Source organism: Citrobacter meridianamericanus, from assembly GCF_041320245.1.
Taxonomy (GTDB): Bacteria; Pseudomonadota; Gammaproteobacteria; order Enterobacterales; family Enterobacteriaceae; genus Citrobacter; species Citrobacter meridianamericanus.
In genome coordinates this window covers 3784135-4014820 of sequence record NZ_CP101036.1, presented here as the reverse complement: position 1 = coordinate 4014820, position 230686 = coordinate 3784135, and the positions used below count along the sequence as shown (strand labels likewise).

The following is a 230686-nucleotide window of genomic DNA, read 5'->3' as shown; positions in this document are numbered from 1 at the left end:
GGCGTGAAAAACCCGCTGTTCCTGCTTGATGAGATCGACAAAATGTCTTCTGACATGCGTGGCGATCCGGCTTCCGCACTGCTTGAGGTGCTGGATCCAGAGCAGAACGTGGCGTTCAGCGATCACTATCTGGAAGTGGACTACGATCTCAGCGACGTGATGTTTGTTGCGACCTCTAACTCCATGAATATTCCGGCCCCGTTGCTGGATCGTATGGAAGTGATCCGTCTGTCTGGATATACCGAAGACGAGAAGCTGAACATTGCTAAACGTCACCTGTTGCCGAAACAGATTGAGCGTAACGCGCTGAAAAAAGGTGAACTGACGGTCGACGATAGCGCCATTGTAGGCATTATTCGTTACTACACCCGTGAAGCGGGCGTGCGTAGTCTGGAGCGCGAAATCTCCAAACTGTGCCGCAAAGCGGTGAAACAGCTGCTGCTTGATAAGTCACTGAAACATATTGAGATCAACGGCGACAACCTGCACGACTACCTGGGCGTACAGCGCTTTGACTATGGCCGTGCGGACAACGAAAACCGCGTGGGCCAGGTGACCGGTCTGGCGTGGACGGAAGTGGGCGGCGATCTGCTGACCATCGAAACCGCCTGCGTACCGGGTAAAGGTAAGCTGACCTACACCGGTTCGCTGGGTGAAGTCATGCAGGAATCCATTCAGGCTGCGCTGACTGTGGTGCGTGCGCGTGCGGAAAAACTGGGTATTAATCCGGATTTTTACGAAAAACGCGACATCCACGTTCACGTTCCAGAAGGGGCGACGCCGAAAGATGGTCCAAGTGCGGGTATCGCCATGTGTACCGCGTTGGTTTCTTGCCTGACCGGTAACCCGGTCCGCGCCGACGTGGCGATGACCGGCGAGATCACCCTGCGTGGCCAGGTTCTGCCGATCGGTGGTTTGAAAGAAAAACTGCTGGCGGCACACCGTGGTGGTATTAAAACGGTCTTAATTCCAGACGAAAACAAACGTGACCTGGAAGAGATTCCGGACAACGTGATTGCCGATCTGGACATCCATCCGGTGAAACGCATTGAGGAAGTACTGACTCTCGCGTTGCAAAATGAACCCTCCGGAATGCAGGTTGTGACCGCAAAATAGTGACCTCGCGCAAAGAGCACTAATAAAAACTGGGCTGGCAGGCCATTTCGGACTTGCCAGCCTTTTTTTGTATAGCTAATTTAGATGACGGATTGGGCTTGCCATCATTAACGGGTGTTGTAAGGGCATGGCAGGCCTGATATAACTGCTGCGCGTTCGCACTTTGAAGGATTCATGTGCGATATAAATTATAAAGAGGAAGAGAAGAGTGAATAAATCTCAACTGATCGACAAAATTGCTGCAGGGGCTGATATCTCTAAAGCTGCGGCTGGACGTGCGTTAGATGCAATTATTGCTTCTGTTACCGAATCTCTGAAAGAAGGTGATGACGTAGCGCTGGTAGGTTTTGGTACTTTTGCCGTTAAAGAGCGTGCTGCCCGTACTGGTCGCAACCCGCAAACAGGTAAAGAGATCACCATTGCCGCGGCTAAAGTACCGGGCTTCCGTGCAGGTAAAGCACTGAAAGACGCGGTAAACTAAGTGATTTCCCCTTTGGGGATGTGACGAAGTACAAGGGCGCATCGACTGATGTGCCTTTTTTATTTGTAATTCCGGTACTTTCTACGTGTTGTGGGCTGACAATTACCCCTGTTTCTTGTCACAATAGGCCTTTGTGCGCAGCGTTCAGGAAACGCTATGCTGCGTGAAGCATATATACTCAAAATCCTTGCCGCCGTTGTTGTGTCAACGCGCAGGCGGCTTGAGAGATAACGCGTATAGTCATCTACAGCGGAGTGTGGTTACACCATGATGGACAGCTTACGCACGGCTGCTAACAGTCTCGTGCTCAAGATTATTTTCGGTATCATTATCGTGTCGTTCATTTTGACCGGCGTGAGTGGTTACCTGATTGGCGGGGGCAATAACTTCGCCGCCAAAGTGAATGGCCAGGAGATCAGCCGCGGGCAGTTCGAGAATGCGTTCAACAGTGAACGTAACCGCATGCAGCAACAGCTGGGCGATCAATACTCCGAGCTGGCCGCGAACGAAGGCTACATGAAAACGCTGCGTCAGCAGGTGCTGAATCGTCTTGTTGACGAAGCGCTGCTGGATCAGTATTCCCGCGAGCTTAAGCTCAATATCAGCGACGATCAGATTAAGCAGGCTATTTTTGCCACGCCTGCTTTTCAGGTCGATGGCAAATTTGATAACAACCGCTACAACGCGATTGTTAATCAGATGGGCATGACCGCGGATCAGTACGCACAGGCATTACGTAATCAGCTTACTACCCAGCAGCTGATTAACGGCGTTGCCGGTACGGACTTTATGCTCAAAGGTGAAACGGATGAGCTGGCAGCGCTGGTTGCACAGCAGCGTATCGTGCGCGAGGCGACAATTGACGTTAACGCTCTGGCCGCGAAGCAGTCTGTAACCGAGCAGGAAGTTGCCAGCTACTACGAGCAGAATAAAAATAACTTTATGACGCCGGAACAGTTCCGTGTGAGCTACATCAAGCTGGATGCTGCAGCAATGCAGGAGACGGCCAGCGATGCTGATATTCAGTCTTACTATGACCAGCATCAGGACCAGTTCACGCAGCCGCAGCGTAACCGCTACAGCATCATTCAGACCAAAACGGAAGATGAAGCCAAAGCGGTACTGGACGCGCTGAACAAAGGTGGTGATTTCGCTGCGCTGGCAAAAGAAAAATCTGCTGACATCATCTCTGCGCGCAAAGGCGGGGACATGGGATGGCTGGAAGATTCCACCACCCCGGACGAGCTGAAGAATGCCGGTCTGAAAGAAAAAGGTCAGCTGTCTGGCGTGATTAAGTCTTCCGTTGGTTTCCTCGTTGCGCGTCTTGATGACGTACAGCCTGCGAAGGTTAAACCGCTGAGCGAAGCCCGTGACGACATTGCGGCGAAAGTGAAGCAGGAAAAAGCGCTGGATGCCTACTATGCGCTGCAGCAGAAAGTGAGCGATGCCGCCAGCAACGACAATGAATCCCTGGCTGGCGCGGAGCAGGCTGCGGGCGTGAAAGCGGTTGAAACGGGCTGGTTTAGCCGTGACAGCCTGCCGGAAGAGCTGAATTTCAAACCTGTTTCAGACATCATTTTCAATGGCGGTCTGGTTGGCGAGAACGGAACGCCTGGCAGCAACTCTGACATCATCACCGTGGATGGCGATCGCGCATTTGTCCTGCGTATTGCAGAGCACAAAGCCGAAGCCGTTAAGCCGCTGGCGGAAGTGAAAGAGCAGGTAACTGCGCTTGTTAAGCACAATAAAGCAGTGCAACAGGCGAAGCTGGATGCTGATAAACTGCTGGTGGATCTGAAGGCCGGTAAAGGCGATGAAGCCATGAAAGCGGCGGGTCTGAGCTTTGGTGAAGCGAAAACCCTGAGCCGTACTGGTCAGGATCCGCTGAGCCAGGCTGCGTTTAGTCTGCCTCTGCCGACGAAGGATAAACCGAGCTACGGCGTGGCAAACGACATGCAGGGCAACGTTGTTCTGCTGGCGCTGGACGAGGTGAAAGCCGGTTCTATGCCTGAAGCGCAGAAGAAAGCGATGGTACAGGGGATTACCCAGAACAACGCGCAGATTGTCTTCGAAGCGCTAATGAGCAACCTGCGCAAAGCGGCAAAAATTAAAATCGGTGATGCGCTGGATCAGCAGCAATAACCGAGGCTGCTCGCAAAAAATTGCAAAAAGTTGTATCTCCCAAAGGCCGCTTTCGCGGCCTTTTCCAATTCTGATATTTGCTGTTTGTCTGCCGTACTGCACCTCGCTATCGTGATTCCACTGTTAACAAACAAGGAGAAAACAGTATGAAACATGGAATCAAAGCTCTGCTTATCACCCTTTCATTGACCTGTGCTGGCATGGCTCAAAGCGCACTGGCTGCAGAGCCTGTCGCCAAAAGTCAGGCGGTACAAACTAAAGCGGAGACCTCAGGGGCGGCACAAAGCAAAGCCACACTGCCGACTAAGGCAAGCGACGATGAAGGCACCAGGGTAAGCATCAACAGCGCTTCCGCGGAGGATTTAGCGCGAGTCATGAACGGTGTCGGCCTGAAGAAAGCACAGGCGATTGTGAGCTATCGTGAGGAGTACGGGCCGTTTAAAACGGTGGAGGACTTAAAGCAGGTACCGGGTATGGGCAGTTCGCTGGTGGAGCGTAACCTGGCAGTTTTAACACTTTAATAACTTGCACAGCGCTGAAAATTTGCCAGACTAGAGAGGTCATACCAGTTATGACCTCTCTACCCTAAAGTATGTTCTTATAAAAACAACCTAAGGTTTCTGCGCTATGCAAACACAAATCAAAGTCCGTGGTTTTCATCTTGATGTCTATCAGCACGTCAACAACGCCCGCTATCTCGAGTTTTTGGAAGAAGCCCGCTGGGATGGTCTGGAAAACAGCGACAGCTTTCAATGGATGACTGCGCACAATATCGCTTTTGTGGTCGTGAATATAAATATTAACTACCGCCGTCCAGCGGTACTCAGCGACCTGCTGAGCATTACCAGCCAGGTTCAGCAATTAAATGGCAAAAGCGGGGTGTTAAACCAGACAATTACCCTGGAGCCGGAAGGGCAGGTGGTGGCAGACGCATTGATAACCTTCGTCTGTATTGATTTGAAAACGCAAAAAGCGCTGCCGCTGGAAGGGGAGTTACGCGAAAAGCTGCAGCAGATGGTGCAGTAGTGGCTGCAAGTGTCTGCAGGCCGGATAAGCAAAGGCTATCCGGCATCACTCAACACATTACTTTAACCCGGTTTTCTGCTTCATTGCCGCCATCACCGCCGGTTTATCTGCAAGATAATGGTTCAGGCCGTTGGCGCGCAGATTACACGCCGCACAGTGTCCGCAACCGTCACCTTTGATGCCGTTATAGCAGGTCAGCGTTTCTTCACGTACCAGATCCAGCTTACCCCAGTAGTCAGCCAGCGCCCAGGTTTCGGCTTTATCGATCCACATCAGCGGGGTTTCAAAGCGGATATCTTTCGCCATCCCCAGGCTCACGGCATGGTTCAGCGCTTTGACGAACTCATCGCGACAGTCCGGGTATCCAGAGAAATCCGTTTCACACACGCCGGTAATGACCGCCTCTGCCTGTACCTGATATGCGTAAATTGCTGCCAGCGTTAAAAACAGAATATTGCGTCCTGGCACAAAGGTGTTGGGAATGCCGTTCGCATCCGGTTCGTAATCAGGTACCGGAATATTATCGCGGGTCAGGCTGCTGACGGCCAGTTCGCTGAGCAGCGTGACACCAAGTACCTTGTGCGCGCGTGCGCCGAGTTTTAAGGCCAGGTCACGTGCGACATCGATCTCAGCGCGATGGCGCTGACCATAATCGAAGGTTACGCAATGTACTTCATCATATTGACGTAGCGCTTGCGCCAGACAGGTCGTGGAGTCCTGGCCCCCACTGAATACAACAACGGCACGTTTCATGGCTTTTCCTGACAAATAACAAAACCCTTATGGTAGCGCCTGGGCGTGTCGCCGACCAGCTTCTTCATGCCAACGGGGGCGGTAGCCAGGCTTCGGTGAACTCAAACCAGCCGCGAGGATTCAGGCGTACGCCGTTCACGCCCGGTGGCGCGCTGATACGATAGTGATAATTGAACAGCGGCGTCAGGGTTGCGTCATGCATCAGCGTGGCGAAAACTTGTTGTAAGGCCGCATGACGATCGTCTTCATCGGCCTGGATTTGCAGGGCATCCAGGGTAGTTTGCAGATGAGTAAATTCTGGTGCGCTCAATACGTGTGACCAGAGTTGATCGCAGCGCAGCCACTGCTCGAGCGTATATTCAGGTGCTTCGCCAATTAATCTGTCGCCCATCATCAGGTCGGCCAGAGCTAAAGGATGCTCGCCATCCCAGTTTTTAGCATTATGAAAAATAAGGGTTAATTCACAGCCGAGCTGTGCCAGCGCCAGTCGAAGCTGTTCAGCCATGGCGTGCAGTTCTACCGGCAGGTGATAAGCCAGCGTCAGTTTTTCCGGTAGCGCTACCTCGTCCAGCTCATCCCATTGTGGGATAGTCCATCCTGGCAACAGCGCATTGCTTGGCGTGATCAGATTTTCATCCACCTCAAGCGTTTGTAGCAGGGAAGAACGATGGATAATATTGACCAGCCGACGGGCCTGCTGCGTATTCAGGCGTGCGCTTTTTCTGAGCGTGAGATAACAAAAACCGAGGCTGATCCCGCTGCTCACCTGGCTTAGCATTGGCAGCTCTTCGGGTTTACCAATTGCAATTTGCACAGGATGGCGACAGCTGGTGCCCAAATCCTGAGAGAACAACTGCGGGGTTATCCAGTATTCAATGGCTTTTAGTAGCGGATGTCTCAAATGGTAGTGATCGTGACTCTCGATACGCACCAGCTCAGGAGTAAATAGTGTCAACCTAAACGGGCCAGTACCCACAACCGGGTATGCAGGATGCGCCAGGTGACTGCTGTAGCTTGCCAGACGATGCGCCAGCCAGTAATCGGGGCGATGCAAAATAAAGGTCAGGCACTGGGGATGCGTCACCTCAATACGCTTTACGCTGATAAACAGCTTATTCAATGCCGGTAGCGCTAACAGCTTCAGCAATTGTTGATGTAGCTGCGTGCTGCTGACCGCATCGCCGTTATGCCAGTACAAGGTGGACCGAATATAGAAATCCCAGCGCAGACCGTCGGCGGAGATATTCCAGTGGTGGGCCAAATCACCGCAGGGGCGTTGCGTATTACTGTCAAACCGGGTCAGGCCAGAGAAAATTTGTCCGGCGAGGTGTTGCTCCGCGCGACCGGGGAGAAATCCAGGGTGCAAAGGGTCAAGCTGGCGGTAATAGGGAATACGCAGGGTTGGCGTGTCGTTTTGCCACTGACCGCCCATAAACGGCTGTAGCAACGTTCTTAATTCTCCCGGTGCCAGTTGAGCCAGCTCCAGCACGCTAAGCTGTTCTCCCTTTTGTAGCGCCTGTTCCATCATGGTGTTGCGCAGGGAATCCGGCGTCACCAAAAAGCGTAACTGCCCGCGTTTCCCGCGCCCCGACTGGGCGTGCCACTCCAGCCAGCCAGCATCCTGTGCTTGCTTTAGCAGGGTGCGTACGTGGCGCTCGCTGCAAAAACAACGTTCGGCCAGTTCCCCTACGGTCACCGACTGCGGTTCGCCGTGCGACGGTTGCCACAGGCGTTGGTACTGGTTCAGGCGATTAAGCAGACGCATTGATACTTGATCCTTCAGGATGGCCCGTTAACGGTTTTTGCGCAGATAAACCCGGAACAATTCATTTTATCTATTCACTATTACTTCCGTATATCTCAGGTGATACTGAATCACAAGTTAACCGCGTCACAGTGTGGAGAAAGAAATGGCTCGTCTGGCTGCATTTGATATGGATGGCACCCTTTTGATGCCGAATCACCATTTAGGTGACGAAACGCTTTCAACGCTGGCGCGCCTGCGTGAACGCGATATCACCCTGACATTTGCCACCGGCCGCCATGTGCTGGAAATGCGCCATATTTTGGGTTCGATCTCACTGGACGCCTTTTTGATCACCGGTAACGGCACGCGCATTCACTCCCAGGAGGGCGATGTGTTGCACCGACAGGATCTGGATCCGAATGTTGCGGATATCGTGTTACATCAGAAATGGGATACCACCGCCAGCATGCATGTCTTTAATGACAACGGTTGGTTCACCGGACAAGAGATCCCCTCGCTGTTACAGGCGCATGTATATAGCGGATTTCGCTACCAGATCGTCGATGTGAAACGTATTCCGGCTCATCAGGTAACGAAGGTCTGTTTCTGTGGCGATCATGAGTCTCTGATCCAATTGCGCATTCAACTGAATGAAGCGCTGGGAGAACAGGCGCATCTCTGTTTCTCCGCGTTTGATTGCCTCGAGGTGCTGCCGCTGGGCTGTAACAAAGGATCCGCGCTGGCGGTGTTGAGTGACCACTTAGGGTATTCAATGGCCGAGTGTATGGCATTTGGCGATGCTATGAACGATCGCGAAATGTTAGGCAGCGTTGGGCGTGGTCTTATTATGGGTAACGCAATGCCGCAACTGATGGCTGAACTGCCTCATTTATCGGTGATTGGGCATTGCCGTAATCAGGCGGTGTCACACTTTTTGACGCATTGGCTGGACAATCCGCATCTACCTTATTCCCCCGAATGAGAGATCCCTTCCAGCAAGCCAGACTTCGCGTCTGGCTTTTTTTTGTCTGCTCAGTGTGTATTCAGCAACTGGGCAAGTTCTGCTTTCCACGGCGTTAAATCACCAATGTGCGCGTCGACCCACTGCGGGTTGTAGTAGGTTTCCAGATAACGTTCGCCGCTGTCACACAGCAGCGTCACCAGTGAACCCGTTTCTCCGGCGTTGCGCATGCGCGCGGCAAGTTGCAGCGTTCCCCACATGTTGGTGCCGGTTGAGGCACCGACTTTACGACCCAACTGCGTTTCCAGCCAGTGCGCGGTCGCCACGCTTGCGGCATCCGGTACGCGCAGCATTTCATCAACTACGTCAGGAATAAAGGACGGTTCGACACGCGGGCGGCCGATGCCTTCGATTTTGCTTCCGACCGGGCTGCGCAATGTCGCATCGCGCTCCTGCCAGAAGGGCAGAAAAACCGAGTTCTCCGGGTCTACTACCATCAGACGAGTGTCGTAGCCCTGACAGCGAATATAACGGCCAATGGTTGCTGAAGTGCCGCCGGTTCCGGCGCTCATTACGATATGACGGGGGACGGGGTTGGGCTCGCACTGCATCTGACGGAAAATGCTGTCGGCAATATTGTTATTGCCGCGCCAGTCGGTGGCGCGCTCAGCATAAGTGAACTGGTCCATGTAATGACCGTTCAGCTCACGCGCCAACTGTTCAGAGGCTGCATAGATTTCGCAGGCGCTTTCCACGAAATGACAGCGACCGCCGTAAAATTCAATCTGTTCAATTTTACGTTTCGCGGTGCAGGAAGGCATGACGGCAATAAACGGCAGTCCTAACAGTCGGGCGAAATAAGCTTCAGAGACCGCCGTTGAACCGGACGATGATTCAATAATGGTGGTGCCTTCTTTGATCCAGCCATTGCACAGTCCGTACAAAAACAGTGAACGCGCCAGACGATGCTTCAGGCTCCCGGTAGGATGCGTGCTCTCATCTTTCAAATAGAGCTGAATACCCGGAAACGCCGGTAGCGACAGACGAATGAGATGTGTATCCGCAGAACGCTGATAATCCGCGTTGATTTCATTGATGGCGTTTTTAACCCAGGAGCTATTCATAATTAATGGATATCCATTTGTCATTTTGTGCCCAGAATAGCGAAAAGCACGGAAAAAATTGTTGCCATTTAGCCTTTAAAATAGAATGTAAGGAGAAAATTCTTCTCTGTGGAGTGGATATGTTAGACAAAATTGACCGTAAGCTGCTTGGCTTACTGCAACAGGACTGCACCCTTTCTTTGCAGGCGTTAGCAGATGCCGTTAATCTGACTACCACCCCCTGCTGGAAACGCCTCAAACGGCTCGAGGATGACGGTGTTCTGCTGGGTAGAGTCGCTTTGCTGGACCCCGAAAAACTGGGGCTGGGCTTAACCGCGTTTGTGCTGATCAAAACTCAGCACCACAGCAGCGAATGGTATTGCCGCTTTGTTACCGAAGTCACCGGTATGCCGGAAGTACTGGGGTTCTGGCGTATGGCAGGGGAGTATGACTACCTGATGCGAGTGCAGGTTGCTGATATGAAAAGCTACGATGAATTTTATAAACGCCTGGTGAACAGCGTACCGGGCCTGTCTGACGTCACCTCCAGCTTTGCGATGGAACAGATTAAATACACAACAGCTCTCCCTATTGAATAATTCTCCCGGCGCTTATTGCCGAAAATTTTGTCAGGACATTACGCGTGCGATTATTTGCTCAATTAAGCTGGTACTTCCGCCGGGAGTGGCGTCGCTACCTCGGGGCGGTGGCCCTGCTTATCATCATCGCTATTCTTCAGCTTATTCCGCCGAAAGTGGTTGGGATCATTGTCGATGGGGTAACCACTCAACGCTTCACCACCGAGCGGCTGCTGATGTGGGTGGGAACCATTGCATTGATCGCCGTGGTGGTTTATTTGCTGCGCTATGTCTGGCGCGTGCTATTGTTTGGCGCATCCTACCAACTGGCGGTTGAGCTGCGGGAAGATTATTACCGTCAGTTGAGTCGCCAGCATCCAGAGTTTTATCTGCGTCACCGCACGGGCGATCTGATGGCGCGTGCCACCAACGATGTCGATCGCGTGGTATTCGCCGCTGGTGAAGGCGTGCTGACGCTCGTAGATTCTCTGGTCATGGGATGCGCGGTGCTGATCGTGATGTCCACGCAGATCAGCTGGCAGCTCACGCTCATTGCGCTGCTGCCGATGCCGGTGATGGCGTTAATGATCAAGCGTTACGGCGATCGACTCCACAACCGCTTTAAGCTGGCTCAGGCGGCGTTTTCCAGTCTCAACGATCGTACTCAGGAAAGTCTGACCAGTATTCGCATGATCAAGGCCTTTGGTCTCGAGGATCGGCAGTCGGCATTATTTGCCGCAGATGCCGAAGATACCGGTAAGAAAAACCTGCGCGTGGCACGCATTGACGCTCGCTTTGATCCCACAATTTATATCGCCATTGGGATGGCTAATCTACTGGCGATTGCCGGAGGAAGCTGGATGGTGGTACACGGTTCGCTGACGCTCGGCCAGCTCACCAGCTTTATGATGTATCTCGGCCTGATGATTTGGCCGATGCTGGCGCTGGCATGGATGTTTAACATCGTCGAGCGTGGCAGCGCCGCCTACAGCCGTATTCGCGCCATGCTGGCTGAGGCACCGGTGGTGGATGACGGCACAGAACCCGTGCCGGAAGGACGCGGCGAACTGGCGGTGGCGATTCGCGAATTTTGCTACCCGCAAACCACCCACCCGGCACTGGAAAATGTGAACTTCCAGCTCAATCCAGGGCAAATGCTGGGCATTTGTGGTCCGACCGGCGCGGGGAAAAGTACGGTGTTGTCGCTGATCCAGCGTCATTTTGATATCACCGAGGGCGATGTGCGCTTTCATGATATCCCGCTGACGCGCTTACAGTTGGATAGCTGGCGCAGCCGACTGGCGGTTGTCAGCCAGACGCCATTCCTGTTTTCGGATACCGTCGGCAACAACATCGCGTTAGGGCGTCCGCAAGCCACGCAGGAAGAGATCGAACATGTGGCGCGCCTCGCCAGCGTCCATGAGGATATTTTACGTCTTCCACAAGGCTATAACACCGAAGTAGGCGAACGCGGGGTGATGCTGTCGGGTGGACAAAAACAGCGTATTTCTATCGCCCGAGCGCTACTGCTGAACGCTGAAATCCTGATTCTGGATGATGCGCTGTCGGCAGTAGATGGTCGTACCGAGCATCAGATCCTGCATAACCTGCGCCAGTGGGGCGAAGGCCGAACCGTGATTATCAGCGCCCACCGTTTATCCGCCCTGACGGAGGCCAGCGAGATTATTGTGATGCAACATGGGCATGTTGCCCAGCGCGGCGAACATGAGGCCTTAGTGCAACAGCCAGGCTGGTATCGCGATATGTACCGCTATCAGCAACTGGAAGCGGCGCTGTCTGATACACCAGAAATAAACGAGGAGGCGGCTAATGCGTAGTTTTGGGCAGCTATGGCCGACCCTGAAAAGACTACTGGCGTACGGCTCTCCGTGGCGAAAACAGCTGGCAATTGCGGTGGTCATGCTGTGGGTGGCGGCGGCGGCGGAAGTCAGCGGCCCGCTGCTGATTAGCTATTTTATCGATAACATGGTGGCGAAGAATAATCTGCCGCTGGCAATGGTCGCCGGGCTGGTTACGGCGTATATCGGTCTGCAACTGCTGGCAGCAGGCCTGCATTACGCACAGTCATTGCTGTTTAACCAGGCGGCGGTTGGCGTAGTACAACAGTTACGCACCGACGTAATGGACGCGGCGTTACGCCAGCCGCTGAGCGCCTTTGATACGCAACCTGTCGGGCAGCTTATCTCCCGCGTAACCAATGACACCGAAGTAATTCGCGATCTGTACGTGACGGTGGTGGCAACGGTGCTGCGCAGCGCGGCCTTAATCGGCGCCATGCTGGTAGCGATGTTTAGCCTCGAGTGGCGTATGGCGCTGGTGGCGATGGCCATTTTCCCGGCTGTGCTGGTGGTGATGGTGATTTATCAACGCTACAGTACCCCGATTGTGCGCCGGGTTCGCGCTTATCTGGCGGATATTAACGATGGCTTTAACGAAGTTATCAACGGCATGAGCGTTATCCAACAGTTCCGCCAGCAGGCGCGATTTGGCGAGAGAATGGGCGAGGCCAGCCGTTCGCACTATATGGCGCGTATGCAGACTCTGCGCCTGGATGGCTTTTTGCTGCGTCCGCTGTTGAGCCTTTTCTCGGCGCTGATCCTCTGCGGTTTGCTGATGTTGTTCAGCTTTACCTCTGGCAGCGCCATCGAGGTTGGCGTGCTGTACGCGTTTATCAGCTATCTTGGCCGTTTGAACGAACCGCTGATTGAGTTGACTACCCAGCAATCCATGTTGCAACAGGCGGTTGTCGCCGGTGAGCGAGTGTTCGAGCTGATGGACGGACCACGTCAGCGCTATGGTGACGATGAGCGACCGCTGAAGAGCGGGGACATTGAGGTGGATAACGTTTCATTTGCCTATCGTGACGACAATCTGGTGCTGCAAAACATCAGCCTGTCCGTACCATCGCGCAGTTTTGTGGCTTTGGTCGGACACACTGGCAGCGGCAAAAGTACGCTGGCCAGCCTGCTGATGGGGTACTACCCTCTGACGCAGGGTGAAATCCGTCTTGATGGACGGCCGTTGTCTTCACTGAGCCACAGTGCATTGCGTCAGGGCATCGCGATGGTGCAGCAGGATCCGGTGGTGATGGCAGATACTTTCCTGGCAAACGTCACGCTGGGTCGTGATATCTCAGAAGAACGGGTGCGGCAGGCGCTGGAAACCGTACAGCTAGCGGAACTGGCGCGGGGTCTAAGTGAGGGGATTCATACCCGGCTGGGCGAGCAGGGCAATAATCTCTCTGTTGGGCAGAAACAGCTGCTGGCGCTGGCACGGGTATTGGTTGAAACGCCGCAGGTGCTGATCCTCGACGAAGCCACGGCCAGTATTGACTCCGGCACTGAACAGGCCATACAGCACGCGCTGGCGGCGATACGTGAACACACCACGCTGGTGGTGATTGCGCATAGGTTATCGACGATTGTCGATGCGGATACCATTCTGGTGCTGCATCGTGGGCAGGCGGTTGAGCGTGGTACGCACCAGCAATTACTCGCGGCACAAGGCCGTTACTGGCAGATGTACCAGCTGCAGCTGGCGGGTGAGGAGTTAGCCGCCAGCACGCAAGAGGATTCTGTGCTCGCCTGATAGCGTAGCTCTGATACGACAATCAACAATCTGGTGCAAAAATGTAACGCACTATGCACCGCCATAGTGCGTTTTTTCTTTTTCTCCCTCGACAGTACCCTGTAAGCCTGAACTATTCCGCATTTTTCATTCCTGGCACATCCCTTGCAACATTCAACAGGTGTATCTGCAGCCACTACTGAATTCTGACTGGAGGGGATCTATGAAGCTGGTTACCGTGGTAATCAAACCGTTCAAACTCGAAGACGTCCGTGAAGCATTGTCGTCTATTGGTATTCAGGGGCTAACCGTCACCGAAGTGAAGGGGTTTGGCCGACAGAAAGGTCATGCTGAGTTGTACCGTGGGGCAGAATATAGCGTCAACTTTCTGCCAAAGGTGAAGATTGATGTGGCGATTGCCGACGACCAACTGGATGGCGTGATTGATGTCATCAGTAAGGCGGCCTACACCGGAAAAATTGGCGACGGCAAAATCTTCGTCGCCGAGCTGCAACGTGTGATTCGTATTCGTACCGGCGAAGCCGACGAAGCCGCACTGTAATTTCTGGCACACAGTGATAGGAAACCAAAAAATGAAGATAGCGACGATGAAAACGGGTATTGCTTCACTGGCGCTGCTGCCGGGGCTGTCGATGGCGGCACCGGCTGTTGCGGATAAAGCGGATAATGCTTTTATGATGATCTGTACCGCACTGGTGCTGTTTATGACTATCCCAGGCATTGCGCTGTTCTACGGCGGTTTGATTCGCGGTAAGAACGTGTTGTCGATGCTGACCCAGGTTACAGTGACATTTGCTCTGGTTTGTATTTTATGGGTGGTTTATGGCTACTCACTGGCGTTTGGTGAAGGGAATAATTTCTTCGGCAACTTTAACTGGGTATTGCTGAAGAACATCGCGCTGACGGCGGTCACGGGGAGCTTCTACCAGTACATTCACGTTGCTTTTCAGGGCTCGTTCGCCTGCATCACCGTGGGACTTATCGTTGGGGCACTGGCTGAACGTATTCGCTTCTCTGCGGTGCTGATTTTTGTGGTGGTGTGGCTAACGCTATCCTATATCCCCATTGCCCATATGGTCTGGGGCGGCGGCTTGCTGGCTTCCCATGGCGCCTTGGATTTTGCAGGTGGAACAGTGGTGCACATCAACGCGGCGATTGCCGGCCTGGTGGGGGCGTATCTGATTGGCAAACGCGTCGGTTTTGGTAAAGAAGCCTTTAAACCGCACAATCTGCCGATGGTCTTCACCGGTACCGCTATCCTTTATATTGGTTGGTTTGGCTTTAACTCTGGTTCTGCGGGTATGGCGAATGAAATCGCTGCACTGGCCTTCGTCAATACCGTGGTTGCCACCGCGGCCGCCATCCTCGGATGGATCTTCGGCGAATGGGCGCTGCGTGGCAAACCGTCTCTGCTGGGCGCGTGTTCTGGCGCCATTGCCGGTCTGGTAGGCGTAACACCTGCATGTGGCTATATCGGTGTTGGCGGTGCGCTGATTATCGGTGTCGTTGCGGGGCTGGCAGGTCTGTGGGGCGTAACCATGCTGAAGCGTTTTCTGCGCGTGGATGACCCGTGTGACGTGTTTGGCGTTCACGGTGTGTGCGGCATTGTCGGCTGCATCATGACCGGAGTTTTCGCTGCAAGTTCTCTGGGAGGTGTGGGCTTTGCCGAGGGTGTGACCATGGGGCATCAGCTGCTGATACAACTGGAAAGCGTGGCGATCACCATCGTCTGGTCCGGTGTGGTGGCTTTCATTGGTTATAAGCTGGCGGACATGACGGTTGGTCTGCGCGTACCGGAAGAGCAGGAGCGCGAAGGTCTGGATGTGAACAGCCATGGTGAGAACGCTTATAACGCCTGAATCTCAAACTGCCGGATGGTGCTAAACGCTTATCCGGCCTACGATGATTTAGTCTGTAGGCCGGATAAGACATCAATTGCGATTACGCATTACCCCTTCCTGGACGGTAGAAGCGACCAGCACGCCGTCCTGGGTATAAAACTCTCCGCGAACAAAGCCCCGGGCACCGGAGGCCGAAGTACTCTCGACGTTATACAGCAGCCACTCATTGATATTGAACGGACGGTGGAACCACATGGAATGGTCAATGGTGGCGATCTGAATCCCTTTCTCCAGGAAGCCAATCCCGTAGGGCTGCAGCGCAACAGGCAGGAAGTTCAGATCTGAGGCATACCCCAGCAGATACTGATGAACACGCAGATCGTCTTGTAGTGTTCCGTTGGCTCGGATCCACACCTGACGCGCCGGAGGTGCGACGTGACCTTTTAAGGGATTATGAAACTCCACTGGTCGCACTTCCAACGGACGATCGTTAATAAATTTTTCTTTCAACAACGGCGGCAGCAAATGCGCCACTGAGCGGGCAATTTCCGTTTCTGATTTCAGCTCATCGGGACCCGGTGCCTTTGGCATGGTTTTCTGATGTTCAAATCCGTCTTCCGGTGCCTGAAACGAAGCAGTCATGTAAAAAATGGGTTTACCATTCTGGATCGCGGCAACGCGACGTGCGCTAAAGCTGTTACCATCACGCAGGACTTCCACATCATAGATGATCGGCTTTTGGCTATCGCCGGGGCGTAAAAAATAACTGTGAAAGGAGTGCACCAGGCGCTCTTCCGGTACGGTTTCTTTTGCGGCATATAGCGCCTGACCGACAACCTGTCCCCCAAAAACCTGACGTAACCCTAAGTCTTCACTTTGGCCCCGAAAGAGTCCTTCTTCAATTTTTTCCAGATTTAACAATGTCAGCAAATTTTTCAGTGCCAGACTCATACGTGCTCTCCAGGTGATATCGATGTCGCAGCGAGGTAGGCAGAGTATAACGCAATTTTAAAAGTGGTCCGATGGGTGCAATTGTCTGAATTACTGGCCGATTACAGGCAAAACCAGCTGTCTTGTGCCACACTTAGTCACGTTATGTTTTTGTTAACCACTCTTCTGGCGAGGAAAGTTCTCGCTGGTGCATAGATGATAAGGAGAATTTAATGAAACTCGTGCACATGGTAAGTGGTTTAGCGGTTGCGGTCGCTTTAGCGGCCTGTGCTGATAAAAGCGCGGATATTCAGACACCTGCGCCAAGCCCTAATACGTCAATTGCTGACACACAGTCTAAAATTCAACAGCCGAATGTCTCCGGTACAGTATGGATCCGTCAGAAAGTGGCCTTGCCACCTGATGCGGTGCTGACCGTGACGCTGTCGGATGCGTCACTGGCTGATGCGCCGTCAAAAGTGCTGTCGCAAAAAGCGGTTCGTACTGAAGGTAAGCAAGCACCGTTCAGCTTCGTATTACCGTTTAACCCGGCAGATGTTCAGCCTAACGCGCGTATCCTGCTGAGTGCGGCCATTACGGTTAATGACAAACTGGTCTTTATCACCGATACCGTTCAGCCGGTGATTAATCAGGGTGGTAAGAAAGCCGACCTGACGCTGGTGCCTGTGCAGCAAACGGCAGTACCGGTTCAGGCGAGTGGTGGCTCTGCAACCACGGTGCCGTCAACGTCACCAACCCAGATGAATCCTTCTTCTGCGGTTCCTGCTCCCACGCAGTACTAAGGTTTTCATAACCCTCTCCGCCAGGGGAGGGTTAGTACACCCAGCGATAGCGCTGTAAATCGATCTGTCCGCTTCCTGAAACCACGATCCCTTCCGCCAGTAACGCCTGACGTTGGCGTTGCAGGTCAGGCCCAGTCAGCGAAATAATACCATGGCGATTGACCACCCGATGCCAGGGCAGGCTACTCCCTTCGGGAAGACGTTTAAGCACGCCGCCTACCTGACGCGCAGCCCGAGGCGATCCCGCAAGCCTGGCCACATCGCCATAAGTGGTGACGAAACCTTCGGGAATTGACGCGACAATTTGCCAGACGCGTTGGGGGAAAGTGTCTTGTATATCCATCATTTATTCCTGCGCTAATCCTTCAGCATAATGCCGAATGGTGAAGGAGTGAAGCCGCATTGCGCAAGAAAACAGCATCCGGTGCTGGATGGGTTGCAATTACAGGGTGCAGCAGTGATAATGCGCCTGCGCGTTGGTTAACAACGCTCTCAATGGGGGCTCTGTTGGTTCTCCCGCAACACTACTCTGTTTACCAGGTCAGGTCCGGAAGGAAGCAGCCAAGGCAGATGACGTGTGTGCCGGGATGTAGCTGGCAGGGCCCCCACCCAATTCTGCCGTCCGGCAATTTTCCTTCTGCTTATCTACTTTTTTTGTCATCGTATTGTCATTTTAATGTCATCAAATGCTGTCAATGTGTTTCGGGGATGTTATTTGATGCTTTTGCCGCTGCCATCGCGTTGTAATGCCATGGGCCTTACATCCGATGTCTTTTGGCTGACCACAAGGATTTTTTACGATGTCGACCGCTGTATTGAATGTCAAAATTGATGAGGCGCTAAAAGAAAAGCTTCGCCATTACGCTGAAGTACATAACGAGAATTTAAGTATCGCAACGGAAAAACTGCTGCTAATCGCATTTTCCGCCGTTGAAGAGGCAGGAGTCTCTGCTGAGGATATCGATAGCCAGCATACGGAAGAATCCGTAGTTGAAGCTCTGACTCCTAAAGAAATCAAAGCATTGCGAAGATTGCTGAAGAAGAAAAAATGAAACAACAACCGCTCTCAACCGCCTGTAATTACAGCGAAGCCTGTGAAATGCTGCGCTCCGGTTATGTGAAACATGTTCGTTTGAGCTGGAATGTCGGCAGCGATGAGTTCTTTCGTATTGCCTCCGACTGGTGTGATGCTGGGGCAAAAATTAAAAAAGATGGTGAGAATTTCGTCATTTCGCTGAAGGGGTTTCCGGTTCCCCCTCAGCGGTAATATGCCGGGACTTCCTCGTCCATTGCGGCATTCCTGGGCGAGTCCGTTGACTCGTGGCTTAGATTATTTTACGCATTTTCCCGCTGCTGGCCTGTAAGCGCAGATTATCCCAAATGGGTTGCAATACTCTGAAGGCGGCGCGCGCAGTGTCATCCGGTAACGTGAAGGGCATACGCAAAAAGCGATCGAATGCGCCATCAAGTCCAAATCGCGTACCGGTACCCAACTGGATGCCTGCGCTTTCGACGCGCGTGGCAAAGAGCGTTGCCAGCGTATCGGGCAGTTCAACCCAGAAAGAGAGTCCTCCCTGTGGCTGGGTAAATTGCCACTCCGGGAAATGTGAGTTCATCAGGCTCGAGCACAAGTCTCGCTGCGATGTGAGCAGGCGTCTTCTGCCAGGAAGAAAGTCGGCGGCGTTATCCAGCAACCAGCTGGTGGCGAGTTGTTCCAGCACCGGAGAGCCCAAATCGAAGGTGTCGCGGGTTTGTACCAGCGCGGCAATGGTACGCGACGAGGCCCGAATCCAGCCCAGACGTAATCCGCCCCAAAAGCTTTTCCCTGCCGAACCCAGCAGAATTATCGGTGCATCGCGATTGAATGCAGCAAGTGGCGGTGGAGGCGGGGCGTCATACCACAGGTTCACCATGGTCTCATCGACCACCAGTGTAGTGCGCGTCCTTTCAGCAATATCCGCCACGACCTGACGAGTTGCGGCGTCCATACAGCGGCCGGTCGGGTTGTGAAAGTCCGGCATCAGATAGGCCATTCTCGGGGCGGTTTGCGCGAGAGTGGCAACCAGACCCGCCGTATCCCAACCGTGCTCAGGCAGCGACACGCCAACGGGGCGACATGACGCCCCTTGTATTGCTGCAATCGCCAGCGGATAAGTGGGATGATCGACCACTACGCGATCGCCGGGACCGGTGAGTAAACGCAGGATCAGCGCCAGTCCGCTGACCGCGCCGTTCACGACCATTATTTCATCGGGCTGTGTCGGGAGTCCGCGTTCGCAATAATGCCGGGCGATGGATTCACGCAAAACAGCAAGTCCCTGTGGCAGATACCCAGAGCTTAGCAAATGCTGCGGCATCGCAAACAGCGCTTGCTGGTAAGCCTGGTGAATTTCAGGGCCAGCACTCAGTGCCGCCGTGGACAAATCAAGCGCTGTGCCGGTGCTGGTTCGCGTTGGCACATGGCGAATGTGTTCCGGCAGGATCACCCGTGAGCCGCTCCCATGACGACTTTCCAGATATCCCTCTTCACGCAGTTGCGCCATGGCGCTGGCGACGGTGGTTCGACTTACTTCCAGAACGGCGGCGAGCTCGCGCTCACCGGGCAAGCGACTATCCAGCGCCAGTCGACCATCAAGGATCAGCAGACGTAATGCTTCCGCCAGTTGTCGCCAGATAGGCGTTCGTGAGGGGCTTTCCTGCCAGTGCCCGAGCAGGCGCTGCAAAGATTGACTTCCGTAACGGCGAGATGACATAACAGTCCACTTTTTGAAAACTGGACATTAATCATAGTGCCAATTGCGGTGAAGATGAAAGCCATCTGAGAGTAAGAGGGAAATAACATGCTGCGTCGTTTACTTCAGCTGTTTATCGGGCTGACGCTGTACGGTGTGTCGACGGCGATGTTTGTCCGTGCCGATCTAGGGGCCGATCCGTGGAACGTATTTCACCTGGGCGTGGCAAATTTAGTGTCGATGAATATCGGTGTCGTGATTATCGCCGTGGGCGTATTGGTGCTGCTGGCATGGATACCGCTACGCCAGCGCCCGGGTTTTGGCACGTTGAGCAACGTGATTATGATCGGGCTGGCGGCAGATGTCGCACTGGTGGTGATACCGGGATTTGAATCCCTGATGGCGCGCAGCGGGCTGCTGGTATCAGCGGTGATCCTGAATGCGTTAGCCACCAGTCTGTACATTGGCGCCGGTTTTGGCGCAGGCCCGCGTGACGGTCTGATGACTGGTATTCACGCGCGTACCGGCTGGCCAGTACGACGAATTCGCACCGCAATTGAAGTGTCTGTTCTGCTTATCGGCTGGCTGCTGGGGGGAACCGTCGGGGTTGGGACGGTGCTGTATGCGCTGGCTATCGGGCCGCTCATTCAGATTTGCCTGCCGTGGTTTCGCCATCAGCCGCAGTCGCGAATCCGTCCCAGGAATGCGCCTGGGGCACGATCGTCTACTGGCGACTAAACTTAGTCTCGACTGACGCGGCCGGAATCGGCTTGCCGCGCAGTACACTTCGGAGGTTTTTCTCATGAAGTATGTTGATGGCTTTGTGGTTGCCGTACCCGCTGAAAACAAGGAGGCGTACATTGCGATGGCGGCTAAAGCAGCTCCGCTTTTCAAGGAGTTCGGCGCATTGCGCGTGGTGGAGTGTTGGGCAGATGATGTTCCCGACGGCAAACTGACCGATTTTCGCATGGCAGTGAAAGCCCTGGATCATGAAGAGGTGGTATTCAGTTGGATTGAATACCCTTCCAAAGAGGTCCGTGACGCGGCGAATCAGAAGATGATGTCCGATCCCCGGATGAAGGAATTCGGGGAATCTATGCCATTTGATGGCAAGCGGATGATCTACGGTGGATTTGCGCCCATCATGGAAGAGTGATGTGACTGGCTGTGCGGCGTGCCGCCAGCCATCTCAGTATCAACCGCTACGTTAAAGCCGTTTTTCTGCCCACAGAATAAATGCCGCCTTCGGCAGCGCTTTGCTATAAAGCCAGCCCTGACCATACTGTACGCCATGCTGGCGTAGCCAGGCTTCCTGCTTCTCGGTTTCAATACCTTCAGCCACCATCTCCAGCTTCAGTGTTTTCGCGATCTCGATGATATGCGGTGTGACGTTGTTGTACTCCAGCGCATCGACAAACGATTTGTCTATCTTCAGGATGTCCACATCCAGATCCTGCAAATAGCTCAGACTGGAATAGCCGGTGCCAAAGTCATCAATATAAATTGAATGACCAGCCTGACGGTATTTGGCAATAAAGGGCGCACTGTTTTTCGGGTCGGCAAACTCGCGTTCGGTCAGCTCCAGCGCGATTTGCTCAGGCTTTAGTTGCCATTGATTCACCTTGCGGCTCAACAGCGCAGGAAGCGTTTCCGAGGTCAGATCGGCTGACTCAAGGTTAATGGAGATATGCTGGTCAGGATGTTGACGCAGCCATCTTCCAAGATCGTCAAATACGCTTTCAATAATCAAAAGAGTAAGCGGCTCAGAAAGCCCGGTTTCTTGTGCCATTGCGACGAAAATTTCCGGCGACAGATAGCTTCCGTCGGCTTGCTGCCAGCGAGCCAGCGCTTCTGCCCCGACCACTTTGCCCGTTTTAAGCGAGATAATCGGCTGGTAGTGAACCTTGATATCCCTATGCTGGATAGCGTCCTGCAATTGGTGATGGGGAGACTGTAAACGGCGTAAAATACGCAGAATAAAGGTGGCGGTGAGTAAACCGATAAGAATCCCTGCCGGCAGCCAGATCAGCGCCTGTCTATGCCAGCTTTTTTGCACAGGTAATGTGGATGCCCATGTTACAACCGTAATGCCCAACTCGGGGAAAGGGCGGGCGTTATAAATACTGCCATCTTTCTGAAAATGGGTAATCGAACGCTCTTGTTGCACATGGTGTAAAACGTCCGATGGCAGATCGGCGCTACTGGCTACCACCATGTTACGCGCGGTGCCAATGATGGCGACTTCAATCGGCCAGGATCCAAACGGGATGACGTCAATAAAAGAACCGGGATCGATCATCACGACGTAATGCTGGCTACCTAATGCCGCCATAAAACGTTTGATGCCCAAATCGTTTTGCGTGGTCAGCCACGCGCGATATCCATCTGGCGTGACTTTCATTGCCGGAGGAAACGCGACCGCCTGGCTTCTTTTTTCCAGGGATGAGCATTGTGGAACGTTATCTTTAAGGTACAGCACTTCCTGAATGTTACGGTAACTGTATGATAAACGACGCATTTCCAGCAAGTGTTCGTCGCTGCATGGCACGCCCTGAAAGGACTCGATACTGCGTAAGGCTTTTTTGGCCTGTTCGCCAACGCGTTCCGTACGTAATGCAGCACGCATGGAGAACATATCGAGTTCATCGATAAATTTCGTTTCAACCTGACGATGCGCCAGCCACAGGCTTAAACCTACGGGGGCGAGGATGGAAAGAAACAGTACCCCTGTCACCAGGCTTATCAGATGTCGTGTTGTCACGGTGATATCCTTATTTACACAGCGTAGGGAAAGTATATCTGAAAGCCGAAAAAGCAATCCGATTGGCATCATATATTTACGGCCATTAATCGTCCCGTTAAAAAACCACAACGTAAATCGGGTTGAGATTCGTACAAGAGTGGTGTATTTTGTTTGTATGTTATAACATAACAATTTGAGGTTACCATGAAACCGGATATTCATCCTTTTTACCGTACCGTGGTGTTTCACGATACCAGCGCCAATGAATTCTTTAAGGTCGGTTCGACCATCAAAACGGAGCGTGAGATTGAGTTTGAGGGGAAAATGTACCCGTATGTGACTCTGGATATCTCTTCCAAATCGCATCCGTACTACACCGGGAAACAAAAAACCTTTGATAACGAAGGCAGTGCAGCACGTTTCCAGAAGCGTTTTGGTCATTTTATTGGCACTAAGCGAGGTTAAGATGCAGGTACTTAATTCACTTCGTAGTGCAAAACAGCGTCATCCCGACTGCCAGATAGTGAAACGCAAAGGGCGTTTGTACGTTATCTGCAAAACGAATCCGCGCTTTAAAGCGGTTCAAGGACGTAAAAAAAGACGTTAGTTTCTTTGCCAGCATTTCAGGGAATAAAGTGCGTTCCCTTTACAGGGACGCACTTTTTTTATCTGCGCTGAGACGCCCTTACTAACTGTTCTGGGACCGGGTTAGCGTAAACACATCGTAGAAAGAGAGCTCGCCCTTACGGGATATCATCTTTTGCAACTGCGTTTTATGTTCGCTATCGACGGAAGGTGAGTGCATGATGGTATCTATGAGTGAAGAGGGAACAAAGCGCGTGTTATACCATTCGCCGTTATAGCAAACTCTGAAATCCAGTACGTCGATATCTTCAAAGCGGTATCTTGGCGCAACGTCGAAAAAGAAAAACGCGTTGAGTATGACGAACAGAACCACCAGCAGCCATACTGAATCGACTAACGTTTCTGACTGTAGCATCACCGCCAGCGTGGCAAACCACGCAACATACATGCCGATAAACAGGCCAGGATATTTGCGAATAAAGCTGATGCTAAAGCGCGGTTTGTTGTCGCGTTTTTCGCGAATATTTAAGTCGTCGATGGTTTCGGTAAGCAGGCGCTGTATTTCTGTCATCTCTTGCCTTCGTGGTGTCTGCGATGTTCAGGTACGATCGCCCTATTTTAAAAGGGGATACCTTTTGAAGAAAGTAACAGATTAACCACAATTTAGCATAACAGTTACATTTAGGATCACAGCGTTTTGATAATCCTGGCGGGATTGCCCCCGACCACGCTATTTGCTGGAACGCTTTTCGTAACCACCGCGCCTGAGGCTACAACCACATTATCACCCAACGTTACGCCAGGGTTTATCACCGCGCGTCCACCTATCCATACGTTGTTGCCAATAGTCACAGGTTTGCCAAGCTCCATGCCACTGTTTCGCTCGGCAGCATCCAGCGGATGGGTCGCGGTATAGATATGGACTCCTGGAGCTAACATGCAGTTGTCACCAATATGGATTGGGCAGACGTCGAGCATAACGCAGTCGAAGTTGGCGTAAAATTCTTTACCGAGATAGATGTTGTAGCCGTAATCACAGCGAAAAGAGGGTTCAATGTAAGCGCCTTCACTCTGGCCCAACAGTTCATGCAGAATAGCCTGTCGCTCACTTTTTTCATCAGGAGCGGTAAGATTGTAGCGCCAGGTCAACTGACGAGCGCGTAGCCGGTCGTGGCGTAACGTTTCATCTGCAGGGCTATAAAGTTCGCCAGCGATCATTTTTTGCTTTTCATTACTCATTACGAATTCCCTGTGTCTGGTAGTCATTTCAACACAGTAAAACGCAATGCACTCAAGGGGAACGTTCCCGTTTCTTCGCTGTGATCGTAGTCACGTGATTTGAATTAAATAATCATTGTAAATACGAAAATGGTCAGCCAGACAAATGTGCCGCGATACCTGACTTAACCTGTGAGTATTAGCGAATGAATTTCCAAACAGAAGTTGGAATCTTGTCGTAGAGCTTATTCATGGTCAATTCAGCAAGGCGATGATCTGCTGCTGAGTAAAATACAGCCAGTTCGTTGTCGGACAATTCATATTTATTTTTTTCAATAACGCGCTCAAGGGTGTCAATTGTCTGGCAACGTCGCAGGCGCATCAAATAATCAGTTTTAGTTAATGGTTTATCGGACATAACTCTTACCTATGATTGTAATAATTTTTAACAAGACAAACTAACAGGATTAGCCCTGGTGGCATTGACAAAACAGCGAAACAGTCGATTACCTGACTTCCGCCATTTCTGCAGATCCTGCATATTAATACCATAACTGCTGAACAACATAAAAGTGTCATCCAGATATTCATCTATCTGCGTAATCAGCTTATTGTCCTCATTGTACTTAATTTTATAATTAAGTGCGAAGGTTGCAATATGCTCTATCAGTTCATTGAGCTGCAAGCTGGTGGCAGAGGTAGGGTCATTAACCCAGCCATGGTTACTTTGTTCAAGGTTTGCAAGACAGTCATGATACAGGGTTTCACAGAGAAATTTAAGCTGTGCGATATCATGTCTTTTGGGTGAGTATTCATCCATAACGCATCCCCTTCTTAGTGGCTTAAACTAACCGAACACCTTTCGGGATGGATACAACAAACTACCTGGAACTTGCCCGCGACTCCTGATGATTTAACTATAATCTACTCTAAAAAAGATTTCATCGTCATATCACGAAAAATTACAATTATGCAAAATTATGATGCAGGGTCATTTTTACATTTTAACAGATCTCTGCCGCTATTCGAAATGGGACAACTTCTTTATTCTTCGGGCAATCATCGGGTTATCTTGATTAGGTTAACAAATGCAAGGCCACTGCCAACAATGTGAGCTGCTTACCAGGAATAATCTTAATATTTATTAAGGTTAATAAGTACTCTTAATCATTTTTTAAGAATAGCCTTTAAGGCTACAAGGATTATATCGATTATTTAACCTGGAGAAAATAAACGAAATCGCAATACGTGAATTTTATGATTTTTCAGAAAAAAGGCCGCTTGCGCGGCCTTATGTTTAGAAAGGTGTCAATGATGGTCTACTGAGTGGCTATGCTCAATATCTTCGCTTTTACGGCTAAAGCGGCGGCGTACCACCACAAAGAACACCGGCACAAAGAATATAGCCAACACGGTTGCCGTCACCATCCCGCCCATTACGCCAGTACCAACGGCGTTCTGCGCGCCGGAACCTGCGCCGGAGCTGATTACCAGTGGCATTACGCCCAGAATAAAGGCCAGCGAGGTCATCAGGATCGGACGTAAACGCATGCGGACCGCGTCCAGCGTCGCCTCTATCAGACCTTTGCCTTCTTTATCCATCAAGTCTTTGGCGAATTCGACGATAAGTATCGCGTTCTTCGCCGATAAACCAATGGTTGTGAGCAGGCCCACCTGGAAGTAAACGTCGTTGGTCAGGCCGCGGAATGTTGCTGCCAGCAATGCACCGATTACCCCCAACGGTACCACCAGCATAACGGAGAACGGAATGGACCAGCTCTCGTACAATGCCGCCAGACACAGGAATACGACAATCAGTGAAATGGCATACAGGGCAGGGGCCTGGTTGCCGGACAGTCGTTCCTGGTAGGACATACCGGTCCAGTCATAGCCGATACCAGATGGCAGTTTGCTGGCCAGTTGCTCCATCATTGCCATGGCTTCACCGGTACTTTTACCCGGTGCGGCCTGGCCTAAGATTTCCATGGAAGGCAGACCGTTGTAGCGTTCCAGACGCGGTGAACCGTATTCCCAGCGTGAGGTCGAGAAGGCAGAGAACGGTACCATTTGTCCATCGCTGCCGCGGACATACCAGTTTCCAATGTCTTCCGGCAACATACGGTATTTCGCTTCAGACATGACGTAAACTTTCTTCACACGACCACGGTCAATGAAGTCATTCACGTAGCTTCCGCCCCATGCCGCACCCAGCGTTGTATTAATGTCGCTAATGGAAACACCCAGAGCCTGCGCTTTTTCCTGATCGATATCGATCTTGAACTGCGGCGTATCTTCCAGACCGTTAGGACGTACGCCGACTAGCAGGTCAGGATGCTTCGCGACTTCACCAAACAGCTGGTTACGTGCCTGCGTCAGTTTCTCATGGCCCAGGCCCGCCTGGTCAATCAACTGGAAGTCGAAACCGGTAGCAGTACCTAACTCCACAATTGCTGGCAGGTTGAAGGCAAAGACCATGGCATCTTTAATCTGCGAGAATGCGCCCATCGCACGTTGAGTAATGGCCTCAACTTTGTTCTCTTCGCCGGGACGTTCACTCCAGTCTTTCAACGAGACGAACGCGATACCGGTGTTCTGACCACGACCCGCAAAACCGAAACCGTTAACGGCAAACACCGATTCAACGTTCGCTTTTTCTTTGGTCAGATAGTAATCCGTCATCTCGTCCAACACCTTCTGGGTACGCTCTTGCGTTGCACCCGCTGGCAGCTGAGCCATTGACAGGAATACCCCCTGGTCTTCATCCGGCAGGAACGAACTTGGCAGACGAACGAACAGATAGGCCATGCCCACGACGATGATCAGATACAGCGCCAGATAACGACCGGTGCTGCGCAGAATACCGCCTACGCTGTCGGTGTAATGGTGCGTGCTCTTATCAAACATGCGGTTAAACCAGCCGAAGAAGCCTTTTTTACCTTCTCCGTGATCGCCTTTTGCAATCGGTTTGAGCATGGTCGCACACAGGGCAGGGGTCAGAATCAATGCCACCAGCACTGACAACGCCATTGCCGAAACAATGGTGATGGAGAACTGACGGTAGATTGCACCGGTAGACCCTCCGAAGAACGCCATCGGGATAAATACCGCTGACAGTACCATCGCGATACCCACCAGTGCGCCCTGAATCTGGCCCATTGATTTACGCGTTGCTTCCTTCGGCGGTAGACCTTCCTCAGCCATTACACGTTCAACGTTCTCGACCACAACGATGGCGTCATCCACCAACAGGCCGATGGCGAGCACCATACCGAACATCGTCAGTGTGTTTATCGAGAAGCCGAAAACCGCAAGGACGGCAAACGTACCCAATAACACTACTGGCACAGCGATAGTCGGAATCAACGTCGCGCGGAAGTTCTGCAGGAACAGATACATAACCAGGAATACGAGGATGATTGCTTCAACCAGCGTTTTCACTACTTCGTGAATAGAGATTTTTACGAATGGCGTAGTGTCATACGGGTATACGATCTTCAGACCTGACGGGAAGAACGGTTCCATCTTCTTCAGCTCTTCGCGGATAGCGTTAGCGGTGTCGAGGGCGTTCGCGCCTGTCGCCAGCTTGATACCCAGACCGGAAGCCGGTTTACCGTTGAACTTCGCAATGATGTCGTAGTTTTCGCCACCCAGTTCGACTTTCGCGACGTCGCGCAGACGCACCTGGGAACCATCCTGATTTACTTTCAGCAGAATTTTGCCGAACTCATCTGCGGAGGTCAGACGGGTTTGCGCAATGATCGACGCGTTAAGTTGCTGGCCTTTCACCGGCGGCGTACCGCCTAACTGACCGGCTGCAACCTGGGCATTCTGCGCTTTAATGGCGCTGATCACATCAACCGGGGTCAGTTGGAAGTTGTTCAGTTTGTTCGGATCCATCCAGATACGCATCGCGTACTGGGAACCGAACAGCTGCACATCACCCACACCTGAAGTACGGCTGATCGCGTCCTTCATGTTGGCGCCCACATAGTCGGAAATATCTTCCTGCGTCATGGTGCCGTTGGTGTTGATAACGCCGACAACCATCAGGAAGCTACTGGACGATTTCTCAACGCTCACGCCCTGTTGTTGTACTTCCTGCGGCAGCAGCGGCATCGCCAGTTGCAGTTTGTTCTGCACCTGAACCTGCGCAATGTCAGCATCAGTGCCTGACTGGAAAGTCAGGGTGATCTGAACCGTACCGGTTGAGTCACTGTTAGAGGACATGTACATCAGGTTATCGATACCGTTCATATTCTGTTCGATAACCTGCGTAACAGTATCCTGTACTGTTTTGGCATCAGCGCCAGGGTAGGTCGCGGAGATCGTCACTGCTGGCGGTGCAATAGTTGGATATTGCGCCACCGGCAATTTGAGGATCGCGAGCCCCCCTGCCAACATGATGATAATGGCGATCACCCACGCAAATATTGGGCGATCGATAAAGAAATTAGGCATGTCTTAACGGCTCCTGTTTAAGTTAAGACTTGGACTGCTCAGACTGGCTACCGCTTGCGCCTTGCTGGTTGTTATCTGCGGTTATTTCCTGCGCTTTTACCTGCGCGCCAGGACGTACTTTTTGCAGCCCAGTAACAATCACGCGGTCGCCTGGCTTAAGTCCATCAGTGACTAACCATTTGTCGCCAATCGCTTGTGCGGCGACAATTTGACGCGTTTCAACTTTGTTGTCAGCACCGATAACCAATGCACTGGCATCGCCACGCGGTGTGCGGGTAACGCCTTGCTGTGGAACCAGTAATGCAGTTGGGTTAATCCCTTCTTCCAGACGTGCGCGGACGAACATACCCGGCAGTAAGGTATGATCCGGGTTCGGGAAAATTGCGCGTAACGTAATCGACCCAGTGGTTTGATCTACCGTCACATCAGAAAATTCCAGCGTACCGGACTGCGGGTATTTAATGCCGTCATTGGTCACCAGCTCAACTTTCGCTTTACCGTTCTCTTGCTTCAGCGTGCCGTTGGCCAGCTCTTGTTTCAGGCGCAGGAAGTCATTACTTGACTGCGTCACGTCTACATAGATGGGATCCAACTGCTGAACGGTCGCCAGTGCGGTCGCCTGACCGTTTTGTACCAGAGCGCCTTCCGTAACGGATGATTTACCAATGCGACCGCTGATCGGCGACGTCACTTTGGTGTAAGCCAGATTGATGCGTGCAGTTTCTACCGCGGCTTTCGCGGCAACAACGGCGGCGTTTGCCTGCTGTGCGTCAGCCAGCGCGCTATCGTAGTCCTGTTGGCTGATGTACTTCGTACCTAACAGTTTCTGATAACGTTTCACCGTCAGTTGAGCGATATTTGCTGCGGCTTGTGCTTTGGCCAGATCACCTTTTGCACTTTCATAAGCGGCCTGGTAAGTAGCAGGATCAATCTGATAGAGAGATACACCCGCTTCGATGTCACCACCTTCCGTGAAATTACGTTTCAGGATAATCCCGCTAACCTGAGGACGAACTTCAGCAATACGAAACGCACTGGTGCGACCCGGAAGTTCGGTTGTGATCTGTAGAGGTTCAGTTTTGAGCGTAACAACTCCAACCTCTGGCATTTGCTGGCCCCCTTGTTGGGCCTGTTTGTCGTCACATCCTGTTAGCGCTAAGCTGCCTGAGAGCATCAGAACGACTGCCAGAGGCGTTAACCCTCTGTTTTTGTTCATATGTAAACCTCGAGTGTCCGATTTCAAATTGATCAATGGCTTAAAGCCCATAAACCCATTGCTGCGTTTATATTATCGTCGTGCTATGGTACATACATTCACAAATGTATGTAAATCTAACGCCTGTAAATTCACTGACCTATGGCACGAAAAACCAAACAACAAGCACAGGAAACACGACAACACATTCTCGATGTCGCTCTGCGTATGTTTTCGCAACAAGGGGTCTCATCCACCTCGCTGGCTGAGATCGCAAAAGCCGCTGGTGTGACGCGCGGTGCAATCTATTGGCATTTCAAAAACAAATCGGATTTATTCAGTGAAATCTGGGAGCTAGCAAAACCTAACATTGATGAGTTAGAGACTGAGTATCAGGCAAAATTCCCTGACGATCCACTATCAGTATTAAGAGAAATTTTAATTTACGTTCTTGAAACTACCGTGACAGAAGAACGCCGACGTTTATTGATGGAGATTATATTCCACAAATGCGAATTTGTCGGGGAAATAGCATCAGTTCAGTTAGTCGAACGTAGCCTGTGTCTGGAAAACTATGACCGCATAGAAAAAACGTTACGCCACTGTATGGATGTCAACATGTTGCCGGAAAACCTGAACACACGTCGTGTAGCGGTGTTAATGCGTAGCTATATTTCCGGGATCATGGAGAACTGGTTATTTGCTCCCGAATCATTTGATCTGAAGAATGAGGCTCGCCAGTACGTGGCGGTACTGCTGGAGATGTGTCTGCTTTGTCCAAGCTTGCGTCTGCAGGCAGGAGAGACAAGCTAGTTTGCCATTCTGCACCAGGAATTCTCCTGGTCATTTTGCCTTCTGCTATTCTGCCGTTCACAGCCGTGATATTCTTGTCACTTGACTATTTCCGGTCACTTTCCTGGTTCAGAAACATTCATTCTCATGACTATGTTGCAGCTCTATAAACGTTCACAGCATGTAATTGCTATTAGCATTCTTTTCTTCATTCTATTGTTATCCTGCCAGTCATCTGCATTTGCGCGGGCGCAACAGAGTGGTGAACTGCCGACGAAAGCTGATATTCAGAGCCAGTTAGACACGCTGAATAAACAAAAAGATCTCTCCGCGCAGGATAAGCTGGTCCAACAGGATCTCATCGATACCATTGCCACGCTGGATAAAATCGATCGCGTGAAAGATGAGACCGTACAGCTTCGCCAGAAAGTGGCCCAGGCGCCAGAGAAAATGCGCCAGGCGACGGATGCGCTAAATTCACTCAGCGATGTCGATAATGACGACGAAACGCGAAAAACGCTGAGCACGCTTTCCTTACGACAACTTGAGTCGCGCGTAGCGCAGGTCCTGGATGACCTGCAAAGCTCGCAAAACGATCTGGCCACGTATAACAGCCAACTGGTATCACTGCAGACCCAGCCAGAGCGCGTACAAAATGCGATGTACACCGCGTCGCAGCAGATGCAGCAAATCCGCAACCGACTTGATGGCACTAATGTAGGCGAAGGAGCTTTACGCCCCAGCCAGCAGGTGCTGTTACAGGCGCAGCAGGCGCTGCTGAATGCGCAGATCGACCAACAGCGTAAGAGCCTCGAAGGGAATACGATTTTGCAGGATACCTTGCAAAAACAACGTGATTACGTGACGGCGAACAGTAACCGCCTTGAGCATCAGCTCCAGCTCCTGCAGGAAGCGGTGAACAGCAAGCGACTGACGTTAACCGAAAAAACGGCGCAGGAAGCGGTCAATCCTGACGAGGCCGAGCGTATTCAGTCCAATCCGTTAGTGAAGCAGGAGCTTGATGTTAACCATCAGCTCAGCCAGCGTCTGATTGCCGCGACCGAAAATGGCAACAGCCTGATGCAGCAAAATATCAAAGTTAAAAACTGGCTTGACCGCGCGCTGCAATCCGAACGCAACATTAAAGAACAGATCGCCGTTCTGAAGGGCAGTCTGCTGCTGTCGCGTATTCTGTATCAGCAACAACAAACACTGCCGTCTGCGGATGAACTTGCCGATATGACCAACCGGATCGCCGACTTGCGTCTGGAGCAGTTTGAGGTCAACCAGCAGCGCGACGCGCTGTTCCAGAATGATGCGTTTGTCGCCAAACTGGAAGAAGGGCACCGCAACGAAGTGAACGGCGAAGTCCATGATGCCTTACTGCAGGTCGTGGATATGCGTCGTGAACTGTTGGATCAGCTAAATAAGCAGCTTGGCAATCAGCTGATGATGGCGATTAATCTGCAAATTAACCAGCAGCAGTTAATGAGTGTGTCGAAAAACCTGAGAGGGATCCTCACGCAGCAGATTTTCTGGGTTAACAGTAACCGTCCGATGGACTGGGACTGGATCAAAGCTTTCCCGCAAACGCTTAAAGACCAGTTTAAGTCGATGAAAATCACGGTTAACTGGGAGAAAGCATGGCCCGCGGTGTTTATTGCGTTCCTGGCGGGATTGCCGCTATTGCTCATTGCCGGGTTAATCCGCTGGCGTCTGAAATGGTTGAAAGAGTATCAGGCGAAATTAGCCGCTGCGGTGGGTAACCTGCGTAATGACAGTCAGCTCAATACACCAAAAGCGATTCTGATCGATCTCATCAGAGCCTTGCCGGCGTGCCTGATTATCCTCGCGGTAGGTCTGATTCTTTTGACTATGCAGTTGAATATCAGCGACCTGCTGTGGGCGTTCAGCAAGAAGATGACTATCTTCTGGCTGGTGTTTGGTTTGTGCTGGAAGGTGCTGGAAAAGGATGGCGTAGCGATTCGTCATTTTGGCATGCCTGCGAAGCAGACCAGCCACTGGCGTCGTCAGATTGTGCGCATCAGCCTCGCACTGTTGCCGTTGAACTTCTGGTCGGTTATTGCTGAGTTGTCACCGCTTAATTTAATGGACGATGTGCTTGGGCAGGCGGTCATTTTCCTCAACCTGCTGCTGATCGCCTTCCTGGTATGGCCAATGTGCCGCGAAAGCTGGCGTGATAAAGAGTCGCATGGTCTGCGTCTGGTGACGATTACCGTGCTGTCTATTATCCCGATAGCATTAATGGTGCTGACGGCGACCGGCTATTTCTACACCACGCTGCGCCTAGCGGGACGCTGGATTGAAACGGTTTATCTGGTCATTCTCTGGAACCTGCTGTACCAGACCGTGCTGCGTGGGTTGAGCGTCGCGGCACGTCGTATCGCCTGGCGTCGCGCGCTGGCGCGTCGTCAGAACCTGGTGAAAGAAGGGGCGGAGGGTGCAGAGCCGCAGGAAGAGCCGACCATCGCGCTGGAGCAGGTTAACCAACAAACGCTGCGTATAACTATGCTGGTAATGGTTGCCCTGTTTGGTGTCTTGTTCTGGGCCATTTGGTCTGATTTGATCACCGTGTTCAGCTATCTCGACAGCATTACGCTCTGGCATTACAACGGCACCGAAGCGGGTGCGGCAGTGGTGAAAGACGTCACCATGGGCAGCCTGTTGTTTGCGATTATTGCATCAATGGTGGCGTGGGCGTTGATCCGCAACTTACCAGGGCTGCTGGAAGTGCTGGTGCTGTCGCGACTGAAAATGCGCCAGGGTGCTTCCTATGCGATCACTACGATCCTTAACTACGCGATCATCGCCATCGGCGCAATGACGGTCTTCGGATCGCTCGGTGTTTCGTGGGATAAGCTACAGTGGCTGGCTGCCGCCCTGTCGGTTGGTCTGGGTTTTGGCTTGCAGGAAATTTTCGGTAACTTTGTTTCCGGCCTGATTATCCTGTTTGAACGCCCGGTCCGCATCGGCGATACCGTTACCATCGGTACGTTCTCAGGAACGGTCAGCAAGATTCGAATTCGTGCCACCACCATTACCGACTTCGATCGCAAAGAGGTGATTATCCCGAACAAAGCGTTCGTGACGGAGCGCTTGATCAACTGGTCGCTCTCCGATACTACCACGCGCCTGGTGATTCGCATTGGCGTGGCCTATGGTTCGGATCTGGACAAAGTTAAGAAGGTGCTGCTGCAGGCGGCGATGGAGCACCCGAAAGTGATGCACGATCCGGAACCAGCGGTGTTCTTTACCGCCTTCGGCGCCAGCACGCTGGATCATGAGCTGCGTTTATACGTGCGCGAATTGCGCGATCGTAGCCATACGGTTGATGAGCTTAACCGTGCGGTCGATCGTTTGTGCCGTGAAAACGACATTGATATTGCCTTTAACCAGCTCGAAGTGCACCTGCACAACGCGAAGGGCGACACCGTGACCGAGGTTAAGCGTGACATCATTAAAGGTGATGACCCGACGCCTTCGGTAGGTTAATAGAAAAATCATCAGGCCTGCGAGCTTCGATTCATTCGTAGGCCTGATAAGTGCAATGCCATCAGGTTTTCAGTTACAGATCTTTTTCGATAAAGAGAGCCGTTTCTTCTCGTAATCCTGCTTCACAATCTCCAGCGCTTTCAGCACAATTTCAGGCTCCATCTGATTCTCTTCAAGCAGGACAATCAGATCGACGGCCAGTTTGATCTCGTCCGGGGCGTTCTCTAATGACATAAATTCTCCGGGATTAACGGGTTAAACGCGCCAGCACGTTTTCTATTCTCGCCAGGGCATGGCGACAGCGTGCCAGTCGCGCCTCGAATGCTTCTACTTCACGATGCAGTTTTTGCTGTTCTTCAAAACCCGTTGCCTGAGCCAGACGCTTTTTGCGTTCATGCGTCATTTCCACCAGTCGGCGTTCAAACTCCTGGTGTTGAACTCGCTTGCGCTGCCAGCGCGCCAGGCCTGGAGATGCGCAGTCCCACTCGCGGAGTGACCAACTGGCGGTTTCACGCGAAATCGCCTCTAACTGTGAGGCAAGGTGTTCCGCCAGCCAGCTAATTTGTGGTAGTTGTTGCTGTTCAACTGCGCGCCGCAAGGCTGCGAGATTATCTTCAGCTTCAACCAGATAAGCTTGGAGCAACGTGCTGCGAGTGTGAAACAGATGCCTGTCAAAGCGGGCGCTCAGCGTGGCGTGATGCGCCAGCGGGGCACACTGCTGGCGCAGGCGGTTAAGCTGGTTTTCGAGCGTCTGTAGCAGCATGACGGTTTTCACGACAACACTCCGATGAAAATGAGAACTGTTATGCTAAAGTAGCGATTCTCTGTGTTAAGTACTGATATTATGCAACGCATTATTCTAATCATCATTGGCTGGATAGCGGTAGTGTTAGGCACGCTGGGCGTTGTATTGCCGTTGCTGCCCACGACGCCATTTATCCTGCTGGCCGCCTGGTGTTTTGCCCGCTCATCGCCGCGCTTTCACGACTGGCTGCTGTACCGTTCGTGGTTCGGCGGGTATCTGCGTCACTGGCAAAAACACCGCGCGATGCCGCCTGGAGCGAAGCCACGCGCAATTTTGTTAATCCTGGTGACGTTTGCTATTTCACTCTGGCTGGTCAATATGATGTGGGTGCGCGGCCTGCTGCTGGTTATTCTCGCCTGTTTACTGATTTTTATGTGGCGGATCCCGGTGATTGATGAAAAACAACAAAAGCAGTAAACCGCAATAATCGCTGTTGCAATTGTCTCTCGCAGCCAGTAAATTCGACCGTTTTCGAGCACAGGCGCAGATGGTCAAAGGTTAAGCAAGTGTAACCCTGACCCTTAATATAGACACAAAATCATTCAAGATACGTCGAAGATGAAGTGTATAGTGCGCCGTGAAGTAATACTGTATCAATCAGGCACAAACTTATGACCGCGACTGCACAGCAGCTTGAGTTTCTCAAAAATAGCATCAAAAGCATCCACGATTACCCAAAACCGGGCATTCTTTTCCGTGATGTCACCAGTTTACTGGAAGATCCGAAAGCCTACGCCCTCAGCATTGAATTGCTGGTTGAACGCTATAAAGATGCGGGTATCACTAAAGTGGTTGGCACCGAAGCGCGTGGCTTCCTGTTTGGCGCGCCGGTAGCGTTGGGTCTGGGCGTCGGCTTTGTTCCGGTACGTAAACCCCGTAAGCTTCCGCGTGAGGTGATAGCTGAGAGCTATGAGCTGGAATACGGCACCGATCAGCTGGAAATTCACGTTGATGCCATCAAACCGGGCGATAAAGTCCTGGTTGTAGACGACCTGCTGGCAACCGGCGGCACGATTGAAGCGACCGTGAAGTTGATCCGCCGTCTGGGTGGCGAAGTGACCGATGCTGCCTTTATCATTAACCTGTTTGATCTGGGCGGCGAACAGCGTCTGGAAAAGCAGGGGCTGACCTGTTACAGCCTGGTACCATTCCCGGGCCACTAAGTCGGGCTATCTTATCCCGTCTGAAGTAATACCGAGACACACAACCTCGCCGTCGCTGCGAGGTTGTGTTAGCATTACCCTCCTGTGAATCCACCCTCCAGCCTTTCAGAGCCTGCCAATGAGTTATCAGGTCTTAGCCCGAAAATGGCGCCCACAAACCTTTGCTGACGTCGTCGGCCAGGAACATGTGCTGACGGCACTGGCGAACGGCTTGTCGTTAGGGCGTATTCATCATGCTTATTTGTTTTCCGGCACCCGTGGCGTCGGAAAAACCTCTATCGCCCGCTTGCTGGCGAAGGGATTAAACTGTGAAACCGGCATCACCGCGACGCCGTGCGGCGTGTGCGATAACTGCCGGGAAATTGAGCAGGGGCGTTTTGTCGATTTGATTGAAATCGATGCCGCCTCACGCACCAAAGTCGAAGACACTCGCGATCTGCTGGATAACGTCCAGTACGCGCCTGCGCGCGGGCGATTTAAGGTCTATTTGATCGACGAAGTGCACATGCTGTCGCGCCACAGCTTTAATGCCTTGCTGAAAACGCTCGAAGAGCCGCCCGCGCACGTCAAGTTCCTGCTGGCGACTACCGATCCGCAGAAGTTGCCGGTGACCATCCTGTCGCGCTGTCTGCAATTCCATCTTAAAGCGCTGGATGTCGAACAGATTCGCCATCAGCTTGAGCATATTCTCAAAGAAGAGCATATCGCCCATGAACCGCGTGCGCTGCAACTGCTGGCTCGCGCCGCGGACGGCAGCCTGCGCGATGCGCTAAGTTTGACCGATCAGGCGATCGCCAGCGGCGATGGTCAGGTCTCGACCGACGCGGTCAGCACCATGCTCGGCACGCTGGACGACGACCAGGCACTCTCGCTTGTTGAAGCGGTTGTGGCCGCCGATGGCGAACGCGTGATGACGTTGGTTAACGACGCTGCCGCGCGCGGTATTGAATGGGAAGCGTTGCTGGTAGAAATGTCGGCTTTACTGCATCGTATTGCCATGGTTCAGCTTTCACCTGCCGCGCTCGGCAGCGATATGGCCGCCATTGAGCAGCGTATGCGTGAACTGGCGCGAATCGTCCCGCCAACCGATGTGCAGCTTTATTATCAGACCCTGTTAATCGGGCGCAAAGAGCTGCCGTATGCGCCGGACAGACGAATGGGCGTCGAAATGACGCTGCTGCGTGCGCTGGCTTTTCATCCGCGCATGCCGCTCCCGGGACCTGAAGTTCCGCGTCAGTCGTTTGCCCCGGTCGCACCCACTGCGGTGATAACCCCAACGCAGGTGCCGCAGCAGCCTGCGTCAGCGCAACAGCAACAGAATGTGCCGCTCTCCGATGCTACCAGCCAGGTGCTGGCTGCACGTAGCCAGCTGCAACGCGCCCAGGGAGCAACCAAACCAAAAAAGAGTGAACCGGCAGCCGCTTCCCGCGCGCGGCCGGTGAATAATGCTGCGCTGGAAAGACTGGCTTCGGTGTCGGAACGTGTTCAGGCGCGTCCGGCGGTCTCTGCGCTGGAAAAGGCTCCGGTGAAGAAAGAAGCGTATCGCTGGAAGGCGACCAATCCTGTTGCAGAAGTTAAAGACGTCGTTGCCACGCCGAAAGCGCTGAAAAAAGCGCTTGAGCATGAAAAAACGCCGGAACTGGCGGCAAAGCTTGCGGCTGAAGCTATTGAACGCGATCCGTGGGCCGCCCAGGTAAGCCAGCTCTCGCTACCTAAACTTGTGGAGCAGGTGGCGCTTAATGCCTGGAAAGAAGAGGATGGCAACATGGTGCGCCTGCACCTGCGTTCCACGCAGCGGCACCTTAATTCCAGTGGCGCGCAGCAAAAACTGGCCGAAGCATTGAGTACCTTAACGGGGTCAACGGTTGAATTGACCATCGTTGAAGATGATAATCCTGCGGTGCGCACGCCGCTGGAGTGGCGTCAGGCCATCTATGAAGAGAAGCTCGCGCAGGCGCGTGAGTCGATTATTGCGGATAATAACATCCAGACGCTGCGTCGTTTTTTCGATGCGGACCTGGATGAAGAAAGTATTCGCCCCATTTGATCGTCAGCCAAATGGTTTGACGGTCGTCATCCCTTAACGTGATTGAGAGAGAAGCCTATGTTTGGTAAAGGCGGTCTGGGTAACCTGATGAAACAGGCCCAGCAGATGCAAGAAAAAATGCAGCAGATGCAGGAAGAAGTCGCCAAGCTGGAAGTGACCGGCGAATCTGGCGCGGGTCTGGTAAAAGTGACCATCAACGGCGCGCATAACTGCCGTCGCGTGGAGATCGATCCAAGCCTGCTGGAAGACGACAAAGAGATGCTGGAAGACCTGGTTGCTGCGGCATTCAACGACGCGGCGCGTCGTATTGAAGAGACGCAGAAAGAGAAGATGGCTTCTGTTTCCTCCGGAATGCAGCTGCCGCCTGGCTTTAAGATGCCGTTCTGATGCAAACCAGCCCGCTGTTAACTCAGCTTATGGAAGCACTGCGCTGTCTGCCGGGCGTTGGTCCGAAGTCTGCGCAGCGCATGGCGTTCACGCTGCTTCAGCGCGATCGCAGCGGCGGGATGCGTCTGGCGCAGGCGTTAACGAAGGCGATGTCGGAAATCGGCCACTGTGCCGATTGCCGCACTTTCACCGAGCAGGACGTCTGCAACATCTGCTCGAACCCGCGTCGCCAGGAAAACGGTCAGATTTGCGTGGTGGAGAGTCCGGCGGACATCTACGCCATTGAGCAAACCGGGCAATTTTCCGGACGTTACTTCGTGCTTATGGGACACCTGTCGCCGTTGGACGGTATCGGGCCGGATGACATCGGGCTGGATCGTCTTGAACAGCGACTGGCGTCTGAGCAAATCAACGAACTGATCCTTGCGACTAATCCCACGGTCGAAGGAGAAGCGACCGCCAACTATATTGCTGAGCTTTGCATGCAGTATGGCGTTGAAGCCAGCCGTATCGCCCATGGCGTTCCGGTCGGCGGCGAGCTGGAAATGGTCGATGGCACCACGCTATCGCACTCTCTGGCAGGACGGCACAAGATTAAATTCTGAACAAACGGAGGCCGCGACGGCGGCTTCCGCTTGAAATCCTTCCCGCTTGTCCCCATTTCACCCTCAACGTGTTTTTACCATTGAAAATGGCATTGTTGAGGTAGATCTACATGAAAGGACAAGAAACTCGTGGTTTTCAGTCAGAAGTAAAACAGCTTCTGCACCTGATGATCCATTCTCTGTATTCCAATAAAGAAATCTTCCTGCGTGAGCTTATCTCTAACGCCTCGGATGCGGCAGACAAGCTGCGTTTCCGCGCACTGTCTAACCCGGATCTGTATGAAGGTGACGGTGAGCTGCGTGTGCGTGTTTCCTTCGATAAAGATAAGCGTACGTTGACCATTGCCGATAACGGCGTGGGGATGAACCGTGATGACGTTATCGATCATCTGGGGACCATTGCGAAATCCGGCACCAAATCTTTCCTCGAATCCATGGGTTCCGATCAGGCGAAAGACAGCCAGTTGATCGGTCAGTTCGGGGTTGGCTTCTACTCAGCCTTCATCGTGGCGGACAAAGTCACCGTGCGTACCCGTGCTGCGGGTGATAAACCGGAAAACGGCGTGTTCTGGGAGTCTGCGGGCGAGGGTGAGTACACCGTTGCTGATATCACCAAAGACGATCGCGGCACCGAAATCACTCTGCATCTGCGCGAAGGCGAAGACGAGTTCCTCGATGACTGGCGCGTACGTTCCATCATTAGCAAATATTCCGACCATATCGCGCTGCCGGTAGAGATCGAAAAAACCGAAGAGAAAGACGGCGAGACCGTGGTTTCCTGGGAAAAGATCAACAAGGCGCAGGCGTTGTGGACGCGTAACAAGTCGGAAATCAAAGACGACGAATACAACGAATTCTATAAGCATATCGCCCACGATTTCACCGACCCGCTGACCTGGAGCCACAATCGTGTAGAAGGTAAGCAGGAGTACACCAGCCTGCTGTATATCCCATCGCAGGCGCCGTGGGATATGTGGAACCGCGATCACAAGCATGGTCTGAAACTGTACGTCCAGCGTGTATTCATCATGGACGATGCCGAGCAGTTCATGCCGAACTACCTGCGCTTTGTCCGTGGTCTGATAGATTCTAACGATCTTCCGCTGAACGTCTCCCGTGAGATCCTGCAGGACAGCACCGTCACCCGTAACCTGCGCAGCGCGCTGACCAAACGCGTACTGCAGATGCTGGAAAAACTGGCGAAAGACGACGCGGAAAAATACCAGACCTTCTGGAAACAGTTTGGTCTGGTTCTGAAAGAAGGCCCGGCGGAAGACCATGCTAATCAGGAAACTATCGCCAAACTGATGCGCTTCGCGTCTACGCATACTGACTCCTCCGCACAGACCGTGTCGCTGGAAGACTACGTTGCGCGGATGAAAGAAGGGCAGGAGAAAATCTACTACATCACCGCAGACAGCTATGCGGCGGCGAAGAGCAGCCCGCACCTGGAACTGCTGCGTAAGAAAGGCATCGAAGTGCTGCTGCTTTCTGACCGCATCGATGAGTGGATGATGAACTACCTGACCGAGTTCGATGGCAAACCATTCCAGTCCGTGGCCAAAGCCGACGAGTCCATCGACAAACTGGCGGATGAAGTTGACGAATCGGCAAAAGAAGCGGAAAAAGCGCTGACGCCGTTTGTTGAGCGCGTGAAAACCTTGCTGGGCGATCGCGTAAAAGAAGTGCGTCTGACTCACCGTCTGACCGACACACCGGCTATCGTCACCACCGATGCGGATGAAATGAGCACCCAGATGGCGAAACTGTTCGCCGCTGCGGGCCAGGCGGTACCGGAAGTGAAATATATCTTTGAACTGAACCCGGACCACGTGCTGGTAAAACGCACGGCGGATACTCAGGACGAAGCGCAGTTCAAAGAGTGGGTTGAACTGCTGCTGGATCAGGCGCTGTTTGCCGAGCGTGGCACGCTGGAAGATCCGAACCAGTTCATCCGCCGTATGAACCAGTTGCTGGTATCCTGATAGCGATAATGTGATGCCGGATGGCGCTAGCGCCATCCGGCTTTTTTTCGCCTTCTGAACTCAATTTTCCATCATTAACCGTTTCAGCGCAGGCACCTTCCTTGAGCCAATTGCGTGATGGTGGTATCGTTTAGCGCTTTTTAAAAAATATCGACAACCTTTAAGGGGATTTTCGTAATGCGTATCATTCTGCTTGGCGCTCCGGGCGCGGGTAAAGGAACTCAGGCTCAGTTCATCATGGAGAAGTATGGTATTCCGCAAATCTCCACCGGTGATATGCTGCGTGCCGCCGTGAAATCTGGCTCCGAGCTGGGCAAACAAGCGAAAGACATCATGGACGCCGGTAAGTTGGTGACTGATGAGCTGGTGATCGCGCTGGTAAAAGAGCGTATTGCTCAGGAAGACTGCCGTAATGGTTTCCTGCTTGATGGCTTCCCGCGCACTATTCCGCAGGCAGATGCCATGAAGGAAGCGGGTATCAACGTGGACTACGTTCTGGAATTCGACGTTCCGGACGAGCTGATCGTTGACCGTATTGTAGGTCGTCGCGTACACGCTGCTTCTGGCCGCGTTTACCATATCAAATTCAACCCGCCTAAGGTTGAAGGTAAAGACGACGTGACCGGCGAAGAGCTGACCACCCGTAAAGACGATCAGGAAGAGACCGTACGTAAGCGCCTGGTGGAATACCATCAGATGACCGCACCGCTGATCGGCTACTACTCGAAAGAAGCACAGGCGGGTAACACTAAATACGCGAAAGTTGACGGCACTCAGGCCGTGGCTGACGTTCGCGCAGCGCTGGAAAAAATCCTCGGTTAATTTTTAACGCAGTTAATGCCGGATGGCGGTGGATACACCTTATCCGGCCTACGATTCTTTGTAGGCCTGATAAGCGTAGCGCCATCAGGCAAATTCTCGTCTTACCTTTCACAGCAATTAGTTCTTCTTTACCGCTTTTCCGCTACAATTATCAACAATTTGAATCGATAAGAGGCGGTAATGCGTCAGACGAAAACCGGTATCCTGCTGGCAAACCTCGGCACTCCCGATGCCCCAACCCCCGAAGCCGTTAAGCGCTACCTTCGCCAGTTTTTAAGCGATCAACGCGTAGTCGATACGTCCCCTGCGCTGTGGTGGCCGTTGCTGCGTGGTGTGATCTTGCCGTTGCGAGCGCCGCGTGTGGCAAAGCTGTACCAGTCAATCTGGATGGAAGACGGTTCCCCGCTAATGGTCTACAGCAAGGCGCAACAGCAGGCGTTGGCACAACGTCTGCCTGATACGCCTGTCGCGCTGGGGATGAGCTACGGTTCGCCGTCGCTCGAAAGCGCGGTTGATGAACTGTTGGCAAGCGGAGTGGAACACATGGTGGTGTTACCGCTGTACCCGCAATATTCCTGTTCGACGGTTGCAGCAGTCTGGGATGAGCTGGCGCGCATCTTAGCGCGCAAACGCGCTATTCCTGGTGTCTCATTTATTCGAGATTACGCCGATGATAGCAGCTACATTGATGCGCTGGCCAAAAGTGCCCGGGATTCATTCGCTCAACATGGCGAACCTGATTTGCTGCTGCTCTCCTACCACGGCATTCCGCAGCGCTACGCCGATGAGGGCGATGACTACCCGCAGCGCTGTCGCGACACGACGCGTGAGCTGGTTTCGGCGCTTGGTCTGCCGCCGGAAAAAGTCATGATGACCTTCCAGTCTCGCTTTGGCCGCGAACCGTGGCTGACGCCGTATACCGATGAAACGTTAAAAATGCTGGCGGAGAAAGGGACCCGACATATCCAGGTTATGTGTCCGGGCTTCGCGGCTGATTGTCTCGAAACGCTGGAAGAGATAGCGGTGCAAAACCGGGAGATTTTCCTTGAGGCTGGCGGTAAGCAATATGAATATATTCCGGCGTTGAATGCCACACCGGAACATATCGAAATGATGGTTAAACTGACCGCCGCCTACCTTTAAAGCTGCGCCCTGAAATAACGCGCGCCGTCCTGCAGGGCATCGTCGGCGGTTTTCATCATCCGCGAATAGTGCAGGAAGGCGTGCAGCGTGCCGGGATACATTTTGTACTGGCAAGGCTGCTGATGCGCTTGTAACGTCTGGAATAATAAGCAGCTATCGTCGATCAGTGGATCGAACTCCGCACCGGCGATAAAACATGGCGGTACGTCGCGCGTCAGATCGTTATTAAACAGGCAATAGTACGGTGACTCGCGATCGTCAGCGCTGCGTAGGTACGCGTTTTCGTACATCTGCAGATCTTCGCGGGTTAAACCATCCCACGCGCCGCCCATCAGCCGTCGACTTAGTGAATCTTGCAGGCCGTAAAGGCCATACCACAACAGCACGCCAGCGACTTTGCCGCAGGCAATGTTTTTATCTCGCAGCCACAGAGTGCTGGCTAGCGCCAGCATCGCTCCGGCGGAATCGCCCGCAAAACCAATCGTATTTACATTGAGGGAATAGTCGCCAGCGTGTTGATGATAGTACTGGCACACGGTGACTATCTCTTCAATGGCTTGCGGGTAGCGGGCTTCCGGCGCCAGCGAATAGTCAATGCCGATCACCGTGCACTGGGTGTAGTGCGCCAGTAAGCGCATAATACGGTCGTGGGTATCCAGATTACCGAGAATAAAACCGCCGCCGTGCAGGTAATACAGCGTCGCCTGGCTTTGGGGCTGCGGAGCGTAAATTCGTGTGGCAACGGGACCGCACGCGGTAGAAATCACGCATTTTCGGGTATTCATCTGCGGGGCATCGGCATTCCACAGTTGCCGCTCATGAATGTAGTGTTGGCGCTGAGCCACGAAGTCATCGGCAGCGGGCCATGGCGGCAAATCGTCGCGATGAAAATTCACCACGCTTTTCATTTCATCCGAAATTTTGTCGAGTACGGGGATTTTGTTTTCCGGCTTCATAAAACGCTCCTTGTAAAGGTGAGTTATTGTAGAAATTAATCCTGGATAAACTGCGATCTCACCGTCCGATATTGAAACTCAGCGCCGCATCGCATGCGCAGCAGGGAATGTGCTACCATGCATCGCTCAGTTAACCACCCTAAAATCGACCATGAAATTTCCCGGTAAACGTAAATCCAAACACTATTTTCCCGTCAGCGCGCGCGATCCGTTGCTGCAACAAATTCAACCAGAAAATGAAACCAGCGCAGCCTGGGTGGTGGGCATCGACCAGACGCTGGTGGATATTGAAGCCAAAGTGGATGATGACTTTGTCAAACGTTATGGATTAAGCGCCGGGCACTCTCTGGTGATTGCCGATGATGTCGCTGAAGCGCTCTACCAGGAGCTGGTGCGCGAAAATTTGATCACCCATCAGTTTGCGGGCGGTACTATCGGTAACACCATGCACAACTACTCCGTGTTGGCAGATGACCGCTCGGTGCTACTGGGCGTGATGTGCAGCAATATCGAGATTGGTAGTTACGCGTACCGTTATTTGTGCAATACCTCCAGCCGTACCGATCTGAACTACCTGCAAGGCGTTAATGGACCGATTGGCCGCTGCTTTACGCTGATTGGCGAATCCGGAGAGCGTACCTTCGCCATCAGCCCCGGACATATGAACAAACTGCGAGCGGATAGCATCCCTGAATCCGTCATTGCTGGTGCGTCCGCGCTGGTGCTGACGTCCTATCTGGTGCGCTGCGAACCGGGCGAGCCGATGCCGGAAGCAACCATGAAGGCGATTGAATATGCCAAAAAACACAATGTGCCGGTGGTACTGACGCTGGGCACCAAATTCGTTATTGCCGATAATCCGCAGTGGTGGCAAGCATTTCTGAAAGAGCATGTCTCTATTCTGGCGATGAATGAAGAAGAGGCCGAAGCGCTGACCGGCGAGAACGATCCGCTACTGGCGTCCGACAAGGCGCTGGACTGGGTGGATCTGGTGCTGTGCACTGCGGGTCCGGCGGGTCTGTATATGGCGGGCTTTACGGAAGAAGAAGTCAAACGTAAAACCCAGCATCCGCTGCTGCCTGGGGCGATTGCCGAATTTAACCAATACGAATTTAGCCGCGCCATGCGTCATAAAGACTGTACGAATCCGCTACGTGTGTATTCGCACATCGCGCCGTATATGGGCGGGCCAGAAAAGATCATGAACACCAACGGTGCTGGTGACGGCGCGCTGGCGGCATTGCTGCATGATATTACTGCCAACAGCTATCACCGTAGCAACGTGCCTAACTCCAGCAAGCACAAGTTTACCTGGCTGACCTATTCGTCATTAGCGCAGGTGTGTAAATATGCTAACCGCGTGAGTTACCAGGTGCTGAACCAGCATTCCCCGCGTCTGACGCGCGGCTTGCCGGAACGTGAGGACAGCCTGGAAGAGTCGTACTGGGATCGTTAAATCTTGCGTAGGCCGGATAAGCGATAACGCTATCCGGCACGTAACATTAACTGGCAGTAGCAACTTCACCAGCAGGCGGCGTTTCAATCAGCTCCAGCATGGTGCGGGCGATTTCACGCTCACCCATGACCACCTGATTGGCGCCCCGCTCGGTAATGTATTCCACTTCATCGTCATAATGCGCGCGGGCGATAATCTCAATCGACGGGCACTTTTCACGAGCTGAAGCGACAATTTCACCCGCTTCATAGCCATTCGGAATGGTCAGCAGCAGCCAGCGTGCGCAATCCAGGTGCGCCAGACCCATAATTTCCTCATTAGCAGCGTTGCCCAGCACCGCCCGGATCCCACGCTCGCGCAGTTCATCCACCCGGGTACGCGAGGTTTCGATAACCACCAACGGGATCCCTGCTGCCATCAGTTTCTCACCCAGCAGGCTGCCGACGCGGCCAAAGCCCACCAGCAAGGCGTGATTACAGATATCCACCGGAATTTGCTTCTCTTCTTCGATGGCTTCTTCCAGCGTCTGCTCTTCCAGCGTTTCGGTTTTGGCGAGATATTTTTCTAACACTGCGAACAGCACCGGGTTGAGCATAATGGACAGGATAGCCCCTGCCAGGACCAGATTCTGTCCGGCCTGTGGCAGCAGGTTTAACGCCATTCCCAGACCCGCCAGGATAAAGGCAAACTCACCAATCTGCGCCAGACTGGTGGCAATGGTGAGTGCTGTGCGTTGGGAGTGACCAAACAGGCGCACCAGGAAATAGGCGGCAACGGATTTACCAAAGACAATAATCGCCAGCGTGCCAAGTACCGCCAGCGGCTGCTGGATCAAGATTAACGGATCAAACAGCATCCCGACGGATACAAAGAACAATACGGCGAACGCATCGCGCAGCGGCAGAGTATCATGCGCTGCACGGTGACTCAGTTCCGATTCATTCAGCACCATACCGGCGAAGAACGCGCCCAGTGCAAAAGAGACATCGAACAATTCCACTGCGCCAAAGGCGATACCTAATGCCAGGGCAAGGACTGACAGAGTAAACAGTTCTCGTGAGCCGGTTGCGGCGCTACGCGCCATGATCCAGGGCACTAGGCGACGGCCAACCAGCATCATAATGGCGATAAACGCCACCACTTTACCGATGGTAATGCCCATATCGACGGCCAGCGATGCAAACCCAACATCTTCTTTTTCCAGCATTCCGGCGACGGCGGGCAGGAGCACCAGCGTCAGCACCATCATCAGGTCTTCAACAATCAGCCAGCCTATAGCGATTTGCCCCCGCTGGCTGTCAATAAGTTGTCGTTCCTCAAGAGCACGCAGTAGTACTACGGTACTGGCGGTCGAAAGACACAGTCCAAAGACGATACCTACCATCAGCGACCAGCCCATTACCGCTGAAAGCGCCATACCCAGTAGCGTTGCCACCGCTATCTGGGCAATCGCGCCGGGAATGGCGATTGACTTTACCGCCATCAAATCCTTCAGGGAAAAGTGCAGCCCGACGCCGAACATCAACAGGATCACGCCAAGCTCAGCCAGTTCAGGCGCGAGTTTGGTATCAGCAACAAAACCAGGTGTAAATGGACCGGCCAGAACGCCCGCTAACAGATATCCCACCAGAGGAGAAATACGTAGTTTATTGGCAATCATGCCTAATATAAAAGCGAGCACAAGGCCGCCGACAATGGTGGTGATAAGCGGGGTGGCGTGATGCATTCCGTCTCCTTTGGTTGCTGTGTTGATCCTGAAAACCCAAATTCCGAGTAATAGTTTATGACAAATTTGATGTTTATGTTGATGAATAATTATTGAATTTTGATGAAAACAGGATTTTAAAGGAAAAAAAGCACGGATCGGAAAACCAGGGGGGGATGTCTGAGGCAAACGCTGATGGTCACTGTAAGTGATGACGACCAAAGTCTAGCTTTGGTCGTCAAAAAATCAGGCTTTATGTCGGTTATCAGGTAAGAATATGGTTAGTATCCCCAAAAGTGGCAGGAAAGCACATATTTTGTAGACCAAATCGATACTGGTATGGTCGGCAATCAGCCCTAACACCGCGGCTCCCAAGCCACCCATGCCGAAGGCAAAACCGAAAAATAGCCCAGAAACCATGCCGATACGCCCAGGAAGCAGCTCCTGTGCATAGACCAGAATGGCAGAAAACGCTGATGCGAGGATAAAACCAATGATTACGGTTAAAATCCCGGTCCATTCCAGCGTTGCATAGGGTAAAACGAGGGTAAATGGCGCTACGCCGAGGATAGAGCCCCAAATAACATATTTTCTGCCAATTTTATCGCCCAATGGTCCACCAATTACCGTTCCGGCGGCGACGGCAAATAAGAAGGCAAACAGGTGAAACTGGGCATTTTGTACCGATAATCCGAATTTTTGCATCAGATAAAAGGTGTAATAGCTGCTAATGCTCGCCATATAGAAGTATTTGGAGAAAATCAGCACCAGCAGAATGCTTACCGCCAATACCACTTTATTACGCGGCAACGGATTAACGATGGCGACCTTCGGCTTTCCTTTACTCATCCGATGCTGTGCTGCATACCAACGGCTGATTTGCGCCAGGACGACAATCGCTAATAACGCGGCCAGCACAAACCAGGCCACATTACCTTTACCGTATGGCGCAATGATGACAGCCGCCAGCAACGGTCCCAGAGAGCTACCGAAGTTACCGCCAACCTGGAAAATCGACTGGGCAAGGCCGTGGCGACCACCGGAGGCCATACGCGCCACACGGGACGATTCCGGGTGGAATACCGATGAACCGGTACCAACCAGCGCCGCGGCGAGCAACACCATATGGAAGCTGCCGGCCATGGCCAGCAAAACAAGCCCGCTCAGCGTGAAGCACATCCCAATGGGCAGCGACCACGGCATCGGGTATTTGTCCGTCCAGTAACCCACGACCGGTTGTAGCAGCGAGGAAGCAAGCTGGAAGGTCAGGGTAATCATCCCTATCTGCATAAACGTCAGCGAGAACTCTGACTGTAAAAGCGGATAAATTGCGAGGATCAGCGACTGGATCATATCGTTGAGCAGATGGGAGAGGCTGATTGCCCCTAAAATGCCAAATGAGGTGCGCGCTTTAGCAACCGACGCTGACGCGCCAGCCGCTGGCTGGGTTGGTTCACTTATTGCCATAGAAAGTCACTTCTGTTTGGTTGCGATTATGAGGGTAATCTAATTTGTTATTATTACCTGACTAACATACCTGCGGAAGGTGTTTGAAGGAAGTCTCATTTCTGAAAACATTTTCGACTATTATTTCATATCATTGTAATTTCAGTCGTTGATTTTGGCTCAGGGAGAGTACATGAAATTTTTAAAACGGGGCGTGGCGCTGGCGTTATTAGCCGCATTTGCGCTGGCAGGTCAGCCTGCACAGGCGTACGAAAAAGATAAAACTTATAAAATCACCATTCTGCATACTAACGATCATCACGGTCATTTCTGGCGTAGCGAATATGGGGAATACGGACTGGCGGCGCAAAAAACGCTGGTGGACGGTATTCGTAAAGAGGTGGCCGAAGAAGGGGGCAGCGTACTGCTGCTTTCCGGCGGCGATATTAACACCGGCGTACCAGAATCCGATCTGCAGGATGCGGAACCTGATTTTCGCGGCATGAACCTGATTGGCTACGACGCGATGGCGGTCGGAAACCACGAGTTTGATAATCCGCTTAGCGTATTGCGCCAGCAGGAAAAATGGTCGAAATTTCCGTTTCTCTCGGCCAATATTTATCAGAAAAGCACCGGCGAGCGTTTATTTAAGCCGTGGGCCATCTTTAAGCGCCAGGGCTTAAAAATTGCCGTACTTGGTTTAACCACTGATGATACGGCGAAAATTGGCAACCCCGAGTTCTTTACCGATATCGAATTCCGTAAACCTGCCGATGAAGCCAAACTGGTTATCCAGGAACTGAATATGGGGGAAAAGCCAGACATCATTATTGCCACCACCCATATGGGACATTATGACAATGGCAATCATGGATCTAACGCCCCTGGTGATGTGGAGATGGCGCGCAGCCTGCCAGCAGGGTCGCTGGCAATGATTGTGGGTGGTCACTCACAGGACCCTGTGTGTATGGCTGCGGAAAATAAAAAACAGGTGGATTACGTCCCGGGGACGCCGTGTGCGCCAGACAAGCAGAACGGGATCTGGATTGTTCAGGCGCATGAGTGGGGGAAATACGTGGGACGGGCGGACTTTGAGTTCCGCAACGGCGAAATGAAAATGGTTAATTACCAGCTTATCCCCGTTAACCTGAAGAAAAAAGTGACCTGGGACAACGGTAAAAGTGAGCGGGTACTCTACACCCCGGAGATTGCTGAAAATCAGCAAATGCTTTCGCTGCTGACACCGTTCCAGAATAAAGGTAAAGCGCAGCTCGACGTGAAAATTGGCAGCGTCAATACGCGTCTCGAAGGCGATCGTAGCAAAGTCCGTTTCGTGCAAACCAATATGGGGCATTTGTTGCTGGCTGCGCAAATGGCGCGGACCAGCGCTGATTTTGGCGTGATGAGCGGCGGCGGTATCCGTGACTCCATTGAAGGCGGCGATATCACCTATAAGAGCGTGCTGAAGGTACAGCCGTTTGGCAACATCGTGGTGTATGCCGACATGAGCGGGAAAGAGGTGATTGACTATCTGACCGCGGTGGCGCAAATGAAGCCGGACTCCGGGGCCTATCCGCAGTTTGCCAACGTCAGCTTTGTAGCGAAAGACGGCAAACTTAACGATGTGAAAATCAAAGACGAACCTGTTGATCCAGCCAAAACCTATCGTATGGCAACGCTGAGCTTCAACGCCACCGGCGGTGATGGCTATCCGCGTATTGATAACAAACCAGGCTATGTGAATACCGGATTTATTGATGCGGAAGTGCTGAAAGAATACGTGCAGAAGAACTCACCGTTGGATGCCAGTGCGTATGAGCCGAAGGGTGAGGTGAGCTGGCAGTAACAGTGCGGAGTGCCGGATGGCGGTGCTGGCACCTTATCCGGCCTACAGGTCAGTGCGATGTGTAGGCCTTAAAGCTGCGCGCCATCAGGCATTCATTCTATAACCGCTTAGTCCCGGCGGGCGATGTCAGCGAATTTTGCATCCAGAATTTTCGCCAGATCGCTCGCTGCCAGTTCGATATCCAGCCCGCGTTTGCCGCCGGACACATAAATGGTGTCAAACGTTTGGGCTGGCGCGTCGATAAGCGTCGGCAATCTTTTTTTCTGTCCCAGCGGGCTGATACCACCTACCAGATAGCCGGTAGTGCGTTGCGCGACCATGGGATCGGCCATATCGACCTTTTTGGCGCCCAACGCTTTGGCGACCTTTTTGAGATCCAGTTGACCGGCTACCGGTGTGACGGCGACCGCCAGATGCTTCATGTCGCCGTTCACGGCAACCAGCAGCGTTTTGTAAACCTGGTCCGCATTCAGACCTAACTTGCGCACCACTTCGTCACCAAAGTTCGTCTCGGACGGATCGTGATCGTAGGTGTGGATCTGGAAAGAAATTTTGTTTTTTTCGAGTAATTTAACGGCGGGTGTCATAGCAATTTTCCTGGCCCAGACAAAATACGACACAAGCATACGCCTGATGTCTGTCTAAAAAATAGTACCATCTTGCGCAATAGTATTGGCAGGATGATGACTTTGAGCGACAATCGAACTACACCGACGCTTTAAGCGCCGGGATCATAATAATGATGAAATTCCTCTTTGACGGGCCAATAGAGATATTGGCCATTTTTTTACCGTAACATCTCCGGCAAATTTCCTTCTCCGTATAAATGCAGCGCGCCAACGGCCACCACATAGTGACCGGCAGGCATCGCTCTGAGTCGATCGCACCAGGCCGCATTACGTTGATGCATCAAAACGTCATACAACGACTGACTAAATGTATTGGGTAGTGTGAGTTCGCTATTGTGCGGCGGCGTTTCAAGCCACCAGCTCATCATCTGTTGTAGCAGTCTGGCATTGGTATGCCAGTGTGTCAGGGTATCGTCCAACAGAGCCAGGCCGTTATCGGGCAACTGACATAACAGTGCGATTTGGCTGGATGCACCTTCCAGTTCGATTATCGGTTTATGCACTTTTTTAGCCGCATTCAGCAGTTGGTAATCAATCCCGTATTCAGCCCGCAGCCCCAGCTTCTGCGCCTGCGTTGCCTGTAATACCATGGCGATTTGCCATAACGGCTGCGTGGACAGCAGGGAAGGGGAAATGCCCAGTTCGTCGGTGACCTTATCCAGATTATCTAACTGCTCCGGGCTGATGCGTTCTTCCAGTGCGGCAAAGGTCGGAAGGTTGGCAAACGGCGCGTCGTCACCGGAAACATCAGCTTCGACAATCAACGCATCGGCATGCTTGAGCTTTTTGAGTAATTTGGCAGGCAGAGGCGCCATATCGCGGCTGCCCATATGAATACTGCCAATCAGATGAAAATGGCGGTTGCCGGGCAAAGAGATGTCGATGGCAGGCCAGGTATAGTGGTTGCCGCGCAGTGCAGACCAAAATGCTTTTACCCGGTATAACAAATCCATACGACCTCCCTAAGTGGACTTCCATGCTAGCGCGTGGTCCTGGAAGGTGCAATGCGTGAATTGCCGGATGGCACAGTTGATAGCGCCATCCGGCAAAGGCTTACTCTTTAGGTTTGAAGCGCAGCAGTCGGTTCGCGTTGCTCACCACTGTGATGGAAGAAAGCGCCATCGCCGCCCCGGCGACGACCGGGTTGAGCAGCGTGCCGGTGAACGGCCACAAGATCCCGGCGGCAACGGGGATACCGATGCTGTTATAGATAAACGCGCCAAGCAGGTTCTGCTTCATATTGCGCAGCGTTGCCCGGGAGATAGACAGCGCATCTGCAACGCCCATCAGGCTATGACGCATCAGCGTAATTGCGGCTGTTTCAATCGCCACATCGCTGCCGCCACCCATGGCGATCCCTACATCGGCCTGAGCCAGCGCTGGCGCATCGTTGATACCGTCACCGACCATGGCAACCTGACGCCCCTGGCTCTGCAGACGCTTAATCGCCTCGGCCTTACCGTCCGGCAGAACGCCCGCAATCACCTCATCAATACCCGCTTCTTTGGCAATGGCGTTGGCAGTCGTTGGGTTGTCGCCGGTGAGCATCACCAGACGATACCCAGCGCGGTGCAGGCGCTGGAGCGCTGCCACACTGTCGCTACGCAGTGGATCACGTACCGCTAACAGCGCTGCGGCTTTACCATCAATTGCCAACAGCACGGGGGTTGAACCCCGGGAAGCCTGAGCGGTGATTTCATCTTCCATTTCTGTGGTATCGACCTGCTGCTCATTGAGCAGCGCCTGGTTGCCCAGCAGTAGCGTATGACCTTCCGTTTCGCCACTGACGCCTAAACCACGCAGCGTACGGAAACCGTTGATCTGCGGCAGCGTGATATCACCCGCTTTGTCGAGAATCGCTCTGGCCAGCGGGTGGCTGGAACCCTGTTCAAGGGCCGCTGCCAGACGAATTGCCAGCGCTTCCTCGGTATTACCAAACGTTTTGATGGCGACAACCTGCGGTTTGCCTTCGGTCAGCGTCCCGGTCTTATCAAAGACGAGAGTATCGAGCGTGCTGGCGCGCTGCAGCGCATCGGCATCGCGTACCAGTACCCCAAACTCAGCGGCACGCCCCACGCCGGAAATAATCGACATCGGCGTTGCCAGACCCAGCGCACAAGGGCAGGCGATAATCAGAACGGTGGTGGCAATCACCAGCGTATAGACAATCTGCGGCGCTGGTCCAAAGAAATACCAGATAGCCGCACTGACCAGCGCAATGGCGACCACGACCGGAACGAACACCGAGGAGATACGGTCGGCCAGTTTGCCAATTTCCGGTTTACTGCTTTGCGCCTGACGCACCATACGAATAATGCGCGACAGTGTGGTGTGGCTACCAACAGCGCTGGCGCGGAACAGTACGCTGCCGTCCTGGACGACCGTACCGGCGTGGACGCTATCGCCTTCACCTTTTTGCTGCGGAATCGGCTCGCCGGTCAGCATCGCTTCATCCAGCCAGGCTTCACCTTGTGTAATTTCTCCATCGACCGGCACGCGGTCACCGGTAGTCAGACGCAGTAACATTCCGGCCTGAACGTCTGCCAGCGGTACGTTCTTTTCACCTTCGTCAGTAACGACGCGCGCGGTCGGCGGCGTCAAATCGAGCAGTTTTTCCAGCGCTTTGGACGAGCGTTGGCGAGCCCGCGCTTCCAGCATGTGTCCGAGGTTAATCAGACCAATAATCATGGCGCTGGCTTCATAATAGAGGTGTCGCGCTTCCATTGGGAACCATTGCGGCCAGAGGTTGACGCTCATGGAATAGAGCCATGCCACCCCTGTACCCAGCGCGACCAGGGTATCCATAGTCGCGGTGCCGTTCATCAGGCTTTTCCACGCATTGCGATAAAAGTGACCGCCTGCGAAAACCATCACGGCAAGCGTTGCCAGGCCAATCGTCAGCCACAGGCTGCGGTTGTCATCGCTCACCATCATGTTGTCGCCGATCATACCCCATACCATGACAGGGATACCCAGCAGCAGCGCAACAGCTGCCTGCCAGCGAAAACGCTTCATGGTTGCCACGGCGGTTTCTTGCTGACGTTCGCGGCGCTTGACGTCATCTTCAATCGCTTCTGCGCCGTAACCCGCTTTTTCAACTGCCTGGACTAAATCTGCGGCGGAGGCACTGCCCATTACCAGCGCAGTGCGTTCCGCCAGGTTTACCCGTGCCTGAGTGACGCCCGGTACACTTTGCAATGCATTTTGTACACGGGTCACACAACTGGCGCAGCTCATGCCGTTTAACAGCAACTGTTGGCTGTCATCATCAGCCGTAGCTGCCGGAAGCTCGGAAGGGACCGCTGCCAGTGCTTCCGACGGGATTGATGACTCCGTCAGCGGTTTAGCCTTTGGGTGGCTTAACTCCGCGCCGTAACCGGCTTGTTTGATGGTTTCAATCAGCGCTTCTGCGCTGGCGCTCCCGGTAACATGCGCCTCTGTCACGGTGACATCCGCTTGCTCAACGTCTGGACGTTGTTCCAGACTTTCTTTAACGCGTTTTACGCAGTGACCACAGGACAAACCGTCCAGGGTTAGATCGATTGTTTGAGACATAACAAATTTCCTCTATGAGTGGTCGGTTACTTATTGACCTTGGCAATCGTTTTGACTAACTGTTATAAAGGTTAAACCTTCCATCTGGGGGAAGGTCAAGGGAGAAAAGATGAATATATCCGATGTTGCTAAAAAAACCGGTTTAACCAGCAAAGCCATACGCTTTTATGAAGAAAAAGGCTTAGTGACGCCGCCGCTACGTAGCGAAAATGGCTATCGTACATACAACCAACAGCATCTGAATGAACTTACGCTGCTGCGCCAGGCACGCCAGGTGGGTTTTAATCTCGAAGAGTGTGGCGAACTGGTGAACCTGTTTAACGATCCGGCGCGTCATAGTGCAGATGTGAAAAAGCGTACCTTAGAAAAGGTAGCGGACATTGAGCGGCATATCAGCGAGTTGCAGGCCATGCGCTTGCATTTGCTGGCGCTGGCGGAGAGTTGCCCAGGCGATGACAGTGCCGAATGCCCGATTATTGATAACCTCTCCGGCTGTTGCCACCATAAAGCGAAGGCTTAACGGCGAGGGGGATTAAGCATAAACACCACCGTGCCGCGGTACCATGGGGATTTCTCAAGCTGTGCTTCAGCCAGCGGATCCCGGCTACCGTTTTGCACCAGCCCCAGCTTAAACGGAATGCGCAGACGGCTGAGTGCGGGCAGATACGCCTGATAATTCGTTACCGTATGACGGCCCTGATAGCTCTGGACCACCAGTTCATCGACCGCCAGCGCGTTCAGCGTGGCGACGTCGCCCGTTTTTGCCCAATCCAGAAGTCCAGTCACGCCAAGTGCAAACTCGGCTGGTAACTGTTGACGTAATTGCTGCAAAAAGCGGGCGTAATCGGCAAGCTGATGAGTCGCCGCGTCAAAATCAACCTGTAGGCCGACCACGTGATTCCCGGCCGTCTGCCAGCGTTGCATCAACCGTATGATACGCGCCGGGATCGCCTCCGGTACGTCGAGCGTGGTAAAGCGCACGGTCAGCCAGATCGAGGGAAAAGACAGGCGGCTGACCGGCAGCCCGAGACGCTGGAAAACCACGTTACCCGAACGAATCAGCACCTCACCCTGATGCAGATAGACCGTTTGCGCGTCTTTCAGCTCATCACTGGCCTTCACGCCGGACCACAGCCAGAAGGCCGGATGCTCACGGGCGGCGACGATATCCGCCGCCTGCGGCTGGCCTGTCAGCAGCGCGGTTACCAGTAGTATTTGAGTTTTTGCGCCCACGGACTTCCCGGATACTGCGTTTTCAGTTGGGTGAACCAGCCTTTACGCTGCAGTTTATCCACTTCCTCACCGCCGCATTCGTTAGAGCCTGACGGCGCATAGCACATGATGGCGCGATACAGCGCGAAGCTCTTGTCTTCAACCTCTGCTTTCGGTGAAGTGATTACCTGCTGATAGTAGCTTTGCCTGTCGAACTGGCCGAACGGTTCTTTGCGCGATATTGCTGATTCAAGTACGTCGTTGCCGGCACTGTTTTTCCACAAATCAACGTGGGTTTGCGTGGTGCGGAAGAATTCGCCTAAGCAGTTCAGCGCGTGGGCATCATCCGCTTTTTTGCTCAATACCGTTACCGTTTCATTGAGGCTGCGACAGGTATAACCGGCTTGAGCGGCATCGCCATTCCAGTCGAAAATACTCAGATTAACATCATCAAACGCGTCGCCAATAACCGGTGGAGTAATGGCGCTGGTCAGTTTTCTGTCATTCAACCAGTCGCCAAAGCGGTTTTCAGTAAGATCGCGTACCAGCAGCGTATGCAGGGCGATGGTACGCTCTTCATTGTTGGGTCCATGGACGGCCTGCTGGCGCAGCAGTTCCGGCGAGGCCTGTGTTTTCAGTATCTGCGAGCGAAAACGCAGGTTGGTCACTGCGCTTTCTGGGGCAAAAACCGCCGCCACATCGCCGCTATAAACCAGCGTGGCGGCGAGCTTAGCCTGTACATACTGCTGCTGTTCGTTGTCCTGGCTGAGTTTTAGCAACTGCAGCCAGAAATCACGCGCCGCGGGCCAGTTCTTCTGGCCCATCAGCGCTTCGCCATACAGCACTTGTTCGCTGAAGGCGAGGGTATCGTGAGCGGCAAGTTTCTGCGCTGGCGTAACTGCCTGAATAATCGCCGCGTAGTTCTCCGTCGCCAGCCACAGATTCAGTTGCAGATCGCGCCATAGCGGCAATTTTTGGCTCTGTTCAAACACCGGTTTGCTGGCATCGAGCTGCGCCTGGGTCAGTGTGGGTTTACTGTTGTTATCCAGACGCAGCGCGCGCAGCAGTTCGATATAGCTGACATGCGGCGCATCGGGGAAGGCTTCTACCACGGACTGTTCGTAGAACGCCATACCGTAGACATTATCGTATTCGATGACAATGTCACGCAGTTGCCGTGCGTCAGCCGACTGCTGGAGCGTTTGCTCATACAACCCGGCCAGCTGTGGCCACGCCTGTAAATACCAGTTGATGCGACGCAGCATACCGCGCGCGGATTCGGCATACAGGCCTTGCGGGAAGCGTTGCAAATAGACTTGTGCCTGCGTCTGAGCCTGAGTCGCATCCTCGCGGTTAATTTTTGCAATATCAAAATCGCCGTACTCGCCCACGCTGTTCTGGCTGCTCTTGTTCAAGGCCGCACGCATCAACATGTATTGCGCGGTCTCTACCAGCCACGGGCGCTCACTTTTGGCAAGCTGAGTGAAATCGCGTTCGGCGCTGGCATAATCACCGGCATAGAAACTGGCAGCTGCGGCCAGATAATTTTTATAGGACTGAGCCGGTGAATCAGCCGGGAGGGTGGCAAGTGAAGACTCAATTTGTTCGCGGGTTGCCCCGGATAGCAGCCCCGTACGCGCCTGGGCTAAGGCCTGACGCTGTTCCGCCGCTAACGTCGGGTCGGCCAGCAGTGCGGCAAAAAATGCGCTGACGCTCTCGGTGTTATTTGAAACATGACGGTTCTCAAGCTCAGCGTCGTTGACGTTTATTTCGTCTGCGCTAATGTTCAGTTCGGCCATCTGTCGGGAGAGTGGGCTGTCTGCGGCGGATGCCGGCGCAGCGGCTGGCTGCGGGGCTGCCTCATCCCATTGCGGGTGATAGGCAAAATAGAAATCCCGGGAGCGGGTGATATCCGCTGGCATTGATTGCACCGGCAGAGCAAATGATTTTTCCTGGCTCAGCAGCCGCAGCAGGTTGTCGCGGCTGTCGTTTTCAGGGTTAAAGGTTGGCGTGCCTTTCAGCAGGCAGCTGTCGTCGCTCCATTTGCAGTCTTCCATATCGAAAGAGGCGAATGCCTGCGGGGCGGCGGTCAGTAATGTGCAAAGGGCAAAGGCAAGGGGTGTCTTCCTGACCATAGTCTTATTTCCTGTCTTTTTAGTGTGATACCGCTTTAATAATCAGGGATATCCCTTCAACGGCAATGACTTCAACCTGCGTTCCGGCGCTCAAATCGTCGCGGGCGCTGACGGGCCATGAGCTATCGCCGACGCGCATATGTCCACGGCCATTGACCAGGCCAGTTTCCAGAATAAATCGACGACCAACCAACTGCTGCCCGCGCTGGTTCAGATGGCTGTCGGCGGGTTTCTGCTCCTGAACACGCCTTGCCAGCCACTTCCACCAGAGCCAGGCCGCCAGCAGGGTGAGGACGGCGAACATCGCTCCTTGCCAGGCCCAGTCAAGCGGAACGAGCCACACCACCAGGCCGGTAATCACCGCCGCCACGCCGCTCCACAGCAGATAGCCGTTACCGCCCAGCATCTCGGCAGCGAGTAGCAAACCGCCGAGGCTGAGCCAAAATATGTGCGGGTGTACCAGAATCATCGCTATCATGATTTTTTCCGCTCGCTGGCGCTGTCCTTAACCAGTTCTGCGATCCCGGCAATGGAGCCCATCAGGCTGCTGGCATCCAGCGGCATCATTACCACTTTGCTGTTATTCGATGAACCGATATGCTGCAGCGCTTCGGTGTATTTCTGCGCCACGAAGTAGTTCACGGCCTGAATATCCCCGGCGGCAATGGCTTCAGAAACCATCTGCGTTGCGCGAGCCTCAGCTTCTGCCGAACGTTCACGCGCTTCAGCCTGTAAAAACGCAGACTGGCGTTCACCTTCCGCTTTAAGGATCTTCGACTGCTTCTCACCTTCGGCCTTGACGATTTCTGCCTGACGGATCCCTTCGGCTTCAAGAATGTAGGCGCGTTTGGTACGTTCGGCTTTCATCTGCGCGTTCATCGCGTCGATAAGTTCTGCCGGAGGACGCACGTCGCGGATCTCGATACGGGTGATTTTAATGCCCCAGGGATTCGTGGCTTCATCAACAATATGCAGCAGGCGCGTGTTGATGTTGTCGCGCTGGGAGAGCATTTCATCAAGCTCCATCGAGCCGAGAACGGTACGAATGTTGGTCATGGTCAGGTTGATGATCGCCAGTTCCAGATTACTGACTTCATAGGCGGCTTTCGGCGCGTCGATCACCTGAATAAAGCACACTGCATCAATCGCGACGTTGGCGTTATCTTTGGAGATGACTTCCTGAGAAGGGATATCAAGCACCTGTTCCATCATGTTGATCTTACGACCAATGCGATCCATGAACGGCACGACAAGGTTTAAACCTGGTTGCAGGGTTTTGGTGTAACGGCCAAAACGCTCTACCGTCCACTGATATCCCTGCGGGACGATTTTGACGCCAGCGCCGACGATGACCAGTGCGACAAAGATGAGAATAGGAATAAAAATGAGCATTGATGAAACCTCCTGTTGTGCTGTCCTTTACTGCCTCATTAATCAAATTATACCCGATTAATCAAGGGGGGCTCCCTTATAATAAATTACAGGCATAGACTGTCTGCACGAAAGATGTAAAAAAGGGATGGGTAATGGAAGAAAGCAGCATTCTGCTTCAGTTAAAAAATGTCGCATGGCAGGCAGGGGAGACGCAGGTTCTCAATAACATCAGTTTTGATCTCCGTGCCGGAGAATTTAAGCTGATTACCGGCCAGTCCGGCTGCGGGAAAAGTACGTTACTCAAGATTGTGGCGTCATTAATGAGTCCGACTGCCGGTGAAATCCTCTTTGAAGGCAAGGAGATAAGTACCCTCAAGCCGGAAGCGTATCGCCAGCAGGTCTCCTATTGTGCGCAAACGCCTGCCTTGTTTGGTGAGACCGTCTACGACAACCTCATTTTCCCCTGGCAAATCCGTAACAAACGTCCGGAGCCGGATGCGTTTCTGACCGTCCTGGCCCGTTTTGATCTCCCCGAGACGATCCTCAAAAAAAACATAAATGAGCTGTCCGGTGGCGAAAAGCAGCGCATCTCGCTAATTCGTAATTTGCAGTTTCTGCCCAAAATCCTGCTGCTTGATGAAATCACCAGCGCGCTGGATGAAGCCAATAAACGTAATGTGAACGAATTAGTTCACCATTATGTTCGCGATAAGAATATTGCGGTGCTGTGGGTGACGCACGACAAAGATGAAATTACGCATGCGGATAATGTCATAACCCTTCAACCGCATGCCGGAGAAATGCAGGAAGCACGCAATGAACGAGCATAATATTACCAATGAGTCCCTGGCATTAGCGATGATGCTGGTGGTGGTGGCGATCCTGATTAGCCACAAAGAAAAACTGGCGCTGGAAAAAGATATTCTCTGGAGCGTTTGCCGGGCGGTGGTTCAGCTTATTATCGTCGGCTATGTGCTGAAATATATTTTTGGCGTTAACCACAGTATTCTGACTTTACTGATGGTGCTGTTTATCTGCTTTAACGCGGCTTATAACGCGCAAAAGCGCAGTAAATATATTGATAAAGCTTTCCTCTCGTCGTTCATCGCCATCACGGTGGGGGCGGGATTAACGCTGGCGGTGCTGGTTTTGTCTGGCTCTATCGAGTTCGCGCCGATGCAGGTCATCCCGATCTCAGGCATGATTGCAGGCAATGCGATGGTGGCGGTAGGGTTGTGTTACAACAATCTGGGTCAGCGGTTTAGCAGCCAACAGCAGCAGATTCAGGAAAAACTCAGCCTCGGCGCGACGCCGAAAGTGGCCTCCGCGCCGCTGATTCGCGACAGCATTCGCGCCTCACTGATCCCAACGATCGACTCTGCGAAAACGGTAGGGCTGGTGAGTTTACCGGGGATGATGTCCGGGTTGATCTTCGCGGGTATTGATCCGGTAAAAGCGATTAAATATCAGATTATGGTGACGTTTATGCTGCTTTCGACCGCCAGCCTGTCAACCATTATCGCCTGCTACCTGACCTATCGGAAATTCTATAATTCGCGTCACCAATTAGTCGTAACGCATTTGAAGAAGACGTGATGTGATGGCCGGATGACGGCTAACGCCATCCGGCAAATGCAGCAGATTAGTACAACAGCGCGTACAGCTGTCGGCGGTATTTTGAGGCCAGTGCATCGCCGGTTCCGAGTGCGGCAAGGATCTCCTGGAAGGTCTTACGCGCCAGGCCGTCGGCAGCAGTGAGATCTTTCTTCAGGTGGCTGAACAGCAGTTCCAGCGATTCTTCGTTGCGTCCGACCTGATGTAACTGAATGGCCAACTGTGTTGCCAGCGCCGCATCCTGCGGATTGCTGGCAACCTGCTGTTGCAGCTGTTGGATTTCCGGCGTATCGGCCGCCTGCTTCAGCAGTTCAATTTGCGCGACCAGTCCCTGATAGCGGGTGTCCTGATCCTGCAACGGAATGGTTTTCAGCACCGCTTCGGCTTCGTCAGAGCGGTTCAGGGCGATTTGCGTTTCCGCCAGCAGCAGGCCAATTTCGCTACTCTGGTTGGAGATCTGCCACGCTTCTTTCAGGAGCGGCAGCGCGTCGGCGTGATTACCTGCCTCAATGAACTCGATAGCCTGGCGCGCTTTCAGCTCTTCTTCGCTCGGCAACACTTTTTCCAGCAGCGCGCGGATAACCTCTTCCGGTTGCGGGCCCTGGAATCCGTCCACTGGCTGACCGTTCTGGAACAGATAAACCGTAGGGATGGCGCGCAGGCCAAACTGAGAAGCGATCATCTGCTCGGCGTCGCAGTCGAGCTTGGCAAGAATAAACTGGCCGTTGTACTGGGCGGCAAGGCTCTCCAGTACCGGCGTCAATTGCAGGCAGTGCTGACTGCGCTCAGACCAGAAATAGAACAGGACCGGCGTGGTCATCGACTGTTCAAGGGTCTGCTGCAGGTTCGATTCGTTAATGTTAACAATATTCTGTGTGGACATGGAGTTACTCTCTTTTGTCGATTTCTTGTTACATGGGGGCTGACGCGCGTGCTTCAACTCAACCCTGTAAAATTTTGTCCATTATGCGGCCTGGCAACAGGCGTTTAAGTAGCATCACTGCCCAGGTCACCAACGTAACCGGATAACGAAGCTTCGGTTTGTCGCTCTCAAACGCATGACGCACTTTGGCGACAACCGCTTCTGGTCCCAGCGTAAAACGTGCGGCAATACCAGGGTTTTCAACGGGAGCATCACGTTGAGTCTGATTGACATTTTCGGTAAAACGGGTGCGAATAGGGCCGGGCTCAATCAGGCTGACCTTGATCCCGCTGTGGCGCAGTTCCATGCGCAGCGCGTCGGACCAGGCTTCCAGTGCGTATTTGCTGGCGGCATAGGCTCCGCGTCCCGGTGTTGAGATCAATCCCATCACCGACGAGGTCATCACAATACGTCCTTCTCCGTGAGGGAGCATGGCGGGCAACAGGCGCATGGTCAGCTGATGTGCACCAAAGAAGTTGGCCGAAAACTGCTGCTCCATTTGCTCGCGGCTAATGGTCGGCAGTGGGCCATAGACGCCGTATCCGGCATTGTTAAAGATCCCATACAAACGATTATCGGTCAGGGCTATCACCTCATCGGCGGCGTGATCCACGCTTTCGGGTGAGTCCAGATCCAGCAATACGCCGGTGAATCCCATACTGTTCATACGCGCAACATCGTCAGGTTTGCGACAGCCTGCCAGAATTTGAAAACCCTGGCGCTTTAGTTCAAGCGCGCTTTCCAGACCGATTCCGCTGGAACATCCTGTTATTAAGACCGATTTTTGCATAACTTTACCTGTCAGGATCTCCGTTGAATTACGAGTCGTGATTAACTAGAGGAGTGAGATGTTGCGCCATCCAGTCGGCAATAAACGGCTGGGCGTCACGGTTAGGATGAATACCATCATCCTGCATCCACTGGGGTTTCAGATAAACCTCTTCCATAAAAAAGGGCAGCAGAGGGATATCAAACTCTTTGGCGAGCTTTGGATAAATCGCGCTAAAGGTTTCATTATAACGGCGACCGTAGTTTGCCGGCAGACGAATTTGCATTAATAGCGGTTCGGCATTTGCCGCTTTCACGTCCTGCAGGATTGTGCGCAGGGTTTGTTCGGTTTGCGCAGGCGCAAAGCCGCGCAGACCATCGTTGCCGCCAAGTTCGACCAGCACCCAGCGAGGCTGGTGCTGCTTGAGTAATGCGGGCAGACGGGCCAGACCCTGCTGCGAGGTGTCGCCGCTAATGCTGGCATTCACCACCGGCGTTTTAGTTTTCCATTTATCATTAAGTAGCGCAGGCCACGCGGCGCTGGCGGACATACGGTATCCGGCGCTCAGGCTGTCACCCAGAATTAATAACGTGTCCGCAGCGGCGGCGCGGAAAGTTAACAGAACCAGGAACAGGAAAGGCCAATGCCAGCGGAAAACATTGTTGAAGTTCATCATCTTAAGAAATCCGTCGGTCAGGGTGATCAAGAGCTATCCATCCTTACCGGAGTTGAACTGGTTGTCAAACGCGCCGAGACCATTGCGTTGATTGGCGAGTCGGGATCGGGGAAATCCACGCTGCTGGCGATCCTCGCCGGGCTTGACGATGGCTCCAGCGGTGAAGTCAGCCTGGTTGGACAGGCGCTGCACGCCATGGACGAAGAAGCAAGGGCGCAACTGCGGGCGCGACACGTGGGCTTTGTCTTCCAGTCGTTCATGTTAATTCCAACCCTGAATGCACTGGAGAACGTTGAGCTGCCCGCGTTGTTGCGTGGCGAAAACAGTGGAAAAAGCCGCGACGGAGCAAAAGTGCTGCTGGAGCAACTGGGACTGGGTAAGCGCCTTGATCATCTTCCGGCCCAGCTTTCCGGCGGGGAGCAGCAGCGCGTGGCGCTGGCGCGGGCGTTTAATGGACGCCCTGACGTGCTGTTTGCCGATGAACCGACGGGCAATCTGGACAGGCAGACCGGAGACAAAATCGCCGACCTGCTGTTTTCTCTGAACCGGGAACATGGCACAACCCTGATTCTGGTGACCCATGACCCGCAGCTGGCGGCGCGTTGCGATCGGCGTTTACGCCTGGTGAACGGACAGTTGCAGGAGGAGGCATGATTGCACGCTGGTTCTGGCGCGAGTGGCGCTCGCCTTCATTACTGATTGTCTGGCTGGCGCTAAGTCTGGCTGTGGCTTGCGTGCTGGCGCTGGGCAATATCAGCGATCGCATGGAAAAAGGGCTGAGCCAGCAAAGCCGTGAGTTTATGGCGGGCGATCGGTCGCTGCAAAGTTCGCGCGCCGTACCGAAAGCGTGGATTGACGAGGCGCGACAGCGTGGTCTGAAAGTAGGTGAGCAACTGACCTTTGCCACCATGACCTTTGCCCGGGATACGCCGCAGCTGGCGAACGTCAAAGCGGTGGATGATGTGTATCCGATGTATGGCTTGTTGCAAACCAATCCGCCGGGGTTGAAACCGCAGCCAGGCTTGGTGCTGCTGGCCCCGCGTCTGATGGCGCTGCTCAACTTAAAAATCGGTGATTCCATCGACGTTGGCGATGCCACCCTGCGCATCGCCGGGGAAGTGGTGCAGGAACCAGATTCTGGTTTTAATCCTTTCCAGATAGCGCCGCGCCTGATGATGAACATGGCGGATGTCGAAAAAACGGCGGCGGTCCAGCCGGGAAGCCGTGTGACTTGGCGCTATAAATTTGGTGGGACGCCACAGCAACTGGAAGCTTATGAAAAATGGCTGCTGCCGCAGTTAAAGCCGGAACAGCGCTGGTATGGTCTGGAGCAGGATGAAGGGGCGCTGGGGAAATCACTGGAGCGTTCGCAACAGTTCCTGCTGCTGTCGGCACTGTTAACGCTACTGCTGGCGGTTGCTGCCGTTGCCGTGGCGATGAATCATTACTGCCGCAGCCGTTACGACTTGGTGGCGATATTAAAAACGCTCGGTGCAGGCAGAGCGCAGCTACGCAAGCTGATTATCGGCCAGTGGCTGATGGTGCTGGTGCTGTCCGGCGTGACCGGCGGGCTGTTCGGGCTGTTATTTGAGCGGGTGCTGGTGGTCTTACTTAAGCCGGTTCTGCCCGGTGAACTGCCGCCCGCCAGCCTGTGGCCGTGGCTGTGGGCATTCGGTACGATGACCGTCATTTCTCTGCTGGTGGGATTACGCCCTTATCGCCTGCTGCTGGCGACGCAGCCGCTGCGGGTACTGCGTCGCGACGTGGTGGCTAACGTCTGGCCGCTCAAGGTCTATTTGCCCGTAGCAACGATAGTTGTAGTTGCGCTGCTGGCCGGATTGATGGGCGGAAGTATGCTGTTGTGGGCAGTACTGGCCGGGGCGGTAGTGCTGGCGCTGCTGTGCGGCGTGCTTGGCTGGATGCTGCTTAACCTGCTGCGTGGTCTGACGCTGACATCGCTGCCACTGCGTTTGGCGGTCAGCCGGCTATTGCGCCAGCCATGGTCAACGCTCAGCCAACTATCGGCATTCTCGCTGTCCTTTATGCTGCTGGCGCTGTTACTGGTGCTGCGCGGCGATCTCCTCGATCGCTGGCAGCAGCAAATGCCGCCGGAAAGCCCAAACTATTTTCTGATCAACATTGCCACCGAGCAGGTGGCTCCGCTGAAGGCTTTCCTGGCTGAGCATCAGGTGATCCCGGAGTCGTTCTACCCGATAGTGCGGGCGCGTCTGACCGCTATCAATGAGCAGCCGACCGAAGGCAATCAGGATGAAGCGCTGAACCGCGAGCTTAATCTGACCTGGCAGGATACCCGACCGGATCATAACCCGATCGTTGCCGGGAGCTGGCCGCCAAAAGCGGGTGAAGTGTCGATGGAAGAGGGGTTGGCAAAACGGCTGAACGTCAGGCTTGGCGATCGGGTCACCTTTATGGGTGATACTCAGGATTTCAGCGCCACGGTCAGCAGTCTGCGCAAAGTGGACTGGGAAAGTCTGCGACCTAACTTTTTCTTTATCTTCCCCTCCGGCGCGCTGGACGGACAGCCGCAAAGTTGGTTAACCAGTTTTCGTTGGGAGAACGGCAACGGCATGCTGACGCAGCTTAACCGTGAGTTTCCGACCGTCAGCCTGCTGGATATTGGCGCTATCCTCAAACAGGTGAGCCAGGTACTGGAGCAGGTGAGCCGCGCGCTGGAGGTGATGGTGGTGCTGGTCACCGCCTGCGGTATGTTGCTCCTGTTGGCGCAGGTGCAGGTCGGGTTGCGTCAGCGTCATCAGGAACTGGTGGTCTGGCGTACGCTGGGCGCGGGCAAGAAGCTGCTGCGTACCACGCTGTGGTGCGAGTTCGCGATGCTCGGGATGGTTGCCGGACTGGTGGCGGCCATTGGGGCGGAAACTGCACTGGCGGTGTTGCAAACCCGCGTGTTTGATTTCCCGTGGGAGCCAGACTGGCGACTGTGGGTCGTGTTGCCGCTTTGTGGGGCATTGCTGCTCTCTCTCTGTGGCGGATGGTTAGGTTCACGTCTGTTAAAAGGCAAAGCGCTATTCCGTCAGTTCAGCAGTTAATTCATAATTGTGATGATTACGCACCGGTTTTTTTAAATCGGTGCGTTTTTTATTTATGTAGCACAAATTGATAACTCATTGATATTTAACAGCACAGAACAATAAAAACCCGACAACACGAGTGTATTAATAAACGTTAATATTTGTATGCTGAATAATTGGCAGGCTATCTATCAAGGTACAAATAATGACTATAAAAAAAACGGCGCTGGCGGTATCGATTGGCGCAGCAGTGGCATTAACGACCTTCGCCTCCCAGGCGGAAATCACGATCCTGAAACAAGATCCGCAGGCGGGCAACCCGCTGAGCCGTCTTAACTTCACCGTCGGTGGGAGTATTCGTCCGCAGTTCCAGAATATGGCCGGTGACGATGGTAAGAATGGCTACAAGCGTAATGGCTTCGACGGTGGAACGCGTTTCCGCTTCGCCGCTGACTACTATCTGTTTGATGACATCAGTTGGGTGAGCTACTACGAGCTGGGCGTTAACTTCCCGGCGATGTTCAACTGGGACAATCACTATGCTAACGGTGCCAATGATACCACGCGTCGTATGCTGTACACCGGTCTGAAGAGCGCGACCTGGGGGACACTGACCTTCGGTCAACAGAACAGCATTTACTATGATGTGGTGGGGGCAAAAACGGATATCTGGGACTACGACATGATCGGCCAGGCACCGGGTAACGGTATCAATGGCGACTATGATGGTTCTTATCGTACACGTAAATCACTGAAATATAAAAATACGGTAGGTGATGTCGATCTTTACGCGTCTTATCTGTTCAGCGATGACTACAACCCGAACAACGGGTTGCGCTACAAGCGTAAAGGTGGTGGCTCGCTGGGTGTGGATTACCACATCACTGATGACCTGACCTGGGGTACGGCGTGGAACTATACTCGCGCGGAAATGCGTGGTAACACCAGCAAAACCTACGATCAAAACATTGTCGGTACTGCGCTGAGTTGGAAACCGGACAACTGGACGTTCTCCATGGGCGGCGGCTGGTATCAGAACTTCATGACCACCAAAAAAGTCTCGGTTAACGACTATTTTGCCGGTGATGCCTGGGGTCTGGAATACTTCGCGGGTTACACCTTCCCGGTTGGTCAGTATGCGCTGAAATCCGTGCAGCCATACTTTATGGGCGATCGTATTGAATACGTGAATGGTCGTAACTACCTGCGCACCGACAACGGTGTGGGTATCAGCTTCCAGCTGGATTACGGTTTCCGTGTGGATTACGAACACGTCTTCACTTCCAGCACCGATAATCTGGGCGACATGAATCTGGTCCGTCTGCGTTACGACTTCTAAGTCAATTTCCCTGCCAAAACCGGGTAACCAAAAGGTTATCCGGTTTTTTACTCTCCTTTGTTAAAAAACCATAAGTGCCTTCCGCGTACATTCAACGACATATCTCGCAACATCATGAAATAATTTCAAGGACAGCAGGTTGTGATCTGTGTCATGTTAACAATCAGCCTGTTGACAGGCCAACAAGAACAACGCCGCAAGAACGGCGTGAGACATGACACCACAACGTTAAAATGGAGAGATTATGGGATTGCGTCAGAGTTTACGCGTCGCGACCGGAGCGCTGTTACTGGCCTGCGGATTACAATTTGCTCATGCGAACAGTGATCCACACACCATCGTATTTGGCGTCGCACCTGGGCCGTACGGCGATATGGTAAAACAAGCCATTGCCCCTACGTTGAAAGAGAAAGGCTATAAGGTTGTGGTGCGCGAATTCAGCGACTACGTGCAGCCGAACATGGCGCTCTCCAACGGCAGCATTGATGCCAATCTGTTCCAGCACTCGCTCTACTTTGACAAATTCACCGCCGATAAAGGCCTGAAGCTGAGCAAGCTGATTGTGGTCCCAACGGCCGGGATGGGCTTTTACTCGCATAAAATCAAAAGCCTGGATGAGTTGAAAAAAGGGGATGTGATCACGCTTTCCAACGATCCCACTAACCTGGCTCGCGGTCTGCGTTTCCTGCAGTCTATTGGCCTTATCACCATCAAAGATAACATCGACCCGACTAAAGCCTCCGAGCGCGATATCGCCAGCAATCCGAAAGGCCTGGTGTTTAAACCGCTGGAAGCCGCGCAGTTGCCGCGTACGCTGGACGGCGTGACCGGCGCGCTGGTCAACGGTAACTTTGCCGTGGCGGCAAAACTGGATCTCGCCAGCGCCATCAAGCAAGAGCACCTGGATGAAAATCTGAAAAATATCATCGCGGTACGCAGCGAAGATGCGGATAAACCGTTCGTGAAAGATATTGTGGAGGCGGTGAAATCCCCGGCGTATCGCGCCGTGATCGACGACCCGAAAAATATCTACAGCGCCTTCCAGAAACCGGAATGGATGTCGTCAGCCCAATAATCGCTGCGCACAAGGGTTAACAGGGGCAGCGGCGACTGCCCTTTTCGCATTTCTGAGGTAGCTATGATTGAGATTGAGAAAGTTTGCGTGGATTTTAGCGCAGGCCGTGGAACATCAACCCGGGCGGTTGATGACGTCAGCTTGCACATTGGCGCAGGTGAAATATTCGGTATTGTCGGGACCAGTGGCGCGGGGAAAAGTACGCTGCTGCGCACCCTCAACGCCTTAACGCGCCCGAGCCAGGGAAGCGTAAAAGTGAATGGCGTGGAGATCTCTGCGCTCGAGGGGGGGCATTTACGCAAAGCGCGTCAGCGTATCGGTATGATTTTTCAACATTTTAACCTGATGCATACCCGCACCGTGGCGCAAAACGTTGCTTTCAGCCTGAAGGCTGCCGGATGGGAGCGCAGCAAAATCGCTCCACGCGTTGCGGAGATTCTGGCGTTGGTCGGGCTGGCGGATAAAGCAAACCGTTTTCCGGTTCAGCTCAGCGGCGGGCAAAAGCAGCGCGTGGGTATTGCCCGTGCGATTGCTAATCACCCGGATGTGCTGTTGTGTGATGAACCCACTTCCGCGTTAGATCTCGAAACCTCGGCCACAATTCTGACATTGCTCAAGCAGATCAACCAACAGTTGGGGATCACGATCGTGCTGATCACCCATGAGATGAACGTGATCAAATCCATTTGCGATCGCGTAGCGGTGATGTCCGGTGGCAAGGTGGTGGAGTCTGGTGAGGTGTTTGATGTTTTTGCTCACCCGCAGCACGCTTTCACTCAACAACTGGTGTCGCATACCCTCAACCTGACGCTACCTGAACGTCTGCGCCAGCACCTGCCGGGTCAGCTGTTAAAAATTCTGTTCATCGGTGATTCGGCGGAACAGCCGGTTTTATCAGAAGTCGCGGTTAAATTTGGCGTGGCGGTGAACATTCTGCACGGCAAAATTGAATATATCGGCGAACGTGCGCTGGGGATTCTGGTGGTGCAACTGACCGCGCCGCATAACCCTTCTGCGGTTGAAGTTGCCGTGGAACATATTCGTCAACGTACTGCTCAAGTGGAGGTGATTCGTGGATGATTTATTGCCTGATTTGACGCTGGCGTTTAATGAAACCTTCCAGATGCTGAGCATCTCAACGGTGCTGGCTATTATTGGCGGTTTGCCGCTCGGTTTTCTTATTTTCGTCACCGATCGGCATTTATTCTGGCAGAACCGTTTTGTGTATCTGCTCAGTTCCGTGCTGGTGAATATTATCCGCTCGGTGCCGTTTGTGATCCTGCTGGTGCTGCTGCTACCGCTCACCCAGTTTTTGCTCGGGAATACCATCGGGCCGATTGCGGCATCGGTTCCGCTGTCGGTGGCGGCTATCGCCTTCTATGCCCGTCTGGTCGACAGCGCGCTGCGCGAAGTCGATAAAGGCATTATTGAGGCGGCGGAAGCTTTTGGTGCCAGCCCGATGCGCATCATTTGCACCGTTCTGTTACCTGAGGCGAGCGCGGGACTGCTGCGTGGGCTGACGATAACGTTGGTGAGCCTGATCGGTTACTCCGCAATGGCCGGGATCGTTGGCGGCGGCGGGGTAGGTGACCTGGCGATTCGCTTTGGTTATTACCGCTACGAAACCCAGGTCATGATCGTCACCGTGGTGGCGCTGATTATTCTGGTGCAGGTCGTGCAGGTGCTGGGCGACTGGCTGGCAAAATGCGCGGATAAGCGCGACCGGCATTAATGCGCCTGGAGCCAGTCATTTACGTCCTGCCATGAGCCGCGAAACACGATTTTCGCGGCTTTTTTCTCTAGCTGGTAGCGATACATTGGGTCGTAGTATTCGTTGAGTAACGGTACCAGCCATCCCATATGGGCGTCGGTACTGCCGTTGGCTTGTTGCTCTTGCAGGGCGACGTCGAGCAGGGCGTTCAGCTCGGCAAAGCGCTGTAAACCCAAACGGCGGCGGATAGCAAACAGGCCGTGATGCAAATATTCACAGTACTCCTGCCAGCCCTGACTATCGCCATAAGCGTGGGTAAAATCGTGGTGCATGCGCACAAAATATTCTTCACGTAGTCGCTCAAGGCGTAGCTCAAAAGGATCGTCGACCACCGCAATAGATGCCTGACTCATGCGCTCGCGCAGGCATTCGGGCAAATGATTGGCACCAATCATGCGGCCTTCATCTTCCAGCACCCAGCGATGCAGCGCCTGACGGCTGTCGGTTTTCAGCATCTCGACCGCCAGCAGGTTTTCAAAGCTTGCCTGGCTCAGCTGCGGTTCAACGGTGCGGCCAAAAGAAGATCCACGATGGTGCGCCAGACCTTCGAGGTCAATGCCGTTCGGCTGTTGTTGCACTAGCTGCGTTTTACCGTTCCCGGTACAGCCGCCAATTAAGACGATCGGTTTTTGCACCAGTTCTTCAGTCAGTTGAATCACCGCCTGACGCAACGCTTTATAACCGCCTTGTATTAGCGGGTAATCAGTGCCGGACTCGTGTAGCCACTGCTGCACAATGTGCGACCGCTGGCCGCCGCGCGCGCAGCATAAGTAGCCCGCAGGATTTTGACGACAGGCATCCAGCCAGGCCTTCATGCGTCGCTGGCGAGTCTCGCCACAGACCAGTTGATGGCCAAGCGCGAGGGCGGCCTCAGGCCCCTGACGTTTATAACAGGTACCCACGGCTGCACGTTCGTCATCGTTCATTAAGGGAAGGTTTATTGCACCCGGCATTGCGCCCTGCTGAAATTCGACGGGGGCGCGTACATCGATTAAAGGCGTACCGGCGAGCAGAATTGCGCGATAGTCCTGTATTGCTTGTGTGTATTGCATAGTAAAAAACGAAACCTCAAATCATCCTGCGTACCATTTTACGCGCCAAATGAGAGGATGACTTGATTTTCAATTGCGTGCGTTGTTGAAAATTGCTAAAAACCCGGCGATTTCGGGTTTTCGCTGGGTAAACAGTGTCACAATATCTTCAACGGCCTTACCCGCACCGAACTTATGCCAGGCAAGGCTTAAGGGGGAAGGGGGACGCATAGTGGGGATGATGCAGCTGACCAAGTGCCCGCTATCCAATAACGGCTGGCATATCGGTTGCGGTACGAATCCAATACCGACTCCTGCAAGATGCGCTGCAAGCTTGGTTTCCATGTCCGGAACGATGATCTCTTTTTGACCGGGAAGGCGCCACGCGACCCGTTTGCTCAGAGTCCGCGCGCTGTCCTCAATGTTAATCGCCGGAAAACGACGAAGTTGGGCTTCTGTCAATGGACCGCTGGCGTCTGCCAGTGGATGGTCCGCTGACATAACAAATCGCCACTGAACAGAACCCAAAGGATCGAGGGTAAAGGTGTTGGCCATCGGTTCCGTGCCAGTAACGCCGATGGCCAGCGAGAACCCTTCATACAGGAGTGAATCCCACACGCCCATATAAATTTGCCGGGAAAAGTGAAACTGAGTAAAGGGATAGCGTGCGTTAAGCCAGGATAACAAGCGTGCGACGGCTTCAGGGCTGTACAGCAGGTTGTTAACTACAATATTCACCTGGCGCTCCACGCCGTCGTTCACTTGCTGCAATTCGCTGGGCATGCTGTCCAGCCAGGCGAGCCAGTCTTTTGCCTGTGAAAGAAGGTGAGATCCTGCGGCAGTTAATGTCACGCTTCGGGTTGTACGAAAAAACAGCGCGACGCCGGTATTTTCTTCCAGAAGCTTAATACGATAGCTGATGGTGGCTGTGGTTTTACATAAGCGCTCCGCCGCCCTGGAGAAACTCCCCGTTTCGGCAACGCCGATAAAGGTACGCAGTGTTTCCGGGTCAAACATCGTCAGCTACTCCCTTAATGTTCTTCTACAAACCTGATTTCTTGTTCTCTGATTTATAAGTATTTTTGCATAATGGCCTTGTTTAAATTGTGGTCTAAATCTAGTTTTGGAAAATTTTTCCAATTTTGTGTTGATGTTAAATCACGAAGGTTTTAGATTGCATGGTATTGAAGCCGCTATGTGTTCTGGTCGCGGTTCAGCGGAATTCAGTTACAAGGAAATAATGATGAAACTTGAGGTCTTACCGTTAAATCAGCACACGTTCAGCGCCTATGGCGATGTCATCGAGACGCATAAACGTGATTTTTTTCATATCAATGATGGGCTTGTTGAGCGTTATCACGATCTGGCCAATGTGGAGATCCTTAATCAGGATCGCACCCTCATCAGTATCAATCGCGCGCAACCGGCAGCAATGCCGATTGTTGTGCATGAGCTGGAGCGCCACCCATTAGGCACCCAGGCATTTATGCCAATGAATGGCGAAGCGTTTGTGGTGATTGTCGCACTCGGTGAGGACAAACCTGACCTTTCCACCTTAAAAGCCTTTATTACCAATGGCCAACAGGGCGTGAATTATCATCGAAATGTCTGGCATCACCCGCTGTTTGCTTGGCAAACCGTAACCGATTTTCTTACGGTCGATCGCGGCGGCAGCGATAATTGCGATGTTGAAAGTATCCCGACACATGAGCTCTGTTTTGCGTGACGCTTTCGGCCTTCTTGCTTAATATGCGCATATTGTTCATTGTTTATGCTCATATTTTGGGCCGGAGTAAACGTAGTGGAGACGGAAGTAAGACGGCGCGGCAGGCCAGGGCAGGCGGAGCCGGTTGCGCAGAAAGGCGCTCAGGCGCTTGAGAGAGGCATTGCGATTTTGCAGTACCTCGAAAGAAGTGGAGGCAGTTCGTCAGTGAGCGATATTTCCGCCAGTCTGGATTTGCCGCTCTCTACGACCTTTCGCTTGTTGAAGGTTTTACAGGGTGCTGATTTTGTCTATCAGGACAGCCAGTTAGGCTGGTGGCACATCGGTTTAGGCGTATTTAACGTGGGCTCCGCGTATATTCATAATCGCGACGTCCTGTCGGTAGCCGGACCGTTTATGCACCGATTAATGCTGCTGTCAGGCGAAACGGTTAATGTCGCGATTCGCAATGGCACCGAAGCGGTGTTGATTGGTCAGAAGGAGTGCAAATCGATGGTCAGAATGTGCGCACCTTTAGGCAGTCGTATGCCGTTACATGCTTCCGGTGCGGGAAAAGCGCTGCTTTATCCGTTGATGGAAGAAGAGTTAATGGACATCGTCGTGAAAAAGGGGTTACAGCAGTTTACGCCGAACACGTTGGTGGATTTTCCTACTCTGCTGCGCAATCTGGAACTGGCGCGTGACAATGGTTATATCGTCGATCACGAAGAGCATGTTATTGGTTTGAATTGCATCGCATCAGCTATCTATGACGATGCAGGCAGTGTCGTTGCTGCCATCTCTATTTCGGGGCCCGCATCCAGACTGACAGAAGATCGTTTTATCAGTCAGGGGGAGCTGGTACGGGATACTGCACGAGATATCAGTACGGCGCTGGGTTTAAAAGCCCCCGTAGCTTAAGTCGCAACCCGCTCAGAGGAGCGGGACTTTTTTGGATTTTTTCAAAGTTGGAAAATTTTTCCAACAAATAGAGGTAGAAAGAAAATGGCAAAAATGAGAGCCGTTGACGCGGCAATGTATGTGCTGGAAAAAGAAGGCATCACCACCGCATTTGGAGTTCCGGGGGCGGCAATTAACCCGTTCTATTCCGCAATGCGTAAGCACGGAGGCATCCGTCACATTCTGGCTCGTCACGTTGAAGGCGCTTCCCATATGGCGGAAGGCTATACGCGTGCGACGGCAGGAAACATTGGCGTCTGCCTTGGCACTTCCGGTCCGGCAGGCACTGACATGATCACTGCGCTGTATTCCGCTTCTGCCGATTCTATTCCTATTTTATGCATTACTGGCCAGGCACCTCGCGCTCGCCTGCATAAGGAAGATTTTCAGGCTGTTGATATTGAATCTATTGCCAAGCCGGTCAGCAAAATGGCGGTAACGGTGCGTGAAGCTGCGCTGCTTCCTAGGGTTTTGCAGCAGGCATTCCATTTAATGCGCTCTGGTCGTCCTGGTCCAGTATTGATCGATTTGCCTTTTGATATTCAGGTTGAAGAAATCGAATTCGATCCAGACATGTATGAACCGCTGCCAGTCTACAAGCCCGCAGCCAGTCGCAAACAGATTGAGAAAGCGCTGGAGATGCTGATTCAGGCTGAGCGCCCGGTCATCGTGGCTGGAGGCGGGGTGATTAATGCTGATGCCAGCGAACTGCTGCAACGCTTTGCTGAATTAACCCACGTACCGGTAATTCCTACGCTGATGGGCTGGGGATGCATCCCGGACGATCATGAGTTAATGGCCGGAATGGTGGGGCTGCAAACGGCACATCGTTACGGCAACGCCACGCTGCTGGCCTCCGATATGGTGTTCGGTATTGGTAACCGTTTTGCTAACCGACACACCGGCTCTGTCGCGAAATATACCGAAGGTCGCAAGATCATTCACATCGATATTGAGCCGACGCAAATCGGCCGCGTCCTGTGTCCGGATTTAGGTATCGTTTCGGATGCCAAAGCCGCGCTGACTTTGTTGATTGACGTTGCTCAGGAGATGCAGAAAGCAGGCCGTTTACCTTGCCGGAATACCTGGGTTGATGAATGCCAGCAGCGTAAGCGGACGCTCCTGCGTAAAACCCACTTCGACAATGTCCCGGTTAAACCGCAGCGTGTGTATGAAGAGATGAATAAAGCCTTTGGCCGTGATGTCTGTTACGTCACGACTATTGGCTTATCGCAAATTGCTGCCGCGCAAATGCTGCACGTATTTAAAGACCGTCACTGGATCAACTGCGGTCAAGCAGGCCCCCTTGGCTGGACGCTGCCCGCGGCATTAGGGGTTTGTGTGGCCGATCCAACGCGTAATGTCGTTGGGATTTCCGGTGATTTCGACTTCCAGTTCCTGATCGAAGAGCTGGCGGTGGGCGCGCAGTTCAACATTCCTTATATACATGTACTGGTCAACAACGCGTATCTCGGCCTGATTCGTCAGTCGCAGCGCGCTTTTGATATGGATTACTGCGTCCAACTGGCGTTCGAAAACATCAACTCCAGCGAAGTAAACGGCTATGGCGTTGATCACGTCAAAGTGGCAGAGGGATTAGGATGTAAAGCCATCCGCGTATTTAAACCTGAAGATCTGGCTCCGGCGTTTGAACAAGCCAAGGCACTGATGGCGCAGTATCGCGTTCCGGTTGTGGTCGAAGTGATCCTTGAGCGCGTGACCAACATCTCTATGGGCAGCGAGTTGGATAATGTTACCGAGTTTGAAGAGATTGCAGACGGTGCGATGGATGCGCCAACCGAAACCTGTTTTATGAAATACGAATAGAAGGGGTGACAGATGTTACGTTTCTCAGCCAATCTTTCCATGTTGTTTCTGGAATACAGTTTTCTTGAACGCTTCGATAAAGCGGCACAATCGGGGTTTCGTGGCGTAGAGTTTATGTTTCCCTACGATTACGACATTGATGTATTAAAGGAAAAACTGCAGACCAATAAGCTGGAGCATACGCTGCACAATCTCCCGGCAGGAGACTGGGCAGCGGGTGAGCGGGGCATCGCCTGTATTCCGGGTCGCGAAGAAGAATTTCGCGATGGTGTCGCGTCAGCTGTTCGCTATGCGAAAGGGCTCGGTAATAAGAAGATCAATTGCCTGGTGGGTAAAACACCTGCGGGTTTTTCTGCCGAACAGATCCAGCAGACGCTGGTGGAAAACCTGCGCTATGCGGCAAATACGTTAGCGAAAGAAGATATTTTATTGGTGATTGAACCGATCAACCATTTTGATATTCCTGGATTCCATCTCACCGGGACTCAGCAGGCGCTGGCTTTAATCGATAGCGTCGGTAGCAATAATATCAAGATACAGTACGATATTTACCATATGCAGCGTATGGAAGGGGAATTAACCCAGACCATGACCACATGGGCAAATAAAATAGGTCATTTGCAAATTGCCGATAACCCTCGTCGTGGAGAACCGGGGACTGGTGAAATTAATTATGACTTTATTTTTAAGTTTATCGATAAATCAGGTTATGACGGATGGGTTGGTTGTGAATATAAACCACTGACCACCACCGAAGCGGGATTATCGTGGATTAATCAATATCGATAATTTGTAAGGGATTTCAGGCATCGCTATTTTTTTCCACCTTGCTGGAAGGGGATCGTGTTGCCTGAATTCAGCAAAACCGACAGAGATATAAGAGGTTAAAAATGAAACTGGGATTTATTGGCCTGGGTATTATGGGGTCGCCAATGGCTGTCAATCTGGCTCGCGCCGGACATCAATTACATGTCACGACCATTGGTCCGGTTGCGGACGAATTGCTGTCATTGGGGGCTGTTAATGTTGAAACTGCGCGTCAGGTAACTGATTTCGCAGACATCATCTTTATAATGGTTCCTGACACGCCGCAGGTAGAAGAAGTGCTTTTTGGCGAACAGGGTTGTGCCAAAACCGTATTGCAGGGAAAAACCATTGTCGATATGAGTTCTATCTCTCCTATTGAAACAAAACGTTTTGCGAAACAGGTTAGTGAGTTGGGCGGAGATTATCTCGATGCGCCCGTCTCTGGCGGGGAAATTGGGGCTCGCGAAGGTACCTTATCCATTATGGTTGGCGGTGAGCCAGATGTATTTGCACGGGTCAAACCGCTGTTTGATATTTTGGGTAAAAATATCACGCTGGTCGGCGGTAATGGTGATGGGCAAACATGTAAGGTGGCTAACCAAATTATCGTTGCCTTAAATATTGAAGCGGTTTCAGAGGCATTAGTCTTTGCTTCGAAAGCTGGCGCGGATCCCGTTCGTGTGCGTCAGGCATTAATGGGCGGATTTGCTTCTTCCCGTATTCTAGAGGTTCATGGCGAGCGGATGATCAAGCGTACATTTGATCCTGGTTTCAAAATTGCATTGCATCAAAAAGATCTCAATCTTGCATTACAAAGCGCCAAGGCACTGTCATTGAATTTGCCTAATACGGCAACCTGTCAGGAATTATTTAATACCTGTGCCGCGAATGGAGGGAGCCAGTTGGATCACTCGGCTATGGTTCAGGCGTTGGAATTAATGGCAAATCATAAATTGTCATGATCATTGGTATCGCTGCAATTACTGCAGCGATACATTTTAATCAGACACACTTTGGAAAGGTGCATGTCATGAGTGAAAAGAAAACATCCGGTATTGAATACTGGAAGAAGATTGTCGTCGTAATGAGTCTGGGCTGGGTGGCAATATGGATATATCGCACCGTGCTCACGCCTATTTATCCTGAGATCCAGGCATCGCTGGGTAATGTCAGCAATGCTGAAATAGGTGCTATCGCCAGTTTCTATTTCTTCGCCTATTGCAGTATGCAAATTCCCTGTGGAATTCTGGTAGATAAGTTTGGCCAGAAAATTATGCTGATGTGTGGGTTTACGCTGTTTATTATTGGTACGCTGAGTATTGCAAAAGCCACTGGGCTGGTGATGATTTATGCGGGTTCGCTAATGGCGGGTGCGGGCTGCGCCTCGTTCTTTAGTTCTGCGTATTCACTCTCTTCAGCAAATGTCCCACAGGCTCGTCGGGCACTGGCTAACGCCATTATTAATAGTGGCTCAGCAATTGGGATGGGGATCGGGTTAATCGGTTCCAGCGTGTTGGTAAAAAGCATGAGTATGGCCTGGCAAAATGTGTTGTTTCTGGTTGCAGCCATTCTGGTGGTGATGCTGTGCGTATTCACTCTGGTTATTCGTGGTAAGGCAAAAACTGAAGTATCTGCTGCAAACCAGAAAATTCAAACGGTAACGGCGTCAGAAGAAAAGAGCCCGCCGCTGTTTTCGGGTCTGTTATGTAGCGTGTACTTCCTCTACTTCTGTACCTGCTATGGCTATTACCTGATCGTGACTTGGCTTCCGTCTTATCTGCAGACTGAAAGGGGATTTGACGGTGGCGCGATTGGGGTGGCCTCGGCGCTTGTCGCCGTGGTGGGTGTCCCGGGCGCATTGTTCTTTAGCCATCTGTCCGATAAGTTTCGCAACAGCAAAGTTAAAGTCATTCTTGGTCTGGAAATTATGGCCGCCGCAATGCTGGTATTTACGGTGCTATCGCCAAATACCACTATGCTGATGGTCAGCCTGACTCTGTACGGTTTACTGGGCAAAATGGCGGTGGATCCGATTCTGATCTCCTTTGTTTCTGAACAAGCGTCATCCAAAACGCTGGGCAGAGCATTTAGCTTGTTTAACTTCTTTGGTATGAGCTCAGCGGTTATTGCGCCAACATTAACCGGATTTATTTCTGATTTGACTGGATCTAAAGAAATAAGCTTTGTTATCTCTGCTTGTCTGGTTGTTACCGGAACGTTTATTTTTGCGGCCGTCACGTTATATAAAAAGAAAGCAACGACAGTCATTGCTTCAGCATAAAAACATAATTAAAACTATTTAACTTAATTCTTGATTGTTTTTGTTCCGCATAGCTAAACCCATTACAACGTTATCCGATACGTGACAAGAGGGATTTATGGAACATCAAAGAGATCTATACCAACAACGTGGTTATAGTGAAGATTTATTACCAAAAACGGCCGAGCAACGAAATTGGAAAACATTCAACTATTTTACATTATGGATGGGTTCTGTGCATAACGTACCTAATTACGTTATGGTTGGCGGATTCTTTATTCTTGGACTTTCAACATTCAGCATCATGCTGGCTATTGTTATTAGTGCATTATTTATTGCGTTAGTTATGGTAATGAACGGTGCAGCCGGAAGTAAATACGGTGTACCTTTTGCCATGATTTTGCGTGGCTCGTATGGTGTACGTGGATCGCTGTTCCCCGGGTTATTAAGAGGGGGGATTGCCGCAATTATGTGGTTCGGTCTACAGTGTTATGCCGGATCGTTGGCCTTTCTTATTCTGATTGGCAAGATATGGCCTGGTTTTTTAACTTTGGGTGGTGACTTTACCTTATTTGGACTTTCTCTGCCGGGACTGATTACATTTCTTATGTTTTGGCTCATTAATGTCGGCATTGGTTTTGGTGGTGGTAAGGTATTAAATAAATTTACTGCAATTCTCAACCCCTGCATTTACATTGTATTTGGTGGGATGGCTATCTGGGCGATATCTCTGGTAGGAATTGGACCGATTCTGGACTACATTCCCAGTGGTGTGCAAAAGGCGGGTAACAGCGGATTTCTGTTCCTGGTAGTGATTAACGCAGTCGTTGCAGTATGGGCCGCTCCGGCGGTAAGCGCATCCGACTTCACGCAAAATGCCCACTCATTTCGTGAACAAGCGTTGGGTCAGACGCTGGGTCTCATTGTCGCATACGTGCTATTTGCCATTGCCAGCGTGTGTATTATCGCCGGAGCCAGTATTCATTACGGAATGGATACGTGGAATGTTCTGGATATCGTTCAACGTTGGGACAGCTTATTTGCTTCGTTTTTTGCGGTGCTGGTTATATTGATGACGACAATCTCTACGAACGCTACCGGTAATATTATTCCGGCTGGTTATCAGATTGCCGCCATTGTACCTACTAAATTAACGTATAAAAACGGTGTATTGATTGCCAGTATTATTAGTTTGCTGATTTGTCCGTGGAAGTTAATGGAAAATCAGAGCAGTATTTATCTGTTTCTGGATATCATTGGTGGAATGCTTGGTCCCGTTATTGGCGTTATGTTAGCGCATTATTTTGTCGTGATGCGCGGTAAAATTAATCTTGATGAATTATATACCGCCAGCGGTGATTACCAATATTATGAAAACGGATTTAATCTGACAGCTTTCTCCGTAACGTTAGTGGCAGTCATTCTTTCACTGGGCGGGAAATTTATTCCTCTCCTCGAACCGTTATCGCGAGTGTCGTGGTTTGTTGGTGTTATTGTCGCATTTGTCGCCTATGCCTTGCTGAAGAAAAGATCGATTGCTGAGTCAGACGAAGCGCAAAAAGTCACAGGGCAGATGTGATGAAATCAGTAAGCGCTGATTTAAGCGTGAGTTATTTATAAAAAATTATCTGTATCCATACAAGGAGTTCGTTATGTCTTTTGATTTAATTATTAAGAACGGTACTGTTATTTTAGAGAATGAAGCTCGCATTATTGATATTGCCGTCCAGGCTGGAAAAATCGCCGCCATTGGCGAGAATCTGGGTGAGGCGAAGCAGGTTATGGATGCGACGGGTCTGGTGGTTTCACCAGGCATGGTGGATGCACATACCCATATCTCTGAGCCAGGTCGTACTCATTGGGAAGGGTATGAGACGGGGACGCGTGCCGCTGCAAAAGGCGGTATCACCACGATGATCGAAATGCCCCTCAACCAGCTGCCTGCAACGGTGGATCGTGAAACCATCGAACTGAAATTTGATGCGGCCAAAGGTAAGTTGACCATTGATGCCGCGCAGCTTGGCGGTCTGGTTTCTTATAACCTCGATCGTTTGCACGAACTGGATGAAGTCGGTGTCGTTGGCTTTAAATGCTTTGTTGCCACCTGTGGTGACCGCGGTATCGATAATGATTTCCGCGACGTGAACGACTGGCAGTTCTACAAAGGCGCGCAGAAGCTGGCGGAAATGAATCAGACGGTATTGGTGCATTGCGAAAATGCGCTCATCTGTGACGAGCTTGGCGCGGAAGCAAAACGTGAAGGTCGCGTGACGGCGCATGATTATGTGGCCTCACGCCCGGTTTTTACCGAAGTGGAGGCGATTCGTCGCGTACTGTATCTGGCTAAAGTTGCTGGTTGTCGCTTGCACGTCTGTCATATAAGCAGCCCGGAAGGCGTGGAAGAAGTGACCCGTGCCCGTCAGGAAGGTCAGGATGTGACCTGCGAATCGTGCCCGCATTATTTCGTACTGGATACCGATCAGTTTGAAGAGATTGGTACCCTGGCGAAATGTTCTCCGCCGATCCGCGATATGCAAAATCAGCAAGGTATGTGGGAAAAGCTGTTTAACGGTGAAATTGACTGCCTGGTTTCCGACCACTCTCCATGCCCGCCGGAAATGAAGGCCGGCAATATTATGCAGGCGTGGGGCGGCATTGCCGGACTGCAAAGTTGCATGGACGTTATGTTTGATGAAGCGGTGCAAAAACGCGGTATGTCGTTGCCACTGTTCGCGAAATTGATGGCAACCAATGCCGCCGATATTTTTGGTCTGAAGCAGAAAGGACGTATTGCCCCGGGTAAAGATGCCGACTTCGTCTTTATTCAACCGGACAGCAAATACGTTCTGAAGAGCGAAGACCTGGAATATCGCCATAAAGTTAGCCCGTATGTAGGCCGTACAATTGGCGCGCGCATTACGAAAACTATTCTGCGTGGTGATGTTATTTATGACATTGAGCAGGGTTTTCCTGTTTCGCCAAAAGGTCAATTTATCCTTAAACATCAACAATAATGTGATGTGAATTAATGCCCGTCATGTTGGCGGGCATTCTCTATTTTAAGGAATGAATATGCTTCCTGTTATTAATCGCGAAAGTTTGTTGTCCGGCTTTCAGTGGTTTTTCTTTATTTTTTGTAATACGGTCGTGGTCCCGCCAACGCTGGTTTCTGCTTTTCATCTTCCTGTGAACAATCTGCTAATGCTCACGCAGTACGCTTTTTTAACGACGTCGCTGGCCTGTCTGGCGCAGGTAATTTGTGGCCATCGCCGAGCTATTATGGAAGGCCCCACCGGTTTATGGTGGGGAACCATTCTGACGATTACCCTGGCTGAAGCATCACGTGGGACGCCACTCAATGATATTGCTACCAGTCTGTCTGTTGGCATTGTTATTTCTGCTGTACTGACAATGATTATCGGCTTTAGCGGCTTAGGGCACCGATTAGCCCGGCTTTTTACCCCAACGGTGATGGTCTTCTTTATGCTGCTGCTCGGTGCGCAACTGACCACCATCTTTTTTAAGGGCATGTTGGGATTACCCTTTGGTATTGCGGATACCAGCGTCAAAATTCAACTGGTGCCCTTTAGCCTGGCCGTTGCCGTGATGTGCTTCATTCTTGCGATGATCATCTTTTTACCACAGCGGATCTCGCGCTATGCCCTGTTGGTGGGGGCGATAGTGGGATGGGGGCTTTGGCGATTGTGTTTTCCATCAATGACCTTGCCGGCTGGTGAATCAAGCTGGCAATGGTTTCCGTTAGGCAGCCACGGCAAACTTTTACCGGGAATTATTCTGACGGCCGTTATCACCGGCCTGGTGAATGTCAGTAATACCTATGGCGCAGTGCGTGGCACGGATGTCTTTTATGCGCAGCAAGGCTCCAGCAGTTCACGTTATCGCCGCAGTTTTATCATTTCCGGTTTTATGACGTTGGTGACAGTCCCTTTTGCTGTTATTCCATTTTCGCCCTTTGTCTCTTCTATTGGCTTGTTAACACAGACCGGCGACAGCTCGCGAAAATCATTTATTTGTGGCAGCGTATTATGCTTATTCGTAGCGATAGTTACGCCGCTAACCCGCTTATTTTGTGCCATTCCGCTGGCCATCAGCAGTGCCGTGATGTTGGTTTCTTATCTTCCACTGCTCTATTCCGGTCTGGTTTTTAGCCAACAAATCACATTTACCGCACGCAATATTTATCGACTGGCGCTCCCGCTATTTGTCGGCATTTTTTTGATGGGGCTTCCTCCGGTTTATTTACAAGATCTTCCGCTGACGATTCGGCCATTACTGAGTAATGGCTTGTTGGTGGGAATTTTACTGGCGGTGCTTATGGAAAATCTCATTCCATGGGAACGCATTAAATAACATGATGAAAAAGGATTGATGATGAAAATTGTAATTGCGCCAGATTCATTTAAAGAGAGCTTAAGCGCTGACCAATGCTGCCAGGCAATTAAAGCCGGATTTTCAGCTATATTCCCGGATGCAGAATATATTTGTTTGCCGGTTGCTGATGGCGGTGAGGGAACTGTAGATGCGATGGTTGCGGCGACAGGCGGGAAAGTTATCTCTGTGGAAGTCAGCGGGCCGATGGAAGAAAAAGTTATGGGATTTTATGGCCTGACCGGGGATGGTAAAACCGCAATTATTGAAATGGCGGCGGCGAGTGGGCTGATGCTGATCGAACCGCATGCGCGCAATCCACTGCAGGCCTCAAGCTACGGCACTGGTGAACTGATTCGCCATGCGCTGGATGCCGGTATTCGACATATTATTCTTGGTATCGGCGGGAGTGCGACAGTTGATGGCGGAATGGGGATGGCACAGGCGCTTGGTGTTCGTTTTCTGGATGATCAAGGTGCGTCATTAAGTGCAGGGGGAGGGAGTTTGTCTCGCCTTGCGTGTATCGACCTGCAGCATTGCGATCCGCGGCTGAAAGCGTGTCGCATTGACGTCGCCTGTGACGTTGATAATCCGTTGGTTGGCCCACGTGGGGCGGCAAGGGTATTCGGCCCACAGAAAGGGGCGACGCCTGAGATGGTTGAGAGGCTGGAAGAAGGATTAATCAACTATGCCCGTGTGCTTCAAACGCTGACCGGTGAGGATGTTGCTCAGGTGGCAGGCGGCGGAGCGGCTGGAGGAATGGGGATTGCTGCGGTTATCTTCCTGCAGGCCAGCATGAAACCTGGGATCGAGATTGTGTTGCAGGCTGTAAAGTTAGAGCAGGCAATCCAGGGCGCGGCGCTGGTTATCACCGGCGAAGGGCGTATTGATTCGCAAACGGTCGGTGGCAAAGCGCCAATAGGCGTAGCGTCGGTAGCCATGCGGCATCACGTTCCCGTTATCGGCATCGCCGGGGTGTTGGGTGAAGGCGTAGAGGTGGTTCACGATCATGGTATCGATGCGGTATTCAGTATTCTACCGCGTCTCGCACCGCTAGCAGAAGTGTTGACGAACGGCGAAACCAATCTCTATCACTGCGCGCGTAATATCGCTTGTGCGATGAAACTGGGGCAGGCGGTGGCTCTGCGTTAAGCATAAAAAAAGCCACGGTATATACCGTGGCAAAACCCAACATAGCTAAATAAAAAAAGTATCAGGAGGACAGTACGACGTTAGATCTCAACATCCCGGTTGCAATCTTTGGAGTAGATGTAGCTGAATGCTTCACCGCGACCCACGCCGTACCCGGCCTGCAGTGAATAAGCGCCCATAAAGATGTAGTCACCTTTTTTCACCGGGATCCACTGATTGTCGAGGTTATAAACGCCCTGGCCTGAAAGAATATAAGCCCCGTGCTCCTGGACGTGAGTTTCGATATAACCGTGGCTGGCGCCCGGTTCGAATGACAATATGTGCATATTCATATCGAAGCCCAATTCTTTAGGCAGAAAATCCAGCAGGATCACGTCATCCATGCCTTCGTAATGGATACGTTCTAACTGATTGGCGTTACCGGAGACCAGCCACGGCGAATGGCCCGCTACAGGCGTGTAACGACGTTTGTATAAAAACAGGTGGCTGTCTTCAGCCTGGGCATTACTAAAAGTGAGCAGCTCGCCTGGCGGGCAATACAGATATCCCCCCTGCGATAAAGCAAATGTTTTACCTTCCGCTTTCGCCTCAATTTTACCGGAGATAACATAGACGAACGTTTCAACGCCTTCGCCGCCGAAACCGCTCTTGTTACCACCACTTTGGTGAACTGTCACCAGATAATCAACAAACGATGCGCCCAGTTTCGGCGTTGAGAGGATGGTGACGTCACAGTTTTCAAAACCCGGAATGATATTTTTAACCAGTCCATCGGGGGTTAAGAGGGCGAAGTTACCGTGTTTTACAATTGCGCGGTTAGCCAGTAAATCATCGCGGTAACCCGTGACGTTATTCAGATATCCCATTGTTGACTCCTTATTTCTGCCAGGCAAGTTGGTGAAGCATTAATGCCAGAGTTTTGACCCCTTCGGCAAGGTCGTTAATATTTGTGCGTTCAGCAGGATTGTGGCTGATACCGTTAATGCTGGGCATGAAAATCATGCAGGTAGGCACACGGGGAGCAAAAATCTGCGCATCATGGCCGGCACCGCTGTGCATTACACGGTAGTTCAGCTGTTCCTTTTCACACAGTTCGGTGAGGGTTGCGACCAGTTTGCTGTCCATCGGAACCGGCGTTTCGTCCATCCACAAATCGATATCAATGCCGATATCCATTTCGTCGCAGATAGCGCGCATGTCATTTTCCAGTTGCTGTGTAAAATCGCGCAGTACTTCGGCGTCGGTATGACGGCAATCGATGGTGAAGGTCGTTTTTCCTGGCACCACGTTGACGGTGTTTGGCTGCGGCTCGACTTTGCCAAAGGTCAGTACCAGAGGATCACCTTGTGTCTTGGCTTTCTCAATCGACTGGCTACAGATGCGGCTGAAGGCGTAAACAGTGTCGCGACGATAGCTTAGCGGCGTTGTACCTGCATGGTTGGACTCGCCGTTCAGCGTCACCGTATAGCGACGCTGGCCGACAATCGCGCTGACGACCCCGATGGACTGACCATTGCTTTCAAGCACGCAACCTTGTTCGATGTGTAATTCAACAAAAGCTTTGATGTCAGTGCGCGCGTGAAGCGGCTCTGCGGGGAGGGTAAAGCCGCAGGCGTTCATTGCATCAACAAATCGTGTACCTTTGGCGTCCTGAATGTTGCGGACATCATCGGGATTTGCCAGCCCGAAAATGTTCTTGCTGCCCCAGAAGACATACGGGAAACGGCTGCCTTCTTCTTCCGCCATCGAGACCATTTCGACCGTTTTCAGCGGTGCGCCGTAGGTGGTTTTAAGCCAGTCAATCGCTAACCACGCCGCCAGCGCGCCAAACTGGCCGTCAAGATTGCCGCCGTTGACGACGGTATCAATATGCGAGCCGCTTAAAATGACCTGTTCCGGAGATTCACTTCCGCGCAGGCGACCGTATAAATTACCCACTTCATCAAAGCGTGTTTCCAGACCGCTGGCATCCATACGCTTTTTAAATTGCTGTTGTGTTTCAAGCCATTCTGGTGAATACAGCAGGCGCGTCATCCCACCGGATGGATCGGCGCCAAAGGAAGAGAGCCAGGGAAGGGTTTCTTCTATTGCGTGACGAAAATGATTAATCATATGAAATTCCTGTTTCAATAATTATTGTGCAAAGGGATTCTTTGTTTCGTATGACTTGATATAGAGAGCATCGGAAATCAGGTATTGATAAATATCATCAACAATGTCGATGCCATGAACGGTGGCATTGCGTTGATTAATATCTTGATCCTGTCCGGGGTAATAAACCTGTTTAAAACCAGGCGCAGGGGTAACGGCATTCAACTCTTGCATGGTTTGACTGAGATGCTGACGAAATAATTGGCTGGAGGAGAAAAACTCGGGGTTAATCACTAAATGCAGTTGGCCTAAATTACGTCCAGCATGGAGATCTTCATACATAGAACTGACCTGACGACCAAACGGTAATCCCAGCAGAATCCCGGATAACACATCGATCATCATCATCAGACCATAGCCTTTCGGCCCGGCGGCGGGAAGCAACGCATTAACCGTAAAAGGATCGGTGGTCGGCGCGCCATTTTTATCGACAGCCCAGGTATCCGGGATTAGTTCGTTGCGTGAGCGGGCATCCAGAACTTTGCCCCAGGCCTGCACCGTCGTCGCCATATCGAAGGTCATGATATCGTCGCCAGCCCCCGGCGCTGCGAAGGCTAACGGATTGGTTCCGTAGTAAATTTCCGCGCCGCCGAACGGTACGACCATCGGATCGGACTGGCAGACAGAGAGTCCAATCAGGCCTGCGCGGGCGGCTTGCTGTACAAAGTAAGAAATGGCTCCGCTGTGTCCCATTCGGCTAATGCCGACAACAGCGACGCCATTTTTTTTAGCAATTTCAATTGCATGCTCCATACCCATCTTTGCTGCGACTTGCCCTGCGGCATTATCGGCATGCAAAATCGCTGTGCAGGGACCGGTATCTTCAAAACGAAATGTGGGTTCGCGGTTGGTGCCGCCTTTTGAAATGCGTTCGGCATAGTATTCAACGCGTACGGCGCCATGAGAATGAATGCCTCTGGCATCGGCATAAACCAATACCTCGGCAACCGTTGTGGCGTGCTCACGTTTTAGTCCGGCCTTGCAAAGCTTATTCTCGATAAGCTGGTGGAGTGTTTCCCGACTGATTTTCATCTGTCTTCCTTTTTAACGACGGTGTGAAGCATGACTGCCGTTAACATACCGGGAAAATAAATCTAATATGTGATCCAGATAGGCAAAAAAATATAGTTAGAATTTATTTGATAATCAGCGTTGGTTTGCCTTTTCTTTTTAAATAAATAATGCCATTAGAAAATAACATGTAATCCTTGGGGGGTTATTAAAATTCTTTTGCTAATAAATTGTATGTGATATCAGTCACTCTATTTGCTATGTCAGATATATACCTTGAGTTCCACATTAACACTACTCGTGCAATTGCCATGGGTGCAATTATTAAGGGGTTGTTATGATCCACGCCTTTATTAAAAAAGGGTGTTTTCAGGACTCTGTCAGTTTAATGATTATTTCACGCAAGCTGAGTGAGTCCGAAAATGTAGACGATGTATCGGTCATGATGGGAACGCCAGCGAATAAATCATTGCTGGAAACAACTGGATTCTGGCATGACGATTTTAATCAGGCGACGCCGAATGATATTTGCGTGGCGATTCGTACTGAAGCGGCGGATGAAAGTATTACCCAGGCTATTTTGCAGCAACTGGATGAGTCGTTGCAGCAGTTGGCGCAGGCAACCGGGGGGAGCCAAACGCTATTGCAGGTCAGGCGCTGGGAAAGCGCGTGTCAGAAATTGCCTGAAGCGAATATGACGTTAATTTCTGTTGCGGGCGAATACGCGGCTGAACTGGCGAACCAGGCGCTGGATCGCAACCTGAACGTCATGATGTTCTCCGACAACGTCACGCTGGAAGATGAAATCAATCTGAAGCGGCGTGCGCAAGATAAAGGCCTGCTGGTGATGGGACCCGATTGTGGAACCGCCATGATTGCTGGTACGCCGCTGGCATTTGCCAACGTGATGCCGGAAGGCAACATTGGCGTCATAGGCGCCTCCGGCACAGGGATCCAGGAGCTGTGTTCACAGATAGCACTGGCCGGGGAAGGCATCACTCACGCCATTGGTCTGGGTGGACGCGACCTGAGCGCTGAGGTGGGAGGAATTAGCGCACTTACCGCGCTGGATATGCTCGGTGCAGATGATAAAAGTCAGGTGTTGGCTTTTGTGTCTAAACCACCGGCGGAAGCTGTTCGCCAGCGTATTGTCACGGCGATGAAAGCCACGGGTAAACCCGTTGTGGCACTGTTTCTAGGTTACACCAGCGCAGCGGCCCGCGATGAGAACGTCTGGTTTGCATCGACGCTGGATGATGCGGCTCGTCTCGCCTGTTTGCTGGCGCGCGTCACGGCGCGACGTAGCGCGCTTTTAGCTACGGGGGACGGCCTTATTCGGGGGCTCTATACCGGAGGAACGCTGGCTGCCGAAGCGGCAGGTCTGCTGGCCGCAAACCTTAATGTTGCAGCGGATGCACAACATCATCACGGCATGATGTTGGATGCCGCCGGGCATCAGATTATCGACCTCGGGGATGATTTCTACACTGTCGGCCGACCGCATCCGATGATCGATCCTGCGTTACGTAATCAGCTTATTACGGACCTCGGCTCTCAGCCGCAGGTGCGGGTGTTATTGGTCGACGTCGTGATTGGTTACGGGGCGACGGCAGATCCAGCTGCATCACTGGTTGAGGCCTGGCAAAAAGCATGTGCTGTGCGAGACATCGACCAACCGCTGTTTGCGATTGCAACGGTGACCGGTACAGAACGCGATCCGCAGTGTCGTTCACTGCAAATCGCCACGCTGGAGGATGCCGGTATCGCTGTGGTGAGTTCATTGCCTGAGGCTACCTTGCTTGCCGCTGAGCTGATTCGGCCATCTCAACCTTTATCTCATCAATCCGCACCTTCGTTACTGGAAAAAGTCGCGGTCATTAATGCCGGGTTACGCAGTTTTGCACTGGATTTACAGGCGGCAGAAAAGCCTGTGGTGCATTACCAGTGGGCGCCTGTCGCTGGCGGTAACAAAAAACTGGCTCGTTTATTAGAACGTTTGCAATAAGGGGTTCCAATGTTTACATCAGTGGCACAAGCCAATACTGCAGTAATCGAACAAATTCGTCGTGCGCGCCCGCACTGGCTGGACGTGCAACCCGCGTCCTCGTTAATCAGGGAGCTTAATGAAGGAAAAACACTGCTTCATGCGGGACCGCCAATGCGTTGGCAAGAAATGACCGGTCCAATGAAAGGGGCCTGCATTGGTGCATGCCTATTTGAAGGGTGGGCCAATGACGAAATGAGCGCACTGGCATTACTGGAGCAGGGGAAAGTCAATTTTGTACCTTGCCATCACGTTAATGCCGTGGGGCCAATGGGCGGGATCACCTCTGCCAGCATGCCGATGTTGGTGGTGGAAAACATTACTGAAGGGAACCGTGCTTACTGCAATCTCAACGAAGGCATTGGCAAGGTGATGCGCTTCGGTGCGTACGGCGAGGATGTTCAGCAGCGCTTACGCTGGATGCGCGATGTTCTGATGCCGGTCTTAAGCGCCGCATTGGGGACTCTGGAACAGGGTATTGATCTGACCGCCATGATGGCACAGGGCATTACGATGGGCGACGAGTTCCATCAGCGCAACATTGCCTCTTCAGCCCTGCTGATGCGTACGCTGGCACCGCAAATTGCCCGTCTGCAACATGATAAGCAGCAGATTGCTGAAGTGATGGATTTCCTCAGTGTAACCGACCAGTTTTTCCTCAATCTGGCTATGGCTTACTGTAAAGCAGCGATGGACGCCGGAGCGATGGTGCGTTCTGGCAGTATTGTGACGGCGATGACCCGTAATGGCGACATGTTCGGAATTAGGGTGAGTGGACTTGGCGATCGCTGGTTTACCGCACCTGTTAACACCCCGCAGGGACTGTTCTTTACTGGTTTTTCGCAGGAACAGGCCAACCCGGATATGGGGGATAGCGCCATCACCGAAACGTTTGGCATTGGCGGAGCTGCGATGATCGCTGCACCAGGGGTCACGCGTTTTGTCGGTGCGGGTGGAATGGAAGCGGCGAAATCTGTGTCCGAGGAGATGGCGGAAATCTACCTGGAGCGCAATATGCAGTTGCAGATCCCCGGCTGGGATTTCCAGGGGGCTTGTCTGGGACTCGATATTCGTCGCGTGGTCGAAACGGGGATTACGCCGCTGATCAATACCGGTATTGCGCATAAAGAGGCCGGTATTGGCCAGATTGGCGCGGGAACTGTCCGTGCGCCGTTGGCATGTTTTGAGCTGGCTCTGGAGGCGCTGGCTGAAAGCATGGGCATCAGTTAAAAGGAGCACGCATGATGATCATCCATCCTCTGCTGGCTAGCCAGCAGTCCCCGGATTTCCGCCAGTCCTGGCAATTGTCTGGCGTCTGGCGACGCGCGATTAATCTCGTGGCCGAAGGGGGCGCACTGTTGACCTTGCACCGCCAGGGGAGTGGCTTTAGCCCGGCAGGATGGGTGATCCGTACGCATGATTTTGATGCGCTGCGTGCGGTGTTACGTGGAAACGAAACTCCTCTGACTGTCCCTGGTGGGATCCAACTGGGGCCATTTTTGCTGTACCAGCCGCAGCGCTGCTGTTCGTTGAGAATCACTTCCCGGCCACATTCTCCGCGGCTTTCACCCGCCTGGATGAATCGCGGCGAGGAAACGGGGTTGTTCGGACCGTTAATGTTGGCGGCAAACCTGCCTTTGTGCTCAGAACTACGTCAGTTCCGCCACTGCTTCTTCTCGGCGCTTGCGGGGGTGTCGACAGACTGGCGACAGTGGTTAGGCAAAGGGCCCGGGTTAACGCCCAGCCATGATGATACGTTGACCGGCATGCTGCTGGCGGCCTGGTATTTCGGTGCGCTGAATAAGGTTTCCGGCCAACATTTCTTTGCTGCTTCCGGCAACCTTGAACAGGCGACGACTGTGGTTAGCGTGAGCTACTTGCGCTACGCGGCAGCAGGTTACTTCGCTTCACCTTTACTCCACTTCACCCATGCGTTGCGTCGTCAGGAAAGACTGGATGCGGCGATTGATTCGCTGCTGGCGCTTGGGCATACCTCCGGCGCAGATACTCTGCTGGGGTTCTGGATTGGACAACAAATCATAGAAGGATAGGGAATGAAAACGCTGGTTGTTGCTCTCGGTGGCAACGCATTATTGCAGCGCGGCGAGGCGCTGACTGCAGAAAATCAATACCGTAATATTGCCAGCGCCGTACCCGCCCTGGCGCGTCTGGCGCGCACATATCGCTTGGCTATCGTCCATGGCAACGGGCCGCAGGTTGGCTTGCTTTCGTTACAGAATCTCGCCTGGAAGGAGGTCGAGCCTTATCCATTAGATGTGCTGGTGGCCGAGACGCAGGGCATGATTGGTTATATGTTGGCCCAGAGTCTGACCGCTGAACCGGAAATGCCGCCGGTGACCACGGTGTTGACACGAATTGTTGTCTCAGAAGACGATCCTGCGTTTATGGCACCGGAAAAATTTATTGGTCCGGTCTATTCGCCCGAAGAGCAAACGCAGTTGGAAGCTACCTACGGCTGGCATATGAAGCGTGACGGCAAATACCTGCGGCGCGTTGTCGCTTCGCCAGAACCTCGCCAGATCGTTGAAAGTGACGCCATTAAGCTCTTACTCAAGGAAGGGCATGTGGTGATTTGCAGCGGGGGCGGCGGTGTCCCCGTTACTGGCGAAGGATTGGGGTCTGAAGCGGTCATTGATAAGGACCTGGCGGCGGCGTTGCTGGCTGAACAGATTGATGCAGATGGTCTGGTTATTCTGACCGATGCTGATGCGGTCTATGAAAACTGGGGGACGCCGGAACAGCGCGCGATCCGTCAGGCCTCTCCAGATGAACTGGCACCGTTTGCAAAAGCAGATGGTTCGATGGGACCAAAGGTCACCGCTGTCAGTGGATATGTGAAACGCCGTGGGAAACCAGCATGGATTGGCGCGCTGTCACGCATTGAAGATACGCTGGCGGGCAACGCTGGAACCTGTATCCGCCTGTAAAAAAACGGGGCGTGTGTATACCCGCCCCGTGTCTTTTTATTTCAGCTTTGACTGCGCCCAGATAATGCCGCTGGCGTATTCCGGCGGCAGCAGAGGGATAAGCGCTTCCAGCGTCGCGCTAAGACGTGCTGTATCGCTGTCGCTCAGATTCAGATGACCCACCTTACGACCTTCACGCACTTCTTTGTCATACCAGTGCAGGTGTACCAGCGGCAGCTTCAGCCAGTCGTAGTTCAGGTCGCTACCAATCAGGTTTACCATCACCGAAGGATTGTTCACCACCGGCGTCGGTAACGGCAGATTGGTAATGGCGCGCAGGTGTAGCTCAAACTGGCTGATGCTGGCGCCGTTTTGCGTCCAGTGTCCGCTGTTGTGTACGCGCGGAGCCAGTTCGTTGATCAGCAGACCTTCCGGGGTGATGAAACACTCCATCGCCATCACACCGACATAGCCCAGTTCCTGCATGATGGCAGAGAGCATCGCTTCGGCCTGCGCCTGCTGTCTGGCGTTAGCCTGCGGGAAGACTACGCTGGTGCGCAGAATACCGTCCTGGTGCAGGTTATGGGTCAGCGGATAGAAGACGGTGCTGCCGTCGTGCGCACGAGCCCCCACCAGCGACACTTCACCAGAGAAGTTGATTCCCCGCTCGACGATGCACTCGCCGTAGCAGTCGTCTGGAAGTTGTTCGGTTTCATTGGCGCGTAAACGCCATTGCCCACGACCGTCGTAGCCACCGATGCGGCGCTTGACGATAGCCAGTTCACCCAGTTTGTCGAATACCGCAGGCCATTCGCTTTTATCCGCCAACAGTTGCCACGGCGCAGTCGCCAGGTCGAGCTTGTCGAAAAGCTGCTTTTGCGTCAGGCGGTCGGCAATAATCGGGAAAACGTCGCGGTTAACAAACGCTGGGTGGCGCGCCAGTTCGCGAGTGAGCGCCGTTTCCGGCCAGCGTTCAATCTCTGCGGTGATTACGCTTTGCTGAAAAGGTACTGCAGCAGGCTCAGCATCCAGCCCGACGGGCCAGACCGCAATACCCAGCGGCTCACCGGCCTGGCGCAGCATGCGCCCTAACTGACCGTTACCGAGTACGCAAACCTGCTTCATGCCGCACCTCGCGGGTCCGGGTTTTCCAGCACCTCATCGGTTTGCGCTTTGCGCCAGTCGTCCAGACGCTGGTGTAATGTTTTGTCGTGTGTAGCAAGAATCTGTGCTGCCAGCAGAGCCGCATTGGCCGCACCCGCTTTGCCGATCGCCAGCGTTCCAACGGGAATTCCGCGCGGCATTTGAACAATGGAGTAGAGGCTATCTACGCCGCTCAACGCCGCGCTTTGCACCGGAACGCCGAGAACAGGCACCAGCGTTTTCGCCGCAATCATACCTGGCAGATGTGCAGCGCCGCCGGCACCGGCAATTATCACCTGATAGCCGTTCTCTTCAGCATTTTCGGCGAAGCTGAATAGCTTGTCTGGGGTGCGGTGGGCGGAGACGACTTCAACATGATGCGGAACGTTCAGGATTTCGAAGATTTCGGCGGCGAACTGCATGGTAGCCCAGTCGCTTTTGGACCCCATCACGATGGCGACACGCGCCGGATTATTGCGGGAAGACATGCGTCTGAAAACTCCTGTGGTGCACTACACTCGACTTTTGAGGCCACCGAGAATAGCATAATTCAATCTCAAGGAAAACGATTGCGCGCTTTACACTTCACTCTTCAAGCTGCCTCTTTGTTGGCTGCATCTGCTCACCCCAGTCACTTACTTTTGTAAGCTCCAGGGGACTCACAGATTTGCCGCCTCGATGCAACTCGAATAGTTTTGTGTAAAGAGGAACTGGGTGCCTGCAGAATTAAAACGGAAAAGCGATTAGCTCAACGTCGCTGGACGTGACTTTTACCATTGAGCCTTCGGTATGCCATGCGCCTAATACCACGCGGAAAGCGGGTTGTTCATTGGCCGTGAGTTCGTGGACAGCCGGACGGTGTGTATGACCGTGAATTAACCACTGGACCTGATGTTTTTCCATCTCGTTAATCACGGCCTGCGGATTCACATCCATGATTTCCAGCGATTTACTGCTGTTGGCGGCAAGACTTCCGGCGCGCATTTTTGCGGCAATGCGCTGGCGAACGAACAGGGGCAGGGCGAGAAACAGCTTCTGTAGCCAGGGTTGATGCACTTTGGCGCGAAACGCCTGATAGCCCGCGTCGTCGGTACACAAGGTGTCGCCATGCATGATCAGCACCTTGCGGCCATACAGGTCGAGCACTTTTTCTTCGGGAAGCAAGGTCATGCCGCTTGCACGGGCAAAACGCTTGCCGAGCAGAAAGTCACGGTTGCCGTGAATAAAAAAGCAGGGGACGCCGGTGTCAGCCAACGCTTTTATCGCCTCGGCCATTTCATGATGCAGCGGATTAGGATCGTCATCGCCAATCCAGGCTTCAAACAGATCGCCGAGAATGTATAGCGCATCGGCCTTGCGCGCATCGCCGGCTAAAAAACGCAGAAAACCGGCGGTGATCGCCGGTTCTTCTGTGCAGAGGTGAAGGTCTGCAATAAACAGTGTCGCCACGATTACTCGCTGACGGTCACGTTTTCAATGATGACGTCTTCTTTTGGCACATCCTGGTGCATGCCGCTGCGACCGGTGGAAACGCCTTTGATTTTATCAACCACGTCCATGCCTTCAACCACTTCAGCGAACACGCAGTAACCCCAACCCTGCATGCTTTCGCCAGAGAAGTTCAGGAAGTCGTTGTCTGCAACGTTGATAAAGAACTGTGCGGTTGCGGAGTGCGGAGCCTGAGTACGCGCCATTGCCAGCGTACCACGGGTATTTTTCAGACCGTTGTTCGCTTCGTTTTTGATCGCTTCTTTCGTGGCTTTTTGCTTCATGCCCGGCTCGAAACCGCCGCCCTGGATCATGAAACCGTTAATAACACGGTGGAAAATGGTGTTGTTATAAAAACCTTCGCGGCAGTAGTCCAGGAAGTTTTTAACTGTTTCAGGCGCTTTATCATCAAACGTTTTGATTACGATATCGCCGTGATTAGTGTGGAAAGTAACCATTTTTGCATCCTGTTCCGATAGATTGGTGCTTCGACCCCGTCAAGGGTCAGAGTTAGGGGTGTGTTATAGCATAACCGCAAGCTGCGATCACCTCGCAAAGTGTGCTGCTTCCGGTCTCAATTATGGGTATTATACAGACTTTACTATCCACACACGTCTACACGGAATCTTCGATGTTAAAAATCTTTAATACACTGACGCGCCAAAAAGAGGAATTCAAACCTATTCATGCCGGGGAAGTCGGCATGTACGTGTGTGGTATTACCGTTTACGATCTCTGTCATATTGGCCACGGACGTACCTTCGTTTCTTTCGACGTCGTTGCACGCTATCTGCGCTTCCTCGGCTATAAGCTGAAGTATGTGCGCAACATTACCGATATCGATGACAAAATCATCAAGCGCGCGAATGAAAACGGTGAAAGCTTTGTCGCGTTGGTTGATCGTATGATTGCGGAAATGCATAGCGATTTTGATGCGCTGAATATTCTGCGCCCGGATCTGGAACCGCGCGCGACGCATCATATTGCCGAGATTATTGAGATCACCGAACAGCTGATCGCCAAAGGTCACGCCTATGTTGCCGATAATGGCGACGTGATGTTCGACGTCCCGACTGATCCGAACTACGGTCAGTTGTCACGCCAGGATCTGGATCAACTGCAGGCGGGCGCTCGCGTTGACGTGGTTGACGTGAAGCGCAACCCGATGGACTTCGTGCTGTGGAAAATGTCCAAAGAGGGCGAGCCGAGCTGGCCGTCACCGTGGGGCGCGGGCCGTCCGGGCTGGCACATTGAATGTTCTGCGATGAACTGCAAACAGTTGGGCAATCATTTTGATATTCACGGCGGCGGTTCAGACCTGATGTTCCCGCACCATGAAAACGAAATTGCGCAGTCTACCTGTGCGCACGACGGTGAATACGTCAATTACTGGATGCACTCCGGAATGGTGATGGTTGACCGTGAGAAAATGTCCAAATCGCTGGGCAACTTCTTTACCGTGCGCGACGTGCTGAAATACTACGACGCCGAAACCATTCGCTACTTCCTGATGTCCGGCCATTATCGCAGCCAGTTGAACTACAGCGAAGAGAACCTGAAACAGGCACGCTCTGCGCTGGAGCGTCTGTATACTGCGCTGCGCGGCACTGACAAGTCCGTTGCTCCAGCCGGTGGCGAAGCCTTTGAAGCGCGCTTCATTGAAGCGATGGATGACGACTTCAACACGCCGGAAGCCTACTCCGTACTGTTTGATATGGCCCGTGAGGTTAACCGCCTGAAGGGTGAAGATATGGCGGCGGCTAATGGTATGGCTGCGCATCTGCGTAAGCTCTCCAGCGTGCTGGGCCTGCTGGAACAGGAGCCAGAAGCCTTCCTGCAAAGCGGTGCGCAGGCGGATGACGGTGAAGTTACTGAAATTGAAGCGTTAATCCAACAGCGTCTGGATGCCCGTAAAGCGAAGGACTGGGCGGCAGCCGACGCCGCGCGTGATCGCCTCAACGAGATGGGCATCGTGCTGGAAGACGGTCCGCAGGGCACCACCTGGCGTCGTAAGTAACACTCTATATTGCCGGATGGCGGCTTACGCCTTATCCGGCCTACGATGAAATGATCGGTAGGCCTGATAAGCGTAGCGCCATCAGGCACTATTAATGACGTTTGTACCACCACAGCACACCCATCATCATAACGCCCGGCAGCCAAACCCACATCAGCTCCGAAATTATTACCTGATGCCCATATGGTGTGGCGTAGCGTGATAGCGCGAACGGGGCGACTTTAATCACCTGCCACGGTGCGAAGAACCGTTCATCCGACCACGGCCACAGCCAGCCGACGCCTTTACCGCCGGTGGTGACAGAATCCAGCAGGCTATGCGACAACAGTGAAACCGTCAGGAATAACCAGCAGCGAATCAGTCCGGCTTTAAACCATCGTCGGCCAATGATTACGCACAGCAGCGGTACCACGAAGGCGAACAGCAGTGAGTGGGTAAATCCACGGTGGCCAAACACATTGCCATAGGCGACACCGAACTTAAATGACAACACATCGGCATCTGGCAGCATAGCCAGAACGACGCCAGTAAACAGTAAGCGCGGGGGGATGACTTTAAGTCCGAGACCTAACCCTAAGCAGAGTGGCACGGCTGCGTGGGTAACAATTGTTGGCATGATGATCGCTTCGTGTGGAAAAACGACATGCTAACAATTCGCTGTGAAGTGGTGATGAAGTTATTATCTGAAAATGAGAGAGGAAGTAGCCGGACAGGGGGTTAACCTCATCCGGCACCAGGGATCATGCCACGACGGTAATGCTTTGGCCTTCAAAGCTTACGGTCTGTCCGGCAACGATTTTGCAGCGCTTACGCGTTTCTACTACACCATCGACCTTCACCAACCCTTCGCCAATGGCGATTTTTGCCTGGGCGCCGCTTTCACTCCAGCCTTCCAGCTTCAGCAGATCGCAGAGTTCAACATGTGGGTGTTTCCCCAGTGAAAATGTGGCCATCTTAAACGTCCTTTACATCATGATATTCAACACACGCCTGGAGCGTGTTTTCGATAAGTGTGGCGACGGTCATTGGGCCTACGCCGCCTGGGACAGGCGTGATATATGACGCGCGTGCGGCAGCATCTTCAAAGACCACATCGCCAACAACCTTACCATTCTCCAGACGGTTGATGCCGACATCAATCACAATTGCGCCTTCTTTGATCCACTCACCGGGAATAAAGCCCGGTTTACCGACGGCAACAATTAGCAGGTCAGCATGCTCAACGTGGCGACGCAGATCTTTGGTGAAGCGATGGGTAACGGTGGTGGTGCAGCCTGCCAGCAGCAGTTCCATGCTCATCGGGCGACCGACAATGTTTGAAGCGCCAATGACGACCGCATTCAGGCCGTAGGTGTCGATGTTGTAACGCTCAAGCAGGGTCACAATACCGCGCGGGGTACATGGACGCAGGCGCGGCGCACGCTGGCACAGACGACCGACGTTATACGGGTGGAAACCGTCAACGTCTTTATCCGGTGCAATACGCTCCAGCACTTTAACGTTGTCGATACCGGCAGGTAACGGCAGTTGTACCAGAATACCGTCGATGGTGGTATCTGCATTGAGCGTATCGATCAGCTCAAGAAGCTCCGCCTCGCTGGTGGTTTCGGGCAGGTCATAGGAGCGGGAGACGAACCCCACTTCGTCGCAGGCTTTGCGTTTACTCGCGACGTAAATTTGCGAAGCCGGGTTGCTACCTACCAGCACAACAGCCAGGCCCGGAGCGCGTAATCCAGCCGCTAAACGCGCCTGAACTTTTTGAGCAACCTCAGAGCGCACCTGCTGCGCAATCGTTTTACCGTCAATAATCTTTGCTGCCATCAGAGAGAGGATTCCGTCTGTTACGTTAAATCGAAGGGGATACCACTATTTTGTCAGAAGCGGGACGTGCTGTCAGTTTTCGTTTGCGTTTTTATGTGCGCCAGGGCTGTCACGGGCTGGAAATGGTGTCAGTACAGAGACTAAAGTCTAACGAATAAATGATGAGCACGCTAATTAAAATTAACGTGAATGAAACATCTCATCACCCTGGGTTTTCTATGGGTAATGCTTCATAAACCAGACTGTTACGTACTATTAAGGCGGCATTTAGGTAATATTAACCAAGACTTTTCTTAGATCCCATTAAGAATTAGCCAGGGCTATTAAAAGGATTTGCAGGTATTTTTCATTAATTGAAATGTTTAATTTATCGCTGTGACGAATAGTCATATTCGCGAAGGATAATTAGTAAATCAAATACTCAGGAGAGTCAGGGTAAAAGGTTAGCTAATTCTCTTACGATATATATCTTTACAGGATGCAGAGATAATTAGCCTGACATTTAATGTCGATAATGAAAACGGATCCCGCAGGATGCTGGAGCCGGATGTGTGTAATTCAAGGGAAATCCATGAAACGTAAATTAATGACCTCTTCTGTTATTGCCAGCCTGATGTTAGTCGCAGGTGCTGCGGTTGCAGCCGATCCGGTAAGCGTGAGCGGCGGTACTGTGCATTTTGAAGGTGAACTGGTCAATGCAGCCTGTGCAGTCAGTACTCAGTCATCCGATCAGGTTGTCACTTTAGGCCAGTATCGTACTGCCAGTTTTGCCGCAGTGGGTGATACAACAGCACAAATTCCGTTCTCCATCGTGCTGAATGACTGCGATCCTGCCGTTGCTGCGACGGCGGCCGTGGCTTTCTCTGGTCAGGCGGATGCCACCAACTCGGCTCTGCTGGCTGTTTCTTCAGGGAATAACACCACCACCGCTGGCGGTGTAGGTATCGAGATTCTGGACAACGCCTCTACTGCGCTGAAACCTGATGGCGCGACCTTCTCTACCGCTCAGGCGCTGGTAGAAGGAACCAACACCCTGCGTTTCTCTGCACGTTATAAAGCGACTGCCGCAAGCGCTACGCCGGGTCAGGCAAATGCCGACGCAACGTTCATCATGAAGTACGAATAAGCCGTTTTGAGTTGCGCAAGGATGACGTTCGCCTCAATGGATGAGGCAATATCCGGGGATGATGAAGGATGCGGCAGATGATAGGGAAAGGCGTAGCGCTGGCAGGAATGCTGTGCGTAATGCCTGTGTTTGCACATACGGTGATACTGGAAAGTGGTCGCCTCCACTTACGTGGACAGCTCGTCAATGGTGCTTGTACGGTCGCCACTGACAGTCAGAATATGCGGGTGCAAATGGGGCAGTATCGTACGAATGCTTTCTCCGGGACGGGAAGCTTCGCCTCTACCAGTGTTCCGTTTTCACTGCGCTTAACGTCGTGCAGCGCCGATGTTTATGACCATGTTGGGATTGCGTTTGCAGGCGTGACGCCAGCCGAAGATCCCCAGGTTTTTCTTGCAAGCGGTGATGCGTCTGCGGCTTCGGGGATCGGTCTGGCATTATTTGATGAGCGTCAACGGCAAATTATTCCGAATGCGCTGCCGCTTCATTATGCGCCGATTATAACGCAAGAAATGACGTTTCATTTCACTGCTCGCTATCGGGCTGTATCGGAAAATATAACCCCGGGAACGCTTCGTTCAGACGTGTGGTTTACGTTGGTTTATCCCTGATTTATTTCCCAACGATAATCGCATCAAAGGTATTTGTAGCTTATGTCTAATTATCTGAAATCAGGTTTTATCCTTTTTCTGGCCTTATTTTCTGCTGCCAGTGTTCATGCTGCTGGCGGTATTGCATTAGGCGCCACTCGCGTTATTTATCCGGCTGATGCCAAACAAACGTCCCTGTCTATTGGCAATAGCGATACCAAAGAACGTTACCTGGTAAATTCATGGATTGAGAATAGCGCAGGTGTTAAAGAAAAATCGTTTGTGGTTACACCTCCACTGTTTGTTAGCGAACCCAAAAGCGAAAACACGCTGCGTATCATCTATGCAGGTGTTCCGCTACCCAAAGACCGTGAGTCGCTGTTCTGGATGAACGTAAAAGCCATTCCGTCAGTCAATAAAAACAGCCTTGAGGGCAAAAACGTTTTGCAACTGGCGATCCTGTCACGTATCAAACTTTTCGTGCGTCCGAATAATTTGCCGCAAATCCCGGAAGATGCGCCGGGGATGTTGACGTTTGCCCGTTCCGGCAATCACCTGAAAATTAACAATCCGTCAGCGTATTACGTCACGTTGGTCAATCTCAACGTGGGGAAAACGAAGGTAGATAACGTGATGGTTGCACCGAAAAGCGATGCACAGGTTCTGTTACCAACGGGCGTGCAGGGCAACGTTACGTTCCAGACGGTCAATGATTATGGCGCTGTGACCCCGGCCAAAACGGTTAGTGTGCGTTGAGATAACGATGAATAAGACAACGTATTTTCCTGGCCTGTTTCCGGGGGTTACGCCACCGCTGGCGGGGGTGGCGTTGTCCACGCTGGCGGCGCTTTTTCCCTCTCTCAGCTACGGGGAAAGCTATTTTAATCCGGCCTTTTTATCTGCGGATACGGCAACCGTGGCGGATTTATCACGTTTTGAAAAAGGCAATCACCAGCCTGAAGGTGTCTATCGTGTGGATATCTGGCGCAATGATGAGTTTGTTGCCACTCAGGATATTCGTTTTGTCACCAGTGCGGCAAAAGCAGGCGAGAAGTCCGGCGGGCTGATGCCGTGCTTTGGGCTCGACTGGGTGAAGCGTCTTGGCGTCAATATCGCCGCGTTTCCGGCACTCAGTAAGGATCCTAACGATACCTGTATCAATCTACCTGAAGCGATTCCAGGCAGCGAGATTGCGTTTGATTTTTCTACCCTGCGACTAAACATCAGCCTGCCACAGGCCTCGATGTTAAACAGCGCGCGCGGCTATATTCCACCGGAAGAGTGGGATGAAGGCATTCCGGCCGCGCTGGTTAACTACAGTTTCACCGGCAGCCGTGGTAGTGATACGGACAGCTATTTTCTGAGTATGCTCAGTGGTCTGAACTATGGCCCCTGGCGGTTGAGAAACAACGGTGCCTGGAGCTATTCCAAGGGCGACGGGTACCGCTCACAAAGCTGGAAAAACATCGGCACATGGCTTCAGCGCGCGATTATCCCGCTGAAGGGGGAACTGGTGATGGGCGACAGCAACACCGGCAACGACGTTTTTGACAGCGTCGGTTTTCGCGGTGCGCGCCTTTACTCCTCTGACAGTATGTATCCCGACAGCTTACAGGGCTATGCGCCAACCGTTCGTGGCATTGCGCGTACCGCCGCGAAACTGACCATTCGCCAGAATGGCTATGTGATTTATCAAAGCTATGTTTCACCCGGCGCTTTCTCGATAACCGATCTTAACCCGACATCGTCCAGCGGCGATCTTGAGGTCACGGTGGATGAGAAGGACGGCAGCCAACAACGCTATACGGTGCCTTACTCCACGGTTCCTTTATTACAGCGGGAAGGGCGTTTCAAATATGACGTGGTCGCCGGGGATTTTCGCAGCGGCAATAGCCAACAGTCTTCTCCGTTCTTTTTCCAGGGAACATTAATTGCCGGGTTACCAGAAGGCTACACCGCGTATGGTGGGACGCAGTTGGCCTCACGCTACACCGCGTTAGTTTTAGGCACAGGCCGAAACCTGGGGGACTGGGGGGCGGTTTCAGTCGATCTAACCCATGCTCGCAGCCAACTGGCGGATGACAGTACGCATCAGGGGCAGTCATTGCGTTTTCTGTATGCGAAATCGCTGAACAATTTTGGCACCAACTTTCAGTTGTTGGGATATCGCTACTCTACGCGTGGTTTCTACACCCTCGACGATGTGGCGTATCGCAGTATGGAAGGTTATGAGTACGAATACGACAGCGAAGGCAATCGCCACGATGTGCCCGATGTGAAGAGTTACCACAACCTGAACTACAGCAAAAAAGGCCGTTTCCAGATCAACATTTCGCAAAATCTGGGGGATTACGGATCGCTGTATATCTCGGGTAGCCAGCAGACATACTGGAACACTTCAGACACCAATACCTGGTATCAACTGGGCTATGCCAGCGGCTGGCAGGGGATTAGCTATTCACTATCCTGGTCGTGGAATGAATCGGTTGGCATCTCCGACACCGACCGTATTGTCGCGTTCAATATGTCAATACCGTTCAGCCTGCTGAGCGGACGGCGCTACTCGCGAGATAGCGCTTTCGATCGCACCTACGCCACCTTTAATGCCAACCGTAATAGCAATGGACAAAATAGCTGGCAGAGCGGGATCGGCGGTACGTTGCTGGATGGACGCAACCTGAGCTACAGCGTGAATCAGGGGCACAGCAGCACCAATGGCTACAGTGGAAACGCCAGTGCCAACTGGCAGGCGGCCTATGGCACGCTGGGCGTGGGATACAACTACGATCGCGATCAGCATGACTACAACTGGCAGCTCTCCGGCGGCGTGGTTGGGCATGCGGACGGCATTACGCTCAGTCAGCCTCTGGGCGATACCAACGTGTTGATTAAAGCGCCTGGCGCACAGGGGGTGCGGATAGAAAACCAGACCGGCGTTCAAACCGACTGGCGTGGATACGCGGTGATGCCGTATGCCACCGTCTATCGCTATAACCGCGTCGCGTTAGACACCAATTCCATGAATAACAATACCGATGTGGAAAATAACGTCAGCAGCGTCGTGCCAACGCAAGGGGCACTGGTGCGAGCGGCGTTTGATACGCGAATCGGCGTGCGGGCGCTGATTACCGCCAGACATGCCGGTAAACCCGTGCCGTTTGGCTCTATTGTGCGGGAAAACACCAGCGGCGTGACCAGTATGGTGGGCGAAGACGGGCAAATTTATCTCAGTGGTCTGCCGCTCAAAGGCGAGTTGCTGATCCAGTGGGGAGAAGGCGCAAACGCTCGCTGCGTGGCGCGCTATGCCTTGCCTGAGGATAGCCTGAAACAGGCGGTGACGCTCACGAACGTGACGTGCGAATCTCCAACGGCACGACAGGAATAATACGATGAAAAGACAAACGGGTTTATTACTGGGAAGCGCTTTATTGTTGATTGCCCATTCATCATGGGCGACGGTCTGCCAGAACTCGAATGGCACACCAACGGATGTTTTTTACGATTTGTCGAATGTCTTTAACAGCAGCAACAACCAGCCGGGACAGGTGGTAACGTTACCGGAAAAATCGGGCTGGATTGGCGTGAATGCCACCTGTCCGGCCGGAACGACGGTGAATTACACTTACCGAAGCTATGTTACTGAACTTCCGGTACAAAGTACCGAGGGCGGTTTTCAGTATCTGAAGCTCAATGACTACCTGCTGGGAGCCATGAGCATCACCGACAGCTATGCCGGACTATTTTATCCCCCGCGTAGCTATATCCGTATGGGGACTCACCCCAACGTACCTAAACAGCAGCCTTTTGGCGTAATGGATTCAAAGCTGGTGTTTAAACTCAAAGTGATCCGTCCGTTTATTAATATGGTTCCGATTCCGCGGCAGACGATGTTCAGTGTTTATGTCACGACCAGTACCGGGGATGCGCTAAGTACGCCAGTGTATACCATCAGCTACAGCGGCAAGGTGGAGGTTCCACAAAACTGTGAAGTGAATGCCGGGCAGATTGTCGAGTTTGATTTTGGTGATATTGGCGCATCGCTATTCAGCAAGGCGGGAGCGGGAAACCGGCCCGAAGGCATCAATCCGCAGACCAAAACGGTGGCGATAAAATGTACCAACGTCGCGGCACAGGCCTACTTAACCATGCGTGTAGAGGCTGAGAAAGCCACCGGACAAATGATGGTATCTGACAACCCGGATTTAGGTTTTATCGTCGCCGATAGCAGTGGTAACCCGCTGACGCCTAACAATTTGTCCAGCAATATCCCCTTTCAATTGGATGATAACGCCGCAGCCAGGGTCGGTATTCGGGCATGGCCGGTCAGCGTGACGGGGAATAAACCTACCGAAGGGCCTTTTACGGCTCGTGGCTATCTGCGAGTGGATTATGACTAATAAGCCAATGCCATCCACATGGGGGCTTCTGACGATGGTGTCCCTGCTGACATTTAGTTTGTTGTGCCATGCCTCCTCGTCGCTGGGTGAAATCAATATTGAACTGCGTGGTAATGTGGTGGACTTTACCTGCGCAGTGATTGCCAGCGACAGCAATAAGTCGGTGGAGTTAGGGACCTGGCCGACAAAGCAGCTTCAGACCAGCGGAGATACCACTCAACCGGTCGCGTTTACGCTGAAGCTTGAAGGTTGCCCGCCGGGATCCGCTTCGATAACGTTTTCCGGTACTCCGGCTCCGGGCACGACGCTGCTGGCGCTCGATGATGTGGTCATGGCGCAAAAGGTGGCGATTGAACTGCACGACAGCGACCGTACGCGACTGCCTCTTGAGCAGGCCAGCGAGTCAGTGAGTATTGATGAGAACGGCAATGCCACACTAACCTTTTTCGCTAACTACATCGCGTTAGCTGATGGGGTTCAGCCAGGTGTTGCCAGGGCTGATGCCACGTTTATGATTAACTATAACTAATCAATGCGCTGACAAGACGCTCCCGAACGACATCTCGCCGGGAGTGTTATTACATTAACTCATGCATTTTTGCATAATCGATCAGCTCAACGATGGTGTGCAACCCGAGCTTGGAGTAGATATTAGCCTTGTGAGCACTAATCGTTTTATTGCTGAGTAACAACTGTTCAGCAATTTCCTTATTGGACAGACCGTTTGCCAGATAACGCAAAACCGTAACCTCGCGGTTAGAGAGCGGCATGTCATTCAGCACACCTTTTTGTGCATTTATATTGTTAATGAAGTTAAGGGTATCCGACGGAAAAAAAGAATATCCCGATAAAATCATTTTTACCGCATTATAGATATCATTGAGATCCTTTCGTTTACTGACAAAACCATTTGCACCGGCCCGGATAGCACGCCCGGCATAAAAAGACTCAGATTTTGAAGATAGAAACAGTACCCGAGTTTTCTCCTGCAATGATTTTATTCTTTTGAGCAATGTAAACCCATCAGAGCCAGGTAGTTCAATATCCAGTATGACAAGATCGACGGGGTACGTGCGCAGATGTTCTATTGCCGTACGGCTGTCGTCGGTTTTCAATACTACCTGAATATTACTGTTTTTCTCGAGTAGTACTTCTATCGACATTCTGACAATAGGGTGTTCGTCCATAATGATAACGGATGCTGGTTTCATTTTTGTATGCCTCAAACTGTTTGCGTATCTTGCGAATTTGATAAAACATCAGGCGTTATAATATTGTCAAATAGCCAAGAATTGTTCTGAGGAGAATCGAATAAATATTATTTCATCCTTGTTTATTCGGTTGTTCTTCTGCAGAACAATGAATTTGTGGAAAATCCATTTCACACCGGGAAACTAACAATTAATCAGGAAACTAAGAGGATTATACCTGCTCTGTTCTTTCGGAAAAGACTTACGACATCCCGGATGTTAATGTCAGTTAGGATATTCTGAAAGTTCCAGATGTGTTAATGGCTATTGGTATTATTGATCTGTGGTTCGAATTATGGCAGATTGAAAATTTTTTTTAAATGGTAAAAACAATACAATAGACTAATTGTTTAGGTTTTGTTAAGGCTGAAATTATGCTTTTTTATATCGAAATGCACAGAATCAGTAAGGTTAACTGTGAAAGTGGTACCAGATATAATACCAGGAATAGTTGTAAATATTAAATATTTGTAAAAATTAGATCTTTATTCTTATTCGAGAATAAGTAATTTCCTAAAAAATCTTATGGCACATAGGGTTATGATGTTAAATTAAATGAAGAGAGGTAACGCTGAGGCGGTGTATCAGATGCAAAAAGCGCTGTCTGTTGGGCAATCCCAGGCGCGTAATCAACTGGTTCAGGCGATAGATGATACGGTGGTAGGGTTGTGCTTGTAATAATGCAATATTTTTTAAGGAGTTACCTTGTAAAAGTAAGGTAATCATCTCCCAATCGAGCTGATTAATGCACCTTGAGTGAAAATAATTTGGAACCGGAGATAATAAGGCTATACGTATCTCATGGAGGTGTAAATTGCGTGACAAGATATAGAATGGACCAGACAGTGAAATAAAGGTAGTCAGATCGTCATCACGACTGGGAAGCATTATGAAGATCTGAATGTCACTACGCTGCTTAATTAGCTGGCGCAAACATTCAAGTATATCGAAATAAGGAGTTGTTAAGCTTTCTATGTCAATCACAAACTGGCTAATTACCGACTCCTGGATGCTGAGTAAGGCCGACTCAACGCTCTGGAAGATCGCCGTACGAGTACCTGAGAATAAATGTCGACTTAGTGCATAGGCCAGGTAGTAGTCTGTTGTGATTATCGCCTGAGATATAGTGTCGTCCGGTAAATTATGTTCGAGTTTTTGCGCCAGATACTCGAGCCGGTCAAATACTTGTGAGGTACAGTGGGGATATTGCCAGGTACAGTTAGGGTTTCGTATGCGGCGATAGCGATCCCGGCGTTTTGCGCTGTGCATCCTTTTTCATTCCATTTCTGTTGCGGCAGGTCTGGATAAATTGCTGACTATAAACATCCCTGACCCAAATTTTTTCCAGCGTAAGGGTTATGTCCTTGTGCCGTTGGGTTTCAGTACTTCAACAATCATCAGACTGGCAATTGCGTATCTCATCAGAATAATCTGCCGGAAATTTTCTGGTGTCTTACTCAATGCCCAAAAGATCGTTTTATCCAGTTCAACCTCTCTCTGATATTAGATAAAATATTACCGGGTGTGTCTTTCTGTTACTCCGGAAATAGTATTTCTGGATTATTCTGGCAGTCTGAGGATAGGTACAGTAGGAGCCGATACTTAATTGAGGATGAGATATTTCTCAATAAAAATTAGGCAGAGATATCCCGTCTAATTTTGTAGAAAATTCAGATGGGCGCGGATGTATCTTAAGAATTGCTGATCGTTTTTCACATGCAGCTTTTTCATTATGCCGCGTCGAGTCGCTTTGGCCTGAAGATCGCTAATTGAGAGCAGGTGAGCCGTTTCGGCTAAGGTGTATCCGCTGGCGAGAAACATTAAGAACTGGCGTTCTGCGACAGAAAAGTTGCGGGTAGTGCAGTAATGGCAGATAGTCGCAGGTACGCTGTGGCGCAGCGCGCGTTTTTGCAGGATGAGGACCAGTTTTTTGGTTATCTCATCTACGTCATCTTCCCGATAGATTAGCGGCAACATGTACAGGCAGGGTCTGAACATCAGCTTATCTTTATCGTTTTTGCTACAGATAACCACCCTGTGTTGGCGCCTGGTGTGGACCGGAACCTGGTGCTGAGCCAATCTTCATCCAGTGAGATAAACGCGATTTCAGCGCGATCGATATCCTCGACAGGCAAAAAGCAAATCTCCTGATGCCACTGATTCGCCAGGTGGGAGATGATGATTTTCAGTCCATGTTCGAAGTGACTGTTTTCTTCCTTGATGGCAATACTTAACATTAAAGAGTTCCTGAACCGCTGGAGAGGGATAAAGGAATGTTAAGCAAAATCATAAATATTCTAAATACATGTATCCCTAAATCTGACGTTTTGTGAGCTGAGTTGTTACCAGGTGATTTCCTGGATACCTTTGAACAAGCAGAAAAAATCAACATTCGTACACTTCGTCAGCAACCGAAATCAAAAGGCATTGACTCAGCAGGCGCTGACCGTATAATTCACGCGTTTCATCTGCATGAAGTAATCACTTCGCAATGCGCCCTTAGCTCAGTTGGATAGAGCAACGGCCTTCTAAGCCGTAGGTCGTAGGTTCGAATCCTACAGGGCGTACCATTTCAACCTCACTTCAGATGTTCTGCTGCAGCGAACCGCGACAGCTTTTCCTTTTCCAGCCAGCGTTCTAATTCATAAAGGCTTTGTTGTATCTCTTCTCTGAGTGAAAAATCGCCTGACGGCTGCTGCTCAAGCTCTGCACACATTCTACTGGCAGAGCGCATCCCCATGCTGGCGCAACTGCTTTTTAACTGATGTGCCAGACGTTTTATCTGCTCGTACTCTTGGGCTGCGCGCGTAGTGTCAATGTCATCCAATAAAGGAAGGGTATGTTGCTTAAAGAGCGCTAACCATTCCTGCACCTTTTGCCACCCCATTATCTGGATATCCCCGGCTAATTGCTGGGTATCTAATCGTTCGTTGCTATGGACTGATACCCTCGGGAGAGAGGCATTCCCGTGAAGATAAAGCATAATTAGCCGACTGAGTTCATCCCGGGGAACCGGTTTTTGAATGATGCCGAGAAACAGGGTGCTGGTTCTTTGACTTAGCGTTTCGTCAATGACATGTGCGCTAAAGCCGATCAGGTTTAGCGTCGGGTACTCGCGGGTTAACTGCTGCGCCAGCGTGATGCCGTCGATATCAGGAAGATCGAAATCAACCAGGGCGGCATTATACTGGGCGTCTTGCTGCAGTTGCGTTAGCGCGGCAGCGGCATTGTCGACAGCGGTGACTTGAGCGCCATTGAGAGTGAGCATTTCCGCGCTGATGCGTTGCGTGAGAGGATTATCCTCAATAAGCAGTAAGCGCAAACCCTGCAACGACAGAGAACGTGGAACGGATTTCGCTACCGGCATCGCACCAGGCCGAAGTGGCAGACGTAAACGAAAGCAGCTTCCGACTCCTGGTGTGCTGGTGACACTTAATTCACCTTGCATCGCCTGCGCGAGGCTGGCGCTGATAGTGAGCCCAAGCCCGGTTCCTCCACGTTTACCGCTTACCTGAACAAACGGCTGAAAAATATCGTGCTGGCGAGCAGGATCAATTCCGCATCCCGTATCTTCAACCTCAATATACCAGTCTTGTTCTTCACGCCGACTACGCAGGATGATGTGTCCCCGATCGGTAAAGCGTAGTGCGTTGTTTAATAAGTTAGTAATGATTTGCCGGATGCGGCGCGGATCGCCGCGCAGGGAATCGGGTATATCGTCGGCAAAATCCGCAACCAGTTTGACCGGGCGACCGGCAACGCGGCCGTGCATGAGCTGAAGCGTACTTTCCAGCAACGGTTTGGGCTCAAAGGGTTCATCGCCGATCGCCACATTTTTTCCGCCCGCTTCGATGGCGGAATAGTCGAGGATATCGTTGAGTATGGTCAGCAGCGACTCGCCAGAGTCGGTGATTGCGTGCAGATTCTCCTGGTGCTGCGCCAGTGCAGGATTCTCTGAGAGCAATTGCGCAGTCCCGAGGATCCCATACAGCGGGGTGCGTATTTCATGGCTCATCGCGGCAAGAAACGCCGATTTTGCCTGGTTGGCTTTCTCGGCTTCAGCACGCGCGTGTCGGTGTTCCGACACCATAGAACGCAGCTCGGCTGTACGAGCTTTAACCTGAGCGGCCAGATGTTCGCGATGGCTATTGAGGGCGTGCACGCTGCCACGAAATGCATCCATCAACCGCCCAATGGTATCCAGTTCGCGAACGCCTGCGGTTTCCGGAAATGGGGAATCAATATCGCCTTCAAGCAAACGCTGTAACGCCTGGGTTTGCTGCGCCAACGGGCGCGTGACTGAGCGATAAACCACGCGCCAAAGAATAATAATCAACAGGCACAATGATACTGCGCCTAACAGCAGCAGCAGCGTTTGCCCGCGCTGGCTGGCCTGTTTGAGATGCGCCAGCCCGGTCTGATTGCGTTGGCCAATGGTTTCCACCAATTGACTGACTTCGCTGCTAAAGCGGGTAAATTGCTCAATATTGTTCTGCGATAAAATCTGTAAGCGGGTGGTGATGTCATTATCCTGACGATACAGGGCCAGCAGCTCGACATAACGGCCAATTGTATTCACGGCATCGGCAACCTGAGTGCGTACCACCGGATCTTCAATGCGTATTTGTCGGCGGTGCAGCACTCTGACTGCAGCATTCAACTGAGTTTCCAGCGCCGCCAGGTTATTCTGCGCCTGGTTATTCCCCAGATTCATCACCATTTGCTGCACGCGAAGCGCGCTCAGCCGCAGTTCATTCATCTGGTTATAATATTCCAGATCGATATCGATAAGCCTGTCGAGAGCGTTTTCTGCCGCTTTACCCTGATGACTCTCAATTAAATCATAAATGCTTGCCTGCGTGGCACCTGCCGAGGTGGCGGCATTGCTGGCCTGACCGCGCGCCATTTCGGCAACGTCGGCGGTAGCCTCAACCAGTTTTTGGCTGAGCTGTTGCTGTTGATCGCGTAGTCTCAGACGTTCACCAACCATTTCTCCCTGATGGCTTAACGACTGGGCGATCTCTTTTTCCTGCTGTTCAATAGCTGAGGTATCAAAACCCTGTTCGCGAAGGGTTTTTAATAATGCGGTTATTTTCAGGCTTTGGGCGGTTAACATGCGCCCCTGCGCCAGCCACATATTTTCATTATCTGCGGTGGTCAGATTCTGCGCGGAAAACAGTTCCCAGGCGCTGGCTTCGCTGAGCTGGCGCGCCATGTCCATAGTCGGGATCAGGGCCTGGGTATTGGCCTGCTCAACCTGACTGACAAAACGCAGGTTATACCAGCCTACCAGCGTACTCATGAGGGTCAGTGTCGCCATCAGCGCGAAGCCTATCCACAGTCGTTTGGTCAGAGATAAATTCACGGTCTGGTCGCCACAGATTAAAAAGGTTGAGTCCGAAAGAGGAATGCAACTAGGATAAAGCCTTATCAATGTTGAGGCTATCATGCGCGTATTGGTTTTCCTGCTGATCACACTTTTTCCCGGCTTAAGTCATGCGGCCGGGTCCGCACTGCTGCGCTGGCAGGACACCCGGCAGGCAGTCTCGGCGACGCAGACGGACCTTACTGCAAGCAAAGTCTGGAAACTGTGCGCGTTATATCCCAGCCTGAAGGATTCCTACTGGCTTTCCGTGAATTACGGCATGCTTGAGGCGGCAAAAAAATATGGAGTAAGCCTGAAGGTGTTCGAGGCGGGAGGGTATCGCCAGTTCGACACACAAAAAAAACAAATCGCCCAGTGCCAGCAATGGGGCGCGGATGCCATTTTATTGGGCAGCAGCACAACGACTTTTCCGGATTTGCAGGCGCAGGTTGGTACGCTGCCGGTTATTGAGGTAGTGAATGCTCTCCACGACGCGGCGGTAAAAGCCCGGGTGGGGGTTCCATGGTTCCAGATGGGTTACCAGCCAGGCCGCTATCTGGTTAAGTGGAGCGCGGGCAAACCGTTAAAGGTCTTATTATTGCCTGGGCCTGATGATGCCGGAGGCAGTCGTGAGATGGTGGATGGATTCCGCCAGGCGATTGCTGGCAGTCAGGTGCAGATTGTGGATGTGGCGTTGGGAGACAATGATATTGAAGTTCAGCGCAACCTGTTGCAGGAGATGCTGGAGCGTCACCCGGATGTCGACGTGGTTGCGGGTACGGCTATTGCTGCGGAAGCGGCGATGGGGGAGAGGCGCAATCAGGGCGCGCCGTTAACCGTTGTCTCATTTTATCTTTCGCATCAGGTGTATCGCGGGCTTAAACGCGCAAGAATCATTATGGCTGCCAGCGATCAAATGGTCTGGCAAGGTGAACTGGCGATTCAACAGGCCATCAGGGTGTTACAAGGGCAGCCGGTGCCGGAAAATATCAGCCCACCGATCCTGATACTCACCCCGAAAAATGCCGACAGCCAGCATATTAAGCACTCGCTGTCACCCGGCGGATTCCGTCCTGTGTATCAGTACACGTCAGCTGCTAAAAAGTAGCCTTCCCCGTGCTGCGTTACCAGTAAATCAGCCCGCAGCTTGTGGCGTAAACGGCGGATCAGTACGTCCACGGTGCGTAAGTCAGGATTGTCTACCCGTCGTGCTGACAGCATGCGCAGTAAACGTTCGCGACTGAGAATTTCCCCTGGATTGGTAACAAAAGCGACCAGCATTTCATACTCGGCGCGGGTGAGTTTGATTGCCTCATCGCCCAGTTCCAGGGTATGGCGGGAAACGTTCAGACAATATCCGGCAAACTGATAGCAGTTGTCTTTGGTCTCCGGTTGCGCCTGGCGGGCAAGGTCGATACGCCAAAGCAAATTTTTCACCCGTACCACCAGTTCACGTAGCTCCAGCGGCTTAGTGACATAATCATCGGCCCCCATTTCCAGGCCAACGATACGGTCAATTTGGTCACAGCGACCCGTCACCAGAATGATCCCCACCGTCGAGCGTTCACGCAGAGCGCGGGTTAGCATTAAGCCATTTTCATCCGGGAGGTTGATATCTAACAGAATGAGATCGACTGCGTGCTGCGACATGATTTCACGTAGGCCAGCACCGCTGGCTGCGACCGAGACCTGATAACCTTCCTGTTCAAAATAGGCCTGTAACCGTGCCTGTGTAACGGGCTCATCCTCAACAATGACAATGTGATGCGACATCCTGTTTGCTGTCTCTTTCTGTTCATATCTGTTCACATTGTGCCGTAAGCCATTCATCATGACCAGTGTTGCCGTTCATATTTGCGAAATAAGATCCTCTGTAACTAAACCATAAAAATACAGGGGCTATTATGCGGAAACTATGGAGGGCGCTGCTCAGACCGAGCGCACGTTGGTCAGTGTTAGCGCTGGTGGTCATCGGGATTGTGGTCGGTATCGCGCTGATCGTCTTGCCGCACGTGGGTATTAAATTAACCAGTTCAACCGAATTTTGCGTGAGTTGCCACAGCATGCAGCCGGTTTACGAAGAATATAAACAGTCAGCGCATTTTCAGAATGCCTCCGGGGTGCGCGCAGAGTGTCATGATTGCCACATTCCATCAGATATCCCAGGCATGGTGAAACGTAAGCTGGAAGCGAGTAACGATATTTACCAGACCTTTGTTGCCCACTCTATTGATACTCCTGAAAAATTCGAGGCCAAGCGCGCCGAGCTGGCGGAGCGTGAATGGGCGCGAATGAAGGAGAACAACTCCGCAACTTGTCGTTCCTGTCATAACTATGACGCGATGGATCATGCGAAACAGCATCCTGAAGCCGCGCGCCAGATGAAGATTGCGGCTAAGGATAATCAATCTTGTATCGACTGCCATAAAGGTATTGCGCATCAGCTTCCCGATATGAGCAGCGGTTTCCGCAAGCAGTTTGACCAGTTACGCGCCAATGCAAACGACGACGGCGATACGCTCTACTCTCTGGACATCAAACCTATCTATGCCGCCAAGGGTGATAAAGAACCTGCAGGTTCACTGCTGCCCGCTTCGGAAGTGAAAGTGTTAAAGCGTGACGGCGACTGGCTGCAAATTGAAATTGTGGGCTGGACTGAGAGTGACGGACGTCAGCGCGTGCTGGCGCAATTGCCGGGCAAGCGCATTTTTGTGGCCTCTATTCGCGGCGACATCCAACAGCACGTGAAAACGCTGGAGCAAACCACCGTTGCAGAAACGAACACGCAATGGAGCAAGCTGCAGGCCACCGCCTGGATGCAGAAGGGCGATATGGTCAACGACATTAAGCCTATCTGGGCTTATGCCGATTCGCTCTATAACGGAACCTGTAATCAGTGCCACGGCGCGCCTGAGAAAGAGCATTTTGACGCCAACGGCTGGATTGGCACGTTGAACGGCATGATTGGCTTTACCAGTCTGGACAAACGTGAAGAACGTACCTTGCTGAAATACTTGCAGATGAATGCCTCTGACACCTCGGAAAAGCCGCATGGCGATAAAGGAGAAAGCAATGAAAAATAACGATCTCTTTCAGGCTTCTCGGCGACGTTTTCTGCTGCAGTTGGGCGGTTTGACTGTAGCCGGTATGTTAGGACCTTCTCTGCTCACACCGCGTAGCGCCAACGCCGCAGAGGTGCAGGGCGCTGGCGTAAAAGAGGGGATCCTGACCGGATCTCACTGGGGGGCAATCCGCGCCACCGTAGTTGATGGTCGGTTTATTGAGGCCAAACCGTTTGAACGCGATAAGTATCCGTCAAAAATGATCGCTGGACTGCCGGATCACGTGCATGGTAACGCGCGTATTCGCTATCCAATGGTCCGCGTTGATTGGTTGCGTAAACGTCATCAGAGCGATACCACGCAGCGTGGAGATAATCGCTTTGTGCGCGTTTCGTGGGATGAAGCGCTGGATTTCTTCTACCAGGAGCTGGAACGCATTCAGAAGACCTATGGCCCAAGCGCGCTGCTGACAGCCAGCGGCTGGCAATCTACCGGCATGTTCCACAATGCTTCCGGGATGCTGGCACGTGCCATTGCGCTGCATGGTAACAGCGTGAGCACTGGGGGCGACTATTCTACCGGTGCGGCTCAGGTCATTCTGCCGCGCGTGGTAGGGTCAATGGAGGTATATGAGCAGCAGACTTCCTGGCCGCTGGTGCTGCAAAACAGCAAAACGATTGTGCTGTGGGGCTCCGATCTGATTAAAAACCAGCAGGCGAACTGGTGGTGTCCGGATCATGATGTCTATGAATACTACGAGCAACTGAAGGATAAGGTAGCGCGTGGTGAGATTTCGGTCATCAGCGTTGACCCGGTCGTCACCTCAACGCATGACTATCTGGGCCGCGACAAGGTTAAGCACATTGCCGTGAACCCGCAGGCCGATGTGCCGCTACAGCTGGCGCTCGCACATACGCTCTATACCGAGAAGCTCTACGACCAACATTTCCTTGATACCTACTGTGTTGGGTTTGAGCAGTTTCTGCCTTATCTGCTGGGTGACAGTGACGGACAGCCTAAAGATGCCCAGTGGGCGGAAAAACTATGTGGTATCGATGCCGACACAATCCGTGAACTGGCGCGGCAGATGGCGAGCGGAAGAACGCAGATTATCGCCGGCTGGTGCGTCCAGCGTATGCAGCATGGGGAACAGTGGGCGTGGATGATCGTGGTGCTGGCCTCGATGCTCGGACAAATCGGTTTACCCGGCGGCGGCTTTGGCTTTGGCTGGCACTATAACGGTGCGGGAACGCCGGGGCGTAAAGGGATTATCCTGAGCGGTTTTTCTGGCTCCACCACCGTGCCTCCTGTGCATGACAGCACCGATTATAAGGGCTATAGCAGCACCATCCCGATCGCGCGTTTTATCGATGCGATTCTGGAGCCGGGCAAAAACATTAACTGGAACGGCAAAACCGTCAAGTTGCCGCCGTTGAAGATGTGCGTTTTTGCCGGGACCAACCCTTTCCATCGTCACCAGCAGATCAATCGTATTATTGAGGGCTGGCGTAAGCTGGAAACGGTTATCGCCATTGATAATCAATGGACCTCGACTTGTCGATTCGCTGACATCGTATTGCCCGCGACGACCCAGTTTGAGCGTAACGATCTCGACCAGTATGGCAACCACTCCAACCGTGGCATTATCGCCATGAAACAGCTGGTGCAGCCACAATTTGAAGCGCGTAATGATTTCGATATTTTCCGCGATCTCTGCCGCCGTTTTAATCGTGAAGAAGCGTTCACCGAAGGGCTGGATGAGATGGGCTGGTTGAAACGGATCTGGCAGGAAGGAAGCCAGCAGGGGAAAGGGCGTGGTGTTCATCTTCCGGCTTTTGATGTTTTCTGGAATCAGCAAGAGTACGTTGAATTCGAACATCCGCAGATGTTTGTACGTCATCAGGCCTTCCGCGAAGATCCCGACCTTGAGCCGCTCGGCACGCCGAGCGGTTTAATCGAGATTTTCTCCAAAACCATTGCCGATATGCAGTATGACGACTGCCAGGGGCATCCGATGTGGTTCGAGAAAATCGAACGCTCACACGGTGGACCCGGTTCGCAGCGTTGGCCGCTGCATTTGCAATCCGTGCACCCGGATTTCCGTCTGCACTCGCAGCTTTGTGAGTCTGAAGCGCTGCGTAAGCATTATGCGGTAAGTGGTAAAGAGCCGGTGTTTATCAACCCGCAGGATGCCAGCGTCAGAGGAATTCACAATGGCGATATTGTCCGTGTGTTTAACGCACGTGGACAAGTACTGGCCGGGGCGGTTGTCTCCGACCTCTACTCGCCGGGTGTGGCGCGTATTCATGAAGGTGCGTGGTACGATCCTGATAACGGCGGGGAAACCGGAGCGCTGTGTAAATACGGCAATCCGAACGTGTTAACGATCGATATCGGCACGTCTCAGCTGGCGCAGGCGACCAGCGCCCATACTACGCTGGTGGAAATTGAGAAATACACCGGCAAAGTGGATAACGTGACGGCGTTCAGCGGCCCGATCAAAATGGTGGCGCAGTGCGAATATGTTCCGGCAGAGAAGGTGACGTCATGACGAAACACTCTTCCCTGACAACAGAACAAATGGCCTGCGTGTACGCCTGGCTGGCGCAGCTGTTTTCCCGGGAGCGTGACGATGAAAGCCTGGCGCTTTTACAGTCCAGCGAAATGGCGGATTGGTTCGCGGTGTTAAAAGTTGAACCGTTGCTTGAGGCGCAGGTCCTTTTACTGGAGGAAAAAACTGCTGCGCTGAAGGCGCGTGAAGACGCCACTCTGGAACTGGCGGCTGATTTTTGCAGCCTGTTCCTGATGTCGGATAAACACGCGGCGTTACCCTATGCGTCGGCTCATCTTGAAGGCGGGCCGAACTACGGAGTCATTAAACAACTGTTATCCGATGCGGGCATGCAGGTAAGCGATGCGTTTAGCGAGTCAGCCGATCATGTGGCTATTTTTATTGAATTGCTGAGCCATTTGCACTTTTCTCTGGGGGAGTCGGAGCTAAACCCTCAGCGTGTTGATGCGTTACGCAGAGAGACGCTGACGGGGTTGTTACGCTGGTTACCGGACTTCACCGCCAAATGCTGTCGGTATGATGCCTTTGGTTTTTACGGCGCGCTAAGTCAGCTGTTGCTGGCTTTGGTCAGGCTGGATAATCAGAGCTGAGAGCAGCATATCCGGAGGTAATGAATTTGTTGCCTCCGTCGTATTGCTACGTTCACCTTATGTTTTTCACTTCTCTGAAACGATACTGCCTGTGAACGTGTTAAGGGTACTATCGCCGTACCCTTAACAATCCCGGCCTTACGGAAACACGTCGGCAATTTTCAGCCGGACCAGTCCACACCTGACCTCCTACGCTTTTATTTGAAAAATCGCTGAACAGCAAAACAAATTTAACTGGAAATCAGGGCGTTGAAGCGATGACCTCGTTACGGCTGTTCCACTCTCAGTTATTTCCAGGGTCATTCATCTTCGTGAACTGAATGGCATTAGCACATTCGCTCCCATTTTACTCATCTCACCGCACAACCAGCACCGGACATTTCGCATGGCGTACCACGGCTGCTGCCGTTGAACCCAGCAGATAAGTGCTAAAACCGGGTTTATGTGAGGCGATGATAATAAGCTCGGCGTCTACTGATTCCGCCAGTTTGAGGATCTGATCCTTTGGCGGGCCGTAAACGACATGAGTTTGACTCCTGCCTGCAGGAATATTGAACTGCTTAACAATCTCTTCAAGTTTTTCGCTGGCCTTGGCCTGCAGACCACTTCTATCCGGGAATTCAGTTGAATAGGCCAGCCCCAGCGAGGCATAAAACGGAACGGTAGGAATAACGGCTAAAAAGTGGACCTTCGCGGTTTTGGCATGCGCCTGGACCTGTGGAACAACATGGCGGGTTAAATCGGTTTCAGAGATATCAATGGGCACCAGAATTGAGCGATACATATTCACTACCTCCTGTTTGTTTACCTCTCCCCTAAGTGTAGCGAAAGTTGTTTCTGTATAATAAGTGACCAGATCAAGGTTAGGTGCATAAATGTGTTTCAATGAAAGATATGTGCCGCAAATCCTGGCGCGATGTATGTCTGATCAAAACCGCAAGGGGATATTTTCTTTAACACTCACGATTGCTAAATAGTAAAGGGGGCGTTTTTTACTTCCCTTCATTATATATTTAATTATATAACGAGTATTGTTAAGGGGAGAATTTTATCGACGCTACACAGCCATCCATCTTTTATTCTGATTTTTTAATTATCAATAGATTAATAAACCTTAAGTGTAGATTAAAATTCTGATTTTAATCTAAATTTGGTATTTACATTTCGTTCTCATTAAATATGCGAGTCCCTTCAAACTTAACCGCATGCTAATTCTCATTTCTCTCTTCAGTTGATGAATATCAATAAGCAGCTGCTTTTGGATAATTATTGTCTACCTATAAAAGGGTATTCGTCTTGTGGGAATAAAAGATGAGAAAAATAAATAAAACAATCCTCTGGACGATGCTGCTGTGCGTTGTTCTGGGGGGCATTATTGTATTGGCTGGGCAATGGACATTACACAAAACCTCGAGCACGGAATTCTGTTTGTCTTGCCATACGATGCAGGCCCCCTATGAGGAATATACCGGCTCGGTTCACTTCCAGAATCAGAAAGGCATTCGCGCAGAGTGCGCGGACTGTCATATCCCGCAAGGGGGACTGGACTACCTGGTGGCTAAGCTGCGGGCCTCAAAAGATGTTTACCATCAGTTCATAACCAAAAAGATCGATACTCCGGAAAAATATGAAGAACACCGTCTGGAGATGGCGCAAACCGTCTGGGCCCAGCTTAAGGCAAGTGATTCTGCGACCTGCCGGAGCTGTCACAGCATGGACGCGATGGACCTTGCCGCACAGAGTGCGGATGCCCAGAAAATGCACAAAATGGGCATCACAGAAAAGCAAACCTGTATTGATTGCCACAAAGGGGTCGCCCACTTCCCACCCGAAGTCAAAATGGATGACAGCGCGCTCAAAGGGCTTGAAGCGCAGTCAGCCTCCACTCCAGCTTCGGCAACTGAGCTTTATGCCGTAAGCAATACCGCGCTGGGCGATCTGGGAACCGTTTACCCGGCAACACAAATGCAGGTTCTGAAAACAACGGACAATACGCGACTGGTTGAGATTCGTGGTAGCCAGATGCAGGGAAGTGAACAGGTCATTTACTACGCGGCAGGACAGCGTTTGATTCTTGCCAGCCTGAGTGAAAAAGGTCAGCAGTCGCTGAAGATTCTCTCCGACTGGAAAAAAGATGATTACGGTAATGCCTGGCGAGATGTCGTGCTGCAGGGCGAATGGAGCGGTTCGGCCCTCGCCAGCCGCGAGCCTATGTGGGATTACGCACGCAAACTCGACAATGTGTACTGCGCGGGCTGTCATGCGCCAATTCCGGCGAATCATTTCACGCTCAACGCCTGGCCTTCAGTGGCAAAAGGGATGGGTGCTCGTACCAATATCAGTGAAAACGAACTGGATATCCTGAGCCGTTACTTCCAGTACAACGCTAAAGACATGAATAAATAAGCGATAAATCAGGAGAAATCATGAAACTCACAAGACGTGACTTTATCAAGACGGCTGGCGCGGCAACCGGAACCATGGCGATTTCTTCGGTGATCCCAATGCCAGCCTGGGCCGAAGGTCAAAATGGCGGAGCGATCCTGACGGCAGCCCGTTGGGGCGCGGTATACGTAGAAGTAAAAGACGGCAAAGTGGTTTCCTCAAAAGGTGCATTGCCTAAGACGGTGCCGAACTCGCTACAGCAAACCGCACCGGATCAGGTCCATACCAATATCCGCGTAAAATATCCGATGGTGCGCAAAAGCTATCTGGAAAACCCGGGTAAAGCGGATGGTAAACGTGGAAACGATCCCTTCGTGCGGGTTAGCTGGGAGCAGGCGCTGAAGCTCATTCATGAGCAGCATAGCCGGATCCGTAGCAGCTATGGCCCGTCCTCAATATTTGCCGGTTCTTATGGCTGGCGCTCCAGCGGGGTTCTGCATAAAGCGCAAACCTTACTGCAACGCTATATGAGCATGGCGGGTGGCTACGCCGGTCATACCGGAGATTATTCAACCGGGGCCGCGCAGGTGATCATGCCTTACGTTGTGGGATCGGTTGAAGTTTATGAACAGCAAACCACCTGGCCGATGGTGCTAGAGCACAGTCAGGTCGTGGTGCTGTGGGGGATGAACCCGCTAAACACCCTCAAGATTGCCTGGAGCAGCACGGATGAACAGGGGATTGAATACTTTAATCTGCTGAAGAAATCAGGCAAAAGTGTCATTGCCATCGACCCGATGCGTTCTGAAACCATCGAATTCTTTGGTGATAATGCCACCTGGATTGCGCCACATATGGGGACCGATGTGGCGATGATGCTGGGGATCGCCCATACACTGGTGAAGAAAAATCTCCACGACAAAGCCTTCCTGGAAAAATACACCACCGGATACCCGCAGTTTGAAGAGTATTTACATGGCAAGAGCGACAAAATAGAGAAAACCGCCGAGTGGGCTTCCGGCGTGTGCGGCGTACCCGCTGAGCAACTGGAGAAGCTGGCGGAAATTTTCTCCAGCAATAAAACGATGCTCATGGCGGGTTGGGGGATTCAGCGCCAGCAATATGGTGAGCAAAAACACTGGATGCTGGTAACGCTGGCGGCGATGCTGGGGCAAATTGGTACCGAAGGCGGCGGCTTCGGGTTCTCGTATCACTATTCCAACGGCGGTAACCCAACACGCACCGGTGGGGTATTGCCAGCCATCTCCGCCAAAATTGAAGGCGGGTCATCAGCGGGCAACGACTGGGCGGTTTCCGATGCGGTGACCAGCCTGCCGGTAGCGCGAATTGTTGAAGCGCTGGAAAACCCTGGCGGCAAATATCAGCATAACGGTAAAGAGCAAACTTTCCCGGATATCAAAATGATCTGGTGGGCGGGCGGCGCTAACTTTACCCATCATCAAGATACCAACCGCTTAATCAAAGCCTGGCAGAAGCCTGAGCTGGTTGTCATCTCTGAGTGCTACTGGACCGCAGCGGCCAAACACGCCGATATTGTTCTGCCGATCACCACGTCGTTCGAGCGCAACGATCTGACCATGACCGGTGACTATAGTAACCAGCATCTGGTACCGATGAAGCAGGTCATCGCGCCGCAATTTGAAGCACGTAGCGACTTTGACGTATTTGCCGATCTGTCTGAGATGCTCAAGCCGGGAGGAAAAGCGGTTTATACCGAGGGCAAAGACGAAATGGCGTGGCTGAAGCAGTTCTATGATGTCGCGCAAAAAGCCGCCCGTGCCCAGCGCGTCGCCATGCCTCAGTTCAATGCGTTCTGGGAGCAGAACAAACTGATTGAAATGCGTGAGAATGAAAAGAACAACAAATATGTGCGCTACGCAGAATTCCGCAGCGATCCGGTGATGAATGCACTCGGAACGCCGAGTGGTAAGATAGAAATCTACTCGAAAACGATTGAAGGCTATCAGTACAAAGACTGCCCGCCGCATGCGTCATGGATTGAACCGGATGAGTGGAAAGGAACGGCGGATAAGGATCAGCTGCAGCTACTGACGGCGCATCCGGCACATCGTCTGCACAGTCAGTTGAACTACGCGTCGTTGCGTAAAGAGTACGCGATTGCTGATCGGGAGCCGGTAACAATTCACCCGGATGATGCGAAAGCCAGGGGCATTGTTGAGGGCGATCTGGTACGCGTATGGAATGCGCGTGGTCAGGTGCTGGTTGGCGCCCACGTCAGTGATGGCATCAAACCGGGAATCATCTGTATCCATGAAGGCGCCTGGCCGGATATCGAAAACGGCATCTGCAAAAACGGCGGCGCGAACGTGCTGACGGCGGATATCCCGACGTCAAGGCTGGCGAATGGCTGTGCGGGGAATACCAGTCTGGTATACGCAGAAAAATTCACCGGTGAAGCACCAAAACTCACTGTTTTTGATGAACCCGCAATCGTCACAATGTAATGGTGGTTGATAAACGGGAACCGAAAGGTTCCCGTTTTTTATTGCTGCTTTGGCAATGTTTACTGTCGTTACTCTGCCAGCACAATGACATCTCCCGTTGCCGGGGCGTCAGATCCCGGTAGCCACAAGCGTCCCCACGAACCGGTGCAATGACAGCCGAGCAGCTTTTCCGGTTGCTGTTGCTTAATAAACTTTCGCGTCCGCCATAGTTTAGCGGGGGAGGCTGCGCGTAAATGGAATCCGCCGATGACGGCGTAAATTTTGTTAACGCCGGTGATGTTTTGGCAATGGCGTACGATATTCTCAATTCCCCGATGCCCGCAGCCGGTAATGATGACTAATCCGCGTTCAGATTTATAAATCAATACGCCTTCATCGCTGATGTAATCCGGTTGAGGCGTTTTCTCACTAATAACGCCATAGGCCTGCGGAGTGGGAACGCTAATTTCCCCGGACCATAAAAATCGATCGCTAATAGCCAATGGTTTGCGGGTGTATTCCATCACAAGTCGAGAGTAGTCGTTATCGCGGGAGAGTTTTTTTATTTTTCGCGGCGTTCCCGCAAGAGTGATTGAGGCGTAACGCTCACAGGCGATTTGAGGATGGCAAATAACACGACTGTTATCCGCAAGCCACGGCACGCCGCCACAATGATCGTAATGGCCGTGCGAAAGCACCACGGCGTCAAGCTGCGATAAATCAACCCCCATTTGCGCGGCGTTAAGTATGAAGCTGTCGTCCGGCCCGGTATCAAACAGTATGGTGGTGGTTTTATCCTGAACCAACAGACTGAGTCCAGGCTTTGCCCGTAATGATTTATCTGCGCCAGTCGCGCGCCGGTTTTCAAGCAATACCGTGAGGGTTAAAGCCACATCTGACTCCAGTATTAAAACGGCATACTTTAGCTCAGGGTTATTGTGAGCGCTGTGATCGCAGCGCTCTTTAGCGTTATCTGTTACTGCACACAGTTTGCCTGTGCGCGGTGTTTTTCCGCCTGCTGCTCATGGGCATAGGAATGACCATTATTCATCGACTGATGTACTACCATCGCTTTTTCATGTTCATTCATTTGTGAGAATGATTGTGCGTGGGGTGACGTTTCTGCTGCATTAACGCCAGCAGAGATAAAAAACGCGATAGCGAAAAAAGAGGATATCTTGTTCATCATATTTCTCCTGTATGGGTTTACGGAAGAAATTATAAAGAGCGAGGACAGTCAGTGACGTGACAGGATTATGACGGTTGTGTCAGAGAATAAGGATGACGCCGAAACGTCATCACCAGGAATTATACTGCGTGCTTGGGTAGCGTCAGAATAAAGCGGGTGGAGCGGGCATCGGAGGTGACCGCCACTTTTCCTTGATGGGCGATGACAATTGATTTCACAATCGCCAGCCCAATACCGCTGCCTTCACCTTTACGCTGGCGTGAAGGGTCTACCCGGTAAAATCGGTCAAAGAGTCGGGGGAGATGCTGAGGGGGGATTGGGGGCCGGGATTTTCCACGACTATCTGGACCTGGTCATCCGCGTCTTTCACTCGCACGGTGACCGACTCGCCTTTTGGCGTGTAGCGCAGGGCGTTTGAAAGCAGATTACTCACCGCCCGGCGTAGCATTAACGGGTCGCCTGAAACCCAGCATGCGCGTCCTTCAAAACGTAAGCCGACCTCGCGCTCTTCTGCCCAGGCTTCGAAAAAGTCGAACACTTTCCCCACCTCATCAGCCAGATTCAGCGCTGTCTTCTCCGGGATTAGCTGATTATTGTCCGCCTGCGCCAGAAACAGCATGTCACTGACCATTTTCGACATACGACCAAATTCTTCGAGATTGGAATACAGCACGTCTTCCAGCTCTTTTTGGCTGCGGGTCTGGCTGAGCGCAATTTCCGTTTGTGTGACCAGATTGGTGATGGGGGTGCGGATCTCATGGGCAATATCCGCCGAGAAATTCGACTGACGTTTAAATACGTCCTCGATACGCTCGATCATGTGATTAAACGAACTGACCAGTTGTTCCAGTTCAATAGGCACAGCCTGCGGATCGAGACGCACATCGAGATCTTTCGAGGTGATATTTTGGATGCGGCGACTGACGTTACGGATCGGTTCATGACCTTTGTACACGGCGAACAGCACGATAAAAACAATCATCATGCTAATTAGCGATGCCGTCATAATCAGTTTGTTTTTCAGGTCGTTAATATAGTGCAAATGAAAGTCTATCGATAACGCCAGATACAGCGTATACGCCGCTTTTCCATCAGCAAGCTGTCCTACCGGCAGGCGAATCATTCGCCAGTTCGACGACGTTTTCTGTCCATGAAGATGTTGGGACGTTTGTAGCGTTGGGCCAGAGATAATAAAAACATCACTGACATGGGCATTTTTATCCGGCTTTGCGCTGGCGATAAATTGCCGGAGATCCGGGGCATTGGGCGAATGAAAAATAGCCTTCTGATTGCTATCTTCCAGCGAAATAATGACGTTCGAGTAACCTGCTACCACGTTTTTTAGCGTTTCCAGACGACGTGATTCTGGCTCATTGGGTTGGTTAATAATTCGCTCCAGCGTGGCGCTGATCTGTTGTAAATCATTAATGTCCTGTTCGGCGAAATGGACCTTTACAGAGTGGATCATTATCCATGCAAAGGCGAAAAATGAAGCGATGGTCGCCAGGCTGATAAAAAAGGTCAGTCGTGTTGCCAGCGAAAAAGGGCGTCGCCATCGTTTACCGCGCATCGGGAACCTCAAGCATATAGCCCACACCGCGCACGGTCTGAATCAGTTTTGGCTCAAAGTCGTTATCAATTTTGGCGCGCAGACGCTTCACGGCGACGTCGATGGCATTGGTATCACTGTCAAAATTCATGTCCCAGACCTGGGAGGCTATCAGCGAGCGGGGTAACACTTCCCCCTGATGGCGCAGAAAAAACTCAAGCAGGGTAAACTCTTTGCTGGTCAGGGTGATGCGTGTACCGCTACGGATGACTTTTCTGCTCACCAGATCAACTATTAAATCTGCGACCTGAAACTGGCTTTCGACGATCACCGCCGCGCCCCGGCGCAGCAGCGTTCTGACCCGCGCCAGCAGCTCAGCGAAGGCGAACGGTTTAACCAGGTAATCATCCGCGCCGAGCTCCAGACCTTTAACCCGATGTTCAATGGTGCCCAGCGCGGTGAGAAGAAGAATGGGCATCCCTTTGTTGGCGGAACGCAGCATCCGCACGATATCCCAGCCGTTTACGTCCGGCAGCATGATGTCGAGTATGAGCAGGTCGTAATCGCCGGTCATCGCAAGATGGTACCCGTTCAGGCCGTTATCCGCTAAATCCACGACAAAACCCGCCTCCGTCAGGCCTTTCGTCAGGTATTCACCGGTTTTTTTCTCATCTTCGACTATCAAAACCTTCATTGTATTCTCCTTCACGCACAGGGTGTGCGGACTTTCAATTCTAGGGATGCGGGATCGGATAGCAAACGGTTATTGGGAAAATGACAGTTTTGTCATTTTCCTGTCACCGCTTAAACAGAGTCGTTTCGTTAAAGTACAACACTATAAATTCCCACTTATTTCAGGGTCATCAGTCCGGTCAGGACGAGAAGAACTATGAGCAAATTTAAGCTTCTTACCCTCAGCGCGATATTCATTCTCGCCGGTTGTTCATTGGCTCCAGAATATCAGCGCCCGGCGTTGCCGGTACCGCAACAATTCTCCTTGAGCCAGAATGCCCTGATTTCTGCACCGATGGGATATCAGGACACGGGGTGGCGGACTTTCTTCGTTGACTCACAGGTAAAAGCGCTGATTGGCGAGGCGCTGGTCAAAAACCGCGATCTACGTATGGCTGTGCTGAAAGTTCAGGAAGCGAGAGCGCAATATGGGGTCACGGACGCCGATCGCTACCCGCAAATAACGGCAGGTTCCAGCAGTACTTACAGCGGTAAATTAAAAGGCGATACCAGCACAAAGAAAGAATTCGAGGCCGGGCTGAATCTCAGTTTCGATCTGGACTTCTTTGGTCGGCTGAAGAATATGAGTGAAGCCGAGCGACAGAACTTCTTTGCCAGCGAAGAGGCGCGTCGGGCAGTACACATCTCATTAATCTCCAATGTATCGCAAAGTTATTTCAATCAGCGTCTGGCGTATGCGCAGCTTAAAATTGCCGAGGAAACGCTGCAAAACTATCAGCGTTCTTACGCTTTTGTGGAGAAACAACTGCTAACCGGCAGCACCAACGTATTGGCGCTGGAACAGGCGCGGGGCGTGATTGAAAGCACACGCAGCGAAATCGCGAAGCGTAAAGGCGAACTGGCGCAGGCGAACAACGCGCTGCAACTGTTGCTGGGCACATACGGGAAATTACCCAACGACCAGATGCGCAGCCACGGGGATATTAAACCCGTAACGCTGCCACCATCGCTCTCGTCACAAATACTGTTGCAGCGCCCGGATATTTTGGAAGCAGAGCACGGATTAATGGCGGCGAATGCCAATATCGGCGCTGCACGGGCAGCGTTTTTCCCGTCAATAACCTTGACCAGTTCTGTGTCCAGTAGCAGCAGCGATCTCTCCAGCCTATTTAATGCCGCCAGCGGCATGTGGAATTTTGTCCCCAAAATAGATATTCCCATTTTTAACGCCGGACGTAATCAGTCCAATCTCGACCTCGCTGAAATTCGCCAACAGCAATCGGTGGTGAATTATGAACAAAAAATACAGAACGCATTTAAAGAGGTGGCGGATGCGCTGGCGTTGCGCCAAAGCATTGCCGATCAAATTAGCGGCCAGCAGCGTTATCTGCAGTCATTGCAAATCACGCTGCAACGCGCCAGAGCGCTTTATCAACATGGTGCGGTTAGTTATATCGAAGTCCTGGACGCCGAACGTTCTTTATTCGCCACGCAGCAATCGCTGCTCGATCTTAATTACGCCCAGCAGGTTAATGAAATTAAGCTGTTTGCTGCCTTAGGCGGCGGTTGGGTGGAGTAATCCTTAATATTAATTTTTCAGGAGCATTAATAATGAATACTACTGCCAAAGCCGTGTTGTTTAGCCTTTTCTCTGCGGTCATGTTTAACGCTCAGGCCAATGAGCATCAACATGGAGAGATGATGAGTATGCAGCCAGCAGCTCAACAGGAACAGGTCATTAGCGCCACTGGGGTGGTTGAATCTGTTGATATGGAAAGTAAAAAAATCACGATTAAACATGACCCTATTCCGGCAGTGAACTGGCCGGCCATGACCATGCGTTTCACGCTGGTTGCTGACACTAAAGCTGACGATATTCAGTCCGGCGATAAGGTGGCGTTTACGTTTATTCAGCAGGGTAATCTCTCTGTGCTACGCGATATTCATATCAGTAAATAACGTTCCCGTAGGTCTCTTTTATTCTTGCTCGGATTCTTCGTAATGCGGGTGAGACTATCGCGCAATGGAAATCACTATGGCGTCTTTAACGATTAAAAATACCGCGCTTATTCTCGCCAGCATGATTGCCGGTGGGGTTATTTCTGTCGGTATTTATACTTATTATTCATCAGCAAAAATAACGTCTGAAACCGGGCAGACTTCGCAAAAAGAAGACAGAAAAGTGTTGTTCTGGTACGACCCCATGTATCCGAATACGCGCTTTGATAAGCCGGGTAAATCGCCGTTTATGGATATGGACTTGATCCCGAAATATGCCGATGAAGAGACCGCGAGCGTGTCAGCGACTGGTGTGCGCATCGACCCCACTCAGACCCAGAATTTAGGGCTAAAAACTGAACCAGTGCGTCGTGGGCCATTGCACTATGCGCAAACTTTCCCGGCTAACGTAAGCTACAACGAATACCAGTTCGTTATTGTTCAGGCTCGCTCTGCAGGTTTTATCGAGAAGGTATACCCGCTAACCGTGGGTGACAAAGTTAAGCAAGGTGCGCCGCTTATCGACCTGACGATCCCTGACTGGGTTGAGGCACAGAGCGAATATTTATTGCTGCGAGAGACCGGCGGCAGTGCGACGCAGGTGGAAGGGATTCTGGAGAGATTACGTCTGGCCGGTATGCCTGAGGCGGATATCCAGCGCTTAATATCGACACGTAAAATTCAGACTCGCTTTACCCTGAAAGCCCCCATTGATGGGGTGATCACCGCATTCGATTTACGTACCGGAATGAACATTTCCAAAGACAATGTGGTTGCGAAAATTCAGGGGATGGATCCGGTTTGGGTCAGCGCGTCGGTTCCGGAATCCATCGCCTGGCTGATTAAAGACGCCTCGCAATTTACCATCACTGTGCCCGCCTGGCCGGATAAGCCTTTCACCATCAGCAAGTGGAGTATCTTACCCAGCGTTGATGCTACCACGCGTACGCTCCAGATCCGTTTACAGGTCGATAATCCTGACGAGGCGCTCAAACCGGGGATGAATGCTTACCTGCAACTGAAAACGCAAAGCGAACCGATGTTGCTAATTCCCTCTAAGGCATTGATAGATACTGGCACCGAGCAGCGGGTGATCACCGTCGATAACGACGGTCGATTTGTGCCGAAACAGGTTACAGTATTCCATGATTCTCAAGGACTTACTGCTATTCGATCAGGTCTGACTGAAGGTGAAAAAGTGGTCTCCAGCGGTCTGTTCCTGATTGATTCCGAGGCGAATATCTCCGGCGCACTGGACCGCATGCGTGCGCAGAACAGTGGTGCGCAAGACGCCGCCGCAATGCCAGCCCAGGCGACCCATTCACACTGAGGATATGATAAATGATTGAATGGATTATCCGCCGCTCGGTGGCAAACCGTTTTCTGGTGATGATGGGGGCGCTGTTTCTCAGTATTTGGGGAACCTGGACCATCATCAATACCCCGGTTGATGCGCTGCCCGATCTCTCTGATGTGCAGGTGATCGTCAAAACCAGCTATCCGGGACAGGCGCCGCAAATTGTCGAGAATCAGGTTACTTATCCGCTGACTACCACCATGCTGTCGGTACCGGGCGCGAAGACGGTGCGTGGGTTCTCGCAGTTTGGCGATTCCTACGTATATGTCATTTTCGAGGATGGCACCGATCCTTACTGGGCACGCTCGCGCGTCCTCGAGTACCTCAACCAGGTGCAGGGAAAATTACCGACAGGCGTTAGCGCGGAAATGGGACCGGATGCCACGGGTGTCGGCTGGATTTTTGAGTACGCGCTGGTGGATCGCAGCGGGAAACATGACCTGGCAGAATTACGTTCTCTGCAGGACTGGTTTTTAAAATATGAGTTAAAAACGATTCCTAACGTGGCTGAGGTGGCCTCGGTAGGCGGCGTGGTTAAACAGTACCAGGTCGTTATCGATCCCATGAAGTTGACGCAATATGGTATTAGCCTGGCGGAGGTGAAGTCTGCGCTGGACACGTCGAATCAGGAAGCGGGCGGCTCGTCTGTCGAGATGGCTGAGGCGGAATATATGGTCCGCGCGAGTGGATATCTACAAACGCTTGATGATTTCAATAATATCGTCCTGAAAACCGGGGCCGATGGTGTGCCTGTTTACCTGCGTGATGTGGCGCGTGTGCAGATTGGGCCGGAAATGCGCCGTGGGATTGCCGAACTGAACGGCGAAGGCGAAGTGGCGGGCGGGGTGGTTATTCTGCGGTCCGGTAAAAATGCGCGTGAGGTTATCTCCGCGGTTAAAGCCAAACTCGACACGTTGAAAAGCAGTCTGCCGGAAGGCGTAGAAATAGTTACAACATACGATCGCAGCCAGCTCATCGATCGCGCCATTGATAACCTGAGCTACAAGCTGCTGGAAGAGTTTATCGTTGTTGCGTTGGTGTGCGCGCTGTTCTTGTGGCATCTGCGTTCGGCATTAGTGGCGATTATTTCCCTGCCGTTGGGGCTGTGTATCGCGTTTATCGTGATGCATTTCCAGGGATTGAACGCCAATATCATGTCGCTGGGGGGCATTGCCATTGCCGTCGGGGCGATGGTTGATGCCGCCATCGTGATGATTGAAAACGCCCATAAGCGGTTGGAAGAATGGGGGCATCAGCATCCGGATGAAAAACTGGATAATGCAACGCGCTGGAAGGTGATTACCGACGCTTCAGTAGAGGTTGGTCCGGCACTGTTCATCAGCCTGTTGATTATTACCCTGTCATTTATCCCCATCTTCACGCTGGAGGGGCAGGAAGGGCGACTGTTCGGCCCGCTGGCGTTCACCAAAACGTATGCCATGGCAGGTGCGGCGTTTCTGGCCATCGTGGTTATTCCGATCCTGATGGGATTCTGGATCCGCGGAAAAATACCTGCAGAAAGCAGCAACCCGCTTAACCGTTTCCTGATCCGTATTTACCATCCGCTATTGCTGAAGGTATTGCACTGGCCCAAGACCACCATTCTGATGGCGGTGCTTTCAATACTGACGGTTATCTACCCGCTGAATAAAGTCGGTGGTGAATTCCTGCCGCAGATTAACGAAGGTGACCTGCTGTATATGCCTTCGACATTGCCGGGGATCTCAGCGGCGCAGGCAGCGGACATGCTGCAAAAAACCGACAAGCTGATCATGACCGTGCCGGAAGTGGCGCGCGTGTTTGGTAAAACCGGTAAGGCAGAAACCGCAACAGACTCCGCACCGCTGGAAATGGTTGAAACGACGATCCAACTGAAGCCGCAGGAGCAGTGGCGTCCGGGTATGACGATGGACAAAATTATCGCCGAACTCGACAAAACCGTGCGCTTGCCGGGGCTGGCGAATCTGTGGGTTCCGCCTATTCGTAACCGTATCGACATGCTTTCTACCGGCATCAAAAGCCCCATTGGGATAAAGGTGTCAGGTAACGTTCTGGCTGATATCGACGCCACGGCGGAACAAATTGAAGAGGTGGCCAGAACCGTGCCGGGCGTCTCTTCTGCGCTTGCTGAGCGCCTGGTCGGGGGGCGCTATATCAATGTGGATATTAATCGGGAGAAAGCGGCTCGCTACGGCATGACCGTCGGCGCAGTGCAACTGTTTGTCACCTCAGCGGTCGGAGGTGCAATGGTCGGCGAAACGGTGGAAGGGATTGCACGTTATCCGATTAACCTTCGCTATGCGCAGAGCTATCGCGATAATCCGCAAGCGCTGCGTACTCTGCCGATCCTGACGCCCATGAAGCAGCAAATCACGCTGGCTGATGTTGCAGATGTGACGGTGGTTTCAGGTCCATCGATGTTGAAAACCGAAGATGCGCGACCCACCAGTTGGATTTACATCGACGCACGCGATCGTGACATGGTTTCGGTGGTGAACGATCTGAAAAAGGCAATTGCTGAAAAGGTACAGTTAAAGCCGGGGACCAGCGTGGCGTTTTCCGGGCAGTTCGAGCTGCTTGAACGTGCCAGTCATAAGCTCAAATTGATGGTGCCGATGACGCTGATGATTATTTTTGTCCTGCTGTATCTGGCTTTCCGCCGCTTTGGCGAAGCGCTGTTGATTATCACCAGCGTGCCCTTTGCGCTGGTGGGGGGGATCTGGTTCCTCTACTGGATGGGGTTCCATATGTCGGTTGCGACCGGAACCGGATTTATCGCCCTGGCCGGCGTCGCTGCAGAGTTTGGCGTGGTGATGCTGATGTATTTGCGCCACGCTATTGAAGTCGAACCCGCGCTGGAGAATCCGCAAACCTTTACCGCAGATAAGCTGGATGAGGCGTTATATCACGGTGCGGTGCTTCGTGTGCGTCCGAAAGCGATGACCGTGGCGGTAATTATTGCGGGTCTGCTGCCTATTTTGTGGGGGACGGGAGCTGGCTCAGAAGTCATGAGCCGCATAGCCGCGCCGATGATTGGCGGCATGATCACCGCACCATTGCTCTCACTGTTCATTATTCCGGCCGCTTATAAGCTGATGTGGCTGCACAGGCATCGCGGCCAAAAGTAATGCCATGAAGTGCTCGCCTGCCTTAATACTTATCAGTTAATGAACCGGAGGTAATGAATCTGTTGCCTCCGTCGCATTGCTACGTTCACCTTATGTTTTTCACTTCTCTGAAACCATACTGCCAGTGAACGTGTTAAGGGTACTATCGCCGTACCCTTAACAATCCCGGCTCCCGGCGGGAAAATTGTTGCTACGCAATACCCTCCGCTTATTCCTCCAGGTTACCGGGCCGGGCGCGAGGTAGCGTCCCTGCAAAACGCGCCCTGAGCCAGCATCCATGCTGGCTCTCCCGGCCTTACGGAAACACGTCGGCAATTTTCAGCCGGACCAGCCCACACCTGACCACCTGTATTTTTATTTGAATATATCTGAACAGCAACGCAGATTTAACTGGAAGTCAGAGCGTTGCAGCGATGACCCCAACCCGACAGGCAGACGGCATAAGACGAATGACAAAATTGCCGGGAGCAATTTTGAACAGCGCTTGCGCTGGCCCCGTAAGAGGTGAGCCTCCCTTGCTCGTTCACGGGTATCAGTGCCTCAGAGAAATGACACACATAAGGTGAACGGAACCCTGAGCCGGAATCACATGTTCCCTGTAATGTTTAACTAACTGGCATTACTCGCCTGCCTCGGTTTTACTGCTGAAGCAGGCGTTGCGTTATGCCGCCAACGCTTTCACGCGTTTGCGGTACTCGCCCGGCGTGCAGCCAAATTCCCGTAAAAAGACTTTGTGAAACGACGATTCGCTGGCGTAACCCACCGACTCGGCAATCACGATCAACGGCTGTGTACCACGTGACAGCATCTGGGCGGCGAACTGCAGGCGTAGCGCGGTTAACACCGCCAGCGGCGTGGAGTTTGATACTTCACGGAATAGCTGTGCGAAGCTGGCCCGCGACATGTGTGCACGTTTTGCCAGTTCTTCGACGGTCCAGGCAAAAGCTGGTGACTCCAGCATCATGAATACAACGGCTCCCAGCCTGGGGTGCAGCAGTAAATTCAGCACATTTTTCGCAGGGGTCGACTGGGCAAGCCACTCGCGAACAGTTAACGCGAACAGCGTCGCGCATTGCTGGCTGCAAACGATGCTGGAGCCAGGCAGGTTGTTGATGTATTCCTCCTGCAATAGCGCAATCATGGCCTTCAACCAATGGCTGACGGGGCTGTTCTCCTCAGGCGCCAGTAATAATACTTCCGGAAGCGCGGTTAAAAAATAGCGTGAAGATGTCTGTAATCGCAGGCTCCCACAGACAATATGCGTTTGCTCTTCCCCTGTCTGACACAGCCGATGTGCGGAGTTTTGCGGCAGAATGACTATTGTTCCAGGGCGTAACGTGGAAGATGTTCCGTCAGGCATATCCAGTTGAGCGAATCCCTGGGTTACCGTATGCCAGCGAATAACGGACAGTTCACCCGCTGCATGAGGTAGTTGCCAGTCCCTGCTCAGCAGGCAGTTTTGATCTATCGAGCCCTGCGGGTCGTTAAGCGTAAGTAATCGGCTAAGTGCATCCATAAAGACTCCTGGGCAGTTTTTGTTGGTGCTGATAAAGATGAGAAAAATATGTTATTCATAATTTTATTAATATCTTTATGTGATTATCTTATTTCCTCGCAGAGTTGAGTGGAAGCGAAAAAATTGTGTTTTAGACGATCTGACAGTAATTGGCGCGTTATAGATACATTGTTCCTGCATCGCTAAACCTATAATTCAGTTCAACAAACGAACAGTGACATGGCGGAGAGACAGCATGAATCAGTATCAGGCGATCGTTATCGGATTTGGCAAAGCGGGTAAAACGCTGGCGGCTACCCTGGCGAAAACGGGCTGGCGAGTGGCGATTATTGAACAGTCAAACACCATGTATGGCGGAACATGTATCAATATCGGCTGTATTCCAACCAAAACCCTGGTACACGATGCTGAACTTCAGCATGACTTTGCCGCGGCGATGCAGCGCAAGGCCTCTGTTGTCAGCTTTCTGCGTGATAAAAACTTCCATAATCTTGCCGATCTGGAAAACGTGGATGTGATTGAAGGTCGTGCAGAATTCATTGATAACCATACAGTGCGGGTCATGCAGCCAACCGGCGAGCTTGAGCTAAGCGGTGAGAAGATCTTTATTAATACCGGTGCACAGGCAACGATGCCGAACGTGACGGGGTTAACGACCACTCCTGGCGTGTTTGACAGCACCGGGCTGTTAAATTTGACGCACCGTCCGGAACGTTTGGGGATTTTGGGCGGCGGGTATATTGGTGTCGAATTCGCTTCAATGTTTGCCAACTTCGGCAGCAAGGTCACCATTTATGAAGCTGCGCCACAGTTTTTAGCGCGTGAAGATCGGGATATTGCCGAAGCTATCGCTAACATTTTACGCGACAAAGGGGTTGAGATTATCCTCAATGCAAGGGTGCAGGCGGTTTCGTCCCGCGACGGAAAGGTGCAGGTGCAAATGCCGGAAGGGGCTCTGACTGTGGATGCGCTGCTGGTGGCATCTGGCCGCAAACCGGCGACTGAAAATCTACAGTTGCAAAACGCGGGTGTGGATGTCAACGAACACGGCGCTATTGTGGTGAATAAATATTTGCGTACCTCGGCAGACAATATCTGGGCCATGGGCGATGTGACGGGGGGATTACAATTTACTTATATCTCGCTGGATGACTTCCGTATTGTACGTGATAACTTGTTAGGCGAGGGGTTACGTCACACCGGCGATCGTCAAAATATACCGTATTCTGTCTTCATGACCCCGCCGCTTTCCCGCGTGGGGATGACCGAAGAGCAAGCTCGCGCCAGCGGCGCGGTGGTACAGGTAGTCACTCTGCCTGTCGCGGCTATCCCGCGAGCACGGGTGATGAATGACACGCGTGGCGTACTTAAAGCGGTGGTAGATAGCGAAACGAAACAGATATTAGGCGTATCCCTGCTGTGCGTGGATTCTCATGAGATGATTAATATTATTAAGACCGTTATGGATGCTGGTTTGCCTTTCACCACACTGCGCGATCAAATATTTACGCATCCGAGTATGAGTGAATCACTCAACGATCTCTTCTCTCTCGTAAAATAATAATAATGTAGCTGCATGATTGCTCCACCTGTGTGGGGCTTTTTTTTATCATAAATAAAGTAATACGCATGAACAGTTTTTCTGGCGTTATGCAGTAAATAAGATAAACAGCGATGTTTTATTCTATTGAGACTGAAATCACTTGTTAATGGAAATAGAAATGAACATGCTTAAAACTTCATTATTGTTGACTGCTTTACTCACTGCGCCGGTAACATTTTCTGTTCTGGCACAACAGCCGGTTGAAGTCGCTCGCGTCAGCGTGTCGGCAATTGCCGCGGCACCTTCTGTCGTTGAGGATGCCATCGCAAAACTAGCCCAGGAAAAGGATGCCACTTCGTGGAAAATTACTTCAATGCGTATAGACAGCAGTACTCACGCTACGGCAATTTTGTATAAGTGAGGAGCATCTGCATGGAAAAGTATCTGCGTTTACTCGGCAAGGGCGATAGAATTGGATTAACGTTGATTCGTCTCAGCATTGCCCTTGTATTTATGTGGATTGGTCTGTTGAAGTTTGTACCTTACGAAGCAGACAGTATTACGCCATTTGTCGCCAATAGTCCGGTAATGTCATTTTTCTACGAACATCCCACAGAATATAAGCAGCACTTAACCCACGAAGGTGAGTTTAAACCGCAGGAGCGTGAATGGCAGAAGGCGAATAACACGTATACGTTCTCCAATGGCCTGGGCGTAGTCGAAGTGCTTATCGCATTGCTGGTACTGGCTAATCCTGTTAGTCGTTGGTTGGGATTACTGGGTGGCATACTGGCATTTGCCACGCCGATTGTTACGTTATCATTTTTAATTACTACACCAGAAGCATGGGTGATGCCGTTGGGAGATTTGCACCACGGTTTTCCTTACTTGTCCGGAGCCGGGCGTCTGGTGTTGAAAGACACATTAATGTTGGCGGGAGCGGTGATGATCATCGCAGATTCATCCCGATCAATTCTTAAGCAAAAGTATTGAATTTTTAGCGTTGTACCCTCTGTAAGATAGTAAGCCTCTATAGTTCGATTCGGTAATTACCGGGCCAGCAGGACGCTGGCCTTTTTTCTGCCCTAAGGGAAATTATTTTACATGCGAAATAAAATAATTCACTTTGTCACAATAACCTGTGGAGGTTATATTGATGATTAATAATATGGTTTCGTAAGTATTTTATTTCTTCTTTCGATAGTGCGCCAGTTCGCAAACTGCATAGTTCCTTCATCAAAACTCACTCATTTCCCTCTATTTTTTTCTGTGCAATTCTTACTATTTGTTATCTCAAAATGACATCTCAAAATTGATTGTTATTCATTTTTGTTATAATTAATCAACACGTTCGCATGGTTTTAAGCATGGCTTCAGCTAAAATTAACGTTGATTAAATGTTTTTACGTATCAATAAATGGCTAAAGATAGCTAAAAACTTAATTTTTAACCAACTGTTCGACATGGAATCCACTATGGTAATTAAGCACCAAGGGTGGATGCTGATCTCGCGTTTTGTGAGTAACCAATAGCAAGACATGTCTTAAATATGGAAATAAGGGTTTTAGAATGAGCTTTGGATTAGCAAAGGACAACAAGTTTGAAATCATAGCTACCCTTCGTGAAGAGCTGCACAAGAAAACGAAACTGGAAGTGTTATGTGAAAACAGTAGCGTTATCAATCAGTTAGAGAAGGTTGATTTCGAGCGGTTTGTTATCTCCGGACACGAAGACATTGTACCTGAAAAGGTCCAATACTTTATCCTGCATAGTGAAAGCGGGATTGTAAAATTTAGTGCCAGATTCGAACAAACCCCATTAACAGGTGCGGAAGTAGGATTATCCTACCTCATACCAGATTTGATTTTCTTTGCCCAGCAGAGACAAAACCAGCGTTTTTCCTTCATGAAGGGGTATGACTTTTTCTGTTTTGGTCGTTACAAGAACGGAGAAAACTACTCGCTGAAGATTAAAAACATCTCTCAGGGTGGTTGTGCGTTAATCGCTGAAGAAGTTAACGCCCGTTTTCTTTACAAAGATGCGGTGATTAAAAGCGCTTCACTGGATTTTGACACGTTTGGCAGTTTGCAGTTGGATTTAAAAGTTATTGATGTCGTCGCGATCAACGAATTTGATGAAGATAATCAATTGTATTCCTGCCATCAGATTTCGTGTGGGTTCGATTTTAAAAACCGTCGTGAAGAGACTGAAGTCGAGAAGATTATTATTAAATTTTTAATGAGTAACAAGATTAAAAGCTTATAGGAGTGGTGAACAGGATGTTGATGTGTGGTAGTGATAATTTTGTGGGCAACGGTCTGTTCGCCTACCTGACAAGCAAACATGTACCGATACAAACATTCCAGTTTGAGGATATGTTGCATCAGTCATCATTATGCCAGCATCAAACTATGGTTTTTAATATCATTGATAATGAACAACCGTGCTCAGCTATCGTAGATTTTCTGAATAAAAACCGATTTAAGTTTTATAATAACGTCGTGGTAATTATTGCTGATAGTTTGGTGGCAAAATTATGTGTGGAGTTATTATATGTCGAGAAAACAATAGTTTTGACCGAGAAATCTTCACTGCGTGATTTCGGTCAATTGGCGTCGTTAACGGTCGGGAAATGGAATCCCCGACTATATCGTTCGCAGAAGAAACTAACTGAGAGAGAGCAGCAGATTCTGAATTTGTTGGTAAATGGTTATACCGCCAAAGAAATTTCTGAGTTGGTGAGCCTGAACTATAAAACTATTCAGGCTCATAAGATGCGGGTCGTCGCCAAGCTGGGGCTGACTAATACTTCTGATTTAAATAAATTAATAGTCAGATTTACTCATCGAACGTCTTTTTTACCGTAACCTGACTATTCTTATCTGATGTAACACACCTAATAGTAGATACAATTCGGGAGTGATGTTGACTGGTTTTAAATTTTCATGATTTGTCGAGGGGAAGGTGAATGTTTAATTCCAGTGAGGTGCTAACCGCGCTTGAAAAAGCATTGAATACCAGTCAGCTTTATATGGTTTATCAGCCCATTTTTAATTTGCGTACTCAGTGTATTAGCGGGTTTGAAGCGTTAATGCGTTGGAATAGTCCTCAGATGGGTATGATCTCTCCCGATGTTTTTATTACGTTACTGGAGGACAGCGGCTATATCCTTTCAATTGAAGATATGGTTAGCTGCACGCCATGGGATGTTGCAACCCGCTGGCCAGATTACCTGGTATTATCAATCAACATTTCCGCACTTGAATTTTGCGATCCTCTGTTACCTCAACGCGTCAGAAAAAATCTTATCACCTGTGGTTTGCCGGCCAACCGATGTCAGGTAGAGGTCACGGAAACGTCACCGCTGTGCGACAGTCTGGTCGCGGCTAAAAATATGAAGGAGCTGAAGGCGATAGGGGTCAAACTTGCTCTTGACGATTTTGGAACCGGGCACGCTAATCTTAATTACCTGTTGAAGTATCCTTTTGATACCTTAAAAATCGATAAAGAATTTGTCACCGGCATTGAACCCGACACCCGCTCAACAAAGATTGTGGAGGGTATCATTTCACTGGCGCACAATTTTGGGATTGAAGTTCTTGCCGAAGGGGTGGAAACCCAATCCGAACTGGACCGTTTGATGCAGATGGGTTGTGACAAAATCCAAGGATTTTTCATTTCTCCTCCGGTGTTAGCAGAAGAGATCCCGTTACTCTTAACGCACTATAATCGTTAATCCCTCCAGGTTTTAACCTCTTCAATCATCACTTCGTTGCTGCCAGTCCGTAGCCCTGAAAGGCAAAAAAAAGCCCCCTGCTTAACAGGGGGCTGGCGAGTTTATGTCAGCTTAGAACGATTTCTTGAAGCCGATAGATGCATTGACCGGTGCTTCGACCTGCGACTTACTGCCACCGTTGCTGAATTGCGTACCCAGTTCACCGTAGACCTGCAGATTTCTGTCGATAGACCATGACAGGCCGGCTGCAACTTCAGTGCTGGAGTATTGTTGTGAAGACTCAAGCGTGGTGGTAGCTACCGCATTGCTAAAGTGCGTTTTGTCTTTTGAACCCAGACCCTGCCAGACGTTGACTCTGCCGTATGGCTGGAATTTGCCATGAGTGGTGTCATAGTCAGCGACCAGACGCACGCCCAGACGCGCAGTAAAGGAATCCGCGGAATCCATTTTCACTTTCGTTTGGGTCACACCATCAAGCGTACCGTTATCAAAGTCGCTGTATTGATAGATCAACTGAGCCTGCGGTTCCAGACTCCATGCGCTGGCGCCTAAACGGAACGATTTACCCACCTCTGTCGATGCCGTCAACGTGTTGCCTTTGACGGTATACGAACCGTTATTACCGGTCGCCGCCAGGCGGGATTTATGGTTACCGTACTGCAGGACGTTATCAACATACATGCCGTCACCCGAGAACCAGGTAGCGTAACCGCCGACGTAAAACGCGTTGTCGTCGATATTGCCGCCTTTGCCGTCGCTGCCGGTTTTCGTGCCTTTCACGTTGCTGTCGATATCCAGGATGCTGGTATACATCCCGGCTTTCCAGCTTTCGTTCGCATACATATCGACGCCAACCTGAATACCCATGGTATGGGTGCTGGTTTGCGTCCCGGCCGCATCATCCAGTTTGGTTTTACCGGAGTAGCCAATCATTCTGGCCCAGGCGCGATTGTCTTCATCAAGTCCCGGTTTAACCTCGTCGCCCATACGCTGGTGCATGTTGCCTAACAGGCTGATGTCCCCCTGACGAACCACGCTGGCGAGACCAGAATACAGCATGGTTTCTGGACGGTATTCGCTTCTCAGATACCAGTTTTCGCCCTGACCCTGCGCATTCCCGGCATGCAGTTGGTACTCAAATGCGCCCGCAGCCATACGCTCTGCGGCAAGATGAAAGGCGTCCCGCGAGGTTTGCGCTGTGGTGGTTGCACCGTTGAGTGCGGTGACGACTTCGATACCATCACCGATGGTCGGTGCGCCAAGACCGGAACCATCGACATCCAGCAGCGTACTGCCGCTGGCTTTACCGCCATCAATAATCAGACGGTCGGCAATACCTGCGCCGCTATCGTTCTGGATAGCCGCCATGTTGATGGTGCCTTTTTCGCCGGTATAATCCCCTTTGACGGTTAAGGTTGTGCCAGGTTGCTGACCGATGAGCGATACATCGCCGCCGTTGCTCAGTCCCGCTACCGTCTGGTTATAGCCCTGCGTGTTCAGCGTGCTGTCCGCGACAACGTAGTGGTGCGATGCCGCACTCAGAGTGTTGGTATTCCCCGCCTGCAGCACGCCGTTGGCAATCAGCGTTGCGCCGCTGTAGCTGTTTTCACCTTGCAGCTCCGTCACACCGCTACCGGTCTGATGCAGCTGGCCTTTGCCACTGATATTTCCGGTCAGTGCCAGGGTATCGCCACGATTAACGTTGAGTACGCCATTATCAACGATATCCCCCTGAATGCTGCCGATATCACCACCGTTACCCAGCTGTAAAACGCCTTGTTCGATGGTGGTGCCACCGGTGTAGGTGTTATCCAGCGTCAGGGTGAGGGAGCCTTTGCCCGTTTTGGTCAGTTGACCGTTACCTTCGACTTCCGTCAGTAGAGAAACGTCATGTCCGTTGGTGTCGAATGTCCCGCCGCCGGATTCCAGCGTTACCTGACGGGCGGTATCAAATGCTTCGCCATATTTCAGCGTACCACCGTTGAAGGTAATTCCCGTATCTGCCGCACCGAGGTTGGCATCGCCCGCCACCTGTAACGTACCTGAGGTGATGGTGGTGCCACCGCTGTAAGTATTGTCGCCGGTGAGAATCAGTGTACCGAGATCGCCTTTATTCAGGCCACCGGTACCGCGGATCACGCTGTCGATGGTGGCGGTGTAACTGGCGCCATCTACCGTGCCATCGCCGACGCGAATCAGCGTATTGGCGGTATCGGTAGTGATGGCCTCCCCGCCGACGCGATAACCATCGGTAGCGAAATGCGCGCCGCTGATGATGACATCGCCTTGGCTGTTATCGACGGTTACGTTACCCGCTTCGCCCTGGAAGACGGCGAATGCGGCATCGGTAAACGGTGCGTTCAATGCGCCTTCTGGCGTCGATTCATCCGTTGTCCAGTTGTCGTTACCCTGGCTGGATTGCCAGATACCGTCGCCGCCGTTGATGACGCCGTTGTTTTTCAGCTCGCCATTCTCACCGCCGGTACCGTCCCAGAAGCGCAGCGTCAGTCCGGCATGGTTGACCAGGTTAACCTGGTTTTTGACCGAAGTTTGTACGTACAAACTGTCCGCGGCTTCCGGCGCGTTAGCAATATCCATCACGTTGTTGGTTAATGTGCCGGTGTAGTTGATGACGCGATAAACGCCAACGTCAAAGCTTCCGCCCGGAGAGGTCTCAATGTTGAGTTTACCGTCGAGCGTCAGATCGCCATTCACGTCGATCAGGTCGTTGAACGCGCCGCCGGGGGTATAAGCCTGACCAAACTGGTAATCCAGTTGGGCGTTATCGCTCAGCGTCAGTGAACCGGTAGTCAGTTTGCCCACGCTGTTGATGGCGGCCCCGGCGGTAATATGACCATCGTCCAGCACATCAACCGCGCCGCCGATAATACCGTTACCGCCGAGCGTGGCCCCGGATTTCACCGTCACCTGACCGGTCGCTGCAGACTGATTACCGTTGACCAGCAGCACGCCTTCGTTAACGTCCGTGGTGCCGGTCCAGGTGTTGTCGCCCGTCAGCGTTAACGTGCCGTCGCCGATTTTCACCAGGCTGCCATCGTTGCCACTGATAATACCGCTAATGGTGTCGGCCAGATGCAGATTCCCCAGCGACAATTCTCTATTGCCCAGTTCGACATTACCCGCGCCGGACAACGAACCGATAGACGTTGCGCTGTTGACTGCGCTCACATCAACCATACCACCCGCCAGGTTTTTAACGACGGTATTCTCTGCCATTGCCTGGTCAGCAAAGGTCATCAGTCCGCTGTTAGTTACATCGGCATTGCCGCCGCTGGCGTTTTCTTCCAGTGCCAGCGTGCTGTCTTTCGCTACGCTAACCGTCGCGTTGCCCGCAGTGGCGTTATTGGTTAACAGCGCTTTCGCTGTGCCCGTCAGGTGCAGTTTGGCGCTGGCGGCAGTCACGGTATCGGCCAACGTTAACAGGCTGTCGGCGATGTTTATCGTCAGAGATTGCAGAATGGTCTCCGCGCCACTGACGTTGAGGGTTGCACCGTTGTTGACGCTCACGGTGCTGCTCTCATTACTGCCGAACGCGCCGGTTTTGCTGACGTTGACCGCCACATTGTTGGCATTGCCGGTGCCGGCAATTTCGGTGTCGCCTTTGTAGCTGTTCGCGCGCTCAAGCGACAGAGTACTGCCCGCATCGCTTGAACTGCTGGTGACTTTCAGTTTACCGTCGCCGGTAATCTCACCGGTTGGCGTGAAGTGGTGCGAATTAAGGTCAAACACCGCCGCGTTTTCATTCGCGCCAAGCGTAATGGTGCGATTGCTGGTCAGGTCCGCGCCCATCTGCAGCGTGGAGCCGTTATTGATAGCCAGGTCGGTACCGCTCTGGCCGAGGTTGCTGTCGGCAGAGATTTGTAACGTACCACCGTCAATGCGCGTGCCGCCGCGATACTCGTTATCACCGCTGAGGATCAGACGACCCAGGTCGGTTTTCACCAGCGTCAGCTTGTCATTGGTGCTGGCTTCGCGGATGACGGACTCAATGGTTGCGGTATAGTTTTGCCCTGCGCCACCGGCACCAACGCGTAGCAACAGTTCACCGGTACCCGGCGTCTGGCCTGCGTGGGTCGCTGTTTCCGTTGTGGCATGCGCGTTAAGTGTGTCACCTCTCACGACATAGCCATCGGCATCAAACTGCGCCCCGGAGAAGTGAACTTCGCCCGCAGCGTTATCCACGGTGACGGTCCCGCCTTTGGTGGTGAAGATCGCAAAGGATTTCTGCGCCCACGGCGCGTTACCGTCGCCCGTTGCGGTGGTCCAGTTGTTATCACCCTGGCTGCCAATCGCCATCCATTTGCCGTCGCCGCCGTCAATTTTGCTGTCGCCTTCAATGCCGGACGCGCCGTGGTTCTGATTGATGGTTGCGCCGTCCCAGAAGTGTAGGGTAACGCCGTTGGCATTCACCAGGTTGACCTGTTTGTCGATAGAGGTCTGGACAAAAATGTTGCTCTTATCCTGACTGTCCGGCACAACGCCCAGATCCAGCGTCTGGTTATTCAATGTCCCGCCGTAGTTATAAATACGGTATACGCCGGGTCCGAAGCTACCGCCCTGTGAAGTAGTAACATCCAGAGTTCCGTCCAGTTGCAAATCGCCTGCGACGTTAATCAGATCGTTTAGCGCACCGCCCGGCGTATAGGCCTGACCCAGTTCGAAAGCAGAGGTCGTTTTGCTGCCAAGCTGCAGATTGCCGTTAATGGATAACGTCCCCGCACCGCCATCGCCAGCGCTGATAGTCGTGGCATCGTTCATCAGCACGTTGCCGCCGATAATGCCATTCCCACCCAGAGTGGAGGTGCCGCTGACGGTGGTCGCGCCGCGCGCGGCGCTCTGATCGCCATTTACCAGCAGCGTACCGTTGGTGACGGTGGTATCACCGGTATAGGTGTTGTTGCCGTTCAGTCGGGTAATGCCGTCACCAATTTGCTTCAGCGCGCCAATGCCCGAGAGCACGCCATTGAGCAGCACGGTGTTAGCGCGGTTAATCGCCAGCACGCCGTTATCGGTGATGTCAGACACGGCGCTTACTTCACCTTCATTTCCGCCGTCACCTAACTGCAGCGTGCCGGTTTGATCAATAGTGGTAGAGCCGGTGTAGCTGTTGTTGGCGGTAAAGACCGTGGTGCCGCCCGCCGCGCGTTCAAATTTCCCGTCACCGCTAATGATACCGCGATAGATCTGCGCTGCTGATGTATCCCCCTGGGTATCGAAGATAACCCTGCTGCCTGCGCCCTGGGTTGTGACATCGTAGTTGCCAATACTGGCGGCAGTACTGGTTGGCTCAACGTGGTCGCCGGTGCGCAGCGTGGCGCCATTGTTTACGGCAATAGTTTTACTTGCCAGATTCAGGTTTTCAACGATGCGGACATCCGCGTTTGACCCGCTGAGGGTTAGCGAATCCCAGCCGGTGCCAATATTCGTGCCGGTAGTCAGGTTGTCGCTGACCAGCGTTCCAATCTTCGCATCTTTTGTATCGGTAAAGGTGAGGGCGTTGTCCGTACCCGCAGCGGTAATGATGTGGCGCGTTTTATCCAGCGTCACATTGCCGATGTTAGCTTTATTGTTGCCGCCAGTACCGGCGAAATTCACTTCGCCGGCATAGGTGCCGCTGCGCCAGTTGAAGGTGTCTGCACCTGCACCGGTATTGATTACGCCGCTGGTGACACCGCCGCTGATATCAATAGTGTCATTGCCTGTACCGGACTGAATGGCCACCGCCGTGTCGTTGATGGCCTCCAGAGTTCCGGTGTTGGTAATGGCTTTACTGCTGTCTCCGCTGGCGTCGATTACCGGGGAGGTGGTGCTTGCAGAGATAATCTTGCCACTGTTGGTCAATGCGCTGACGTTTTTTGCGATGATTGCCGAACCGCCTGCGCTGTCATGCACGTTAATATCGGCATTGGTGGTGATGTGCCCGTTAGTATTGGCGCGAATCCCGCTGCCTTCGCTGTTCAATACCTCAATGGTATAGCCTTTACCGATGGTCAGATTGCCCGTCACCGCGTCACCATTGCGCTGTTCAAAGGCGAAGCCGGTACCTTTACCACTAACGTTGAGAATATTGTTCAACCCATCTTTCATGTTCAGCGCAACGCTGGTACGGATCCCCGGACCATCGTTGGCGTTGATCGTGACGTTGTTGAGCGTGATGTCGGTATTGTTGGCATCGTTTTGAATGCCCGCGCCAGTCCCTTTCGCGCTAATCGTTACCCCTTTTGCAGCCAGCTTACCGGCCCCTGTATCGAGGCGAATACCATCAGCCGAACCATCGGTCGTGATGGCATCACCGGCATTACCGGTAATACTCAAACTGGCACCATTGGTCAGCAGAACGCCTGCGGTTCCGTCATCGACTTGAATCTGACCCAGTTTTTTAATTTGTGCGTTCGAACCAGAAGCTTGTACGCCGATGCCGTTACTCACATGTAAGGCAGCAGTCGCGTTATTGGTTAAACTCCCGCCTTGTTGCACGTTAACCCCAATGCTGTCGGTGCTGGCAAGATCGATACTCGCCTGAGTATCGAGGATCAGGCTGCCCTGGTTCCTTGCCACATAGGCAATGACCTTGTTGCCGGTAGCTTCTGAAGTGATTTTTGCGTTTGAAGTGAGAGTAGTCGCAACGGCGCTACCCTCTGCACTGCCATTCAACTGATGTGCCTGACCATCCACAACCCCGGCAACGGTCCTTTCACCGGTTAAATTGATGGTTGTTTTATCGCTGATGTTACCTGTGGCGCCGCCTTCTATCAGCAGTGCGGCGGAGTCGGTACCCTGCACGGTGAACGTGGCTTCGCCGGTATCAACTTTACTGTTTACGCCCGTTGCAAATACGCCAACGGACTGTTCGCCGTTTAAGGTCAGTTCAAGGTTAGAGCTGGCCTGACCGTCAGGCGTGGTGGTGTTACCGGCCAGCATTGCGCCATTGGCAATACGGAAAATGGTGGTGCGATCCTGTCCGTTGTCATTCATTACTGCCTGACCAATATTGGCAGTCGCGCCTTTACCATACAGGTAGTAGCCAATCTGATCGGTGCTGTTGAATGCCGGGCTACTCAGGTTGTCGACGTTAGCGACGGCGTTATCACGTACGTGTACACCGATGTTCCCGGCTTTGTTTAGCGTGATGTTGGAATAGACGTTGACCACCGCCTTCCCATCTTTGCCACCCTCAGCCCAGACGGCATAGTTACGGTTCCCGACACTACCTTCACCGTCCACGATGATAGAGCCAGCATCGCTGGTGGTGGCTTCGGCATTTTTGTGCGTTGCGCTTACGTGGATCCCGACGTTGTTGGTGCCATTGACGTTTATCTTGCCGTCATTGCGGATTTCCTGATTATTTTCAGCGCCACTATCACGCACGGTGATGCCGTAATTCTTAATGTTGCCTGCGCTGGAATCGCCATTGAGCACGATATTTCCGGTATTGAATACATTGCCGGCCGCGTTACCAATCAGAATACCTGCAGCATTACGTACGCCGGTTCCCAGCGTGATAAGGCCGTTGTTAATCACCTCTTTGGCGCTCTTGGTCATGATCCCGGCGCTCAGGCTGGAACCGCCAGCCATGGTGACATCTTTAGAGGGAGCGCTTGCGTTGCGACCAAGATAAATAGTGGCATCCGCGCTGTTGGTAAAGGTGGCATTGTCGGCGACTTCTACGCCATAGGCGGTACCTTTAGCATAGGATGCACCGTTTTTGCTCCCGTCCACGACGTTGATATCGCCGTTGTTGACCCCTTGCGCATTGTCAGACAGTTGCATACCAATGGCCAGCGTCAGCGAGCCTGCGGGGTCGTCCTTGCTCCAGGGATCGGCCGCAGAAGCGGTGCCGAAGTTATCGGTGGTTATCGCCTGGTTGATGGTACCTTCGTTGGTGACTTGACTGGTGCCTTGCCCTTGCATACCAAATGCGCCATAGCTGTTGACGTTTTGGTTACCGTCTTTATCAATAAACAGCCCGGAGTTGATGATCCCGCTGTTGGTTGCCGTCGCATCTTTAGCCAGCATACCAATCGCCAGGCTCTGCCCGGTCGAAGTACGCAATGCGTTCAGTTCGCCCAGGTTAGTGATAACCCCACCATCAATGGCTTTCATCACGCCATTAATACTGCCGTCAACGGCAATAATCGCGTCTTTATTCAGAGTGCCGGAGGTGCCCGCACCATTGGCGTAGATAGCATGCAGCTCACCACGACCGGCGGTGGCGTTGTTGGTATGCGACTCGCCGTCAGTCCAGACCTCGTAATCCCAACTGAGCACGTCAGCGGGTTTACTGGAATTGATCAGACTATCAATCAGCCCGGCGTACTTGGTTTGTGCGGCGGTGACGGTCGTCACCTCCTTTGCATCCAGCCACAGCTGGATTTGGCTGACTTTTTCGCCTTCAGGGTTTTCTGCCGCGTCGTCGCTATTGCCCAGCAGCCAGTCGTTGAAATCGGCCAGCTCCTGCGTGTTGGTAATGCTAAACGTGCGTTCACCGGTTTCGACTACCTGACCCTCCGCATCGTAGCCGTAGGTCATCAGCGTCACATCATCGCCAAACACGGATGTTTGCTTTGAACCGGAGAACATTTTTGGCGGCACAACCGGAGCTGCGTTAAATTTGATGTAGTTATCCGATTGCCAGTTTACCTGGCTACCCGCATCCTGAGCCTCCAGTAAGGAGGAGTCTTTGGCCAGTAACTCGATGGTATTGAGCTGGTCGCGAACATTGAGCGTGTCGTTGCCAATATTCAGGTTAGCAATGGATCTATTGGTCGCCAGCGCGATACCAAATTGCTTATAGATTTCTGACTTCTGCGCATCATAGGTGTTTAATACCGCATCGCCGATTTGCGCTTCGGTAAGAAAGCCACTTAACGCATTAGTATCAAAGACTTTGATGGTTGTTGTTTCGCCGGGAAACGCCGGGTCGTTGATAGCAAATTCTGTGCTCTGTGACGGCGTTGACGATTGGTTGTAAGTCAGGTATTCCGCCAGATCTTCAGCAGTGGTGATTGTTTTAACGCTTTGGTCAGGGCTGGTAGCCTGCAGCGTGATTTTGCCACTTTCCAGCAACTCCCGGATAGTGGTTGATTCAACAACGCCGCTTTGGCCTGGACTAAATGTTGGGATTGCGCCACTGATATTAAGTGCCTGACCGGTGGTGTTATCTTCATATAAGAAACCATAGTCGTGGACATCCTCATATATTCCAGCGGAAATACCTGTCTGGTAGTCGATAAAAATATTGTGCTCACCGATATCGACAATTGGAGTAGCCGAAGCCAGCATTGACGCACCGCTTAATGCGCCAGCTGCCAGTACGGCGACAGTTTTTCGCGAACTGCTTTTTTTCTTGCCTTTGGTTAATTCAGAAACGACTACCCAGATACCGAGCGCCGCGTTCCAAATAATGCTGTAAACTTTGTTCATATATAACCCTTGTCTACATTCCTGTTATGTATGTGTTAATACGTTGAGTTGTTGGCTATGGCTGGCACGCGGATGTGCTACCCGGTAATAAATTTTGGGAAATGGGATTTCCTTCCGTGCGGTGCGGAATTAAAAATGAGCCGAAAGGAAAATTTTTAAAAAATAACCGTGATAATTGTCCTTAAGTAAGTCAGTTACGGCTGGCTATAGTGGGAAATTGTGTACTTGAGCCGGGTATTATTTTTGCCGAGTTTTCTGGCAATGTTGCTTTTGTATGCCCCGATGGTTTTCTCACTTTTCTGTGACGCACCGGCGATTTGCGCCAGCGACCATCCCCGGGCAAGCATCATCATTACGTTGAATTCGTTGGCTGTGATTTTTGTGTGTAGTTCTTTGATACTTTGTTGTTTTTTGTTTTGCGTGATACGTGTGACGGTCTGTAATAGCTGATCAAGGCTGGTGTCTTGATCGAGAAATTGCATGTTCTTGCCGCAAACGGTTTGAAAAATGGTAAAGGTAGCTTCATCTGCCAGAACAATAATTCTGGTAGCAGGACGTAAAGCCATATTGCGGATAATCCTGGCATATTTTAAAAAATCAGATTTGTCAGGATTAATAATGATGCAATCCGTTTCATAAGGAAGCATTTTGACGGCAGAAAGCGTCTGAGAGGAGTAATACGTGATATCAATATATAATGATAAACCACGTAGGATTTCTCGCATGCCTAGCCAGGGGTAAATTGAGTCACCCAAAAAAATAGCCTTAGACATAACGATCTCCTTGAAATTTTGGTGCAAGCAGTCGCCTCTTTTTTTAGACTAAAAAAAGAGTTTTTGACGACGCATGAAATATTAATTAAAAATCGTATAACGTTCTTCGGCGTGAACGCATCCTTATTTATTTCAGACTCAACAGATATTCTCTGTATTTATTTGAAGCATTAACTATTCTTAAGGTAGATATTACACTTTGTTAAAATTTAAGATAAATCGTTTATTTCACCTCTGAGCACAACATTGATAGATTTCACTTATGGATCGAGATAATAATAAGAAGGAGGTTTGTATAAAGACAGGGTATTCCTGGGATTAAAGAAAGGTATTTATATGCAATGGCTTAAGTTTCAAGAAGATACTCATTTTTCTTCATGGTATTAATTGAGTGTAGGAGGATTCTTAATCCTGACCAGGACAGAGAAAGCGGAAGGTTAGGAGAAGAGGCAAATATTGCCGAATTTGCACCTATTGGCTAATAATAGGATAATTACAGATTATATTTCTGCAATAAATCCAATTATTGGAATTTTATCCTTTTTTGATCTTTTTGTGCCTAATTTTGAAATCTGGCTTGCAGGTATCATTTTGTCTTCATGCGCTAGCGATAGCGCTTAGCCCGCCAACAGCTCCTGTTCAACCTGGTGCACCTGTTGTTCCAGCGTATTGCGGATTTCTGTAAGCGCCCGTTGTTGATCGGAGAAATAGGCCTCTTTATCCGTCACGGAGGTGGCAAGCCGCCAGGCGTTCTCAGCTTCCAGTTCGGTAATCTCTTTCAGCAGCGCATTAATTTGTTCTCTGAGCTGCTGTATTTTGCTGCGTAAATGCTGCAGATCGTTCAATCGGTCACTCGCCATCATCGGTTCGAGGCCACTTTGCAATTGAGTCAGTAGCGCCCGAACGGCGGCAAGATCGGCATTTTGGCGCGCCTGGTTCAGTTGAACCATCATCTGATGCGCTTTCTCTTTTAGACAGTCCGCCACCACATCCGGATGGCAAAGACGGCTGGCCTGACGCCACAGGCGTTTTAACTCATTACGTTCATCAGCGGAAAGTCGTTGGTCACGGCTAAAACGGTGCAGTGCATCCTGCTGCTGCTCCTGATACTCATCATATTCATGGCTGGCCTCTTCCTGTGCCTGGCGGGTTGCGCTGTCGTCCTGGCGAGAAAAATCGTTTTCCAGTTCACGAATCTCTGCCAGCAGGGCAGTAATAAGCTCAGTTTGTTGCTGAATGCGTTGACGTGTTTCCACCGATTCACGCGAATCTGAATTCAGATTCATCCACTGCTGCTTGAGCCTGGCCAGTTGATCAACGGCCTGGGAAATATAGTGCTGGCAGGATTGGTAGTCTTTCTCCCGGCGTTTTCGCTCAGCTTCCTGTTTACGCTGGGCGCTGGCGGCGAGCTGTTTACGCAACTCGAGGATCCGGCTCATCAGCGGCCCAAGGCGAAGGTGATACAGATCGTTGAAATCATCGAGGATTTGAATGCGCGTGTTGCGTTTATCGATCAGGTCACGCAGCTGTGTTTCGAGCGCTTTGAGTTCCAGTTTACTGGCGGCAATAGCTGGATCTTGCCACGTAGAGACTGCCCGTTGAGATTGCAGCCAGGCTGAGATTTCACGCAAGGCATCACTAAAGCGTCGTTCTTCGATCGCCTGCACAATAGTATCTGGTACGACGGATAAGGGCTCATTTTTCAGATGTTCTACCTGCTGGAAAATAATCTCCTCATCTTCCAGTTCAATAGCACTTTTGACGATTTCCAGTCGTTTAATGATCTTATTCATGACAGTCGTTGCCTGGCCTGACTCAAAAACGAGTGCCTGAAACACAGCTGGTTCACCCGTTTGAAAATGTTAGAAAAACAGTAAAGCGCATTCTGTGGCCTGTCATGCCTTTTCGTCCAGAATAATTCACCGTAATTATGAACAAACGCAATGCTACAGGCACGGCAGGTCCTTATTGCGCCTTGCGACAACCAGGTTGAAATGTTAAAAGGAGCCCCTTCAATAAAAACGACACAGGGGAAGGGCGTGAAAAACGCGTCAACTGCATCTGACACCAGCGTGTCTGATGCCGCGTCGACGAATGAGCCGACGCTTCAGCGAGGGTTGCAAAACCGCCATATTCAGTTAATTGCGCTGGGCGGTGCAATTGGTACCGGCCTGTTTTTGGGCATTGGCCCGGCTATTCAGATGGCGGGACCTGCGGTGTTACTGGGTTACGGCGTTGCCGGGATAATCGCTTTTTTGATTATGCGTCAACTGGGCGAAATGGTGGTGGAAGAACCCGTTTCTGGATCGTTTGCCCATTTTGCTTATAAATACTGGGGACCGTTCGCGGGATTTCTGTCCGGCTGGAACTACTGGGTGATGTTTGTGCTGGTCGGCATGGCGGAACTGACTGCGGCTGGGATCTACATGCAGTACTGGTTGCCCGATGTCCCAACCTGGATTTGGGCTGCGGCATTCTTTGTGATTATCAATGCCGTCAACCTGGTCAACGTGCGTCTCTATGGTGAAACGGAATTCTGGTTTGCGCTGATCAAAGTGCTGGCCATTATCGGCATGATTGGTTTTGGCGTATGGATGCTGTTTTCCGGCAACGGCGGGGAACATGCAAGCATCGATAACCTGTGGCGTTACAACGGCTTTTTTGCCACCGGCTGGAACGGATTAATTCTGTCACTGGCGGTGATTATGTTTTCCTTTGGCGGACTGGAGCTTATCGGAATTACCGCCGCGGAAGCGCAGGATCCGCAGAAAAGTATTCCGAAGGCGGTCAACCAGGTGGTGTACCGTATTCTGCTGTTTTACATTGGTTCTCTGGTGGTGCTGCTGGCGCTGTACCCATGGGTGGAAGTGAAGTCCAACAGCAGCCCGTTCGTGATGATTTTTCATAACCTTGACAGCAATGTGGTGGCTTCTGCGCTGAACTTTGTCATTCTGGTGGCTTCGCTGTCGGTGTATAACAGCGGCGTCTACTCCAACAGTCGTATGCTGTTTGGTCTCTCCGTTCAGGGGAACGCGCCGAAGTTCTTAACCCGTGTCAGCCGTCGCGGCGTACCGGTGAATTCGCTGATGCTCTCCGGTGCTATTACGTCGCTGGTGGTACTGATCAACTATGTGCTGCCGCAAAAGGCGTTTAGCCTGCTGATGGCGCTGGTGGTGGCGACGTTGCTGCTGAACTGGATTATGATCTGTCTGGCGCATCTGCGATTCCGGGCGGCGATGCGTCGCAAGGGACGTGACACGCAGTTCAAAGCGCTGCTGTACCCGGCGGGGAACTACCTGTGTATTGCTTTCCTCGGCATGATTCTGGTGCTGATGTGTACGATGGATGATATGCGTTTGTCAGCTATCCTGCTGCCGGTGTGGATCCTGTTCCTGTTCGTTACCTTCAAACTGCTGCGTCGTAAGTCTCGCTAAGTTTATACCGATCTCATCCTGGTGATGAGATCGGTCATTTATCTATTCTACGGATTAACGCTGAAACGCGCCTGACAGCGCGCGAATATCATTTCCGGTAGGCGACTGATGAATGCGTAAACCAAACTCTTCGACCACCGCAAATATATGGTCGAAAATATCAGCCTGAATACTCTCATATTCCAGCCAGACCACCGTATTGGTAAAGGCATAAATTTCGATCGGTAAACCGTGATCGTCTGGCGCAAGCTGGCGCACCATTAACGTCATATCTTTGCGAATACGCGGGTGGTGACGCAAATACTCGTTCAGATAGGCGCGGAAAGTACCAATATTGGTCATCCGACGGTGATTCAATACCGATTCAGGCGCATCTAATTGCTGATTCCACGCGTCGATTTCCTGATGGCGCGTGGTCAAATACGGTTTCAGCAGGTGCGCTTTATGCAGCCTCTGACGTTCATCCTCATCAAGAAAATGAATGCTGGTGGCATCAATGCTAATGCTGCGTTTAATTCTCCGACCACCGGAAGCGGACATCCCACTCCAGTTTTTAAAGGAATCTGATACCAGTGACCAGGTAGGAATAGTAGTGATGGTATTATCCCAGTTACGCACTTTTACGGTAGTTAAGCCAATATCAATAACCGCGCCATCTGCACCGTATTTCGGCATTTCCAGCCAATCGCCAAGCTTAAGCATGTCGTTAGCGGAGAGCTGTATTCCGGCCACCAGACCGAGGATCGGGTCCTTAAACACCAGCATTAATACGGCTGCCATCGCACCCAGGCCGCTTATCAGTATTGCCGGCGATTGGCCAATCAGCAGGGAAATCATCAGGATCCCGACAAGAATCGCGGCAATCAGTTTGATACCCTGAAATATACCTTTCAAGGGTAATTGGGATGCGGCAGGGAGCTTTTGCGACAGGTTGAGAATAACGTCCAGCAGGGAAAACAGGGACAGCAGGGCGTACATCATGATCCACAGCTGTGCGCAGGTCACTAATATATCTGCCGCTTCACTGCCTTTTTGTAGCCAGAGTGTAGCCTGTATATTGACGATGATACCTTGCAGCGTAAACGCCAGGCGGTGGAATAATTTGTTCTGTGTGATAATTTGCAACCACAGACGGGAACTGGTACTGGCGCGTTTTTCAAATGCGCGTAATACCACCCAGTGCAAAATAACGTGAACAATAATGGCGGTGAGAAAAATAATGCCAAAAATCATCACCAGCGAGGTAGTGTGATTTATTTCAATGCCGAGTTCTTCTACCTGAGATATCAATTCCTGCATAACGTCTCCTTAATAAACAGCGGTCTATGATGACCGCTGTGCGGAGCTTATGCAAATGCGGGGATTAGACTTCCGTCAGCGTTGTTTCCAGCGGCAGACGGGATTTCGGCAGCGCGGCGTTGAAATCTTCTACGCTGTGATGACCCACCGGGACCACCACTACGCTGGTGAAACCTTTTTCTTTCAGACCAAACTCTGCATCCATCACCGCCGCATCAAAGCCTTCGATCGGCACTGCATCCAGACCCATTGCTGCAACGCCCAGCAGGAAGTTACCGACGTTCAGGTACACCTGTTTTGCCATCCAGTGGTTGTCATCTTTCAGTTCTTTGCGATGCATATCAGCAAAGAAGGTACGACCTTTGTGGTTAGCGGCTTTAGCTTCAGAGGTGGCGAAGCGGCCATCGCTCTCTTCTTGATCCACCACGCGCTCCAACCACGCGTCGTCCATCGCCGTTTTGGCGCAGAACACCACTACGTGAGAAGCATCCAGCATTTTGCGTTCGTTGAACACAAAACCGCCGGCTGCGGATTTGGCCACTCGCGCTTTACCTTCGTCAGTGCTGGCAACGATAAAATGCCATGGCTGAGAGTTGGTGCTGGATGGGCTATATTGCAGCAGCGTTTTTAATTTTTCGGCTTGCTCAGTGGTCAGTTTTTTAGTCGGATCGAATGCCTTAGTGGAGTAACGTTTTAAGGCGACAGAAACAATATCCATAACTACTCCTGGTGGTTTTTTATACCCTGCGGGTACGTTTTGTTTCAGCAGGGTACAGGGTTAGCAGGAAAAAGATAAGACAGGAAAAAGCAAAAACACTTATCGGGGTTAACGATAAATCAGTCTGGACGCAGGCGTTTTTGATCCCGCTTCGCCAGGCCGTCTACGACACGGTGCCATGAGTCGTTTACCAGCTCTTCCAGCAATGACTCGGTAATGTCATCGCCGGGGTAGACGGAGATCCAGTGCTTTTTATTCATGTGATAGCCGGGTTCAATGCTGGGGTAAATCTGCTGGTTTAACAGAGATTTTTGCGGATCCGACTTCAGATTGACCAGTGGGCGTCCGCGTAGCTCTGAGACCAGCATAAAAATTTTCCCGCCAACTTTGAAGACGTCGTATTCCGGGCCGAATGGCCAGCAGTGCTCGGTAAAAGGCAGTTCGAGCGCAAGGCGCTTCGCACAGGTATGCAGTGTCTGGCCGTCCATTATTTTTCCTCGCGGGTTAGTGCGCGCCACATCGCTTCAAATCCCATCGATATGTATTCCTTGGCCCGGGCAGAGTCGCGGGCTGCGAACTCCATGGTGGTTTCCGCCAAAGAGAGAAAAAGGCCATCGCCGAAGGCGCGATATTCGTCAGACATAAACTCAGGTCGCACGGAGCGATGGCAAAGATCGCGCAGCTCCGGGAACATATCATCAGCCTGCTGTTCGGTTTCTTTGCTGATCTTTTCGCTGACGGCGAGCTGTCGAATAGTGCGATGCCCACAGGTATGGTTCAGACCCCAGTTAATGTAGCTGTTCCAGATATAGGGAGTCATGGTTTTGGCATCGGTCACTGAACGATCCAGATCGGCCATCATCGACTGACAGAGATCGTGCTTTAAAAAGAGGTAAAGCTCGTTGATCAAATCATCTTTGGTCGCGAAATAGCGAAACAACGTTCCCTCCGCAACACCTGCATTGCGGGCAATTACGGCGGTAGATGCCGCAATGCCTGATTGTGCAAATGCTGTGGTTGCAGCTTCCAGTAATGCTAATTTTTTGTCTTCACTCTTCGGACGAGCCACTACACTTTACCCTTAAGTTGTAAAAAGCATGATTGAATCACGGCCTTTGCAGCACCGCAACGGTGAATGTCAAAGATTGAAAATCATCTTGACGGCGAACTTTCGATTTCTATAATGAGTGCTTACTCACTCATAATCAAGAGTCGGTCACGCAAACCAGCGGAAAGGGGGCGTGTTTAAGGTCAGGATATGAAGCGTCTCACAGTTTGTGTGGTTGTTATTATGCTCATTGGCGCAGCTGCAAGTTTACCGTTTTTACTCAATGCCGGGTTTGGTCAGCCACCGAAAGGGGCACAGCTGAGTCAGGTTGAACAATCACCGCACTATCGTGATGGACAGTTTCATAACCAGGTGCCGACACCAAGCTATACCGGTAACAAAAGTATGCTGGCTGCCTGGTGGGAGTTTTTGGTCGCTAAGCGCGAAAATGCGCGGCCGGCACATCCATTGCCATTGGTGGCGACCGATCTCGCCGGGTTATCTCCAGAGCAGGACACGCTTGTCTGGCTGGGCCATTCTTCATGGTATTTACAGCTGGTGGGTCAACGTATCCTGGTTGATCCCGTGTTTAGCAACTATGCCGCACCGCTTTCATTCCTGAACAAAGCCTTTGCCGGTGATTATCCGTGGTCCGCACAGACGATGCCGGAGATCGATCTGCTCATTATCTCGCACGATCACTATGACCACCTGGATCTCGCCACGATCAAGGCGTTAATGCCGAAAATTAAGCGGGTGATTACACCGCTTGGCGTAGGGTCGCATCTGCGTTATTGGGGGATGCGCGGCGAGATAATCGACGAGATGGACTGGAATCAATCCATCAGAGTAACGGATTCGCTGATCGTTCATGCGTTGCCAGCCCGTCATTTTTCGGGGAGAGGCATTAAGCGCAACCAAACGCTATGGGCGAGTTTCATGTTTGAAACGCCGGAGCAGAACGTTTACTACAGTGGCGATTCCGGCTATGGACCACATTTTAAAGCCATCGGTGAGCAGTTTGGCTCGGTTGATTTGGCGATTATGGAGAACGGCCAGTATGACCATGACTGGAAGTTTATTCACATGATGCCGGAAGAGACGGCACAGGCTGCGGCCGATCTGCATGCGAAAGCCGTGTTGCCAGGGCATGCTGGTCGTTTCGTTCTGGCGAAACATTCCTGGGATGATCCCTACAAACGACTGGCGCTTGCCAGCCGCCGTCACGATTACCGACTGCTGACGCCAATGTTGGGTGAACCGGTAATACTGTCCGAACCGGACCAACCGTTTACGGCCTGGTGGCAACAGGCGACTCAATGAATACAGGGGAGAGCATGATGACGATTTCTGCTCAGGTGATTGATACGATTGTTGAATGGATTGATGATAATTTAAATCAGCCATTGCGCATTGATGATATTGCACGCCATGCGGGCTATTCCAAATGGCACCTGCAGCGTCTTTTTATGCAGTATAAAGGTGAAAGCCTCGGGCGTTACATCCGTGAGCGTAAGCTGTTGCTGGCGGCGCGCGATCTGCGCGATACCGATCAGAAAGTGTATGACATTTGTCTAAAGTACGGATTCGATTCGCAGCAGACCTTTACGCGTATTTTCACCCGGACGTTCAGCCAGCCGCCAGGCGCTTATCGCAAAGAAAACCATAGCCGGGCGCATTAACGACGCAGGGTTCTCGCGGGCCTAATCTGCCAGCGAGAACCAGCGCCGCCAGATGAAGCGCAAAATAAAATACTCAATTACCCCCAGCAGTAAAAACCACAGGCAAAACAGCAAAGTATAAAACTGGTTGAGATCCATCAAATGAAAGGTGGCCACGAGCTTTTGCGCCAGCACCAGGCCAAGTGAGGGAGCGGGCAGGAGCAGGCAGGATAAAAATGCCAGCAGCAGGATCCCGGCGGCGGTCATCAGTGATTCAAGCGGGTGTTTCATCGTATTGTTAAACTTGAGTTAAAAAGCTATTGTCCGGGATCTCCGTGGGCAACGCAAACCCCACGCTTACAGCCCGGCCCAAATCTCACAATGTTTTTTCACCAGACCACTCAGTGACCCGCCTTCGGCGACGAAATCACGCATATTTTGCGCCTCGTCATGACTATGCTTAACCTGCAGATGCAAGGCTTCAATCGCGCTGGCTGCCCCCACTTTATCCGCAGAGGCGGCGACATTGTCCAATAGCCGTAGCGTGTCATCTGACAGGCGGTGCCCATCGCCGGTATTGACGTCGGTTACGATTCCCGCCATACCAAAGCGGCAGGCTTGAAAACGATTAAATTTATACAGCAGGTAATCATGCAGCTGGTGTTTGAACGGCCGTTTGGTGAGTAACCAGTGGGCGGTAGCCTGAATAAGCCCCGCCATATTGACCGCGTGTGCCAGGGTCAGCGGCGTATCCATGACCCGAACCTCTACTGTGCCAAAGTGCGGGCTGGGGCGGATATCCCAGTGTAAATCCTTAATGCTATCAATCATGCTGGTGTAAGCCAGTCGACGAAATAACCCCTCGAATTCCTGCCAGCTATTCACCCATGGCATCGGGCCATTATCGGGAAATCCGGAGAAAATATTCAGTCGCGCGCAGGCAAACCGCGTGTCGGACGTTTGCATATAAGGTGAGGCGGCTGAGAGCGCAATAAAATGGGGAACAAATCGCGACAGGCCGTGCAGGAGATAAATGGCATCATCGCCGTTTGCGCAACCGATATGCACATGTTGGCCAAATACCGTCGCCTGCTGAATGAGATAGCCAAAATTTTCCAGGTTGCGCCGATAGCGTTCGTCATCGCAGACTTCCTGACGTTGCCATTTTTGAAATGGATGCGTCCCCCCGCCACAAATCGCGAGATGGTGCTGTGCAGCAACCCGCGTAATTATCTGCTGCATGGTAGACAATTCAGCACTTGCCTGATCGATATTGCGACAAACCCCGGTCGCCATCTCCAGCATACTTTCCGTGATATCGTGCTTCACTTCTCCGGCGGTAAGCAGCGGCTTTACAGCGTCAATCAGCCGGGAAGAATCCTGGCTCAGGTCGTAGCCCGGGGGGTTGACCACCTGCATTTCCAGTTCAATGCCTAACGTAAAAGGGTCGGATACATGAAAATTGGGAAGTGGCATAGGGTTCTATTCCGCGTTGATCGATATCCTTAGAGTATAGAAGGGCGGCTGATTTTCTGTTCGTTGTCAGATATTCCCTGGCGATGCTTTGAAGGCAAAATGGCCGGTGTTATAACTATTTTTTACTTCGCAACTGGGGGGGGAATCGTGCAGGAAATAAATATTTATGGGCAGACCGTCGGCGATGTTGTGCCGGACTGGAATGGCGCTGCCGTACTGCCACGGGAAACGCTTGTCGGTCAATATTGTCGACTGGTTCCTCTGGATGCCGACAGCCATGCCGCCGATCTGTTTGATGCCTACGCGCAGGCACCGGACGATCGCGACTGGACCTGGCTCGCAAGCTCTCGCCCCACAAGCGTTGAGGCCGCAGCGTGCTGGGTACAGGGGAAATCCACTGATACCTCTTTGGTTCCCTATGCCGTCATTGAACAGCGTTCAGGATGTGCCGTCGGACTGGTGTGCTTTATGGCGATCGAACGGGAGCACGGTTCGGTCGAAATTGGTCATGTGACCTGGTCACCGCGCATGAAAAATACGGTACTTGGCACCGAAAGCATCTGGCTGCTGCTGCGCCAGGCGTTTGCGTTGGGTTATCGTCGCGTGGAGTGGAAATGCGACTCTCTGAACACCGCTTCTCGACGGGCGGCGGAACGCCTTGGGTTTATCTTCGAAGGACGTTTTCGCCAGAAGATTGTGCGCAAGGGGCGTAATCGCGACAGCGACTGGTTATCGATGATTGACGGCGAATGGCCCCAGTGTGACGCCGTGTTACAGCGCTGGCTGGCGCCGGAGAACTTTGATGAAAATGGGCGGCAACGAAAAACGCTGGCGGCGTGTAGCGGCGAATAAATTAATGCCCGCAGCTAACAATGGCTGCGGGCGTAATGCTGTTTACCAACAGATAAATCCACCATCTACAACCAGGTCTACACCGGTACAAAATGAAGCAGCATCGCTGGCCAGAAAGAGTGCCGGGCCTGCCATCTCTTCCACTTTTGCCATGCGTTGAATCGGGGTCTGGCTTTCAAACTCCCGCGTCTGATGAACCATTTCCGGTCGGGTGTTCATCGGCGTGGCGGTATATCCGGGGCTTATGGAATTCACGCGTATGCCTTTTCCAATCCACTCCATCGCCAGGCTTTTTGACAGATGAATTACCCCCGCTTTAGCGCTATTGTAATGGGCTTGCTCAAGGCCTCGGTTAACAATAATCCCTGACATGGATGCGATGTTAATAATCGAGCCACCGCCTGATTCCAGCATCAGTTCTGCTTCGGCTTTACAGGAGTTCCACACGCCAGTGAGGTTAATGTCGATAACGCGTTGCCACTGCTCGCTTTCCATTTCCAGCGCAGGGTTGGCGTTGGCAATGCCTGCGGCATTGACCGCAATATCCAGGCGACCAAAGCGTTCCTTCGCCAGGGCTACCGCGGCGCGAAGGTCGCTAAGCTGGCGGACATCACCCGTATAGAGCGCAGCCTGGGCGCCAATAGCGGTGATAGTATCAACAGTCGCATTTAGCCCGCCGTCTTCGCGCAAATCAAAACAGACCACGTGCGCGCCCGCGCTGGCGAGTGCGCAGGCGATAGTCTGACCGATGCCGCTACCTGCGCCAGTAACAAAAGCGACGCGCCCCTCAAGATTAAACAGTTGTTGAGCAAAATCTTTTGCAATCATAATGATGACTCTCTTAACAGATACCCTGATGGGTATTAAGACATAATCAGGCCACCATCGATGTTGATGGTTTGTCCAGTGAGATAACGCGCATCGTCAGAGGCGAGAAAAGCGACCAGTCCGGCGACATCTTCAGGTTTGCCCGCGCGTTTCATTGGGATGCCTTTAACCCATTCCGCCATCAGTTCACCTTTGCCATAGCGTTTTTCATCTGTACTGAGAATCTCGCCCCAGACACGATCGTTGTAATCCCACATTTCGCTTTCGATTATCCCCGGACAAAAGGCGTTAACGGTGATATTCCATGGCGCTAACTCATGCGCCAGACTTTGCGTAATACCAATTACGCCCATCTTGCTGGCGGCGTAGTGTGGGGTATAGATGAAACCCTGACGTCCCTGACCGGAAGAGGTATTAATCAGGCAGCCCTGGTTTTGCTTAACCATATATTTTGCTGCTTCCCGGCAGCAGAGCCATACGCCAGTGGTATTCACGGCGAGGACTTTTTCAAAATCGGCTTTCGGCATGCGGTCGAAATAGTCGATGGTGATGACACCCGCGTTTTGAATTGAGACATCAATGGTGCCGAAGCGCGCTGCGGCCTGCTCGTACAGAGATTGCACCTGCGCCTCATTGGTGACATCCACCTGCAAAGATAAAATATCTGCCTGATAGCGCTGACGAAGCTGTTCCGCTGTTTCGTGGACGCGCTCCGCATTCGATACCATCACCAGATTTGCGCCGTCGCGGGCAAAACGTTCGGCGATACCAGCGCCAATCCCCCGACAAGCACCAGTGATGACAATTGTCTTACCATGAAAATCACGTTGCATATTTTTATCCCCTGTATGGGCCGGGCAAAGGATGCCCGGCGGAATGTTGCTGCTTAACTGGATACGGTATTTCCTGAGGGTGCTGCCGCCAGCTTTTCTTCATGGCGACGCATCAGAATGACTTTGTTCTGCAGCTTTTGCTGGAACTGATCGACAACAACGGCGGTGACGATAACCACACCTTTAATGACCATCTGCCAGAAATCACTGACGCCCATCATCACCATGCCATCGGCAAGGAAGACAATTACGAAGGCACCGATAATGGAGCCGGAGACGCGTCCGCGTCCTCCAGCGAGCGCAGTTCCGCCCAGCACAGTTGCGCCAATGGCATCCATCTCAAACATGTTGCCGGTCATCGGATGTGCAGTTTGCAGTTGTGAAGCCACAATTAACCCAACAAAAGCAGCACACAGGCCGGAGAAGGCGTACACAAAGATCTTCGCTTTTACGATAGGGACACCCGCCAGACGTGCGGCGGATTCGTTCCCTCCAATCGCGTAGATGTAGCGGCCTAGAGGGGTTTTGGTGGTTACCCAGTAGCCCAGCAACAGGAAGGCAATCATCAGCCAGATAGGGAGATAAATCCCCAACAAAGTACCTGAACCCAGCGTGGCAAAACCGGTATTGCCCAGCGCGTCCATGCCATTCAGATTTGGGTAGGTGCTGCCGTCGTTAAACAGAAGCGCAGATCCTCTGGCAACGTACATCATGCCGAGCGTACAGATAAACGGTGCAACGCCGAAACGGGTGATGACGGCACCGTTGACAAAACCAACGACAACGCCGAAGAGGGCAACACAGATTATGACCTCTGGTACGTTGAAGAAGATGATGTTGCCACCCCAGATGGGCAGACCGTTGGTAAGCAAGGCGCCTGCAACCATGCCGCAAATACCCGCTACCGCCCCGACGGACAGATCGATACCGCCAGTCAGTATCACCAGCGTCATACCAATTGCCAGTAATCCCGTGATGGCGACGTGTTGAGTCATGATTAACAGATTTGAGGTGGTCAGGAAATTAGGTACCATCACACTAAAGAATGCGATAACCAGCAGCAGTGCAATAAACGTTCTGGCCTTCAGCAGGTACATATAAATCATATATTTCTGGTTCATGATGGATTCCAGCCTGATTAATCTTGAGGTGTCGAAGCCGCGATTAAGGTCTCGCGGGTGACCGCATGACGGGGGACATCAGCGGTGATTCGGCCATCAGCCATCACCAGAATACGGTCCGCCAGCGCCATCACTTCGTCCAGCTCTGATGAAGAGAACATCACCGCCAGCCCTTGCTGCGCCATTTTGCCAATAAGGTGATACACGTCGGTTTTCGCGCCCACATCAATGCCTCGGGTGGGCTCGTCAAGGAAAACCACCTGCGGTTGCGTCATTAATGCCTTACCCAGCACCACTTTTTGCTGATTACCGCCGCTTAATGAGGTGATAGGTAGTTCGGGATCGCTCACTTTGATAGCCAGTTGCTGGATCATTGCCTTCACACTGGTCTGCTCTTTGTGCGGATTCAGCCATTTCCAGGCTCTGCGAAAGCCTTGCAGGCTGAAGTCAGACAGCGTCATATTGGACTGAATCGACATCATCTGAACAACGCCTTCGCCCTGTCTGTCTTCAGGCACCAGTGCCAACCCCTTTTTAAGGCGTGACTGAAAATGGGCTTTATCAATGCATTCGCCGTTAAGCTGCACACTCCCACTCTGGCAGGGCATAAGTCCCACCAGGCCTTTGAACAGTTCCGTCCGTCCTGCGCCCAGCAGACCATAGATTCCGATGACTTCGCCTTTACTGAGGCTAAACGTCACGTCATTAAGCTTATAGCCGCCGCTCGGATGAAGGGCTGTGAGACCCTGTACGGATAGAACCGTTTCACCTTTTGGTGCGGGTTGATAATCAAAATGTTTTTTCTTGTCTCCCACCATTTGTTCAATGATCCACGGAATACTGGCATCATTGACTGGGCGTTCACTGATAAAACGGCCGTCGCGGAAAATCGTGATGTAATCACCAATTTCCATCAACTCTTCCAGACGGTGGGATATATAGATGATGGTGACGCCGCGCCGTTTGAGTTGCTCAATGACGTTAAACAACACTTTCACCTCAGACTGGCTGAGGGCGGAGGTCGGTTCATCCATGATTAAAACACGGGTATCTTTGGAGAGCGCACGAGCAATTTCGACCAGTTGCTGATGACCGATCCCTAGTTCTTCCAGAGGTGTATACGGATCAACATCCAGCTCGAGTCTTTCCAGTAATGATTTTGCCAGTGCGTATTGGTATTTTTCGTTGATTTTCCCTTTCTGAAAGAACTCGTTAGCCATGAAAATATTATCCATAACATTCATGTTTGGGAATAAATTCAACTCCTGAAAAATAATGCTGATACCCAGTTTTTCGGCCTGATGAGTAGAATTTAATGTGACAGGTATGCCATCCATAATAATTTTCCCGGAAGAGGGGCTTTCGACACCAGCAAGCATTTTCATCATGGTGGACTTACCCGCACCATTTTCTCCGATCAGCACGTTTACTTTATTTCGATATACCCGATAGTTGACGCTATCTAATGCCACCACCCCAGGGTAAACACGCGATAAATCTTGTGTTTCGATAATAACTTCAGATTCGACGGAATGAGGAGTGACGATATCTTGCTGCTGCATGTTATTGTCCTCCTACGGATTCAATTTTCGCTGGTGTAATAACCGGGATGGATTCTGGAATCTCCCACTCAGAAAAAACACCATAAACGTGCACTGATTCTCCGGTTTTAAGTTGCGCAGATTGGACCATCTTTATTGCTTGTTCGTTAATTCCTCGACCATATTCACCAAATAATACCTGGTCATTGAAATCACTATAACTTGCGCCTTTAAAGGCATCGCGTAATTGTGTGCCGCGCAGCGTCGGACCAATCTGCACAATAATGTTGTTGCCGCTTTTATCGACGATGGTCATTTTTCCACTACGAGAGGCGGTATCAAGATTGCTAATTTTTCCCTCCACTTGTACGTAAAAGATGCAGGGATTCTCTTCCTGAGAGCGATAGCCGAGATTTTTACAGGCGCTGTCAAAATCTTTTTCAGCATGCAAGGCCATTAATAAATCGGCCACCGGACGAGCCTGCCCGACAATTTGCGGGACAATCTTGTTTTGCCACGTTTGGGCTATATTACCCATGTGTGGATTCGGTGGCGACTTGAGGTCCGCAAGTTCCTGCTGCGAGACGATGCGACATCCTCCCACGGTCAGCACGACCAGCGCAAGCCAGGCTTTCTTAGACATAATGTTCTCCTCTGCGCCTCCTGAGAGGCGCAACAACCCGGGATCAGGACTTGATATTGAAATCCTGCACTTTATCTGCGTTTTCTTTAGTGATAAGAATTCCGCGGAACATGACGCGTTGTTTTTCTGGTTTTATGCCTTTTTGCAGGTAGTTATCCAGATCGGTAACTCCTTGCGCTGCGATAGCCTGTGCCTGGAGCATGACGGTCGCCTGTAGAGTGCCAGCTTTCACTGCATCACGTTCGTCGTTGCTACCGTCGATACCGACCACGACCACGTCACTGCGGTTCGCCGCTTTTAATGCAGCAATAGCCCCCAGTGCTACTGGACCGTTACCGCAGATAATACCTTTCACGTCCGGGTGGGCTTGTAGGATGCTGTCCATAATACGTTTACCGTCGATAAGCGTGCCTTTGGCATCCTGTCTGGCGACACTAACCATATCCGGGAACTGATCAATAACCTGGTGAAAGGATTTGGAGCGCGTAACACAATTATTATCGGCAAGGTTACATGTCAGTTCAGCATATTTACCTTTTTCACCCATTTTCTCGACGAAAATATTTGCAACTTCTGAACCAGCCTGGAAGTTATTATGGGTAATTTGCACCAGTGCAACATCATCAACGGGAATTTCACGGTTGATCAATATGACGGGAATTCCAGCTTTTTTCGCTTTTTCAATTGCCGCAACGCTGGCCGTTGAATCTGCATTATCCAGAACAATACCCTGGACTTTTTTGCCGATTGCCGTATCAATCAATTCATTCTGTTTTTTTACATCTTCACTGTGCGACAAAATTGTGGTTTTGTAGCCTAGTTCCTGGGCTTTTTCACTGGCACCTTTTGCTTCTGAGGCGTAATACGGATTATCCAGTGAATTCACCATAATCATGATTGTCCCTTTTTCCGCTGCATGAGCAGTAAAAGACAAAGCAGTCAGGGTTGCAGCAGTTAACAGCGTTAAACGTAATTTCATGACAATGTTCTCTCTGTGTTGTTATTGTCGGGTACGGTGAAACAACGTAAAGCCTGAGTTTTTTATGATCCGGTGCCCTCCTGTATATGTGGTAAATAACGTCGCGTGTTTTCCCTGGCGAGGTATCAGGCGGACGGGGCCGGTTTCCATAATGTTCTGTTTACCGCATGGCGCCATTCCTGCCATCTTTTTTGCAACCGATGATGGCGATCCATGTCGGGTTTAAATGTGCTATGTACGGTTAAAAAAGCTTTTAAATCAGTCAGTGAGCCAGGATAAAGCGCTTTACGCGCCAGTAATGCCGCGCCAATGGCGGACAGTTCTGGCACATCGCTACGCATAACCGGATAACCAAGCAGATCTGCCTGATATTGCATTAGCCAGTCGTTTTTGGTGGGGCCACCGTCAACCATTAATGCCGTTAACTTGAAATCATCGTGCTGCTGCATGGCAACTACAACATCGGCGATTTGATAGGTAATCGACTCAAGTGCGGCACGGATCAGATGAGCACGTTTAACTCCCCGACTGAGTCCGCAGATAACTCCACGGGCACTGTCATCCCACCACGGCGCCCCAAGCCCGGTCAGTGCTGGCACAAAATAAACGCCGAGGGTTGAATCAACAGAGGCGGGAAGGGTGTTGAGTTCGTTTGCCAGTTCGGCATCCGAAAGTTCGCTCAAACCCGTACTGTCCGCCATCCATGCCACCGCATCACCCGTGTGCGGGATATTGCCCTCCAGACCGTATATGATGCTATTGCCATCGTGCCAGGCGATGGTGGTAGCCAGAGCGTCAATATCGCATTGGGCTGATTTGACCGGCGCCATCACTGATGACCCGGTACCATAAGTTGCTTTAACGCATCCCATTTCGCCAAGAGCATGACCAAACAGAGCGGCATGTGAGTCACCCACCATCGACATCACAGGAATGCCGTCTGGAATGCCATCCAGTCCACGAGTATGACCAAATAATCCACTGGAGGGTTTTATTTCCGGTAAGGCGACACGCGGAATGTGGAAGAGTGCCAGCATGGCTTCATCCCACTCTCCAGAGTGCAGGTTTAGCAACTGTGTGCGGGCTGCGTTGGAATAGTCACAGCAGAAGGTTTCACCAGCGGTTAAATTCCATAGCAACCAACTGTCGATCGTTCCCAGGCAAATTTGTCCCTGCGCAGCCAGCTGTGGGCCATCGGTCACGGATTCCAGTAGCCAGCGCATTTTTGATGCGGAGAAAAGTGGTGCGATTGGCAGACCAGTGGTTGATTTTATTAGTTGTTCTTTATTTTCATGCCGCAGTTCCTCGCAGTAAGCCGCACTGCGCGTACATTGCCAGGTGATTGCGGAATTTAGCGGTCTGCCAGTCTGGCGATACCAGCCTATGGCGGTTTCACGCTGATTACTAATAGCCAGTGCTGCGACGTTTTCAGCACCAACATGATTCATAGCTTTGGCTATGACGCTAATAGACGCATCAATCAACGCCTCCCCAGATTGTTCAACCCAGCCATCCCGGGGGGTCTGAATCGCCAGTGGCTGAGAAAACTTTGCGACCACATTGCCCTGTGCATCAAGCGCGATTGCTTTGGCGTTAGTTGTGCCTTCATCCAGCGCAATGATGAACTCTTTCTTCGCTGCACACATAGATTATCTCCTGAGTCACATTGCGTCCCGGTTTAGAGGATAAAACCCTCTCATTGTCGCGTCATTACTGCATCAGGCCTGGCTGTGACATCGCTTTTTTAATTATTGAATATATATTCGGTATTGATTATTTATTTAATACCTTAGCTACAATCTTTCCGTTGGGCTACAGAAAAAATCATCAATTGTGCTGAGAATCACACTTACACAGACGGGACAATAACAGAAAAAAGAATAAATTAAGGCGAGGTGAAACCTTTCAGTCTATTGAAATATATAGATTTTAGTCACTGCCTTTGCTTTTTATCTTTCGTGCAAAGGCTACCAGCGAATTAAGGGTCAGGAGGTGACCAGCATACGGGCCGTAGGATAGTCGGTAATGAGCACGTCGATATAACCTCCGTTCAACGCCCCTTTAATTGCCGCGACTTTGTCTGTACCGCCAGCAAGCGCCACGACATTCGGGCATTTTTTTACCTTGTCCAGTGCCATGCCAATCACTGGATCTTCGTCATCTTGTAATACCGGCTGTCCCTCGTTGTCGTAGTAATGCAGGCAAATGTCCCCGACCGCGCCGCGATCGGCCAGTACCTGCAACATATCTTCGTGGTAGTAGTTACCTGATGTTTTCAGCAATTGGGATGGTTCGAGGATCCCGACGCCAACAATGGCGATGTCGACATTATCAAAGCGTGAAATCACATCGGCGACATCTTTGCTGGCAACGAGACGGTTTTTCTCTTCAACCGAACCTTCGATACTCTGAGAAGGAAGTAGCCAGGCTTCACAATTCAGATGTTGCGCCAGCGTCTGCGTCAGAATTGTGGCTTGTACGTTGCCGTTGGGACCTACGCCGCCCAACAATTGAATTACGCCGCCGGCTTTCAGATTCTGTGTATGGACTTCATCCACCATCGCTCGGATAGTCGAACTCCATGAGGAAACGCCCACCAGGTCTTTGGGGCGCAATCGGGTTTCCAGATAGTGGGCTGCGGCAGAACCAATGGCGCGTTTGATGGTGTGGTCGCTGGCATCCTCTTCGGTATCAACCACTATGGCCTGCTTAATGCCGTAACGTTCCTCGATCCCTTTTTCAAGATTCAGGAAGATATTTGAGGGCTGGACAACGCTGATTTTCACCACCCCTTCTTTCTGACAGCGGGTGATGGCGCGGGAGATAAACGACTGAGAAAGCGAGAGAAGTTGAGCAATATCGGACTGTTTGCGTCCTTCAAGATAGTAAAGGGTAGCGATTTTAACCAATAGCCGTTGTTCGTCCTGCTTAGCCATATATTTCCCCGAAAATCATTTACGTACCGCCATTATCTTAATGCGTTTTATCATACGCGAAAATTGAAGACAGGTAAGTGTGATAAAGCTCTAACTTTAACCAATCCTCAAAAACAGCTATGGACAAATACGAAAATTAGGTTGCATAATTGAATAAAGAATCATTTATGAATATATATTCATAGTGGTGACAGGTCAACTTATTATTACCAGCGTCAGTGTGGTCGCGGTAAGGAGGCAGAATGTACCTGAGTATGATACAAGGGCGTAAGCCTGATGATGTGACGTATGGGAAATTCTGGTTTTTTTAGTCCTATACGGAATAAATATTCCACATTGAAAATAAATTCAGAGGTGCTAAATGAATCCCTGGAACTATGATATCCAGACTCTTGAGCGCAAAGCGCGGGCGGTTCGCCGTCACATCGTCAGATTAAATGCTAACAGTCCCGCGGGTGGGCATACTGGTGCGGACCTGTCTCAGGTTGAACTGTTGACGGCACTCTATTTTCGGATACTCAATGTCGCTCCGGAGCGTATCGCTGATGAAGCTCGGGATATCTACATCCAATCTAAAGGTCACGCGGTGGGCTGTTACTACTGTGTTCTGGCGGAAGCGGGTTTTTTCCCCGTTGACTGGCTGGAAACCTATCAACATGCCAATACCCATCTTCCCGGACATCCGGTTCGCCAGAAAACGCCTGGTATTGAACTGAATACAGGTGCTCTGGGCCACGGTTTACCTGTTGCGGTGGGACTGGCTCTGGCTGCGAAGAAAAATAACAGTTCACGCCGCATCTTTTTAATCACAGGTGATGGTGAACTGGCCGAAGGAAGTAACTGGGAAGCGGCACTGGCTGCTGCTCATTATGGCCTCGACAACCTGATCATTATTAATGACAAGAACAATCTTCAATTAGCCGGACCGACTCGCGAAATCATGAATACCGATCCGCTTGCCGCAAAATGGCAGGCATTTGGTATGACAGTGACTGAATGTCAGGGGAATGATATGGCGTCGGTTGTCGCCACTCTGGAAGGACTTAAGCAGGAAGGCAAACCTAACGTCATCATTGCCAATACCACGAAAGGCGCGGGTATATCGTTTATCCAGGGGCGCTCTGAATGGCACCATCGGGTGCCAAAAGGTGAAGAGATCGAACTGGCTCTGGAGGAGTTAAAAGATGAGTAATGCAGAACACCTCGCAAACGTCATGGTTCAGGCGTTCATTGATGCAGTTGAAAAGGGGGTTGACCTGGTTCCGGTCGTAGCGGACTCGACATCAACAGCGAAAATTGCTCCTTTTATAAAGCAGTTTCCTGGTCGGTTGGTCAACGTAGGTATTGCTGAACAAAGCATGGTTGGAACGGCGGCAGGACTTGCTCTTGGCGGTAAGGTAGCCGTCACCTGTAACGCTGCGCCATTTCTGATCTCTCGTGCCAATGAGCAAATTAAAGTCGATGTTTGCTACAACAATACCAATGTGAAGCTATTCGGTCTTAATGCCGGTGCCAGCTATGGCCCGTTGGCGAGCACTCACCATTCGATCGATGATATTGCCATTATGCGAGGCTTCGGCAATATCCAGATTTTCGCCCCATCTTCGCCACGAGAGTGCCGACAGATTATCGATTATGCGATTGGCTATCAGGGACCGGTATATATTCGTCTTGATGGAAAAGCACTGCCGGAACTTCATGACGAGAGTTACCGTTTTGTTCCGGGGGCGGTGTTGACACTGCGCGAGGGGGAACATGTGGCGCTGGTGGCAACTGGCTCGACAGTTCATGAAATTGTTGATGCCGCTGCGCTGTTGGCTGATGCAGGTATTCAGGCGAAAGTGGTCAGTGTACCTTCAATTCGACCATGTGATACCAAAGCTCTGTTATCAGTATTACAGGGCTGCAAAGCGGTGATTACCGTAGAAGAGCACAATATTAATGGTGGGTTGGGAAGCCTGGTGGCAGAAGTACTGGCTGAGGGCGGAGTCGGGGCAGTGTTAAAGCGTTTAGGTATTCCGGATGGAGAGTACGCAGCGGCAGCGGATCGTGGCTGGCTACGTCAGCATCATGGTTTTGACGCCGCAGCTATCGCTGCTCAGGCGCGAGACCTGCTGTGACGTTCACACTGTTGCCAGTGTGATTACATCATTGCCCGAGAACCGCCATTGCACGCGATACATTTGGCTGTGAGCACGTAGTATCATTTGGTTGTGTTGCAACTCAACGATTTGATACTGCGAAAATCCGGCGTTTGCCTGTTGTGATGCCAGGGTTACTTTAAAAGCACTTTCTTTGGCGGAAAATGCCAGTGTGAGAGCCTGTTCCACTGTCAGGCCGCTATTGGCCAACCACTCTTTTTCTGTATTGGTGACAATACTACTTAACAGTTCGTTCGCGGTTTGCAGCGTAAATATAGTTTCTATATCCAGCCCGACGGGATGCGTCGATACCGTCGCCAGGGCAATTGTTGCGCAATGACTGATGCTGCCAAACAGATTTTGCGGCCACAACGGTTGGCGTTGTGCGCCGATGCCGGGTACGGCTTTGTGGCCAAATTCACGCAGCGCGTGCACGGCGGCAATACGGCCTGCCAGGTGCTCGGCTTTACGCTTACGTCCACTGGACAGAAGTTGAGTGTGGTGGGGCAGCCAGAGCATGTCGTGCTCATGGAAGCTGTCGGGATCGAACTCGACAACGTGCAGCGTATGGTCTGCGAAGGTGAGTGGTGTGTGAGTTGTGCGCATGATAGTGATGAGTTCCCTCTCCCCGCAGTGAGGAGAGGGAGAAACGTTATCAGAAGTGCGTGTTAACGCTCATGAACCACGTGCGGCCCGGTTCGTTATAGGTGTGCGCGCCAGCGCCCGCCATATAGTTCCCGGTGACGATATCACCCGTGGTCTGGGCATTACCTTCACGCCACAAACGTTTATCAAAGACGTTATCCACGCCGCCGGTCAGGCTGACGTTTTTCGTCACGTCCCAGGTCGCACTCAGGCCGACGATACTGTACGGACTAACTTCGCTGGCCGAGCTGCCGGTCACCGGTTTACCCTGGTAATCGTATTTCTTAGGCTGCTGTTTGCCATACCAGGTGAAGGTTGACTGCAGCGACAAATCTTCGCGTGCCTGCCAGCTCAGGGTCGAATTCAACGTGTATTCAGGAATAATCGACAGGCGCTCGCCGGTCTCTTTATTCTTACTTTGCAGCATGTAGGTGATGTTGTTGGTCCAGGTAACGGTTTCGCTAACTGGCACGTTCAACGTACCTTCCAGACCCTCAACCACCGCTTTAGGAATGTTTTCCCACTGATAGATATCGGTGTAAGTCGTCTTTCCTTTATTGGTGATAGACGTTCTGTCGAAAGGTACCGTACCCGCTTCAATCTTGTTGCGATAATCATTGCGGAACCAGGTTACCCCGGCCAGCCAGCCGTCACGTTTGAACTCAAGACCAATCTCTTTATTGATACTGGTTTCGGCCTTCAGATCGTCATTGCCCATCATGTAGCAACCAATACCGGTCGCGGAGCCGGTGGCGTAGCAACCCTGCCCCTTGCTGTACAGAATGTAATTCGGGTTGAGCTGGTACAGACTTGGCGCTTTATAGGCGCGCGCAATGCCCATTTTCAGCGTAAAGTCATCTCCCAGACCTTGGGACAGGTTCAGAGACGGACTCCAGTTGTCGCCGACGATGCTGTGATGGTCGAAACGTAGACCCGGCGTCAGCATGGTGCTGTCGGTCAGTTCCATGTTGTTTTCAGCAAACAGAGAGAAAATCTCTGCGTCTGAGTACGGGCTACGGTTGGTGCTGCTCGAACCTGGAATATCACCGCCCATAAAGGTCTGTGAATTGGACAACATATCCTTCATGCGCTGCTGATTCCATTCGGTACCGAGCGTCAGGTTTTGGTTGACCAGCAGATCTAACGGAATGCTGACCTCACTGTGCAGCATGACGTCACTCAGGTCGGCGTCGAGATATTTTTGTGACGCATTCGGGTCGAAGATCCCCTCAGTACCGCCCGCCAGACCTTCCGGCGTACGGGAGTTACGCGTATGTTCGTACTGTACCCAGTTGCTGGTGGTGACGCCGTTATCCCAGCCACCATTCCAGGTCAGAGAGTAGTTCTGGCGGTAAAGACGGTTGGTCTCTTTCCCGTAGTTATCTTTCACCAGTTGGTTGGTGTTGGTGTTTTGGGTGTCACCCGCATAAAGATTGCCTTGACGGCTATAGCCAGCTTCCAGTTCCAGTGACTGGAGCGGGGCGAAATCCCAGCGAACCACGCCGTTAATATCTTTGTTGATCACCCCTTCACGACCGGCTGGTAGGGTATTTGAATATGTGCCGGTACGTTCTGACTGATGACCCTGGTTGATGTCCCATGCGTCGGCCTGGGTTTTATCGAGATTACCGTAAAGACGGAAGCTGAAATCTCCGCCCATTGGACCATTCAGGCTAAAGTTGGTACGTTTGGTCGAACCTTCGTCTTTGTGTTCCGGGGCATTGAAATAGGTATCCCAGGAGCCGTGCCATTCGTTGCTGCCTTTTTTGGTGATGATATTCACCACGCCGCCAGCCGCACCGTTGCCATAGCGTGCCGCGGCAGGACCGCGCAGCACTTCAATACGCTCGATCATTTCCGGCGGCACCCAGGCGGTATCGCCACGGGTATCACGCTCGCCGCGCCAGCCCTGACGCACGGAGTTGCGGCTGGTGACCGGTTTGCCGTCGATAAGAATCAGGGTGTTTTCCGGCCCCATACCGCGAATATCGATCTGGCGGTTGTTGCCGCGTTGGCCGCTGGTTGAGTTACCGGTCAGGTTAACGCCTGGCATGGTACGGATGATTTCCGACACGTCGCGAGCGGGAGGATTCTTACGGATTTCATCAGCGGTAATGGTTGAAACGCCCGGCGCCTGCAGGTTCTGCTGGGCGGCGGTAACCACAATAGTGTCTTCATGAGAGACTGCGGCATTCTCGGTTTGATCTTCTGCCATTGCTGGCAGGGCTACCCCGTAAATCCCTAAATTGACCAATAAGGCCAGTGAATGAATCTTGTTGTTCATTGTTTGTCCTGCTGTTCTTTTAGCCACGAGTACCAATCTGCCGTAGTACGGCATTTGGCCTGATGTCGCCCGTATCCGCGTAAACCCTCCATTCCAGAAAAAGTACGCAGCGTCAGGTCGGTTTATAAGTGGTGAAAAACTGTGCGCGCTTCCCACAGCGCGACAATACGCTATTGCAAATGCAAATAGTTATCAATAATATTATCAATATATTTCACGCTAAATCATAAAATTTCACAATAAACATGGGGTTATGGCGGTGACGACGTTAATGATGGGAAGCGAGGCGTGGTGGCAGTCGAAAAAGGGCCCGGAGTGGGAGCGTGAAGACAACGGAAATTATCGGGTAACTTTTTGGTGGCGTGACCCGCAGGGAACGGAAAAAGAGTCCGCTATTCGTCGCGTATGGGTCTACGTCACCGGCGTCACCGATCACCATCAAAACGCGACCCCTCAGTCGATGCAACGCATTGATGGAACAAATGTTTGGTGCTGGCGTATTTCACTCAGCGCCAACTGGCGCGGCAGTTACTGCTTTATTCCAACAGAACGAAACGATATTTTTGCTGCGCTGGCAGCGGGCGAAGCGCCTGACCGAACCGTGCTGCGTGAAGGCTGGCGAAAATTGCTGCCGCAGGCCATTGCCGATCCGCTTAATCCACTGAGCTGGCAGGGCGGTCGTGGTCACGCGGTGTCTGCGCTGGAGATGCCGGAGGCTCCCGTACAACCTGGATGGGATCGACCTGAAAACCCCGGTTCTCCCGCAGTTTGCCTGCAATGGCGTAGCGGCAGGCTTGGCAATACGCGCCGCGTGTGGGTGTTTACCACCGGTGATGCCCAACCGGAAGCACGTCCGTTGGCTATCCTGCTGGACGGACAGTTTTGGGCGCAGAGTATGCCGGTCTGGCCTGCGCTAACTTCACTTACGCATTGCGGACACCTCCCTCCCGCCGTTTATCTCCTGATTGATGCCATCGATACGGCTCACCGCAGCCACGAACTGCCGTGTAATGCCGATTTTTGGTTGGCAGTACAGCAGGAGCTATTGCCGCTGGTGAAGGCGACGACCGCGTTCAGTGACGACCCGCAGCGTACCGTGGTCGCCGGGCAAAGTTTTGGCGGGTTGTCATCGCTGTATGCCGGACTGCACTGGCCGGAACGCTTTGGCTGCGTACTCAGTCAGTCTGGATCTTACTGGTGGCCGCATCGCGGTGGTCATCAGGACGGAGCGATCGTCGAGCAACTGAAGACCGGGACCATCAGCGCTCAGGGGCTGCGGATTGTCCTGGAAGCGGGGATACGCGAGCCCATTATTTTTCGTGCAAATCAGGCGCTATATGCCCAGTTACCCTCTGCGCCACAGTCTATTTTCTGGCGTCAGGTTGATGGTGGACACGATGCGCTTTGCTGGCGCGGCGGTTTGATGCAAGGGCTAATGACGCTCTGGCAGCCGCTTACCGACACGATTTAACCGGACGATGTTCCACGACAGGAGTTGAGTATGGAATTCAGTAATCCCTTCGATAATCCGCAGGGTCAGTTTTACATTCTGCAAAATCCCCAACGCCAGTTTAGTCTTTGGCCGCAACAGTGCTCACTTCCTGCTGGCTGGAAGGTCGTGTGTGAACCCCAATCCCAGGAAGCCTGCCAGCAATGGCTGGATGCAAACTGGACCGCGCTGACGCCAGCGAACTATGTCGATGTGCAGGAGGCTCCATGACTCAACGTTTACCGTTAGTGGCGGCTCAGCCGGGGATCTGGATGGCGGAAAAACTCTCCACATTGCCCTCGGCGTGGAGCGTAGCGCACTACGTAGAATTAACCGGCGAACTGGACGCGCCGTTGCTGGCGAAAGCGGTTGTGGCTGGCCTGGAGCAGGCCGATACCTTGCGAATGCAGTTTAGCGAAGATAACGGCGAGGTCTGGCAATGGGTGGATCCTGCGCTCACTTTTGCGCAACCCGGAATCATCGATCTGCGCGAAAAATCCAACCCACATGAGGTGGCGCGGGCGTTGATGCAAGCTGACCTGCAGCAGGATCTGCGTGCTGACGGCGACAAGCCGCTGGTTTTTCATTTGCTTATACAGGTGGGAGACAAACGCTGGTATTGGTATCAACGTTATCATCATCTGCTGGTTGATGGCTTCAGTTTCCCGGCTATTACCCGACAGATAGCCGCAATTTACCGCGCATGGCTGCACGGCGAGTCAACGCCAGACTCACCGTTTACGCCGTTTACTGAGGTGGTGGAAGAGTATCAACAGTATCGTCAAAGCGATGCCTGGCAACGCGACGGCGCATTCTGGCGCGAGCAGCGAAAACAACTACCACCACCGGCTTCGCTGTCGAACAAACCGTTGCCGGGGCGATCGGCCAGCGCGGAGATTATTCGCCTGAAGTTAACCGCGCCTGAAGGCGTGTTCCGCCAGCTTGCGGCACGCATGCCTGATGTTCAGCGTGCGGATCTGGCTCTTGCGCTGGTGGCGTTGTGGCTGGGACGCTTATGCAGCCGAATGAATTATGCCGCTGGGTTTATCTTTATGCGGCGCATGGGCTCGGCGGCGTTGACGTCCACAGGACCGGTTTTAAACGTTCTGCCGTTTGGCGTGCAACTGGATGCGACAGAAAGCTTGCCTGCGCTTGCACAACGACTGGCCGGACAGTTGAAGAAAATGCGTCGGCATCAACGTTATGATGCCGAACAAATCGTTCGCGACAGCGGGCGTGCAGCCGGGGCCGAACCGCTGTTTGGCCCGGTGCTGAACGTGAAAATATTCGACTATCAGCTGAATATTCCCGGCGTACAGGCGCAAACCCATACGCTGGCGACAGGGCCGGTGAATGATCTTGAACTGGCATTGTTCCCGGATGAAAACGGCGGGCTGAGTATTGAAATCCTGGCCAATAAACAGCGCTACGATGCAGCGACGCTGGCGCAGCATGCCTCGCGTTTAATCGCGCTTATTGAGCAATTTGCCGACAATCCGTCGTTATGCTGCGGCGACGCTGAAATGTTGTTGCCGACAGAACATGAGCTGCTGGCGAAGATTAACGATACGAGCGTGGAGATCCCGTCCACTACGCTGAGCGCGCTGGTGGCGCAACAAGCCGATAAAACACCGGATGCCCCGGCACTGGCCGATGCCCGCTATCAGTTTAGCTATGGCGAAATGCGCCAGCAGGTTGTGGCGCTGGCGAGCCTTCTGCGTGAACGCGGCGTACAGCCGGGTGACAGCGTTGCCGTGGTATTACCGCGTTCCGTGTTCCTGACGCTGGCGCTGCATGGCATTGTTGAGGCGGGAGCCGCCTGGCTGCCATTGGATACCGGATACCCGGACGATCGCCTGCGGATGATGCTCGAAGATGCGCAGCCAAAACTGTTGATCGCGACCGAGGAACAACTGGCGCGCTTTAGTGATATCCCTGGCCTGGAAAGCCTGTGCTACGACGCGCCGCTGCCAGCAGATGATGCAGCTCCGTTGGCGCTATCTCGACCCAATCATACGGCCTATATCATTTTTACTTCCGGTTCAACCGGCAGGCCAAAAGGGGTGATGGTTGGGCAAACCGCCATCGTTAACCGTTTGCTGTGGATGCAAAATCACTATCCGCTGACCGCAGATGATGTGGTGGCGCAAAAAACACCGTGCAGTTTTGACGTCTCGGTATGGGAGTTTTTCTGGCCGTTTATTGCCGGGGCAAAACTGGTCATGGCAGAACCTGAGGCGCACCGCGATCCACTGGCGATGCAGCAGTTTTTTGCCCAATACGGGGTGACGACCACGCACTTTGTTCCTTCTATGCTGGCTGCTTTTGTCGCTTCATTGACGGCGGAAACGGCGCGGGAGAGTTGTGCCTCGCTGAAACAGGTATTTTGTAGCGGTGAAGCCTTGCCTGCAGACTTATGCCGCGAGTGGGAACAGTTGACTCATGTGCCGTTGCACAATTTATACGGGCCAACGGAAGCGGCGGTCGATGTGAGCTGGTATCCGGCCTGGGGGAAAGAACTTGCCGCCGTAACCGGCAACAGCGTGCCGATTGGCTATCCGGTATGGAATACTGGTTTACGTATTCTGGATGCCATGATGCGACCGGTGCCTTTCGGCGTGGCGGGCGATCTGTATCTGACGGGGATCCAACTGGCACAAGGCTATTTGGGCCGTCCGGATCTGACGGCGAGCCGTTTTATCGCCGATCCGTTTAACGCGGGCGAACGCATGTATCGTACCGGGGATGTGGCGCGCTGGTTGGAAAATGGCGCGGTGGAATACCTCGGGCGCAGCGATGACCAGCTTAAAATTCGCGGACAGCGCATTGAGCTCGGTGAGATTGACCGGGCGATGCAACAAATGCCTGACATCGAACATGCCGTTGCCCATGCCTGCGTATTCAACCAGGCCGCGGCGACAGGCGGGGATGCGCGCCAACTGGTGGGGTATCTGGTGTCGCAATCGGGTCTACCGCTGGAGACGTCTGCATTACGGGAACGTCTGCGCGAAAAACTGCCTGCGCACATGGTACCAGCGGTATTGTTACAACTGGCGGAGTTGCCGCTTAGCGCGAACGGCAAACTGGATCGTAAAGCGCTACCCATGCCGCAGTTGACGTCGCGTACTTCCGGGCGCGCGCCGCGAGCAGGGACGGAGACAACCATCGCGCAGTCTTTTGCGGCCTTGCTGAATTGCGAGGTGAATGATGTAGAGGCTGATTTCTTTGCGCTTGGCGGGCATTCACTGCTGGCGATGAAGCTGGCAGCGCAGTTGAGCCGCATTTTTGAGCGTCAGGTAACACCCGGGCAGATTATGGTGGCTTCTACCGTGGAACGACTGAGTGCATTGCTGGAGAGCAATGATGATGAACAGTCGCAGCGTCTGGGATTCGAGACGCTGCTGCCACTGCGTGAAAGTCACGGTCCAACGTTGTTCTGCTTCCATCCGGCGTCGGGTTTTGCCTGGCAGTTTAGCGTGCTGTCACGTTATCTCAGCCCGCAGTGGTCGATTATTGGTATTCAGTCTCCGCGACCGGATGGCCCGATGCAGATGGCGGAAAACCTCGATGCGGTATGCGAACATCATCTGGCAACGCTACTCAGTCAGCAGCCTCATGGCCCCTACTATTTATTAGGTTATTCACTGGGAGGGACGCTGGCGCAGGGAATTGCCGCGCGTTTACAGGCCAGAGGTGAGACGGTTGCCTTCCTGGGGCTGCTGGATACCTGGCCGCCGGAGACGCAAAACTGGCAGGAAAAAGAGGCCAATGGTTTAGACCCTGCCGTACTGGCGGAGATCGAGCGGGAGCGTGAAGCGTTTCTGGCAGTACAGCAGGGGAATGCGTCGGAGGTTTTATTTACCGCTATCGAAGGCAACTACGCTGATGCGGTTCGCCTGCTCACGACGGCACACAGCGTGCCGTTTGCGGGCCACGCCACGCTGTTCGTTGCTGAGCGTACCTTAGTGCCGGGCGTCAGCCCTGAACGTAGCTGGTCCCCGTGGATATCCAGTCTGGATGTTTACCACCACGACTGCGCGCATGTAGATATTATCTCCCCTGCCTCGTTTGAGGATATAGGGCCGATAATTAATTCTCGAATCAATAATTCGATGTAACAAAGCCATTCTTGCTATCGCGGCGATCAAATAGCTCCATAATGTAAATTATATGTTATGGAGATGATCTTTTTTGTGGGGCGGATGGCGATTAAAGGGGTGAATAAATTCCGAATATTATTATTGGTAGGGCTTCAGGCACAAAGAATGTTTCGGATAATTCTTACTAACTGGTAGACTTCTCTTTCGAAAATGTTCTTCTTTGGGCGCGGATCTCAGGTCACACAACATGTCATCATTAAATATTAAGCAAGACAACGTTTCGGAACTTACTGCTTATCCCCAGCCAACGGCTAATGCCAACGAAATTGATTTAGTGAATCTTATCGAAATTTTATGGCGCGCCAGGACGAAAATTATGGCGACCGTATTAGCCTTTGCTTGTGTGGGTATTCTGGTCTCTTTTTTGTTGCCACAAAAATGGACCAGTCAGGCCATCGTGACCCCTGCAGAACCGGTCCAGTGGCAGGAGCTTGAGAATACGTTGACCAAATTGCGCGTGTTGGATATGGATATAAACGTTAGCCGTGGTGATGTATTTAACCTGTTTATCAAAAAATTTCAGTCGCCCTCATTGTTAGGAGCGTATCTGCGTTCTTCACCCTACGTGATGGATCAACTGAAAGGCGCTGATATCGATGAAATGGACCTGCATCGGGCCATCGTCAGGCTCAGTGAGAAAATGAAAGCGGTTGACAGCAACGCGGGAAAAAAGAATGAAACCTCGTTGTATACCGCATGGACGCTGAGTTTTACCGCGCCACAGGCTGAAGAAGCCCAGTCGGTATTGAAAGGCTACATCCAGTACATTTCCGACATTGTGGAAAAAGAAACGCTGGAAGATATTCGCAATAAACTGTCGATCAAAACCAGCTTTGAAAAAGAAAGACTGGAGATGGATCGCGTCAGGCTCAAGAATCAGCTGGAAGCCAATATCCAGCGGTTGAACTACTCCCTGGAGATTGCGAATGCTGCCGGGATTAAAAAACCAGTCTATAGTAATGGTCAGGCAGTGAAAGATGACCCTGATTTTTCTATTTCACTTGGCGCCGACGGCATCGCGCGTAAATTAGAAATAGAAAAATCAGTAACAGATGTTGCTGAAATTAACGGTGAATTACGTAATCGCCAATATCACGTTGAGCAGCTGTTAGCGATGAATGTGAGCGACGTACAATTCGCGCCGTTTAAATATCAACTTTCACCTTCGCTGCCGGTGCATAAAGATGGTGCGGCTAAATCAATGATCGTTGTTCTGGCTGCTTTACTGGGCGGTATGGTGGCATGTGGTGGCGTTTTACTGAACTACGCCATGGCGTCGCGTAAGCAAAAAATGACGTTTGTTGACCAACAACTGGTGTGATGAATTGTCGTATGGCGGCGAACAGGCCGCCATACGACAAATCTTGCTATTTGTTGCGCCCGAGCGGTACCACTAACGGCGTTCCGGCAACCGGATCGTCGATAATCATACAGCGCAGCCCATAGATTTTTTCGATAAGCTCCGCCGTGACAATCTCCTTCGGCGCGCCCTCGGCAATAATATGTCCGTCACGGAGTGCAATCAGATGCGTCGCATAGCGACAGGCCTGATTGAGGTCGTGTAAAACGGCGGCCAGCGTATAGCCTTTCTCCCGGTTTAGTTCACTCAGTAGCTCCAGCAGATCGATCTGATGACTGATATCCAGCCAGGTGGTGGGTTCATCGAGCAGCATAATGGATGTTTCCTGCGCCAGTACCATCGCAATCCATGCGCGCTGCCGTTGTCCGCCGGAAAGGGTATCCACACTTTGTGATGCCAGGTGGGTGATCCCCGTCGCCTGCATGGCGTTTGAGACCGCTATTTCATCTTCATTCCGCCAGCGGGTAAACAATGGCTGGTGCGGGTAGCGCCCACGGGCAACCAGCTCCTGCACCGTAATATCACCCGGCGTAGTGGCGTTTTGCGCAAGTAAACCAATTCTGCGGGCTACTTCTTTGCTGGGATAGTGCTGAATATGCTCACCGTCGAGCCAGACCTGACCGCGTGCAGGTGTCATCAAACGACTCAACGTGCGCAGTAGCGTTGATTTCCCGCAGCCGTTTGGCCCAATAATTGCGGTGAAGTGACCGTCGGGAATCGACACATTGAGGTTTTCCGCTACGGTAAACTTGCCATAACCCAGCGTTAACTGGTCGCCACGCAAACGGGCTACTGATTCGATCATTTTTTGCGGGACTCCTGAATTAACAAGACGATAAGATAAATACCGCCGAGGCTTACGGTGACAACGCCCACCGGAAGCTGATAAGGCATAAACAGCTGTTGAGCGCACAAATCCGCCATCAGCAGCAGCAATGCGCCGCACAATGCCGACAGGGTTAATCCCCAGCGCGATGTGCCGCTAACCCGCCGCGCGATATGCGGGGCGACAAGAGCAATAAATGAGATGGGGCCTGCCAGCGCGGTGGCGGCGGCGGTCAGCACAACGGCGACCAGCATCATCATCAAACGTGAACGTTCTACGCTGACCCCAAGCGCGCAGGCACTGTCATCACCCATTTCCAGTAAACGCATCCGGCGCACCAGCAACGTGGCGCACACCAGCATAATGATGATCAACGGTGCAGCAGGCCAGGTCTTAGCCCAGGTCAGACCATTGAGCGATCCGGCGTTCCACAGCCCAGCCGTCAATGCGGTTTCTAATGAAGCCTTCAGCAGCAGCCAGGTGTTGAACGCGACCAGCATGGCACGTATGCCAATACCGATAATAATCAGTCGGAAGGTGTCAATACCGTTGCGCCAGGCAAGCGCCCAGACCACCAGAGAGGTCAGGATCCCACCCAGCATCGCCGCAAGAGCAATAGCGGTGAGATGTTGTCCAAACAGCACCATTGCCACCAGTACACCGCTCCAGGCACCGGTATTGAAACCCATCACATCCGGGCTGCCCAGCGGGTTACGCATTAACGACTGGAATATTGCGCCGCTCACGCCGAGCGCCGCGCCAATCAATAGCGCCATGAGCATGCGAGGCAAACGCCATTCGGTCACCACCAGCGTAATACTGCGTGGCGCATCGCCAAACAGAGCAGCAAAAATTTGCTGGGTTTCCAGCATCACGACGCCGCTACGCAGGCTCCATAAGCCAACGGCGAGACAGCCTACAATCAGCAACAGGCTGCTGATTATCAGACGGCGAGAGAGGTGCATCATGCGCCACCTCCGCGTGGTTTCCGTCGTACCAGAAAGATAAGCACCGGTGCGCCGATGAATGCGCTGACCACCGAAACACGCAGCTCCCCGGGGACAATCAGGCGACCGATGATATCGGCAATCAGTAGCAGAGACGGGGTAGCCAGCAGGGTAGCGGGCAGTGACCAACGGTGATCTGCCCCTACCAGCCAGCGCGCCATATGCGGCATCATCAGACCGATAAAGGCGATAGGGCCGACAATCGCGGTTGCACTACCACACAGTACGGTAATAACCAGCAGGCCAATAAACTGTGTGCGAGCGACTTTACTACCAAGCGCAGTAGCAGTGTCGCTTCCGAGGCTCAGACTATTCAGGGCGCGGCTGAGGAACAACGCAACAGTAGCGGCAATCAGCACCGGCACAAGTACTACTTTAAGCGTTTGCAGGCTGCGGATATCCAGTGAACCGGCCTGCCAGAAACGTAGCTGATCGTAGACATCCGGGTTGAGCAGGGCGATGCCGGTGGATAATCCTTCCAGCACCGCGCCCAGGGCAACGCCCGCCAGTGTCAGACGTACCGGGCTTAACTGCCCACCGCCCTGGCTGCCGGTAAATGCCACGATCAGCGACGCGGCCAGCGCACCGGCAAAAGCCATCAGCAGTTGTTCTTGTGCAGAGGAAAAGCCGAACAGCGCGGCCCCCAGCACAATGGCGAAGCTGGCACCGGAGTTGACACCCAGAATGCCGGGATCGGCGAGAGGGTTACGCGTGAGTGTTTGCATTAATGCGCCAGCCAGGCCCAGCGCACCACCTGCGAGCAGTCCTGCCAGTGTGCGCGGTAGGCGCGCGTCCAGCACGATGGTGCAATCAGCGCTTTGACAACTGCCGGTGAGCGCATCCAGCACCACGGAAGCAGGTAGCGATTTTGCGCCAATCACCAGGCTTAGTACCGTGATGAGAACAAGTAATAACAATAGTCCGGGCACGGCGAAGGCACGTGTCGCGGAAACAGAGCATGGCATATCAACTTTCCTGATAATGATAGTAATTATCGTTATCGATCTTATTTGGATATGTTAGCATGTGCAGCCATCGAATGGATATTGAAAAAGTACCTGGTAAGGCTCTGTAATGAATCGACAATCATGGCTGCTCAATCTCAGCCTGTTAAAGACCCACCCTGCATTTCGTGCCGTCTTCCTCGCCCGTTTTATTTCCATTGTCTCTCTGGGGCTACTCGGTGTGGCGGTTCCGGTACAGATCCAGATGATGACGCAGTCGACCTGGCAGGTTGGTTTGTCGGTGACGTTGACTGGTAGCGCGATGTTTATTGGCCTGATGGTGGGCGGCGTGCTGGCCGATCGCTATGAACGTAAAAAAGTGATCCTGTTGGCGCGTGGAACCTGCGGAATCGGCTTTATTGGTCTGTGTCTGAATGCGCTACTGCCTGAACCGTCATTACTGGTGATTTATCTGCTTGGCTTGTGGGACGGTTTCTTTGCCTCACTGGGTGTAACCGCTTTGCTGGCAGCAACGCCGGCGCTGGTCGGGCGGGAGAATTTGATGCAGGCCGGGGCGATTACCATGCTGACGGTGCGTCTGGGGTCGGTCATTTCGCCAATGCTTGGCGGGGTGCTGCTCGCAACCGGTGGCGTGGCCTGGAACTACGGGCTGGCGGCGGCGGGGACCTTCATTACATTGCTGCCGTTGCTGAGCCTTCCCGCGTTGCCGCCTCCGCCGCAGCCGCGTGAGCATCCGCTGAAATCGCTGCTGGCAGCATTTCGTTTTCTGCTTGCCAGTCCGCTGATTGGCGGCATTGCGTTGCTCGGCGGTCTGTTGACCATGGCGAGCGCTGTACGCGTGTTGTATCCGGCGCTGGCGATTAACTGGCAAATGTCGAGCGCGCAAATTGGTCTGCTGTATGCGGCTATTCCCCTGGGGGCGGCGGTGGGCGCATTGACCAGCGGGCAACTGGCGCACAGCATTCGCCCGGGACTGATCATGTTGGCATCGACCGTTGCGTCGTTCCTGGCTATCGGGCTGTTTGGGTTGATGCCGGTGTGGGAGCTTGGGGTTGTTTGCCTGGCGCTGTTTGGCTGGCTGAGTGCGGTCAGCTCTTTGTTGCAGTACACCCTGTTACAGACGCAGACGCCGGAAGCGATGCTCGGGCGAATTAACGGTTTGTGGACCGCGCAGAATGTCACTGGTGATGCCATCGGAGCAGCGTTGTTAGGTGGTCTGGGCGCGATGATGACGCCAGTCGCTTCGGCAAGCGTCAGTGGATTTGGCCTTGCGATCGCAGGACTGCTGCTGTTGCTGCTGTTGAATGAGTTACGTCGTTTCCGTCAGACGCCGCCTGAACTGGCGTGAGGCTTCAGGCCGGATGCGGCGTAAACCACATCCGGTACGAACCATTAAAACAGTGAGGAGAAGCGTTGCAGCAACAGCGTCGCGCTGTAGTAGTCCAGACGGAAAGTTTCCGTTCCCAGGGCGTAAACACGCTTGTTCTGCACGGCCGGCAGATGTGCCAGCAGCGGATTGGCATAAATGGCGTCGGCATCTTTGTTGTCGCCCGCGAACAGGAATAGCGCTTCGCCATTCAGTCCGGTCGCCAGATTCTCACCGCCGATTTGAATGATATCGTGGCGCTTGCCCTGACTCTGGCTGGTGTGCAGTCCGGCTGGCAGCTGCGCTAACGTGAAACCTAACTGCTCCATTAACTTGCCTTGCGCAGATTCCGGCGTCCACAGGTTGGCGCTGTGCGCGGCGGCGGTGTACACCAGTGCGTTAACCGGCTGTGGCGGTAGGGTAATACGTTGTTTAACCGTCTGCAGTTGCTTATCAAACTCGGCAATACGTGCTGCCGCCTGTTGCTCATGCCCGGTGATGCCGCCTAACTGCGTCAGCAGTGACTGCCAGCTTTTGTCGTCGTAATTAATGATAAGTGTGGGCGCAATGGTGGACAGTTGATCGTACAGTGCGAGGGCAGAATCCCCGCCGGTGGCGCTTATCAGAATCAGATCCGGCATTTGCGCCGCAACGGCTTCAGCGCTCGGTTCACCAATATACAGACGACTCAATTTGCGCTCTTTTGCGACTTCGCTCCACTGACGCAAAAAGCCCTGCGCATCGCCAATGCGATTGTTCGGCGTGGTGGCCCCGCTGGCGATGACCGGAGCATCAATCGCCAGTAGCGAGCCTGTGAGGGTGACGCTGGTGGAGACAATGCGCTGCGGCTTATGCTCCAGCGTATGCGTGCCGCGGCTGTCGGTAACCTGACGCGGCCACTCGGCGGCGTGACCTGAAGAAATTCCTGAAATAGACAAACCTGTCAGCAAGAGCATGGTGCGGCAAAAAGAGGGGAGACTCACGAATCAGCTTCCTGTTATCAGTATGAGTAATGCTTCTCATTTTCATTGTTAGTGAACAAGGATGCAAGCCAAAGTCGCACATTGTGCTACCTCAAGAGTTGACATACTGCCGCTTTACTTTTAGGTTAGCGACCGAAAATATAAATGATAATCATTATTAGAGCCTTTATCATTTTTGGAGGATGATATGGATACGTCACTGGCCGAGGAAAAAACGCAGACTATGCCGACGCTCGCTCCCGACAGTTTTTTCTTTATGTCGCCGTACCGTAGTTTTACGACGTCAGGATGCTTCGCCCGCTATGCGGAACCGGCAATTGATGGCGACGCGCCAGACAGCCCTTTCCAACAGAAAATGCGCGCCCTGTTTGCTGATGCCAAATCGCAGGGTATCGCTAACCCTATCATGGTCGGGGCGATCCCTTTTGACACACGCCAGCCGTCATCGTTGTTTATTCCCCAGTCGTGGCAGACGTTTTCCCGCACGGCGAAGCAGCAGTCATCACGTTATTTTAATGCGCATCAGTCGCTGAACGTCGTGGAACGTAAATCGATCCCAGAACAGGACTTTTTTGAAGACATGGTCGCCCGGGCGGCTGCGCTGACGTCTACCCCGGAAGTTGACAAAGTGGTGTTATCCCGCCTGATCGATATCACTGTAGACGCCAATATAGACAGCGGCGCCCTGCTGGAGCGGCTGGTGGCGCAAAATCCGGCGAGCTACAACTTCCACGTGCCTCTTGAAGACGACGGCGTATTGATTGGCGCCAGTCCGGAACTGCTGTTACGCAAAGAAGACGATCGTTTCAGCTCATTACCTCTGGCCGGTTCCGCGCGCCGTCAGCCGGACGATGTGCTGGACAGGGAGGCGGGTAATCGCCTGCTGGCATCCGAGAAGGATCGCCATGAACACGAACTGGTGACGCAGGCGATGAAAAATGTATTGCGCGATCGTAGCCGTGAACTGCAACTCCCTTCCTCTCCGCAACTGGTTACCACGCCTACGCTGTGGCACCTCGGTACGCCGTTTGAAGGTAAAGCCAACGCGCAGGAAAACGCCCTGACGTTGGCGTGCCTGCTACACCCGACGCCTGCGCTGAGCGGCTTCCCGCATCAGGTCGCACGCAAACTTATCGCCGAACTGGAGCCGTTCGATCGTGAACTGTTCGGCGGCATTGTCGGCTGGTGTGATGCCGAAGGTAACGGTGAATGGGTCGTGACGATCCGCTGCGCGAGGCTGCTGCGCAATCAGGTTCGTTTCTTCGCCGGAGCAGGAATTGTGCCAGCCTCTTCCCCGGTTGCGGAATGGCGTGAAACGGGAGCCAAGCTTTCCACCATGTTGAATGTTTTTGGCCTGCATTAAGAGCCTGGTCCATCAGGCTATTTTATTTGCCAGTTTGACCCTGGGCAGTGCTCACAATCCTCACGTACCACAAGTACGCTCCGGTTGCTCCGCGCTGTCCGTGTCCAAACTGGCTGCAACAATATACGCCTTATTGACAGGCTCTAAGGAGTAATCATGAGTATTCCTTTCACCCGTTGGCCGGAAGAATTTGCCCGCCGCTATCGTGAAAAAGGTTACTGGCAGGATTTGCCGCTGACCGACATTTTGACTCGCCACGCCGATAGTGACCAGACGGCGGTGATTGATGGTGAACGCCATATGAGCTATCGCCAGTTGAACCAGGCAGCGGATAATCTCGCCAGCAGCCTGCGCCGCCTGGGGATCAAACCCGGCGAAACCGCGCTGGTGCAACTGGGCAATGTGGCTGAACTGTATGTCACCTTTTTTGCCCTGCTCAAGCTGGGAGTGGCGCCTGTTTTTGGGCTGTACAGCCATCAACGCACCGAGCTCAACGCCTACGCGACACAAATTAAACCGGCGCTGCTGATCGCTGACCGCGCGCATACGCTGTTTACCGCAGATGACTTTCTGAACACATTTGTTGCCGAGCACAGCTCGGTGCGCGTGGTTCTGCTGCTCAATGACGAGGGTGAACACAACCTGCAAAACGCGATAAGCCAGTCGGCGACTGATTTTACCGCTACGCCATCGCCTGCAGATGAAGTGGCGTATTTCCAGCTTTCCGGTGGCACTACCGGGACACCGAAGCTGATCCCGCGTACCCATAACGATTATTACTACAGCGTGCGCCGCAGCAACGAGATTTGCCATTTCACTGGAGAAACGCGCTATCTGTGCGCTATTCCGGCGGCGCATAACTACGCCATGAGTTCACCTGGCGCGCTGGGGGTGTTCCTTGCGGGTGGAACTGTAGTGCTGGCGGCCGATCCAAGCGCCACGCTGTGCTTCCCGTTGATTGAACAGCATCAGGTGAACGTTACGGCGCTGGTGCCGCCAGCCGTGAGCCTGTGGCTGCAGGCGATTGCGGAGTGGGGCAGTAATGCGCAATTGGCATCGCTGAAATTGTTACAGGTTGGCGGAGCGCGCTTGTCCGCGACGCTTGCCGCCCGCATTCCGGCGGAAATAGGCTGCCAGTTGCAGCAGGTCTTCGGTATGGCGGAAGGGCTGGTGAACTACACCCGCCTGGACGACAGTCCTGAGCGCATCATCAATACCCAGGGTCGCCCGATGTGTCCCGATGATGAGGTTTGGGTGGCAGACGCTGACGGTAATCCTTTGCCACAGGGTGAAACCGGACGCCTGATGACGCGTGGCCCGTACACCTTCCGTGGCTATTTCAACAGCCCTGAACACAATGCCAGCGCCTTTGATGCCAACGGGTTTTACTGCTCCGGCGATCTGATCGCTATCGATCGGGATGGCTACATCACCGTACAGGGGCGCGAAAAAGATCAGATCAACCGTGGCGGGGAGAAGATCGCTGCCGAAGAAATCGAAAACTTGTTACTGCGCCATCCGGCGGTGATTCATGCGGCGCTGGTCAGTGTGGATGACGAGCTGATGGGCGAGAAAAGCTGCGCCTGCCTGGTAGTAAAAGAGCCGCTACGCGCGGTGCAGGTGCGTCGTTTTCTGCGCGAGCAGGGCGTGGCGGAATTCAAATTACCTGACCGTGTGGAATGCGTTGAGTCATTACCGCTGACGCCGGTTGGGAAAGTGGATAAAAAACAATTACGTCAGTGGCTGGCATCACGTTCACTGGCCTGAAGGAGAAAAAGAGATGGCAATTCCTAAACTGCAGGCTTATGCGCTACCAACGGCGCTTGATGTTCCGGTGAACAAAGTCGACTGGGCCTTTGACCCTGAACGCGCCGCGCTGCTGATCCATGACATGCAGGACTATTTTATCGGTTTTTGGGGCGATAACTGCCCGATGATGGAGCAGGTTGTCGCTAACATCGCCGCACTGCGTCAATACTGCAAAGCGCATAATATTCCGGTGTATTACACCGCCCAGCCGAAAGAGCAGAGTGATGAGGACCGTGCTTTGCTTAATGATATGTGGGGGCCGGGCCTGACGCGTTCGCCTGAGCAGCAAAAAATCGTTGAAGCGCTGGCACCGGATGCAGCAGATACTATCCTGGTGAAATGGCGTTACAGCGCATTTCATCGCTCTCCGTTAGAACAGATGCTTAAGGAAACCGGGCGTAATCAACTGATTATTACCGGCGTGTATGCGCATATTGGCTGTATGACCACTGCAACAGACGCCTTCATGCGTGATATCAAACCGTTTATGGTTGCCGATGCGTTGGCGGACTTTAGCCGTGACGAACATCTGATGTCGCTGAAATATGTGGCGGGACGTTCCGGGCGTGTGGTGATGACGCAGGAATTATTGCCGATGCCTGTCCCGGCCAGTAAAGAGGCGTTGCGCCGCGTTATTCTGCCGCTGCTGGATGAATCAGAAGAGCCGATGGATGATGAAAACCTGATCGACTATGGACTGGATTCGGTTCGCATGATGGCGCTGGCCGCCCGCTGGCGTAAAGTGCATGGCGACATTGATTTCGTCATGCTGGCGAAAAAACCGACCATTGACGCCTGGTGGACGCTGCTCTCCCGCGAGGTGAAGTAATGGCCGGATTTGACTTCACAGGGAAAACCGTCTGGGTAACCGGCGCGGGAAAAGGAATCGGCTACACCACGGCGCTGGCGTTTATTGACGCCGGGGCACAGGTTACGGGCTTTGACCGCGAGTTCGCGCTGGCAGAGTATCCCTTTGCCACCGAGGTGATGGACGTGGCGAACGCGCAGCAGGTGGCGCAGGTATGCGGGCGTTTGCTCGCGAATACCGAATGTCTCGACATACTGGTGAATGCCGCAGGGATCCTGCGTATGGGACCAACCGACGCGCTTAGCGTTGAGGACTGGCAGCAAACCTTCGCCGTCAACGTGGGCGGGGCGTTCAATCTGTTTCAGCAGACGATGGCGCAGTTTCGTCGCCAGCAGGGCGGGGCGATCGTCACCGTTGCATCGGATGCGGCGCACACGCCGCGTATCGGCATGAGTGCTTATGGGGCGTCAAAAGCCGCGCTGAAAAGCCTGGCGTTAACCGTCGGACTTGAACTGGCGGGTAGCGGTGTGCGCTGTAATGTGGTTTCGCCTGGCTCGACCGATACCGATATGCAGCGTACGTTGTGGGTCAGCGATGACGCGGAACAGCAGCGTATTCGTGGATTTGGCGAGCAGTATAAGCTCGGCATTCCGTTGGGGAAAATCGCCCAGCCGCAGGAGATCGCCCACACGATTTTATTTCTTGCCTCCGATTTAGCCAGCCACATTACGTTGCAGGATATCGTGGTAGACGGCGGCTCTACGCTGGGAGCATGACGATGATCTGGAAACGTCATTTAACGCTGGATGAACTCAATGCCACCAGTCAGAACACCATGGTGGCGCACCTGGGCATGGTCTATACCCGACTGAGTGATGATGTGCTGGAAGCCGAAATGCCGGTGGATGAGCGTACGCATCAGCCGTTTGGTTTGCTGCACGGCGGAGCGTCTGCGGCTCTGGCAGAAACGTTGGGTTCGATGGCGGGTTATCTGATGACTCGCGACGGGCAGTGTGTGGTGGGGACGGAACTCAACGCCACGCACCATCGGGCGGTTTCGCAGGGTAAAGTGCGCGGTGTCTGCCAACCTTTGCACCTCGGGCGTCAGAATCAGAGCTGGGAAATTGTCATCTTTGATGAGCAGGGACGACGCTGTTGCACCTGCCGTTTAGGTACTGCGGTGATGGGGTGAAGTGACCCTGAAAAGTAAAATGAAATTGCAGCGTTAACAGGTAAATGAAGTGATCTAGTTAACAATGCAATGTAAATACTCAGTGATACTTCGGGTTTGTATGGTTGTCAGGTTGTTAAATTCAGAAAAGATGTTATAGAAACAAAATGTAACATCTCTCTGGAGCGGACAACGGATAACAACTATGAACAAATCAGGGAAGTACCTCGTCTGGACAGTGCTCTCCGTAATGGGAGCATTTGCCCTCGGCTATATCGCATTAAACCGCGGTGAACAGATCAACGCGTTGTGGATAGTCGTGGCGTCGGTCTGTGTCTACCTTATCGCTTATCGTTTCTACGGCCTGTACATCGCTAAAAATGTACTGGCGCTGGACCCGACGCGTATGACGCCAGCCGTGCGTCATAACGATGGTCTGGACTATGTTCCCACCGATAAAAAAGTGCTGTTTGGTCACCATTTTGCGGCGATTGCCGGAGCGGGGCCATTAGTTGGACCTGTACTGGCGGCGCAAATGGGCTATCTGCCAGGTATGATCTGGTTGCTGGCCGGGGTGGTGCTGGCGGGTGCGGTGCAGGACTTCATGGTACTGTTTGTATCTACCCGTCGCGATGGTCGTTCCCTTGGCGAACTGGTTAAAGAAGAGATGGGCCCAACGGCAGGCGTTATTGCGCTGGTGGCCTGTTTTATGATCATGGTGATTATCCTGGCGGTACTGGCGATGATCGTCGTGAAAGCGCTGACCCACAGTCCGTGGGGAACCTATACCGTGGCGTTCACAATCCCGCTGGCGATTTTTATGGGGATTTACCTGCGTTATCTGCGCCCAGGTCGCATTGGTGAAGTGTCGGTCATCGGTCTGGTCTTCCTGGTATTCGCCATTATTTCCGGCGGCTGGGTGGCGGAAAGTCCCACCTGGGCTCCTTATTTTGACTTTACCGGCGTACAGCTGACATGGATGCTGGTGGGATACGGTTTTGTCGCTGCCGTGCTGCCGGTATGGCTGCTGCTGGCACCGCGTGATTATCTTTCTACCTTCCTGAAAATTGGCACCATTGTTGGTCTGGCGGTAGGGATCCTGATCATGCGCCCGACACTGACCATGCCTGCGTTGACCAAGTTTGTTGACGGTACAGGCCCGGTCTGGAGTGGTAACTTGTTCCCGTTCCTGTTTATTACCATCGCCTGCGGTGCAGTCTCGGGTTTCCACGCGCTGATTGCCTCCGGCACCACGCCGAAGATGCTGGCGAATGAAGGTCAGGCCTGCTTTATCGGTTACGGCGGGATGCTGATGGAATCCTTTGTCGCCATTATGGCGCTGGTGGCGGCCTGCGTTATCGATCCAGGTGTTTACTTTGCGATGAACAGCCCGATGGCGGTACTGGCACCTGCCGGAACCACCGATGTGGTTGCGTCAGCGGCACAAGTCGTGAGCAGTTGGGGCTTTGTTATCACGCCTGATACGCTGCATCAGATTGCGAACGATGTCGGCGAACAATCCATTATCTCCCGCGCAGGCGGTGCGCCGACGCTGGCGGTGGGCATGGCGTATATTCTGCACGGTGCGCTGGGTGGCATGATGGATGTGGCGTTCTGGTATCACTTCGCCATTTTGTTTGAAGCCCTGTTTATTCTGACGGCAGTCGACGCCGGTACGCGCGCCGCGCGCTTTATGTTGCAGGATCTGCTGGGCGTGATGTCACCGGGTCTGAAACGTACCGATTCGCTGCCAGCGAACCTGTTGGCGACAGCGCTGTGCGTGCTGGCCTGGGGTTATTTCTTGCACCAGGGCGTGGTGGATCCACTGGGCGGTATTAATACCTTGTGGCCACTGTTTGGTATCGCCAACCAGATGCTGGCCGGTATGGCGCTGATGCTTTGTGCAGTGGTACTGTTCAAGATGAAACGTCAACGCTACGCATGGGTGGCGCTGGTGCCAACCGCCTGGCTGCTGATTTGTACCCTGACTGCTGGCTGGCAGAAAGCGTTTAGCCCGGATGCGAAAATCGGCTTCCTGGCTATCGCCAACAAGTTCCAGGCTATGATCGACAGCGGAAACATTCCGGCACAGTACACCCAGTCACAGCTGACGCAGCTGGTGTTTAACAACCGTCTGGATGCGGGGCTTACCATTTTCTTCATGGTGGTCGTGGTGGTGCTGGGTCTGTTCTCTATCAAAACTGCACTGGCAGCGTTGAAAGAAGATAAACCTACGTCGAAAGAAACGCCATACGAACCGATGCCTGAGAATGTCGAAGAGATCGTGGCGCAGGCGAAAGGCGCGCACTAATATTCTCTTAACCAATTAGCCCTCTCCTGAACGGGGAGGGCGTTTGTACGACAGGTAACCACTATGTTTGAAACGCTCTCTAAAGCCGGAAAGTATTTAGGCCAAACCGCCCGGTTAATGATCGGTGTACCGGATTACGACAACTATGTTGAACATATGCGAGTCACGCACCCGGATCAGACGCCGATGACCTACGAAGAATTTTTCCGCGAGCGCCAGGATGCGCGTTATGGGGGCAAAGGCGGCGCGCGCTGTTGTTAATGATCTTCATAATTCAAGCTGCAGGTATGTGGGCTTTGTTACTCGGCCCATCCCTGGGCTTCGCCCCTACAGGGCCGCTGCAAGCAGTGTGCAAATCTGCTCCCGGCAGATTTTTCGCTCACCCTGTAAACGATTCTACCTTTTCGAACGCCGTGCGCAGGGTATCCGGGGTTAACGTCACCGCTAGCGCGTGAATGGATTCTACCGGGCGCAGAGTGTGGGCAATCACCTTATCAATCTCGGCCTGATTCTTGATATCCACATCTAATTGAGCCAGCCGCGTTGGCAGGTTGAAGCGCTGATAAGCGGCTATCAATTGCGCCAGTGCATCATCTTGTTCCAGCAGCGCGCTCTGCACCAGTATGCCGTACGCCACTTTGGTGCCGTGTAAAAACCTCTCCGTTTGCGGAAGGACGGTCAGGCCATTGTGTACCGAATGTGCTGCCGCCACCCGGGTGTAACGTTCGCCCAGACCGCCAACCATGCCGCCTCCGGCAATAATGGCATCAACCACATCGCAAAATGTGCGGCTTAACTTGCCTTGTTGTTTATCGGCTAGCGCCTGCTCGCTGCTTTCCAGCAGGACATCGCGGATCGTCTGTGCGGCATGGATACCCAGGCGTACGGTCAACGGCAAAGTTTCCGGCTGAGGCGCGAGAACGACAGCTTCATACCACTTCGCCAGCGTATCGCCGATCCCCGCCAGTAAATACTCCTCTGGGGCGTTGAGTATGATTTCCGGCTCTACCAGTACGAGAAAATTAGCATCATCGAAAATGTCAAAATGTAGCGCCTGGCCAGCATCGTTGTACCAGACAGAGAGCGGTGTCCAGGCCGCGCAGGTGGCGGCAATGGTCGGGATCGCCACGAAAGGCAAACCGAGACGACGAGCCAGCGCTTTGGCGGTGTCGAGCAAGGTTCCGCCGCCCACGCCAATCACCACGCTGCGATCCTCTCCTGACAGTTTTTGTAGTTCAGTTACATCGGTTTCGCTGCAGTGTCCTGTGAACAACAGGCGCTTAGCTTCGGCAAGATGAAATGCATCTGGCAGATAAGGGCGGGCCGCATCAATGGCGCGCTCACCATAAACCCAGACAGCGTGTGAGAGTTGATCGGCAGTGAAAAAATCGTTGAGTCTTGACAGGCTGCCGGTATGGGAAAAATAGTTGGCCGGGCCGGTGACGACGCGAATCTCGGTATTACTCATGTTGTGTTTGTCCTTTTGGCTGTCCTGTCCTGGCAGGTTATTTTTATATAGACGTCTGAACGTCTTGATTGCCAAATACTAGCATCGTGCTATAGTGGCTTCAACCACAACATCACACGCTGGGATAACAATAATGAGTAATAACCCGCTGATTCCGCAAAGCAAACTACCTAATCTGGGCACCACTATTTTCACGCAAATGAGCGCGCTGGCGCAGCAGCATCAGGCCATTAACCTCTCGCAGGGATTTCCTGATTTTGACGGTCCACTTTTTTTGCAGGAACGTCTGGCGTATCACGTCGCGCATGGTGCAAACCAGTATGCGCCGATGACGGGTGTGCAGCCGCTGCGCGAAGCTATTGCGGATAAAACCACGCAGTTATACGGCTTTAGTCCCGACGCAAATAGTGAAGTGACCGTCACCGCAGGGGCAACGGAAGCATTGTACGCCGCAATTACGGCGCTGGTGCGTCAGGGTGATGAGGTGATTTGTTTTGACCCAAGTTACGATAGCTATGCGCCTGCGGTCGAATTATCCGGCGGGGTGGTGAAACGTATCGCGCTGCAACCGCCGTCTTTTCGCGTCGACTGGCGGGCGTTTAGCGCTTTGCTCAGCGAACGTACCCGGCTGGTGATCCTTAACACACCGCATAACCCTTCTGCCACCGTGTGGCATCACGCCGATTTTGATGCGCTGTGGCAGGCGATTAAAGAACGCGAGATCTTTGTCATCAGTGATGAAGTTTATGAACATATCTGCTTCGCTGAACAGGGTCATGCCAGCGTGCTGGCGCATCCCCAGCTACGTGAACGCGCTGTTGCCGTTTCATCATTTGGTAAGACTTATCATATGACCGGCTGGAAAGTCGGCTACTGCGTCGCGCCTGCCGCCATTAGCGCAGAATTGCGCAAGGTTCACCAGTATCTGACGTTTTCTGTCAATACGCCGGCGCAGCTGGCGCTGGCGGATATGCTGCGCGAAGATCCAGCGCACTATCATGAGCTGCCAGCATTTTATCAGCAAAAACGCGACATATTGGTGAATGCCTTGCGTGATAGCCGCCTGGAAATACTCCCGTGTGAAGGCACGTATTTTCTGCTGATCGATTACAGCGCTGTCTCTACGCTTAACGACGTTGAGTTTTGCCAGTGGCTAACGACTGAGGTGGGCGTTGCGGCGATCCCGTTGTCGGTTTTTTGCGCCGATCCTTTTCCGCATAAGTTGATTCGCCTCTGTTTTGCCAAGCAAGAATCGACGCTACTAGCGGCAGCCGAACGTTTGGTTTCGCTATAGCTATTTCACCGTCCAGGCTTTAGAGAATCGACGGTCGGCAAACAACTCTTGCAGGCCGTTGATTTGTTTTAGACGTAAAACCTCATCGTCGTCCATACCTAGCTCTTTACTTATTTTCTCTTCACTCCACCCCAGCTGTGATAATTCACGAACGATTTCCGACATAGCGTGAATTTGATGCCGCCCGCGAGCACGGTTATGGCGAATGGTCGCTGCCATACGTTCGTGGCGTTCGCGTTGTAAACAGGTGACGGGCAGATAGCCATGCAGGCGTGATCTCAGCAATGGCTTGCTTTTACCTAACTCATGACGGTGAAATCCATCGACGATTTCATAGTCTTCCGCCGTTGACTGGACCACCACAATAGGTTGAGTGAATCCGTCGGCTTCGATGGATCTCAGCAGCAACTTTTTCTCCGGCGGGGCAACGTTATTGGGATTGTAATCGTTGGGCGAGATATGATCATTTTTAACCCATAACACACAATCGACAGGCTCATCGCGAAAGGGGCTGACGCTGTGTATCGCCATTCTGAATTGATTGATCGCTTCAATTCGCTCTTCTTCTGACAGGCCAGAAAGAAAACCAGTGAGTTCCTGAGTTAATCGTTGCTGCATAAAATCCCCCATTCCTGGCGTTTTGTTTTCATACGTTCGTTATAACGTTGGTAGTTTTTAGGTTTTGTTGGGCTGAAAGAAAGTGCCCGGCACCAGTAGTCATTATTCAGCAAGACTTTGCAGATACGCCGCCACGATGGAATATCCTTTGAACCAATATCTTTTTCCTGAATTTGCGGGATATTGTCCATGCCCTTTTTCTTATACCACTGTAAATAAACGGCGATTTTATTGCGGTAATGTTCTGCAGTCGTCTCTGGCATGCTGTTCAATAGCAGCATGGCATATTCCTGCCAGCTTAAATGCTCTGGTTTGAGTATTTTCCGGTGACCGTAAAAATGATTATCATGTCCAGCGTAAATTCCCCCGCTTTTGACGCCGCTAACACGGGCGCACATGGCTGCCCAGCGCTCGGGTTCAATGACATGATATAGCCATAATCCCTGGCGCTGTTCCGGGCCAAAGGGCTCACAAATGCGCATGTAGCGCGTTGGGACACCAGCCTGATACATCAGGTTGTATAGGGGATTGCTCGGCATTCTGGTTTTTGCAAACCAGGTCCATATATCGGCGGTTTTCCAGTCATAAAGCGGATAAATATACCAGGTGTGCCCGCCGGGGGCGCTGGTAGTCCAGGGTTTATCATCGGCAAAACGTTGCTTATGAGAATTGGCGATAGCGACGAAACGATTGTATGACTCATCGGCGCGGATGCCCACCATCATGGCGGCTGGTCGTTTCTCTGAAAACCAGTCAGCAAATTCACGAACAAATTGTTCAAATGTCATGCCGGGTTGATAGAAAGAGAAGAACTCAGGGTCGGTTATAGCATCCGCAGGTGGTTGACGAACCCACGGTGTATCAGGTTCCCAGCACTGCCATTCGGGTTGAAATTGTGAGAGTGAATTTTGGGTGGTGAGCGGTAAGGCCACCCAATAAAATCGTTCAATGACATCGGCATAACGTTCACGTAGAGCTACTACATAGTCGATAGTGCAGGAAAATTGTGCTTCCCAGTCGATAAACAGGACGTTAATTTTTTTTCCTAACTGACGAGCGAGCGTGGCTGTCAGGTGTAGCATTAGCCCTGAATCTTTTCCTCCAGAGAATGAGACGCACACGCGTGGCAGAGTTTCTAGTGTCCAGGTTATGCGTTCCTGAGCGGCCTCCAGAACATTTTGTACCAGAGGAATTTTATAAACAGACATATCAAGTCCATATCGGCATCTTATTATTTACAGACATAATAAATGCTTGTAATTGGATATGCCAGTTTATGTGTTATGCAATTTACGCTGTATTCTTTATTTGTATGGTTCGCTAGGGATTATTCTCTGGATGAATTAAATTTATTGATTGAATATATCACTTGCTGTTTTAAATAATATTCTGGCTGATTCTTGCTATGTATTCAGCGAAAGCATTATTGTTGAGTGAGGCTCTGTTGTACATTAAATAAAGTGTAATGGATGGTAATGTAAAATCAATATTGATCTCTTTTAAATCTAAAGAAGTACGATAGTATTCGTATATAGCCCGAGGAATAACGCCGATTATGTCCGTGCTGGCAATGATATTGGTGATTGAGATCGTCGAATCGCTGCTGAAACCAATGTTACGATTGATTAAAGCATTATCTATTTGTGACTGGAAGTTTTTAATACCTTCATTTTCAGTAAGAAAAAATGTAAACTTCTCTTGTATAATGTCATCAATCGTACTTGACTCATTGATTCTTGAGTGATTTTTTCTGCAAACCAGGACATGCTCGAGTGTTGTGAATGGCGTACAGATAATGGAGCGGTTATTGATTGACTCTGTCGTAATGACCAGGTCAGCCTTGCGGTATACCAATATGTTCTCCGCCGTTTCTGAGGAGATTAATATATCGTGATGCTCAATTTCGATATCTGACTCATCTCTGAGAGAATGAATTAACTCGTTGATAATCAGTCTGGTTGCAAATTGCGGGCTGTAAATAACAAATTTTTTGCTCAGACTGGAACTGTGCATTATGTTTATTGTTTGTTCCAGATTGTTGAGGTTTTTCTCAAGATGATGATGAAGATTAATGCCTGTCACCGTCGGGGTAATACCCTTACCGGAACGAATAAACAGTGGATCATTAAATTGCGTACGCAGTCGCTGCAACGACTGACTAACAGCAGAAGGTGTAATATACAGCGTTTCAGCAGCCTTACTGATGCTCAAATGTTGATAAATACACTCAAATATAACCAGTAGATTGAGATCGAATTTTTTAAGATCGTAGAGATTAGCCATATATGCCTTCCAATAATAGTTATGTTGAGAAAAATAAAGATTTTGAATATTTTAAATGGTAGTTATTCTGGTGGTTTATGTTTCTGTGCTTAATGAATCATTAACTTTAACTAAAATAGCACAATCTGCGTAATTTTCACGAGGGGAATTTGAATTGTGCTGAGTGATTGAAATGAGAACGATAACAATCACTCATTCTATTACCTTTATTTATTTCCCATGATAATGTTTAATTTATCCTTATCGGGCAACCCGACCTCCTGTTGTAACGTATTGTCCTTGCTCATGTAATAGATAGCCGGCGTTACGTTAGCCCCCAGGTCATCCATCAACTTTTGATTGATATTCAATACTTTCATCTGTTCTGGGGGGACGGCGGTCGGGATTTCCAACTTTATTTTCCCACCAGATGCCTCATAGTCATGCCAGGTTTTGGCCGGATCTTTTGCGGCCAGAATCGCAGCGGCGGTAGCCGGACTTTCGGGTTTAATTACGCCAACCAGCAATGTGCGCAACTGAACTTTTCCGGAATCCACCCACGGGCGCGCCTGCTGCCAGAATTGTTTACAATAAGGACAGAAAGGATCGGCAAACACGTAGACAATGACTGGTGCCTCTTTTTTCCCGTCCAGGATCCAGGATGCCTTTTCCATCCGTTGCCACATCTCGCGACCTGCAGGGGCATAAACCTCTTTTTCGATTAGCGCATTGCTGAGGTTTTCTCCTTTTTCGTTATACATGTAGCCCGAGATGGCATGTTTACCGTCAGGCGTGACGTAGATAGTAACGCCCATATCCTGGTATTTTCCCAGATAGCCTTTCATTCCTCCCGGCGCGTCGAAGGGTTTCAGGATAGTAATGCCCTGTTTCTCAATCGCTTTAACAGGAGCAGGCAGTTCTTCGGCATACACCACTGCAGGGAGCAGGCTTAAAAGTAAGGTGCGTTTAAACATTGATTTTCCTTATAAAATAAGAAGGACAGGGGACTCTGTTGTAAAACCTATCGCAGCCATAGGTAAGATCGACCGTCCATCGATTGCCCTTTCTTTAGTTGGGTGATGTAATCCCAATCGCTGTTACGACCTTTGTTAAGGTAATGTAGAGCGCAACACATAGCCAGTCCTGCTGGCACTGATGTTACCTGCGGGTAGCTCGGGTAATGGGGCTCCCTGCAAAGGGGGCCTTTTTTACTTTTATCGTTAAGTTCACAACATGTGTTTGAGTGGGTTGTTAGTTATCGCTTATTGATTTGATAAAGGAAACGCATTAGCCCTGCGAAGAGATTTTCGTTAACTTATCTCTCAACGAAAACACGGAGGAAGTACAGATGTCTTTGATTAATACTAAAATTAAACCTTTCAAAAACCAGGCGTTCAAAAACGGTGAGTTCATCGAAGTAACCGAGAAAGATACCGAAGGTCGCTGGAGCGTCTTCTTCTTCTACCCGGCTGACTTTACTTTCGTATGCCCGACCGAATTGGGTGACGTTGCAGACCATTATGAAGAACTGCAGAAACTGGGCGTAGATGTCTATTCCGTCTCTACTGACACCCACTTCACTCACAAGGCATGGCACAGCAGCTCTGACACTATCGCGAAAATCAAATACGCGATGATCGGCGACCCGACTGGCGCCCTGACCCGTAACTTCGACAACATGCGTGAAGATGAAGGTCTGGCTGACCGCGCAACTTTCGTTGTTGACCCGCAGGGTATCATCCAGGCAATCGAAGTTACCGCTGAAGGTATCGGCCGTGATGCATCTGACCTGCTGCGCAAAATTAAAGCTGCTCAGTACGTCGCTTCTCACCCAGGTGAAGTTTGCCCGGCGAAATGGAAAGAAGGTGAAGCGACCTTAGCGCCATCTTTAGATCTGGTCGGCAAGATCTAAGCCAGTTTTGCCTTGCGGTGATGCGCTTGCACAGGCCTATGAAACCGTAGGCCGGTAAACGAAGTGCCACCCGGCAATCAATGGGCGCAGACGCGCCCATTTCATTCCAGCACCATGATGCAAGTTGCATTAATGCAGTCCAGCGAAGTCGGCTTGCATGATGATGTTTTCAGAGAGGGAAGAAGAATGCTCGACACAAATATGAAAACCCAGCTCAGGGCTTACCTTGAGAAACTGACCAAACCTGTTGAGTTGATTGCTACGCTGGATGACAGCGCTAAATCGGCAGAAATCAAGGAACTGCTGACTGAAATTGCTGAATTGTCAGAAAAAGTCACCTTCAAAGAAGACAATACTCTGGCGGTACGTAAGCCATCGTTTCTGATTACTAACCCCGGTTCTCATCAGGGACCACGCTTTGCCGGTTCTCCTCTGGGTCATGAATTTACCTCTCTGGTGCTGGCGCTGCTGTGGACCGGCGGTCATCCGTCAAAAGAAGCGCAGGCGTTGCTGGAGCAAATCCGCGATCTCGACGGTGATTTTGAGTTTGAAACCTATTATTCGCTTTCCTGCCATAACTGTCCGGACGTAGTGCAAGCGCTGAACCTGATGTCTGTACTCAACCCCCGTATCAAGCATACGGCGATTGACGGCGGGACATTCCAGAACGAAATCACCGAGCGCAACGTGATGGGCGTTCCAGCGGTCTATATGAACGGCAAAGAGTTCGGTCAGGGTCGTATGACGCTGACTGAGATCGTGGCGAAAGTGGATACCGGTGCAGAAAAACGTGCAGCCGAAGAGCTGAACAAGCGCGATGCCTATGATGTGCTGATTGTCGGTTCTGGTCCTGCGGGCGCGGCAGCGGCGGTGTACTCTGCACGTAAAGGTATTCGCACCGGACTGATGGGCGAACGCTTTGGTGGTCAGGTTCTTGATACCGTTGATATTGAAAACTATATCTCGGTGCCCAAAACTGAAGGTCAGAAACTGGCCGGCGCGCTGAAAGCACACGTTGATGATTATGATGTTGATGTGATCGACAGCCAGAGCGCGAGCAAACTGGTCCCGGCGGCGCAGGAAGGCGGTCTGCATCAGATCGAAACGGCATCCGGTGCAGTGCTGAAAGCTCGCAGTATTATCATTGCTACTGGTGCGAAATGGCGCAACATGAACGTGCCGGGCGAAGATCAGTATCGCACCAAGGGCGTAACCTACTGCCCACACTGCGATGGCCCGCTGTTTAAAGGCAAGCGCGTCGCAGTGATTGGCGGCGGTAACTCTGGTGTTGAGGCCGCAATCGACCTCGCTGGTATTGTTGAACATGTCACGCTGCTGGAGTTTGCTCCAGAAATGAAGGCCGATCAGGTGCTGCAGAATAAACTTCGCAGTCTGAAAAACGTCGATATCATTCTGAACGCGCAAACGACAGAAGTGAAAGGCGATGGCAGCAAAGTCACTGGTCTGGCGTATCGTGATCGCGTAAGCGGCGATGTTCACAGCGTAGAACTGGCTGGTATTTTTGTACAGATTGGTCTGTTGCCAAATACCAACTGGCTGGAAGGTGCCGTTGAGCGTAATCGCATGGGTGAAATCATCATTGATGCCAAGTGCGAAACGAGCGTTAAGGGCGTTTTTGCTGCCGGTGATTGCACCACCGTACCGTATAAGCAGATTATCATTGCGACCGGCGAAGGTGCCAAGGCATCATTGAGTTCGTTTGATTATCTGATTCGCACGACAGTAGCATAAAAAAGTAAGACACACCTGCAATACCAAAACCGCCAGTTTTCCGCTGGCGGTTTTTTTTATTTCCGCCGCTCACAAATTTTCAATTCCTGAAACAATAAAACGCATAAAACATTACTTAAGTTAGCCTGATCATTTTTTTAGTCAAAGAAAGCGTTAGCGTTTCATTTATTATATTAACCCACATTATGTTTTTATTTATTTTATGAATAAATGGTTGGTTAATTCATGGGTGAAATATATAAAACCCTGACGAACTTTGAATCGACAGGGTTATTTTTGCGTGACTTTTTTATCTCTTATGACAGTAACGCGCTGAAAGAGGCTTATTCTGCCCTGGATAGAAATGCCGAGTCGCTAACAGAGCAGGAGTGGCTGGAAGTGGAGTACGACTTCAATGCACTGTTTGTCGGACCGCAGAAGCTAAAGGCCGCGCCGTTTGCCTCGGTTTATCTTGAAGAAGATGCCCTCGTAATGGGCAAATCAACCCGAAGCATTCGGGAATTCATGGCAAATATGGGCTTATCTATAAATGACAGGAATAATATTCCGGATGATCATATTTCCTGTGTATTGGAATTGGCAGTTTTATTATCAGCTAATGCCAGAGCATCATCTGAATACCAGGTGCCCCTTACTCGATATGCATCTGAGTATGTCGCGGTGTGGGTGCCCAAGTATATAGAAAAAATAAATATAAATGCACAAACCGTCACGTTGAAAAACGTAGCGGGAAGATTGTCTTCTTGGCTTGATGAATTAAAAACGAGAGTATCAATATGAGTAATGAACCGGGAGTTCTGAACAGACGTTCATTTTTGAAAGGGTTGATTGCCCTTGGCACGGTCGCAGCCCTGCCAGGGGGATTGCTGACTTCACGCTGCGCATTGGCGCAACCGCCAATCCCGTTTAACCCCAAAACCTACAAAATTTATCGCAACGCTTGTCCGCGTAACTGCTATGACACCTGTAGCCTGAAAACCTGGGTGAAAGACGGTGTCATCACCTTTGTCGAAGGGGCGCCGGAGTCAACATTTACACACGGTACTCCTTGTGTAAAAGGCCTGACTTATCCCCGTCGCGTCTATAGTCCGGATCGTATTAAATATCCGATGGTTCAGGATGTTCGCGGTAGCGGGAACTGGCGTCGCATCTCATGGGAAGACGCAATGCAGCGTATTGCGACCAAGATGCTGGAGATCAAAAAGAAAGACGGCTCAATGCTGGGTCTGGCGCTGACTAAGTACTCCGGCAAATTCGGTGTGCTGAACTATGCCGTTGAAGGCATGATGTCTTCGCTGGGCTACACCACCCGTTTTGCCGGAACGCCGTGCTGGCCGGCCGGTATTGACGCGCAGAACTATGACATGGGCGATATGTGGTGTAACGACCCGGAAGATATGGTGAAAGCCAAATACATCATCATCTGGGGGGCTAACCCGGCCTGGTGTTCAATGCACACCATGAAATATGTCTATCAGGCGCGGGAAAAAGGCGCAAAAGTGGTCGTTATCGATCCGCTGTTAACCCAGACTGCCGCGAAAGCCGATCTCTACTTGCGTGTACGTCCAGGTTCAGATGGCGCTCTGGCGTTGGGAATGGCGCGCCATCTGGTGGATAAAGGTCTGGTGGATCAGGATTTCGTCAATAACTATTCCCACGGTTATCCGGAATTCGAAGCCTATCTGCGCAACAATGTGACCGTTGAGTGGGCCGCTGAAATCTGTGGTCTTTCCGCTGATGTTGTTCGTCAATTGGCGGAAGAATTTACCGCAGTTAATCCTGCCACCGTGTGGATTGGCTACGGTATGCAGCGCCATGTCAACGGCGGCGCAAACGTCCGTGCGATTGATGCCTTTGTGGCAATGACCGGCAATATTGGGGTTGAAGGCGGCGGGGCGCGTTATGGTCACCTGCATACCTGGGGCTTTAACTACAATGCCATGCTGCAGAAACCGCCGGTAGGTTCTGTTGGTATGCCCGGTGCTGCTGGGGCAACCAGCGAATTTGGCGCCGCGGGCGCAGTTGCGCAATATTCCGATCGTTCGCTTAATATCAACCAGACGGCACAAGGGTTGCTTGATGCCAACGATCCCCCTGTGCGCATGCTTTGGGTCGCTTGTAAGAACCCGTTTGCTCAGGATTTTGATCGTAGCAAGATGGAAAAAGCGTTCGAAAAACTGGAAATGGTGGTGTGCGCCGATCAGTTCTTTAACGAAACCGTTGGGCATGCCGATATCGTTTTGCCGGTGACTACCGCATTTGAAGAGTGGAACGTAGACGCCTCTTACTGGCACTACTGGCTCTCTATCAACCAGCCAGCCATTAAGCCGATGTATGAGGCGAAATGCGACCTGGAAATTGCCGTTTTACTTTCCCGCACGATCAACAAACTGGAGCCGGGTTCCTGTACGTTCCCGCAGGAGTTCGATCATAAACGTTGGTTGGATCAGGAATTCAATGACGGGATGGGCAAAATGTTTGGTATCTCTTCCTGGGACGATCTGCTGGACGGCCCGAAAAAAGCCATTCTACCAAGCTCTGCGGCCTGGTATGACCGCAAGTTCAAAACGCCCTCCGGCAAGTTTGAGTTCAAATCTGAGCTATGCGAGAAAAATGGTCATACTGCGCTGCCGGAGTACAAACCGGAAGCCAAAAGCACCTTGCCATTCCACCTGTTTACGCCACATGTGCAGTTCGGTATCCATTCCCAGTTTATCAACCTTGACTGGATGCAGGTTTTCTATCCGGAGCCGTTTGTTTATATGCATCCGCTTTCCGCAGCGAAAAGAGGAATTACTGAAAACGACCTGGTGAAAGTGTTTAACACCGCCGGAGAAGTGGAACTGCGTGCGAAGGTCACCGCTAACGTACCGGAAGATTTCCTGGTGATGTATGAGGCGTGGTTCCCGAAACGCAAATACAACGTACAAAACGTGGTGGCTGATACCCCAGCCGATATGGGGTTGATGAAAACCGGCGCACCGGGTGCGGCGATCCACAGTCAGTTTGCGGACATCATTTTGGTAAGTAAAGGAGCAGCGGCATGAGACGCGCGTTTTTAGTCAATAGCGATAAGTGCATCGGCTGCCGTGGCTGTGCGATGGCGTGTAAGAGTTTTAACCAGTTGGAGCCTGAACGCTTCTGGCGCTATGTCTATCCATTGGATAAAGAAATTTATCCGCATGAAGAGCGAGCATTTTATTCGCTGGCCTGTAATCACTGCGAAAACCCAGCCTGTCTGGCGGCGTGTCCGGTAGAGGCGTATACCAAACGTGAAGATGGTGTAGTGGTGCATAACCCGGAGCGCTGTATCGGATGCAAAAACTGTATCCGCAACTGCCCATACGGTGCGCCGCGCTTTAATGAGGAGACGAAGAAAGCGGAAAAATGCAGCATGTGCTACGAGCGACTTGATGTTGGTATGCAGCCGGCGTGCGTGAATGCCTGTCCGGTCGGTGCGCTGACGCTTATCGACCTGGATGCCGACCCGATCCCCAATAATGCCGTACAGTATCCGCCGGGATTCCCGCGTATGCCGCAGCTGAATCCGGGCACGCGTTTTATCCTTGCGCGCCAACCGAAGCAGCCGGAGGGCAAGTAATGGAAAAGTATGAACTTCCGCTGGTTATTTTTACCGTATTGAGCCAGATGTCGGTTGGGATCACACTCATTCTGACGCTGCGTGCCTTGCAGGGAAAACTGGAGAGCAAGCGCCTGTATTGGCTGATAAGCGGGCTGGTTCTGGCTGCTGCGTCCGTGGCGGCAGTATTGCACCTTGCGCATCCGGATCGCGCCTACAACGCCCTGATAAACCTGCAGCACGCCTGGCTGAGCCGTGAAATTCTTGGCGCAACCTTATACGGCGCGGCGGTGGGCGTGACGTTTTTGGCGAAAGGGCACAAAGCCCCAGCTTTACTGGCATCCATTCTCGGGATCGCGCTGGTGGCGGTACAGGGGATGACTTATGCGGCCCCAGCTATGGCGGCGATCGCCAATGGTCTGACGATGCTGCTGTTCTTCATCACGGTGTGGGTGATGGGGTGTGCCGCGATTCCGTTGCTTAATCTCACGCCTGCCATTGCCGCATTACGCCAGGGGATTGTCGCTTGTCTGGCGGTCATGATTGCCGCGCCGATTATCTGGTTAAGCGGCGGTACTATCATGCAGATGACGGCGCATGCCTGGCTGACGTCGCCGCTTTATCTGGCAAGTTTGGTTTGTCTGGCGGTGGCCTTTGTACTCAGCCGCCAGGGAGAGCGTCGTGCAAAAGCGCTTTTTGTTCTGCTGTTTGTTGGTCTGTTTCTGAGTCGTCTGACGTTCTTTGGCGATACGGTCAGTACCATTGTGAATATCGGTCACTTGTATTGATTGTGAGCGAATAAAAACCCCTGTCAGGCGGTTAACCTGGCAGGGGTTTTCTATCTATCGCAAAGATAGTAAATCAGCGGCTGTTAGCGGACAACCAGCACCGGCAGTGTTGCGTGGCGAACAACGCTGGACGCGTTTGAGCCTAGCAGATGGGTGCTGATTGATGGATTGCGTGACCCAATGACAACGACATCCGCATTCAACTCTTCACCTAACTCGTTGACCACGTCACGTACGCTGCCAAAGCGGACGTGTTGTTTGATACGAGAAGGATCGATACTGAAATGACCGACCATCGTTTGCAGACGGGATTCCGCTTCGTGTTGCAGATGCTCTTCAAAACGACGAACGTCAGCGGCAAAGCGATGCAGACTTAAGCTCGCCGATCCTGGCAACACGTGCAGCAGATGGATAACGCCTTTTTCCTGTGCCAGAAATTCTGCATGGCGAATAGCCTTATCGCTCAGTTCCATCTCGAATACATCAACAGGCATTATGATTGTGTTGTACATAAACATTCTCCTTGTCATTACATGAACACATAACAGCATAGTATTAAAAATGATTCTGTCAGTCACGACACAGATTTATGTTTTGCGAACAGGAAGAAAAACAAGGAACTGGGGCTAACCGGAAAGAGGATGCGGATGCATCCCCTGTAAGATAAAGCGAGTCGCTTTGATAAGACAGAGTTAGCGCAGGTAATCGCCAGCAGCTTCAGGTTGGTACTCAAGCTCAATGACTTCGAGATGTGTTGATGTCCCGCCTGGCAGTTCCCAGTGAATGGTGTCGCCAACGCGCAGACCCAAAAGTGCAGCGCCAACCGGCGCCATTACCGAAAGCTGTGTGCTGCTGTCAGTCATATTAGCTGGATACACCAGGGTACGCACGCGGACTTCGCCATCACTCAGATTGCGGAATTTCACGCGGCTGTTCATGGTCACAACATCGTGCGGCATGGTTTCTGGAGAACACATTTGGGCACGATCCAGCTCGGCGTTCAGGGCGTCGGCAATCGGTAAACCAGCAAACGCAGGTTGCTCCAACAGGCGGTCAATGCGTTCCGCATCGAGGTCGTTAATGATGATAGTTGGTCTGGACATTTATTACTCCATGTCGTCGATACTGCGGGTGCGCAGGTAAATAATCCCAAAAGAAAACCCTCACCGTCAGGCGGCAAGGGTTTAGCTTTTATGATGATACTGAGACTTACCCCATGTTTGAAGTGATTTAGTTCACATTCAGGCAAATCATCAATATTGTCGCGTATGGTGTGATTTTAGCCGAAAAACGTGATCGTTCTCCAATTTGCATTATGCTTTTTAAGCGCTCGCTGCGGGCGCGTCAAACAACTCAGTGTTCCGCGACAGGAGATCTCATGAGCCAGTACGACAAACTAACCTTGAAAGACGGCGGCTATTTGCATTTTAAAGACTGGGGAAGTGGACAGCCCATTGTCTTTAGTCATGGTTGGCCGCTGACGGCGGATGCGTTTGAGGATCAGATGTTGTTCCTCGCGTCGAAAGGATTTCGTGTGATCGCCCATGACAGGCGTGGGCATGGGCGCTCGGCCCAACCCTGGGATGGTCACAATATGGATCAGTATGCTGACGATCTGGCTGAACTTACCGCGTATCTCAATCTTAAAGATGCCGTCCATGTCGGACACTCTACGGGCGGTGGGGAAGTGGCGCGGTACATTGGTCGCCATGGAACGCAACGGGTAGCAAAAGCGGTATTAATCGGCGCGGTGACGCCCATTATGATCAAGACCGATTTTAATCCAAACGGCGTGCCGAAAGAGGTGTTTGAGGGTATCCGTGAAGGGGTGATAAACGATCGCGCTGCCTTTTTCTATGAACTGACCGCAGCATTCTATGGCTACAACCGACCGGGCGTAAATGAGTCGAAAGCCGTACGCGAAAGCTTTGTTGCACAGGGCTTACAAGGCTCCATCAAAGCGTTGTACGACTGTATCCATGCGTTTTCAGAAACTGACCTGCGTGAGGATCTCAAAAAGATGACTATCCCGACGCTGGTGATCCACGGTGATGACGATCAGATTGTCCCGTTTGAAACCTGCGGGAAGGTCGCGGCGGAAATATTACCGGACTCGCAACTGAAGGTGTATGTTGGTGGATCGCATGGCATTTGCACCACCCATAAACATCAGATCAACGGCGATCTGCTCAACTTTATTCAGTCTTAATCTTTGGGGACGTACTACGCTGTTCCGCCCGACGAGGGAGCAGCGTAGTGTTCGATCAGGCTGTTTAGTATCCCACTTTGTCGATAATAAACTGTTTACCACAGTTACCCGGATGCGGTTGCGGTAAGAATGACTGTGCGGATAACGTCTGGTTGATGGTGTCGGCTTTCAGAGATAACTGGATCTCCGTGAGATAAGCCGGATTACCGTGGCAGCTTAACTTCACGGCTTTAACGTTCTCTTTACCCCAGCTTTTGGCGACGGCGGCGTCAAATGCGCTACGGCTGACGGTTTTACCGTAGTTGTCTGCCAGGAACTTGCCAGCTTCGCTGTTTTTAACCTCATTATTCAGCCGTACCATCGTGCCGAAGTACGCGTCGGGGTCAAAACCGAAACAGGCGCCATGTTTGGCATACTCGTAACGCTCCAGACAGGATCTCCCACCGGCGCCGGGCATTACGGCGCTGAGTTTTGCCGCGCTTTCCAGAGAAAGTCCCGTTTCAGGTGCCGCGCATTTACGGCTGGCGCGCGCTTCAGGTAGGTTGGGAATTGGTCGCGTCGCGCAGCCAAAACGCATCCAGCGTCGGTTGTCGACTCCACGGGCGGCGATAGATTTTGGCAGGCTGGGCCATAAACCGTGAACGGTCAGGAAATCCGCTTTGTTCGCGCTCTCTTTTTGCAGGCGACATTCGTCAGGCTCCTGACGATTACGCTCATGCTGGCTCTGACAAAATCCGGTTTGCCAGGAGAGGGCCAGCACGTAGCTGTCAAAATCAGTGTACTGTTTTGCCTGAAGTTCATCGGCCTGAGCCGCAGAAACTGGCAGCAGAAGTGCTGCCAGCAACGAAGAATAACGCCATGTTGATCTCATGATGATGTCGAATACTTATATAAATTCTGAATATCATCTATTTAATCATAAAAAATGCCAGTCAGGTTCAGCTGACTGGCATCATTTTCATCAGGCGTGAACCGAAATGATTAGCTCCACATTGCCAGAATCGGCCAGCCGACCAGCAGAAGCATAGAGATGTAGATAACGCCGAAGATAGCACCCAGACGCCAGTAGTCTTTGGATTTCACATAACCACAGCCGTAGATGATTACGCCAGGGCCTGTTGCATACGGAGTCAGACAGCCCATGATACCGATGGACAGCACCAGCAAGATACACAGGTGTTCCATCGGAACGCCCGGGATACCTTTACCAACCGCCAGAATAACCGGCAGCATGGTGGCGGTGTGTGCAGAAAGACTGGCAAACAGGTAGTGAGCAAAGTAGAACACCAGCACCAGCACGATTACGGTCGCGTTAGGCGAGAAGCCTTCCAGGTGCGTACTCATGGTGTTGGCGAACCAGTCGATAAAGCCTGAACGGGTTAATCCATTCGCCATAACGACCAGTGTGGCAAGGTTGACCAGGGTGTTCCATGCGCTGTTATAGCGGGTAATGTCTTTCCACGGTACCACGTGCAGCGCCAGCATCAGGGAGACTGCCAGCAGGCCCACTGCGGTTGCGTCAATCAGCTTACCACCGAAAACCCACAGACCCAGGCTCAGTATAACCAGACCGATCAGAGTCAGCTCTTTACGGGTCAATTTACCCATGGTTTTCAGTTCATCACCAGCCCATGCGGCAACTTCAGCACTGTGCGTAACTTCTGGCTTGTACAGAACATAGGACAGCCACGGAGCAACGATCAGCAAAATAATACCAACCGGCAGGAAGCTGAGGAACCACTGCAACCAGCTGATTTGAATACCGGCAATTTTGTTGACGAATTCCAGACCCAGCACATTAGGCGCAGCGCCGGTTACGAACATAGAGGAGCTCAGGCTGGTACTGATAACCATCATCCACATCAGATATCCGCCGATACGGCGCGCGGAAGGATCGTTTGGGAATGATTTAAACAGCGGCGGCAGGTTTTTGATAACCGGGAATACGGTCCCACCGGTACGCGCGGTGTTAGATGGTGTAAACGGCGCCAGCAAAATGTCGATAATAACAATCGCATAGCCCAGCGTCAGGGTACGTTTCCCCATGAATTTCACCATAAACAACGCGATACGGCGACCCAGACCGGTGACTTCATAGCCCAGCGCGAAAATAAACGCGCCAAACACCAGCCACACGGTCGTGCTGGAGAAGCCTGCCAGACCCCATTTCAGCGCTTGCTTACCCGCTTTAAACGCCGGGTCGGCCAGCTCTGAAGCATCAAACAGCAGATAGTTGCTGCCGATGACGCAGATCGTTACGGCGATAAAGCTAATCGCTGTTGCCGGGATTGGCTCAAGGATCATCCCGACAATCATTGCCACGAACACGGCAAAGTAGTGCCAGGCCTGCGGGGGCATTCCATCAGGGACGGGGATAAGAAACATGACGCCCATGACGATCAGTGGGGCCAGCAACTTCCATATTTTATCTTTTGCTAAAGACATGTGTGTGATTCTCCGGAAAGGATCTTTAATTGTGATAATGATGAACTTGTGAAATCTGAGCTAAGAACCAGGTGATGATCAGCAGATCGGCACAGCCTCCAGGGCTGAGATTGCGTTCAATGCACTGTTGGTCGAACTGGCGCAGGTATTCGAGATCGGCAGGGGTGCGAATTCCCCCTTGCTGCAACAGTGTGGCGGCCTGTTGTTGTAGCCAGCGCAGACCTTCAGCGCCACCGCGAGAGGCCACGTTGGTATCGCCATTGATGGACATCAGCAGCAGTAACGTATCGAGTAACGCCAGTTCAGGATCGCGCCCCTGTGCCAGCAGGGCACGGTAGTGCGGCAGAGCATGCTGGATGACTAACGGGTAACCCGCTTCGGCTTCACCTCGTGCGCCGGTTAATCCCAGTTGCTGATAAAGACGTTGGCCAGCCGTGAGTTGTTGATTATTCTGGCGCAGTTCGCGCTCGGTCAGGCCACGGCAAAATGCGGCTGCCGTAGAGCAAAGGATTTCAGGGGTGACGGTCAGGCCTAGCTGGAGCAGGCGGCCAATGGCGGCACACAGTAGTCCCAGTGAAAAGATGCTCCCTTTATGGGTGTTCACCCCGGCGGTGGCGCGAAACATGTCGGCTTCGCAGGCCATGCCCAGCGGCCGCAGCCCTTGCAGCACATCTTCAGGCGACAATTGCGCGCTAAACGCCCCGTATTCAATAAAACGCGGCAGCCAGGCCTGAATCGCCTCAGCGCTGCGATGGAAATCTTCCAGCGCCATATCTTTATGTGCGCCGTTGTTAAAACGATCCACCAGACCCGGTTTGGGCGACAGGTTGACTTCAGTCAACATGGCGCGCCACGCAAGCGTTGCGTAGGCATCCGGGAGATCCAGAGGAAGGACTGCGTTATGGGGTGATGTTGCGGGAATCGGCATCATGCAGCAGTGCCTCCATTTGAGTCAGTAAATCGGAAAGCGCGTGAGTTTTACCCCGCGCACAGTCGGCAGCACTTTGCCCGCACAGCAGACAGCGACGGGCAGGGAGTGCGAAATGACGCCGGGACAGAATTTCCCCTTCTGGGGTCAGGACATCGATGTCCCACAACCGTCCCAGCGGGTGAGAATGCTCAAGCTCAATGGTGGCGAGCTTGAGGTCATGGGCCGGAGCCTCAATAGACAAAAGACCTTCCGGACCGCTGGCCGAAACCAGCGCTGTTTGCTCCCTGATAATCCAGGCAGATTTTTCTGCCAGTGCGAGCAGGGCGGTTACGCCGTGATTAAAGATGCGACGGGTTAATGCGCTGTCTTTAATCGGACCCGGTGCAACCACAGTGAATGAGACCAGTGGCGCGTGGTGGCGCGTCAGCCAGGCATGTTGCCTTGCTTGTCTCTCATCGCGGCTGGCGAGCAGCTCGGGAATCGAAACCGCGTGTTGGGTGGCGAATTCAGGGAGCAGGTGCATGGCTTATTCCTTCACCTGATGCACAACGTCAATCACCGAGCCATCGCGATAACGCACAACGGCAATCACACGATCGGTGAATTCGATAGCGCGTGGTTGACCAGTAAGTTGCTGAGCTCGTTCGCGCAGCCATTCAATGGATACCACTTTCATACCAGCTTCTTTCAGACGTTCTGCCAGTTCAGGACGCGCAGGGTTGACGGCGATACCGTGGTCAGTGACCAGGATATCGACGCTGGAGCCCGGCGTTACGCAGGTCAGGACGTTATCAACCAGCGTCGGAATGCGTCCGCGAACCAGTGGAGCAACAATGATGGAGAGCGCAGCGGCAACTGCGGTATCGCAGTGACCACCGGATGCGCCGCGCAGTACGCCGTCAGAGCCGGTCAGGACGTTAACGTTGAAGCTGGTGTCAACTTCCAGCGCACTCAGTACCACGACGTCCAGACGATCGACAGATGCGCCTTTCGAGCCCCAGTTGGCATACTGGTTGGCACTGATTTCAATGTGGTTTGGGTTGCGGGCCAGCGACTCAGCCGCGTTACGGTCGAAGCTCTGCACGTCCAGCAGTTTGCGGATCAGACCTTTTTCGTGCAGATCCACGATGGTGGCGGTGATGCCGCCCAGCGCGAAGTCAGCACGGATATCGCGGCTGCGCATTTTGTCTTCCAGGAAACGCGTCACGGCCAAAGAGGCGCCGCCGGTTCCTGTCTGCAGTGAGAAGCCTTCATTGAAGTAGCCGGAGTTAACAATGACGTCTGCTGCGCTACGGGCGATTAACAGTTCACGTGGGTTGGTGGTCATGCGGGTCGCATCAGCACCGATTTTGTCTGCATCGCCAACCTGATCGATCTGGACGATCAGATCCACCTGATCCTGCGTAATGCTCGCCGGGTTATGTGGGTAGGTCAGTAGCTGTTCTGTCAGCAGGACAACCTGTTTTGCGTTTTCGGCATCAACGCGAGCATAGCCCAGTGAGCCGCAGCATGCTTTACCGGTATAACCGTTGGCGTTACCAAACTGATCGCAGGACGGTACGCCGAGGAAGGCGACATCAATGCTGAGTTCGCCGCTTTGTACCAGGTGTACACGGCCACCGTGGGAGTGGATCTGGACTGGTTCTGCCAGCAGGCCACGGGAGATCTCTTCCGCCAGCGGGCCACGCAACCCGGAGGTATAAATACGGCTGACTACACCCTGACGGATGTGCTCAACCAGTGGAGCATGGCAATCGCTCAGAGAGCTGGAGGCCAGTGTCAGGTTTTTGAAACCCATCCTGGCGATGGCGTCCATCACCAGGTTAATCGTCAGATCGCCACCGCGGAAAGCGTGGTGGAAAGAGATGGTCATGCCATCCTGTAAACCCGAACGACGAATGGCGTCTTCCAGGTTAGCGCACAGCTTTTTGTCGCGCGGTTTTTGCGCCTGTAATTCTACTTTTGCGGTGCTCTGATAAGCGGAAAGCTCACTTTCTGCATGACGGCTCCAGGTCGCCACGCGATCCTGGCGTTGAGACTGTTCGATTTTCTGCGTCATTTTTTTGCCTTATTCTTCGCGAATGCCTGAAAGTTCTGCACGGGAGATAACCAGAAGGGCGCGCTCGATAACCGGGCTGTCGACCATTTTGCCGTTGAGGGAAACTACGCCACGACCTTCGCGAGCGGCGGCTTCAGCGGCCTCCACGACCAGGCGCGCATGAGCCAGCTCTTTGCGCGTTGGGGCGTACAGGTTGTGCAGGAGTTCGATCTGGCGCGGGTTGATCAGCGATTTACCGTCAAAACCCAACTGCTTGATGTGTGCAGCTTCGTGCAGGAAACCTGCTTCGTTGTTGGCATCGGAATACACGGTGTCGAACGCCTGAATACCGGCAGAGCGTGCCGCCTGCAAAATAGAACAGCGGGCAAACAGCAGTTCAGTACCCTCCGGCGAGCGCTCAGTACGCAGGTTACGCACATAATCTTCCGCACCCAGAGCAATGCCGATCAGACGCTCGGAAGCGTGGGCAATTTCTACCGCGCGGGTAATGCCTAACGGCGATTCGATAGCGGCTAACAGACCGGTGCTGCCGGGCTCACGGCCACAGGCTTTCTCGATACGCAGAATTTCGCTTTCGATGTCGATGACATCCTGCGCGGTATCAGTTTTCGGTAAACGCACGATGTCTGCACCACCGCGTACCACGGCTTCGAGATCGTTAATGCCCCATTCGGAGTCGAGGGCGTTTACACGCACGATAGTTTCAACGTCGTGATACAGCGGATGCTGCAGGGCGTGATACACCATACGGCGGGCAGTATCTTTCTCGCGCAGCGCGACGGAGTCTTCGAGGTCGAACATCAACGCATCTGCCGGGTAGATGAACGAGTTGCTGACCATGGCGGCATTGGCACCAGGTACGAACAGCATGCTGCGGCGGGTACGGGTTTTACGTTGTTGTAAAGATGCGGAAATCACTGGCAATCCTCCCATGGCAGTGCCGAAATACCACCAGCGCGGGCCAGTAGTGCTTCCAGTCGCGCACGTAAAATGCAGTCCAGTGCGCCTTTATCATCAACATTTAATTGCACGCCGCGTACGTTGTAGCGGGACAGAACGTCCAGAATGGTGGTCCGGATGGCATCACCGAACTGTTTTTCGACGCTACTGTTAACCTGCAGGTCAATATCCTGCGAATCGAGTGGGGCGATGCGAATCATCACATCACCGGACTCAAGTGTGCCTGCGACGGCTGCCTGGTTTATTTTCATTTTTCACCTGTTGCTAATGCGGGGGTATTTTGGCGGACTGCCGCACCCGATGAGGCTCGTTCAACCATGCTTTGCAAGTAGTGCAGCGTGGCGTCAGGGACCAGGGATGCGATAGCCGTGAGATCTTTTTTAACCAGCAGCTTGCGCACCCAGGAGGCGGAAATCGGCATCTCCTGGAAACACAGCCGCTCAATTTCCACCAGTTCAATTGGTGGGGCGGGAAGCGTTGGGGTCTCCAGCCAGTAACGCATATCGTTGTTGTACTGGGAGGTGACGGTGCAATACGGCTCGGTACCGACGAAGCGGTGCGTAACGCCGAGAGCCGGGGCCAGATATTGGCGGAAGATTTTCAGGTCAATTTCGGTGTAGCAGTGGTTAATAACGCTCTGCTCTTTGATGAAGTAGCACGGGAATGTGGCGCGGGAAATGATATATTCCGAACCGCGATGCACGGTTAAACGTGGAATGTCTTTTGTTCCTTTAAGCACCAGATCCAGTCGGTCTTCATACGGAAAACGCGAGGTATCCTCTTTGACCAAAAACAGATGCAGCCAGTCACATTGTGCGGCTGCCTGTTGGATCAGAAAACGGTGTCCGTTGGTGAAGGGGTTGGCGTTCATGACGATACAACCAATTTTTTTCCCTTCACGACGCAGTTTTGCCAGAGATTCAGCGTAACGCTTCAGACGCGTGGTGCTGTTTTCCATCAGCACCATAATGCCGGGAACGCTGGTCAGCGTAGAAAAGCCACACTGTTTAAACAGCGATTCGTACTCGGTTTTGGTATAGATGAAGAGGTGCGTACAGTGGCGCTCATAGGCGAGGTTGATTAACTCGGTCGCCAGTGTCAGCGCTAAGCCTTCGCCGCGTACGGATTCGCAGATGGCGACACACTTAATGATATTGCCAGCAATACCGCCACAGGCGATCAGGCGGTCATCACGGGTGACGGTGATAAATACTTCAACGGTGGTATCAACGCTCAAATCATTTTCTTTCAGAAATTGCGCGATAGCCGCCATCTTTTTATTTTCTGAGCGTTTAACTTGCGTGAATATATTATTACCGAACATAGTGAAAAGAGTCCCGATGCTATATTTTGTTACTGGGTTTCTGTTTTTGTTGCTCCGCTTAGCAACTTGATAACGTTTTGTTCGCAATTGAAGGGAATGGTTTTTTATTACCGAGTATTTCTTTTTTTCCCTGATGCATACATCGTAAGGGGTATTTTGGAGGTAATTTTTGATTTATTTCACAATAAGTTAGATGGTTTTAATGTGTTTTATGGTTTTAAGTTTTTTAATTAATTTAACCCCCAAATAACCGGTGGTTTTTATTTGTTTAATTGATTTAAGGTGGGGAATCTGCAACGATCTTGCTTTATACCGTAACGTGTAAATAGAACATTTTAATTACAACTACAATGATAAATAAGTTTTGGTTAATGTCGGTGAGGGAAGGGGTGATGACAGAACAGAAAAATAAAACAAGGTTTCCTTTTTTTCGTCGCCTGGCATTTCCATTGCGTATCTTTCTGCTTATTTTGGTCGTTTCCGTTTTTATTATCGCCGCGCTAGCGCAATACTTTACCGCCAGCTTTGAGGATTATCTGGCAACGCATGTCCGAGATATGGCGATGAACCAGGCCAAAATCATCGCCTCTAACGACAGTATCATCACTGCGGTGAAACATCGCGATTACAAGCGTCTGGCGACCATTGCCGACAAACTGCAGAGCGGGACTGACTTTGACTATGTGGTTATCGGGGATACCCACTCTATCCGGCTTTATCATCCGAATCCGGAAAAAATTGGCTACCCGATGCAGTTCACCAAGCCTGGTGCGCTGGAAAAAGGGGAGAGTTATTTTATTACCGGCAAAGGGTCGATTGGGATGGCGATGCGCGCCAAAACCCCGATCTTTGACAACGATGGTAAAATCATTGGTGTTGTCTCCATTGGCTATCTAATCAGTAAAATCGACAGCTGGCGTTCGGACTTTTTACTCCCCATGGCAGGGGTATTTATTCTGTTGTTGCTGGTACTGATGCTGCTCTCCTGGTTCTTTGCCGCCCATATTCGGCGGCAGATGTTGGGGATGGAGCCCAAACAAATCGCGCGGGTGGTGCGCCAACAGGAAGCGCTCTTCAGCTCGGTGTATGAAGGGTTGATTGCCGTGGATCCTGATGGATATATCACCGCAATAAACCGCAGCGCGAGGAAGATGCTGGGGTTGTCTTCACCTGGGCGAAAGTGGCTGGGAAAACCGGTTAACGAGGTGGTTAAACCCGCAGACTTTTTTACCCAGCAGATTGCGGAAAAACGTCAGGACGCAATGGTGAACTTTAATGGCCTGAGCGTTATCGCCAACCGGGAGGCGATTCGCTCCGGCGATGAGCTGCTCGGCGCCATCATCAGTTTTCGTAGTAAAGATGAAATTGCTACCCTTAATGCGCAATTAACGCAAATCAAACAGTATGTAGAAAGCCTGAGAACGCTGCGCCATGAGCATCTGAACTGGATGTCGACCATTAATGGCCTGCTGCAAATGAAAGAATATGATCGGGTTCTGGCAATGGTGCAGGGGGAATCCCAGGCGCAGCAGCAGCTGATTGACAGCCTGCGCGGTGCGTTTGCCGATCGCCAGGTCGCTGGTCTCTTATTTGGCAAGGTGCAGCGCGCGCGGGAGCTGGGCCTTACTATGATCATCGTTCCTGGCAGCCAGTTGCATCAACTCCCCGAGGGGCTGGATAGCACAGAGTTTGCAGCAATTGTTGGCAATCTGCTTGATAATGCATTTGAAGCGAGTTTGCGCACCCAGCAAGGCAACAAGGTCGTCGAACTCTATTTGAGTGATGAAGGGGATGACGTCGTCATCGAAGTTGCCGATCAGGGATGCGGTGTGCCGGACGCGCTACGTGAAAAAATATTTGAGCAGGGTGTGAGCACCCGTACCGATGAACCCGGTGAACATGGCATCGGTTTGTATCTGATTGCAAGTTATGTGAGGCGCTGTGATGGGGTGATTACGCTCGAAGATAACTCCCCTTGCGGTACCTTATTTTCTTTATTTCTTCCGAAAGTGAAAAAAAATAATGACGGAACCATTAACGCTGTTGATCGTTGAGGATGAAACGCTACTGGCGGAAATGCATGCTGAATATATCCGCCATATACCCGGATTTAGCCAGATATGGCTGGCGGGTAATCTTGCACAGGCAAGGATGATGATTGAGCGTTTTAAACCCGGTCTGATACTGCTCGATAACTACTTGCCGGACGGCAAGGGAATTACGTTATTGCATGAGCTGACTCAGGCGCGCTATCCGGGCGGCATCGTGTTTACCACGGCTGCCAGCGATATGGAAACGGTCTCCGAGGCTGTGCGCAGCGGCGCGTTTGATTACCTGGTCAAACCCATAGCCTACGAGCGCCTGGGGCAGACGCTGACGCGCTATCAACAGCGCAGACGCATGCTGGCCGGTAATGACAGCGCCAGTCAAAAACAGATTGACGAAATGTTTAATGCCTATGCCCGTGGCGAGCCGAAAGGTGATTTGCCGACCGGGATTGATGCGTTAACCCTGAATGCGGTGTTGAAGTTATTTGCCGATCCGACGGTACAGCACACAGCGGAAACGATCGCTCAGGCTCTCACCATCAGCCGTACCACCTCCAGGCGCTACCTCGAGTACTGTGCCAGCCGTCATTTGATTATTGCGGAAATTATTCACGGTAAAGTAGGCAGACCGCAGCGTATTTATCACGGCGGTTAATACACGTCATCCTTTAAGCTGCCACTTTGTTGGCGGCGTGAAGAAACCCCAGTCACATAGTTATCTATGCTCCTGGGGATGTCTTCACTTGCCGCCTCAATGCAGCTTAAATGATTTTGTGTATCACGGTCAGATAATGAAAGTTATCGTCAACCGCCAATCAGAGCAGACGTAGCGGGTACCATCACTTCAGTGGCGATAATCACCACCAGCAGTCCAACCAGAACCGGAACCGAGGTACGTTTAACTACTTCGAACGGAGATATTTTTGCCATACCTGCGACAGCGACAACCACGCCGGAGACCGGGGAGATGGTGCGTCCAAGATTTGATGCCTGCAACATCGGGATAGCAAGATATGCTGGGTTAATGCCAGAAGAGTGAGCCAGTTTAGGGATCATCTCAACGAAGGCATAGAACGGTGCGTTACCGGAACCTGTGGTCATTGCCGCCAGCATGGTCAGGATAACCAGCACCAGCATCAGAATAATACTCGCTGAGCCAAACGAGGTGGCGATAGAAATCAGGCTCTGAATAAAGCCGATAGTGCTCAAGCCCTGGGCAAATACACCCGCCGCGACGAGCAGCATCACTACGTTAGCAAAGGCGTCCGCCATGCCCCGGTAAGCGACTTCCAGACCTGAAAACACCTTCTGGGTGTTGAATCCGCGCACAAATTCCAGAACAGCAGCGATGAGCATGCACAGCACCAGAATTGTGATGATGTGCAGTTGTGGACCCCATTTACCATCAAAAATCAGCACGCCAACGATCGGTGTAAACGGCAGGATGGCATAAAACGACGGAGCGGTAGTGGTGATTTCTGCCACGTCTAACATTTCGTGAGAAATGTGCTCTTTTTTATCCAGGTAGCGCTGCCAGAAAAAGTGGGCAATCGCCATAGCAATGATGGCGGCAATGGAAATCGGCAAAGTGGTTTTAAACGCGAAATCGATCAGCGGCATTTCCGCGGCTTTGGCAGCCAGCACCACATCACCGGATGTCGGCGAAAGAATAATAGCAGCAGGAGAGGCACAAATAGCCGCTGCAGCACCACGGCTGATTCCAACGTTAACCATGACCGGGAACAGCGTTGCCATCAGCAATACGCCCAGGCCGGTAGCTGACGAGACGGCCAGGGACATCAGACAGGCGACAAAATAGGCGGCAATCATAAGCAGATAAGGTGAATTGATGTACTGCAGCGGCTTAGAGGCAAGCTTAACTACCATATCGTTTGCGCCAATATGCGTCATATAGGCAGCAAAACCACACAGCATCATAATCATCATGCCGAGATCGCCACCACGGCTCATCAGCAAAATTTTAATATATTCAACAATATCTGTTGCGGTATAGCCCGTCGTTGCCGCGCTGGACGGCAAAACTTTATGCCCCATCAGCGCACTGATAATCAGCAAAACCAGACCACCAACAAACAGTACGCCTGTGGCTGAATAACCTTTAATGATGTAGCGCGCCACACCCACAATAACCACAACCCCAATAAGGAGTTCAATAATTGTCAACATTGTTTCCCCTGTCGCATTGCTGCCCGGAAAGTAAAAAAACTAAAAAAAGTAAAAAGTGGTGACAGAATGTGCCTAATAAACTGATAACTCTTGCTGATTGAAATCAATAAAAATACGGATTAAAGCGATAGCTAAGTCGTTTTTTCAGCATCGCGGCAAAAAAAAGAATCTCACAATAAAAAACTGTGACGCGCAGCGCTAACGTGAGTGTTTTGTAGCTATATTGATTCCCATTTGTTAATTTATTGTGATTTTATTTAACTTTTTCCGGAGGAAAGAGCAATTTATTGGCAATAAAGAGAAAATAGTTCCTCTGAGATGGCTCAATATATAAAGGGATAATTATCTTAAAAATTATAGGCTGAGGATTATTCTGATTTTTTATTTGTGCGTTTTTGTTAAGCTAACATTAAGGTTGGGTTTGCTAAAATTAGTAATAAATCCCAGGATGGTAATTAAGTTGTGATTGTTGCTAAACGATATTTTCTCATTTTTTCATTTCTTTTTATTCAGTTAGCTTTCATTCCACAGGGAGCAGCTGATGATAAAGGCTGGTTTGCTACTTTTAAAGATAATGTCAGTGAAACCTGGCAGCAACCAGAACATTATGATCTGTATGTACCTGCTATTACCTGGCATGCGCGTTTTGCCTACGATAAAGAAAAAACGGATCGCTACAATGAACGTCCCTGGGGGGCTGGATTTGGTCAATCCCGTTGGGATGATAAAGGTAACTGGCACGGACTTTATATAATGGCCTTTAAGGATTCCTACAATAAATGGGAACCCATTGGCGGTTATGGCTGGGAAAAAACCTGGCGACCACTGGCTGATGAAAATTTTCATGCGGGCCTCGGTTTTACCGCCGGTTTCACTGCGCGCGATAACTGGAACTACATTCCGATCCCGGTGCTGTTACCGCTGGCATCAATTGGCTATGGTCCGGCAACGTTTCAGATGACCTACATTCCAGGAACGTATAACAACGGCAACGTCTACTTTGCCTGGATGCGTTTTCAGTTTTGATAGACTACCTGTATTGTCAGGTGGTTTATTAAAAAACTTTTTAAAAACAGATATATAAGAGGTTTAACTGAAAAATAACGCGACATTTATCACTTTTTGATAAAGTTCGACTGGACAAAGTGCATCACAATTGTTGTACTGATACCCGACACAGCATTTGTGTCTATTTTTCATGTAAAGGTAATTTTGATGTCTAAGATTAAAGGTAACGTTAAGTGGTTTAATGAGTCCAAAGGATTCGGTTTCATTACTCCGGAAGATGGCAGCAAAGATGTGTTCGTACACTTCTCTGCAATCCAGACCAATGGTTTTAAAACTCTGGCTGAAGGTCAGCGTGTAGAGTTCGAAATCACTAACGGTGCCAAAGGCCCTTCTGCTGCAAACGTAATCGCTCTGTAAGCATACGACAGCAAGCATTCAAAACCCGCTTAATTGCGGGTTTTTTTCGCTCTAATGTGCGGGTGAGGCGGAAACCAGCCAGAATGCCAGGGCGGTCATCGCAAATGATCCCAACAGATTAACCAGTACATTCACCATAGCCCAACCTAAGCGTCCTTCCTGAAGTAAAAACACCACTTCGGCTGAAAAGGTGGAGAACGTTGTTAACCCACCGCAAAAGCCTGTGGTGATCAACACTTTCCACATAGGGTCAATGTTGGTCATGCGATTAAACCATGCCAGACCCATCCCAATGATAAACGCCCCAAGTAAGTTTGCCGCAAGCGTACCGAACGGAATAGCCTGATGCAGCGGGTTAAACCGCATACTCAACATCCATCTTGCTACGCTACCTGTACCACCGCCGATAAAAACCGCTAAAAGGAGTTGTAACACTACGTAATCCTGCTATTTGATTGTATAGAGAGTGAGTTTAACGCTGAATAATCATTGTTGGCGAGCTTAACAAAGATTTCTGGAGGGAATATGTTTGTTGCAGCAGGGCAATTTGCCGTAGGACCTTCATGGAAAAAGAATGCAGAAACCTGTGCCTTACTGATGTCTCAGGCGTCAGGTGAGGGGGCGTCGCTGCTGGTATTACCGGAGGCTTTGCTGGCACGCGACGATTCTGACCCTGATCTGTCCGTGAAATCAGCCCAGTTGTTGGAAGGTGGGTTTATGACGCGTTTATTGCGTGAAAGCGCGCAAAATGAGATGACGACAATCCTGACCATTCATGTCCCCTCTGTTCCAGGGCGGGCATTTAACATGCTGGTGGCGCTACGTGCAGGCCGGGTCGTGGCCCATTACGCGAAATTACATCTCTACGATGCCTTTTCGATTCAGGAGTCACGTAATGTGGATGCTGGGGACACCATCGCGCCGCTGCTGGACGTTGGCGGATTAAAGGTAGGGTTAATGACCTGTTATGACCTGCGCTTCCCTGAGCTGGCCTTGGCGCACGCATTGCAGGGGGCAGAGATCCTCGTTTTGCCCGCGGCCTGGGTGCGAGGAGCGCTTAAAGAGCATCACTGGGCTACGCTTTTGGCGGCAAGAGCGTTAGATGCGACTTGCTACCTGATTGCGGCTGGAGAGTGTGGTAACAAGAATATTGGTCAAAGCCGGGTTATCGATCCCTTTGGTGTAACCATTGCCGCCGCGGCAGAAACGCCCGCACTCATTATCGCCGAGGTTTCTGCCGAGCGGGTGAGACAAGTCAGGGCACAACTTCCGGTGTTAAGTAACCGGCGTTTTGCGCCACCGCAATTATTATGACGTTTTTTTAAACAAGGCTTGATTCACCTTGTTACAGATTGCTATTGTGTGCGCGCGTCGAAAGGCCGTTAATATTCTCAGGTTAATATGGCGCTTTATGCAGCCTGGTTTAAGTCAAGAAGGTATCTATGGGTGAGATTAGTATTACCAAACTGCTGGTGGTTGCCGCACTGGTTGTTCTGCTGTTTGGTACCAAGAAGTTACGTACGCTGGGTGGAGACCTGGGGACGGCAATCAAGGGCTTCAAGAAAGCTATGAACGATGATAATGCTGATGCCAAGAAAGAGGCTGATGGTAGCGTTCAGGCTGAGAAGCTTTCTCATAAAGAGTAATGTCAGGAGCATGATGCTCATACTGCATACTCTGCATGAAAAAAAACCGGCAATTTGCCGGTTTTTTATTGGTGATATGTAAGTGAGTATTACACGATTACTTCACTTCCAGCCCTTTGGCCTGCATGTCAGCATGGTATGAAGAGCGAACGAATGGGCCGCAAGCTGCATGGGTAAAGCCCATGGCCATGGCCTCTGCTTTCATCTCATCAAACTCATCCGGGCTTACATAGCGTTGAACCGGCAGGTGGTGACGGCTTGGCTGTAAATATTGCCCCAGCGTCAGCATGGTCACGCCATGATTACGCAGGTCACGCATAACCTCAATGATTTCAGCATTGGTTTCACCCAGACCCACCATCAGACCTGATTTCGTCGGAATCTCAGGGTGTGCTTCTTTGAAACGTTCCAGAAGCTTCAGCGACCAGTTGTAATCTGCGCCAGGACGTACATTGCGATAAATACGCGGTACGTTTTCGAGGTTGTGGTTAAACACGTCCGGCGGTGTGGCTGTGAGGATATCCAACGCACGATCCATACGACCACGGAAGTCAGGCACCAGCGTTTCGATTTTAATTGACGGGCTCTTCTCACGAATAGCAGTGATGCAGTCAGCAAAGTGTTGAGCACCGCCGTCACGTAGATCGTCACGGTCAACGGAGGTAATGACCACATAGCGCAGCGCCATGTCAGCAATCGTCTGAGCCAGTTTTAACGGCTCGTTGGCATCAGGGGCAACCGGGCGGCCATGGGCAACGTCACAGAATGGGCAACGGCGGGTACAGATTGCGCCGAGGATCATAAAGGTTGCGGTTCCGTGATTGAAACATTCCGCCAGGTTAGGGCAGGACGCTTCTTCGCAGACAGAGTGCAGGCCATTTTTGCGCATTGCTGCTTTGATGCCCTGGATGCGGGTGGAGTCCGCTGGCAGTTTTATTTTCATCCATTCCGGTTTACGCAGCAGGGCTTCACGCTCTGTTGCCACATTTTTTACCGGGATAAGAGCCATCTTATCGGCATCGCGGTATTTAACACCGCGTTCCATCACAATGGGTTTACTCATAGCTTGCGTGTTCCAGTTGCGAATTACGAAGGAAAGCGTTTCAATTCAAGGGAATGTTGCATTTATCAACTATTTTTGAATTAGTGATACGCAGTATATCATTGAAACGGGCCAGAAAGCAGCCTGACAGGCTGGCAAAATGTAAAATAGTTGTTGTTTTGTGCCATTTGCCACAACATTTGCCGTGGCAAAGTATGACCGAATTTTAGTCTGCAACGTACTCGTGCGGTGGGTTACCCAACAGCGCTAAGATGTTGGCCAGCAGTAGGGGGCGAACGCTCTCGGTCGTGGCTGCGCTATTCCACTGCGATACTTTCGCCATCTCCATCCCGGCGTAACCACAAGGATTGATACGCAAGAAAGGCGACAAATCCATATCTACGTTGAGCGCTAAGCCGTGAAACGAACATCCTCTACGAATACGTAATCCCAAAGAGCAGATCTTCTTCTCCCCGACGTATACGCCAGGCGCATCGGCTCGCGGGTGGGCATCAATACCGATTTCCGCAAGCGTATTCGCAACGGTTTGCTCCAGCAGCGTTACCAGTTCGCGAACGCCAAGTTTACGACGTTTCAGGTTCAACAGCACATACATGACCTGCTGGCCTGGCCCGTGGTAGGTCACCTGACCACCACGATCGCTCTGGATCACCGGAATATCTCCTGGCATCAATACGTGTTCTGCTTTACCTGCCTGGCCCTGGGTAAAGACAGGATAATGCTCTACCAGCCAGATTTCGTCATGGCTGTTTTCATCGCGGGTATCGGTGAATTCGTGCATGGCCAGAGAGACTGGCTCGTAGGATTGCAGACCGAGCTGGCGGACAAGAATTTTATCCTGATACAAAACGGCATCTCCGTAGATACTCACATAGAGTAGAGAATGTTAAAGAGGGGAAAGTATATCACAGGGAGGGAGGGGTTACCCGGGCGGGGATGCGCGGGTAACCGACAGGTTTTTACAGCACCATGCGTACGATATCGATATTACCTAACTCTTCGTACAGCGTTTCAACCTGCTCAATGTGCGTAGCGGTAATGGTGATTGAGACCGAGTGGTAATTGCCTTTGCTGCTCGGTTTTACCGTCGGAGAGTAATCACCTGGCGCATGGCGCTGTACCACTTCAACCACCTGATCAACCAGCTCAGGCAACGCCTGCCCCATTACTTTGTAAGTAAATGGAGTAGGGAATTCAAGCAGTTCGTTAAGTTTGGTTTTCATGTCAGCTCCGGCGTTACATCAATAAATAATAACTCCCACGGCGTGTGGGAGTTATCTGGATACCTAGTATATGGGGACGTAAATCACACTTTCAAGTGTTCGATTTTTAGCCAAACCAGTGATGGAACATTAATTTAATGTAATCAATGATTTTCCCAAAGAAGTTGCCTTCAGGGATTTCCTGCAGGACTACCAGCGGGCGCTGCTCAATGGTTTTACCATCCAACTGGAAGTTGATGGTGCCGACCACCTGGTTTTTCTGCAGCGGTGCGTGCAGTTCCGTAGTGTTCAGCACATAGCTTGCTTTCAGATCTTTCATGCGGCCGCGCGGAATCGTCAGGTACACGTCTTTATCGACGCCTAACGATGCACGATCGGTATTACCAAACCAGGCTGGTTCTGAAGCAAACTCTTTACCCACTTTCAGCGGATTCACTGTTTCGAAGAAACGGAAGCCCCAGGTCAGCAGTTTTTTACTTTCAGTTTCACGGCCTTTATAGGTGCGCCCCCCCATAACGGCGGAGATCAGACGCATCTGGCCTTCGGTTGCGGATGCAACGAGGTTATAGCCAGCTTTGTCGGTGTGACCGGTTTTGATACCGTCGACATTCAGGCTGTTATCCCACAGCAAGCCGTTGCGGTTTAACTGACGAATGCCGTTAAAGGTGAACTCTTTTTCTTTATAGATAGAGTATTCGTTAGGCACGTCACGAATCAGCGCCTGGCCAATCATTGCCATATCGCGGGCCGAGCTGTACTGACCGTCAGCATCGAGACCATGAACAGTCTGGAAGTGGGTATTTTTCAGGCCCAGCGCGTTCACATAGCTGTTCATCAGACCAACGAAGGCATCCTGGCTACCGGCCGCGAAGTCCGCCATCGCCACGCACGCATCGTTCCCTGATTGCAGGTTAATACCACGGATCAACTGAGAAACAGGAACCTGCATACCAGGTTTGAGGAACATCAGCGATGAACCTTTAAACACCGGGTTACCTGTAGCCCATGCGTCATTGCCGACGGTGACCAGATCGGTTTCTTTAAATTTCCCGGCTTTCATTGCCTGGCCGATGACGTAGCTGGTCATCATTTTGGTCAGACTGGCGGGGTCACGGCGAGTGTCCGCATTCTGTTCTGCGAGAACTTTACCTGAATTGTAATCAATCAGGATATACGACTCCGCATCGATCTGCGGAACACCCGGGATCATGGTTTTAATATTCAGGTCATCGGCATGGGCAGCAGAGAGAGAGGCTGCGCAGAGAGCCGCGGTGAGCGCCATACGCTGCACGAAACGAGCGGAAAAAGTGGTCTTCATGGTCAGAACTACGACGTCCGTGATGAAATTAAAAAAAGAGCCCTACTATAGCAAATACATAACTGGCAGGCATCTGACTTTCCGCGTGACTTTGTTAATGTCATTTACAGAAATTGACAATTCAGATGCCTGATTGAAGTTATTACACGCCAGTGATGAAGGACTGTAATTGCGCTTCGGATTGAAGACGCTGCTGCAATGTGGAGGCTTCAGTTTTGCTGGCGAAAGGCCCCATCTGGATACGCCAGACTGCACCGTTTTGCACCACTCGCCCTGGGACGCCAAACTGCTGACTTAAGCGTTTTTGGTACTGTTGCGCACGAGCTTGATCGCTCACCGCACCAACCTGAACCACGTAACGTCCGTTAGCCGTTGCTGCCGGAGCAGGAGCTGCGACGGTTGCTGGTGTTGTTGCCGGTGTGGTGGTTGCCGGTTGCGGTGCAGGAGTAGGTTCGCTGCCTTCCAGCACGCCTGCCGCGAGCGTAGTCGGCGCACCGAGGAATCCACCGCTGTTTACTGGCGCGCCGGTTGGATCATCGCTTTTCAGCGTGGAATTGCTGATCGGACGAATATCGCCCTGCGGCTGACCAGCATCCGATGGAGAAGGCATGCTTCCCATACTGCCGCCGCCGCTTAAATCAGGACGCGAAGGCAGGGCATACGTTTGTTTCGCGACGGTGGTACAGGCCATACCCGGCCCGGACAATGAACCATCTTGGGCGACGATGATCGGGTCGATACGCACTTTGGTATTGTTGGAGGTGTTCAGACGATCGGCGGCGGCACGCGAAAGTGAAATTACACGATCGTTGCCATAAGGACCGCGATCGTTAATGCGTACGACGATCATTCTGCCGTTTGCCAGGTTGGTAATTCTGGCATAGCTTGGAACGGGCAGCGTCGGATGCGCAGCGGTCAGCTGCATCGGGTCGAACGTTTCACCAGAGGCCGTCAGGTTGCTTCCTGGCTCCGCATCATAAATAGCGGCAAGCCCGGCCTGGCTAAAGCGAGAGGGATCCTGGACTATTTTGTAACTCTTACCATCTCGTTGGTAATCCTGATTCGCCGTTGGGTTCAGGGGTTCAAAGCGCGGATCGGCCCCGCTGATTTCAACAATCGGACCATTACACACCGCAGGCTGCGGGGCGACAGCAACCTGTTGCTGACCATCATCATTCGAACACGCCGCGAGCATTCCTGCTGCGATGCAGATACCAAGCCACTGCTTACGCATTGCGTACCCCTTACACGCTTTTCGACAACATTTTTCTATGGGTGTGGATCGACATAACAATCCCGAACCCGGCCATCAGCACGATAAGTGCTGAGCCTCCGTAACTGACCAGTGGGAGTGGAACGCCAACCACGGGCAGAATACCGCTCACCATACCAATATTTACGAAGACATAAACGAATAATATCAACATTAAGCCACCCGCCATGACGCGGCCAAAGGTGGTTTGCGCGCGAGCAGCGATCCATAACCCGCGCATAATCAGCAAAATGTACAGCGTCAGCAGAATCAAAATGCCCACCAAACCCAGCTCTTCTGCTAACACCGCGAAGATAAAGTCGGTGTGACGCTCGGGTAAAAACTCAAGCTGCGACTGCGTGCCGTGCAGCCAGCCCTTGCCGCGCAGCCCGCCGGAGCCAATAGCAATTTTTGACTGAATGATGTGATAACCCGCGCCCAGCGGATCGGTTTCCGGGTCGAGCAACATCATGACGCGCTGACGCTGGTAATCATGCATCAGGAAGAACCACAGTATCGGGATAAACGCCGCAACCAGAACCACCGCAACACCGATTAAGCGCCAGCTCAAGCCGGAAAGGAACAGGACAAACAGAC

At 51.9% G+C, this 230686-nt stretch carries 203 protein-coding genes, 1 tRNA gene, 1 other RNA gene, 2 pseudogenes and 1 other annotated feature (2 of these 208 running past the window's edge); of the genes and pseudogenes, 110 read left to right on the top strand and 97 right to left on the bottom strand.

Annotation, left to right across the window (positions count from 1 at the left end):
- The 5 genes from lon to NMD08_RS19655 form a co-directional block, all read left to right on the top strand.
- On the top strand, positions 1 to 1116 hold the 3' end of the coding sequence (gene lon / locus NMD08_RS19675; RefSeq protein WP_016152052.1) for an endopeptidase La. It extends 1239 nt beyond the left edge of the window; the window shows 1116 of its 2355 coding nt (coding positions 1240–2355); the start codon falls outside the window, past its left edge; its stop codon occupies positions 1114 to 1116.
- A 190-nt stretch (positions 1117 to 1306) separates the two neighbouring features.
- Positions 1307 to 1597 (top strand): nucleoid-associated protein HU-beta, encoded by a 291-nt coding sequence (gene hupB, locus NMD08_RS19670; RefSeq protein ID WP_219352570.1) that lies wholly within the window; start codon positions 1307 to 1309, stop codon positions 1595 to 1597.
- Between the two features lie 267 nt (positions 1598 to 1864).
- Positions 1865 to 3739 (top strand): peptidylprolyl isomerase, encoded by a 1875-nt coding sequence (ppiD, locus tag NMD08_RS19665; RefSeq protein WP_370618840.1) that lies wholly within the window; start codon positions 1865 to 1867, stop codon positions 3737 to 3739.
- A gap of 146 nt (positions 3740 to 3885) precedes the next feature.
- On the top strand, positions 3886 to 4260 hold the full coding sequence (locus NMD08_RS19660) for a helix-hairpin-helix domain-containing protein (protein WP_151218629.1): 375 nt from the start codon (positions 3886 to 3888) through the stop codon (positions 4258 to 4260).
- Between the two features lie 106 nt (positions 4261 to 4366).
- On the top strand, positions 4367 to 4765 hold the full coding sequence (locus NMD08_RS19655) for a YbgC/FadM family acyl-CoA thioesterase (protein WP_370618838.1): 399 nt from the start codon (positions 4367 to 4369) through the stop codon (positions 4763 to 4765).
- A gap of 57 nt (positions 4766 to 4822) precedes the next feature.
- Here NMD08_RS19655 and queC read toward each other — a convergent pair whose 3' ends face one another.
- Both queC and NMD08_RS19645 read right to left on the bottom strand, forming a co-directional pair.
- A complete protein-coding gene (gene queC / locus NMD08_RS19650; RefSeq protein WP_370618836.1) occupies positions 4823 to 5518 on the bottom strand; it encodes a 7-cyano-7-deazaguanine synthase QueC in 696 nt (231 codons plus the stop codon).
- 64 nt (positions 5519 to 5582) lie between these two features.
- Complete coding sequence (locus NMD08_RS19645) at positions 5583 to 7283, bottom strand: SgrR family transcriptional regulator (protein ID WP_370618834.1); 1701 nt, start codon at positions 7281 to 7283, stop codon at positions 5583 to 5585.
- Between the two features lie 145 nt (positions 7284 to 7428).
- On the opposite strand from NMD08_RS19645, the gene cof reads away from it, so the two are divergent.
- Positions 7429 to 8247 carry an HMP-PP phosphatase gene (gene cof / locus NMD08_RS19640; RefSeq protein WP_187252912.1) on the top strand — a complete coding sequence of 273 codons (819 nt, stop codon included), beginning with the start codon at positions 7429 to 7431 and terminating at the stop codon, positions 8245 to 8247.
- 50 nt (positions 8248 to 8297) lie between these two features.
- Here the strand turns inward: cof and NMD08_RS19635 are convergent, their stop codons facing one another.
- Entirely contained in the window at positions 8298 to 9353 is a 1056-nt protein-coding gene (locus tag NMD08_RS19635) for a PLP-dependent cysteine synthase family protein (protein ID WP_219608505.1), read from the bottom strand.
- Positions 9354 to 9469: 116 nt separating this feature from the next.
- On the opposite strand from NMD08_RS19635, the gene NMD08_RS19630 reads away from it, so the two are divergent.
- The 5 genes from NMD08_RS19630 to amtB all read left to right on the top strand — a co-directional run bounded on the left by NMD08_RS19630 (position 9470) and on the right by amtB (position 15375).
- On the top strand, positions 9470 to 9928 hold the full coding sequence (locus tag NMD08_RS19630; protein WP_003021649.1) for an Lrp/AsnC family transcriptional regulator: 459 nt from the start codon (positions 9470 to 9472) through the stop codon (positions 9926 to 9928).
- Between the two features lie 44 nt (positions 9929 to 9972).
- A complete protein-coding gene (locus NMD08_RS19625) occupies positions 9973 to 11745 on the top strand; it encodes a SmdA family multidrug ABC transporter permease/ATP-binding protein (protein ID WP_151218634.1) in 1773 nt (590 codons plus the stop codon).
- A complete protein-coding gene (locus tag NMD08_RS19620) occupies positions 11738 to 13516 on the top strand; it encodes a SmdB family multidrug efflux ABC transporter permease/ATP-binding protein (protein WP_370618832.1) in 1779 nt (592 codons plus the stop codon). The genes NMD08_RS19625 and NMD08_RS19620 overlap by 8 nt, the downstream gene beginning before the upstream one ends.
- A gap of 202 nt (positions 13517 to 13718) precedes the next feature.
- Positions 13719 to 14057, top strand: coding sequence for a P-II family nitrogen regulator (gene glnK, locus NMD08_RS19615; protein WP_003021657.1), 339 nt, complete (start codon positions 13719 to 13721; stop codon positions 14055 to 14057).
- A 31-nt stretch (positions 14058 to 14088) separates the two neighbouring features.
- A complete protein-coding gene (gene amtB / locus NMD08_RS19610; protein WP_370618830.1) occupies positions 14089 to 15375 on the top strand; it encodes an ammonium transporter AmtB in 1287 nt (428 codons plus the stop codon).
- 72 nt (positions 15376 to 15447) lie between these two features.
- Here amtB and tesB read toward each other — a convergent pair whose 3' ends face one another.
- On the bottom strand, positions 15448 to 16308 hold the full coding sequence (gene tesB / locus NMD08_RS19605; protein ID WP_151218638.1) for an acyl-CoA thioesterase II: 861 nt from the start codon (positions 16306 to 16308) through the stop codon (positions 15448 to 15450).
- 212 nt (positions 16309 to 16520) lie between these two features.
- Here tesB and NMD08_RS19600 point away from each other — a divergent pair, with 212 nt between their 5' ends.
- Positions 16521 to 17090 (top strand): YbaY family lipoprotein, encoded by a 570-nt coding sequence (locus tag NMD08_RS19600; RefSeq protein WP_370618828.1) that lies wholly within the window; start codon positions 16521 to 16523, stop codon positions 17088 to 17090.
- A 31-nt stretch (positions 17091 to 17121) separates the two neighbouring features.
- Here the strand turns inward: NMD08_RS19600 and NMD08_RS19595 are convergent, their stop codons facing one another.
- On the bottom strand, positions 17122 to 17433 hold the full coding sequence (locus tag NMD08_RS19595; RefSeq protein ID WP_151218774.1) for an MGMT family protein: 312 nt from the start codon (positions 17431 to 17433) through the stop codon (positions 17122 to 17124).
- Between the two features lie 162 nt (positions 17434 to 17595).
- Between NMD08_RS19595 and ffs the strand changes: the two genes are divergently transcribed.
- From ffs to NMD08_RS19580, 3 genes are all read left to right on the top strand, one after another.
- Positions 17596 to 17692, top strand: an RNA gene (ffs, locus tag NMD08_RS19590) — signal recognition particle sRNA small type.
- A gap of 198 nt (positions 17693 to 17890) precedes the next feature.
- Positions 17891 to 18142, top strand: a complete 252-nt coding sequence (locus NMD08_RS19585) for a hypothetical protein (protein ID WP_043015410.1) — start codon at positions 17891 to 17893, stop codon at positions 18140 to 18142.
- On the top strand, positions 18139 to 18357 hold the full coding sequence (locus NMD08_RS19580; RefSeq protein ID WP_151218641.1) for a hypothetical protein: 219 nt from the start codon (positions 18139 to 18141) through the stop codon (positions 18355 to 18357). The genes NMD08_RS19585 and NMD08_RS19580 overlap by 4 nt, the downstream gene beginning before the upstream one ends.
- Positions 18358 to 18415: 58 nt before the next feature.
- Here the strand turns inward: NMD08_RS19580 and NMD08_RS19575 are convergent, their stop codons facing one another.
- Positions 18416 to 19843, bottom strand: coding sequence for a PLP-dependent aminotransferase family protein (locus NMD08_RS19575; protein WP_187252909.1), 1428 nt, complete (start codon positions 19841 to 19843; stop codon positions 18416 to 18418).
- An 87-nt stretch (positions 19844 to 19930) separates the two neighbouring features.
- Between NMD08_RS19575 and NMD08_RS19570 the strand changes: the two genes are divergently transcribed.
- Positions 19931 to 20560: a hypothetical protein gene (locus NMD08_RS19570; protein ID WP_187252908.1), complete on the top strand. Its 630-nt coding sequence runs from the start codon at positions 19931 to 19933 to the stop codon at positions 20558 to 20560.
- Positions 20561 to 20624: 64 nt separating this feature from the next.
- Positions 20625 to 20978, top strand: a complete 354-nt coding sequence (locus tag NMD08_RS19565) for a DUF1428 domain-containing protein (RefSeq protein ID WP_151218644.1) — start codon at positions 20625 to 20627, stop codon at positions 20976 to 20978.
- Positions 20979 to 21029: 51 nt separating this feature from the next.
- On the opposite strand, the gene NMD08_RS19560 is transcribed toward NMD08_RS19565, so the two are convergent.
- A complete protein-coding gene (locus NMD08_RS19560; RefSeq protein WP_370618825.1) occupies positions 21030 to 22583 on the bottom strand; it encodes an EAL domain-containing protein in 1554 nt (517 codons plus the stop codon).
- Between the two features lie 186 nt (positions 22584 to 22769).
- Here NMD08_RS19560 and NMD08_RS19555 point away from each other — a divergent pair, with 186 nt between their 5' ends.
- Together NMD08_RS19555 and ykgO are read left to right on the top strand one after the other, a co-directional pair.
- Complete coding sequence (locus NMD08_RS19555) at positions 22770 to 23030, top strand: type B 50S ribosomal protein L31 (protein ID WP_016152070.1); 261 nt, start codon at positions 22770 to 22772, stop codon at positions 23028 to 23030.
- A 1-nt stretch (position 23031) separates the two neighbouring features.
- Positions 23032 to 23172: a type B 50S ribosomal protein L36 gene (ykgO, locus tag NMD08_RS19550; protein WP_005125190.1), complete on the top strand. Its 141-nt coding sequence runs from the start codon at positions 23032 to 23034 to the stop codon at positions 23170 to 23172.
- Positions 23173 to 23253: 81 nt separating this feature from the next.
- Here the strand turns inward: ykgO and NMD08_RS19545 are convergent, their stop codons facing one another.
- From NMD08_RS19545 to acrA, 6 genes are all read right to left on the bottom strand, one after another.
- Positions 23254 to 23721, bottom strand: coding sequence for a YlaC family protein (locus NMD08_RS19545; RefSeq protein WP_187252906.1), 468 nt, complete (start codon positions 23719 to 23721; stop codon positions 23254 to 23256).
- Between the two features lie 116 nt (positions 23722 to 23837).
- Complete coding sequence (gene maa, locus NMD08_RS19540) at positions 23838 to 24389, bottom strand: maltose O-acetyltransferase (RefSeq protein ID WP_370618823.1); 552 nt, start codon at positions 24387 to 24389, stop codon at positions 23838 to 23840.
- 178 nt (positions 24390 to 24567) lie between these two features.
- Positions 24568 to 24786 (bottom strand): HHA domain-containing protein, encoded by a 219-nt coding sequence (locus NMD08_RS19535; protein WP_002892050.1) that lies wholly within the window; start codon positions 24784 to 24786, stop codon positions 24568 to 24570.
- 27 nt (positions 24787 to 24813) lie between these two features.
- Positions 24814 to 25188, bottom strand: a complete 375-nt coding sequence (gene tomB / locus NMD08_RS19530) for an Hha toxicity modulator TomB (protein WP_151218646.1) — start codon at positions 25186 to 25188, stop codon at positions 24814 to 24816.
- A 488-nt stretch (positions 25189 to 25676) separates the two neighbouring features.
- Positions 25677 to 28826 (bottom strand): efflux RND transporter permease AcrB, encoded by a 3150-nt coding sequence (gene acrB / locus NMD08_RS19525; protein WP_187252904.1) that lies wholly within the window; start codon positions 28824 to 28826, stop codon positions 25677 to 25679.
- 22 nt (positions 28827 to 28848) lie between these two features.
- On the bottom strand, positions 28849 to 30042 hold the full coding sequence (gene acrA, locus NMD08_RS19520) for a multidrug efflux RND transporter periplasmic adaptor subunit AcrA (RefSeq protein WP_151218648.1): 1194 nt from the start codon (positions 30040 to 30042) through the stop codon (positions 28849 to 28851).
- A gap of 141 nt (positions 30043 to 30183) precedes the next feature.
- On the opposite strand from acrA, the gene acrR reads away from it, so the two are divergent.
- Both acrR and mscK read left to right on the top strand, forming a co-directional pair.
- Positions 30184 to 30834 (top strand): multidrug efflux transporter transcriptional repressor AcrR, encoded by a 651-nt coding sequence (gene acrR, locus NMD08_RS19515; RefSeq protein ID WP_003021744.1) that lies wholly within the window; start codon positions 30184 to 30186, stop codon positions 30832 to 30834.
- Positions 30835 to 30960: 126 nt separating this feature from the next.
- Complete coding sequence (mscK, locus tag NMD08_RS19510) at positions 30961 to 34326, top strand: mechanosensitive channel MscK (protein ID WP_370618821.1); 3366 nt, start codon at positions 30961 to 30963, stop codon at positions 34324 to 34326.
- A gap of 69 nt (positions 34327 to 34395) precedes the next feature.
- Here the strand turns inward: mscK and rsmS are convergent, their stop codons facing one another.
- On the bottom strand, positions 34396 to 34560 hold the full coding sequence (gene rsmS, locus NMD08_RS19505; protein WP_370618819.1) for a pleiotropic regulatory protein RsmS: 165 nt from the start codon (positions 34558 to 34560) through the stop codon (positions 34396 to 34398).
- A gap of 13 nt (positions 34561 to 34573) precedes the next feature.
- Positions 34574 to 35101, bottom strand: a complete 528-nt coding sequence (gene priC, locus NMD08_RS19500; RefSeq protein ID WP_187252903.1) for a primosomal replication protein N'' — start codon at positions 35099 to 35101, stop codon at positions 34574 to 34576.
- A 69-nt stretch (positions 35102 to 35170) separates the two neighbouring features.
- Between priC and NMD08_RS19495 the strand changes: the two genes are divergently transcribed.
- The 8 genes from NMD08_RS19495 (at position 35171) to hemH (ending at position 43283) form a co-directional block, all read left to right on the top strand.
- The gene (locus NMD08_RS19495) at positions 35171 to 35548 is read left to right on the top strand and encodes a DUF454 family protein (RefSeq protein WP_003847534.1); all 378 of its coding nucleotides are present in this window, start codon (positions 35171 to 35173) and stop codon (positions 35546 to 35548) included.
- Positions 35549 to 35742: 194 nt separating this feature from the next.
- The gene (apt, locus tag NMD08_RS19490; protein ID WP_005125198.1) at positions 35743 to 36294 is read left to right on the top strand and encodes an adenine phosphoribosyltransferase; all 552 of its coding nucleotides are present in this window, start codon (positions 35743 to 35745) and stop codon (positions 36292 to 36294) included.
- A 118-nt stretch (positions 36295 to 36412) separates the two neighbouring features.
- The gene (gene dnaX, locus NMD08_RS19485; protein WP_370618817.1) at positions 36413 to 38341 is read left to right on the top strand and encodes a DNA polymerase III subunit gamma/tau; all 1929 of its coding nucleotides are present in this window, start codon (positions 36413 to 36415) and stop codon (positions 38339 to 38341) included.
- Positions 37674 to 37738 (top strand) — a sequence feature (DnaX frameshifting element). (Overlaps the previous gene by 65 nt.)
- A gap of 57 nt (positions 38342 to 38398) precedes the next feature.
- Positions 38399 to 38728: a YbaB/EbfC family nucleoid-associated protein gene (locus NMD08_RS19480; protein ID WP_003021764.1), complete on the top strand. Its 330-nt coding sequence runs from the start codon at positions 38399 to 38401 to the stop codon at positions 38726 to 38728.
- The gene (gene recR / locus NMD08_RS19475; RefSeq protein WP_003021767.1) at positions 38728 to 39333 is read left to right on the top strand and encodes a recombination mediator RecR; all 606 of its coding nucleotides are present in this window, start codon (positions 38728 to 38730) and stop codon (positions 39331 to 39333) included. Before NMD08_RS19480 ends, recR begins: the two co-directional genes overlap by 1 nt.
- Positions 39334 to 39443: 110 nt before the next feature.
- On the top strand, positions 39444 to 41318 hold the full coding sequence (gene htpG, locus NMD08_RS19470; protein WP_151224877.1) for a molecular chaperone HtpG: 1875 nt from the start codon (positions 39444 to 39446) through the stop codon (positions 41316 to 41318).
- A gap of 177 nt (positions 41319 to 41495) precedes the next feature.
- On the top strand, positions 41496 to 42140 hold the full coding sequence (adk, locus tag NMD08_RS19465) for an adenylate kinase (protein ID WP_003021773.1): 645 nt from the start codon (positions 41496 to 41498) through the stop codon (positions 42138 to 42140).
- Between the two features lie 180 nt (positions 42141 to 42320).
- A complete protein-coding gene (gene hemH / locus NMD08_RS19460; RefSeq protein ID WP_151218655.1) occupies positions 42321 to 43283 on the top strand; it encodes a ferrochelatase in 963 nt (320 codons plus the stop codon).
- On the opposite strand, the gene aes is transcribed toward hemH, so the two are convergent.
- Positions 43280 to 44239 (bottom strand): acetyl esterase, encoded by a 960-nt coding sequence (aes, locus tag NMD08_RS19455; RefSeq protein WP_151224878.1) that lies wholly within the window; start codon positions 44237 to 44239, stop codon positions 43280 to 43282. The genes hemH and aes overlap by 4 nt on opposite strands.
- Before the next feature lie 151 nt (positions 44240 to 44390).
- On the opposite strand from aes, the gene gsk reads away from it, so the two are divergent.
- Positions 44391 to 45695: an inosine/guanosine kinase gene (gene gsk, locus NMD08_RS19450; RefSeq protein WP_003021781.1), complete on the top strand. Its 1305-nt coding sequence runs from the start codon at positions 44391 to 44393 to the stop codon at positions 45693 to 45695.
- A gap of 46 nt (positions 45696 to 45741) precedes the next feature.
- Here gsk and ybaL read toward each other — a convergent pair whose 3' ends face one another.
- On the bottom strand, positions 45742 to 47421 hold the full coding sequence (gene ybaL, locus NMD08_RS19445; protein WP_151218657.1) for a YbaL family putative K(+) efflux transporter: 1680 nt from the start codon (positions 47419 to 47421) through the stop codon (positions 45742 to 45744).
- Positions 47422 to 47646: 225 nt separating this feature from the next.
- Positions 47647 to 48867 carry an MFS transporter gene (locus tag NMD08_RS19440; RefSeq protein ID WP_149691418.1) on the bottom strand — a complete coding sequence of 407 codons (1221 nt, stop codon included), beginning with the start codon at positions 48865 to 48867 and terminating at the stop codon, positions 47647 to 47649.
- Between the two features lie 172 nt (positions 48868 to 49039).
- Between NMD08_RS19440 and ushA the strand changes: the two genes are divergently transcribed.
- Complete coding sequence (ushA, locus tag NMD08_RS19435) at positions 49040 to 50692, top strand: bifunctional UDP-sugar hydrolase/5'-nucleotidase UshA (protein WP_370618815.1); 1653 nt, start codon at positions 49040 to 49042, stop codon at positions 50690 to 50692.
- Between the two features lie 107 nt (positions 50693 to 50799).
- Here ushA and ybaK read toward each other — a convergent pair whose 3' ends face one another.
- The 3 genes from ybaK to copA form a co-directional block, all read right to left on the bottom strand.
- Complete coding sequence (ybaK, locus tag NMD08_RS19430) at positions 50800 to 51279, bottom strand: Cys-tRNA(Pro)/Cys-tRNA(Cys) deacylase YbaK (protein ID WP_003021794.1); 480 nt, start codon at positions 51277 to 51279, stop codon at positions 50800 to 50802.
- Between the two features lie 200 nt (positions 51280 to 51479).
- Positions 51480 to 52274 carry a TraB/GumN family protein gene (locus NMD08_RS19425; protein WP_370618813.1) on the bottom strand — a complete coding sequence of 265 codons (795 nt, stop codon included), beginning with the start codon at positions 52272 to 52274 and terminating at the stop codon, positions 51480 to 51482.
- A gap of 100 nt (positions 52275 to 52374) precedes the next feature.
- Positions 52375 to 54876 (bottom strand): copper-exporting P-type ATPase CopA, encoded by a 2502-nt coding sequence (gene copA, locus NMD08_RS19420; protein WP_370618811.1) that lies wholly within the window; start codon positions 54874 to 54876, stop codon positions 52375 to 52377.
- A 109-nt stretch (positions 54877 to 54985) separates the two neighbouring features.
- Between copA and cueR the strand changes: the two genes are divergently transcribed.
- Entirely contained in the window at positions 54986 to 55396 is a 411-nt protein-coding gene (gene cueR, locus NMD08_RS19415) for a Cu(I)-responsive transcriptional regulator (protein WP_029139441.1), read from the top strand.
- Here cueR and NMD08_RS19410 read toward each other — a convergent pair.
- From NMD08_RS19410 to NMD08_RS19395, 4 genes are read right to left on the bottom strand one after another with little or no spacing between them, the layout of a single operon-like run.
- Positions 55393 to 56109, bottom strand: a complete 717-nt coding sequence (locus NMD08_RS19410) for a DUF3142 domain-containing protein (RefSeq protein WP_151218660.1) — start codon at positions 56107 to 56109, stop codon at positions 55393 to 55395. The two genes, cueR and NMD08_RS19410, sit on opposite strands and share 4 nt — an antisense overlap.
- Positions 56079 to 58223, bottom strand: coding sequence for a hypothetical protein (locus NMD08_RS19405; RefSeq protein WP_286540128.1), 2145 nt, complete (start codon positions 58221 to 58223; stop codon positions 56079 to 56081). Before NMD08_RS19405 ends, NMD08_RS19410 begins: the two co-directional genes overlap by 31 nt.
- 19 nt (positions 58224 to 58242) lie before the next feature.
- On the bottom strand, positions 58243 to 58701 hold the full coding sequence (locus tag NMD08_RS19400; protein ID WP_370618809.1) for an NfeD family protein: 459 nt from the start codon (positions 58699 to 58701) through the stop codon (positions 58243 to 58245).
- Complete coding sequence (locus NMD08_RS19395; protein ID WP_016152106.1) at positions 58698 to 59615, bottom strand: SPFH domain-containing protein; 918 nt, start codon at positions 59613 to 59615, stop codon at positions 58698 to 58700. Before NMD08_RS19395 ends, NMD08_RS19400 begins: the two co-directional genes overlap by 4 nt.
- 134 nt (positions 59616 to 59749) lie before the next feature.
- On the opposite strand from NMD08_RS19395, the gene fetA reads away from it, so the two are divergent.
- Positions 59750 to 60427, top strand: coding sequence for an iron ABC transporter ATP-binding protein FetA (fetA, locus tag NMD08_RS19390; protein WP_187252893.1), 678 nt, complete (start codon positions 59750 to 59752; stop codon positions 60425 to 60427).
- Positions 60414 to 61193, top strand: coding sequence for an iron export ABC transporter permease subunit FetB (gene fetB / locus NMD08_RS19385; RefSeq protein ID WP_151218662.1), 780 nt, complete (start codon positions 60414 to 60416; stop codon positions 61191 to 61193). Before fetA ends, fetB begins: the two co-directional genes overlap by 14 nt.
- A gap of 46 nt (positions 61194 to 61239) precedes the next feature.
- Here the strand turns inward: fetB and NMD08_RS19380 are convergent, their stop codons facing one another.
- From NMD08_RS19380 to tesA, 3 genes are read right to left on the bottom strand one after another with little or no spacing between them, the layout of a single operon-like run.
- A complete protein-coding gene (locus NMD08_RS19380) occupies positions 61240 to 62094 on the bottom strand; it encodes a co-chaperone YbbN (protein WP_187252892.1) in 855 nt (284 codons plus the stop codon).
- 58 nt (positions 62095 to 62152) lie between these two features.
- Positions 62153 to 62923 (bottom strand): SDR family oxidoreductase, encoded by a 771-nt coding sequence (locus tag NMD08_RS19375; protein WP_151218664.1) that lies wholly within the window; start codon positions 62921 to 62923, stop codon positions 62153 to 62155.
- A gap of 28 nt (positions 62924 to 62951) precedes the next feature.
- Complete coding sequence (gene tesA / locus NMD08_RS19370; protein WP_187252890.1) at positions 62952 to 63578, bottom strand: multifunctional acyl-CoA thioesterase I/protease I/lysophospholipase L1; 627 nt, start codon at positions 63576 to 63578, stop codon at positions 62952 to 62954.
- Between tesA and ybbA the strand changes: the two genes are divergently transcribed.
- From ybbA to NMD08_RS19340, 6 genes are all read left to right on the top strand, one after another.
- Positions 63546 to 64232: a putative ABC transporter ATP-binding protein YbbA gene (gene ybbA / locus NMD08_RS19365; protein ID WP_151224880.1), complete on the top strand. Its 687-nt coding sequence runs from the start codon at positions 63546 to 63548 to the stop codon at positions 64230 to 64232. The two genes, tesA and ybbA, sit on opposite strands and share 33 nt — an antisense overlap.
- Entirely contained in the window at positions 64229 to 66643 is a 2415-nt protein-coding gene (ybbP, locus tag NMD08_RS19360) for a putative ABC transporter permease subunit YbbP (protein WP_187259387.1), read from the top strand. Before ybbA ends, ybbP begins: the two co-directional genes overlap by 4 nt.
- A gap of 187 nt (positions 66644 to 66830) precedes the next feature.
- The gene (locus NMD08_RS19355) at positions 66831 to 67964 is read left to right on the top strand and encodes a porin (RefSeq protein ID WP_187252888.1); all 1134 of its coding nucleotides are present in this window, start codon (positions 66831 to 66833) and stop codon (positions 67962 to 67964) included.
- A gap of 244 nt (positions 67965 to 68208) precedes the next feature.
- Positions 68209 to 69039: a MetQ/NlpA family ABC transporter substrate-binding protein gene (locus tag NMD08_RS19350; RefSeq protein ID WP_187259388.1), complete on the top strand. Its 831-nt coding sequence runs from the start codon at positions 68209 to 68211 to the stop codon at positions 69037 to 69039.
- 63 nt (positions 69040 to 69102) lie between these two features.
- Positions 69103 to 70119 (top strand): virulence-associated ABC transporter ATP-binding protein SfbB, encoded by a 1017-nt coding sequence (sfbB, locus tag NMD08_RS19345; protein ID WP_151218668.1) that lies wholly within the window; start codon positions 69103 to 69105, stop codon positions 70117 to 70119.
- Positions 70112 to 70771, top strand: coding sequence for a methionine ABC transporter permease (locus NMD08_RS19340; RefSeq protein ID WP_286540148.1), 660 nt, complete (start codon positions 70112 to 70114; stop codon positions 70769 to 70771). The genes sfbB and NMD08_RS19340 overlap by 8 nt, the downstream gene beginning before the upstream one ends.
- On the opposite strand, the gene mnmH is transcribed toward NMD08_RS19340, so the two are convergent.
- On the bottom strand, positions 70768 to 71862 hold the full coding sequence (gene mnmH / locus NMD08_RS19335; protein WP_370618806.1) for a tRNA 2-selenouridine(34) synthase MnmH: 1095 nt from the start codon (positions 71860 to 71862) through the stop codon (positions 70768 to 70770). The two genes, NMD08_RS19340 and mnmH, sit on opposite strands and share 4 nt — an antisense overlap.
- A gap of 69 nt (positions 71863 to 71931) precedes the next feature.
- A complete protein-coding gene (gene allS / locus NMD08_RS19330; RefSeq protein ID WP_187252884.1) occupies positions 71932 to 72858 on the bottom strand; it encodes an HTH-type transcriptional activator AllS in 927 nt (308 codons plus the stop codon).
- 226 nt (positions 72859 to 73084) lie between these two features.
- On the opposite strand from allS, the gene allA reads away from it, so the two are divergent.
- The 10 genes from allA (at position 73085) to glxK (ending at position 84938) form a co-directional block, all read left to right on the top strand.
- The gene (allA, locus tag NMD08_RS19325) at positions 73085 to 73567 is read left to right on the top strand and encodes an ureidoglycolate lyase (RefSeq protein ID WP_003835778.1); all 483 of its coding nucleotides are present in this window, start codon (positions 73085 to 73087) and stop codon (positions 73565 to 73567) included.
- A 75-nt stretch (positions 73568 to 73642) separates the two neighbouring features.
- A complete protein-coding gene (gene allR / locus NMD08_RS19320) occupies positions 73643 to 74464 on the top strand; it encodes an HTH-type transcriptional repressor AllR (protein ID WP_370618804.1) in 822 nt (273 codons plus the stop codon).
- Between the two features lie 84 nt (positions 74465 to 74548).
- Positions 74549 to 76330, top strand: a complete 1782-nt coding sequence (gene gcl, locus NMD08_RS19315) for a glyoxylate carboligase (RefSeq protein WP_187252883.1) — start codon at positions 74549 to 74551, stop codon at positions 76328 to 76330.
- A gap of 12 nt (positions 76331 to 76342) precedes the next feature.
- A complete protein-coding gene (gene hyi / locus NMD08_RS19310) occupies positions 76343 to 77119 on the top strand; it encodes a hydroxypyruvate isomerase (protein ID WP_187252882.1) in 777 nt (258 codons plus the stop codon).
- 101 nt (positions 77120 to 77220) lie between these two features.
- The gene (gene glxR / locus NMD08_RS19305) at positions 77221 to 78099 is read left to right on the top strand and encodes a 2-hydroxy-3-oxopropionate reductase (protein ID WP_252837960.1); all 879 of its coding nucleotides are present in this window, start codon (positions 77221 to 77223) and stop codon (positions 78097 to 78099) included.
- Between the two features lie 68 nt (positions 78100 to 78167).
- Entirely contained in the window at positions 78168 to 79418 is a 1251-nt protein-coding gene (locus NMD08_RS19300) for an MFS transporter (protein ID WP_252837961.1), read from the top strand.
- 97 nt (positions 79419 to 79515) lie between these two features.
- Positions 79516 to 80976, top strand: coding sequence for a putative allantoin permease (locus tag NMD08_RS19295; protein ID WP_252837963.1), 1461 nt, complete (start codon positions 79516 to 79518; stop codon positions 80974 to 80976).
- Between the two features lie 73 nt (positions 80977 to 81049).
- Positions 81050 to 82411 (top strand): allantoinase AllB, encoded by a 1362-nt coding sequence (gene allB, locus NMD08_RS19290; protein WP_187252880.1) that lies wholly within the window; start codon positions 81050 to 81052, stop codon positions 82409 to 82411.
- 58 nt (positions 82412 to 82469) lie between these two features.
- A complete protein-coding gene (locus NMD08_RS19285) occupies positions 82470 to 83768 on the top strand; it encodes a uracil/xanthine transporter (RefSeq protein WP_187252879.1) in 1299 nt (432 codons plus the stop codon).
- 21 nt (positions 83769 to 83789) lie between these two features.
- Positions 83790 to 84938 carry a glycerate 3-kinase gene (gene glxK / locus NMD08_RS19280; RefSeq protein ID WP_252838138.1) on the top strand — a complete coding sequence of 383 codons (1149 nt, stop codon included), beginning with the start codon at positions 83790 to 83792 and terminating at the stop codon, positions 84936 to 84938.
- Positions 84939 to 85018: 80 nt separating this feature from the next.
- Here the strand turns inward: glxK and allE are convergent, their stop codons facing one another.
- From allE to allD, 3 genes are read right to left on the bottom strand one after another with little or no spacing between them, the layout of a single operon-like run.
- On the bottom strand, positions 85019 to 85804 hold the full coding sequence (gene allE / locus NMD08_RS19275) for a (S)-ureidoglycine aminohydrolase (protein ID WP_370618800.1): 786 nt from the start codon (positions 85802 to 85804) through the stop codon (positions 85019 to 85021).
- A 10-nt stretch (positions 85805 to 85814) separates the two neighbouring features.
- Complete coding sequence (gene allC, locus NMD08_RS19270; RefSeq protein WP_252837965.1) at positions 85815 to 87050, bottom strand: allantoate deiminase; 1236 nt, start codon at positions 87048 to 87050, stop codon at positions 85815 to 85817.
- A gap of 21 nt (positions 87051 to 87071) precedes the next feature.
- Positions 87072 to 88121 (bottom strand): ureidoglycolate dehydrogenase, encoded by a 1050-nt coding sequence (allD, locus tag NMD08_RS19265; RefSeq protein WP_187252875.1) that lies wholly within the window; start codon positions 88119 to 88121, stop codon positions 87072 to 87074.
- Positions 88122 to 88437: 316 nt separating this feature from the next.
- On the opposite strand from allD, the gene NMD08_RS19260 reads away from it, so the two are divergent.
- Genes NMD08_RS19260 through NMD08_RS19245 form a run of 4 tightly spaced genes read left to right on the top strand, consistent with a single transcriptional unit; the run spans position 88438 to position 93092 of the window.
- Positions 88438 to 90105, top strand: coding sequence for an acyl-CoA synthetase FdrA (locus tag NMD08_RS19260; protein ID WP_252837966.1), 1668 nt, complete (start codon positions 88438 to 88440; stop codon positions 90103 to 90105).
- A gap of 9 nt (positions 90106 to 90114) precedes the next feature.
- The gene (locus NMD08_RS19255) at positions 90115 to 91374 is read left to right on the top strand and encodes a DUF1116 domain-containing protein (protein WP_252837967.1); all 1260 of its coding nucleotides are present in this window, start codon (positions 90115 to 90117) and stop codon (positions 91372 to 91374) included.
- Between the two features lie 11 nt (positions 91375 to 91385).
- Positions 91386 to 92195 (top strand): DUF2877 domain-containing protein, encoded by an 810-nt coding sequence (locus NMD08_RS19250; protein ID WP_187252872.1) that lies wholly within the window; start codon positions 91386 to 91388, stop codon positions 92193 to 92195.
- Between the two features lie 3 nt (positions 92196 to 92198).
- On the top strand, positions 92199 to 93092 hold the full coding sequence (locus NMD08_RS19245; RefSeq protein WP_003835758.1) for a carbamate kinase: 894 nt from the start codon (positions 92199 to 92201) through the stop codon (positions 93090 to 93092).
- A gap of 36 nt (positions 93093 to 93128) precedes the next feature.
- Here the strand turns inward: NMD08_RS19245 and purK are convergent, their stop codons facing one another.
- The 4 genes from purK to ppiB form a co-directional block, all read right to left on the bottom strand.
- A complete protein-coding gene (purK, locus tag NMD08_RS19240) occupies positions 93129 to 94196 on the bottom strand; it encodes a 5-(carboxyamino)imidazole ribonucleotide synthase (protein WP_151224882.1) in 1068 nt (355 codons plus the stop codon).
- Positions 94193 to 94702 carry a 5-(carboxyamino)imidazole ribonucleotide mutase gene (gene purE / locus NMD08_RS19235; protein ID WP_151218672.1) on the bottom strand — a complete coding sequence of 170 codons (510 nt, stop codon included), beginning with the start codon at positions 94700 to 94702 and terminating at the stop codon, positions 94193 to 94195. Before purE ends, purK begins: the two co-directional genes overlap by 4 nt.
- A 238-nt stretch (positions 94703 to 94940) precedes the next feature.
- Positions 94941 to 95663: a UDP-2,3-diacylglucosamine diphosphatase gene (gene lpxH, locus NMD08_RS19230; protein ID WP_370618796.1), complete on the bottom strand. Its 723-nt coding sequence runs from the start codon at positions 95661 to 95663 to the stop codon at positions 94941 to 94943.
- A 2-nt stretch (positions 95664 to 95665) separates the two neighbouring features.
- The gene (gene ppiB, locus NMD08_RS19225) at positions 95666 to 96160 is read right to left on the bottom strand and encodes a peptidylprolyl isomerase B (protein WP_003021875.1); all 495 of its coding nucleotides are present in this window, start codon (positions 96158 to 96160) and stop codon (positions 95666 to 95668) included.
- 173 nt (positions 96161 to 96333) lie between these two features.
- On the opposite strand from ppiB, the gene cysS reads away from it, so the two are divergent.
- A complete protein-coding gene (gene cysS, locus NMD08_RS19220) occupies positions 96334 to 97719 on the top strand; it encodes a cysteine--tRNA ligase (RefSeq protein ID WP_210904739.1) in 1386 nt (461 codons plus the stop codon).
- Positions 97720 to 97810: 91 nt separating this feature from the next.
- Here cysS and NMD08_RS19215 read toward each other — a convergent pair whose 3' ends face one another.
- From NMD08_RS19215 to folD, 3 genes are all read right to left on the bottom strand, one after another.
- Positions 97811 to 98335 (bottom strand): metal-dependent hydrolase, encoded by a 525-nt coding sequence (locus NMD08_RS19215; protein WP_151218674.1) that lies wholly within the window; start codon positions 98333 to 98335, stop codon positions 97811 to 97813.
- 124 nt (positions 98336 to 98459) lie between these two features.
- On the bottom strand, positions 98460 to 98672 hold the full coding sequence (ybcJ, locus tag NMD08_RS19210) for a ribosome-associated protein YbcJ (RefSeq protein WP_048212377.1): 213 nt from the start codon (positions 98670 to 98672) through the stop codon (positions 98460 to 98462).
- A 1-nt stretch (position 98673) separates the two neighbouring features.
- Positions 98674 to 99540 carry a bifunctional methylenetetrahydrofolate dehydrogenase/methenyltetrahydrofolate cyclohydrolase FolD gene (folD, locus tag NMD08_RS19205; protein ID WP_003021887.1) on the bottom strand — a complete coding sequence of 289 codons (867 nt, stop codon included), beginning with the start codon at positions 99538 to 99540 and terminating at the stop codon, positions 98674 to 98676.
- 571 nt (positions 99541 to 100111) lie between these two features.
- On the opposite strand from folD, the gene fimA reads away from it, so the two are divergent.
- The 6 genes from fimA (at position 100112) to sfmF (ending at position 106182) form a co-directional block, all read left to right on the top strand.
- Positions 100112 to 100666: a type 1 fimbrial major subunit FimA gene (gene fimA, locus NMD08_RS19200; RefSeq protein ID WP_151218675.1), complete on the top strand. Its 555-nt coding sequence runs from the start codon at positions 100112 to 100114 to the stop codon at positions 100664 to 100666.
- A gap of 77 nt (positions 100667 to 100743) precedes the next feature.
- Entirely contained in the window at positions 100744 to 101277 is a 534-nt protein-coding gene (gene fimI, locus NMD08_RS19195) for a type 1 fimbrial protein subunit FimI (protein WP_151218676.1), read from the top strand.
- 42 nt (positions 101278 to 101319) lie between these two features.
- Positions 101320 to 102012, top strand: coding sequence for a type 1 fimbria chaperone FimC (fimC, locus tag NMD08_RS19190; protein ID WP_151218677.1), 693 nt, complete (start codon positions 101320 to 101322; stop codon positions 102010 to 102012).
- A gap of 7 nt (positions 102013 to 102019) precedes the next feature.
- Positions 102020 to 104641 carry a fimbrial biogenesis usher protein gene (locus NMD08_RS19185; protein ID WP_151218678.1) on the top strand — a complete coding sequence of 874 codons (2622 nt, stop codon included), beginning with the start codon at positions 102020 to 102022 and terminating at the stop codon, positions 104639 to 104641.
- Between the two features lie 4 nt (positions 104642 to 104645).
- Entirely contained in the window at positions 104646 to 105653 is a 1008-nt protein-coding gene (gene fimH / locus NMD08_RS19180; RefSeq protein ID WP_151218679.1) for a type 1 fimbria D-mannose specific adhesin FimH, read from the top strand.
- Positions 105654 to 105687: 34 nt separating this feature from the next.
- Positions 105688 to 106182 carry a fimbria assembly protein gene (gene sfmF, locus NMD08_RS19175; RefSeq protein WP_151225080.1) on the top strand — a complete coding sequence of 165 codons (495 nt, stop codon included), beginning with the start codon at positions 105688 to 105690 and terminating at the stop codon, positions 106180 to 106182.
- Between the two features lie 49 nt (positions 106183 to 106231).
- On the opposite strand, the gene fimZ is transcribed toward sfmF, so the two are convergent.
- From fimZ to fimW, 3 genes and pseudogenes are all read right to left on the bottom strand, one after another.
- Positions 106232 to 106864, bottom strand: a complete 633-nt coding sequence (gene fimZ / locus NMD08_RS19170) for a fimbria biosynthesis transcriptional regulator FimZ (RefSeq protein WP_003021902.1) — start codon at positions 106862 to 106864, stop codon at positions 106232 to 106234.
- Between the two features lie 585 nt (positions 106865 to 107449).
- Positions 107450 to 108172, bottom strand: coding sequence for a fimbriae Y protein (locus tag NMD08_RS19165; RefSeq protein ID WP_370618794.1), 723 nt, complete (start codon positions 108170 to 108172; stop codon positions 107450 to 107452).
- A 384-nt stretch (positions 108173 to 108556) separates the two neighbouring features.
- A pseudogene (gene fimW / locus NMD08_RS19160) lies at positions 108557 to 109140 on the bottom strand (fimbria biosynthesis transcriptional regulator FimW).
- Positions 109141 to 109396: 256 nt separating this feature from the next.
- Here fimW and NMD08_RS19155 point away from each other — a divergent pair.
- Positions 109397 to 109473, top strand: a tRNA-Arg gene (locus NMD08_RS19155).
- A gap of 8 nt (positions 109474 to 109481) precedes the next feature.
- Here the strand turns inward: NMD08_RS19155 and torS are convergent.
- Positions 109482 to 112268, bottom strand: coding sequence for a TMAO reductase system sensor histidine kinase/response regulator TorS (gene torS, locus NMD08_RS19150; protein WP_252837975.1), 2787 nt, complete (start codon positions 112266 to 112268; stop codon positions 109482 to 109484).
- 82 nt (positions 112269 to 112350) lie between these two features.
- Here torS and torT point away from each other — a divergent pair, with 82 nt between their 5' ends.
- On the top strand, positions 112351 to 113376 hold the full coding sequence (gene torT, locus NMD08_RS19145; RefSeq protein WP_370618792.1) for a TMAO reductase system periplasmic protein TorT: 1026 nt from the start codon (positions 112351 to 112353) through the stop codon (positions 113374 to 113376).
- Here torT and torR read toward each other — a convergent pair.
- Positions 113349 to 114041, bottom strand: coding sequence for a two-component system response regulator TorR (gene torR / locus NMD08_RS19140; protein ID WP_151218684.1), 693 nt, complete (start codon positions 114039 to 114041; stop codon positions 113349 to 113351). The two genes, torT and torR, sit on opposite strands and share 28 nt — an antisense overlap.
- A gap of 131 nt (positions 114042 to 114172) precedes the next feature.
- Here torR and torC point away from each other — a divergent pair, with 131 nt between their 5' ends.
- The 3 genes from torC to torD are packed head-to-tail and all read left to right on the top strand — an operon-like array spanning position 114173 to position 118492.
- Positions 114173 to 115351 carry a pentaheme c-type cytochrome TorC gene (gene torC, locus NMD08_RS19135; RefSeq protein WP_151218685.1) on the top strand — a complete coding sequence of 393 codons (1179 nt, stop codon included), beginning with the start codon at positions 114173 to 114175 and terminating at the stop codon, positions 115349 to 115351.
- Complete coding sequence (torA, locus tag NMD08_RS19130; protein ID WP_252837977.1) at positions 115341 to 117881, top strand: trimethylamine-N-oxide reductase TorA; 2541 nt, start codon at positions 115341 to 115343, stop codon at positions 117879 to 117881. The genes torC and torA overlap by 11 nt, the downstream gene beginning before the upstream one ends.
- On the top strand, positions 117878 to 118492 hold the full coding sequence (gene torD, locus NMD08_RS19125; protein ID WP_286543093.1) for a molecular chaperone TorD: 615 nt from the start codon (positions 117878 to 117880) through the stop codon (positions 118490 to 118492). The genes torA and torD overlap by 4 nt, the downstream gene beginning before the upstream one ends.
- A gap of 355 nt (positions 118493 to 118847) precedes the next feature.
- Here the strand turns inward: torD and uspF are convergent, their stop codons facing one another.
- Positions 118848 to 119276, bottom strand: coding sequence for a universal stress protein UspF (gene uspF, locus NMD08_RS19120; protein ID WP_187252863.1), 429 nt, complete (start codon positions 119274 to 119276; stop codon positions 118848 to 118850).
- A gap of 527 nt (positions 119277 to 119803) precedes the next feature.
- Between uspF and NMD08_RS19115 the strand changes: the two genes are divergently transcribed.
- Together NMD08_RS19115 and NMD08_RS19110 are read left to right on the top strand one after the other, a co-directional pair.
- Positions 119804 to 120898 (top strand): NapC/NirT family cytochrome c, encoded by a 1095-nt coding sequence (locus NMD08_RS19115; protein ID WP_151218688.1) that lies wholly within the window; start codon positions 119804 to 119806, stop codon positions 120896 to 120898.
- A gap of 20 nt (positions 120899 to 120918) precedes the next feature.
- Positions 120919 to 123363 (top strand): trimethylamine-N-oxide reductase 2, encoded by a 2445-nt coding sequence (locus tag NMD08_RS19110; protein ID WP_370618789.1) that lies wholly within the window; start codon positions 120919 to 120921, stop codon positions 123361 to 123363.
- A gap of 68 nt (positions 123364 to 123431) precedes the next feature.
- Here NMD08_RS19110 and NMD08_RS19105 read toward each other — a convergent pair whose 3' ends face one another.
- The 4 genes and pseudogenes from NMD08_RS19105 to cusR form a co-directional block, all read right to left on the bottom strand.
- Entirely contained in the window at positions 123432 to 124235 is an 804-nt protein-coding gene (locus tag NMD08_RS19105; protein WP_187252860.1) for an MBL fold metallo-hydrolase, read from the bottom strand.
- Positions 124236 to 124318: 83 nt separating this feature from the next.
- Positions 124319 to 124528, bottom strand: a complete 210-nt coding sequence (locus NMD08_RS19100) for a hypothetical protein (protein ID WP_187253028.1) — start codon at positions 124526 to 124528, stop codon at positions 124319 to 124321.
- Positions 124529 to 124650: 122 nt separating this feature from the next.
- Positions 124651 to 126101 (bottom strand): annotated as a pseudogene (locus NMD08_RS19095) (Cu(+)/Ag(+) sensor histidine kinase).
- Positions 126091 to 126774, bottom strand: a complete 684-nt coding sequence (gene cusR / locus NMD08_RS19090) for a copper response regulator transcription factor CusR (protein WP_151218692.1) — start codon at positions 126772 to 126774, stop codon at positions 126091 to 126093. Before cusR ends, NMD08_RS19095 begins: the two are co-directional and overlap by 11 nt.
- A 195-nt stretch (positions 126775 to 126969) precedes the next feature.
- Here cusR and NMD08_RS19085 point away from each other — a divergent pair, with 195 nt between their 5' ends.
- From NMD08_RS19085 to NMD08_RS19070, 4 genes are all read left to right on the top strand, one after another.
- Positions 126970 to 128352 carry an efflux transporter outer membrane subunit gene (locus NMD08_RS19085; RefSeq protein WP_370618787.1) on the top strand — a complete coding sequence of 461 codons (1383 nt, stop codon included), beginning with the start codon at positions 126970 to 126972 and terminating at the stop codon, positions 128350 to 128352.
- Between the two features lie 32 nt (positions 128353 to 128384).
- Positions 128385 to 128732 carry a cation efflux system protein CusF gene (gene cusF / locus NMD08_RS19080; RefSeq protein WP_151218694.1) on the top strand — a complete coding sequence of 116 codons (348 nt, stop codon included), beginning with the start codon at positions 128385 to 128387 and terminating at the stop codon, positions 128730 to 128732.
- A 76-nt stretch (positions 128733 to 128808) separates the two neighbouring features.
- Positions 128809 to 130101, top strand: coding sequence for an efflux RND transporter periplasmic adaptor subunit (locus NMD08_RS19075; protein ID WP_370618785.1), 1293 nt, complete (start codon positions 128809 to 128811; stop codon positions 130099 to 130101).
- A gap of 11 nt (positions 130102 to 130112) precedes the next feature.
- Positions 130113 to 133256: a CusA/CzcA family heavy metal efflux RND transporter gene (locus NMD08_RS19070; RefSeq protein ID WP_370618783.1), complete on the top strand. Its 3144-nt coding sequence runs from the start codon at positions 130113 to 130115 to the stop codon at positions 133254 to 133256.
- A 661-nt stretch (positions 133257 to 133917) separates the two neighbouring features.
- On the opposite strand, the gene rclR is transcribed toward NMD08_RS19070, so the two are convergent.
- Positions 133918 to 134772, bottom strand: coding sequence for a reactive chlorine-specific transcriptional regulator RclR (gene rclR, locus NMD08_RS19065; RefSeq protein WP_151218697.1), 855 nt, complete (start codon positions 134770 to 134772; stop codon positions 133918 to 133920).
- A 235-nt stretch (positions 134773 to 135007) separates the two neighbouring features.
- Here rclR and rclA point away from each other — a divergent pair, with 235 nt between their 5' ends.
- From rclA to NMD08_RS19035, 6 genes are all read left to right on the top strand, one after another.
- A complete protein-coding gene (gene rclA, locus NMD08_RS19060; RefSeq protein ID WP_370618781.1) occupies positions 135008 to 136333 on the top strand; it encodes a reactive chlorine resistance oxidoreductase RclA in 1326 nt (441 codons plus the stop codon).
- Positions 136334 to 136499: 166 nt separating this feature from the next.
- The gene (rclB, locus tag NMD08_RS19055) at positions 136500 to 136736 is read left to right on the top strand and encodes a reactive chlorine resistance periplasmic protein RclB (protein ID WP_353655336.1); all 237 of its coding nucleotides are present in this window, start codon (positions 136500 to 136502) and stop codon (positions 136734 to 136736) included.
- A gap of 11 nt (positions 136737 to 136747) precedes the next feature.
- A complete protein-coding gene (gene rclC / locus NMD08_RS19050; RefSeq protein ID WP_151218700.1) occupies positions 136748 to 137308 on the top strand; it encodes a reactive chlorine resistance membrane protein RclC in 561 nt (186 codons plus the stop codon).
- Positions 137309 to 137884: 576 nt separating this feature from the next.
- Positions 137885 to 138580, top strand: coding sequence for a pilus assembly protein PilZ (locus tag NMD08_RS19045; protein WP_370618779.1), 696 nt, complete (start codon positions 137885 to 137887; stop codon positions 138578 to 138580).
- A 20-nt stretch (positions 138581 to 138600) separates the two neighbouring features.
- A complete protein-coding gene (locus NMD08_RS19040) occupies positions 138601 to 139182 on the top strand; it encodes a helix-turn-helix transcriptional regulator (protein ID WP_187252857.1) in 582 nt (193 codons plus the stop codon).
- 101 nt (positions 139183 to 139283) lie between these two features.
- Complete coding sequence (locus NMD08_RS19035) at positions 139284 to 140051, top strand: putative bifunctional diguanylate cyclase/phosphodiesterase (RefSeq protein ID WP_370618777.1); 768 nt, start codon at positions 139284 to 139286, stop codon at positions 140049 to 140051.
- 111 nt (positions 140052 to 140162) lie between these two features.
- Here NMD08_RS19035 and NMD08_RS19030 read toward each other — a convergent pair whose 3' ends face one another.
- The 3 genes from NMD08_RS19030 to NMD08_RS19020 all read right to left on the bottom strand — a co-directional run bounded on the left by NMD08_RS19030 (position 140163) and on the right by NMD08_RS19020 (position 152061).
- Complete coding sequence (locus tag NMD08_RS19030; protein ID WP_370618775.1) at positions 140163 to 149495, bottom strand: autotransporter outer membrane beta-barrel domain-containing protein; 9333 nt, start codon at positions 149493 to 149495, stop codon at positions 140163 to 140165.
- Between the two features lie 194 nt (positions 149496 to 149689).
- Positions 149690 to 150268 carry a LuxR C-terminal-related transcriptional regulator gene (locus tag NMD08_RS19025; protein WP_210904797.1) on the bottom strand — a complete coding sequence of 193 codons (579 nt, stop codon included), beginning with the start codon at positions 150266 to 150268 and terminating at the stop codon, positions 149690 to 149692.
- A gap of 617 nt (positions 150269 to 150885) precedes the next feature.
- The gene (locus NMD08_RS19020; RefSeq protein WP_187252854.1) at positions 150886 to 152061 is read right to left on the bottom strand and encodes a DnaJ family molecular chaperone; all 1176 of its coding nucleotides are present in this window, start codon (positions 152059 to 152061) and stop codon (positions 150886 to 150888) included.
- A gap of 246 nt (positions 152062 to 152307) precedes the next feature.
- Between NMD08_RS19020 and pheP the strand changes: the two genes are divergently transcribed.
- On the top strand, positions 152308 to 153702 hold the full coding sequence (gene pheP, locus NMD08_RS19015; protein WP_151218705.1) for a phenylalanine transporter: 1395 nt from the start codon (positions 152308 to 152310) through the stop codon (positions 153700 to 153702).
- A 54-nt stretch (positions 153703 to 153756) separates the two neighbouring features.
- Here pheP and NMD08_RS19010 read toward each other — a convergent pair whose 3' ends face one another.
- The 4 genes from NMD08_RS19010 to NMD08_RS18995 form a co-directional block, all read right to left on the bottom strand.
- Positions 153757 to 155001, bottom strand: a complete 1245-nt coding sequence (locus NMD08_RS19010) for a mechanosensitive ion channel family protein (RefSeq protein ID WP_187259404.1) — start codon at positions 154999 to 155001, stop codon at positions 153757 to 153759.
- A 64-nt stretch (positions 155002 to 155065) separates the two neighbouring features.
- On the bottom strand, positions 155066 to 155719 hold the full coding sequence (nfsB, locus tag NMD08_RS19005; RefSeq protein WP_370618773.1) for an oxygen-insensitive NAD(P)H nitroreductase: 654 nt from the start codon (positions 155717 to 155719) through the stop codon (positions 155066 to 155068).
- A gap of 119 nt (positions 155720 to 155838) precedes the next feature.
- On the bottom strand, positions 155839 to 156207 hold the full coding sequence (locus tag NMD08_RS19000) for an MmcQ/YjbR family DNA-binding protein (RefSeq protein WP_151218706.1): 369 nt from the start codon (positions 156205 to 156207) through the stop codon (positions 155839 to 155841).
- Positions 156207 to 156788 (bottom strand): TetR/AcrR family transcriptional regulator, encoded by a 582-nt coding sequence (locus NMD08_RS18995; RefSeq protein ID WP_370618771.1) that lies wholly within the window; start codon positions 156786 to 156788, stop codon positions 156207 to 156209. Before NMD08_RS18995 ends, NMD08_RS19000 begins: the two co-directional genes overlap by 1 nt.
- A gap of 189 nt (positions 156789 to 156977) precedes the next feature.
- Between NMD08_RS18995 and NMD08_RS18990 the strand changes: the two genes are divergently transcribed.
- On the top strand, positions 156978 to 158090 hold the full coding sequence (locus tag NMD08_RS18990) for an MBL fold metallo-hydrolase (protein ID WP_252837983.1): 1113 nt from the start codon (positions 156978 to 156980) through the stop codon (positions 158088 to 158090).
- 17 nt (positions 158091 to 158107) lie between these two features.
- The gene (locus NMD08_RS18985; protein WP_151218777.1) at positions 158108 to 158449 is read left to right on the top strand and encodes a RamA family antibiotic efflux transcriptional regulator; all 342 of its coding nucleotides are present in this window, start codon (positions 158108 to 158110) and stop codon (positions 158447 to 158449) included.
- A 21-nt stretch (positions 158450 to 158470) separates the two neighbouring features.
- Here NMD08_RS18985 and NMD08_RS18980 read toward each other — a convergent pair whose 3' ends face one another.
- Both NMD08_RS18980 and NMD08_RS18975 read right to left on the bottom strand, forming a co-directional pair.
- Entirely contained in the window at positions 158471 to 158719 is a 249-nt protein-coding gene (locus NMD08_RS18980; RefSeq protein WP_151218708.1) for a DUF1158 domain-containing protein, read from the bottom strand.
- A gap of 66 nt (positions 158720 to 158785) precedes the next feature.
- Complete coding sequence (locus NMD08_RS18975) at positions 158786 to 159904, bottom strand: YbdK family carboxylate-amine ligase (RefSeq protein ID WP_370618769.1); 1119 nt, start codon at positions 159902 to 159904, stop codon at positions 158786 to 158788.
- A 147-nt stretch (positions 159905 to 160051) separates the two neighbouring features.
- Between NMD08_RS18975 and NMD08_RS18970 the strand changes: the two genes are divergently transcribed.
- The gene (locus NMD08_RS18970) at positions 160052 to 160756 is read left to right on the top strand and encodes a GNAT family N-acetyltransferase (RefSeq protein WP_370618767.1); all 705 of its coding nucleotides are present in this window, start codon (positions 160052 to 160054) and stop codon (positions 160754 to 160756) included.
- A 42-nt stretch (positions 160757 to 160798) separates the two neighbouring features.
- Here the strand turns inward: NMD08_RS18970 and NMD08_RS18965 are convergent, their stop codons facing one another.
- The 8 genes from NMD08_RS18965 to NMD08_RS18930 all read right to left on the bottom strand — a co-directional run bounded on the left by NMD08_RS18965 (position 160799) and on the right by NMD08_RS18930 (position 169637).
- Positions 160799 to 161584, bottom strand: coding sequence for an SDR family oxidoreductase (locus tag NMD08_RS18965; RefSeq protein ID WP_075145023.1), 786 nt, complete (start codon positions 161582 to 161584; stop codon positions 160799 to 160801).
- A gap of 35 nt (positions 161585 to 161619) precedes the next feature.
- The gene (locus NMD08_RS18960; protein ID WP_003831170.1) at positions 161620 to 162417 is read right to left on the bottom strand and encodes an SDR family oxidoreductase; all 798 of its coding nucleotides are present in this window, start codon (positions 162415 to 162417) and stop codon (positions 161620 to 161622) included.
- A gap of 53 nt (positions 162418 to 162470) precedes the next feature.
- Positions 162471 to 163538 carry an ABC transporter permease gene (locus tag NMD08_RS18955; RefSeq protein WP_151218712.1) on the bottom strand — a complete coding sequence of 356 codons (1068 nt, stop codon included), beginning with the start codon at positions 163536 to 163538 and terminating at the stop codon, positions 162471 to 162473.
- Positions 163539 to 163555: 17 nt separating this feature from the next.
- Positions 163556 to 165100 carry a sugar ABC transporter ATP-binding protein gene (locus NMD08_RS18950; protein WP_286538826.1) on the bottom strand — a complete coding sequence of 515 codons (1545 nt, stop codon included), beginning with the start codon at positions 165098 to 165100 and terminating at the stop codon, positions 163556 to 163558.
- Position 165101: 1 nt separating this feature from the next.
- Complete coding sequence (locus NMD08_RS18945) at positions 165102 to 165722, bottom strand: DUF2291 family protein (protein WP_151218714.1); 621 nt, start codon at positions 165720 to 165722, stop codon at positions 165102 to 165104.
- A 43-nt stretch (positions 165723 to 165765) separates the two neighbouring features.
- Complete coding sequence (locus NMD08_RS18940; protein WP_043015525.1) at positions 165766 to 166701, bottom strand: D-ribose ABC transporter substrate-binding protein; 936 nt, start codon at positions 166699 to 166701, stop codon at positions 165766 to 165768.
- 125 nt (positions 166702 to 166826) lie between these two features.
- The gene (locus tag NMD08_RS18935; RefSeq protein WP_151218715.1) at positions 166827 to 168347 is read right to left on the bottom strand and encodes a glycerol kinase GlpK; all 1521 of its coding nucleotides are present in this window, start codon (positions 168345 to 168347) and stop codon (positions 166827 to 166829) included.
- 339 nt (positions 168348 to 168686) lie between these two features.
- Complete coding sequence (locus NMD08_RS18930; RefSeq protein WP_187252848.1) at positions 168687 to 169637, bottom strand: sugar-binding transcriptional regulator; 951 nt, start codon at positions 169635 to 169637, stop codon at positions 168687 to 168689.
- Between the two features lie 361 nt (positions 169638 to 169998).
- Between NMD08_RS18930 and NMD08_RS18925 the strand changes: the two genes are divergently transcribed.
- Both NMD08_RS18925 and NMD08_RS18920 read left to right on the top strand, forming a co-directional pair.
- On the top strand, positions 169999 to 170829 hold the full coding sequence (locus tag NMD08_RS18925; RefSeq protein ID WP_370618764.1) for a transketolase: 831 nt from the start codon (positions 169999 to 170001) through the stop codon (positions 170827 to 170829).
- A complete protein-coding gene (locus NMD08_RS18920) occupies positions 170822 to 171757 on the top strand; it encodes a transketolase family protein (protein ID WP_151224904.1) in 936 nt (311 codons plus the stop codon). Before NMD08_RS18925 ends, NMD08_RS18920 begins: the two co-directional genes overlap by 8 nt.
- A gap of 3 nt (positions 171758 to 171760) precedes the next feature.
- Here NMD08_RS18920 and entD read toward each other — a convergent pair whose 3' ends face one another.
- Both entD and NMD08_RS18910 read right to left on the bottom strand, forming a co-directional pair.
- On the bottom strand, positions 171761 to 172384 hold the full coding sequence (gene entD, locus NMD08_RS18915; RefSeq protein ID WP_278238641.1) for an enterobactin synthase subunit EntD: 624 nt from the start codon (positions 172382 to 172384) through the stop codon (positions 171761 to 171763).
- Between the two features lie 49 nt (positions 172385 to 172433).
- Complete coding sequence (locus NMD08_RS18910) at positions 172434 to 174707, bottom strand: TonB-dependent siderophore receptor (protein ID WP_210904802.1); 2274 nt, start codon at positions 174705 to 174707, stop codon at positions 172434 to 172436.
- Positions 174708 to 174960: 253 nt separating this feature from the next.
- On the opposite strand from NMD08_RS18910, the gene fes reads away from it, so the two are divergent.
- From fes to wzz(fepE), 4 genes are all read left to right on the top strand, one after another.
- On the top strand, positions 174961 to 176178 hold the full coding sequence (gene fes, locus NMD08_RS18905; RefSeq protein WP_370618762.1) for an enterochelin esterase: 1218 nt from the start codon (positions 174961 to 174963) through the stop codon (positions 176176 to 176178).
- Between the two features lie 30 nt (positions 176179 to 176208).
- Positions 176209 to 176427, top strand: a complete 219-nt coding sequence (locus NMD08_RS18900; protein WP_151218720.1) for an MbtH family protein — start codon at positions 176209 to 176211, stop codon at positions 176425 to 176427.
- A complete protein-coding gene (gene entF / locus NMD08_RS18895; protein WP_370618760.1) occupies positions 176424 to 180314 on the top strand; it encodes an enterobactin non-ribosomal peptide synthetase EntF in 3891 nt (1296 codons plus the stop codon). Before NMD08_RS18900 ends, entF begins: the two co-directional genes overlap by 4 nt.
- 229 nt (positions 180315 to 180543) lie before the next feature.
- Positions 180544 to 181677 (top strand): LPS O-antigen length regulator Wzz(fepE), encoded by a 1134-nt coding sequence (wzz(fepE), locus tag NMD08_RS18890; protein WP_286543049.1) that lies wholly within the window; start codon positions 180544 to 180546, stop codon positions 181675 to 181677.
- Between the two features lie 46 nt (positions 181678 to 181723).
- On the opposite strand, the gene fepC is transcribed toward wzz(fepE), so the two are convergent.
- The 3 genes from fepC to fepD are packed head-to-tail and all read right to left on the bottom strand — an operon-like array spanning position 181724 to position 184514.
- Entirely contained in the window at positions 181724 to 182521 is a 798-nt protein-coding gene (gene fepC, locus NMD08_RS18885; protein WP_151218722.1) for an iron-enterobactin ABC transporter ATP-binding protein, read from the bottom strand.
- On the bottom strand, positions 182518 to 183510 hold the full coding sequence (gene fepG / locus NMD08_RS18880; RefSeq protein ID WP_187252842.1) for an iron-enterobactin ABC transporter permease: 993 nt from the start codon (positions 183508 to 183510) through the stop codon (positions 182518 to 182520). The genes fepC and fepG overlap by 4 nt, the downstream gene beginning before the upstream one ends.
- Positions 183507 to 184514 (bottom strand): Fe(3+)-siderophore ABC transporter permease, encoded by a 1008-nt coding sequence (gene fepD / locus NMD08_RS18875; protein ID WP_151224907.1) that lies wholly within the window; start codon positions 184512 to 184514, stop codon positions 183507 to 183509. The genes fepG and fepD overlap by 4 nt, the downstream gene beginning before the upstream one ends.
- Positions 184515 to 184623: 109 nt before the next feature.
- On the opposite strand from fepD, the gene entS reads away from it, so the two are divergent.
- Positions 184624 to 185862, top strand: a complete 1239-nt coding sequence (entS, locus tag NMD08_RS18870; protein ID WP_151224908.1) for an enterobactin transporter EntS — start codon at positions 184624 to 184626, stop codon at positions 185860 to 185862.
- 44 nt (positions 185863 to 185906) lie between these two features.
- On the opposite strand, the gene fepB is transcribed toward entS, so the two are convergent.
- On the bottom strand, positions 185907 to 186836 hold the full coding sequence (gene fepB, locus NMD08_RS18865; protein ID WP_151225084.1) for a Fe2+-enterobactin ABC transporter substrate-binding protein: 930 nt from the start codon (positions 186834 to 186836) through the stop codon (positions 185907 to 185909).
- A 214-nt stretch (positions 186837 to 187050) separates the two neighbouring features.
- Between fepB and entC the strand changes: the two genes are divergently transcribed.
- The 7 genes from entC (at position 187051) to NMD08_RS18830 (ending at position 194586) form a co-directional block, all read left to right on the top strand.
- Positions 187051 to 188226 (top strand): isochorismate synthase EntC, encoded by a 1176-nt coding sequence (gene entC / locus NMD08_RS18860; RefSeq protein ID WP_187259413.1) that lies wholly within the window; start codon positions 187051 to 187053, stop codon positions 188224 to 188226.
- Between the two features lie 156 nt (positions 188227 to 188382).
- Positions 188383 to 189993: a (2,3-dihydroxybenzoyl)adenylate synthase EntE gene (entE, locus tag NMD08_RS18855; protein ID WP_370618758.1), complete on the top strand. Its 1611-nt coding sequence runs from the start codon at positions 188383 to 188385 to the stop codon at positions 189991 to 189993.
- Between the two features lie 13 nt (positions 189994 to 190006).
- On the top strand, positions 190007 to 190864 hold the full coding sequence (locus tag NMD08_RS18850) for an isochorismatase family protein (RefSeq protein WP_370618756.1): 858 nt from the start codon (positions 190007 to 190009) through the stop codon (positions 190862 to 190864).
- Positions 190864 to 191619: a 2,3-dihydro-2,3-dihydroxybenzoate dehydrogenase EntA gene (gene entA, locus NMD08_RS18845; protein ID WP_187259415.1), complete on the top strand. Its 756-nt coding sequence runs from the start codon at positions 190864 to 190866 to the stop codon at positions 191617 to 191619. Before NMD08_RS18850 ends, entA begins: the two co-directional genes overlap by 1 nt.
- Before the next feature lie 2 nt (positions 191620 to 191621).
- Positions 191622 to 192035 (top strand): proofreading thioesterase EntH, encoded by a 414-nt coding sequence (gene entH, locus NMD08_RS18840; protein WP_151224911.1) that lies wholly within the window; start codon positions 191622 to 191624, stop codon positions 192033 to 192035.
- Positions 192036 to 192219: 184 nt separating this feature from the next.
- Complete coding sequence (gene cstA / locus NMD08_RS18835) at positions 192220 to 194325, top strand: pyruvate/proton symporter CstA (protein ID WP_187252835.1); 2106 nt, start codon at positions 192220 to 192222, stop codon at positions 194323 to 194325.
- Positions 194326 to 194388: 63 nt separating this feature from the next.
- Positions 194389 to 194586, top strand: coding sequence for a YbdD/YjiX family protein (locus NMD08_RS18830; RefSeq protein WP_151218731.1), 198 nt, complete (start codon positions 194389 to 194391; stop codon positions 194584 to 194586).
- A 118-nt stretch (positions 194587 to 194704) separates the two neighbouring features.
- Here the strand turns inward: NMD08_RS18830 and NMD08_RS18825 are convergent, their stop codons facing one another.
- Positions 194705 to 195793 carry an oxidoreductase gene (locus NMD08_RS18825; protein ID WP_210904811.1) on the bottom strand — a complete coding sequence of 363 codons (1089 nt, stop codon included), beginning with the start codon at positions 195791 to 195793 and terminating at the stop codon, positions 194705 to 194707.
- Positions 195794 to 195926: 133 nt separating this feature from the next.
- On the opposite strand from NMD08_RS18825, the gene NMD08_RS18820 reads away from it, so the two are divergent.
- Positions 195927 to 197087 (top strand): pyridoxal phosphate-dependent aminotransferase, encoded by a 1161-nt coding sequence (locus NMD08_RS18820; RefSeq protein ID WP_151218733.1) that lies wholly within the window; start codon positions 195927 to 195929, stop codon positions 197085 to 197087.
- On the opposite strand, the gene NMD08_RS18815 is transcribed toward NMD08_RS18820, so the two are convergent.
- The 4 genes from NMD08_RS18815 to dsbG form a co-directional block, all read right to left on the bottom strand.
- Positions 197088 to 197705 carry a ParB/RepB/Spo0J family partition protein gene (locus NMD08_RS18815; protein ID WP_151218734.1) on the bottom strand — a complete coding sequence of 206 codons (618 nt, stop codon included), beginning with the start codon at positions 197703 to 197705 and terminating at the stop codon, positions 197088 to 197090.
- Complete coding sequence (locus NMD08_RS18810) at positions 197690 to 198913, bottom strand: phosphoadenosine phosphosulfate reductase (protein WP_187252832.1); 1224 nt, start codon at positions 198911 to 198913, stop codon at positions 197690 to 197692. The genes NMD08_RS18815 and NMD08_RS18810 overlap by 16 nt, the downstream gene beginning before the upstream one ends.
- Before the next feature lie 169 nt (positions 198914 to 199082).
- A complete protein-coding gene (locus NMD08_RS18805; RefSeq protein ID WP_286538811.1) occupies positions 199083 to 199988 on the bottom strand; it encodes a LysR family transcriptional regulator in 906 nt (301 codons plus the stop codon).
- Positions 199989 to 200194: 206 nt separating this feature from the next.
- Positions 200195 to 200941, bottom strand: a complete 747-nt coding sequence (gene dsbG, locus NMD08_RS18800; protein ID WP_151218735.1) for a thiol:disulfide interchange protein DsbG — start codon at positions 200939 to 200941, stop codon at positions 200195 to 200197.
- Between the two features lie 374 nt (positions 200942 to 201315).
- On the opposite strand from dsbG, the gene ahpC reads away from it, so the two are divergent.
- From ahpC to NMD08_RS18770, 6 genes are all read left to right on the top strand, one after another.
- Positions 201316 to 201879, top strand: coding sequence for an alkyl hydroperoxide reductase subunit C (ahpC, locus tag NMD08_RS18795; protein WP_004859485.1), 564 nt, complete (start codon positions 201316 to 201318; stop codon positions 201877 to 201879).
- A gap of 186 nt (positions 201880 to 202065) precedes the next feature.
- Positions 202066 to 203631 carry an alkyl hydroperoxide reductase subunit F gene (ahpF, locus tag NMD08_RS18790; RefSeq protein WP_151224914.1) on the top strand — a complete coding sequence of 522 codons (1566 nt, stop codon included), beginning with the start codon at positions 202066 to 202068 and terminating at the stop codon, positions 203629 to 203631.
- A 225-nt stretch (positions 203632 to 203856) separates the two neighbouring features.
- Positions 203857 to 204411: a molecular chaperone gene (locus tag NMD08_RS18785; RefSeq protein ID WP_370618753.1), complete on the top strand. Its 555-nt coding sequence runs from the start codon at positions 203857 to 203859 to the stop codon at positions 204409 to 204411.
- Entirely contained in the window at positions 204408 to 206678 is a 2271-nt protein-coding gene (locus tag NMD08_RS18780; protein WP_151224916.1) for a molybdopterin-dependent oxidoreductase, read from the top strand. Before NMD08_RS18785 ends, NMD08_RS18780 begins: the two co-directional genes overlap by 4 nt.
- Positions 206675 to 207232: a 4Fe-4S dicluster domain-containing protein gene (locus NMD08_RS18775; protein WP_047412739.1), complete on the top strand. Its 558-nt coding sequence runs from the start codon at positions 206675 to 206677 to the stop codon at positions 207230 to 207232. Before NMD08_RS18780 ends, NMD08_RS18775 begins: the two co-directional genes overlap by 4 nt.
- Positions 207232 to 207999, top strand: coding sequence for a DmsC/YnfH family molybdoenzyme membrane anchor subunit (locus tag NMD08_RS18770; RefSeq protein WP_210904815.1), 768 nt, complete (start codon positions 207232 to 207234; stop codon positions 207997 to 207999). The genes NMD08_RS18775 and NMD08_RS18770 overlap by 1 nt, the downstream gene beginning before the upstream one ends.
- A gap of 83 nt (positions 208000 to 208082) precedes the next feature.
- Here the strand turns inward: NMD08_RS18770 and uspG are convergent, their stop codons facing one another.
- Together uspG and rnk are read right to left on the bottom strand one after the other, a co-directional pair.
- Positions 208083 to 208511, bottom strand: coding sequence for a universal stress protein UspG (gene uspG / locus NMD08_RS18765; RefSeq protein WP_151218738.1), 429 nt, complete (start codon positions 208509 to 208511; stop codon positions 208083 to 208085).
- Positions 208512 to 208691: 180 nt separating this feature from the next.
- On the bottom strand, positions 208692 to 209102 hold the full coding sequence (gene rnk / locus NMD08_RS18760; RefSeq protein WP_005120853.1) for a nucleoside diphosphate kinase regulator: 411 nt from the start codon (positions 209100 to 209102) through the stop codon (positions 208692 to 208694).
- A gap of 275 nt (positions 209103 to 209377) precedes the next feature.
- Between rnk and NMD08_RS18755 the strand changes: the two genes are divergently transcribed.
- Positions 209378 to 210208, top strand: a complete 831-nt coding sequence (locus tag NMD08_RS18755) for an alpha/beta fold hydrolase (protein ID WP_187252827.1) — start codon at positions 209378 to 209380, stop codon at positions 210206 to 210208.
- Between the two features lie 64 nt (positions 210209 to 210272).
- Here the strand turns inward: NMD08_RS18755 and rna are convergent, their stop codons facing one another.
- The 8 genes from rna to citC form a co-directional block, all read right to left on the bottom strand.
- A complete protein-coding gene (rna, locus tag NMD08_RS18750) occupies positions 210273 to 211079 on the bottom strand; it encodes a ribonuclease I (RefSeq protein ID WP_278238653.1) in 807 nt (268 codons plus the stop codon).
- Positions 211080 to 211189: 110 nt separating this feature from the next.
- The gene (gene citT / locus NMD08_RS18745; RefSeq protein WP_151218741.1) at positions 211190 to 212653 is read right to left on the bottom strand and encodes a citrate/succinate antiporter CitT; all 1464 of its coding nucleotides are present in this window, start codon (positions 212651 to 212653) and stop codon (positions 211190 to 211192) included.
- Between the two features lie 25 nt (positions 212654 to 212678).
- Complete coding sequence (citG, locus tag NMD08_RS18740; RefSeq protein ID WP_151218742.1) at positions 212679 to 213584, bottom strand: triphosphoribosyl-dephospho-CoA synthase CitG; 906 nt, start codon at positions 213582 to 213584, stop codon at positions 212679 to 212681.
- Positions 213553 to 214107 carry a citrate lyase holo-[acyl-carrier protein] synthase gene (citX, locus tag NMD08_RS18735; protein WP_151218743.1) on the bottom strand — a complete coding sequence of 185 codons (555 nt, stop codon included), beginning with the start codon at positions 214105 to 214107 and terminating at the stop codon, positions 213553 to 213555. The genes citG and citX overlap by 32 nt, the downstream gene beginning before the upstream one ends.
- 3 nt (positions 214108 to 214110) lie before the next feature.
- Positions 214111 to 215643: a citrate lyase subunit alpha gene (gene citF, locus NMD08_RS18730; RefSeq protein ID WP_187259426.1), complete on the bottom strand. Its 1533-nt coding sequence runs from the start codon at positions 215641 to 215643 to the stop codon at positions 214111 to 214113.
- A 9-nt stretch (positions 215644 to 215652) separates the two neighbouring features.
- Positions 215653 to 216561, bottom strand: a complete 909-nt coding sequence (locus NMD08_RS18725; protein ID WP_151218744.1) for an aldolase/citrate lyase family protein — start codon at positions 216559 to 216561, stop codon at positions 215653 to 215655.
- Complete coding sequence (gene citD, locus NMD08_RS18720; protein WP_151218745.1) at positions 216558 to 216854, bottom strand: citrate lyase acyl carrier protein; 297 nt, start codon at positions 216852 to 216854, stop codon at positions 216558 to 216560. The genes NMD08_RS18725 and citD overlap by 4 nt, the downstream gene beginning before the upstream one ends.
- Entirely contained in the window at positions 216851 to 217927 is a 1077-nt protein-coding gene (gene citC, locus NMD08_RS18715; RefSeq protein ID WP_187252823.1) for a [citrate (pro-3S)-lyase] ligase, read from the bottom strand. Before citC ends, citD begins: the two co-directional genes overlap by 4 nt.
- Positions 217928 to 218319: 392 nt before the next feature.
- Here citC and dpiB point away from each other — a divergent pair, with 392 nt between their 5' ends.
- Together dpiB and dpiA are read left to right on the top strand one after the other, a co-directional pair.
- Positions 218320 to 219981 (top strand): sensor histidine kinase DpiB, encoded by a 1662-nt coding sequence (dpiB, locus tag NMD08_RS18710; RefSeq protein WP_286538796.1) that lies wholly within the window; start codon positions 218320 to 218322, stop codon positions 219979 to 219981.
- Entirely contained in the window at positions 219950 to 220630 is a 681-nt protein-coding gene (gene dpiA / locus NMD08_RS18705; protein WP_151218747.1) for a two-component response regulator DpiA, read from the top strand. Before dpiB ends, dpiA begins: the two co-directional genes overlap by 32 nt.
- Before the next feature lie 149 nt (positions 220631 to 220779).
- On the opposite strand, the gene dcuC is transcribed toward dpiA, so the two are convergent.
- The gene (gene dcuC, locus NMD08_RS18700; protein ID WP_151218748.1) at positions 220780 to 222162 is read right to left on the bottom strand and encodes an anaerobic C4-dicarboxylate transporter DcuC; all 1383 of its coding nucleotides are present in this window, start codon (positions 222160 to 222162) and stop codon (positions 220780 to 220782) included.
- 462 nt (positions 222163 to 222624) lie between these two features.
- Between dcuC and pagP the strand changes: the two genes are divergently transcribed.
- Both pagP and cspE read left to right on the top strand, forming a co-directional pair.
- A complete protein-coding gene (pagP, locus tag NMD08_RS18695) occupies positions 222625 to 223188 on the top strand; it encodes a lipid IV(A) palmitoyltransferase PagP (protein WP_151218749.1) in 564 nt (187 codons plus the stop codon).
- A 189-nt stretch (positions 223189 to 223377) separates the two neighbouring features.
- Positions 223378 to 223587, top strand: a complete 210-nt coding sequence (gene cspE / locus NMD08_RS18690) for a transcription antiterminator/RNA stability regulator CspE (RefSeq protein ID WP_000034825.1) — start codon at positions 223378 to 223380, stop codon at positions 223585 to 223587.
- Between the two features lie 51 nt (positions 223588 to 223638).
- Here the strand turns inward: cspE and crcB are convergent, their stop codons facing one another.
- Positions 223639 to 224022, bottom strand: a complete 384-nt coding sequence (gene crcB / locus NMD08_RS18685) for a fluoride efflux transporter CrcB (protein ID WP_151224920.1) — start codon at positions 224020 to 224022, stop codon at positions 223639 to 223641.
- Positions 224023 to 224112: 90 nt separating this feature from the next.
- Between crcB and NMD08_RS18680 the strand changes: the two genes are divergently transcribed.
- Both NMD08_RS18680 and tatE read left to right on the top strand, forming a co-directional pair.
- Positions 224113 to 224901, top strand: a complete 789-nt coding sequence (locus tag NMD08_RS18680; RefSeq protein WP_151218751.1) for a deaminated glutathione amidase — start codon at positions 224113 to 224115, stop codon at positions 224899 to 224901.
- A 128-nt stretch (positions 224902 to 225029) separates the two neighbouring features.
- Positions 225030 to 225233, top strand: coding sequence for a twin-arginine translocase subunit TatE (gene tatE / locus NMD08_RS18675; protein ID WP_016152230.1), 204 nt, complete (start codon positions 225030 to 225032; stop codon positions 225231 to 225233).
- 97 nt (positions 225234 to 225330) lie between these two features.
- On the opposite strand, the gene lipA is transcribed toward tatE, so the two are convergent.
- From lipA to mrdB, 6 genes are all read right to left on the bottom strand, one after another.
- Positions 225331 to 226296: a lipoyl synthase gene (gene lipA / locus NMD08_RS18670; RefSeq protein ID WP_151218752.1), complete on the bottom strand. Its 966-nt coding sequence runs from the start codon at positions 226294 to 226296 to the stop codon at positions 225331 to 225333.
- A gap of 205 nt (positions 226297 to 226501) precedes the next feature.
- Entirely contained in the window at positions 226502 to 227143 is a 642-nt protein-coding gene (gene lipB / locus NMD08_RS18665) for a lipoyl(octanoyl) transferase LipB (protein WP_370618750.1), read from the bottom strand.
- Positions 227144 to 227255: 112 nt separating this feature from the next.
- On the bottom strand, positions 227256 to 227519 hold the full coding sequence (gene ybeD / locus NMD08_RS18660; protein ID WP_003022706.1) for a DUF493 family protein YbeD: 264 nt from the start codon (positions 227517 to 227519) through the stop codon (positions 227256 to 227258).
- 106 nt (positions 227520 to 227625) lie between these two features.
- The gene (gene dacA, locus NMD08_RS18655; protein ID WP_003022711.1) at positions 227626 to 228837 is read right to left on the bottom strand and encodes a D-alanyl-D-alanine carboxypeptidase DacA; all 1212 of its coding nucleotides are present in this window, start codon (positions 228835 to 228837) and stop codon (positions 227626 to 227628) included.
- Positions 228838 to 228979: 142 nt separating this feature from the next.
- Entirely contained in the window at positions 228980 to 230071 is a 1092-nt protein-coding gene (gene rlpA, locus NMD08_RS18650; protein ID WP_370618748.1) for an endolytic peptidoglycan transglycosylase RlpA, read from the bottom strand.
- A gap of 10 nt (positions 230072 to 230081) precedes the next feature.
- Positions 230082 to 230686, bottom strand: partial view of a peptidoglycan glycosyltransferase MrdB gene (gene mrdB / locus NMD08_RS18645; RefSeq protein WP_006685529.1) — the 3' portion only. Its footprint extends 508 nt past the window's final position; only the last 605 of its 1113 coding nucleotides appear in the window; its start codon lies off the right edge, out of view — the gene reads right to left on this strand; its stop codon occupies positions 230082 to 230084.

Coding starts and splice junctions, on each gene's coding strand:
- ppiD (WP_370618840.1), top strand. CDS start 1,865: ATGATGGACAGCTTACGCACGGCTGCTAACAGTCTCGTGCTCAAGATT.
- NMD08_RS19660 (WP_151218629.1), top strand. CDS start 3,886: ATGAAACATGGAATCAAAGCTCTGCTTATCACCCTTTCATTGACCTGT.
- NMD08_RS19655 (WP_370618838.1), top strand. CDS start 4,367: ATGCAAACACAAATCAAAGTCCGTGGTTTTCATCTTGATGTCTATCAG.
- queC (WP_370618836.1), bottom strand. CDS start 5,518: ATGAAACGTGCCGTTGTTGTATTCAGTGGGGGCCAGGACTCCACGACC.
- NMD08_RS19645 (WP_370618834.1), bottom strand. CDS start 7,283: ATGCGTCTGCTTAATCGCCTGAACCAGTACCAACGCCTGTGGCAACCG.
- cof (WP_187252912.1), top strand. CDS start 7,429: ATGGCTCGTCTGGCTGCATTTGATATGGATGGCACCCTTTTGATGCCG.
- NMD08_RS19630 (WP_003021649.1), top strand. CDS start 9,470: ATGTTAGACAAAATTGACCGTAAGCTGCTTGGCTTACTGCAACAGGAC.
- NMD08_RS19620 (WP_370618832.1), top strand. CDS start 11,738: ATGCGTAGTTTTGGGCAGCTATGGCCGACCCTGAAAAGACTACTGGCG.
- glnK (WP_003021657.1), top strand. CDS start 13,719: ATGAAGCTGGTTACCGTGGTAATCAAACCGTTCAAACTCGAAGACGTC.
- amtB (WP_370618830.1), top strand. CDS start 14,089: ATGAAGATAGCGACGATGAAAACGGGTATTGCTTCACTGGCGCTGCTG.
- tesB (WP_151218638.1), bottom strand. CDS start 16,308: ATGAGTCTGGCACTGAAAAATTTGCTGACATTGTTAAATCTGGAAAAA.
- NMD08_RS19600 (WP_370618828.1), top strand. CDS start 16,521: ATGAAACTCGTGCACATGGTAAGTGGTTTAGCGGTTGCGGTCGCTTTA.
- NMD08_RS19595 (WP_151218774.1), bottom strand. CDS start 17,433: ATGGATATACAAGACACTTTCCCCCAACGCGTCTGGCAAATTGTCGCG.
- NMD08_RS19585 (WP_043015410.1), top strand. CDS start 17,891: ATGTCGACCGCTGTATTGAATGTCAAAATTGATGAGGCGCTAAAAGAA.
- NMD08_RS19580 (WP_151218641.1), top strand. CDS start 18,139: ATGAAACAACAACCGCTCTCAACCGCCTGTAATTACAGCGAAGCCTGT.
- NMD08_RS19575 (WP_187252909.1), bottom strand. CDS start 19,843: ATGTCATCTCGCCGTTACGGAAGTCAATCTTTGCAGCGCCTGCTCGGG.
- NMD08_RS19570 (WP_187252908.1), top strand. CDS start 19,931: ATGCTGCGTCGTTTACTTCAGCTGTTTATCGGGCTGACGCTGTACGGT.
- NMD08_RS19565 (WP_151218644.1), top strand. CDS start 20,625: ATGAAGTATGTTGATGGCTTTGTGGTTGCCGTACCCGCTGAAAACAAG.
- NMD08_RS19555 (WP_016152070.1), top strand. CDS start 22,770: ATGAAACCGGATATTCATCCTTTTTACCGTACCGTGGTGTTTCACGAT.
- ykgO (WP_005125190.1), top strand. CDS start 23,032: ATGCAGGTACTTAATTCACTTCGTAGTGCAAAACAGCGTCATCCCGAC.
- NMD08_RS19545 (WP_187252906.1), bottom strand. CDS start 23,721: ATGACAGAAATACAGCGCCTGCTTACCGAAACCATCGACGACTTAAAT.
- maa (WP_370618823.1), bottom strand. CDS start 24,389: ATGAGTAATGAAAAGCAAAAAATGATCGCTGGCGAACTTTATAGCCCT.
- NMD08_RS19535 (WP_002892050.1), bottom strand. CDS start 24,786: ATGTCCGATAAACCATTAACTAAAACTGATTATTTGATGCGCCTGCGA.
- tomB (WP_151218646.1), bottom strand. CDS start 25,188: ATGGATGAATACTCACCCAAAAGACATGATATCGCACAGCTTAAATTT.
- acrB (WP_187252904.1), bottom strand. CDS start 28,826: ATGCCTAATTTCTTTATCGATCGCCCAATATTTGCGTGGGTGATCGCC.
- acrA (WP_151218648.1), bottom strand. CDS start 30,042: ATGAACAAAAACAGAGGGTTAACGCCTCTGGCAGTCGTTCTGATGCTC.
- acrR (WP_003021744.1), top strand. CDS start 30,184: ATGGCACGAAAAACCAAACAACAAGCACAGGAAACACGACAACACATT.
- mscK (WP_370618821.1), top strand. CDS start 30,961: ATGACTATGTTGCAGCTCTATAAACGTTCACAGCATGTAATTGCTATT.
- rsmS (WP_370618819.1), bottom strand. CDS start 34,560: ATGTCATTAGAGAACGCCCCGGACGAGATCAAACTGGCCGTCGATCTG.
- NMD08_RS19495 (WP_003847534.1), top strand. CDS start 35,171: ATGCAACGCATTATTCTAATCATCATTGGCTGGATAGCGGTAGTGTTA.
- apt (WP_005125198.1), top strand. CDS start 35,743: ATGACCGCGACTGCACAGCAGCTTGAGTTTCTCAAAAATAGCATCAAA.
- dnaX (WP_370618817.1), top strand. CDS start 36,413: ATGAGTTATCAGGTCTTAGCCCGAAAATGGCGCCCACAAACCTTTGCT.
- NMD08_RS19480 (WP_003021764.1), top strand. CDS start 38,399: ATGTTTGGTAAAGGCGGTCTGGGTAACCTGATGAAACAGGCCCAGCAG.
- recR (WP_003021767.1), top strand. CDS start 38,728: ATGCAAACCAGCCCGCTGTTAACTCAGCTTATGGAAGCACTGCGCTGT.
- htpG (WP_151224877.1), top strand. CDS start 39,444: ATGAAAGGACAAGAAACTCGTGGTTTTCAGTCAGAAGTAAAACAGCTT.
- adk (WP_003021773.1), top strand. CDS start 41,496: ATGCGTATCATTCTGCTTGGCGCTCCGGGCGCGGGTAAAGGAACTCAG.
- hemH (WP_151218655.1), top strand. CDS start 42,321: ATGCGTCAGACGAAAACCGGTATCCTGCTGGCAAACCTCGGCACTCCC.
- aes (WP_151224878.1), bottom strand. CDS start 44,239: ATGAAGCCGGAAAACAAAATCCCCGTACTCGACAAAATTTCGGATGAA.
- gsk (WP_003021781.1), top strand. CDS start 44,391: ATGAAATTTCCCGGTAAACGTAAATCCAAACACTATTTTCCCGTCAGC.
- ybaL (WP_151218657.1), bottom strand. CDS start 47,421: ATGCATCACGCCACCCCGCTTATCACCACCATTGTCGGCGGCCTTGTG.
- NMD08_RS19440 (WP_149691418.1), bottom strand. CDS start 48,867: ATGGCAATAAGTGAACCAACCCAGCCAGCGGCTGGCGCGTCAGCGTCG.
- ushA (WP_370618815.1), top strand. CDS start 49,040: ATGAAATTTTTAAAACGGGGCGTGGCGCTGGCGTTATTAGCCGCATTT.
- ybaK (WP_003021794.1), bottom strand. CDS start 51,279: ATGACACCCGCCGTTAAATTACTCGAAAAAAACAAAATTTCTTTCCAG.
- NMD08_RS19425 (WP_370618813.1), bottom strand. CDS start 52,274: ATGGATTTGTTATACCGGGTAAAAGCATTTTGGTCTGCACTGCGCGGC.
- copA (WP_370618811.1), bottom strand. CDS start 54,876: ATGTCTCAAACAATCGATCTAACCCTGGACGGTTTGTCCTGTGGTCAC.
- cueR (WP_029139441.1), top strand. CDS start 54,986: ATGAATATATCCGATGTTGCTAAAAAAACCGGTTTAACCAGCAAAGCC.
- NMD08_RS19405 (WP_286540128.1), bottom strand. CDS start 58,223: ATGGTCAGGAAGACACCCCTTGCCTTTGCCCTTTGCACATTACTGACC.
- NMD08_RS19400 (WP_370618809.1), bottom strand. CDS start 58,701: ATGATAGCGATGATTCTGGTACACCCGCACATATTTTGGCTCAGCCTC.
- NMD08_RS19395 (WP_016152106.1), bottom strand. CDS start 59,615: ATGCTCATTTTTATTCCTATTCTCATCTTTGTCGCACTGGTCATCGTC.
- fetA (WP_187252893.1), top strand. CDS start 59,750: ATGGAAGAAAGCAGCATTCTGCTTCAGTTAAAAAATGTCGCATGGCAG.
- fetB (WP_151218662.1), top strand. CDS start 60,414: ATGAACGAGCATAATATTACCAATGAGTCCCTGGCATTAGCGATGATG.
- NMD08_RS19380 (WP_187252892.1), bottom strand. CDS start 62,094: ATGTCCACACAGAATATTGTTAACATTAACGAATCGAACCTGCAGCAG.
- NMD08_RS19375 (WP_151218664.1), bottom strand. CDS start 62,923: ATGCAAAAATCGGTCTTAATAACAGGATGTTCCAGCGGAATCGGTCTG.
- ybbA (WP_151224880.1), top strand. CDS start 63,546: ATGCCAGCGGAAAACATTGTTGAAGTTCATCATCTTAAGAAATCCGTC.
- tesA (WP_187252890.1), bottom strand. CDS start 63,578: ATGATGAACTTCAACAATGTTTTCCGCTGGCATTGGCCTTTCCTGTTC.
- ybbP (WP_187259387.1), top strand. CDS start 64,229: ATGATTGCACGCTGGTTCTGGCGCGAGTGGCGCTCGCCTTCATTACTG.
- NMD08_RS19355 (WP_187252888.1), top strand. CDS start 66,831: ATGACTATAAAAAAAACGGCGCTGGCGGTATCGATTGGCGCAGCAGTG.
- NMD08_RS19350 (WP_187259388.1), top strand. CDS start 68,209: ATGGGATTGCGTCAGAGTTTACGCGTCGCGACCGGAGCGCTGTTACTG.
- sfbB (WP_151218668.1), top strand. CDS start 69,103: ATGATTGAGATTGAGAAAGTTTGCGTGGATTTTAGCGCAGGCCGTGGA.
- mnmH (WP_370618806.1), bottom strand. CDS start 71,862: ATGCAATACACACAAGCAATACAGGACTATCGCGCAATTCTGCTCGCC.
- allS (WP_187252884.1), bottom strand. CDS start 72,858: ATGTTTGACCCGGAAACACTGCGTACCTTTATCGGCGTTGCCGAAACG.
- allA (WP_003835778.1), top strand. CDS start 73,085: ATGAAACTTGAGGTCTTACCGTTAAATCAGCACACGTTCAGCGCCTAT.
- gcl (WP_187252883.1), top strand. CDS start 74,549: ATGGCAAAAATGAGAGCCGTTGACGCGGCAATGTATGTGCTGGAAAAA.
- hyi (WP_187252882.1), top strand. CDS start 76,343: ATGTTACGTTTCTCAGCCAATCTTTCCATGTTGTTTCTGGAATACAGT.
- glxR (WP_252837960.1), top strand. CDS start 77,221: ATGAAACTGGGATTTATTGGCCTGGGTATTATGGGGTCGCCAATGGCT.
- NMD08_RS19300 (WP_252837961.1), top strand. CDS start 78,168: ATGAGTGAAAAGAAAACATCCGGTATTGAATACTGGAAGAAGATTGTC.
- NMD08_RS19295 (WP_252837963.1), top strand. CDS start 79,516: ATGGAACATCAAAGAGATCTATACCAACAACGTGGTTATAGTGAAGAT.
- allB (WP_187252880.1), top strand. CDS start 81,050: ATGTCTTTTGATTTAATTATTAAGAACGGTACTGTTATTTTAGAGAAT.
- NMD08_RS19285 (WP_187252879.1), top strand. CDS start 82,470: ATGCTTCCTGTTATTAATCGCGAAAGTTTGTTGTCCGGCTTTCAGTGG.
- glxK (WP_252838138.1), top strand. CDS start 83,790: ATGAAAATTGTAATTGCGCCAGATTCATTTAAAGAGAGCTTAAGCGCT.
- allE (WP_370618800.1), bottom strand. CDS start 85,804: ATGGGATATCTGAATAACGTCACGGGTTACCGCGATGATTTACTGGCT.
- allC (WP_252837965.1), bottom strand. CDS start 87,050: ATGATTAATCATTTTCGTCACGCAATAGAAGAAACCCTTCCCTGGCTC.
- allD (WP_187252875.1), bottom strand. CDS start 88,121: ATGAAAATCAGTCGGGAAACACTCCACCAGCTTATCGAGAATAAGCTT.
- NMD08_RS19260 (WP_252837966.1), top strand. CDS start 88,438: ATGATCCACGCCTTTATTAAAAAAGGGTGTTTTCAGGACTCTGTCAGT.
- NMD08_RS19255 (WP_252837967.1), top strand. CDS start 90,115: ATGTTTACATCAGTGGCACAAGCCAATACTGCAGTAATCGAACAAATT.
- NMD08_RS19250 (WP_187252872.1), top strand. CDS start 91,386: ATGATGATCATCCATCCTCTGCTGGCTAGCCAGCAGTCCCCGGATTTC.
- NMD08_RS19245 (WP_003835758.1), top strand. CDS start 92,199: ATGAAAACGCTGGTTGTTGCTCTCGGTGGCAACGCATTATTGCAGCGC.
- purK (WP_151224882.1), bottom strand. CDS start 94,196: ATGAAGCAGGTTTGCGTACTCGGTAACGGTCAGTTAGGGCGCATGCTG.
- purE (WP_151218672.1), bottom strand. CDS start 94,702: ATGTCTTCCCGCAATAATCCGGCGCGTGTCGCCATCGTGATGGGGTCC.
- ppiB (WP_003021875.1), bottom strand. CDS start 96,160: ATGGTTACTTTCCACACTAATCACGGCGATATCGTAATCAAAACGTTT.
- cysS (WP_210904739.1), top strand. CDS start 96,334: ATGTTAAAAATCTTTAATACACTGACGCGCCAAAAAGAGGAATTCAAA.
- NMD08_RS19215 (WP_151218674.1), bottom strand. CDS start 98,335: ATGCCAACAATTGTTACCCACGCAGCCGTGCCACTCTGCTTAGGGTTA.
- ybcJ (WP_048212377.1), bottom strand. CDS start 98,672: ATGGCCACATTTTCACTGGGGAAACACCCACATGTTGAACTCTGCGAT.
- folD (WP_003021887.1), bottom strand. CDS start 99,540: ATGGCAGCAAAGATTATTGACGGTAAAACGATTGCGCAGCAGGTGCGC.
- fimA (WP_151218675.1), top strand. CDS start 100,112: ATGAAACGTAAATTAATGACCTCTTCTGTTATTGCCAGCCTGATGTTA.
- fimI (WP_151218676.1), top strand. CDS start 100,744: ATGATAGGGAAAGGCGTAGCGCTGGCAGGAATGCTGTGCGTAATGCCT.
- fimC (WP_151218677.1), top strand. CDS start 101,320: ATGTCTAATTATCTGAAATCAGGTTTTATCCTTTTTCTGGCCTTATTT.
- NMD08_RS19185 (WP_151218678.1), top strand. CDS start 102,020: ATGAATAAGACAACGTATTTTCCTGGCCTGTTTCCGGGGGTTACGCCA.
- fimH (WP_151218679.1), top strand. CDS start 104,646: ATGAAAAGACAAACGGGTTTATTACTGGGAAGCGCTTTATTGTTGATT.
- sfmF (WP_151225080.1), top strand. CDS start 105,688: ATGGTGTCCCTGCTGACATTTAGTTTGTTGTGCCATGCCTCCTCGTCG.
- fimZ (WP_003021902.1), bottom strand. CDS start 106,864: ATGAAACCAGCATCCGTTATCATTATGGACGAACACCCTATTGTCAGA.
- NMD08_RS19165 (WP_370618794.1), bottom strand. CDS start 108,172: ATGCACAGCGCAAAACGCCGGGATCGCTATCGCCGCATACGAAACCCT.
- torT (WP_370618792.1), top strand. CDS start 112,351: ATGCGCGTATTGGTTTTCCTGCTGATCACACTTTTTCCCGGCTTAAGT.
- torR (WP_151218684.1), bottom strand. CDS start 114,041: ATGTCGCATCACATTGTCATTGTTGAGGATGAGCCCGTTACACAGGCA.
- torC (WP_151218685.1), top strand. CDS start 114,173: ATGCGGAAACTATGGAGGGCGCTGCTCAGACCGAGCGCACGTTGGTCA.
- torA (WP_252837977.1), top strand. CDS start 115,341: ATGAAAAATAACGATCTCTTTCAGGCTTCTCGGCGACGTTTTCTGCTG.
- torD (WP_286543093.1), top strand. CDS start 117,878: ATGACGAAACACTCTTCCCTGACAACAGAACAAATGGCCTGCGTGTAC.
- uspF (WP_187252863.1), bottom strand. CDS start 119,276: ATGTATCGCTCAATTCTGGTGCCCATTGATATCTCTGAAACCGATTTA.
- NMD08_RS19115 (WP_151218688.1), top strand. CDS start 119,804: ATGAGAAAAATAAATAAAACAATCCTCTGGACGATGCTGCTGTGCGTT.
- NMD08_RS19110 (WP_370618789.1), top strand. CDS start 120,919: ATGAAACTCACAAGACGTGACTTTATCAAGACGGCTGGCGCGGCAACC.
- NMD08_RS19100 (WP_187253028.1), bottom strand. CDS start 124,528: ATGAACAAGATATCCTCTTTTTTCGCTATCGCGTTTTTTATCTCTGCT.
- cusR (WP_151218692.1), bottom strand. CDS start 126,774: ATGAAGGTTTTGATAGTCGAAGATGAGAAAAAAACCGGTGAATACCTG.
- NMD08_RS19085 (WP_370618787.1), top strand. CDS start 126,970: ATGAGCAAATTTAAGCTTCTTACCCTCAGCGCGATATTCATTCTCGCC.
- cusF (WP_151218694.1), top strand. CDS start 128,385: ATGAATACTACTGCCAAAGCCGTGTTGTTTAGCCTTTTCTCTGCGGTC.
- NMD08_RS19075 (WP_370618785.1), top strand. CDS start 128,809: ATGGCGTCTTTAACGATTAAAAATACCGCGCTTATTCTCGCCAGCATG.
- NMD08_RS19070 (WP_370618783.1), top strand. CDS start 130,113: ATGATTGAATGGATTATCCGCCGCTCGGTGGCAAACCGTTTTCTGGTG.
- rclR (WP_151218697.1), bottom strand. CDS start 134,772: ATGGATGCACTTAGCCGATTACTTACGCTTAACGACCCGCAGGGCTCG.
- rclA (WP_370618781.1), top strand. CDS start 135,008: ATGAATCAGTATCAGGCGATCGTTATCGGATTTGGCAAAGCGGGTAAA.
- rclB (WP_353655336.1), top strand. CDS start 136,500: ATGCTTAAAACTTCATTATTGTTGACTGCTTTACTCACTGCGCCGGTA.
- rclC (WP_151218700.1), top strand. CDS start 136,748: ATGGAAAAGTATCTGCGTTTACTCGGCAAGGGCGATAGAATTGGATTA.
- NMD08_RS19045 (WP_370618779.1), top strand. CDS start 137,885: ATGAGCTTTGGATTAGCAAAGGACAACAAGTTTGAAATCATAGCTACC.
- NMD08_RS19040 (WP_187252857.1), top strand. CDS start 138,601: ATGTGTGGTAGTGATAATTTTGTGGGCAACGGTCTGTTCGCCTACCTG.
- NMD08_RS19035 (WP_370618777.1), top strand. CDS start 139,284: ATGTTTAATTCCAGTGAGGTGCTAACCGCGCTTGAAAAAGCATTGAAT.
- NMD08_RS19030 (WP_370618775.1), bottom strand. CDS start 149,495: ATGAACAAAGTTTACAGCATTATTTGGAACGCGGCGCTCGGTATCTGG.
- NMD08_RS19025 (WP_210904797.1), bottom strand. CDS start 150,268: ATGTCTAAGGCTATTTTTTTGGGTGACTCAATTTACCCCTGGCTAGGC.
- NMD08_RS19020 (WP_187252854.1), bottom strand. CDS start 152,061: ATGAATAAGATCATTAAACGACTGGAAATCGTCAAAAGTGCTATTGAA.
- NMD08_RS19010 (WP_187259404.1), bottom strand. CDS start 155,001: ATGCAGGAATTGATATCTCAGGTAGAAGAACTCGGCATTGAAATAAAT.
- nfsB (WP_370618773.1), bottom strand. CDS start 155,719: ATGGATATTGTTTCTGTCGCCTTAAAACGTTACTCCACTAAGGCATTC.
- NMD08_RS19000 (WP_151218706.1), bottom strand. CDS start 156,207: ATGGACGGCCAGACACTGCATACCTGTGCGAAGCGCCTTGCGCTCGAA.
- NMD08_RS18990 (WP_252837983.1), top strand. CDS start 156,978: ATGAAGCGTCTCACAGTTTGTGTGGTTGTTATTATGCTCATTGGCGCA.
- NMD08_RS18985 (WP_151218777.1), top strand. CDS start 158,108: ATGACGATTTCTGCTCAGGTGATTGATACGATTGTTGAATGGATTGAT.
- NMD08_RS18980 (WP_151218708.1), bottom strand. CDS start 158,719: ATGAAACACCCGCTTGAATCACTGATGACCGCCGCCGGGATCCTGCTG.
- NMD08_RS18975 (WP_370618769.1), bottom strand. CDS start 159,904: ATGCCACTTCCCAATTTTCATGTATCCGACCCTTTTACGTTAGGCATT.
- NMD08_RS18965 (WP_075145023.1), bottom strand. CDS start 161,584: ATGATTGCAAAAGATTTTGCTCAACAACTGTTTAATCTTGAGGGGCGC.
- NMD08_RS18960 (WP_003831170.1), bottom strand. CDS start 162,417: ATGCAACGTGATTTTCATGGTAAGACAATTGTCATCACTGGTGCTTGT.
- NMD08_RS18955 (WP_151218712.1), bottom strand. CDS start 163,538: ATGAACCAGAAATATATGATTTATATGTACCTGCTGAAGGCCAGAACG.
- NMD08_RS18950 (WP_286538826.1), bottom strand. CDS start 165,100: ATGCAGCAGCAAGATATCGTCACTCCTCATTCCGTCGAATCTGAAGTT.
- NMD08_RS18945 (WP_151218714.1), bottom strand. CDS start 165,722: ATGTCTAAGAAAGCCTGGCTTGCGCTGGTCGTGCTGACCGTGGGAGGA.
- NMD08_RS18940 (WP_043015525.1), bottom strand. CDS start 166,701: ATGAAATTACGTTTAACGCTGTTAACTGCTGCAACCCTGACTGCTTTG.
- NMD08_RS18935 (WP_151218715.1), bottom strand. CDS start 168,347: ATGTGTGCAGCGAAGAAAGAGTTCATCATTGCGCTGGATGAAGGCACA.
- NMD08_RS18930 (WP_187252848.1), bottom strand. CDS start 169,637: ATGGCTAAGCAGGACGAACAACGGCTATTGGTTAAAATCGCTACCCTT.
- NMD08_RS18925 (WP_370618764.1), top strand. CDS start 169,999: ATGAATCCCTGGAACTATGATATCCAGACTCTTGAGCGCAAAGCGCGG.
- NMD08_RS18920 (WP_151224904.1), top strand. CDS start 170,822: ATGAGTAATGCAGAACACCTCGCAAACGTCATGGTTCAGGCGTTCATT.
- entD (WP_278238641.1), bottom strand. CDS start 172,384: ATGCGCACAACTCACACACCACTCACCTTCGCAGACCATACGCTGCAC.
- NMD08_RS18910 (WP_210904802.1), bottom strand. CDS start 174,707: ATGAACAACAAGATTCATTCACTGGCCTTATTGGTCAATTTAGGGATT.
- fes (WP_370618762.1), top strand. CDS start 174,961: ATGGCGGTGACGACGTTAATGATGGGAAGCGAGGCGTGGTGGCAGTCG.
- NMD08_RS18900 (WP_151218720.1), top strand. CDS start 176,209: ATGGAATTCAGTAATCCCTTCGATAATCCGCAGGGTCAGTTTTACATT.
- entF (WP_370618760.1), top strand. CDS start 176,424: ATGACTCAACGTTTACCGTTAGTGGCGGCTCAGCCGGGGATCTGGATG.
- fepC (WP_151218722.1), bottom strand. CDS start 182,521: ATGATCGAATCAGTAGCCCGTTTGCGTGGCGACCAGTTAACGCTGGGT.
- fepG (WP_187252842.1), bottom strand. CDS start 183,510: ATGATGCACCTCTCTCGCCGTCTGATAATCAGCAGCCTGTTGCTGATT.
- fepD (WP_151224907.1), bottom strand. CDS start 184,514: ATGCCATGCTCTGTTTCCGCGACACGTGCCTTCGCCGTGCCCGGACTA.
- entS (WP_151224908.1), top strand. CDS start 184,624: ATGAATCGACAATCATGGCTGCTCAATCTCAGCCTGTTAAAGACCCAC.
- fepB (WP_151225084.1), bottom strand. CDS start 186,836: ATGCTCTTGCTGACAGGTTTGTCTATTTCAGGAATTTCTTCAGGTCAC.
- entC (WP_187259413.1), top strand. CDS start 187,051: ATGGATACGTCACTGGCCGAGGAAAAAACGCAGACTATGCCGACGCTC.
- entE (WP_370618758.1), top strand. CDS start 188,383: ATGAGTATTCCTTTCACCCGTTGGCCGGAAGAATTTGCCCGCCGCTAT.
- NMD08_RS18850 (WP_370618756.1), top strand. CDS start 190,007: ATGGCAATTCCTAAACTGCAGGCTTATGCGCTACCAACGGCGCTTGAT.
- entA (WP_187259415.1), top strand. CDS start 190,864: ATGGCCGGATTTGACTTCACAGGGAAAACCGTCTGGGTAACCGGCGCG.
- entH (WP_151224911.1), top strand. CDS start 191,622: ATGATCTGGAAACGTCATTTAACGCTGGATGAACTCAATGCCACCAGT.
- cstA (WP_187252835.1), top strand. CDS start 192,220: ATGAACAAATCAGGGAAGTACCTCGTCTGGACAGTGCTCTCCGTAATG.
- NMD08_RS18830 (WP_151218731.1), top strand. CDS start 194,389: ATGTTTGAAACGCTCTCTAAAGCCGGAAAGTATTTAGGCCAAACCGCC.
- NMD08_RS18825 (WP_210904811.1), bottom strand. CDS start 195,793: ATGAGTAATACCGAGATTCGCGTCGTCACCGGCCCGGCCAACTATTTT.
- NMD08_RS18820 (WP_151218733.1), top strand. CDS start 195,927: ATGAGTAATAACCCGCTGATTCCGCAAAGCAAACTACCTAATCTGGGC.
- NMD08_RS18815 (WP_151218734.1), bottom strand. CDS start 197,705: ATGCAGCAACGATTAACTCAGGAACTCACTGGTTTTCTTTCTGGCCTG.
- NMD08_RS18810 (WP_187252832.1), bottom strand. CDS start 198,913: ATGTCTGTTTATAAAATTCCTCTGGTACAAAATGTTCTGGAGGCCGCT.
- NMD08_RS18805 (WP_286538811.1), bottom strand. CDS start 199,988: ATGGCTAATCTCTACGATCTTAAAAAATTCGATCTCAATCTACTGGTT.
- dsbG (WP_151218735.1), bottom strand. CDS start 200,941: ATGTTTAAACGCACCTTACTTTTAAGCCTGCTCCCTGCAGTGGTGTAT.
- ahpC (WP_004859485.1), top strand. CDS start 201,316: ATGTCTTTGATTAATACTAAAATTAAACCTTTCAAAAACCAGGCGTTC.
- ahpF (WP_151224914.1), top strand. CDS start 202,066: ATGCTCGACACAAATATGAAAACCCAGCTCAGGGCTTACCTTGAGAAA.
- NMD08_RS18785 (WP_370618753.1), top strand. CDS start 203,857: ATGGGTGAAATATATAAAACCCTGACGAACTTTGAATCGACAGGGTTA.
- NMD08_RS18780 (WP_151224916.1), top strand. CDS start 204,408: ATGAGTAATGAACCGGGAGTTCTGAACAGACGTTCATTTTTGAAAGGG.
- NMD08_RS18775 (WP_047412739.1), top strand. CDS start 206,675: ATGAGACGCGCGTTTTTAGTCAATAGCGATAAGTGCATCGGCTGCCGT.
- NMD08_RS18770 (WP_210904815.1), top strand. CDS start 207,232: ATGGAAAAGTATGAACTTCCGCTGGTTATTTTTACCGTATTGAGCCAG.
- uspG (WP_151218738.1), bottom strand. CDS start 208,511: ATGTACAACACAATCATAATGCCTGTTGATGTATTCGAGATGGAACTG.
- rnk (WP_005120853.1), bottom strand. CDS start 209,102: ATGTCCAGACCAACTATCATCATTAACGACCTCGATGCGGAACGCATT.
- NMD08_RS18755 (WP_187252827.1), top strand. CDS start 209,378: ATGAGCCAGTACGACAAACTAACCTTGAAAGACGGCGGCTATTTGCAT.
- rna (WP_278238653.1), bottom strand. CDS start 211,079: ATGAGATCAACATGGCGTTATTCTTCGTTGCTGGCAGCACTTCTGCTG.
- citT (WP_151218741.1), bottom strand. CDS start 212,653: ATGTCTTTAGCAAAAGATAAAATATGGAAGTTGCTGGCCCCACTGATC.
- citG (WP_151218742.1), bottom strand. CDS start 213,584: ATGATGCCGATTCCCGCAACATCACCCCATAACGCAGTCCTTCCTCTG.
- citX (WP_151218743.1), bottom strand. CDS start 214,107: ATGCACCTGCTCCCTGAATTCGCCACCCAACACGCGGTTTCGATTCCC.
- citF (WP_187259426.1), bottom strand. CDS start 215,643: ATGACGCAGAAAATCGAACAGTCTCAACGCCAGGATCGCGTGGCGACC.
- citD (WP_151218745.1), bottom strand. CDS start 216,854: ATGAAAATAAACCAGGCAGCCGTCGCAGGCACACTTGAGTCCGGTGAT.
- citC (WP_187252823.1), bottom strand. CDS start 217,927: ATGTTCGGTAATAATATATTCACGCAAGTTAAACGCTCAGAAAATAAA.
- dpiB (WP_286538796.1), top strand. CDS start 218,320: ATGACAGAACAGAAAAATAAAACAAGGTTTCCTTTTTTTCGTCGCCTG.
- dpiA (WP_151218747.1), top strand. CDS start 219,950: ATGACGGAACCATTAACGCTGTTGATCGTTGAGGATGAAACGCTACTG.
- dcuC (WP_151218748.1), bottom strand. CDS start 222,162: ATGTTGACAATTATTGAACTCCTTATTGGGGTTGTGGTTATTGTGGGT.
- cspE (WP_000034825.1), top strand. CDS start 223,378: ATGTCTAAGATTAAAGGTAACGTTAAGTGGTTTAATGAGTCCAAAGGA.
- NMD08_RS18680 (WP_151218751.1), top strand. CDS start 224,113: ATGTTTGTTGCAGCAGGGCAATTTGCCGTAGGACCTTCATGGAAAAAG.
- tatE (WP_016152230.1), top strand. CDS start 225,030: ATGGGTGAGATTAGTATTACCAAACTGCTGGTGGTTGCCGCACTGGTT.
- lipA (WP_151218752.1), bottom strand. CDS start 226,296: ATGAGTAAACCCATTGTGATGGAACGCGGTGTTAAATACCGCGATGCC.
- ybeD (WP_003022706.1), bottom strand. CDS start 227,519: ATGAAAACCAAACTTAACGAACTGCTTGAATTCCCTACTCCATTTACT.
- dacA (WP_003022711.1), bottom strand. CDS start 228,837: ATGAAGACCACTTTTTCCGCTCGTTTCGTGCAGCGTATGGCGCTCACC.
- rlpA (WP_370618748.1), bottom strand. CDS start 230,071: ATGCGTAAGCAGTGGCTTGGTATCTGCATCGCAGCAGGAATGCTCGCG.